The organism is Marinobacter sp. MMG032 (assembly GCF_040112695.1).
Classification (GTDB): domain Bacteria; phylum Pseudomonadota; class Gammaproteobacteria; order Pseudomonadales; family Oleiphilaceae; genus Marinobacter; species Marinobacter salsuginis.
In genome coordinates this window covers 1,489,221-1,719,906 of record NZ_CP157802.1, presented here as the reverse complement: position 1 = coordinate 1,719,906, position 230,686 = coordinate 1,489,221, and the positions used below count along the sequence as shown (strand labels likewise).

At 56.9% G+C, this 230,686-nt stretch carries 202 protein-coding genes, 8 tRNA genes, 3 rRNA genes, 4 pseudogenes and 1 riboswitch (2 of these 218 only partly in view); of the genes and pseudogenes, 142 read left to right on the top strand and 75 right to left on the bottom strand.

What is annotated here, in order from left to right:
• The 4 genes from ABNF92_RS07950 to ABNF92_RS07935 all read left to right on the top strand — a co-directional run.
• A protein-coding gene (locus ABNF92_RS07950) for a cytochrome P450 (protein ID WP_011784142.1) crosses the window boundary here: on the top strand, positions 1-5 show its final stretch. 1,408 nt of this gene lie to the left of the window's left edge; 5 of the gene's 1,413 nt are visible here — the last part of the coding sequence; its start codon lies beyond the left edge, outside the window; it ends in the stop codon at positions 3-5.
• Positions 6-78: 73 nt separating this feature from the next.
• Positions 79-1,329: an FAD-dependent oxidoreductase gene (locus ABNF92_RS07945; RefSeq protein WP_011784143.1), complete on the top strand. Its 1,251-nt coding sequence runs from the start codon at positions 79-81 to the stop codon at positions 1,327-1,329.
• A 637-nt stretch (positions 1,330-1,966) separates the two neighbouring features.
• Positions 1,967-2,911, top strand: coding sequence for an IS5 family transposase (locus tag ABNF92_RS07940; protein WP_011784144.1), 945 nt, complete (start codon positions 1,967-1,969; stop codon positions 2,909-2,911).
• Positions 2,912-3,365: 454 nt separating this feature from the next.
• Positions 3,366-4,310, top strand: a complete 945-nt coding sequence (locus ABNF92_RS07935; protein WP_011784145.1) for an IS5 family transposase — start codon at positions 3,366-3,368, stop codon at positions 4,308-4,310.
• Between the two features lie 140 nt (positions 4,311-4,450).
• Here the strand turns inward: ABNF92_RS07935 and ABNF92_RS07930 are convergent, their stop codons facing one another.
• The 4 genes from ABNF92_RS07930 to ABNF92_RS07915 are packed head-to-tail and all read right to left on the bottom strand — an operon-like array spanning position 4,451 to position 9,645.
• Entirely contained in the window at positions 4,451-6,073 is a 1,623-nt protein-coding gene (locus ABNF92_RS07930) for a long-chain fatty acid--CoA ligase (protein ID WP_181799995.1), read from the bottom strand.
• A 14-nt stretch (positions 6,074-6,087) separates the two neighbouring features.
• Positions 6,088-7,779, bottom strand: a complete 1,692-nt coding sequence (locus tag ABNF92_RS07925) for a choline dehydrogenase (protein WP_011784147.1) — start codon at positions 7,777-7,779, stop codon at positions 6,088-6,090.
• 27 nt (positions 7,780-7,806) lie between these two features.
• On the bottom strand, positions 7,807-9,261 hold the full coding sequence (locus ABNF92_RS07920; RefSeq protein ID WP_011784148.1) for an aldehyde dehydrogenase family protein: 1,455 nt from the start codon (positions 9,259-9,261) through the stop codon (positions 7,807-7,809).
• A 51-nt stretch (positions 9,262-9,312) separates the two neighbouring features.
• On the bottom strand, positions 9,313-9,645 hold the full coding sequence (locus ABNF92_RS07915; protein ID WP_349343869.1) for a rubredoxin: 333 nt from the start codon (positions 9,643-9,645) through the stop codon (positions 9,313-9,315).
• Positions 9,646-9,697: 52 nt separating this feature from the next.
• Between ABNF92_RS07915 and ABNF92_RS07910 the strand changes: the two genes are divergently transcribed.
• Positions 9,698-10,905, top strand: a protein-coding gene (locus ABNF92_RS07910; protein ID WP_349342663.1) for an IS3-like element ISMaq2 family transposase whose coding sequence is annotated in 2 segments (ribosomal slippage) — positions 9,698-10,025 and positions 10,025-10,905 — 1,209 coding nt in all. Because the reading frame shifts where the segments join, the coding sequence is not laid out codon by codon here.
• A 100-nt stretch (positions 10,906-11,005) separates the two neighbouring features.
• Here the strand turns inward: ABNF92_RS07910 and ABNF92_RS07905 are convergent.
• Together ABNF92_RS07905 and ABNF92_RS07900 are read right to left on the bottom strand one after the other, a co-directional pair.
• Positions 11,006-11,155: pseudogene (locus ABNF92_RS07905) on the bottom strand (rubredoxin); the annotation flags it as partial.
• Between the two features lie 137 nt (positions 11,156-11,292).
• Positions 11,293-12,507, bottom strand: coding sequence for an alkane 1-monooxygenase (locus ABNF92_RS07900; protein WP_041656661.1), 1,215 nt, complete (start codon positions 12,505-12,507; stop codon positions 11,293-11,295).
• 241 nt (positions 12,508-12,748) lie between these two features.
• Between ABNF92_RS07900 and ABNF92_RS07895 the strand changes: the two genes are divergently transcribed.
• A complete protein-coding gene (locus tag ABNF92_RS07895; RefSeq protein ID WP_349343868.1) occupies positions 12,749-15,385 on the top strand; it encodes a LuxR C-terminal-related transcriptional regulator in 2,637 nt (878 codons plus the stop codon).
• Between the two features lie 133 nt (positions 15,386-15,518).
• Here the strand turns inward: ABNF92_RS07895 and ABNF92_RS07890 are convergent, their stop codons facing one another.
• Positions 15,519-18,713 carry an Ig-like domain-containing protein gene (locus ABNF92_RS07890; protein WP_011784152.1) on the bottom strand — a complete coding sequence of 1,065 codons (3,195 nt, stop codon included), beginning with the start codon at positions 18,711-18,713 and terminating at the stop codon, positions 15,519-15,521.
• A gap of 11 nt (positions 18,714-18,724) precedes the next feature.
• Positions 18,725-20,065 (bottom strand): alkane uptake protein AupA, encoded by a 1,341-nt coding sequence (aupA, locus tag ABNF92_RS07885; RefSeq protein WP_036219378.1) that lies wholly within the window; start codon positions 20,063-20,065, stop codon positions 18,725-18,727.
• Between the two features lie 221 nt (positions 20,066-20,286).
• On the opposite strand from aupA (ABNF92_RS07885), the gene ABNF92_RS07880 reads away from it, so the two are divergent.
• Positions 20,287-20,709, top strand: coding sequence for a TetR/AcrR family transcriptional regulator C-terminal domain-containing protein (locus ABNF92_RS07880; RefSeq protein ID WP_011784155.1), 423 nt, complete (start codon positions 20,287-20,289; stop codon positions 20,707-20,709).
• Positions 20,710-20,808: 99 nt separating this feature from the next.
• Here the strand turns inward: ABNF92_RS07880 and ABNF92_RS07875 are convergent, their stop codons facing one another.
• The 4 genes from ABNF92_RS07875 to slyA form a co-directional block, all read right to left on the bottom strand.
• Entirely contained in the window at positions 20,809-21,204 is a 396-nt protein-coding gene (locus ABNF92_RS07875; RefSeq protein ID WP_011784156.1) for an ectoine synthase, read from the bottom strand.
• A 219-nt stretch (positions 21,205-21,423) separates the two neighbouring features.
• Positions 21,424-23,055 carry a DHA2 family efflux MFS transporter permease subunit gene (locus ABNF92_RS07870; RefSeq protein WP_011784157.1) on the bottom strand — a complete coding sequence of 544 codons (1,632 nt, stop codon included), beginning with the start codon at positions 23,053-23,055 and terminating at the stop codon, positions 21,424-21,426.
• On the bottom strand, positions 23,048-24,238 hold the full coding sequence (locus ABNF92_RS07865; RefSeq protein ID WP_198324799.1) for an HlyD family secretion protein: 1,191 nt from the start codon (positions 24,236-24,238) through the stop codon (positions 23,048-23,050). The genes ABNF92_RS07870 and ABNF92_RS07865 overlap by 8 nt, the downstream gene beginning before the upstream one ends.
• Before the next feature lie 13 nt (positions 24,239-24,251).
• Positions 24,252-24,722: a transcriptional regulator SlyA gene (slyA, locus tag ABNF92_RS07860; protein ID WP_011784159.1), complete on the bottom strand. Its 471-nt coding sequence runs from the start codon at positions 24,720-24,722 to the stop codon at positions 24,252-24,254.
• Between the two features lie 147 nt (positions 24,723-24,869).
• Here slyA and ABNF92_RS07855 point away from each other — a divergent pair, with 147 nt between their 5' ends.
• A complete protein-coding gene (locus ABNF92_RS07855) occupies positions 24,870-25,304 on the top strand; it encodes a universal stress protein (RefSeq protein WP_011784160.1) in 435 nt (144 codons plus the stop codon).
• Positions 25,305-25,381: 77 nt separating this feature from the next.
• Here the strand turns inward: ABNF92_RS07855 and ABNF92_RS07850 are convergent, their stop codons facing one another.
• From ABNF92_RS07850 to ABNF92_RS07840, 3 genes and pseudogenes are all read right to left on the bottom strand, one after another.
• Positions 25,382-25,666: a type II toxin-antitoxin system RelE/ParE family toxin gene (locus tag ABNF92_RS07850; protein ID WP_011784161.1), complete on the bottom strand. Its 285-nt coding sequence runs from the start codon at positions 25,664-25,666 to the stop codon at positions 25,382-25,384.
• Complete coding sequence (locus ABNF92_RS07845) at positions 25,659-25,955, bottom strand: type II toxin-antitoxin system RelB/DinJ family antitoxin (protein WP_031209720.1); 297 nt, start codon at positions 25,953-25,955, stop codon at positions 25,659-25,661. Before ABNF92_RS07845 ends, ABNF92_RS07850 begins: the two co-directional genes overlap by 8 nt.
• Before the next feature lie 76 nt (positions 25,956-26,031).
• A pseudogene (locus ABNF92_RS07840) lies at positions 26,032-26,359 on the bottom strand (helix-turn-helix domain-containing protein); the annotation flags it as partial.
• A 141-nt stretch (positions 26,360-26,500) separates the two neighbouring features.
• Between ABNF92_RS07840 and ABNF92_RS07835 the strand changes: the two are divergent.
• Together ABNF92_RS07835 and ABNF92_RS07830 are read left to right on the top strand one after the other, a co-directional pair.
• Positions 26,501-26,869, top strand: a pseudogene (locus ABNF92_RS07835) (transposase); the annotation flags it as partial.
• Positions 26,870-27,108: 239 nt separating this feature from the next.
• Positions 27,109-28,173, top strand: coding sequence for a phospholipase A (locus tag ABNF92_RS07830; protein WP_223268867.1), 1,065 nt, complete (start codon positions 27,109-27,111; stop codon positions 28,171-28,173).
• A 46-nt stretch (positions 28,174-28,219) separates the two neighbouring features.
• Here the strand turns inward: ABNF92_RS07830 and ABNF92_RS07825 are convergent, their stop codons facing one another.
• The 4 genes and pseudogenes from ABNF92_RS07825 to ABNF92_RS07810 form a co-directional block, all read right to left on the bottom strand.
• The gene (locus ABNF92_RS07825) at positions 28,220-29,341 is read right to left on the bottom strand and encodes an ABC transporter permease (RefSeq protein WP_011784164.1); all 1,122 of its coding nucleotides are present in this window, start codon (positions 29,339-29,341) and stop codon (positions 28,220-28,222) included.
• A gap of 3 nt (positions 29,342-29,344) precedes the next feature.
• Positions 29,345-32,127 (bottom strand): annotated as a pseudogene (rbbA, locus tag ABNF92_RS07820) (ribosome-associated ATPase/putative transporter RbbA).
• The gene (locus tag ABNF92_RS07815; protein WP_011784165.1) at positions 32,124-33,182 is read right to left on the bottom strand and encodes an HlyD family efflux transporter periplasmic adaptor subunit; all 1,059 of its coding nucleotides are present in this window, start codon (positions 33,180-33,182) and stop codon (positions 32,124-32,126) included. Before ABNF92_RS07815 ends, rbbA begins: the two are co-directional and overlap by 4 nt.
• A gap of 390 nt (positions 33,183-33,572) precedes the next feature.
• A complete protein-coding gene (locus tag ABNF92_RS07810; RefSeq protein WP_349343867.1) occupies positions 33,573-34,400 on the bottom strand; it encodes an RluA family pseudouridine synthase in 828 nt (275 codons plus the stop codon).
• A gap of 149 nt (positions 34,401-34,549) precedes the next feature.
• Between ABNF92_RS07810 and gmk the strand changes: the two genes are divergently transcribed.
• The 4 genes from gmk (at position 34,550) to ABNF92_RS07790 (ending at position 38,260) form a co-directional block, all read left to right on the top strand.
• Positions 34,550-35,182, top strand: coding sequence for a guanylate kinase (gene gmk, locus ABNF92_RS07805; protein ID WP_136630810.1), 633 nt, complete (start codon positions 34,550-34,552; stop codon positions 35,180-35,182).
• Between the two features lie 87 nt (positions 35,183-35,269).
• Positions 35,270-35,482, top strand: coding sequence for a DNA-directed RNA polymerase subunit omega (gene rpoZ / locus ABNF92_RS07800; protein WP_069184782.1), 213 nt, complete (start codon positions 35,270-35,272; stop codon positions 35,480-35,482).
• A 171-nt stretch (positions 35,483-35,653) separates the two neighbouring features.
• Positions 35,654-37,795, top strand: a complete 2,142-nt coding sequence (locus tag ABNF92_RS07795) for a RelA/SpoT family protein (protein ID WP_136631405.1) — start codon at positions 35,654-35,656, stop codon at positions 37,793-37,795.
• 78 nt (positions 37,796-37,873) lie between these two features.
• Positions 37,874-38,260, top strand: a complete 387-nt coding sequence (locus ABNF92_RS07790) for a RidA family protein (RefSeq protein ID WP_008169589.1) — start codon at positions 37,874-37,876, stop codon at positions 38,258-38,260.
• A 68-nt stretch (positions 38,261-38,328) separates the two neighbouring features.
• Here the strand turns inward: ABNF92_RS07790 and ABNF92_RS07785 are convergent, their stop codons facing one another.
• Positions 38,329-39,195, bottom strand: a complete 867-nt coding sequence (locus tag ABNF92_RS07785) for an NAD-dependent epimerase/dehydratase family protein (protein WP_349343866.1) — start codon at positions 39,193-39,195, stop codon at positions 38,329-38,331.
• Between the two features lie 76 nt (positions 39,196-39,271).
• Here ABNF92_RS07785 and ABNF92_RS07780 point away from each other — a divergent pair, with 76 nt between their 5' ends.
• The 3 genes from ABNF92_RS07780 (at position 39,272) to ABNF92_RS07770 (ending at position 43,830) form a co-directional block, all read left to right on the top strand.
• Entirely contained in the window at positions 39,272-40,231 is a 960-nt protein-coding gene (locus ABNF92_RS07780) for a hydrogen peroxide-inducible genes activator (protein ID WP_069184785.1), read from the top strand.
• Positions 40,232-40,239: 8 nt separating this feature from the next.
• Entirely contained in the window at positions 40,240-42,315 is a 2,076-nt protein-coding gene (gene recG, locus ABNF92_RS07775) for an ATP-dependent DNA helicase RecG (RefSeq protein ID WP_349343865.1), read from the top strand.
• Positions 42,316-42,465: 150 nt separating this feature from the next.
• Positions 42,466-43,830 carry an HDOD domain-containing protein gene (locus ABNF92_RS07770; RefSeq protein WP_349343864.1) on the top strand — a complete coding sequence of 455 codons (1,365 nt, stop codon included), beginning with the start codon at positions 42,466-42,468 and terminating at the stop codon, positions 43,828-43,830.
• Between the two features lie 335 nt (positions 43,831-44,165).
• On the opposite strand, the gene ABNF92_RS07765 is transcribed toward ABNF92_RS07770, so the two are convergent.
• From ABNF92_RS07765 to rpsU, 8 genes are all read right to left on the bottom strand, one after another.
• Entirely contained in the window at positions 44,166-44,621 is a 456-nt protein-coding gene (locus tag ABNF92_RS07765) for a DUF2489 domain-containing protein (RefSeq protein WP_349343863.1), read from the bottom strand.
• 19 nt (positions 44,622-44,640) lie between these two features.
• Entirely contained in the window at positions 44,641-46,935 is a 2,295-nt protein-coding gene (locus ABNF92_RS07760; RefSeq protein ID WP_349343862.1) for a molybdopterin oxidoreductase family protein, read from the bottom strand.
• A 158-nt stretch (positions 46,936-47,093) separates the two neighbouring features.
• Positions 47,094-50,321 (bottom strand): Ig-like domain-containing protein, encoded by a 3,228-nt coding sequence (locus ABNF92_RS07755; protein ID WP_349343861.1) that lies wholly within the window; start codon positions 50,319-50,321, stop codon positions 47,094-47,096.
• 12 nt (positions 50,322-50,333) lie between these two features.
• Entirely contained in the window at positions 50,334-51,671 is a 1,338-nt protein-coding gene (gene aupA, locus ABNF92_RS07750) for an alkane uptake protein AupA (protein ID WP_153634888.1), read from the bottom strand.
• A 205-nt stretch (positions 51,672-51,876) separates the two neighbouring features.
• Positions 51,877-51,953 (bottom strand) — tRNA-Ile (locus ABNF92_RS07745).
• Between the two features lie 96 nt (positions 51,954-52,049).
• Complete coding sequence (rpoD, locus tag ABNF92_RS07740) at positions 52,050-53,894, bottom strand: RNA polymerase sigma factor RpoD (RefSeq protein ID WP_069184791.1); 1,845 nt, start codon at positions 53,892-53,894, stop codon at positions 52,050-52,052.
• A 119-nt stretch (positions 53,895-54,013) separates the two neighbouring features.
• A complete protein-coding gene (gene dnaG, locus ABNF92_RS07735; RefSeq protein WP_349343860.1) occupies positions 54,014-55,741 on the bottom strand; it encodes a DNA primase in 1,728 nt (575 codons plus the stop codon).
• A gap of 149 nt (positions 55,742-55,890) precedes the next feature.
• Entirely contained in the window at positions 55,891-56,106 is a 216-nt protein-coding gene (gene rpsU / locus ABNF92_RS07730; protein WP_007153483.1) for a 30S ribosomal protein S21, read from the bottom strand.
• A 238-nt stretch (positions 56,107-56,344) separates the two neighbouring features.
• Between rpsU and tsaD the strand changes: the two genes are divergently transcribed.
• Positions 56,345-57,400, top strand: coding sequence for a tRNA (adenosine(37)-N6)-threonylcarbamoyltransferase complex transferase subunit TsaD (tsaD, locus tag ABNF92_RS07725; RefSeq protein WP_222466597.1), 1,056 nt, complete (start codon positions 56,345-56,347; stop codon positions 57,398-57,400).
• A 3-nt stretch (positions 57,401-57,403) separates the two neighbouring features.
• Here the strand turns inward: tsaD and plsY are convergent, their stop codons facing one another.
• A complete protein-coding gene (gene plsY, locus ABNF92_RS07720) occupies positions 57,404-57,994 on the bottom strand; it encodes a glycerol-3-phosphate 1-O-acyltransferase PlsY (protein WP_291910064.1) in 591 nt (196 codons plus the stop codon).
• A gap of 140 nt (positions 57,995-58,134) precedes the next feature.
• Here plsY and ABNF92_RS07715 point away from each other — a divergent pair, with 140 nt between their 5' ends.
• Both ABNF92_RS07715 and folK (ABNF92_RS07710) read left to right on the top strand, forming a co-directional pair.
• Positions 58,135-58,509 carry a dihydroneopterin aldolase gene (locus ABNF92_RS07715; protein ID WP_349343859.1) on the top strand — a complete coding sequence of 125 codons (375 nt, stop codon included), beginning with the start codon at positions 58,135-58,137 and terminating at the stop codon, positions 58,507-58,509.
• Positions 58,509-59,033 carry a 2-amino-4-hydroxy-6-hydroxymethyldihydropteridine diphosphokinase gene (folK, locus tag ABNF92_RS07710; protein ID WP_069184796.1) on the top strand — a complete coding sequence of 175 codons (525 nt, stop codon included), beginning with the start codon at positions 58,509-58,511 and terminating at the stop codon, positions 59,031-59,033. The genes ABNF92_RS07715 and folK (ABNF92_RS07710) overlap by 1 nt, the downstream gene beginning before the upstream one ends.
• Here folK (ABNF92_RS07710) and pgi read toward each other — a convergent pair.
• The 11 genes from pgi to dksA form a co-directional block, all read right to left on the bottom strand.
• Positions 59,016-60,677: a glucose-6-phosphate isomerase gene (gene pgi, locus ABNF92_RS07705; RefSeq protein WP_349343858.1), complete on the bottom strand. Its 1,662-nt coding sequence runs from the start codon at positions 60,675-60,677 to the stop codon at positions 59,016-59,018. The genes folK (ABNF92_RS07710) and pgi overlap by 18 nt on opposite strands.
• 22 nt (positions 60,678-60,699) lie before the next feature.
• On the bottom strand, positions 60,700-61,548 hold the full coding sequence (panC, locus tag ABNF92_RS07700) for a pantoate--beta-alanine ligase (RefSeq protein WP_153634894.1): 849 nt from the start codon (positions 61,546-61,548) through the stop codon (positions 60,700-60,702).
• Positions 61,545-62,339, bottom strand: a complete 795-nt coding sequence (gene panB / locus ABNF92_RS07695) for a 3-methyl-2-oxobutanoate hydroxymethyltransferase (RefSeq protein WP_069184799.1) — start codon at positions 62,337-62,339, stop codon at positions 61,545-61,547. The genes panC and panB overlap by 4 nt, the downstream gene beginning before the upstream one ends.
• Positions 62,340-62,398: 59 nt before the next feature.
• Entirely contained in the window at positions 62,399-62,896 is a 498-nt protein-coding gene (folK, locus tag ABNF92_RS07690) for a 2-amino-4-hydroxy-6-hydroxymethyldihydropteridine diphosphokinase (RefSeq protein WP_153634896.1), read from the bottom strand.
• The gene (gene pcnB, locus ABNF92_RS07685; protein ID WP_069184801.1) at positions 62,896-64,260 is read right to left on the bottom strand and encodes a polynucleotide adenylyltransferase PcnB; all 1,365 of its coding nucleotides are present in this window, start codon (positions 64,258-64,260) and stop codon (positions 62,896-62,898) included. Before pcnB ends, folK (ABNF92_RS07690) begins: the two co-directional genes overlap by 1 nt.
• A complete protein-coding gene (locus tag ABNF92_RS07680; RefSeq protein WP_227514598.1) occupies positions 64,253-64,513 on the bottom strand; it encodes a hypothetical protein in 261 nt (86 codons plus the stop codon). The genes pcnB and ABNF92_RS07680 overlap by 8 nt, the downstream gene beginning before the upstream one ends.
• Before the next feature lie 417 nt (positions 64,514-64,930).
• Positions 64,931-66,334: a sigma-54 dependent transcriptional regulator gene (locus ABNF92_RS07675; RefSeq protein ID WP_069184803.1), complete on the bottom strand. Its 1,404-nt coding sequence runs from the start codon at positions 66,332-66,334 to the stop codon at positions 64,931-64,933.
• A 7-nt stretch (positions 66,335-66,341) separates the two neighbouring features.
• The gene (locus tag ABNF92_RS07670; RefSeq protein ID WP_153634897.1) at positions 66,342-69,305 is read right to left on the bottom strand and encodes an ATP-binding protein; all 2,964 of its coding nucleotides are present in this window, start codon (positions 69,303-69,305) and stop codon (positions 66,342-66,344) included.
• The gene (locus ABNF92_RS07665) at positions 69,295-69,471 is read right to left on the bottom strand and encodes a hypothetical protein (protein WP_048497702.1); all 177 of its coding nucleotides are present in this window, start codon (positions 69,469-69,471) and stop codon (positions 69,295-69,297) included. Before ABNF92_RS07665 ends, ABNF92_RS07670 begins: the two co-directional genes overlap by 11 nt.
• Before the next feature lie 50 nt (positions 69,472-69,521).
• Positions 69,522-70,394: a tRNA glutamyl-Q(34) synthetase GluQRS gene (gene gluQRS / locus ABNF92_RS07660; protein ID WP_349343857.1), complete on the bottom strand. Its 873-nt coding sequence runs from the start codon at positions 70,392-70,394 to the stop codon at positions 69,522-69,524.
• 61 nt (positions 70,395-70,455) lie between these two features.
• On the bottom strand, positions 70,456-70,896 hold the full coding sequence (gene dksA / locus ABNF92_RS07655) for an RNA polymerase-binding protein DksA (protein WP_008173182.1): 441 nt from the start codon (positions 70,894-70,896) through the stop codon (positions 70,456-70,458).
• A 178-nt stretch (positions 70,897-71,074) separates the two neighbouring features.
• On the opposite strand from dksA, the gene sfsA reads away from it, so the two are divergent.
• Positions 71,075-71,806 carry a DNA/RNA nuclease SfsA gene (sfsA, locus tag ABNF92_RS07650; RefSeq protein WP_349343856.1) on the top strand — a complete coding sequence of 244 codons (732 nt, stop codon included), beginning with the start codon at positions 71,075-71,077 and terminating at the stop codon, positions 71,804-71,806.
• Here sfsA and ABNF92_RS07645 read toward each other — a convergent pair.
• Genes ABNF92_RS07645 through ABNF92_RS07635 form a run of 3 tightly spaced genes read right to left on the bottom strand, consistent with a single transcriptional unit; the run spans position 71,790 to position 74,153 of the window.
• Complete coding sequence (locus ABNF92_RS07645) at positions 71,790-72,161, bottom strand: Rieske 2Fe-2S domain-containing protein (RefSeq protein ID WP_349343855.1); 372 nt, start codon at positions 72,159-72,161, stop codon at positions 71,790-71,792. The genes sfsA and ABNF92_RS07645 overlap by 17 nt on opposite strands.
• Complete coding sequence (locus ABNF92_RS07640) at positions 72,158-72,526, bottom strand: pentapeptide repeat-containing protein (RefSeq protein WP_069184808.1); 369 nt, start codon at positions 72,524-72,526, stop codon at positions 72,158-72,160. The genes ABNF92_RS07645 and ABNF92_RS07640 overlap by 4 nt, the downstream gene beginning before the upstream one ends.
• A gap of 40 nt (positions 72,527-72,566) precedes the next feature.
• Complete coding sequence (locus tag ABNF92_RS07635; RefSeq protein WP_349343854.1) at positions 72,567-74,153, bottom strand: AAA family ATPase; 1,587 nt, start codon at positions 74,151-74,153, stop codon at positions 72,567-72,569.
• A 121-nt stretch (positions 74,154-74,274) separates the two neighbouring features.
• Here ABNF92_RS07635 and mrcB point away from each other — a divergent pair, with 121 nt between their 5' ends.
• Positions 74,275-76,605: a penicillin-binding protein 1B gene (mrcB, locus tag ABNF92_RS07630; protein ID WP_349343853.1), complete on the top strand. Its 2,331-nt coding sequence runs from the start codon at positions 74,275-74,277 to the stop codon at positions 76,603-76,605.
• Positions 76,602-77,183 carry a tetratricopeptide repeat protein gene (locus ABNF92_RS07625; protein WP_349343852.1) on the top strand — a complete coding sequence of 194 codons (582 nt, stop codon included), beginning with the start codon at positions 76,602-76,604 and terminating at the stop codon, positions 77,181-77,183. The genes mrcB and ABNF92_RS07625 overlap by 4 nt, the downstream gene beginning before the upstream one ends.
• Before the next feature lie 50 nt (positions 77,184-77,233).
• Here the strand turns inward: ABNF92_RS07625 and ABNF92_RS07620 are convergent, their stop codons facing one another.
• On the bottom strand, positions 77,234-78,151 hold the full coding sequence (locus tag ABNF92_RS07620) for a DUF4382 domain-containing protein (protein WP_349343851.1): 918 nt from the start codon (positions 78,149-78,151) through the stop codon (positions 77,234-77,236).
• A gap of 222 nt (positions 78,152-78,373) precedes the next feature.
• Here ABNF92_RS07620 and ABNF92_RS07615 point away from each other — a divergent pair, with 222 nt between their 5' ends.
• The 4 genes from ABNF92_RS07615 (at position 78,374) to ABNF92_RS07600 (ending at position 81,411) form a co-directional block, all read left to right on the top strand.
• A complete protein-coding gene (locus ABNF92_RS07615) occupies positions 78,374-78,961 on the top strand; it encodes an RNA polymerase sigma factor (protein ID WP_349343850.1) in 588 nt (195 codons plus the stop codon).
• Between the two features lie 10 nt (positions 78,962-78,971).
• Positions 78,972-79,664, top strand: coding sequence for a zf-HC2 domain-containing protein (locus ABNF92_RS07610; protein ID WP_349343849.1), 693 nt, complete (start codon positions 78,972-78,974; stop codon positions 79,662-79,664).
• Entirely contained in the window at positions 79,661-80,035 is a 375-nt protein-coding gene (locus tag ABNF92_RS07605; RefSeq protein ID WP_349343848.1) for a hypothetical protein, read from the top strand. Before ABNF92_RS07610 ends, ABNF92_RS07605 begins: the two co-directional genes overlap by 4 nt.
• Positions 80,036-80,172: 137 nt before the next feature.
• Positions 80,173-81,411, top strand: a complete 1,239-nt coding sequence (locus ABNF92_RS07600) for a tetratricopeptide repeat protein (RefSeq protein ID WP_349343847.1) — start codon at positions 80,173-80,175, stop codon at positions 81,409-81,411.
• 34 nt (positions 81,412-81,445) lie between these two features.
• On the opposite strand, the gene ABNF92_RS07595 is transcribed toward ABNF92_RS07600, so the two are convergent.
• The 6 genes from ABNF92_RS07595 to ABNF92_RS07570 form a co-directional block, all read right to left on the bottom strand.
• Complete coding sequence (locus ABNF92_RS07595) at positions 81,446-82,366, bottom strand: triacylglycerol lipase (protein ID WP_064228558.1); 921 nt, start codon at positions 82,364-82,366, stop codon at positions 81,446-81,448.
• Between the two features lie 327 nt (positions 82,367-82,693).
• Positions 82,694-83,974 carry a glutamate-1-semialdehyde 2,1-aminomutase gene (gene hemL / locus ABNF92_RS07590; RefSeq protein ID WP_349343846.1) on the bottom strand — a complete coding sequence of 427 codons (1,281 nt, stop codon included), beginning with the start codon at positions 83,972-83,974 and terminating at the stop codon, positions 82,694-82,696.
• A gap of 15 nt (positions 83,975-83,989) precedes the next feature.
• Positions 83,990-84,658: a thiamine phosphate synthase gene (thiE, locus tag ABNF92_RS07585; protein ID WP_349343845.1), complete on the bottom strand. Its 669-nt coding sequence runs from the start codon at positions 84,656-84,658 to the stop codon at positions 83,990-83,992.
• On the bottom strand, positions 84,646-85,404 hold the full coding sequence (locus ABNF92_RS07580) for a hydroxymethylpyrimidine/phosphomethylpyrimidine kinase (RefSeq protein WP_153634909.1): 759 nt from the start codon (positions 85,402-85,404) through the stop codon (positions 84,646-84,648). Before ABNF92_RS07580 ends, thiE begins: the two co-directional genes overlap by 13 nt.
• Positions 85,405-85,445: 41 nt before the next feature.
• The gene (hemJ, locus tag ABNF92_RS07575; RefSeq protein ID WP_069184819.1) at positions 85,446-85,868 is read right to left on the bottom strand and encodes a protoporphyrinogen oxidase HemJ; all 423 of its coding nucleotides are present in this window, start codon (positions 85,866-85,868) and stop codon (positions 85,446-85,448) included.
• Between the two features lie 3 nt (positions 85,869-85,871).
• Positions 85,872-87,647 carry a chloride channel protein gene (locus ABNF92_RS07570; RefSeq protein ID WP_136631326.1) on the bottom strand — a complete coding sequence of 592 codons (1,776 nt, stop codon included), beginning with the start codon at positions 87,645-87,647 and terminating at the stop codon, positions 85,872-85,874.
• A 154-nt stretch (positions 87,648-87,801) separates the two neighbouring features.
• Here ABNF92_RS07570 and argC point away from each other — a divergent pair, with 154 nt between their 5' ends.
• The 4 genes from argC to erpA all read left to right on the top strand — a co-directional run bounded on the left by argC (position 87,802) and on the right by erpA (position 90,500).
• Complete coding sequence (gene argC, locus ABNF92_RS07565) at positions 87,802-88,839, top strand: N-acetyl-gamma-glutamyl-phosphate reductase (RefSeq protein WP_349344070.1); 1,038 nt, start codon at positions 87,802-87,804, stop codon at positions 88,837-88,839.
• A gap of 16 nt (positions 88,840-88,855) precedes the next feature.
• Positions 88,856-89,596, top strand: coding sequence for a DUF6776 family protein (locus ABNF92_RS07560; protein ID WP_222466613.1), 741 nt, complete (start codon positions 88,856-88,858; stop codon positions 89,594-89,596).
• Between the two features lies 1 nt (position 89,597).
• Positions 89,598-90,083, top strand: a complete 486-nt coding sequence (locus ABNF92_RS07555) for a polymer-forming cytoskeletal protein (protein WP_349343844.1) — start codon at positions 89,598-89,600, stop codon at positions 90,081-90,083.
• A gap of 84 nt (positions 90,084-90,167) precedes the next feature.
• The gene (erpA, locus tag ABNF92_RS07550; RefSeq protein ID WP_349344069.1) at positions 90,168-90,500 is read left to right on the top strand and encodes an iron-sulfur cluster insertion protein ErpA; all 333 of its coding nucleotides are present in this window, start codon (positions 90,168-90,170) and stop codon (positions 90,498-90,500) included.
• Positions 90,501-90,511: 11 nt separating this feature from the next.
• Here erpA and ABNF92_RS07545 read toward each other — a convergent pair whose 3' ends face one another.
• Both ABNF92_RS07545 and ABNF92_RS07540 read right to left on the bottom strand, forming a co-directional pair.
• Positions 90,512-91,609, bottom strand: coding sequence for an anhydro-N-acetylmuramic acid kinase (locus ABNF92_RS07545; protein ID WP_349343843.1), 1,098 nt, complete (start codon positions 91,607-91,609; stop codon positions 90,512-90,514).
• A 7-nt stretch (positions 91,610-91,616) separates the two neighbouring features.
• The gene (locus ABNF92_RS07540; RefSeq protein ID WP_069184824.1) at positions 91,617-93,026 is read right to left on the bottom strand and encodes a peptidoglycan DD-metalloendopeptidase family protein; all 1,410 of its coding nucleotides are present in this window, start codon (positions 93,024-93,026) and stop codon (positions 91,617-91,619) included.
• A gap of 305 nt (positions 93,027-93,331) precedes the next feature.
• On the opposite strand from ABNF92_RS07540, the gene tyrS reads away from it, so the two are divergent.
• From tyrS to rplQ, 59 genes are all read left to right on the top strand, one after another.
• A complete protein-coding gene (gene tyrS, locus ABNF92_RS07535; RefSeq protein ID WP_349343842.1) occupies positions 93,332-94,534 on the top strand; it encodes a tyrosine--tRNA ligase in 1,203 nt (400 codons plus the stop codon).
• Between the two features lie 472 nt (positions 94,535-95,006).
• Positions 95,007-96,546: ribosomal RNA gene (locus tag ABNF92_RS07530) — 16S ribosomal RNA — on the top strand.
• Positions 96,547-96,637: 91 nt separating this feature from the next.
• Positions 96,638-96,714 (top strand) — tRNA-Ile (locus tag ABNF92_RS07525).
• Positions 96,715-96,937: 223 nt separating this feature from the next.
• A tRNA-Ala gene (locus tag ABNF92_RS07520) sits at positions 96,938-97,013 on the top strand.
• Positions 97,014-97,337: 324 nt separating this feature from the next.
• Positions 97,338-100,229 (top strand): 23S ribosomal RNA (locus ABNF92_RS07515).
• Between the two features lie 99 nt (positions 100,230-100,328).
• Positions 100,329-100,443 (top strand): 5S ribosomal RNA (gene rrf, locus ABNF92_RS07510).
• The 16S, 23S and 5S rRNA genes sit together here with 2 tRNA genes alongside, the layout of an rRNA operon.
• A 232-nt stretch (positions 100,444-100,675) precedes the next feature.
• Positions 100,676-101,875 carry a hypothetical protein gene (locus tag ABNF92_RS07505; RefSeq protein ID WP_349343841.1) on the top strand — a complete coding sequence of 400 codons (1,200 nt, stop codon included), beginning with the start codon at positions 100,676-100,678 and terminating at the stop codon, positions 101,873-101,875.
• Positions 101,876-101,956: 81 nt separating this feature from the next.
• A complete protein-coding gene (locus ABNF92_RS07500) occupies positions 101,957-102,964 on the top strand; it encodes a hypothetical protein (protein WP_306344456.1) in 1,008 nt (335 codons plus the stop codon).
• Positions 102,961-103,509: a hypothetical protein gene (locus ABNF92_RS07495; RefSeq protein ID WP_349343840.1), complete on the top strand. Its 549-nt coding sequence runs from the start codon at positions 102,961-102,963 to the stop codon at positions 103,507-103,509. The genes ABNF92_RS07500 and ABNF92_RS07495 overlap by 4 nt, the downstream gene beginning before the upstream one ends.
• 20 nt (positions 103,510-103,529) lie before the next feature.
• Positions 103,530-105,932, top strand: a complete 2,403-nt coding sequence (locus ABNF92_RS07490) for a DUF6160 family protein (protein WP_349344068.1) — start codon at positions 103,530-103,532, stop codon at positions 105,930-105,932.
• 102 nt (positions 105,933-106,034) lie between these two features.
• Positions 106,035-107,000 carry a biotin--[acetyl-CoA-carboxylase] ligase gene (locus ABNF92_RS07485; RefSeq protein ID WP_349343839.1) on the top strand — a complete coding sequence of 322 codons (966 nt, stop codon included), beginning with the start codon at positions 106,035-106,037 and terminating at the stop codon, positions 106,998-107,000.
• A complete protein-coding gene (locus tag ABNF92_RS07480) occupies positions 106,997-107,731 on the top strand; it encodes a type III pantothenate kinase (RefSeq protein ID WP_209398991.1) in 735 nt (244 codons plus the stop codon). Before ABNF92_RS07485 ends, ABNF92_RS07480 begins: the two co-directional genes overlap by 4 nt.
• Positions 107,728-108,396: a hypothetical protein gene (locus ABNF92_RS07475; protein ID WP_291910536.1), complete on the top strand. Its 669-nt coding sequence runs from the start codon at positions 107,728-107,730 to the stop codon at positions 108,394-108,396. The genes ABNF92_RS07480 and ABNF92_RS07475 overlap by 4 nt, the downstream gene beginning before the upstream one ends.
• 31 nt (positions 108,397-108,427) lie before the next feature.
• A tRNA-Thr gene (locus tag ABNF92_RS07470) sits at positions 108,428-108,503 on the top strand.
• A 39-nt stretch (positions 108,504-108,542) separates the two neighbouring features.
• Positions 108,543-108,627: transfer RNA gene (locus ABNF92_RS07465), tRNA-Tyr, on the top strand.
• Between the two features lie 11 nt (positions 108,628-108,638).
• Positions 108,639-108,713 (top strand) — tRNA-Gly (locus ABNF92_RS07460).
• A gap of 14 nt (positions 108,714-108,727) precedes the next feature.
• Positions 108,728-108,803: transfer RNA gene (locus tag ABNF92_RS07455), tRNA-Thr, on the top strand.
• 51 nt (positions 108,804-108,854) lie between these two features.
• On the top strand, positions 108,855-110,051 hold the full coding sequence (gene tuf, locus ABNF92_RS07450; RefSeq protein ID WP_136629937.1) for an elongation factor Tu: 1,197 nt from the start codon (positions 108,855-108,857) through the stop codon (positions 110,049-110,051).
• A gap of 37 nt (positions 110,052-110,088) precedes the next feature.
• A tRNA-Trp gene (locus ABNF92_RS07445) sits at positions 110,089-110,164 on the top strand.
• Between the two features lie 33 nt (positions 110,165-110,197).
• Entirely contained in the window at positions 110,198-110,566 is a 369-nt protein-coding gene (secE, locus tag ABNF92_RS07440; protein ID WP_349343838.1) for a preprotein translocase subunit SecE, read from the top strand.
• A 12-nt stretch (positions 110,567-110,578) separates the two neighbouring features.
• Positions 110,579-111,112: a transcription termination/antitermination protein NusG gene (nusG, locus tag ABNF92_RS07435; RefSeq protein WP_069184020.1), complete on the top strand. Its 534-nt coding sequence runs from the start codon at positions 110,579-110,581 to the stop codon at positions 111,110-111,112.
• Positions 111,113-111,230: 118 nt separating this feature from the next.
• A complete protein-coding gene (gene rplK / locus ABNF92_RS07430; RefSeq protein WP_008174831.1) occupies positions 111,231-111,662 on the top strand; it encodes a 50S ribosomal protein L11 in 432 nt (143 codons plus the stop codon).
• 1 nt (position 111,663) lies between these two features.
• Positions 111,664-112,362, top strand: coding sequence for a 50S ribosomal protein L1 (gene rplA, locus ABNF92_RS07425; protein WP_008174833.1), 699 nt, complete (start codon positions 111,664-111,666; stop codon positions 112,360-112,362).
• 220 nt (positions 112,363-112,582) lie between these two features.
• The gene (rplJ, locus tag ABNF92_RS07420; protein WP_064228578.1) at positions 112,583-113,113 is read left to right on the top strand and encodes a 50S ribosomal protein L10; all 531 of its coding nucleotides are present in this window, start codon (positions 112,583-112,585) and stop codon (positions 113,111-113,113) included.
• A gap of 40 nt (positions 113,114-113,153) precedes the next feature.
• A complete protein-coding gene (gene rplL / locus ABNF92_RS07415) occupies positions 113,154-113,531 on the top strand; it encodes a 50S ribosomal protein L7/L12 (RefSeq protein ID WP_069184021.1) in 378 nt (125 codons plus the stop codon).
• 241 nt (positions 113,532-113,772) lie between these two features.
• Positions 113,773-117,852, top strand: a complete 4,080-nt coding sequence (rpoB, locus tag ABNF92_RS07410) for a DNA-directed RNA polymerase subunit beta (protein ID WP_291910492.1) — start codon at positions 113,773-113,775, stop codon at positions 117,850-117,852.
• A 76-nt stretch (positions 117,853-117,928) separates the two neighbouring features.
• Positions 117,929-122,143 (top strand): DNA-directed RNA polymerase subunit beta', encoded by a 4,215-nt coding sequence (gene rpoC / locus ABNF92_RS07405; protein WP_069184022.1) that lies wholly within the window; start codon positions 117,929-117,931, stop codon positions 122,141-122,143.
• A 167-nt stretch (positions 122,144-122,310) separates the two neighbouring features.
• Positions 122,311-122,685: a 30S ribosomal protein S12 gene (rpsL, locus tag ABNF92_RS07400; protein ID WP_008174844.1), complete on the top strand. Its 375-nt coding sequence runs from the start codon at positions 122,311-122,313 to the stop codon at positions 122,683-122,685.
• A gap of 114 nt (positions 122,686-122,799) precedes the next feature.
• A complete protein-coding gene (rpsG, locus tag ABNF92_RS07395) occupies positions 122,800-123,270 on the top strand; it encodes a 30S ribosomal protein S7 (RefSeq protein ID WP_008174847.1) in 471 nt (156 codons plus the stop codon).
• Between the two features lie 18 nt (positions 123,271-123,288).
• A complete protein-coding gene (gene fusA / locus ABNF92_RS07390) occupies positions 123,289-125,394 on the top strand; it encodes an elongation factor G (protein WP_153634814.1) in 2,106 nt (701 codons plus the stop codon).
• A gap of 35 nt (positions 125,395-125,429) precedes the next feature.
• Positions 125,430-126,626 (top strand): elongation factor Tu, encoded by a 1,197-nt coding sequence (gene tuf / locus ABNF92_RS07385; RefSeq protein ID WP_202348123.1) that lies wholly within the window; start codon positions 125,430-125,432, stop codon positions 126,624-126,626.
• A 185-nt stretch (positions 126,627-126,811) separates the two neighbouring features.
• The gene (gene rpsJ, locus ABNF92_RS07380; protein ID WP_004580743.1) at positions 126,812-127,123 is read left to right on the top strand and encodes a 30S ribosomal protein S10; all 312 of its coding nucleotides are present in this window, start codon (positions 126,812-126,814) and stop codon (positions 127,121-127,123) included.
• A 76-nt stretch (positions 127,124-127,199) separates the two neighbouring features.
• Positions 127,200-127,838, top strand: a complete 639-nt coding sequence (rplC, locus tag ABNF92_RS07375; RefSeq protein WP_008174858.1) for a 50S ribosomal protein L3 — start codon at positions 127,200-127,202, stop codon at positions 127,836-127,838.
• Between the two features lie 11 nt (positions 127,839-127,849).
• The gene (rplD, locus tag ABNF92_RS07370; RefSeq protein WP_008174860.1) at positions 127,850-128,455 is read left to right on the top strand and encodes a 50S ribosomal protein L4; all 606 of its coding nucleotides are present in this window, start codon (positions 127,850-127,852) and stop codon (positions 128,453-128,455) included.
• The gene (gene rplW / locus ABNF92_RS07365) at positions 128,452-128,745 is read left to right on the top strand and encodes a 50S ribosomal protein L23 (protein WP_008174862.1); all 294 of its coding nucleotides are present in this window, start codon (positions 128,452-128,454) and stop codon (positions 128,743-128,745) included. The genes rplD and rplW overlap by 4 nt, the downstream gene beginning before the upstream one ends.
• A gap of 17 nt (positions 128,746-128,762) precedes the next feature.
• The gene (gene rplB / locus ABNF92_RS07360) at positions 128,763-129,590 is read left to right on the top strand and encodes a 50S ribosomal protein L2 (protein ID WP_069185080.1); all 828 of its coding nucleotides are present in this window, start codon (positions 128,763-128,765) and stop codon (positions 129,588-129,590) included.
• Positions 129,591-129,613: 23 nt separating this feature from the next.
• Positions 129,614-129,889: a 30S ribosomal protein S19 gene (gene rpsS, locus ABNF92_RS07355; protein ID WP_007154011.1), complete on the top strand. Its 276-nt coding sequence runs from the start codon at positions 129,614-129,616 to the stop codon at positions 129,887-129,889.
• A 16-nt stretch (positions 129,890-129,905) separates the two neighbouring features.
• The gene (gene rplV / locus ABNF92_RS07350; protein WP_069185081.1) at positions 129,906-130,238 is read left to right on the top strand and encodes a 50S ribosomal protein L22; all 333 of its coding nucleotides are present in this window, start codon (positions 129,906-129,908) and stop codon (positions 130,236-130,238) included.
• A gap of 11 nt (positions 130,239-130,249) precedes the next feature.
• Entirely contained in the window at positions 130,250-130,933 is a 684-nt protein-coding gene (gene rpsC, locus ABNF92_RS07345) for a 30S ribosomal protein S3 (RefSeq protein WP_008174872.1), read from the top strand.
• Positions 130,934-130,945: 12 nt separating this feature from the next.
• Positions 130,946-131,359 carry a 50S ribosomal protein L16 gene (gene rplP / locus ABNF92_RS07340; RefSeq protein WP_069185082.1) on the top strand — a complete coding sequence of 138 codons (414 nt, stop codon included), beginning with the start codon at positions 130,946-130,948 and terminating at the stop codon, positions 131,357-131,359.
• A complete protein-coding gene (gene rpmC, locus ABNF92_RS07335; RefSeq protein ID WP_008174877.1) occupies positions 131,359-131,550 on the top strand; it encodes a 50S ribosomal protein L29 in 192 nt (63 codons plus the stop codon). The genes rplP and rpmC overlap by 1 nt, the downstream gene beginning before the upstream one ends.
• Before the next feature lies 1 nt (position 131,551).
• On the top strand, positions 131,552-131,818 hold the full coding sequence (rpsQ, locus tag ABNF92_RS07330; RefSeq protein WP_008174879.1) for a 30S ribosomal protein S17: 267 nt from the start codon (positions 131,552-131,554) through the stop codon (positions 131,816-131,818).
• 18 nt (positions 131,819-131,836) lie between these two features.
• Positions 131,837-132,205, top strand: coding sequence for a 50S ribosomal protein L14 (gene rplN, locus ABNF92_RS07325; RefSeq protein ID WP_007154005.1), 369 nt, complete (start codon positions 131,837-131,839; stop codon positions 132,203-132,205).
• A 17-nt stretch (positions 132,206-132,222) separates the two neighbouring features.
• The gene (gene rplX / locus ABNF92_RS07320; protein WP_069185083.1) at positions 132,223-132,543 is read left to right on the top strand and encodes a 50S ribosomal protein L24; all 321 of its coding nucleotides are present in this window, start codon (positions 132,223-132,225) and stop codon (positions 132,541-132,543) included.
• Positions 132,544-132,558: 15 nt separating this feature from the next.
• Positions 132,559-133,098: a 50S ribosomal protein L5 gene (gene rplE / locus ABNF92_RS07315; protein ID WP_008174883.1), complete on the top strand. Its 540-nt coding sequence runs from the start codon at positions 132,559-132,561 to the stop codon at positions 133,096-133,098.
• A 12-nt stretch (positions 133,099-133,110) separates the two neighbouring features.
• Complete coding sequence (gene rpsN, locus ABNF92_RS07310) at positions 133,111-133,416, top strand: 30S ribosomal protein S14 (protein ID WP_012139779.1); 306 nt, start codon at positions 133,111-133,113, stop codon at positions 133,414-133,416.
• Between the two features lie 88 nt (positions 133,417-133,504).
• Entirely contained in the window at positions 133,505-133,897 is a 393-nt protein-coding gene (gene rpsH / locus ABNF92_RS07305) for a 30S ribosomal protein S8 (RefSeq protein WP_069185084.1), read from the top strand.
• Between the two features lie 9 nt (positions 133,898-133,906).
• A complete protein-coding gene (gene rplF / locus ABNF92_RS07300; RefSeq protein ID WP_008174888.1) occupies positions 133,907-134,440 on the top strand; it encodes a 50S ribosomal protein L6 in 534 nt (177 codons plus the stop codon).
• A 9-nt stretch (positions 134,441-134,449) separates the two neighbouring features.
• Complete coding sequence (rplR, locus tag ABNF92_RS07295; RefSeq protein ID WP_041341459.1) at positions 134,450-134,797, top strand: 50S ribosomal protein L18; 348 nt, start codon at positions 134,450-134,452, stop codon at positions 134,795-134,797.
• Positions 134,798-134,809: 12 nt separating this feature from the next.
• Positions 134,810-135,310 carry a 30S ribosomal protein S5 gene (rpsE, locus tag ABNF92_RS07290; protein WP_008174892.1) on the top strand — a complete coding sequence of 167 codons (501 nt, stop codon included), beginning with the start codon at positions 134,810-134,812 and terminating at the stop codon, positions 135,308-135,310.
• Between the two features lie 4 nt (positions 135,311-135,314).
• On the top strand, positions 135,315-135,503 hold the full coding sequence (gene rpmD, locus ABNF92_RS07285) for a 50S ribosomal protein L30 (RefSeq protein ID WP_012139786.1): 189 nt from the start codon (positions 135,315-135,317) through the stop codon (positions 135,501-135,503).
• A 1-nt stretch (position 135,504) separates the two neighbouring features.
• Positions 135,505-135,939, top strand: coding sequence for a 50S ribosomal protein L15 (rplO, locus tag ABNF92_RS07280; RefSeq protein ID WP_069185085.1), 435 nt, complete (start codon positions 135,505-135,507; stop codon positions 135,937-135,939).
• Positions 135,940-135,956: 17 nt separating this feature from the next.
• Positions 135,957-137,279: a preprotein translocase subunit SecY gene (gene secY, locus ABNF92_RS07275; protein WP_064230335.1), complete on the top strand. Its 1,323-nt coding sequence runs from the start codon at positions 135,957-135,959 to the stop codon at positions 137,277-137,279.
• A gap of 30 nt (positions 137,280-137,309) precedes the next feature.
• Positions 137,310-137,423: a 50S ribosomal protein L36 gene (gene rpmJ, locus ABNF92_RS07270; protein WP_008174902.1), complete on the top strand. Its 114-nt coding sequence runs from the start codon at positions 137,310-137,312 to the stop codon at positions 137,421-137,423.
• 140 nt (positions 137,424-137,563) lie between these two features.
• Entirely contained in the window at positions 137,564-137,920 is a 357-nt protein-coding gene (gene rpsM / locus ABNF92_RS07265; RefSeq protein WP_014575963.1) for a 30S ribosomal protein S13, read from the top strand.
• 13 nt (positions 137,921-137,933) lie between these two features.
• Positions 137,934-138,323, top strand: coding sequence for a 30S ribosomal protein S11 (gene rpsK, locus ABNF92_RS07260; RefSeq protein WP_007153992.1), 390 nt, complete (start codon positions 137,934-137,936; stop codon positions 138,321-138,323).
• 18 nt (positions 138,324-138,341) lie between these two features.
• Positions 138,342-138,962 (top strand): 30S ribosomal protein S4, encoded by a 621-nt coding sequence (rpsD, locus tag ABNF92_RS07255; RefSeq protein WP_053114301.1) that lies wholly within the window; start codon positions 138,342-138,344, stop codon positions 138,960-138,962.
• Between the two features lie 35 nt (positions 138,963-138,997).
• A complete protein-coding gene (gene rpoA, locus ABNF92_RS07250; RefSeq protein WP_008174911.1) occupies positions 138,998-140,002 on the top strand; it encodes a DNA-directed RNA polymerase subunit alpha in 1,005 nt (334 codons plus the stop codon).
• Between the two features lie 33 nt (positions 140,003-140,035).
• The gene (gene rplQ, locus ABNF92_RS07245) at positions 140,036-140,434 is read left to right on the top strand and encodes a 50S ribosomal protein L17 (protein ID WP_064230334.1); all 399 of its coding nucleotides are present in this window, start codon (positions 140,036-140,038) and stop codon (positions 140,432-140,434) included.
• 224 nt (positions 140,435-140,658) lie between these two features.
• Here the strand turns inward: rplQ and uvrA are convergent, their stop codons facing one another.
• Positions 140,659-143,481, bottom strand: coding sequence for an excinuclease ABC subunit UvrA (gene uvrA, locus ABNF92_RS07240; protein WP_349343837.1), 2,823 nt, complete (start codon positions 143,479-143,481; stop codon positions 140,659-140,661).
• Between the two features lie 186 nt (positions 143,482-143,667).
• Here uvrA and ABNF92_RS07235 point away from each other — a divergent pair, with 186 nt between their 5' ends.
• From ABNF92_RS07235 to ABNF92_RS07150, 18 genes are all read left to right on the top strand, one after another.
• On the top strand, positions 143,668-145,038 hold the full coding sequence (locus ABNF92_RS07235) for an MFS transporter (RefSeq protein WP_349343836.1): 1,371 nt from the start codon (positions 143,668-143,670) through the stop codon (positions 145,036-145,038).
• Between the two features lie 57 nt (positions 145,039-145,095).
• Positions 145,096-145,620: a single-stranded DNA-binding protein gene (gene ssb, locus ABNF92_RS07230; protein ID WP_069185089.1), complete on the top strand. Its 525-nt coding sequence runs from the start codon at positions 145,096-145,098 to the stop codon at positions 145,618-145,620.
• A gap of 235 nt (positions 145,621-145,855) precedes the next feature.
• Positions 145,856-146,788 (top strand): biogenesis protein MshI, encoded by a 933-nt coding sequence (locus ABNF92_RS07225; protein WP_349343835.1) that lies wholly within the window; start codon positions 145,856-145,858, stop codon positions 146,786-146,788.
• Entirely contained in the window at positions 146,785-147,390 is a 606-nt protein-coding gene (locus ABNF92_RS07220) for a PilN domain-containing protein (protein ID WP_349343834.1), read from the top strand. Before ABNF92_RS07225 ends, ABNF92_RS07220 begins: the two co-directional genes overlap by 4 nt.
• Positions 147,390-148,079, top strand: a complete 690-nt coding sequence (gene gspM, locus ABNF92_RS07215) for a type II secretion system protein GspM (protein WP_349343833.1) — start codon at positions 147,390-147,392, stop codon at positions 148,077-148,079. Before ABNF92_RS07220 ends, gspM begins: the two co-directional genes overlap by 1 nt.
• Positions 148,080-148,122: 43 nt before the next feature.
• Positions 148,123-148,428, top strand: coding sequence for a hypothetical protein (locus ABNF92_RS07210; RefSeq protein WP_227514620.1), 306 nt, complete (start codon positions 148,123-148,125; stop codon positions 148,426-148,428).
• A 17-nt stretch (positions 148,429-148,445) separates the two neighbouring features.
• Entirely contained in the window at positions 148,446-150,158 is a 1,713-nt protein-coding gene (gene mshL / locus ABNF92_RS07205) for a pilus (MSHA type) biogenesis protein MshL (RefSeq protein WP_209398983.1), read from the top strand.
• 1 nt (position 150,159) lies between these two features.
• Positions 150,160-150,999, top strand: a complete 840-nt coding sequence (locus tag ABNF92_RS07200; RefSeq protein WP_069185093.1) for an AAA family ATPase — start codon at positions 150,160-150,162, stop codon at positions 150,997-150,999.
• Complete coding sequence (locus ABNF92_RS07195) at positions 150,996-152,072, top strand: tetratricopeptide repeat protein (protein WP_349343832.1); 1,077 nt, start codon at positions 150,996-150,998, stop codon at positions 152,070-152,072. Before ABNF92_RS07200 ends, ABNF92_RS07195 begins: the two co-directional genes overlap by 4 nt.
• Positions 152,072-153,841 (top strand): GspE/PulE family protein, encoded by a 1,770-nt coding sequence (locus ABNF92_RS07190; RefSeq protein WP_069185095.1) that lies wholly within the window; start codon positions 152,072-152,074, stop codon positions 153,839-153,841. Before ABNF92_RS07195 ends, ABNF92_RS07190 begins: the two co-directional genes overlap by 1 nt.
• On the top strand, positions 153,841-155,070 hold the full coding sequence (locus tag ABNF92_RS07185) for a type II secretion system F family protein (protein ID WP_069185096.1): 1,230 nt from the start codon (positions 153,841-153,843) through the stop codon (positions 155,068-155,070). Before ABNF92_RS07190 ends, ABNF92_RS07185 begins: the two co-directional genes overlap by 1 nt.
• Positions 155,071-155,109: 39 nt before the next feature.
• Positions 155,110-155,652 carry a hypothetical protein gene (locus ABNF92_RS07180; RefSeq protein WP_227514621.1) on the top strand — a complete coding sequence of 181 codons (543 nt, stop codon included), beginning with the start codon at positions 155,110-155,112 and terminating at the stop codon, positions 155,650-155,652.
• 37 nt (positions 155,653-155,689) lie between these two features.
• Positions 155,690-156,199: a prepilin-type N-terminal cleavage/methylation domain-containing protein gene (locus ABNF92_RS07175; RefSeq protein WP_153634803.1), complete on the top strand. Its 510-nt coding sequence runs from the start codon at positions 155,690-155,692 to the stop codon at positions 156,197-156,199.
• Between the two features lie 41 nt (positions 156,200-156,240).
• Entirely contained in the window at positions 156,241-156,702 is a 462-nt protein-coding gene (locus ABNF92_RS07170) for a type II secretion system protein (RefSeq protein ID WP_153634802.1), read from the top strand.
• 71 nt (positions 156,703-156,773) lie between these two features.
• Positions 156,774-157,223 (top strand): prepilin-type N-terminal cleavage/methylation domain-containing protein, encoded by a 450-nt coding sequence (locus tag ABNF92_RS07165; protein WP_153634801.1) that lies wholly within the window; start codon positions 156,774-156,776, stop codon positions 157,221-157,223.
• Positions 157,220-157,711 (top strand): type II secretion system protein, encoded by a 492-nt coding sequence (locus ABNF92_RS07160; RefSeq protein WP_349343831.1) that lies wholly within the window; start codon positions 157,220-157,222, stop codon positions 157,709-157,711. The genes ABNF92_RS07165 and ABNF92_RS07160 overlap by 4 nt, the downstream gene beginning before the upstream one ends.
• Positions 157,711-158,496, top strand: coding sequence for a type II secretion system protein (locus ABNF92_RS07155; RefSeq protein WP_349343830.1), 786 nt, complete (start codon positions 157,711-157,713; stop codon positions 158,494-158,496). The genes ABNF92_RS07160 and ABNF92_RS07155 overlap by 1 nt, the downstream gene beginning before the upstream one ends.
• A gap of 399 nt (positions 158,497-158,895) precedes the next feature.
• Positions 158,896-163,320, top strand: coding sequence for a DUF2341 domain-containing protein (locus ABNF92_RS07150; protein WP_349343829.1), 4,425 nt, complete (start codon positions 158,896-158,898; stop codon positions 163,318-163,320).
• Positions 163,321-163,381: 61 nt separating this feature from the next.
• Here the strand turns inward: ABNF92_RS07150 and ntrC are convergent, their stop codons facing one another.
• From ntrC to glnA, 4 genes are all read right to left on the bottom strand, one after another.
• A complete protein-coding gene (gene ntrC, locus ABNF92_RS07145) occupies positions 163,382-164,809 on the bottom strand; it encodes a nitrogen regulation protein NR(I) (RefSeq protein ID WP_153634797.1) in 1,428 nt (475 codons plus the stop codon).
• Positions 164,806-165,900, bottom strand: coding sequence for a nitrogen regulation protein NR(II) (gene glnL / locus ABNF92_RS07140; RefSeq protein WP_069185105.1), 1,095 nt, complete (start codon positions 165,898-165,900; stop codon positions 164,806-164,808). Before glnL ends, ntrC begins: the two co-directional genes overlap by 4 nt.
• A 254-nt stretch (positions 165,901-166,154) precedes the next feature.
• Positions 166,155-166,679 (bottom strand): DUF4124 domain-containing protein, encoded by a 525-nt coding sequence (locus ABNF92_RS07135; RefSeq protein WP_069185106.1) that lies wholly within the window; start codon positions 166,677-166,679, stop codon positions 166,155-166,157.
• 173 nt (positions 166,680-166,852) lie between these two features.
• Positions 166,853-168,256 carry a glutamate--ammonia ligase gene (gene glnA, locus ABNF92_RS07130; RefSeq protein WP_069185107.1) on the bottom strand — a complete coding sequence of 468 codons (1,404 nt, stop codon included), beginning with the start codon at positions 168,254-168,256 and terminating at the stop codon, positions 166,853-166,855.
• A gap of 560 nt (positions 168,257-168,816) precedes the next feature.
• Between glnA and typA the strand changes: the two genes are divergently transcribed.
• From typA to ABNF92_RS07105, 5 genes are all read left to right on the top strand, one after another.
• The gene (gene typA, locus ABNF92_RS07125) at positions 168,817-170,628 is read left to right on the top strand and encodes a translational GTPase TypA (RefSeq protein WP_069185108.1); all 1,812 of its coding nucleotides are present in this window, start codon (positions 168,817-168,819) and stop codon (positions 170,626-170,628) included.
• Positions 170,629-170,754: 126 nt separating this feature from the next.
• Positions 170,755-171,717, top strand: coding sequence for a prolyl aminopeptidase (gene pip / locus ABNF92_RS07120; protein ID WP_349343828.1), 963 nt, complete (start codon positions 170,755-170,757; stop codon positions 171,715-171,717).
• A 92-nt stretch (positions 171,718-171,809) separates the two neighbouring features.
• Positions 171,810-172,268, top strand: coding sequence for a D-aminoacyl-tRNA deacylase (gene dtd, locus ABNF92_RS07115; RefSeq protein ID WP_069185110.1), 459 nt, complete (start codon positions 171,810-171,812; stop codon positions 172,266-172,268).
• A gap of 488 nt (positions 172,269-172,756) precedes the next feature.
• Positions 172,757-173,764 carry a porin gene (locus ABNF92_RS07110; RefSeq protein ID WP_291909296.1) on the top strand — a complete coding sequence of 336 codons (1,008 nt, stop codon included), beginning with the start codon at positions 172,757-172,759 and terminating at the stop codon, positions 173,762-173,764.
• 90 nt (positions 173,765-173,854) lie between these two features.
• Positions 173,855-174,718 (top strand): CYTH domain-containing protein, encoded by an 864-nt coding sequence (locus ABNF92_RS07105; RefSeq protein ID WP_349343827.1) that lies wholly within the window; start codon positions 173,855-173,857, stop codon positions 174,716-174,718.
• 27 nt (positions 174,719-174,745) lie between these two features.
• On the opposite strand, the gene ABNF92_RS07100 is transcribed toward ABNF92_RS07105, so the two are convergent.
• Positions 174,746-175,924 (bottom strand): potassium channel family protein, encoded by a 1,179-nt coding sequence (locus ABNF92_RS07100; protein WP_291909300.1) that lies wholly within the window; start codon positions 175,922-175,924, stop codon positions 174,746-174,748.
• 80 nt (positions 175,925-176,004) lie between these two features.
• On the opposite strand from ABNF92_RS07100, the gene glnE reads away from it, so the two are divergent.
• The 3 genes from glnE to ABNF92_RS07085 all read left to right on the top strand — a co-directional run bounded on the left by glnE (position 176,005) and on the right by ABNF92_RS07085 (position 180,411).
• Positions 176,005-178,911, top strand: coding sequence for a bifunctional [glutamate--ammonia ligase]-adenylyl-L-tyrosine phosphorylase/[glutamate--ammonia-ligase] adenylyltransferase (gene glnE / locus ABNF92_RS07095; RefSeq protein ID WP_349343826.1), 2,907 nt, complete (start codon positions 176,005-176,007; stop codon positions 178,909-178,911).
• A gap of 77 nt (positions 178,912-178,988) precedes the next feature.
• Complete coding sequence (locus tag ABNF92_RS07090; RefSeq protein ID WP_291909304.1) at positions 178,989-179,915, top strand: branched-chain amino acid transaminase; 927 nt, start codon at positions 178,989-178,991, stop codon at positions 179,913-179,915.
• Positions 179,916-180,003: 88 nt separating this feature from the next.
• Positions 180,004-180,411, top strand: a complete 408-nt coding sequence (locus ABNF92_RS07085) for a DUF6165 family protein (RefSeq protein WP_305967115.1) — start codon at positions 180,004-180,006, stop codon at positions 180,409-180,411.
• A gap of 38 nt (positions 180,412-180,449) precedes the next feature.
• Here the strand turns inward: ABNF92_RS07085 and ABNF92_RS07080 are convergent, their stop codons facing one another.
• Positions 180,450-181,514 carry a glycosyltransferase family 9 protein gene (locus ABNF92_RS07080; protein WP_349343825.1) on the bottom strand — a complete coding sequence of 355 codons (1,065 nt, stop codon included), beginning with the start codon at positions 181,512-181,514 and terminating at the stop codon, positions 180,450-180,452.
• Positions 181,515-181,669: 155 nt separating this feature from the next.
• Between ABNF92_RS07080 and ABNF92_RS07075 the strand changes: the two genes are divergently transcribed.
• From ABNF92_RS07075 to ABNF92_RS07060, 4 genes are read left to right on the top strand one after another with little or no spacing between them, the layout of a single operon-like run.
• Entirely contained in the window at positions 181,670-182,386 is a 717-nt protein-coding gene (locus tag ABNF92_RS07075) for a 3-deoxy-D-manno-octulosonic acid kinase (protein ID WP_153634790.1), read from the top strand.
• Positions 182,383-183,501, top strand: a complete 1,119-nt coding sequence (locus ABNF92_RS07070) for a glycosyltransferase family 4 protein (RefSeq protein WP_349343824.1) — start codon at positions 182,383-182,385, stop codon at positions 183,499-183,501. Before ABNF92_RS07075 ends, ABNF92_RS07070 begins: the two co-directional genes overlap by 4 nt.
• On the top strand, positions 183,502-184,581 hold the full coding sequence (locus ABNF92_RS07065; protein ID WP_349343823.1) for a CDP-glycerol glycerophosphotransferase family protein: 1,080 nt from the start codon (positions 183,502-183,504) through the stop codon (positions 184,579-184,581).
• A 34-nt stretch (positions 184,582-184,615) separates the two neighbouring features.
• The gene (locus tag ABNF92_RS07060; RefSeq protein WP_349343822.1) at positions 184,616-185,662 is read left to right on the top strand and encodes a polysialyltransferase family glycosyltransferase; all 1,047 of its coding nucleotides are present in this window, start codon (positions 184,616-184,618) and stop codon (positions 185,660-185,662) included.
• On the opposite strand, the gene ABNF92_RS07055 is transcribed toward ABNF92_RS07060, so the two are convergent.
• The 3 genes from ABNF92_RS07055 to ABNF92_RS07045 are packed head-to-tail and all read right to left on the bottom strand — an operon-like array spanning position 185,621 to position 189,947.
• Complete coding sequence (locus ABNF92_RS07055; RefSeq protein ID WP_349343821.1) at positions 185,621-187,630, bottom strand: glycosyltransferase; 2,010 nt, start codon at positions 187,628-187,630, stop codon at positions 185,621-185,623. The two genes, ABNF92_RS07060 and ABNF92_RS07055, sit on opposite strands and share 42 nt — an antisense overlap.
• A complete protein-coding gene (locus ABNF92_RS07050; RefSeq protein ID WP_349343820.1) occupies positions 187,624-188,529 on the bottom strand; it encodes a lysophospholipid acyltransferase family protein in 906 nt (301 codons plus the stop codon). The genes ABNF92_RS07055 and ABNF92_RS07050 overlap by 7 nt, the downstream gene beginning before the upstream one ends.
• The gene (locus ABNF92_RS07045) at positions 188,526-189,947 is read right to left on the bottom strand and encodes a mannose-1-phosphate guanylyltransferase/mannose-6-phosphate isomerase (protein ID WP_349343819.1); all 1,422 of its coding nucleotides are present in this window, start codon (positions 189,945-189,947) and stop codon (positions 188,526-188,528) included. Before ABNF92_RS07045 ends, ABNF92_RS07050 begins: the two co-directional genes overlap by 4 nt.
• Positions 189,948-190,079: 132 nt before the next feature.
• Between ABNF92_RS07045 and ABNF92_RS07040 the strand changes: the two genes are divergently transcribed.
• Positions 190,080-190,874: a glycosyltransferase family 2 protein gene (locus tag ABNF92_RS07040; protein ID WP_349343818.1), complete on the top strand. Its 795-nt coding sequence runs from the start codon at positions 190,080-190,082 to the stop codon at positions 190,872-190,874.
• Positions 190,875-190,897: 23 nt separating this feature from the next.
• On the opposite strand, the gene ABNF92_RS07035 is transcribed toward ABNF92_RS07040, so the two are convergent.
• From ABNF92_RS07035 to lpxL, 4 genes are read right to left on the bottom strand one after another with little or no spacing between them, the layout of a single operon-like run.
• Positions 190,898-191,953 carry a glycosyltransferase gene (locus ABNF92_RS07035; protein ID WP_349343817.1) on the bottom strand — a complete coding sequence of 352 codons (1,056 nt, stop codon included), beginning with the start codon at positions 191,951-191,953 and terminating at the stop codon, positions 190,898-190,900.
• Positions 191,950-193,065 (bottom strand): glycosyltransferase family 4 protein, encoded by a 1,116-nt coding sequence (locus ABNF92_RS07030; RefSeq protein WP_349343816.1) that lies wholly within the window; start codon positions 193,063-193,065, stop codon positions 191,950-191,952. The genes ABNF92_RS07035 and ABNF92_RS07030 overlap by 4 nt, the downstream gene beginning before the upstream one ends.
• A complete protein-coding gene (locus ABNF92_RS07025; RefSeq protein ID WP_349343815.1) occupies positions 193,062-194,057 on the bottom strand; it encodes an ELM1/GtrOC1 family putative glycosyltransferase in 996 nt (331 codons plus the stop codon). The genes ABNF92_RS07030 and ABNF92_RS07025 overlap by 4 nt, the downstream gene beginning before the upstream one ends.
• Positions 194,058-194,104: 47 nt before the next feature.
• Positions 194,105-195,052 carry an LpxL/LpxP family Kdo(2)-lipid IV(A) lauroyl/palmitoleoyl acyltransferase gene (gene lpxL / locus ABNF92_RS07020; protein ID WP_083231882.1) on the bottom strand — a complete coding sequence of 316 codons (948 nt, stop codon included), beginning with the start codon at positions 195,050-195,052 and terminating at the stop codon, positions 194,105-194,107.
• A 121-nt stretch (positions 195,053-195,173) separates the two neighbouring features.
• Here lpxL and waaA point away from each other — a divergent pair, with 121 nt between their 5' ends.
• Positions 195,174-196,427: a lipid IV(A) 3-deoxy-D-manno-octulosonic acid transferase gene (gene waaA / locus ABNF92_RS07015; RefSeq protein ID WP_349343814.1), complete on the top strand. Its 1,254-nt coding sequence runs from the start codon at positions 195,174-195,176 to the stop codon at positions 196,425-196,427.
• Between the two features lie 56 nt (positions 196,428-196,483).
• On the opposite strand, the gene ABNF92_RS07010 is transcribed toward waaA, so the two are convergent.
• Positions 196,484-197,842, bottom strand: a complete 1,359-nt coding sequence (locus tag ABNF92_RS07010; protein ID WP_069185130.1) for a TolC family outer membrane protein — start codon at positions 197,840-197,842, stop codon at positions 196,484-196,486.
• A 186-nt stretch (positions 197,843-198,028) separates the two neighbouring features.
• A riboswitch (TPP riboswitch) is annotated at positions 198,029-198,151 on the top strand.
• Between the two features lie 87 nt (positions 198,152-198,238).
• Between ABNF92_RS07010 and thiC the strand changes: the two genes are divergently transcribed.
• The 7 genes from thiC (at position 198,239) to ABNF92_RS06975 (ending at position 204,933) form a co-directional block, all read left to right on the top strand.
• Positions 198,239-200,116 (top strand): phosphomethylpyrimidine synthase ThiC, encoded by a 1,878-nt coding sequence (thiC, locus tag ABNF92_RS07005; RefSeq protein WP_349343813.1) that lies wholly within the window; start codon positions 198,239-198,241, stop codon positions 200,114-200,116.
• Positions 200,117-200,177: 61 nt separating this feature from the next.
• Positions 200,178-200,795: an NUDIX domain-containing protein gene (locus tag ABNF92_RS07000; RefSeq protein ID WP_349343812.1), complete on the top strand. Its 618-nt coding sequence runs from the start codon at positions 200,178-200,180 to the stop codon at positions 200,793-200,795.
• Positions 200,795-201,280 (top strand): DUF1249 domain-containing protein, encoded by a 486-nt coding sequence (locus ABNF92_RS06995; protein ID WP_069185133.1) that lies wholly within the window; start codon positions 200,795-200,797, stop codon positions 201,278-201,280. The genes ABNF92_RS07000 and ABNF92_RS06995 overlap by 1 nt, the downstream gene beginning before the upstream one ends.
• A gap of 200 nt (positions 201,281-201,480) precedes the next feature.
• Positions 201,481-202,287 (top strand): 3',5'-cyclic-AMP phosphodiesterase, encoded by an 807-nt coding sequence (gene cpdA / locus ABNF92_RS06990; RefSeq protein ID WP_349343811.1) that lies wholly within the window; start codon positions 201,481-201,483, stop codon positions 202,285-202,287.
• Positions 202,288-202,375: 88 nt separating this feature from the next.
• A complete protein-coding gene (locus ABNF92_RS06985) occupies positions 202,376-203,266 on the top strand; it encodes a LysR family transcriptional regulator (protein WP_349343810.1) in 891 nt (296 codons plus the stop codon).
• Positions 203,267-203,312: 46 nt separating this feature from the next.
• Positions 203,313-203,705, top strand: coding sequence for a glycine cleavage system protein GcvH (gene gcvH, locus ABNF92_RS06980; protein WP_069185136.1), 393 nt, complete (start codon positions 203,313-203,315; stop codon positions 203,703-203,705).
• A 31-nt stretch (positions 203,706-203,736) separates the two neighbouring features.
• On the top strand, positions 203,737-204,933 hold the full coding sequence (locus ABNF92_RS06975; RefSeq protein WP_349343809.1) for a class I SAM-dependent rRNA methyltransferase: 1,197 nt from the start codon (positions 203,737-203,739) through the stop codon (positions 204,931-204,933).
• Between the two features lie 53 nt (positions 204,934-204,986).
• On the opposite strand, the gene ABNF92_RS06970 is transcribed toward ABNF92_RS06975, so the two are convergent.
• Positions 204,987-205,643, bottom strand: coding sequence for an HAD family hydrolase (locus ABNF92_RS06970; protein ID WP_069185138.1), 657 nt, complete (start codon positions 205,641-205,643; stop codon positions 204,987-204,989).
• 172 nt (positions 205,644-205,815) lie between these two features.
• Here ABNF92_RS06970 and ABNF92_RS06965 point away from each other — a divergent pair, with 172 nt between their 5' ends.
• The 3 genes from ABNF92_RS06965 to ABNF92_RS06955 all read left to right on the top strand — a co-directional run bounded on the left by ABNF92_RS06965 (position 205,816) and on the right by ABNF92_RS06955 (position 210,031).
• A complete protein-coding gene (locus tag ABNF92_RS06965; RefSeq protein WP_136631244.1) occupies positions 205,816-206,346 on the top strand; it encodes an RNA pyrophosphohydrolase in 531 nt (176 codons plus the stop codon).
• Positions 206,347-206,361: 15 nt separating this feature from the next.
• Positions 206,362-208,668 carry a phosphoenolpyruvate--protein phosphotransferase gene (gene ptsP, locus ABNF92_RS06960; RefSeq protein WP_153634776.1) on the top strand — a complete coding sequence of 769 codons (2,307 nt, stop codon included), beginning with the start codon at positions 206,362-206,364 and terminating at the stop codon, positions 208,666-208,668.
• 121 nt (positions 208,669-208,789) lie between these two features.
• The gene (locus ABNF92_RS06955) at positions 208,790-210,031 is read left to right on the top strand and encodes a patatin-like phospholipase family protein (RefSeq protein WP_349343808.1); all 1,242 of its coding nucleotides are present in this window, start codon (positions 208,790-208,792) and stop codon (positions 210,029-210,031) included.
• A 56-nt stretch (positions 210,032-210,087) separates the two neighbouring features.
• Here the strand turns inward: ABNF92_RS06955 and hslU are convergent, their stop codons facing one another.
• The 6 genes from hslU to ABNF92_RS06925 form a co-directional block, all read right to left on the bottom strand.
• Positions 210,088-211,416, bottom strand: a complete 1,329-nt coding sequence (hslU, locus tag ABNF92_RS06950) for an HslU--HslV peptidase ATPase subunit (protein WP_136631241.1) — start codon at positions 211,414-211,416, stop codon at positions 210,088-210,090.
• A 12-nt stretch (positions 211,417-211,428) separates the two neighbouring features.
• Positions 211,429-211,959: an ATP-dependent protease subunit HslV gene (gene hslV / locus ABNF92_RS06945; RefSeq protein WP_349343807.1), complete on the bottom strand. Its 531-nt coding sequence runs from the start codon at positions 211,957-211,959 to the stop codon at positions 211,429-211,431.
• A gap of 91 nt (positions 211,960-212,050) precedes the next feature.
• Positions 212,051-212,689: an SPOR domain-containing protein gene (locus tag ABNF92_RS06940; RefSeq protein ID WP_349343806.1), complete on the bottom strand. Its 639-nt coding sequence runs from the start codon at positions 212,687-212,689 to the stop codon at positions 212,051-212,053.
• 5 nt (positions 212,690-212,694) lie between these two features.
• Complete coding sequence (gene argS, locus ABNF92_RS06935; RefSeq protein ID WP_349343805.1) at positions 212,695-214,380, bottom strand: arginine--tRNA ligase; 1,686 nt, start codon at positions 214,378-214,380, stop codon at positions 212,695-212,697.
• 142 nt (positions 214,381-214,522) lie between these two features.
• Entirely contained in the window at positions 214,523-216,403 is a 1,881-nt protein-coding gene (locus ABNF92_RS06930) for an Ig-like domain-containing protein (RefSeq protein WP_349343804.1), read from the bottom strand.
• Positions 216,404-216,616: 213 nt separating this feature from the next.
• Positions 216,617-218,791 carry a primosomal protein N' gene (locus ABNF92_RS06925; RefSeq protein ID WP_349343803.1) on the bottom strand — a complete coding sequence of 725 codons (2,175 nt, stop codon included), beginning with the start codon at positions 218,789-218,791 and terminating at the stop codon, positions 216,617-216,619.
• Between the two features lie 263 nt (positions 218,792-219,054).
• Between ABNF92_RS06925 and rpmE the strand changes: the two genes are divergently transcribed.
• Together rpmE and ABNF92_RS06915 are read left to right on the top strand one after the other, a co-directional pair.
• Complete coding sequence (gene rpmE / locus ABNF92_RS06920; RefSeq protein ID WP_064230272.1) at positions 219,055-219,276, top strand: 50S ribosomal protein L31; 222 nt, start codon at positions 219,055-219,057, stop codon at positions 219,274-219,276.
• Between the two features lie 228 nt (positions 219,277-219,504).
• The gene (locus ABNF92_RS06915) at positions 219,505-220,770 is read left to right on the top strand and encodes a malic enzyme-like NAD(P)-binding protein (RefSeq protein ID WP_349343802.1); all 1,266 of its coding nucleotides are present in this window, start codon (positions 219,505-219,507) and stop codon (positions 220,768-220,770) included.
• A gap of 67 nt (positions 220,771-220,837) precedes the next feature.
• Here the strand turns inward: ABNF92_RS06915 and ABNF92_RS06910 are convergent, their stop codons facing one another.
• Positions 220,838-223,366: a penicillin-binding protein 1A gene (locus tag ABNF92_RS06910; RefSeq protein ID WP_349343801.1), complete on the bottom strand. Its 2,529-nt coding sequence runs from the start codon at positions 223,364-223,366 to the stop codon at positions 220,838-220,840.
• Positions 223,367-223,561: 195 nt separating this feature from the next.
• Here ABNF92_RS06910 and ABNF92_RS06905 point away from each other — a divergent pair, with 195 nt between their 5' ends.
• From ABNF92_RS06905 to ABNF92_RS06870, 8 genes are all read left to right on the top strand, one after another.
• Complete coding sequence (locus tag ABNF92_RS06905; RefSeq protein WP_349343800.1) at positions 223,562-224,623, top strand: pilus assembly protein PilM; 1,062 nt, start codon at positions 223,562-223,564, stop codon at positions 224,621-224,623.
• Positions 224,623-225,186: a PilN domain-containing protein gene (locus ABNF92_RS06900; RefSeq protein WP_349343799.1), complete on the top strand. Its 564-nt coding sequence runs from the start codon at positions 224,623-224,625 to the stop codon at positions 225,184-225,186. Before ABNF92_RS06905 ends, ABNF92_RS06900 begins: the two co-directional genes overlap by 1 nt.
• Positions 225,186-225,797 carry a type 4a pilus biogenesis protein PilO gene (locus tag ABNF92_RS06895; protein WP_349343798.1) on the top strand — a complete coding sequence of 204 codons (612 nt, stop codon included), beginning with the start codon at positions 225,186-225,188 and terminating at the stop codon, positions 225,795-225,797. The genes ABNF92_RS06900 and ABNF92_RS06895 overlap by 1 nt, the downstream gene beginning before the upstream one ends.
• A 2-nt stretch (positions 225,798-225,799) precedes the next feature.
• Entirely contained in the window at positions 225,800-226,348 is a 549-nt protein-coding gene (locus tag ABNF92_RS06890; protein ID WP_349343797.1) for a pilus assembly protein PilP, read from the top strand.
• Positions 226,349-226,413: 65 nt separating this feature from the next.
• The gene (gene pilQ, locus ABNF92_RS06885; RefSeq protein WP_349344067.1) at positions 226,414-228,483 is read left to right on the top strand and encodes a type IV pilus secretin PilQ; all 2,070 of its coding nucleotides are present in this window, start codon (positions 226,414-226,416) and stop codon (positions 228,481-228,483) included.
• A 136-nt stretch (positions 228,484-228,619) separates the two neighbouring features.
• On the top strand, positions 228,620-229,186 hold the full coding sequence (aroK, locus tag ABNF92_RS06880) for a shikimate kinase AroK (protein ID WP_222466555.1): 567 nt from the start codon (positions 228,620-228,622) through the stop codon (positions 229,184-229,186).
• Entirely contained in the window at positions 229,179-230,273 is a 1,095-nt protein-coding gene (gene aroB, locus ABNF92_RS06875; protein WP_349343796.1) for a 3-dehydroquinate synthase, read from the top strand. The genes aroK and aroB overlap by 8 nt, the downstream gene beginning before the upstream one ends.
• A 55-nt stretch (positions 230,274-230,328) precedes the next feature.
• A protein-coding gene (locus ABNF92_RS06870) for an AAA family ATPase (RefSeq protein ID WP_349343795.1) crosses the window boundary here: on the top strand, positions 230,329-230,686 show its beginning. The gene runs 1,199 nt beyond the window's last position; 358 of the gene's 1,557 nt are visible here — the first part of the coding sequence; it begins with the start codon at positions 230,329-230,331; the stop codon falls past the right edge of the window.

Here is a 230,686-nt window from a genome sequence, read left to right as displayed (position 1 = left end):
GTTAATTAACCGATTGACCAGGATGGCATCCGAACGTGTGGAGAGTCCAATCCCAGGGCACAGCGAAAGAGATAGCCTATGGTAAGCAAACGTAAAGAGAGGACGGTCATTGTTGGCGGTGGGCACGCAGCAGGTGCCCTCCTGACAGCCTTACTCCAAAAAAAATATCAACATGAGGTCGTTCTGGTGGGGAATGAACCTCATCCGCCCTACCATCGACCGCCGCTGTCCAAGAATTACCTGACAGGAGACGTTGATCAGGAGTCGCTGTACCTGAAACCGCGCTCGGTATACGAGAACGCAGGCCATCAGTTGCGGCTCGGTGTGCGCGTCGAACAAATTGATCGGGACAGTAGCACCATCAGCTTGTCGGATCAGAGCAGGCTGCAATACGATCGACTGGTCCTGGCCACCGGGTCACACCTTCGACACCTGAACGCGCCCGGGGCTGACTTAAATGGCATTCATTACCTGCACGACATAGCTGATTCAGAGGTACTGCGTGAACAGTTAGTTGCTGGAAAGCGCCTGGTCGTCGTGGGTGGTGGTTACATCGGCCTTGAGGTGGCGGCCAGTGCCAACAAAAAAGGTGTTAATGTCACGGTGCTAGAAGCCGCCGAACGTCTTATGCAGCGCGTTACGGGCCCGGAAATATCAGCGTTCCTTTACGACAAACACCGTGGCGCCGGCGTGGACGTACGTCTGAACACAGCGGTAACCGGCTTCGAAGCGGGCGATCAGGGGCATGTGGCTGGCGTGACGTTGGCGGACGGAAGCACCGTACCGGCCGACATCGTCCTTGTGTCGATCGGCATTATCCCGGAAACCGCTCTGGCTAAGGACGCCGGCCTGCCCTGTGATAACGGTATTATTGTTGACGAATTTACCCGTACCGAGGACCCCGCCATCTTGGCGATCGGTGACTGCACCCGGCACCGGAATCTTTTCTTCGAGAAGATGCAACGACTCGAGTCTGTCGCCAATGCTGTCGATCAGGCTCGTACAGCCGCGGCAACCCTGATGGGTGAGGAGAAACCCTATGATAGCGTTCCATGGTTCTGGTCAAACCAGTACGATGTTCGTCTGCAGATGGTAGGATTGTCGCAAAATCATGATCAGCGAGTGGTTCGAGGCACCCCCGAGGATAAAGGATTTGCCGTGTTCTATCTCCGCGAAGGCTGTGTTATTGCTGTTGACGCGGTCAACCTGCCCCTTGCTTTTTTGGTAGGCAAGACACTCGTTCAACAACGCAGAACGATCAACCCGGAACTAATAGAGGATCCGGATACTGAACTGAAATCTTTGGTGAACGGAAGGCTCCAGAGTTGAAGGCAATATGTTGCGTGGCAACCGAAGCAGCCAGTCACCGGAGTGAGCCAATAAATATGAACTTGATCCTCTTAACAATAAAAGATTGTGACTTTGCGCGACCGCTATGGGTTGAGGTGTATATCACTGAATCTTGGTTAAATCACACCAAGCACTTAATGTTTTCGGCCTCTTCTGTTGGAAGTGTCACTGTTGAAGCCGTTGGAAAGTGGCATCCAAGAACGGGCTACTCAGGGTTCAAACTGCAGGCAGTCTGTAAGTCAAACAGAGTGAGATTCAGGCTTTTTGGAGATGTAAATGGGAGGCGGGTTCTGACATCCGATATTGATATCAGGACACTTGACCAATTGAATCAAAGGTATGGCGCTAATGAAACAGTTTTTTATAGCAAGGACGTACCAGTGCTGATGGCAATCTATTACTCAACTAAACGGTTAGAGGTTTTTAAATAACGTTTGCTGGCTGCATTCAGCAACCTTTTGATCGGTGAAAAATATCTGCTGGCGTAGGCCTCAAGTTTGGGAATTCTCGAACATATGATGAAAGAAATGATTTGGGTCACTTAGGGAGACTCTGAATAAGTCCCCAAAATCAGCGATAATACGGCCGTCGTCAACCGCATAGGATCGTTGCCACCATGGATCAGATCACCTTCTCCGAAGCCGAGTACCAGACCAAAAAGCGCAAAACCCGCCGCGAGATCTTTCTGGAACGGATGGACAAGCTGATTCCGTGGAAGCAGCTGGAAAAGAAGGTAGCCCGTTATTACCCCAAGGGCCAGAACGGACGGCCTCCCTATCCTTTGTCTGCCATGCTGCGCGTTCACTGCATGCAGTTGTTCTATAACCTCAGCGATCCGGCCATGGAAGATGCATTGTACGAGATCGAATCCATGCGCCAGTTCGCTGGCCTGAAGCTCGATCGTCTGCCAGACGAAACAACGATCCTTAAGTTCCGTCATTTTCTGGAGCAGCATGGTCTCGGCAAGGTGCTGTTCAAAGAGGTGAACAAGCACCTGGAGAAAAACGGCCTGATGCTGCGTGAAGGCAGCATTGTTGATGCCACCATCATCTCTGCGTCCAGCTCCACAAAGAACAGTTCTGGCAAGCGCGATCCGGAGATGCACCAAACCCGAAAGGGCAACGAATGGCAGTTCGGCATGAAGATGCACATTGGCGTCGACGACACACTGGGCCTTATCCATAGCATCGACACCACTGCTGCCAATGTCCATGACATTGTGCCTTCCGGCAAACTGCTGCACGGTGAAGAGCGCCGAGTCTTTGGTGATGCCGGCTACCTCGGCATACAAAAGCGAGGCGAGCACAAGCACCGTAAAAATGTGTCTTGGTTCATCGCCAAGCGCCCGGGTTCACGGAAGGCCCTGAATGCTGACAAGCTGAAAGCCGAGAAAATCAAAGCCAGCATCCCCTCAAAAGTGGAACATCCGTTCCGGTACATCAAGCAGGTGTTCGGCTACAACAAGGTTCGCTATCGCGGCCTGTCGAAAAACACCAACCGGCTGCACTTGTTGGCCGCGTTCAGTAATCTGTTAATCGGTGAAAAATACCTGCTGGCATAGGGGCAGTGTGCCTATTTTCCGCCAAAATGGCGGGAAACGGGCAGAAAACATACAAATAAATGGAGAGTTGCGTCTGAATTTTCCGTTTTCTGCTGGCTCAAACGGATGCTGGTGAAAATCGACGGTTATTCAGACCTTCCTTAGCTTTCTGTAATTGGCGAGTACAATGTATGCGCCGCGAACATGATCAGTCTTTGTTCGTCATGGCATCGAACACGTTTTTGTGGCTAACTGAGACCAACGTTTTATTAACGTACTGGAAGACCGATTTGCCGATGGAGATTCTTGATAACCTGCTTCATCGATACCCCCTTCGATTTCGCAGTGTGGCAAGCCCCAATATCCTAGACACCTGACAGCTTTGTGAAGTACTGCTTTTCTAAGGAGGCTCTGAATAAGTCTCCAAAATCAGCGATAATACGGCCATCGTCAATCGCATAGGATCGTTGCCAGCATGGATCAGATCACCTTCTCCGAAGCCGAATACCAGACCAAGAAGCGCAAGACCCGTCGCGAGATCTTTCTGGAACGGATGGACAAGCTGATTCCGTGGAAGCAGTTGGAGAAGAAGGTAGCCCGTTATTACCCGAAGGGCCGGAACGGACGGCCCCCTTATCCGCTGCCTGCCATGCTGCGGGTTCACTGCATGCAGTTGTTCTATAACTTGAGCGATCCGGCCATGGAAGACGCGCTGTACGAGATCGAATCCATGCGGCACTTCGCGGGTCTGAAGCTGGACCGTTTGCCAGATGAGACGACGATTCTCAACTTCCGGCATTTCCTGGAGCAGCACGGTCTTGGCAAGGCGCTGTTTAAAGAGGTGAACAAACACCTGGAGAAAAACGGCTTGATGTTGCGTGAAGGAAGCATCGTAGATGCCACCATCATCTCTGCTCCCAGCTCCACCAAGAACCAAACTGGCAAGCGTGATCCGGAGATGCACCAGACCAGAAAGGGCAACGAATGGCACTTCGGCATGAAAATGCACATTGGTGTCGACGACACGTTCGGTCTGATTCATAGCATTGATACCACCGCTGCCAATGTTCACGACATCGTGCCCACCGACAAGCTGCTGCATGGTGAAGAGCAACGAGTCTTCGGCGACGCCGGTTACCTTGGCATTCAGAAGCGGGATGAGCATAAGCACCGCAAAAACGTCTCCTGGTTCATTGCCAAACGGCCTGGCACCCGGAAGACGCTGGATGCCGACAAACTGAAAGCAGAGAAGATCAAAGCCAGTGTTCGTGCCAAGGTCGAGCATCCCTTCCGGTACATCAAGCGGGTCTTTGGTTATGGCAAGGTCCGCTATCGCGGCCTTGCCAAGAACAGCAACCGGTTGCATTTGCTGGCCGCGTTTAGCAACCTGCTGATCGGTGAAAAATACATGCTGGCGTAGGGCCAGTGCGCCTGTTTTCCGCCAAAATGGCGGGAAACGGGCAAAAAACACACAAATAAAGGGAAAATAGTGTCTGAATCTTCGATTTTTTGCCGTTTAAACCCAAGATGGGCAAATATCAGCAGTTATTCAGACCTTCCCTAGCTTGCCGGTTTATTGACTAACACTTCCCCATATTCAGAGCGCAACTTGTTTTTTAATACTTTCCCAGTGGCATTGCGTGGCAATGCTTCCACAAAAATCACGCGATCCGGGGTCTGCCACTTGGCGACTTTTCCCTGATAATGAGCAAGAAGTTCCTCCTCCGTAATATTTGCGTCGGGTATTTTTACTGCCAACAGGATCGGTCGTTCATCCCATTTATCATGGGAGGCCGCCACCACAGCAGCTTCATTGATGGCAGAATGGCCCATTGCGATTCCCTCCAATTCGACTGTCGATATCCATTCCCCACCAGATTTAATAATATCTTTTGAGCGGTCACGTATTGTCATAAACCCATCATCATTGATCGAAGCAACATCACCTGTCTCGAACCAACCGTCTTCCTCAAGAGTCTGATTTGGCTCAAAACCAAAGTAGTCGGCTACCACCCAATGACCACGGATACGGAGATTTCCCTGAGCAACGCCATCTTCGGGCAGTTGATGGCCGTCTTCTCCCACAATTTTGAGCTGCACCCCGTAGGGAGGCCGTCCTTGGCTTTCACGGATTTTATTTCTTTCTCCTTCTAAAAGGGTATCGTGTTTCGCCAGCAGTGCATTGACGGTTCCGATCGGTGATGTTTCAGTCATTCCCCATGCATGGACAACATCTACGCCGTACTTACCACGAAACTCTGACATCATTGAGGGAGGGCAAGCGCTACCACCTATCACCGTCCGTTTGAGCGTCTTTGCCGAGGAGCCAAGCTCGTCCAAAGCCGAAAGAAGTCCCTGCCAAATCGTGGGCACACCCAGCGCAATCGTTACGCTTTCTGAATCGATAAGCTTGACCAAACTTTGTCCATCCAGGCCGGGACCAGGCAACACCAGTTTGGCTCCAACCATCGCCGTAATGTAGGGTACCCCCCACGCATTTACGTGAAACATAGGAACAACCGGCATCACCACGTCCCGTGCCGATAAATTCAGTGCGTCAGGTTGAGCAGCTACCAGCGCGTGCAGAACGGTGGAGCGGTGTGAATAGAGCACCCCTTTGGGATTTCCAGTGGTGCCCGATGTATAGCAGAGGCTTGAAGCCTGGTTTTCGGCGATTTCAGGCCAATTCGCGTTAGGCGTTCCTCGCTGGAGAAACTCTTCATAAAACAACAATCCTGGAAATTGCGCTGCAATTTCTTCGTCCGGTTCGGACATCAATACAAATTCCTCAACCGTCTCCAGTCGGTCACGGATATTTGAAACAATCGAAAGGAACGTTTTGTCAAAGAATATGGCTTTGTCTTGAGCATTGTTGATAACGTAAACGAGTTGTTCTGGAAACAGTCGCGGGTTAATGGTGTGACACACCATCCCGCCACCAGAGATGCCAAGATAACATTCCAGGTGCCCCACGTTATTCCAACAAATGGTCGCGCACCGATCCCCCTGGACATAGCCTGCCGTTCGAAGCGCCGACGCAAGTTGTCGCGACCGCCTCGAAACAGTTGCCCAGTCAGATCGACTGGGATTTCCATCCGTTCCTATCGACACAATCTCAGCGTCTCCATGGTAGCGAGCAGCATGGTCGATCAAAGAATTCACGGTGAGTTCTACGTTCATCATTTTGCCAAGCACGTTTATCTCCTCTCCATTTCTACTGCTCGTGGGACGGAATAGTTGGCGTCAGTAGTGTCCGCGGTGGGCGTGGGCGTCATAACCCGAGCCTGAACCGTGACATTTCCCAGGAGGATGTCGGCTGCATTTTCGGCAATCATCATGGTGGGTGCGTTGGTGTTACCGGCAACCAAACTGGGCATTATCGAAGCATCGACGACTCTAAGCCCTTCAATGCCTCTGACTTTCAACTCTGGATCAACGACTGACTCCGGATCCACGCCCATACGGCAGGTGCCAACGGGGTGGTAGATAGTCTCTGCATTTTCCCGGATGAAGTCCGCAATCTGATCGTCCGAGGACACAGAGTTTCCGGGCATGACTTCTCGCTTACTATGCAAAGCCATTGTCGGTGCCGCGAGTACTCGTCGCCCGAATTTAACGGCGGAAATCATTGTCTTGATGTCTTCGGGGTCACTCAGATAATTGGGCTGAATCAACGGATCGGCTAATGGATCAGGGCTTTTCAGTCCAATAAAACCCCGGCTTTTGGGCAGCAGATCGCAAATGTGTAAGGTGTAGCCATACCCGGTCATCACTTTTCGCCCATGATCCTTCAAAAAAGTTGGCAAAAAATGGAATTGCACATTCGGTCGTTCACACGAAGGGCTGGATTTAACAAAGCCTCCTGCCTCGGCTACATTACTGGTGAGAAACCCGCGTCGCGCAAAAATATAGGAAAAAAGTGCGCTCACTCCCCGAAGCAGGAAGCTGGGGGCAACACCAATAGGCAAACGTGAGTTCGCCGCGTGCATCAGCGTAATATCCAAATGATCGACCAGATTCTTGCCCACCTCAGGAAGGTGATGGACCAGAGGGATTCCGTGTTTCCGAAGCTCTTCGCGATCACCGATTCCGGAAAGCAAAAGTAGCTGTGGTGAATTAACCGCCCCGCCGGACAAAATGACTTCACCGCCATTATTGAGTCTGAGCTGGCGATATTCGCCCCCTTGGTTCAGTGTCACCCCAACCGCCCGCTGGCCATCCATTACCACCCGGGTTACCCGAGCGTCCGTTAGCACATCGAGGTTAGGCCGTTTCTCTGCGCCACGCAGAAACGCCTGCGCCGAACTCCAGCGCCGACCATTTTTTTGTGTCACCTGGTAGGGGCCCAGTCCCTCTTGCGTTTCGCCATTGAAATCCGTGTTCACCGGGACATCCACATGGGAAGCGGCGCGAACAAAATCCCGACTTAACGGATTGACCGATCTCAGATCGCTTACGCTGAGTTCACCGCCCTTGCCGTGGTAAGCATCCGGTCCGAAACGTTCGTTATCTTCCAGTCGGCGAAACAATGTTAATGCGCGGTCCCATCCCCAAAGGTCGGTTCCGGCAGCCTGACCCCAGTGTTCATAATCGGCTTTGTGGCCCCGGATGTAGACCATGGCGTTGATGGAGGAGGAGCCGCCAAGAGTTTTACCCCGGGGCCAGAACAGACGGCGCCCCTTGAGATGTTCCTGAGGCTCGGTTTCGAAGGCCCAGTTCACCTGCTTGCTATTGGCAAGAAGTGCAATACCCACAGGCATATGTATGAGCGGGCTCTTATCCTTTGGCCCTGCTTCAAGTAACGCTACTCGCTTCGAGGGATCGGCAGTCAGTCGGTTAGCCAATACACAGCCAGCCGACCCGGCGCCAACAATAATGTAATCGTACATAGTGACTCTCTTGTTATTGGATTATGCTCAGCCCAGAATACGAACAGCAGCATCTATGAGCCGCCGGACCCAGCGTGTATAGGGAGGAAAAAGCAGGTGGATGAGAGAATGCTTATCCTCCATCAGCGCCTTTTCATGGGAAAAAGCGCGGAAACCGTATTCACCGTGGGATGCCCCTATTCCAGAATTATTCACTCCGCCAAAAGGCAGGTCCGGATGCAGGAAGTGCACGACTGTAAGGTTAATCCCTGCAGCGCCGGAACTCGTTCGTTCGATAATATTTCTGGCAAAAGACTTGTTCTGGTCGAATACGTAAAGCGCCAGTGGCTTGGGGTTATCGTTGATTTTGTTGATAACTGAATCAATATCATCGAACTCAATAACCGGTAATATCGGGCCGAATAACTCCTCACGTGAGATATCCATGTCGCTGGACATATTTGCAATCAACGTCGGCGCAATGAAATTTTCTTCAGCATCTGTAATACCGCCTTCAAAGACGTTTGCGCCTTTGCTTTTGGCATCTTCTATCAGGCTTGACACGCGCTGGAAATGACGGGCATTTACAATCCGGCAATAGTCAGGCGTCGATTGCCGGGCTTCCGGCGTTTTCCCGTAGATGCGCCCGATTTGCTGTTTAAGTGCTTCATTGAATGGGGCTGCAATGCTTCTGTGTACAAAAACATGGTCCGGAGCGATGCAGGTCTGGCCATTATTGGCAAACTTCCCCCAGACAATGTATCGGGCAGCCTTCTTGATGTTGGCATCCGGGCCTACAATGGTCGGGGATTTTCCCCCCAGTTCCAGTGTCACCGAGGAAAGGTTCCTGGCCGCAGCCTCCATGACCAGCTTGCCGACCGCAGGGCTGCCAGTGAAGAATATGTGGTCGAAGGGCAGGGCCAACAGTTTCTGGGCTACAGCGGCATCGCCTTCAATCACCGAAACAAGATCGGGGGGGAAGGTTTCGGCGACAATGTTGGCAATCACCTTTGAGGTGTGGGGTGTCATTTCCGAGGGTTTGATGATAGCTCCGTTCCCCGCAGCCAACGCTGAGACGAGAGGTCCGAGCGCAAGATTGAGAGGATAATTCCATGGCGCGATAATTAAACACACACCCTTTGGCTCTGGCCGAACATAAGACCTCGTACCCCAAACACCAATGGATGCAGCCACTCGCTTCGGACGCATCCATTTACGCAAGTGTTTTTTAGTGTGTCGAATTTCCTGAAGCACCGGCAGGAGTTCAGTTAATTTGACTTCTGGAGCGGGTTTTCGAAAGTCCGCCGCGCAAGCCGCAATGATGTTTGATTCGTAGCGTTTAATTGAATCCCGCAGCTGGTCGAGCTGCGCTATTCGAGCCTCTAAGGTAAAACTTCCGCGACGCGCAAGTTGTGCCCGCTTTAGGGCCGCGAACGTTGAATCAATCGTATCGCTGGTTGACACATTGGGCAGCCCAACCTCCGCCAGACTAGCAATCTGCATTATAAAATCACCTCTTTCCGAACGAGACTGTTGTTATTTTAAATCGGATTATTAGTCTTCATAGAGGACATAGTCCTCTTTTGTGGCACCACAGTCCGGACAGCACCAATCGTCTGGAATATCTTCAAAACGAGTGCCGGCAGGGAAGCCTTCGGCTTCATCTCCGAGAGCTTCATCGTAGATATGGCCGCAAGTGATGCAGACCCACTTCCGATAGGTATCTTTTTGAGTCGAGTCTTTGGGCGATTTTGAAGAGGTAGGCTTCGGTTTCGCTTTGGGCTTTGTTTTATTTTTAGCTGAAGGAGTAGATGCGTCCGTTGCTTTCTGCGATGCTCCCTCGGTCTTAGCTTGGCTGGTGTAGTAGCCCCCAATTAAACCGGACACCTTGGTAGAAGCAAAGGCCTAGGCATAGACCTAGTGCAAAGGAGTGTCCAAGGTGGAGAGAATCGAAGTCATAACCGGAGTGCAGCGCCGTCGCCGGTATTCCGCGCAGGAGAAAGCATTCATGGTTGCAGAGTGTGAGCAGCCAGGCATGTCGGTATCGCTTGTAGCCCGGCGTCATGGTATATCAGCAAGTCTGTTGTTCCGTTGGAAGAAGCTGATGAAAGACGGTGGCATGTCCGCGATTGAATCCGGTGATGAGGTTGTAAGCGCATCCGAGGTCAAAGCCCTGAAAAAGAAGGTTCGGGAGCTGGAGCGGATGTTGGGCCGCAAGACGATGGAAGCTGAAATACTCCGGGAAGCCCTGGAGGTGGCTCAGTCAAAAAAGTTGATCTCGCGCATGCCGTTGCTGCCACCGGACGATACCCTCTGAAGCGGGTTGCGGAAGTGCTGAAGGTATCGCGCTCCAATCTTCTGGATCGCCTTCATGGTCGCCAGAAAGGCCGAAGCCCGAGATACAGCAAACAAGACGATGACCGGCATTTGCCGTTTATCCGTGAGCTGTGCGAGGCCCGTGCTGCCAATGGCTATCGAAGGATCACGGCTCGACTGAATCGGTTGCTCGCAGCCAACGATGAGCGAGTAAACCACAAGCGCGTGTACCGACTGATGAAGCAGGATGGGCTGCTGTTACCCCGGTATACAGGGCGACCTCAAGAGCGCTGCCACAATGGCCAGGTTATTACGTTGAAGCCGGACCTTCGTTGGTGCTCAGATGGCTTTGAGATCCGCTGCTGGAACAAGGAGGTTGTCCGCGTAGCCTTCAGCCTGGACTGCTGTGATCGCGAGCTGATGCGCTATGTAGCGACTACTGGTGGCATCACCGGTGAGATGGTTCAAGACCTGCTGCTGGAAAGCTTGGAATACCGGTTCGGCCAGTCAGAGCGAGTGCCTCATCCGCTGGAATGGCTGACGGACAATGGCAGTTGCTACATTGCCAAAGAAACGCGAGCCTTCGCGTCCTCTCTGGGCTTTGTCGTGTGTACCACACCGGTGAGAAGCCCTCAGAGCAACGGCATGGCTGAGGCCTTCGTGAAGACGTTTAAGCGCGACTATGTGTACTTGAACGATCTCCCTGATGCCGCCACGGTGATGGCCAGGTTGCCGGAATGGGTCGAAGACTATAACCGCAGCCACCCGCACAAGGGGCTGAAAATGAAATCGCCCTGGGAGTACCGGGCGGAACTGGCATCAAACGAATGAGGTGGTGTCCGGTTTAGCGGGGGCAACTACAGCTGGCAGTACGGACCGCTATATTGGTTGCGGACACCGAAAGTTCCGAGTTCGCTTCTTGAAGCGCAACGAAGTCAACCTTATCCCTGACGGCACAGTCTGGACAGGACCAGTCTTCAGGAATTTTTTCCCAGGTCGTTCCTGCAGGAAAGCCTTCGTGCGGATCACCAACCACTTCGTCGTATACATAACCACAATCCGGGCATTGATGTTTAGCCATTTAAAGCACCTTTCAAACGATATTATTGTCTTTGTTTTGGTAGCGCCCGACGCGCACCCTCTTTCAGGTGCACGTCAGAGGCTCTTTTTCTGCAACGTAAATAAAGTAAACGACGTATATAAGTTCTAATTAGCCGATCATTTAGACGCTGCGGTATCGACTGATTCAGAATCAGTCCCACCAAATTTACGCACATAGAATTCACGCTTGCCGGGTTGAATCTGAATCTTATCGAGATCTCCTTTAGCCCAATCCAGCACCCGGTGGTCCATTATCGACCGAAACCATGAGGGAAACATTGCGGCCAGGAACATTCCGGGATATCCCGATGGTAAGGAAGGCAGGTCTTTGAAGTCGCGAAGCGATTGATAGGACCTTGTAGGATGGGCGTGATGGTCGGAATGTCGTTGCAAATGAAACAGAATCAGGTTCGACATAATATGGTTTGAGTTCCATGAGTGGTGCGGTTGTTGACGCTCATAACGTCCATCCGACATCTTCTCGCGCAGCAATCCGTAATGCTCAATGTAGTTGGCGCTGGTCAGCTGCCACCAGCCAAAGGCCATTTGAATGGGCAAAAAGATCAGCATTAACGGGCCAAAAAACGCCAGCAATCCCGCATAAAGCACAGCGGTCAAAATCATAGGCTGAAGAACTTCGTTCTCCAGGCTCCAGACACTTTTTCCACAACGACTGAGGCGCTGTTCCTCTAAATCCCATGCCCGCTTGAAAGCACCGGGAATTTCACGCAGTGAGAATGAGTAAATGGACTCGCCCATGCGGGATGTCGCCGGGTCCATCGGCGTAGCCACATCACGGTGATGCCCCTTATTGTGCTCAATGAAGAAATGACCATATCCGACCACGGCGAGGACAAGCTTCGCCATCCAACGGTCAAACGTTTCTTTTTTATGGCCAAGTTCGTGGCCTGTGTTCAGAGCCAGGCCATTCACGATTCCCAGGGAAAGGGCCAATGCCAGAAACTCGAAAACACTCATTGGTTGCGTGGATACCCACCAGGCACTGACAATCAAGGCGGCATAGTGAATAGGAACCGTCAAGTAGGTCAGTACCCGATAGTAACGATCCTGTTCAAGCCGAGGCACAGCCGACTCGGGGGGGTTGGAAAAATCCTCTCCAAACATGGCATCAATCAAGGGAACTGCGCCATACCAAAGGATCAACACCAATCCGTACCAGATGCTCCATCCGGTCTGGGCGACCAGATAAAGGCCTATAAGAGGTGTTGCTGGCCACAGCACAGAAAGGATCCACAGGTGGCGCTTTCTGTCCACATAGTTTTCGGCACCAGGGTCCCTTTGAAGGGACTCTGTTAGTACATTTTCTGACATTGACATGAGGATCACCTTATTGTTATTAGATTCATCATCTTTTTACATATTGTATTGTTTTGCATCGCGCACAACGGGCCACTCAGATGAGCGGGCCGGTTGTACGCAGTTACAGGATTGGCTATAAGTTGGGGTCAAACAACTACCCGAACGGGTAGGTTTGGCGCCGGATAACGGTCGATATACGTCATGCCCTGGCGCGCTCGCGTTCCGGGGCGGCAAAGCAGGAGACTTGACTGTCATGACACGCCATAGCCTGGAAGATTGGTGCAGAAAGATGTCCGCCCGGATGTGGGGTCGTCAGCGTTTCATCACTCAAGGCTGTACAGACCGCCAGCGCCTGAGTGCTTCCGCGGTGCCTGGAGCAAAAGTCGTTCTGTACCGGGCTCCGCCGGGCTACGGAAAATCTGTACAGGTAGCCCTGGCAGCGAACATCCGCGATCCGGAACACGAGAGCGCCGTCTATATCAATGGACGATCCTACCCGGACCCGCGCGAAGTCACTGACAGCCTGTTTGCGGCGTTGGTTTTATACCAGATTGAAGGACCTGAATCCCGGGAAGCGCTGAAAAGTGACACTGACACCATCGAAGCGCTTCGGGACGCCTTGTTCAATGCAAGAAAGACCATAAGAATTTGCCTTGACGGGCCCGGTGAAGGGGCGGATAACGGGGATCTGATTGAGGATCTGATCTGTGAAACACCGGACAATGTAAAATTTTTTATTGCGCCCGGCAGCGCCGGGGCATTGCCGCGTTTGTCGCTGATGACGGGTGTTGTGACCTATGGTGCTGATGAGCTTGCCTTTACAGAAGAGGACCTAAAGGAGCCGGAGAAGCTTGGTGAGGTAACGGGTATAGGTGGCTCCGAAGCAGGCAACATTATACAAGCCACGGGCGGATGGCCCGCACTCGTCAGACTGATGCGCCAAACCCCGAACCCGGACCTGCCTCCCGAATCCTGGCCGGAAACCCGCTCGTATTTCAGGGACAATCTCTTGTCCGTGCTACCCAGACATGCGCGAAGGTTTGTTTGCAACGCAGCGATGCTCGAGGAGATCAGCGCTGAATGCTATGACTATGTCTATAAAACGCAACAGGCTGATCAGGAAATTTCGTTTCTTAACGAAAAATTTGCACTTTTAGCCCCCACCGCCGCCTCCGGCAAGCACCTGACCATGCACCCTGTGCTGAGAGAGTATTTGCGCAGTGTGTTTAGCGCCACTCAACGGGAGCGCCGTTCGTATGTGCTGAAACGCGTTGCCTTCTGGCATTGGCGCAGGGGAGAGTACCTCCATTCAATCAACGTCGCCCTGGAAGCCAGTGACCATCGCTGGGCGCGCGTGGTCAGTGACAGCATTATTCTGGATGTGGCGCTCCGGCAAGGTGAAATTGAAGTGCTTCGCACGTGGTTTGAAAAGGTGCCGGCTCGCACGATAAAAAAAATCGCTTCCTTAAGCATAGGCTATGCCTGGACTCTGTATTTCAGCCAGCAAGCGCGGCAGGCAGAGGAAATGCTGGCGAGTTCCCGCCATCCGATTTCCAGGGGGCTGGGCAGCCTTGATGAGGAGGGGTGGCGGGAACTGGTCAAGGCAATAGGTAAAGCCACACACGATGAATTGCCGGAGAGTCAGGCGCTCTGTGAAAAGTGGATTGACGCCTTTGGCGATCGCAACCTGGTGGGTAAAGGCGCGGCCCTTACATGCCAGGCATTCATTGCCTCCAGCGACCGCCGCTTTGAAGAGTTAGAAGAATTATTGCACAAGGCGGCTGTGGCCAATCAGTCATCCAATCAATTCTACGCGTTTATCTGGCTTAAAGCGGCGGAAATTCAGACAGAATTGTTCAAAGGCGACATCGTCCGGGCAATGCACCTGTTGCGTCAGGCGGATAAAACCGCAGAAAAGATTGGCGTACCAAAAAGCTTTTTAAGCAAGATGCTTGGTGTTCTTGAGGTACAAATCCTGCTCGAACAGGATCATCACCTGGTTTCCCCGGAATCTGCACAGGCATCCTTTGATTTCGCCTTGAATTATGGCGTTACCGACATTCTGTGGGGATGTACACAGACCTGCAGCCGTTTGCTGTACCACCAGGGATTCCGGGACAGAGCCATGGCCCTGTTGGAGCAAGCCCGCCTGGCCGCCAGCGAGCGCGAGCTCCCGCGCCTCAATATCCTGACGAAAGTTCAGCTGGCTGAGTTCACTCTCCTGAACAACGAGGAATTGGAGCCACCGATACTTCCCGATGAATCCGAGCTGATATTTACGCCGAATCAAAACCGGGCCATTCAGGCGCACATTGCTTTAGTGCGCTCAATGTACAGGCTAAGGCTTGGGAAGCAGTTTGGTGTGGCCGGGAACTATGCCAGAGAGGCGCTTCAGGCTGCCAGTGCCATCTCAGATGCCAGAACCAGGGTCGCCGCCCAGTATTGCCAGGCCCTGGCAGCCTTTGCCCTCGGTTCCTCAAAACCGGCAAAGCGCCTGATTCTTGATGCCAACCTGCATGCGGAGCATCTGAATTGCCACTTTACACCGCTGTGGATAAAAGAAGCGCTGCTTTCCCTGAGTCCCCTTGCCCGGAATCTTTTTGATGACCTGCCGGACACCGCTGAAGCAGCCACTACAAAGGACCCCGAGGTCCGGGCAGACGACCTCAGCGCTGCACCGGTACCGGGACATACCGACCCCGTTATCACGGTCAGGCAGATTTCCATACTGAAGTGCATAAGCAACGGAATGACCAACAAAGCGATCGCTGAGCGGCTTCTTGTGACCGAGGATGCTGTCAAGTGGCACCTGAAAAAGATTTTCAGCGAACTTGGAGTAACCAACCGGGTTCAGGCGGTCACTGAAGCGCGACTGCGCGGGCTTTTATAGTGAGTGAAAAGTAACCGGTGCTCTGCTGGTTGCAGAACCGGACTATTGGCAGGGGGCATCTTCCCGGGGTGATCTGTTTTCGGTTTCGACGGAAAAAGGGCCAGTCCGGAGACTGGCCCTGTGTCAGGTTTCATCACTTTTGCGTGTAGGGAGACACATACCTGAGCTGAAGTTCATTCGGTGCAACTTGTATTGTGAGCTCAGTATCTACGTCGATCACTGAGTTTACTACTCCATTAACAACCCCGCCCAATAGGCGGCAAAGAAGACCTGTTCCGATACTACAAATTGCAGACTCCTCTTCAAGCAAGCCCACAGTTGCTCGCCCCAAAAGCCTCGTTGACAGCACAATCGGCTCAACATTTCGTTGTTCTATGACGATCCTGCCATCATCAAGGAAGGTTATCGGTCCAGAGAGCTTCAATCCATTAATTGGATAGCTGCGCAGATTATCCTCAAGGCGGGTGTTCGCCAGTCCGCTCAGCCTAACGTTCAGATACGGTGCATCAAGGTAAACATCCAGCTCGGTCTCGAAGGTCAGCTGACCGTCTTTTTGTAGAATCACACCATCAATCAGGCCGTCGCGGTTTTCGCCCTGGTAACGCATACGCAAGGCGAGGGGTCCGGTGTCAAACTCTTGAGAGGTCTGTAAATCACTGGTCGCAAGTACTGCGAGCAACTGACTGCTCAGATTGACCCAGATGTCGCTAGGCGTGGTAAGGAGTACCGACGGATGCAACTTCACAGGCACTCGCGTGCTGCCATCTTCGGCAACGGTTGGTTCACCCACTATCTCAACATCAAGGTTTGCTGTCAGAAAAATGAATTTTTTGAACTCATCGCAAGCTTCGGTGCCTACTTCACAGCCTATCTGCCCGTTATCCTCAAGCACCCCGCTACTGATCTCCGTGATGGCAAGCTTCATGGAATTTTCAGGAATTCCGCTGATGGCATCAGGCTCTTCCGGGTCCAGCTTCAGATTAGCATTCACATCCCTGCTCGGGAGATTTTTCAGCGGCAGAAGCACGGAGGTTTTGGTTATATCTCTGGCAACAAACCGGTTTTCAAGCGGTTGTCCGCCTGACGAAAGGTCCCCGAGGCTCCTTCCCGGGTCGGCGTACTGGCTCAGGAGCCTGCTGTACAGGGGGATACCCTGTTGATTGGTAATACCATCGGTCAGCACGTAACGGTAGTTTGTTCCTTGCTCCCACTTGTCGAGTGGTACGGCTCTCAGTTCACGACCATTGAGGAGGCTAAGACTATAACCTTCAACTGACTGCCAGCTGCCGTTCTCGTCCTGCTTTTCCACAACAACAGTTTCGCCGGCCACAATGGAGTCCGGATCGATATCCTGTGAGAAGCGCACGATAATAGGCTCGCTGGCCGGATGCTCGGTTATGGGCAGCAAATCATCCAGCGGGCGCTGTCCAAAATTCGCGGAAGCAGGGGTCTGGCTCGTGATGCCACCAAGACACCGCCCCTGTTTTCCGGGCTGGGCATCCAGGTCCGTCTTGGCGCATGGGTAACCAGGAAGGGTTGTAAGGGCAATCGGACCAACGTCAGCTGGCGGAACCTCCGCCGTTGGGTCGAGCCTGAAATTACGGCTTGTGCTGGCCATCGGATTACCCGACAGGTCAACAAGGCCGTCCATCGTAAGGGTATAATCGATGCCATGCGTTAACGGCTCGGTTGGCCGGATAACGAGAGCCGGACCGTCAAGCCGGGATTTAAAGGCAACCTCTGCCGATGTGGTGCCGTCATTGGCGATGAGGGTGATATTGTCCGGATTGATGGATGACGGAAGGAGAGGTTCCGAGAAATAGACAATCAAAGGGTCAGAAGGCCTCTGTATGTTGGAGTGTTCCCCGGGGACCCAGCTCTTGATGAAGGGCGCTGCGGTGTCCGCAAAGTCGGCCTGTAGCGGGGCATCTTCGACGTTGCGGAAGCCGTTCAGCTTGAAGGAAATCAGGCCTGAGGCTGTGTCAATGCCCATCACGTCCGGCTCAATAACACCAACGGCTTCGATGCTCAGCTTTCCGTCTTCGACGAGGGCAGTGCCCACCAGTTGCACGTGCATGAGCTGTTGGCCAAGGGCGCCGTTGGTAACGGTGTTCCCGGTATTCAGGGCCATATCGATGTAGAGTTCGAGCACCCGGGGTGCATCCACTGCATCGGTATAGGGGTTGGGTATCAGGAAACCATTGGCATCCGAGAGAAAGCGAACCCCGACGGCTTCGGACTCGAACCCGGCCGGCACAGCCCCCGCGATGCTGACTTCTACAGAGCTTCCGGTGAGCAAGGTGCCCCGTTCGATCCTCAACGGAATGCTCTGAGCGGCCGCCTCAAACTTGGGAATAAAACCCAGTTCCGCGAACACAGTGCCGGCGACACTGGTCGGGTTCTCTTCGCCCAGAAGAAGGGAGCTCAGGTTTACCGAATTGTAATCGGCACCCGTCAGTGGCAGTTGGCCTGGCATGTTTTCAGCTACCTGAGCCATGATCTGGCGCTTGCCAGTCGGAGAGCGGGAGTCGGTCGGGTTGAAGGTCAGTGTGCGATCTTCGGACAGGGTGTCACCCAGCAGAGCGCTTTTTATGCCGCTGGTCACGGTCAGGTTATAGGTTCGGGCCGGATCCAGGTAGCCTTCCGGATCCACCGTAACCCGGTGGTCCTTGACGTATACTTCGGCATTGACCGGTTCGCCGGCCTGGTCCGCCAGGCGGATGGTCTGGCCGTAAACCACCGATTGCGGGTCGACGGGCTCGGTAAACTGAAGCCGGAATGTCGTAAAGTCCGTGACGGGGTAGTCGTTCCCTCCGTCCGGAATGGTTCGCGCCAGTTCAAATCCGGTACCTTCGGTCTGGCTCAGAAGCGGGCCGGATGTTGCCGGTGCTGTCTTGAATTTGATTCCGTCCGCGGTCAGGGACACTGGTGCGCCGCCAACCTGAAGTCCCTCTGCGGTCAGGGTGTAGCTGGTTCCCGGTGCAAGCGCCTTGTCCGGCTTTGCCGCAAGCCCCATCTTGTCTTCATCAGTGAACATCACGTCTGTGAGGGTAACCTCGTTCCCGGTGGCATCCCTCAGGATCAGAGAGTCAGGAATGTCGGTCAGCGGTGTGTCGATGGACTTGTTGAAACGCAGGAAGACAGGTGTTGTTGTGGGAACGGTGGACGTGACACCGGGCTGATCGCCGCCCGGGGGCGTACTGTCAGCCGGATAGGTAAATGTCAGCGATCCGGGTGTCGGAGCCCGGGTAACGGTCTGCTGGTCGCCGCTATCCCCGCAGCCTGCGAGTGCTGTGGTGACAATCAATGCAATAGTGGTTTTTTTCATGCCGTACCTCTTCAAAATCTCAGCGTAATTGAGCCGCTGAACACGTGAATATCGCCGTCTGCAGTAACGTCTTCTTCATTGCCATTGAAGTCGACAATGGTGAAGTCACGCTCTTGCAGCATCTGGTACTGGTAACCGAGGTCCACGCGAACGGGGTAGGCCAGAAGACGGGTCCGGTTGTAGGTGGCACTTAAGCCAAGCCCGACAGAAATCTTGTCTGTGTCCAGGTAGTTGATTTCCGGGTTTCGGGTGGTTTTCAGAGGGGATTCTTCATAGGCGACGCCGGCACGGAAGGTAAAATTGTCGTTCAGCATGTACTCGCCACCGAGGCGGGGAGTCAGGGTGTCCTCAAACTGCATACGGGCAGCGGGGGAAAGGCTGTTCTGATCCTTGATGGTGTCGCTGGTAAATTTATCTTCCAGGCCTGACCAGTTCTGTTGTTCTACACTGCCGCCAATACGCCAGCCGTCACCTTTATACTGGGTGCCGACGACCCAGATTTCCGGCTGAAAGGAGTCTATCGTGGTAACCGCAAGCGCAAGCCCCGGATCGGGAATCGTCTGGTCGACAATGACGTTTGCGTCGATACTGGTGGAAGCCGATGATTCTGCCCGGTAAGCAAGGGCCGTTTCCCAGCCGCTCAACCAACAGCCGCTTTCAGGGCAGAAAGTTTTGCCCCAGTCGATGGAGGTACTGAGAATCGACTTTACAGAGGGTTCGGCATTGACTGACAGGCGCTCACGTCGTGTCTCACCGGCCAGGTTCGATAACGTATCCAGCTTGGCTGTGGCTTCGAGGGTGACTCTTGCCGAGATTCCGGCGTCAATACCTCGCCAGATGTTGGTGGCACCACCGATATTGAGGAACAGGGGTTCCCTGCCATACTCCATGAACTGGCCGCTTTCTGATGTGTTTGAACTGAAGGCCAGCAGTTCCTTGCCATACTTCTCTACTCCCGCGATGAAGCCAAAGTAAATGGGGTGCTTAAAACGGGTCAAGGAAGAAAGATTTGTTTTCATGCCGATGAGCACATGCTGACTCGGTGAGTCGGCGAGTACGTCGCCATCCCGCAGGGGGCCATCCGCTCTCAGTTCCTGTTCTGCATGAAGCAGGCCTAGGGTCAGCTCTCCCCGGGGATCTTTTGTCAGATAAGCCGGGTTATAGTAAGTGGCAGACACCTGATCGTTGAACATAGACAGGGATTGCGCTGTAGCCACGTCGGCTGCCATTACCCCGTAGGTGGTGCCGATGTTGCCCATGCTGGCCTGAGTGGGAAAAGAACCCCCAGCGGACAGAATTGCGATTGCAAGGCAAGAGGTAGGGCCCTTAGTAAAAAGGGGAGTCTTAGGCATTAATATGCTCCGTTTTCTCGTTATTGTTGTCAGTACATCTATACAGCGCTTGTTGAGGCGGTCAGATGCTGTTCAGCAAAAAAGCTTACTTAAACTGTTTTTTCGGAACATTGGCCCTCTTGACGCCACAGATCGTCTTTAACTCAGCCAGGCTTTTTCGTGAGAAAGGTTTTGAAAGGACGTCGCTCAAGTAGATTGCCGAAGCGCTGCTTGTCGAGCTGATGCGCCGGGGAGTCGACCTGGTTACCGCAGAGGTCGAGTCGGCTTACGCCAGCTCGGACGACCCGGTTGAGCGTTTGCGTCTTTGTATCAACGCACATCTGCGAGCCCTGTTGTTAGGTTCGGATGCGGTTTACGTGCTGTTGTTTGAATGGCGGGCGCTGGGCCCGGAGGCTAGTAAGGAAATCATCGAACTGCGTGACCAGTACGAGTCCCTGTGGGCCGGTATCCTCGAAACAATGATTGCGCAGGGCGTGGTCCGGCAGAATGTTGACGGCCGTTTGCTTCGCCTGATCGGCCTTGGGGCGCTCAACTGGGTTGCAACCTGGTTCGACCGGAACGGAGTCCATTCACTCGACGCCATTGGTGATTTTATCTGGCAGATCGCTATGGACGGTGTCATCAATAAAGGTGTCCAGGCATGATCTGGATTCGCCGGCATGGACGTACCAGTCAAAGCAACAGCGCTACCGCCAGCAGTCGCTCTGGCAGTGTCCCAGCGATCAGATCGGCAGTCAGTCGGATCAGTTATCGCTGCTGTCCGACAGGTAGGCGCCGTCCTCGTCATGGACTTCCTGGCCGGTCACCGGCGGGTTGAAGGCGCAGATCAGGCGCATGTCCTCGGTGCCACCGTACAGGGTGTGCTTGTCGTGGTTGTCCAGGGCGTAGAGGGTACCGTCGGTAATCTCGTGAACTTCACCCGTGGCGAGGTCCTTGATGCGCCCGTTACCGGCAACGCAGTAAACGGCTTCCAGGTGGTGCTTGTACCAGAAAGTGTGCTCGGAGCCTGCCTTGATGATGGTTTCGTGGAAGGAAAATCCCATTCCGTCCTTCTTGAGCAGCAGGCGGCGGCTGGTCCACTGCTTGTCGCTGACTTCACGCTCGGTACCAATGATGTCCTGAACTTTAACGATTTTCATGGGCGTATCTCATGGTTGGTTGGTCAGAATCGGGTGAAACAACTTTATAGTATAAACATTAGGCATCTATATATTTCAAGTGGCCCTTTCCTCCTGCCACTGGTCATACCCCTCTAGCGCTTCCCGGCTGTCATTGCCCGGTGTGGCCCGCTCCGCACGCCGCGAGAGGCTTAACGTACGCTATTTTCCGTTTCGTGAGGTGGCCCCTTGACACGTGCGTCACCGACTCTGCTGAATCGCGTTCTGCGACGATGGCGGGTGACGCATGGCCTCGCTGGCCGGCAGCGCCGGAGGCGTGGACCTCCGGCGCATCATCAGCGCCGGAACAAGGGCGGCCAGGAAGATCGCGCCGACGATAAAGAAGCTGTCCCGGTACCCCAGCATGTTGCCCTGGCTGTAGATCACGCGGCCAAGATAGTTCATCGCCCCGGCCTGGCGTATCGCCTCCGGCACGCCAGCCTGTGCAAACAAGCCGGTTACTTCGTGCAGCATAGCGGTCGTTGCACTGTTGCCTGCATGCTGTGCCGCCGTGAAGCTGTCTACGTAGAGCTGAGATCGCCGCTCCAGAGCGATGGAGAGCAGGTTGACACCAAACGCCCCGCCGAGTTGGCGCACGAAGTTGATGGCGCCGGAGCCCTGACTGAGTAGCGTCATGGGGAGCGCCTTGAGGGCGCCGGCGTTCAGGCTCGGCATGATGAAACCAAGGCCGATACGCCCCAGCATGATCCACCAGGCGAACAGCCAGAACGAGGTATTGGTATCCACGTTGCTCATAAGAAACGATGACAACGCGAAAATCACAAGCCCAAACATGACCGTGGCATAGGCGGGTGTCCTGTCAGTCAGCCGCCCCGCGATGGGGAAGACCAGGGCCAGAATCAGCCCCGCCGGCATTAGCAGCAGGCCCGAGCGGGTCGGCGTGTAGCCCTGGATCGTCTGGACGAACAGCGGGATCAGGAAGGTCGAACCGAAGATGCCTGCTCCGAAAATGAAGGCCACGACGGAGGCGCCCGCATAGACCCGGTTCGTGAAGAGCTTGAGATTGAGCATGGGTGCGGACGTGCGCAGCTCCCAGACGATGAAGCCGATGCCCGCGACCAGGGCGATGGCGAAGTCGCGCAGGATGGGGTCGGAGATCCAGCCGTCACGCTGCCCGTTCGACAACCCGTTGAGCAGGGTCACGAGAAACACCGTCATCAGTCCAAAGCCGATCCAGTCGAATTTGCGCGGCGGACCGGAGGTTGCGCGCCCCGGCATCAAGATCGCGGCCATAAACAGGCCGATGAAGCAGAAGGGCACGGCCATGAAGAAGACATAGCGCCAGCTGAAGCTGTCGACCATGATGCCGCCAAGCGTCGGGCCAAGCGCCGGGGCCAGCACCACGCCGATGCCGTAAATTCCCATGGCCGACCCGCGTTTCTCCGGCGGAAAGACCTGGAAGATCGTCTGCATGGCGAGCGGCTGGAGGATGCCGGCCGCGCCGCCTTGTAAAACACGGGCCAGGATCAGCACGCCCTCGGCGGGGGCGAGCCCACCCATGATGGAGGCGGCGATAAAGATGGTTATCGCCAACATAAAGGTCGCGCGCTGGCCGAGGGTATCGACCATCCAGGCATTGAGCAGCATGGTCCCGGTCATCGCGGCGAGGAAGCCGGTGGAGAGAAGTTGCGCCTTGTCCTGGCCCATGCCGAAAGCGCCCATGATATCCGGCAGGGCTACATTGACGATGGTGGCGGTCAGGATAGTGGCGATCGTGCCCATCATGACCGTCGCTGTGACCAGCCAGCGATAGGACGGGCCGAAACGGGCGAATAGCCCCTCGATACTGTCCGGCCGGGGCGCGCTAGTCATCGGCTCTCGCCTCCAGCTCCACCATCATACCCGGCTTGAGTTCGCCGCCGTCCTGCTGCACCGCGATGCGCACTGGCAGGCGCTGGGTGATCTTGGTGAAATTGCCGCTCGGGTTGGGGTTGGGCAGCAGGGCGAACTCGCTGGTGGCGGACTGCCCGACGCGCGTGACCCTGCCCTCAAAGCGCCGCCCCGGCAGGGCATCGACAGTGATCATCACGCTCTTTCCCGGCCGGAAGAAGCGGATGTCGGTCTCCTTGACGTTCGCTTCGACACGCACCCGCTCGGGATCATGCACCATCAGCAGGCGTTGGCCGGGGGTGACATATTCGCCCTTGTCCACAAATACCCGGTCCACCACGCCGTCGAATGGCATGACGATGGTGCGATCTTCCAGGTCGAGTTCGGCCTGGGCTTTTTGTGCACGTAGCCGCTGCTCCTCCGGGCCGAGTTCGGCGAGCTGGGTGCGCAGCACCGTGAGTTCCCCGCGCGCGGCTTCAGCCTCGGCCAGGGCGGCGCGGGCATTTTCCAGGTCCGCCTGGGCGCTCAATGTCTGCTGCTTTGCCGTCTCCAGCGCCGCCCGCGTCTGGTCCAGGCGCGCACGGTTGATGGCACCGCTCGGCGCCAGCTTCTCCGCCCGGTCATTCTCCTGTCTGGCAAGATCGAGTTGCGCTGCCGCTGCTGCCAACCTGGCCTCTGCCGCCCTCACCGCTGCCTGTTTGGCGGTAATGCGGCTCTGTGTCTGACGGTCGGTGAGTGCGATGCGCGCTTCGATCTCCTCGCGGCGGCGGGCAATCCCGGCGAGTTGCGCGTCAAGCGCCTCGACACGGAGACGGCTTTCCCGGTCGTCGATCCGGATCAAAACCCTGCCTCTCTGCGCGGCATCGCCATCGGTCACTTCAAGTACCGTCACCCAACCGGGAACCCGGCTGCTCATGGCAACAATGTCGGCGGCGACACGGGCATCCGTCACAACGACATGGGTGAGCTGCTGATACAGCCACCAGCCGCCACCTCCGAGAACGATCAGCGTCGCCAGGATCGCGCCATACCATCGCCATGGCCGAGGGCGGGCAGGAGGTAAAGCCGTCTCTGACTCAGCCTCCCTCTTCTTGTCGGGGGCGGTGCGTAGATCGGTTTCCTGATCGTCGTCCTGGTGTTCCCGGTGGGTCATATGCTGGTTCACGCTCTAGCTCTCATCAGTTTTTGTCCACAGGCTGCATCGCCCTTGGGGTGCCGCCCAGCTTGTCGGCGATCTTCTCGAAGACCTTCAGACAGGTCGCCACCTCGGCATGGGACAGGTCGGATAAGATTTCCGCCCGCACCGCCGCTGTGGTAGCTTCGATCCGTTCCAGAACAGGGGCAGCCTCCGCACGCAGGTGAACCGATTTGGTGCGCCGGTCGGCGGCTTCCGTGCGGCGTTCGATCAGCCCCTCCGCTTCCAGCCGGTCCAGCGCGCGTACCAGGGTCGGCCCCCGCACCCCGACCGCCTCGGCCAATTCACGCTGGGTTGCCGCCTGGGGCAGGCGAGAGAGATGTAACAGGGTCAACCAGCGGGACTCGGTGAGGCCAAAGGTGGCCAGCCGCCGGTCGATTTCGGCGCGCCACAGCCGGGCGACCAGCCCGAGGCGAAGGCCGAATTGTTCCTGATCGTGAAGTGGCTTCGTCATCTCATTGCCTGCATCATTATGTAGCTGTACTATAATCAATAGATAGCTAAGTATCAAATGGCGAGGGATGTAGCCCCGAAGGCAGCACTGTCTAGAGCAGAGGACCGGGAAAGGCGTTCCATCCCGATCACAGAAAGGAGCACCACGATGTACAGGACGATCCTCCTAGCCTATGACGGCAGCCGGCAAGGCCGTGAGGCGCTGGACCAGGGGGCCGAGCTGGCTTCGCTTTGCCAGGCTCGTGTCTATCTCCTCGCCGTCGTCACCCATGAACTGGGTGTCGCGCTCGCTGAAGCGGCGGCACCCTCAGACCTGCCGGAGCGAGAATATCAGGAAGTGCGCCGCGTGCTGACGGAGGGCGCGGAAGCGCTGCGGCGGGCGGGGCTTTCCGTCGACACGCGCCTCGCTGCGGGCAACCCCGCCGAGGAGATCGGCCGAATGGCGCACGAGGTCGGCGCGGATCTGGTCGTGGTCGGTCACCGTGAACAGAGCGCGATGGCCCGGTGGTGGCACGGCTCCGTCGGCGCTTCGCTGCTCGCCCACGCGCCATGCAGCCTGCTGGTGGCCGTTGCGGACCGGTAGTTGTCAAGGAATATGTCGCAGGGTCTTCATCAAGGTCTTCGCCGGCTAGGCTGAGGAGAAAGCCCTTGATTCAGGTGTTAATCGGTTGGCGGCCACTGCTGCGCAGCATGTAACACGCGCAGTATTCGTACCGTCAAGGCATCCTCCTGGTACACGAGGATATAGTTCGACCAGGCGACGAGTTCCCGGGTCCCTTCAACCCGACCAGGGCGGCCTATTGTGGGGAACTCCGGCAGCTTTTCAGCTTTCATCTCGATATCATCTTTTACGCGCTGTGCTGCATCGGGATTGTCATCAGAGATGTAATCGACAATCCCTAGCAGATCGGTACGAGCCAGTTCCAGCCATTCCAGTTCAGGCACGGCGACGCTTTCTGTCGATCAACGCTTGTGCCTCATCCATTACCTGTTGATGAGGAACGGTAGGTCGGGCATCAGCCAGGGCCTCTTTCACTTTATCGCGGAACCAGGCGTCATGGGCTTCCGGATCAGCCGTTAACCCAACGGGCAATCCGCCCTCTTTGGTTACGCGGGTTAGAAGGATGCGGACGGCATCTGATACCGTCAAGCCGAAGCTGGCGAGCTTTTCCGCTGCATCAGCCTTCAGCTCGTCGTCCACACGAACGTGCAGCATTGAAGTGTGAGCCATGATGAATTCTCCGTTTGTCATGCGTAACTCTACTTTGTATCTCAAATGCGATACAGTCAAGCTGTAGATATTAGCAAAATCACTGCGTTTGGTCAGATGCCAGTATTTTATAGATTGTTGACCGGCCTATCTTTAACCTCCTGGCGATCTCCGTAGCCCCCACTCCCTGGCTGTGCAGGGCACGGACTCTATCCTTGTCCACCCTGGGTTTACGGCCAAACTTGACCCCTTTGGCCTTGGCCTCCAGGCGGCCCTCGTTGGTGCGTTCCAGTATGCGCTGACGCTCGGGCTTGGGCCACGGCCGACAGGATGGTGACTACCATCTTGCCCATGATCCCCTCGGTGCTGATCCCATCGTCGAGGAACCGGATAGCCACACCCATGTTGTCGAACTCTTTGATGAGCTGGCCCGGAGTTGCGTCAATACAAGATCGAATAGCACTGGGATGACATTATTCACATTGCCGGTTCGCTCAAACTGGGGACCGTGCAGGCCTCCGTGGGATGCGCTGGAAGCGTAACTGGAAGCGTTTTACCCCAAAGGCGGTGGGCCGGGGGCGCCCACCCATGGGCCTGGGACGAATGTTGCGGCTGTATGTTAGTGGCCCCAACAGTGCTTTGGCTTCTCGGACCAAGGCATCGAGGATGCGATTTACGACAATCAGGCGATCCGGCGTTTCGTTGGCATTGACCTTGGCCGGGAGTCAGCACCGGATGCGACCACCTTGCTCAAGTGTCGCCGATTGCTGGAGCGCGAAGGGCTCACCGGCAAGCTGTTTGAGGCGATCAACGCTCATCTGGCTGGGCAGGGGCTGATGCTACGCGAGGGCACCGTGGTGGACGCGACGCTGCTTGCCGCATCGCCGTCCACGAAAAACCGGGCCAGAAAACGCGATCCGGAAATGCACCAGGCTCGCAGCCTGCTTCACGGCGAAGAAACAGACGTTATGTACCTGTGCTGGGTTGTGTCAGCCAGCGGTTAAGCTAACATCCGGCACAAGCTGATTTTTCTTCTGCTGGCATTGAGCCTGCTGGGGTCCGGATTTGCAGCATTGCCAACACCTGGATCAGCCTGACCGCTGCCAATTGAGAAGACGCGATGAAAAGATATCCTTACGGTTTTTCAGCAGCCTGGGCGCTTACGCTGATGTTCGCGATGGCCAGCCCCACGGTGGCAGCTCAGGCTGCACCGGATGAACAGAAAGAAACCGTTAACTGTGCGTTGATCCGGGACGGCATCCAGCGACTTGCCTGCTATGACGCCCAGAATGACCCCATTGCCGCCAGAAAAGCGGCGGACGAAGACACGTTACAGCAGGCGGATGAGGAAGCCGCTATTCCGGTGGCTGATGATGCCCGGCGGGAGCAGATCGTCAGCGATGCTCTTGAGGACGACTCAGACACCGGTCTGATGACAGCCCTGGTGGATAATTACCTGACCGCGGAGAAGGCAATTTTTTCATTCACCGGCAGTTTTGTGACCCACCGCCCCAACTACATCCTGCCATTCACCTATGTGGACGACCCTAACCCAAGGCCCACCAGCCCGAGACTGGGCCCCGCCGGCTATGACTTCGCTCTGGAAGAGGAAGAGGCGAAATACCAGATCAGTTTCAAGATTCCACTGCTGACTGGCATTTTTGATGATCGAACCACCTTCTGGTTTGGCTATACCCAGCAGTCCTACTGGCAGGTGTACAACACCAAAGACTCCGCTCCCTTCCGTGAAACCAACTACGAGCCCGAGATTTTCTTCCGGCACCGGCTGGACTGGGATCTTGGGCCTGGCACTCTGAGTGCGGTGTCTCTGAGCTTCAATCACCAGTCTAACGGTCAATCAGAACCCCGGTCGCGCAGCTGGAACCGGATCATGGGCACCGCGGCTTACAGCTATGACCGCTGGCTGTTTATGGTTAACCCCTGGTTCCGGCTGCCGGAGAGTGGCAGCGATGACGACAACTCGGATATCGAGAAGTATCTCGGACATGGTAGTTACCACGCGGTTTACAAGCTGACAGAGGACCGCACGTTCTCGCTGAAGCTTTTGAACAATATGCGTTCTACCAATCGGACGTCGGTGGAGTTCGGGTACAGTTTCCCGATGGGGGATACGATGAAGGGCTTTTTCCAGTACTACAACGGGTATGGGGAGAGTCTGATTGATTATAACGAGCGTATCGAGCGGTTTGGCGTGGGGATTCTGCTGAATAACTGGTTCTAGTCGGAGTGTGCCCGGCGCAACTCCACGCTGCCATGCATCAGGTCCGTCAGGCCATGGTGCTGAGTGTTCGCCGGAAGCGGGTCAGGGCCAAGGCAAAAAGGGTACTCCCGATAACGGCGATGGCCAGGAATTGCGGCCACACGGTGGCGAGGCCCGCGCTACGATACAGAATGGCCTGGGCCAGCATTACAAAGTGGGTGTTGGGCGCGGCGAGCATGATGTACTGGACGGCCTCCGGCATGCTCTCGCGCGGCGTCGAGCCCCCGGAGAGCATCTGCAGCGGCAGCAGCACCAGCATCAGCAGCAAGGCAAACTGCGGCATGGACCGGGCGACGGTGCCCAGGAAGATGCCCATCGAGGTGGTCGCGAACAAATGCAGCGCAGTCCCGACCAGGAACAACGCGAGCGAGCCTTCGATGGGCACGGACAGCCAACCCTGCACCACCGCAGTCAGTGCGAAGGCGGTGGCGGCAAGGACGACCAGCGCCATCGCCCATACCTTGCTGCTCATGATCTCGAAAGGCGTGACCGGCATGACCAGCAGATGCTCGACGGTGCCGTGCTCGCGCTCACGGATGAGCGCCGCGCCGGTGAGGACGATGGAGAGCATGGTCACGTTATTGATGACCTGCATGATGGCGCCGAACCACGACTTGTTGAGCTGGGGATTGAAGCGCATCCGCAGCGCCAGATCGACCGGCAACTCCGGAACCTCGCGATAACGCTGCGCGAAGGCGCGCACCTCGTCGGTGACGATGGTCTGGATATAGCCGCTGCCGGTAAATGCCTGGCTCATGCGCGTGGCATCGACGTTGAGCTGGACCGTGGGCCGCTGCCCTGCCAGCAGGTCACGCTGGAAGTTGGGCGGGATGTCAAGAGCGAAGGTGTCGAGGCCGGCATCCATGCGGGCGTCCATCTCGGCCTGCTCGATCACCTCGGGGAGAACAAAGTACGGCGGGTAAAAGGCGCTGACGATGCGCCAGGACAGCGGCGAGCGATCCTCATTCACCACCGCGATCGGCGCCTTGTTGAGGGTCTCCGGCATGGCCGTGGCCGCCGTGTAGACGGAAACGGTGAAGGCGTAGACGATCAGCACCAGCATGATCGGGTCGCGGACAAGGCTGCGCAGCTCCTTGACACCGAGATGGCAAATATTGGCAAGGCGCATAGACTATCGCTCCTGCTTCTTGAGCAGCGCGGCGGACAGCCCGATCAGGACCGGCACGGCCAGCGCCAGTGGGAGAAAGGCGCCATGCAGGTCGGAGAAGTTGAGGGCCTTCGAGAAGGTGCCGCGCGCGATCGTCAGGAAATGCGTGGTCGGATAGACCTCGCCGATCAGCCGGCCCATCCCTTCCAGGGACGAGACCGGGTCGATCATGCCGGAGAAGTTCGCCGCCGGCAGGATGGTGAGCACTGCCGTGCCGAAGATCGCCGCGATCTGGCTGCGCATGAAGGTGGAGATCAGCAGCCCCACGGCCGTGGCGGCACCAATATAGAGCAGCGCACCCACCGCCAACGTCAGGAAGCTGCCCTTCAGCGGCACGCCGAAGACGGTCACCGCGAGCAGCGTGAGCAGCAGGAAGCTCAGGAAGGACAGGACCACGTAAGGGAACTGCTTGCCGAGCAGGAACTCGAGCCGCGTAGTGGGCGTGACGTAGAAGTTGGTGATCGAGCCGAGCTCCTTCTCGCGCACCACGCTGAGCGCCGCGAGCATGGCCGGGATCAGCATGAGCAGCAGCGGGATCACCGCCGGTACCATTGCCACCAGGCTCTTGACGTCCGGGTTATAGCGGAACCGGGTCTCGATATTGACGAGCCCCGCCAAAGCCTCGCCGTAGCCGGCCTCGCGCGCCTTGGTCGCCAGCCAGTGGGCATGAATCCCCTGCACATAGCCGCGGACGGTCTCGCCCCGTGTCGGCATGGCGCCGTCGATCCAGGCGCCGGTCTCGACCCGCCGGCCCCGGGCAATGTCGCGCGCGAAGCCCGGCGGGATCTCGATCGCCAGACTGATGTCGCCTTCGCGCATTCGCCGGTCAAGATCGGCATAATCGGTGATCGGCGGCCGCTCGACGAAGTACCGGGAGCCGCTGAGGTTGAGCGTATAGTCGCGGCTGACGGTGGTCTGGTCGCGATCCAGCACCGCAAAGGTGAGATCCTCAACATCGAGGCTGATCCCATAGCCCATCACGAACATGAGGATGACGCTGCCGAGCAGCGCCAGCGTCAGCCGGATGGGATCGCGGCGCAGCTCCAACCCTTCACGCCGGGCGTGGCTGATCATGCGCCGGGGATCGAACATGCGCCGCCAGCCCTGGGGTTCGCCATGGCCTGCCGACGCGTTAACCGTATCGAGCGACGCTGTTTGCTCCTCTCCGCCTTCGCCCTCCCCCGACGCCTCCTCCAGATGCGCGACGAATGCCTCTTCCAGGGTCTCTGCGCCCCGCTGCTGCACGATATTCGCCGGCGTGTCGGTGACCAGCACCCGGCCCGCATGCATCAGCGAGATGCGGTCGCAGCGCTCAGCCTCGTTCATGAAGTGGGTGGAGATGAAGATGGTCACCCCGTCACGGCGCGACAGCTCGACCAGCCTGCGCCAGAAGGAGTCGCGCGCCACCGGGTCGACACCTGAGGTGGGCTCGTCGAGGATCAGCATCTCGGGCTTGTGGATCATGGCGACCGCCAGGGACAGGCGCTGCCGGTGGCCGAGGGGCAGCCGGCCCGGCAGGCTGTCGATCACAGCCGCCAGATCGAAACGTTCAACCATGTCGTCCACTCGCCCTGAAACCTCGGCAACGGGCACGTGAAACAGCCGGGCATGCAGCTGCAGGTTCTGCCGCACCGTCAGCTCGGTGTAGAGCGAGAAAAACTGGGACATGTAGCCGACCCGGCGCCGGGTCGCGAGGTCGTGCGGGTCCACCTCGTGTCCGAACAGCCAGGCGCGGCCTTCGCTCGGCGGCAGGAGGCCGGTCAGCATCTTCATGGTCGTGGTCTTGCCGCAGCCGTTGGAGCCGAGAAAACCGAAGATCTCACCCCGTGGGACACGCAGGTTCACATGATCGACCGCGGTGAACTCGCCGAAGCGCATGGTCAGGTCCCGGGCCTCGATGGCGGCATCGCCATCGTCTTCCGGCCGAGGCGGAATCTCGACCGCCCGATAATCCCGGCGCTTGTCTTCCGGCAGCAGCCGGATGAAGGCTGCCTCCAGCGACTCCGCCTCCGTGCTGTGCAGCAGGCCTTCGGGCGTGTCGCTGGCCAGCACCCGCCCATCGTCCATCGCCGCCAGCCAGTCGAAACGTGCCGCCTCCTCCATATAGGCCGTGGCCACCAGCACGCTCATGCCGGGCCGGGAACGACGGATGCCGGCGATCAACTCCCAGAACTGGCGTCGTGAGAGGGGGTCGACACCGGTGGTCGGCTCGTCGAGGATGAGCAGGTCCGGGTCGTGGATCAGCGCGCAGCAGAGGCCGAGCTTCTGCTTCATCCCCCGGACAGCTTGCCCGCCGCCCGATCGAGAAACGGCTTGAGCCCGGTGGCCCCGGTCAGCGCCTCGATGCGGCGCTCCCGTTCGCCGCCGTCATGCCCGAACAGGCGCCCGAAGAAGTCGAGGTTCTCGAATACCGTGAGTGTCGGATAGAGGTTCCGTCCCAGGCCCTGCGGCATGTAGGCGATACGCGGGCCGACTCGGCGGCGATGGCGCGCATCGGCCATATCGCCGCCGAGCACTGCGACCTGTCCCGTCTGGACCGCGCGGGCGCCTGCGATCAGCGCCAACAGACTTGACTTGCCGACCCCGTCCGGGCCGATCAACCCGGCCATGCAGTTCGCCGGGATGTCGATAGTGACCTCGTCGAGGGCACGCGCCTTGCCGTAGCGCAGGGACACATCCCGCAGGCGGGCAACCGGCGCGGCAGCCCCCCCGCCATCCTCGATCTGTGCATGCTCCCCCCGGCTCATTGCGGCAGTCTCGTCTGCAGTTCAGGCGGCCAATCCACCCGCGGGTCGAGCCGCACATAGGCCATGCCCGGCAGGCCGGTCTTGACCTGGAGGAGGTGCTCTCTGAGCAGGTCCGGGGCAATCCGCGCCTTGATGCGGAACATCAGCTTCTGGCGCTCTTCTTGCGTCTCCACCGTCTTGGGCGTGAACTGTGCGACGTCCGCGACGAAGGAGATTTCGACCGGGACCACGTATTGTGGAGCGGCGTCGAGCACGAGCCGCGCCTCGGCCCCGAGCGCGACCCGCCCGGCCTGTTCCGTCGGCAGGAAGAAGGTCATGTACACATCGGTGAGATCGACCATGTTCAGCACCACGCCGCCCGGGGAGAGAACCTCGCCGGGCTGAGCGACGCGGTACTGGACGCGCCCGTCACGCGGCGATTTCAGCACGCTGTCGTCGATATCCGCCTGAATGCGCTGGAGGGTGGCCCGCGCCGCTTCCACCGAGGCCTCCGCGGCAATGACATCCGACCTGGCCCGCCCTATGGCGGCTTGCGCGGCCGCCGCCTGCGCCTCCGCGGCACCGACCGCAGCCTTCGCCGCCGCGGCCGCGGCACGGTCGTCATCGAGCTGCGCCTCGGAGGCGGCATTTTTTGAGGCGAGCTCCCGGGTACGGACAAGCCGTTTTTGCGCGGCGTCGAGCTCGGCCTTCCTCTGGGCTATAAACGCCTCGGCGGCCTGCCTCTCGGCCTCGCGCTGGGTCACCAGGCTTTGCGCGGTCTCGATGCCGATGAGCGCCCGTTGCAACTGCGCCTCGGCCTCCCGGAGCTGCGCTTCCAGGACGGCCGTGTCCATTTTCGCCAAGACCTGGCCGGCGCGGACGAAGTCGCCCTCGTTGACCAGGATCTCCCGGATCCGGCCTGCGGTCCTGGCCGCGATATCGATCTCAACCGCCTCGATCCGACCGTTTCCGGCGGCGAATCCGTCGGGCAAGTCCTGCGGTTGAAAATGCCACCCGGCCCAAACGCCCAGCCCAATGACAATCGCAGCGGGGACGCCTCGAATACCTGCTTTCATGAACTTTTTCACGTCTTGGATTGCTCCACGCCAGTTGGCTCACTCATTCTTGATCATTGAATTGAGACTGAGCGAGATCTTTGTAGACCCACATCTGAAGCTGTACCTTACGCACGAACCACAGCAATTAGGCTGACCCACATCATTTTTGTCGACAAACAAATATCCGGGCGAGATTCCCAGTTTCCCTATTATCCCAGTTTATAATCATGGGTAGTAACTACGCGGACTGCTCAGAGATAGAGTTTCTATCCATGGGTAGTAAAATGGGTAGTATTGAGCGGCGATGGCTGTGAAAAATACACCAAGCAACTGTTTATAAATGCTTTTTAATTTTTATTCGTCGAGCAGGTGCAGAACCTGGAATAGCCCGGGCTTCTGTTTTAGTGGTCAGCTCTGGTTCTGTCCCAGAGTGTCCAGCTCTGCGGGCAGTTCGAACACCATCTTGCGTTTGTTGAGGGGGCAGTCGAATTCGAGATAGAAGGCCAGGAGCTGCAAGGGAACGCCTGCGGGCCGACCATACAGGCGATCACCGAGTATCGGGTGCCCGAGGCCAGCCAGATGACGGCGGATCTGGTGCTTCCGACCGGTCTCGATACTGATCTGGAGCAGGGAAGTCTGCTCAGCCTCATTGGTCGCCAGTGTCGAAACATGACTGACCGCCGGTTTTCCCTCAACGGGCGCATCAACCACCTGGTCTTGCGTCTCCATCACGCCACACACTCGCGCTTTGTAACGCTTGGTCATGGTTCTGCCTGAAAAGCGCTGGGAAAGGGCGCCTGCGGCTTTCGGGTCATGGGCAATCAGCATCAGCCCGGCGGCATCGGCATCAAGTCGGTGGATCAGGTGGCAGGGGCGCTGGAGCTGAAGTTCCGCCAGGCGAAGCAGGCTGCAATGGTCACCCCACTGTGAGCCCTGGGCCAGCAGGCCGTGAGGCTTGAACCACACTGTGTAGCGCTCCAGATCCTCCAGTAGAACCGGACCCTCCGGTTTTCTCGCCAACACCTTTTCATCGTAGTAAAGCTGCAGCCGGATGCCCGGCTTGAGTTCCTTGGTGGCGCGGCGCAGTCGAAGGCGTTTGCCCTTGTGCGTCCACCAGCAAGCACCCTTCGCCATGGCATCCTTGATTTTCTGTCGGGAGAGCCCCGGCGCCGCCTCACTCAGGGCGTCTATGGCTTTGCTGGTTTGTTTCAGGGTGATATCGATGGTGGTTCGCATGGGATTTTGCAGTCACTGAGCGGATGTATAGGCAAATGGTATCAGCTGGCTCGCCTCTGGGGTGCGGTGTTTTGGCAAAGTCCGTATAATTCCCGGCTTTACCGGTCGAAACAGGCGGCCGTCGCGTTCAGGTTTGGAGTTCTCGGGTTATGAGTCAGGCAGTTGAGCAGGGTACTCTGTACGTTATCTCCGCGCCATCCGGTGCCGGCAAGACCAGCCTTGTGGCGGAAATGCTCCGCAATGACGAGAAACTCGGCGTGTCCGTTTCCCATACCACGCGCACTATGCGAGAAGGTGAGCAGGACGGGGTGAATTATCATTTCGTGGGCAGGGTCGAGTTTGAGGCGATGATCGCCCGGGGCGATTTTCTTGAGCACGCCGACGTCTTTGGTAACTACTACGGTACCTCTCAGGTCTGGGTTCGGGAAACCCTGTCAAAGGGCCAGGATGTGATCCTGGAGATTGACTGGCAGGGCGCCGCCCAGGTACGCCGACTGATTCCCGAGTGTGTCAGCATTTTCATCGTTCCTCCTTCGCCTGAAGTGTTGCGCCAGCGACTGGTCGGCCGTGGCACCGATGCGCCGGAAGTGGTGGAGCGTCGTTTGGCAGAGGCTGAGGAGGAGTGCCGTCACGCGGTGGAGTTCGATTACCTGGTGGTCAACGATGACTTCGCCGCTGCGCTCGCTGATCTGCTGGCCATTGTTCGCGCCCAACGCCTGCGCATGGAGGTTCAGCAGCCCAGGCACCGGGCGCTCCTGGCGGGGTTGTCGGGCCCGCGCTGATACGGGGTTTTCCTGTATACAAATTGAACCGGTCACAGTAAACTGTGCGGTCTGCTGAAAACAGTCATTTTATGAGTCGGGGAAGTTATGGCACGAGTTACCGTTGAAGATTGTCTGGAAAACGTAGATAACCGCTTCCAGCTGGTAATGCTGGCAACCAAGCGTGCCCGTCAGCTCGCTACCAAGGGTGCCGAGCCGATGGTGGCTGAAGAAAATGATAAGCCCACGGTTATCGCCCTGCGCGAAATTGCCGAAGGCAAGGTTACTCGTGATCTGCTCAAGGAAGACGACGACGAGTAAGGCACCTGCGGCCAGTTATATAAGTATCTGTCCGCAAGTGAGAAGCATTGAAATCTGTCCCCGCGGTTTTATAGTGTAACTATAGAACGTTGCTGGAAGGACTATGGAAGGACCCGGATGCGTGCATTCGGGTTTTTTTGTCCCTGAATTTCATGGAATTGTGGAGGCGCGGTGTCGGCAGAGGCTACGGTTGAAGGACTGGCTCGAGAGCTCAGCTCCTATCTTGATACCAATCGCATCAACCAGGTGCGACGGGCCTACTATTACGCCGAGCAGGCCCATGAGGGCCAGATGCGCAAGAGCGGCGACCGCTACATTACCCATCCCCTGGCTGTTGCCCATATTCTCGCCGACCTGCGGCTGGATCATCAGAGTCTGATGGCGGCCATGCTCCATGATGTGATTGAAGACACCGGTATTCCCAAGGACGCTCTGGCGGAACAGTTTGGCGAGGACGTTGCGGAACTGGTGGATGGTGTCAGCAAACTGACCCAGATCGAGTTCCGCTCCAGGGCGGAAGCCCAGGCCGAAAACTTCCAGAAAATGACCCTGGCCATGGCGCGGGACATCCGGGTCATTCTGGTGAAGCTGGCGGACCGGTTGCACAACATGCGCACGCTCGGCCCGATGCCTTACGAAAAGCGCCAACGCATCGCCACCGAAACACTCGACATCTATGCCCCCATCGCGAACCGCCTGGGCATGCACTCCATCTGCACCGAGCTTGAGGACCTGGGCTTTACCTCCCTGTACCCCATGCGCTCCAAGTACATTTCCAAGGCCGTGGACAAACTCCGGGGCAGTCATCGGGAAATTATCGAGGATATCCGCGGGAAGCTGCAGGAAAAGCTGGAGGAGCGAGGCCTGCCGGGCCGGATTCTGGGCCGGGAAAAACACCTGAACAGCATCTATAACAAGATGAAGTTCAAGCAGAAGTCCTTCCATGAAATCATGGATGTGTATGCCTTCCGGATTATTACCGACACCGAAGATGACTGCTACCGCATCCTTGGCGCCGTTCACAGCCTGTACAAGCCGCTGCCTGGCCGGTTCAAGGACTACATTGCCATGCCCAAGGCCAATGGCTATCAGTCGCTCCATACCACTCTGTTCGGTATGCATGTGAACATCGAGATCCAGATCCGTACGGAGGAGATGGAGCACATCGCCAATAACGGTATCGCGGCTCACTGGATGTACAAGAACGAGCCCAGCAGCGTAACCAGCGTGAATCAGGCGCGGGTGGACCGCTGGGTGAAGGGGTTGATGGAAATGCGGGAGCGGGCCGATGACTCCATGGAGTTCATCGAACACGTGAAAGTGGATCTGTTCCCGGATGAAATCTACGTGTTCACGCCCAAAGGCCGCATCATGGAGTTGCCCAGCGGGGCAACGCCGGTGGACTTCGCCTACGCCATCCATACCGATATTGGTAACGCTACCGTTGCCTGTCGCATCAACCGCAACCTGGGTTCATTGAGTCAGCCTCTGCAGAGTGGCCAGACCGTCGAGATCATTACCGCACCCGGCGCCCGGCCTAACCCGGCGTGGCTGAGTTTTGTGGTGACCGGCAAGGCGCGCAGCAGTATCCGTCATGTGCTCAAGAGCCAGAAGCGGGCGGAATCGCTGGAGCTGGGCCGCACATTGCTCAAGAAGTCCCTCAAAGGCTTCGGCGCGAAACTGTCAGAGATAAGCGACGCCCAGAAGCAGGCGGTCGTGAATCATAATCAGGTGAACAGTTTTGATGATCTGATCAGTGACATCGGCCTGGGTAATCGTATGGCCTACCTGGTTGCCCGTCAGCTAGTCAGCGGCTCCGAAGAAACTGAGGCAGCTGAGGGGCCTCGCGATATCGAGGGTGGCAATCACAGCCCCGTGACCATCCGTGGCACCGAAGGTTTGCTGGTCCGGTTCGCCAGCTGTTGTAAGCCGATTCCGGGAGACCCGGTGGTTGGGGTGATGGATTCCGGCAAAGGCATGGTGATTCATTCTGATACCTGCTCCCGCTTGCCGGAGGATGACGAGGGCCGGGCCCGCCTGACCCATCTGAAGTGGGCCAAGGACATTACCGATGAGTTTTCCGTTGAGCTGCGGGTAGAGCTGGAGCGCCAGCGTGGTGTGATTGCCGAGATGGCCAACGCCGTAGCCATGGCTGACGGAAACATCGAGCGCATTAATGTGGAAGAGCAGAATGCCCGGTTTGGCGTTGTCAGCCTGGTGGTGCACGTCAATGGTCGGCGGCACCTGGCCCGGGTAATGCGTCGAATCCGCAACATTCGTGCAATTACCCACATCAGCCGCGTGCGGCACTGAACCTGACCAAAGCCCGGTTGACAGGCGCGCGCCGCAAGGGCGACGATTGGCGTTTTGGATGAGAGGAAACCAAGGGTCATGACCAACAAATCTGTAATTCAGACCGAGAATGCGCCCCAGGCGATCGGTACTTACTCCCAGGCGGTCAAGGCAGGGGACACCGTGTACCTGTCTGGCCAGATTCCGCTGGTACCGGAAACCATGGAAGTGGTCGCCGGCGATTTTTCTGCCAAGACCCGACAGGTGTTTGATAACCTCAAGGCTGTCTGCGAGGCCGCCGGTGGCGAGCTGAAGGACATCGTGAAACTGAACATCTACATGACTGATCTGGCGAATTTCGCCACGGTCAACGAGATCATGGCCACCTATTTTCAGGAGCCCTATCCGGCCCGCGCAGCGGTGGGTGTTGCGGCCCTGCCCAAGGGTGTGCCCATTGAAATGGAAGCGGTGATGGTGCTCAGCTGAGAGCTGATGGCACCAGAATTCAGAAAAGGCGGCCTCTGGCCGCCTTTTTTGTTTTTAACGCCGAAGGCTCAGCCCTGGTCGATCATGGCACGGTAGCCGGCCCGGAAATCCGGATAGCGGAACTGAAAGCCGGTGCTTAGAAGTCTTTTGTTGCAGCAGCGTTTACTGCCGGCCCGCCCGCCTCTTCGGGCATCGGGCTTTGGCTCGGCACAGGGCGTTTGCTGTCGGACCCAGTCCACCACCTCATCAAGCCGCACCGGCTCGCAGTCGCTGGCAAGGTAGCAGGTTTGAAGAGTCGCTCCCGAAAGTGCCAGCTTCACCAGATGGCCTGCCGCGTCTGCAGCGTCGTCTTCATGAATCCGGTTGCTGAACGGTGCTGGCTTAGACGGATCCATGCGTCCCGCCTGGACCTCCTCAAGAAAACGCCGCCGGGAGAACCCATAAATGCCGCTGTAGCGAATGATCGTTGCCGGATGGCCGCTTTCCAGCGCGGTCTGCTCACCGGCCAGAACCTGCTCGCCGCTGAACCGGGCGGGTTTGGCAGGGCTGAGTTCATCCACCCAGCTATCGTCATCCTGTGAATAGACACTGCTGCTACTGACAAAGAACAGGTGCTTTAGTGATTGACTGCCCAGGGCTTTCAACAGATTTGCCAGGCCGGTCACGTAGGCGTCCCGATAGCCCTGCTCATCGTAGCTGGAGGGCGTCAGGCAATAGAGAACGATGTCGAGCCCTTCCGGCAGTTTACCTCTGAGGGTTTCCGGTTGGGTCAGGTCGGCGCCGATGCCTTGAATGCCCTCGGGAACCCGGTCCGGGTTTCTGCGCAGGCCGAACACGGTGGCCGATGTTTCCAGCCGGCTGGCAATGGCACCCCCGAGTTTGCCACAACCGGCCACCAGAATTCGGGGCGCCTTACTACCTTCGGTGATTGCCATAGACAATTTCAATCCTTATGCTTGACCTCATAAATTCGTGAAACTTCGACCCGCATCTTTCTGACCGGAGCTCACCATGACTCTCACCGAGTTACGATACGTCGTTACGCTGGCCCGCGAAAGGCATTTTGGCCGGGCCGCAGAGCGTTGCCATGTCAGTCAGCCAACGCTCAGTGTTGCCGTTAAAAAGTTGGAGGATGAGCTCGGAATCCCTCTGTTCGAGCGAAGCAAAAGCAGCATCCGTGTCACCGAAACCGGCCTACGCATTATTGAGCAGGCACAGCGTGTCCTTGATCAGGTAGGCCTGATCAAGGACATGGCGCAGGATGGCAAGAACCAGCTCAACTCACCTTTGAAAGTGGGTGCCATCTATACCATTGGTCCCTATCTGTTCCCGCACCTGCTGCCGGAACTGCGGCGTGCTGCTCCGGAAATGCCGCTTTACATTGAAGAGAATTACACTGCCAACCTGAGGCAGAAACTCCGGCAGTCCGAGCTGGACGCCATTATTATTGCTCTGCCGTTTGAAGAGCCGGAAGTGGTTACCCTGCCGCTGTACGACGAGCCGTTTGTTGTCCTGCTGCCTGCCGGACACCCGCTGGCAAGCAAGGAGCAGTTGACGGCCGATGAACTGGCTAAAGAGCAATTGCTATTGCTGGGGCCAGGCCACTGTTTCCGGGATCAGGTGCTGGAGTCCTGTCCACCCCTGGTGGAGGCGGTAACGCATCGGGCCAACAACGGCTCACCGGCTCTGGTCACCGAAGGCAGTTCCCTGGAAACCATTCGCCATATGGTCGCCTCCGGTCTGGGCATCACGGTACTGCCACTCTCGGCCGCCACGGCCATGCAGTACCATGAGGACATTCTGGCCGTTCGGCCGTTCGCGCCGCCGGTGCCGTTCCGCACGGTGGCTCTGGCCTGGCGGGTTACCTTCCCCCGGCCCAAGGCTATTGATGTGCTGTCCCTGGCTGCCAGTCAGTGCCGGGTCATTGAAAAGGCGAAAACGGATACGCCGGCTGTGGCCGAAAGCGCCTGAGCCTGACTATGACGTCACTGGATGACATACCGGTCACCCAGCTCAAGGGCGTAGGGAACGCCCTGGCGGAGAAACTCGCCAAGCTGGGTATCACCTCCCTGCAGGATCTGTTGTTCCATTTGCCCCATCGGTACGAAGACCGCACCCGTATCGTACCCATGGGAAGCCTTCGCATTGGCGATGTGGCGGTGGTTGAAGGGGAGGTGATGAAAGCCGATCTCGTGATGGGGCGCAGGCGCAGCCTGCAGGTGACTCTGCGGGATAACAGCGGCTTCCTGGTGATGCGTTTTTTTCATTTCAACGCCGCCCAGAAGAACCAGCTGAGCGAGGGCGCCAGGGTTCGCTGCTTTGGCGAGGTTCGTCCGGGCCGTGCAGGTTATGAGTTTTACCACCCGGAATACCAGGTTAATCCACCGCCTATGCCAGCTGAAGGTGAGGCTACCCTGACGCCGGTTTACCCACTGACCGAGGGGATTCAGCAGCCCCGGGTGCGCTCGCTGTGCCAGCAGGCCCTGGGCTATCTCCAGCGGTTCCCGATTCGCGACTGGCTGCCGGAGAATCTGCTGGCCGAGTACCAGTTGCCCGGAATCACCGACGCCGTGCAGCTTGTGCATTCCCCTCCTGCGAGCGCACCGGTAAATCTCCTGATGGAGGGGCGTCACCCGGCTCAGCAGCGCCTGGTAATGGAGGAGTTGCTGGCGCACCAACTTAGCTTGCTTCAGGTACGCGAACAAATCCAGGCCAGGGAGGCGCTGCCACTTTTGCCCACGGGGGATCTGCCCGACCGTTTCCTGGATTCCCTGCCTTTCACGCTCACCGGTGCCCAGCGTCATGTGCTGGCCGACATCCGTCAGGACCTGAGTCAGCCGCTGCCAATGCTCCGGCTTGTCCAGGGGGATGTTGGCTCCGGCAAGACCGTGGTGGCGGCGCTAGCCGCCTTGCAGGCCATTGGCGCCGGTGCCCAGGTGGCATTGATGGCGCCCACCGAAATCCTCGCTGAACAGCATTTCCAGAATTTCCGGGCCTGGCTGGAGCCACTCGGTATTCGCCTCGCCTGGCTATCCGGGAAGGTCAAGGGTAAGGCCCGGGCTGAAACACTGGACGCGGTCCAATCCGGCAATGCCACCGTGGTGATAGGCACCCATGCCTTGTTCCAGGAAGACGTCGAGTTTCACCGCCTTGCCCTGGTGATCGTGGACGAACAGCATCGTTTCGGCGTACACCAGAGGCTGGCCTTGCGGGAAAAGGGCGTGGGTGGGTCGCTGGCACCCCACCAGCTGATCATGACGGCAACGCCGATTCCCCGAACGCTGGCCATGAGCGCCTATGCAGACCTGGATACCTCAGTTATTGACGAACTTCCGCCGGGCAGAAAGCCGATAGAAACCATCGTGATTCCCGACAGCCGCAGGGAAGATGTGATTGAACGGGTTCGCAGCGCTTGCCATGAAGGGCGACAGGCCTACTGGGTCTGCACTCTCATAGAAGAATCCGAAGCCCTGCAGTGTCAGGCGGCAGAGGTCACCGCTCAGGAGTTGGCCGAGCGATTGCCGGATCTGAAGGTGGGGCTGGTGCACGGGCGGCTAAAGGCTCAGGAAAAGGCGGCGGTGATGGAGCAGTTCAAGGTAGGCGAATTGGATCTGCTGGTTGCAACCACGGTTATTGAGGTCGGCGTGGACGTACCGAACGCCTCGCTGATTATCATTGAAAACCCTGAACGGCTTGGGCTGGCACAGCTGCATCAGCTTCGCGGTCGTGTTGGCAGGGGCGAGCAGGCCAGTTTCTGTGTGCTGATGTATCACCCGCCGTTGTCTGTGAATGGCAAGGCACGACTACAGGCCCTGAGGGACAGTCAGGATGGCTTCTTCATCGCCGAGAAAGACCTGGAAATCAGGGGGCCGGGAGAGGTGTTGGGGACCCGGCAAACCGGTATGATGCAGTTTCGGCTGGCGGACTTTGAACGGGACAAGGGCTGGATCGAGCCGGTTCGGGAAATGGCGCCAGGCCTGATGGCTCACCCGGAGATTGTCGGCGCTCTGGTTCGACGTTGGCTTGGTGAAAGAATCCGTTACGGGGATGTATAAAACGTCCATTCGGTCGCTGAGTGCGTATGAAAGCGGTCTGGAAATAGAGTTCGGTCAACGTCAGGGTAATTTCTTTGCCCTATACTGAGTTTAGTGTGAATTTCAGGCTCGGCGTATACGACGGAAAACAGGAATATTCGGGAGAGATTTATGGAATTACCTGTCGCAGTTCAGCAGGCTCTGGGGGAGACAGCAGCTGGTGTATCCCTTAGGGATGCAGGCCAGGCGAGCCAGAAAGAACTGTTGCGAATGGTTCTGCTCAGTGATGAGCAAGGGAATCTGCAGGTAATCTGCCGGCGCGACGATCTGATTGATCTGGAACAGCTGAACAAGCAGCTTGGCCGCGATCTTTGCCTGATGAAACGGCGTGAACAGTTGCGGGTTCGGGAAAGGGCCGGTCTCAAGGCGCTTCCGGCTCTGCCGTCTCTGACAGGCTGGCCAACCGTGGTCGATGAACGCGTGGATGACCTGCCGGCGGTTGCCCTGGAACTGGGCGAGCAGAATCTGGCGATGGTCATGCCAGCAGAGGATTTCCGGGCCCTGACCGCCAAGGCGGATCGGCGTTCCTTCGCCGTTGCTCCGGAATCCATCAACGTGAATCTTGATGACCACGGCAGGGATCGGGACCAGTTCCATTCCGCCATCAAGAAATTCACCGGCCTGAGAATACAGCAGCGACTGGAAGACACTCTGGAGCTGCCGCCGCTGCCGGAAACGGCCCAGCGGATTATCCATCTCAGGGTCAATCCCAACGCCGTCATGGGTGACCTCGTTGATATTGTCGAGAGTGACCCGAGCCTCGCGGCACAGGTGGTCAGCTGGGCATCCTCTTCCTTCTATGCGGCGGCAGGCCAGGTAAAGTCAGTGCACGACGCCGTTTCCCGGGTACTCGGTTTCGATCTGGTCATGAACCTGGCGATGGGCCTTTCACTCGGGCGGGCACTAAAACAGCCCCAGGATCACCCGGAGGGCTACGTTGATTACTGGCAGCAGGCAATCTGGCAGGCTCAGTCAGCGGGCATCCTGGCCAGCATGATGCCTCGTGGTGAGCGACCAGTGTTCGGCCTTGCCTACCTCGGCGGACTGCTCCATAACTTCGGTCATCTGGTTCTTGCACAGGTGTTCCCACCCCATTTCAAGCTGGTGTGCCGGTCACTGGAAGTAAATCCCGATATTGATTCTTCGGTTATCGAGCACTATCTGCTTGGCATTACCCGGGAACAGATCGCCGCCCAGTTGATGGAGAACTGGGGCATGCCGGATGAGGTCACCCTGGCGATCCGCTACCAGAAGAACCCCTCCTACGATGGCACTCACAGCGTCTATGCCAGGTTGCTGTGGTTGGGCCGTCAGTTGCTAACGGCCAGGGGCGTGGCTCTGGGTGCGGGAGAGGAAGTCAGTCAGGGGTTTTATGATGGGCTCGGGCTTGATCGGGCGCAGGTTGAAGAACAGTTTGATGAACTGGTTAACAGCAAGGACAGTGTGATGGCCATGGCCGGCATGATGAGCCAGTAATAAGCGATCTCTTCCAGATTCATGCCAAAAAAAGCCGGCCCCAAGGCCGGCAAGCTCACCCGCTTTATTGCAGTGTCGTCCAAACTTATCAGGAGAAAACAACGTTAGGTGGCACCTTCCGCAGATGATAGGTGCGTCCCTGATTTCAATTTAGACCCTGATAGAAAAAAGAAAAGTCAACAGTTGTAACTGTGAAGGAATGAGCAGGGTGTCAGTTTTTCGAATCTACAGAACCTTTTGATTTGCTGAACTAAAATATCTGTTTTACCACTATTCGAGTTACAAAATGTTACAAAAATGAGGTCTGACCAGTTGCTGCGAGCGCGTAACTGCGGTCAAAAAGAATGGTGTCGGACAGCCGTTGCCGCTCTGCGAATCTCGTCGGCGTGTTTCTGCTCAACCTCGAATCGTTCCTTGTCCATTTTATCCACGAACTTCGTTTCCGTTGCCTGACGGGCCCGATGGGTGGGCATGTGCTGCAGTTGGTCGTGTACTTCCTGAAAAATCCTGAAAGGCGCCTGATCCAACAACTCCGGGGCAATGTGGTCGAGGAGGCCCTTTAGCCTGAGGCAGGCTTCCGAGTATTCGATCTGGTCCTCTTCAACGGCCATAGCGATGACCCGGATACTGCGGATCATGTCTGTTCTGCGGTTGGTCTGGAACTCCTCGGCCTTGGCCTGCCGCTTGCGATTTTCCGAGAGCAATCCTATTTGACGGCGGATAAACACCAGCAAAAGGATAATGGCGACCAGGCCAGCGATGATCAGACTCCATTGCAGCCACTGGGGCATTATCGACTCCTTTTTTGAATCAAGCCCGTTTGCGTTGGCGCTCCGGGCGCCAGACTTTGACACTGACGGGTTGCCCATTCAATACGGAAGTACCAGAGAGCGGATCAATATCGCCGTCGCTGAGCACGTCGTTGATGCTGGCGCCAGCGTGGGCTGTAGCCACCGACAGGCCGGTGCCGTCCCGGTCATGGCCCCAGCCATGGGGAATGGACACCACGCCCGGCATGAGATCCTCGGTAATCTCGACCGGTAAAACAATCTGCCCGGATTCGGATGCAATCTCGGCGGAGTCAGCCGCCTGCAAACCCAGGCGACTGGCATCCCTGGGGTGGATCATCAAAGTGCAACGGTCCTTGCCTTTTACCAGCCGCTGACTGTTGTGCATCCACGAGTTGTTGCTTCGGACATGGCGCCGGCCGATCAGTTGTAGGGAATCTCCTCCGGGAGCTGCCAGGGTATCGCGCAGCCTCCCTAGATCGTCAAGGTAGCGCCTGGGGGCAAGGTTGATCTTGCCGTCGCGTGTAAACAGCCGCTCTGGCAGGGATGATCGCAGCGGCCCGAGATCGACCCCATTCGGGTTATCCTTCAGGGCGCTCAAGGACAGCCCCTTGGGTAGTTCGTCCCAGTGGCGGTTCAGGGGGCTGAGTTTGGCCAGGCCACGAAGCGGGTTTCGCTTCGGCAGGATGTCAATCGCGAGATCAACCACGGGCTGCATCAGGCCCCGGGCGCGTCCGGCATCAGCGCCATAGGGACCTGAGCGCAACAGCAGGTCAAGAATGGGATCGGGGCCAATCTGTTTGAAAGCGCGCCAGCCCAGCTCCGTACGCATGGGGAGCTTACCTCCCTTCTGGAGCTTTTCCAGCCGATGGGCCAGTTCCAGCAAGATCTGCCAGTCATGGCGGGTGTCCGGGCCGGCATCGAACAGTGCTTCGCTGTATTTGGCGAAATTGCGCACCGCAAACATGCTGAAAATCAGGTCGTAGTGGCTGCGTTCCAATGCCGCTGTTGGCGGCAGAATGATATCGGCATGACGGGTAGTTTCGTTCAGGTAATAGTCCACCGAGACCATGAAGTCGAGGCCGGCGAGAGCCTCTTCCAGGCGTCGCCCGTTAGGGCTGGAAAGCACCGGGTTGCCGGCAACGGTGACAAACGCCCGGATCTGCCCTTCACCGGGTGTCAGCATCTCATCGGCCATGGTGCTGGCAGGATACTCACCGGCGAACTCAGGCAACCCCTTGACGCGGCTGTGGCGTTTGCCGAAGTGGCCTTTTTGACCGGCCATGGCGCCGAGTTCCACCAGATCGATCGCCGGTTGCGAAAACAGAACTCCGCCCGGCAGATCCAGTTTCCCGGTCAGGATATTAAGGCAGTAGGCCAGCCAGGTAGCCACACCGCCAAACGTCTGGGTGCTGGTGCCCATCCGGGTATACAGGGCTGCCTTCCGGGTATTGGCCAGTTGCCTGGCCAGCGCCCGGATGTCCTCTGTGGAGATGCCGGTGGGCTCGCTGACGGCCTCGGGGGTGAAGCTGAGGGCGGCCAGGCGCAGAAGGTCTACGTCCTTCACCAAGCGCTCGGCCGGTCCAGGATCCAACAACCCTTCTTCAAACAATGTGTGCACCATAGCCATCAGCATCAGGGCATCGCTTCCGGGCCGGATGAAATGGAACTCGTCGGCCAGTTTCGCGGTCTCGGTGCGGCGCGGGTCAACCACGATCATCCTGCCACCGCGCTGTTTCAGGGCCTTGAGCCGTCCTCGAAAGTCCGGAACGGTCATCAGGCTACCATTGGATGCCATGGGATTGGCGCCAATGCAGATAAACAGATCCGTGTGATCGATATCGGGAATGGGGAACAGAACCTGATGCCCGAACATCTCCAGGCTGGCCAGCATGTGAGGTAGTTGATCGTTCGAGGTTGCCGAGAACCGGTTCTGGGTTCCGATTGCCCGCAGCAACGGCATGGTGGCAACCAGAGAGCCGTGGTTGTGGACGTTCGGGTTGCCCAGATAGACGCCGATGCTGTTGCGACCGTGGTCCTGACGGGTCTGGTGGAGTTTTTCGGCAACCAGATCAAACGCCTCGGCCCATTCCATTTCCTGCCAGCCGCTCTGGGTCTTCCGGACCGGCTTTTTCAAGCGGTCCGGATCCTCGTGCAGGTCTTGCAACGCAACCGCCTTCGGGCAGATATGTCCCCGGCTCAGTGGATCATTTTCATCACCCTTGATGGATGCGATCCGACCGTCCTTCAGTTCGATTGCGACACCGCACATGGCCTCGCAAAGGTGACAGGTACGATAGTGGGTGCCGTTTTCCATGAGGAGGTGCTCCTGGCGGGTTGTTATTGTGTTATCGCGGTTTCAATGTGAAACCAGATTAGCAGCAAATGACTGAGAGGGGGAATGGCCATGGGGTATCCTCCTTTGCAAAAAGGGCCAACCCGAAGGCTGACCCTTTGTGCGGACTCCAGAGCTCTTTAGTGGTCCACCGGTATCTCTTTGACCGGGTTGGAGATGAAGTTGAGGTAGACGCCCTGTTCGGGAATCTGAAGAGGCAGATCAATCGTCACAATTTCACCGCCGGGAACGCCTAGGGCTCGCGCCCGAACGTTGATGTCCACCAGATTGGAGTTGCGTTGCTCAATCTGCATCCGGCCGTCATCGAAAAAGGTGATATTGCCTTCGAGTTCAAGCACAAATTCCCTGCCATAAAGATCGTGACGGCCCCCGAGAGGAATTTCCATGTCCGGTGCATCCAGCATCAGTTCCGCCCGGGTCTTGAATACCGGTTGGCCATTGTCGCCTTCGGTGATCACCCCGGGTATCAGGCTGGAACGGCTGCAGGCCGGGCCCGAACACGCCGGATCGTCCTTGGCGTAGCGCATGCGGAGAACCTGGGTATTGGTAATGGATTCCTCCTGAAGTGGGATAAATCCAAAAACCCTGAGTTCTGTGAACACGCTGATCGAAGTGGTCGCCAATTGCGTGGGATACAGGTTCACCAGAATCCCTTCATCGCCGGTCGGTTCATACACGCCAGGGCCAACCACCTCCGTGTTCAGGGCATAGGTCTGATAGATGAACTTGTCTTTCGGGCAACGCTCGCCGGTCTCGCAGCCAACCCGGGCATCGGCAGTACTGGCGACAATAACAGGCGGAGAAGCGGAGGCCTCGTTATTGCGCACCCTCAGTTTGGTTGAATTGGCTGAAGCGGCCCAACCGTCATTGTCGCTGCCCTCGTGGGCGAAAGGCTCAAGACACTCCGGATTGGTATTTGAGTCGCAATCCACCAGGAAGTTTGCGTTGGTATCGCGAACGGGCAGGTTCCGCAGCGGTGTGAACACGCTGTCCAGCGGCTCTGTTCCAGTGAAATAGATCACCATGTCATCGGGACCGTTGTTGCTGCCGCCGTCATCCAGCCCTTCAAGCAGGTCGGTTTTCAGGGCTAATCCATCGGTGTCGCAAATCGAACCGTAGTTTCCGGCTGTACAGGTACCGGCGTCTTCGGATGATTTCAGGGTGTAGCGGTAGTGTGCGCCAGGCTCCCAGGGCTGGTCCGGGTAGAAGCGGATCCGCTGAAGGTTTTTCTCAAGCCGACCAGGTACATCGCTTTCCAGGACTGTCACCGAGCCATTCGGTTCCTGACTCACTTTTTCAACCATAAACGTGTCGCCGGGAACAATCGAATCCAGATCCATGGACTTTGAGAAGACCACGGTGATGGGGCGATCTGACGGCATGGTACTGACTGGTAGAATGTCTCCGATACCGCCATCCGAATAGCACTGCCCAAGCACTCCAGTGGAGAGGTCCAGAAGGCTGTGGTCGGTTTCGCATGGGTAGCCCGGATAGGTGGTCAGGGCCAGGGCAGGGCGTCTGGTTACGGAGGAGTCCCCCATGTCTTCCAGTGAAAACTGCAAGGGAGCGGTGGTGGCCGGGTTGCCGGCGAGATCGGTCAAACCATCAACAACGACTTTATAGTCGACTCCATGGCGAAGGCCACCGTCGGGATTGAGGATGATCGCCGTTCCGTCCAGCTTGGTCTCAAGTGCCTCGACGGGAACACCATCAGCGAACAGCGAGACGCCGGAATCAATGGAGTCCTTGGACAGGGGCTCGTCAAAGAAGAGAATGACCGGATCCCCCGGCCGCTGCATAGACTGGCGCGTGTCTGGAATGGCATTGTCGGGGCCGGGCATCCAACTGACCAGGCTCGGCGGTGTGCTGTCCAATTCACGGAGCATTTCGGCATCCAGTACCGAGTCGGCATCGGTCGCCGCCTGCAGGTGGAACGCGATGGTCGAGTCAGTGTACTCCTGCCCCAGAAGATTGGGCTCCACCATGCCGATGGCGTCGATGGTCAGTACACCATCCTGCACCAGGGCAATGCCGCGCAGCTCCACCCCCATCAAATCCTGAGACAGCGCCGCATTGGGTTGTGCGTTTTCGGTGTTCATGGAGACATCCATAAACAACGTAATGTGCCTTGGTGCGTTGATGTCGTCGGTATAGGGATTGGGGCTCAGATAGCCCGAGGCATCTGAGAGCATGGTGACCTTGATGTTGCCGGTCGTCTGAAGTTGGCCGGTGGCGGCATCCAGAACCGGCACTTCCCCACCCACGAGAACATCAAGACTGGTGCTGTTCAGCACGCTGCCGCGGGCAATGCGCAACGGCAGTGCTTCATCGGCTTCGAACGCTGGTGCAAAGGCCAGCTCCGCAAACAGGTCGCCGGTCTGTTGGGACGGGCCGGCTTCACCCTGCAGTACGGAATTGAGAGTTACGCCGTTGATGACCTGTCCGTTCAGAACTGACCGGGTTGCGTCCTCTTCCGCTGCGCCTGACGCCAGGCCGGAGTCAACAGCGGATTGCTGCAGCACCACGGTGGGTCCGGTTTCTCTGGGCGTGAATGTAAACTCGTGACTGAACCGATCGGTCTGCGGGGAGTTGAGGCTGGCCAGGTTTTCGAGTTGCAGCGTGTAGGTCTGGCTGGTATCCAGAACATCGTCCTTGCTGCCACATTCCCTGGGATCCTCGACCACGCAGGGATCCACGGTTATCCGGTTGCCTTTTACCCGAACCATCGCCGGGATTTCATCGCCGTTGCCATCGCGAAGCTGGATCGACCCGCCCAGGGCCTCCCACTCTGGGTGGACGGGATGGGTCATGGCCAACCGGAAGGTAGAGAAGTTCATGGCCTTGAACGGACCATCATTTGCCGGCACCTGCCAGGCAATACCAAAATCCTCGGCTGAGTTGGTTGTGCTCGCCGGCCCGGAAAAGCCGCCCCGGGTCTCGAACTGAATGCCGGCGTCACCCACCGCGTTGGGCGTGACGATCTGTCGACCACCTTCGGCCATCAGGGGCTCCCTAAAGGTCACCGTGTACGCGCCGAGCTGGTCGAGCTCTGAGGTAGGGGACAGCTTCAGGCTTTTACCCCCGTCCACCCGGCTGATCGAGAAGGGCACGGGTTGGCCCTGGGATTCCATCAGGATCTTTTCTTCTAGGCCCGCATCCTCGTCGGTCAGCGCATGGCTGAAGCGAAGAACGATGTCTGCCTTCGGGCTGACCCCCGCCTGCCCGTCGGTCGGATAGGAATAGATCACAGAGCCGGGAGAGACTGTCTCGTTCATGGTCTGTTCGTCGCCGCCACAGGCAGCCAGTAACAGGGCGGGAACCAGTGCCAGTGTTTTGTTGTACTTCATGGCGTGCCCTCCTTAAAACTTCAGGGTAATGGAGCCGCTGACAACGTGAACGTCGCCGTCTGCCGTAACCGGTGTTTCGTTGCCATCAAAATCCACCAGCGTAAAATCCCGTTCCTGAAGCTGCTGGTACTGATAACCAATGTCCAGGCGGACGGGGTAGGCCAGCAGACGGGTGCGGTCGTATGTGGCGCTCAGGCCCAGGCCGACCACGATCTTGTCGGTATCGAGATAATTGATCTCCGGATTGCGAGTGGACTTGAGGGGGGATTCCTCGTACGCCACGCCGCCACGTACGGAGAAGTTCTTGTTGAGCGCGTACTCGGCGCCGATTCGGGGAATCAGCACGTCGTCGAACTGAATCCGGCTGCCCGCTGGCACCGACTGCTGATCCTTGATTGTGTCGGAAGAAAACTCGTTCTCCAGCTCTGACCAGTTCTGCTGCTCCACGCTGCCACCGATCCGCCAGTTTTCGCCCCTGTACTGGGCACCAACACCAAAGGTTTCCGGCTGGAAGGAGTCAATGGTAGAGACCGCCAGACTCAGGCCGGGATCCGGGATGGTCTGGGTAACAATAATGTTGGAGTCCACCGATGTAGAAGCAGCTGACTTGGTGCGATAGGTGAATGCGGTTTCCCAGCCGTCCAGGAAACAGTCGCTGTCCGGGCAAAACGTGCTTCCCAGGTCGATGTTGGTGCCCAGGATCGTTTTCAGTGAGGGTTCAGCGTTGACTGCCAGTCGCTCGCGGCTGGTTTCGCCACCGAGGGTCGAGACCGCATCAAGGTTTGCCTGGGCATCCAAGGTAACGCGCACCGAGGCACCGGCGGAGATGCCACGCCAGATTGGCGTAGCGCCCCCGATGTTGAGGAACAGGGGTTCTTTTCCATACTGCAGGAACTGGCCGTTCTCCGTGGTTTGCGAATCGAAGGCCAGCATTTCCTTGCCGTATTTCTCAACGCCGGCAATAAAGCCCAGATAGATTGGATGTTTGAAGCGAGTCAAAGAACCCAGATTGGTTTTCATACCAATAAGAACGTGCTGGCTCGGCGAGTTGGCCAGAATATCGCCATTGGCATTCGGGTTGGCAGAACGAAGCTCCTGCTCGGCATGCAGAATGCCGGCGGTCAGCTCCCCGCGCTCATCTTTGGTCAAGTAAGCGGGGTTGTAATAGGTGGCAGATACCTGGTCGTTGAACATCGACAGGGACTGGGCCGTAGCGACATCCACCGGCATAACGCCGTAGGTGGTGCCAAGGTTGCCCATGCTGGCATTGACCGGAAGAGAAAAACCGACAGAGGCGGTGGTGATAGCAAGAGACAGTGCCCTTGACCGGGAAAGGGAGGAAAAAGCCATTGATACACTCCATTACTTCGTTGTTTTTATACTCGTGCCGTGAGGTGTCCTTGCACGGCTGGTATTTTTGTTCAGGAGCTAGTGTATTCGGCTTGTCTTTTGGGGACGTTGGCTTTTTTGACAAAAATTAAGGGCGGGAGAACCATGTATCGATAAACGATTGACACTTCGTATGGATATTCTTTGTCATTGCGGATACAGGAAGTGGTGGGCCCAGCTGGACTCGAACCAGCGACCAAGGGATTATGAGTCCCCTGCTCTAACCAACTGAGCTATAGGCCCGTTCAGCGAATGCTGTTTTGAAAGGTGTTTCCTGGGGGGAAACAAAGCGGGCGCCATTATACCGGTGAGGTAAGGCGCCCGCTACTGTTGTAGTGCTTATCCGTTGCCCTGGTCGTCGATAAAGCCGCGCAGGTGGTCGGAGCGTGACGGGTGACGCAGTTTGCGCAGCGCCTTGGCTTCGATCTGACGGATACGCTCCCGGGTTACGTCGAACTGTTTGCCGACTTCTTCCAGGGTGTGGTCGGTGTTCATCTCGATACCAAAACGCATCCGCAGTACCTTGGATTCGCGGGCGGTAAGGCCGGCCAGTACCGAGCGGGTGGCTTCGCGCAGGCCTTCGGCGGTAGCAGAATCCACCGGGGAGAGAGCCTGGATATCTTCGATGAAGTCGCCCAGATGGCTGTCTTCGTCGTCGCCGATCGGGGTTTCCATGGAAATAGGCTCTTTGGCGATCTTCAGTACCTTGCGGATCTTGTCCTCGGGCATTTCCATGCGCTCGCCCAGCTCTTCCGGCGTGGGCTCGCGGCCCATCTCCTGCAGCATCTGTCGGGAGATGCGGTTGAGCTTGTTGATGGTCTCGATCATGTGCACCGGAATACGGATGGTGCGGGCCTGGTCCGCGATGGAGCGGGTGATAGCCTGACGGATCCACCAGGTCGCGTAGGTCGAGAACTTGTAACCCCGACGGTACTCGAACTTGTCGACAGCCTTCATCAGGCCGATGTTGCCCTCCTGGATCAGATCCAGGAACTGCAGGCCACGGTTGGTGTACTTCTTGGCGATAGAAATAACCAGACGCAGGTTGGCTTCAACCATTTCTTTCTTGGCACGGCGAGCCTTGGCTTCACCGATGGAGACGCGACGGTTGATTTCCTTGATATCGGCAACGTCCAGATCCACTTCAGTCTGCACGTTCTGGATGCGCTTCTGCAGGCGAACAATCTCGTCAATACGCTCGGCCATCGGCGCTGCGTAAGGCTTCTTGCTCTTGGCGATCTTGTCGGCCCAATCCAGGTTGGTTTCATTGCCCGGGAATGACTTGATGAAGTCCTTGCGGGGCATTTTGCACTCGCGAACACAGATCTGCATGATCGCGCGCTCGTTCTCGCGAACCAGATCATTGGTGGAACGAACCACGTTGACCAGTTCGTCAAATGCCTTGTTGGCGAGCTTGAACGGAGCGAATACCTGGCCCAGCTCGTTCAGGGCTTCCTGGGTTTTTTTGTCGGAACGACCGTGCTTGGCCAAAGCCTTGTTGGCTGCATCCAGCTTTTCGTTGAGCAGTTCGAAACGAAGCCGGGTCTCTTCCGGATCCGGGCCGTTATCGGTTTCTTCTTCCGAGGAGTCGTCGTCATCGTCTGAATCAGAGTCGGAATCATCAGAGCTTTCGGGGGTGGTGTCCTCACCCATGAACGGCTCGGCATCGTCCGGATCCAGGAAGCCGGTTACGATGTCGCTGATACGGCCTTCGTTTTCAAGAATGCGGTCGTAGGCCTGGATAACGGTGCCAGCGGTGCCTGGGAAGTGGGCAACGGCGGCCATCACATCGCGAATGCCTTCCTCGATGCGCTTGGCAATGACGATTTCGCCCTCGCGAGTAAGCAGCTCGACGGTGCCCATTTCGCGCATGTACATGCGAACTGGATCCGTAGTGCGGCCGGCATCGGTTTCAACAGCGGCCAGAGCGGCGGCGGCTTCAGCGGCGGCGGCTTCGTCAGCGGTGGAATCACCCTCGGTCATGAGCAGGGTATCGGCGTCGGGTGTTTCTTCGCACACCTGGATACCCATGTCGTTGATCATGCGAATGATGTCTTCGACCTGATCCGGGTCGGCGATGTCTTCCGGGAGGTGGTCGTTTACCTCGGCGTAAGTCAGGTAACCTTGTTCCTTGCCTCGTGCAATGAGGTCTTTCAAACGTGATTTTTGCGAATTGCCTGACATAGACACCCTGTGAACTCGCTTTTAGACGGAAAAAAGTTAAACAGCCATTATAGCTGTCGCTCGGTTGCTCTGCCACCGAATGGTTAGATGGTGATCAGTGCGTCAAGTTTCAAGTGCTGCTAGTCCGCGGAGCCACTACTCAGGGACTTCAGCTCCTGTCGTTCCTCGCTTGTGAGGTTGGACAGGTTTCTCAATAATGTGGCAAGCCGCTGCTGGCGGGATGCCTCTTCGTTCGGACTCAGCAGCTCTCGGGCGGCGGCCAGTGTGCTCTCCCGCGCCGGAATATGTTCAATCCCGTCAAACAGGTGGAAAAACCGCTCGCGAGCAGACGAATCCAGTGCCAGAGTACGCACCAGCGTTTTCCGGTCCCGAATGTCACTTGCCAGAATCCACTCGGCAAAATTCCGGGCCTGATTGAATTGCCGGGAACTGCGGGCCAGTTCGGTCACCTCGGTGGCCAGGTCCGGTGCCTCCAGCAGGGCAAGGCACAGAATGCTGTCCTTGCTGAGCTTTACATCAATCCGATCTTCGGAAACCCGGTCCCGTCGCTCGCCGTTCCACCGGCCTTTCTGTCCCTGCTGGCGGTTCTGCCATTGGTTCCGGCCGCCGCACAGGCGCAGCATTTCGTGCCACATGGCATCCCGGAGGGTGCTTCTGGGCATTTTGTTCAGCAGGGGTTCAACCCTGGCTCGCAGTTCGCCCCGGTGCTCCGGCAACTGCAGGTCCAGCCCTTCGCTCTGCCGGTCAAACAGGTACCGTGACAGAGGTGTTGCACCTTCAATACGCTTCTGGAACGCCTGCGCTCCCTCCTTGCGCACCAGGGTGTCCGGATCCTCTCCCTGAGGCAGCATCAGAAACTGCAGGTGTAGGCCGTCGGCCATCAGTTCCAGTGCGTTTTCCATGGCCTTGTCGGCGGCCCGGAAGCCGGCCTGGTCGCCGTCGAAGCAGAACACTATGTGCCTGACCTGCTTTAACAGTGCCTGCAGACTGTCCTGATTCGTCGCGGTGCCCAGTGTCGCAACTGCATAGTGAATGCCGTGTTGGGCGAGGGCGATCACGTCCATGTAACCCTCAACCACCAGCAGCTTGTCTAACTGCCGGATGGCCTGCTTGGCTTCGAAAAGCCCGTAAATCTCGCGACTCTTGTGGAATACATCTGACTCCGGAGAGTTGATGTATTTTGCCTTGTCGTCACCAAGCGTGCGCCCACCAAAGGCAACGGTTCTGCCGCGGGTGTTACGGATCGGGAACATGACCCGGTTGCGGAACAGATCTCTTGGCCTGCCGTATTTGTCAGACACCGTCCCTGTTTCAATCAGCGGGCCTTGCAGGTCCTTGCTGGCGGCATCAAACAGGGCGGTACCGGTTGAGGGGGCATACCCCACCTGATACTGCTCAATGATGGCGTTATCCAGTCCCCGTTGTTTCAGATAGTCCCGGGCGTAGGCGCCTTGTTGACCCTTGAGTGCCGATTGATAGAAACGGGTGGCAAAGTCCAGCGCGTCGGTTAAAGTCCGCGCCTGCTGCATTTCCTGCTTTGCCGCCCGGTCATAGGGGACTTCAAGCCCCACTCGTTTGGCCAGCTCCTCAACCGCTTCGGTAAATCCCAGGCCTTCAAACTCCCTGACGAAGCTGATGGCATCGCCGTGGGCGCCGCATCCGAAACAATGGTAAAAGCCTTTGTCTGGCCGGACGTTGAACGAGGGCGTTTTCTCGTCGTGGAACGGGCAGCAGGCCTTGTAGTTGGCCCCGGCTTTCTTGAGCGTAATGCGGGAACCGATCAGCTCCGCCAGGTCGATACGATCCAGCAGGTTTTCAACAAACTGTTGAGGGATCAGTCCGCTCATGGGGGCTCCACATCAGGCCGTCATCGGAGTTGGCCAATAGCCAAAAATGCCGCCGAAGCCAGGCCTCGGCGGCATTTTTGAGTCGCTCTGTGCAGCCTGCGGCTGGACAGGCAATCAGTGCTTTGCAGTCAAGCGGCGTCAGGTAAAACTCAGTACAGACGCTCGAACTTGCGCTGTTCCCGCTGAAGCTTCTTGAGATGACGCTTAACGGCAGCGGCTGCTTTGCGCTTACGAACAGCGGTCGGCTTCTCGTAATGCTCGCGACGACGTACTTCAGAAAGTACACCCGCTTTTTCGCAGGAACGCTTGAAGCGACGCAGTGCTACGTCAAACGGTTCATTCTCTTTCACTTTAACAGCTGGCATTCGGAAATCACCTACCTGATAGATTCGGTTTCAATTTTGTCCGTCTGGCATGGCCAGATCGGTTCTCGATCCCTGGTCAGATTGGCTAAAACTCGACCAGTGCATATTTTAGGGCGGCAATGATAGCGCCTGCGTTATAGCAAGGTCAATGTTTGTTCGATGAATCTGCCAGTGGGTTTCGGGTTTCTGCTAAAATGCGCGTCGTTTTCATTTCTGCCAACCAACATGGCCCGACATTATGCTGATTCTAGGTATCGAAACGTCCTGTGATGAGACCGGCGTGGCGCTGTATGACACCGAAGCGGGATTGCTGGGACATGCCCTGTTCAGTCAGATCGACATGCACGCCGATTACGGGGGGGTCGTGCCTGAGCTGGCGTCCCGGGATCACGTTCGAAAGCTGCTGCCCCTGTGCGACCAGGTACTATCAGACGCGGGCAAACGTCGGTCAGATATAGAGGGTATTGCCTACACTGCAGGCCCTGGATTGGTGGGCGCCCTGATGGTGGGCGGCTCGGTGGCCCATGCCCTGGGTTTTGCCCTGGGTGTTCCTGTTCTGGGCGTGCACCACATGGAAGGGCATCTGCTGGCCCCCATGTTGGAAGACAACCCGCCCGGATTTCCGTTCGTCGCATTGCTGGTCTCTGGTGGCCACACCCAACTGGTCAGGGTTGATGGCATTGGCGAGTACGAGATGCTGGGCGAATCGGTGGACGATGCCGCCGGTGAAGCCTTTGACAAGACTGCCAAGATGCTCGGCTTGGACTATCCGGGTGGCCCTCGGGTGGCGGCGCTCGCGGAAAAGGGAACCGAAGGCCGTTACCGGTTCCCCAGGCCAATGACCGACCGGCCCGGGTTGGATTTCAGCTTCAGCGGCCTGAAAACCTTCACCCTCAACACCGTCAATGCTGCACGGGAGGCAGGCGGGCTGGATGAGCAGACCCGGGCGGATATCGCCCTGGCGTTTGAAGCTGCTGTGGTTGATACACTGACTATCAAGTGCCGTCGGGCCCTGGAGCAGACAGGTTGCAAGCGTCTGGTCATTGCCGGGGGTGTCAGTGCCAACAAACGCCTTCGGGCGGGCCTGGAGAAAATGACTGCCAAGCTCAAGGCCCACGTGTTCTATGCCCGGCCGGAATTCTGCACGGATAACGGTGCAATGATCGCCTACGCTGGCGCCCAGCGCATGAGGGCTGGCCAGCAGGATGGTGAGCGGATTGTGGCGGTGCCCCGATGGCCAATGAATACGCTGCCACCGATCAACGAACCGCGATCCACCGGTCTGGTGGACTGATCGCTACAGCCCGGCTTCGCGTCCCTGGGCCAGCCGGATCAGATTGTTCCGATGGCGAACCACAATCAGCAGGGCGAGCAGACCGAACAGGGGCAGGGTTTCCGGTTCAAGGAAGGCGCTGATCAACGGGCCACTGATAATCGCCACCAGGGAGGCGAGAGCTGAGATGCGCCAGCGCCAGATCACCAGCATCCAGATAGCGGCCATCATCAACGTTGTAACCGGAGCCAGGGCAAGGCCGGCCCCGAGTGCGGTTGCAACCCCTTTTCCACCCTTGAATCGATAGAAAACCGGGATCATGTGGCCGGTGACGGCGCAAAGGGCAACGACGGCCTGAACCATTACCGAAAGTCCGGCGGCATGAGCCAGCCATACAGGTAGCCAGCCTTTGGCCGCATCCAGCGCCAGAGTCAGCAGTGCTGGCGCCCAACCGCCCGTGCGGTAGACGTTGGTGGCTCCGGGGTTGCCGGAGCCCTGGGCCCGCGGGTCTGGCAGTTTCCAGAGTTGGCATACCGGCAGCGCAAACAACACCGAGCCTGCCACATACGCGGCGGCGCAGAGTAAAACCGTTAACACCGGGTCACTGAGAAGCATGCTGTGGGCTCGGAAGCAAAGACGACTATGGCCAATATGTGCGAAAATGCCCGCCCTGAAAACGCAGGCGGGCTTGATCACAGTATCCCCTGGCTGTGCGTTATTCAATCACCAAAGAGTGGAAGAACCCGGGAGCACCCTTGGCAGACACCGTATTGATCGAAGGCCTGGTTGTGGAGACTGTGGTCGGAGTTTACGACTGGGAGCGGGAAGTCACCCAGAGCCTGGTGATTGATCTGGAAATGGCCTGGGATAACCGGGCGCCGGGCAAGACCGACGAAGTTGCTGACGCTCTGGATTACGCGGCTGTGAGTACCCGGGTCGAGTCCTGCCTGCAGACGCTCAGGCCGAAACTGCTTGAGTATGGGGCGGAAGTTCTGGCCAAAACCCTGCAGGATGAATTCGGCATAAGCTGGCTGCGACTGGCTATCCGCAAGCCTGGCGCTGTACCCGCAGCAAAGGCGGTGGGCGTGCGGATCGAACGGGGAGAGAAAACTGAGACAGGAGCACGTTAATGGCAGCGGCCGCCCGGGTATACATCAGCATTGGCAGCAATGTGGACAGGGAGCGCTACGTCACTGCGGCACTTGATGCCCTTTCTGGGTGGTTTGGCGAGCTGATTATCTCCCCGGTCTATGACAGCGAGGCTGTCGGATTTGACGGGTCACCGTTCTTGAACCTTGTGGTGGGTGTAGATACGTCCTTGTCGGTTGCCGAGCTGTCACAGCGTTTCAAACAGTTGGAAGCCGACAACGGCCGGCGTCGGGATGTCCCGAAATTCAGCGCGCGGACCCTTGATCTGGATATTCTCACCTATGGTAACGCGGTCGGTCGGATAGACGGCGTCGAGCTGCCCAGAGGGGAAATCCTGAAAAACGCTTTCGTGCTGCGGCCGCTCGCCGACATCGCGCCGGAGGAGGTGCATCCGGTGTGCGGTAAATCCTACGGCCAGTTGTGGCGGGAATACAGCACCGGCCAGCGGCTCTGGCCGGTGGATTTCAACTGGCAAGGGCGGCAGATCTCAAGCGCTGCCGGCTGAGCGGAACCGCTCAATAAGGTGATCGGTCGAGCTGTCGCTGGCCTGGTTGCCTCCTTCATCCCCAAGCAGTCGCGGCAAAATACCCTTGCCCAGTTGTTTGCCTAGTTCCACGCCCCACTGGTCGAATGAATCTACATCCCAGATTACCCCCTGAACAAAGGTGCGGTGTTCGTAGAGCGCGATCAGGGCTCCCACGGTCTCCGGGGTAACCTTTTCCATGGTCAGGGTATTGCTCGGCTTATTGCCGGGGATGACCTTGTGGGGCGCAAGCTGCTCAATCTCGCTTTCGTCCCGCCCTTCTGCTTTCAGCTCAGACCTGGCTTCTTCCAGTGATTTGCCGGCCATCATGGCCCGGGACTGGCTCAGGCAGTTGGCAAACAGGTCTGCGTGATGGGTAGCCACCGGATTGTGGGATTTCAGGGGGATGATGAAATCCGCCGGAATCAGTCGGGTGCCCTGGTGGATCAATTGGTGATAGGCGTGCTGGCCATTGGCGCCGACCCCACCCCAGATGACCGGTCCGGATTGCCAGCCCAGGGTATCGCCGGCCTGGGTCACGCTCTTGCCATTGCTTTCCATGTCCAGCTGCTGGAGGTGGTCCGGCAGGCTGCGAAGGTAGTGATCGTAGGGCAGGATTGCGTGGGTCTCGGCACCCCAGAAGTTGTTGTACCAGACGCCAAGCATGGCCATGACGACAGGCAGATTTTCCGCCAGTGGCGCTTCACGAAAGTGCTGATCCATGGCATGGGCGCCGGCCAGCAGAGCCCGGAAGTTGGCCATGCCAACACGGAAGGCAATGGGAAGTCCGATGGCAGACCAGAGCGAGTAACGTCCGCCTACCCAATCCCACATCGGGAAAACGTTGTCCGAATCAACGCCGAAGTCCTGTGCCGCGGGTACGTTGGCGGTCACTGCCATGAAATGCCGCGAGACAGCCTGTTCATCACCGCAGCGGTCCAGAAACCACTGTCGCGCCACCTTGCTGTTCTCCAGCGTTTCCTGCGTACGGAAGGACTTCGACTGGATCAGGAAAAGGGTGGTTTCCGGGTTTACCTGGCGAAGCGTCTCACAAATCTCTGTGCCGTCGATGTTGGCCACGTAATGGCAGCGGATACCAGACTGGGCGTAGGGCTGAAGGGCTTCGCTGACTAGCTTTGGGCCCAGATAGGAGCCGCCGATACCGATGCTCACTACATCGGTGAAAAGCTTGCCGGTGTATCCGGTGCGACGTTGGTGCAGAACGTCGTTTACCAGTGTTTCCATGCGATCGAGAGTGCTCTGTACCACGGCGACCACGTCCTCGCCGTCTATCATGATGGCCTCGTTGCCGGGATGGCGCAGGGCGGTATGCAGGGCAGGGCGATCTTCGGTAATGTTGACCCGCTCCCCCTGCAACAGGGCCTCCCGCCTGGCTTCCAGGTCGCAGCTGCTGGCCAGAGCCAACAGTGCCTCCAACACCTCATCCGTAAGCCGGTTCTTGGAAAAATCCAGTGACAGACCTGCTCCCTCGATAAAATAGCGCTTTGCCCGCCCCGGATCTTTATCGAACAGATCCTTCATCAAAACGCCTTCCAGGCGTTCCCTGTGCTCCTTCAGTGTCTGCCATTCGGGTTTCGAGGTCAGTACTGCAGGATGTGCGGGCATCAGAGGTTCCTTTTCTGTTGGCTTATCGGGTAAGGGACAGGTTGTCGATCAAGCGGGTTTTGCCGAGGAAGGCTGCTGCCAGAATGGTAATCTCCCTGTCCTCCGGTGTGGCCGGCTTGAGGGTCTGGCTGTTGACGATGTTGAAGTAGTCCGGCCTGAGACCAGCATCCCCGAGACTCTGCTCAGCTTCGCTTTCCAGTGCCTGGAAATCTGTACGACCATCGTTGATCTTGGTCGCTGTGGCCTGCAGGGCCTGGTGGACCGCCGGCGCAATCTGCCGCTCCTGAGCTGTCAGGTAACCATTACGTGAGCTTTTCGCCAGCCCATCGTCCTCTCTCACCGTGGGGGCGCCCACCACGTCCACCGGAATCATCAGGTCCCTGACCATTTTCCGGATCACGGCGAGTTGCTGGAAATCCTTCTCGCCAAATACGGCAAAGTCTGGCTGAACCATGTTAAACAACATGGTAACCACCGTGGCTACGCCCTCAAAGTGACCTGGCCGGCTGGCACCGCAGTGGCCATCGCTGACATCAGGCACAATAACCTGGGTCTGCTTCGCCAGGCCTTCCGGGTAGATTTCTTCGGCGGCGGGCGCGAATACCAGGGTGTTTCCGGCGGAAGCGAGCTTTTCCTGGTCTTCGGCTAGCGTTCTCGGGTAGGTATCCAGGTCTTCGCCGGCTCCGAACTGCATCGGATTCACGAAGATGCTGGTTACCACCACATCCGCCATTTCAGCCGCCTTGCGAACCAGTGAAATATGACCTTCGTGCAGGTTGCCCATGGTGGGAACCAGGCCGATGGTTTTTCCCTGCTGGCGATAGCCGCGGAGGATGGTTCTCAGTTCTTTCAGGGAATGTACGGTTCTCATGCCTTGAACGTATGCTCCTCAGCGGGGAATGTGCGCTCGCCCACGGCTTTCACGTAGGCCTGCAGGGCTTCCTGTATTGAATCTGTCTCTGCCAGGAAGTTCTTCACGAACCGCGGCTTGCGGCCAGTGGTAATGCCCAGCATGTCGTGCAGGACAAGAATCTGGCCGTCAGTGTCCGGGCCTGCGCCTATTCCAATGACCGGTGCTTTGACGGCCTGGGCGATTCGCGCCGCCAGAGGCGCGGGGACGCATTCCAGAAGGATGACATCGGCGCCGGCTGCCTCCAGTTCGCAGGCATGCTCGATCATCATTTCGGCCGCCTTTTCGTCGCGGCCCTGCACCTTGTAGCCGCCAAATTTATTGACGAACTGCGGCGTCAGGCCAAGATGCGCACATACGGGCACGGCCCGTTCGGTCAGGGCGGTAATGGTCTCTTTCATCCAGTCCGTGCCCTCAAGTTTTACCATGTGGGCGCCTGCCCGCATCAGTTCGGCGGCATTTTCCAGGGCAGTCTCAACAGTGCCGTAACTCATAAAGGGCATGTCAGCCATGATCAGGGACCCGCGGTTGCCTTTGGCCACACAGCTGACGTGATACACCATTTGATCCATGGTGACCGGCAGAGTGCTGTCGTGTCCCTGGAGTACCATACCCAGGGAATCGCCAATCAGTATGACGTGAACGCCCGCTTCGCTGACCACCTGAGAAAAGGTGGCGTCGTAGGAGGTAAGGGCAGCGAAGGCTTCGCCCTTCTGCTTGAACTCACGCAGGGTATTGATGGTAACAGCCATAGAATCCTTGCCTTTTGGGTGGATGGGCCTGGGCGTGCAGGGGTATCGGCGTTGAAGTGTTAAGGGTAATCCGCCGGCGGAAGCTTGCGCAAGCCGTTGTCGGGGCATTGGCTGCGCAGCTTGGAAATGGCGGTGCCATCCGGCAGAGCGAGGTCGGCCTTCAGGTCCATTAGGGGTTGGAGCGCAAAGTCGCGGTTCCGTAACTCTCGATGAGGAATGGTGAGGCGATCATCGTCGAGTACCTGGTTGCCGAACAGCAGTATGTCCAGATCGAGCGTGCGGGGCCCCCAGTGCCGAAGCCGCTCCCGGCCGTGCTTGTGTTCAATTTCCTGCAGTTCGTCAAGAAGCTGGTGTGGCGCCAGGGATGTCCTTAACCACGCGGCCCCATTAACAAAGTCAGGCTGGTCCTGGGGCCCCACCGGGCGGCTGGCATAAAAGGGCGATTGGGCCACCAGAACCGTCTCCGGTAGGTTAGCCAGGGCAGAGACTGCCCGGGCCAGTTGGGCTGCAGGGTCTTTCAGATTGCTGCCAAGACCGATAAAGACGTCTGTCATCATTACTGGGCGGGGCGTTTGACCGGTTTGCGGCGACGCCGACGCTTTTTGGGCGCATCGCTGCTTAATTGTGACAGCATCCGTTCCTGGCCACGTTCGTCTTCTTGCTGGAACTCGGTCCACCATTGGCCCAGCCCCGGTTCAATCTCGCCCGACGCCTCTCTAACCAGCAGGAAATCGTAAGCCGCGCGAAACCGCGGGTGGCTCATGGTGGCAAAAGCCCGCTTGCCCTGGCGCCGGGGCAGGCGCATCTGTAGTTCCCAGATTTCCTTCATGGGGCCGGAGAAGCGCTTGGGAATCGATGTCGCCTGAACCTGGCGGCCAATCACCTTGCCAATGGCACCGTGCAGGGCGGGCTGGACCGGGTCACCGTTATCCTGCCTGCGGTGCCATTCTGCCTGCAGCGCAGGCCAGAGCATGGCGGCAAAGAGGAAATAGGGCGTGACCGACTTGCCCTGGGCAATCCGGGCATCGGTGTTTCTCAGGGCCTGGCGAATAAGCTCGTCCGGCTCTCCGGCCTGAATGGCTCTGACCGTCTCCGGAAACAGGGGCTCCAGCAGGTTGTAACGGGTCAGTAGATCGTAAGTGGCTTCACCGTGGCCTGCGGAGAACAGTTTGAGTACTTCATCAAACAGGCGCGCGGGCGGGATATGGGTTAACAGAGGGGCTAACTCACCGATTGGCGCTTCGGTTTCCGGTTCAATATCGAAGCCCAGTTTGGCGGCAAAGCGAATAGCACGAAGCATACGCACCGGGTCTTCCCGGTAGCGGGTTTCCGGGTCGCCAATCAGGCGCAGTTGCCGGTTGCGCAGATCTTCGATGCCGTTGGCAAAGTCGATAACGGTGAAGTCGCGGATGCAGTAGTACAGGGCATTGACGGTAAAGTCGCGCCGCAGGGCATCCTCTTCCTGGTTGCCGTAGACATTGTCGCGCAGCAGCAGACCGTGTTCATTGGTCCTGCGATCGTCATCATCGGTGTCGGTATCCGCTTCCGTGGCGTTGCCCCGGAAGGTCGTTACCTCAATCACCTCGCGGCCAAACACCACGTGGACAATCCGGAACCGGCGTCCGATCAGCCGGGAATTGCGGAACAGGTCGTGAACTTCCTCCGGCGTGGCATTGGTGGCAATGTCGAAATCCTTGGGCTTTCCACCCAGCAGGATATCCCTGACGCCGCCGCCTACAAGGTAGGCTTCATAGCCCGATTTGTTCAGACGATGCAGGACTTTCTTTGCAGGCTCGCTGATTACCGAGCGTGAGACATTGTGTTGGTCCCGGGGAATTTCCCGTCGCTGGTAGGTGCGGGCTTTCTTCTTTCCGTTGCCGGGCATAAAGGAACGGAGTTTTTCGACGAGTCGTTTAGGCATTGAAATCCGTGGTTGCGATGAGCAAAAACCGAGAGTTTAACGGTTTGAGCAGGATTTGCACACGTTTGCCGTGGATTACCGTTCCGGGGCCCAGAAAATCAAAAGGCGGATCCGTTTTCACGAATCCGCCCTCAAAGCGTTGACGATCTGCATTGTTTTTGTTTTTGCCGGGATTTTTCTTGGTTTTTGTACCCCACTGCATATCCCCATTGAGGGGCATCTCAGCAGCGCAAACGGAAAGCTTTGAATACACAGAGCGGTCAGAGACATCGGGCGGGTCTGGGGTAGCTGCAGCGTCACCTCAAAGGCGATTCTTCTCTACATCTACAACTCGCACGTGCCGTGGGACCACTAAAAAGCAAAGTACCCAAAACACTCAGTTCGCTCACGTTCTGTTGTTGTTTTTGTTACCGAACGTTTCCCGCAGCTTTTTGTTCTTGTTGTTGGCGCTGCTTTGTCGCTCTTGTTTTTGTTGTTGTGCGCCAAATAGATTGCAGTTCGTGTGCCAGGTTTTGAATGTTCTTTATTAACAGTGCCTTACGATTTTGTAGGCCATAAGTGTTACCCCGTATTCAACCTAAGTGTTACCCAGATCACGTTACTTTAGTGGGGAGTGTTACCGACAGGAACATGGGGTAACAACTGAGTGCCGATTCACACTTTGGCGGGCTCAGTTGCCCGAGGATTTTTTCCGGGGGATGCCGAGCCGCTGCCGACGTTCCCAGAGGGATTTTCGGCTGATGCCCAATTTTTGAGCCAGCTCTGTCTCGCTCATGCGATCCTGGTTCTCCAGGACAAAATGCTGGAAGTAGTCCTCCAAAGAGAGATCGTTGGAGGAATCCACCTCGCGGGTGTGAGTCTGCTCGTTGTTGCCTTCCACGAGGGTCTCAGGGATGTATTCGTCGTTGCCTTCGCTATCAAGGTCCAGCAATGACGGCGTAATCACATCCCCGTCGCAGAGGATGGTGGCGCGCTCAATGGCGTTTTCCAGCTCCCGTACGTTACCCGGCCAGCGATGGCGTTCCAGGGCGCGCATGGCCTCGGGGCTGAGGTTGAGATCGGGTTTGCCCATTCTCTCCCCCTGGCGTTTGAGGAAGCGGCGAGCCAGTCCCAGAATATCGCTCTGGCGCTCGCGTAAAGGCGGTATCCGGATCTGCATAACATTCAAACGGTAATACAGGTCTTCCCGGAATTCCCCGGTTCGGGTCATGGCCTTCAGGTTGCGATGGGTGGCCGCAATCATTCGCACATTTACGGTGCGGCTCTGGGTTGAACCCACTTTCCGGATCTCGCTCTCCTGCAGCACGCGAAGCAGGCGGGCCTGGGCTTCAGCCGGCAGTTCGCCGATCTCGTCCAGAAACAGGCTACCGCCATCAGCCGCCTCAATCAGACCCGTTCTTGCCGAAACCGCACCGGTGAAGGCGCCTTTCTCATGGCCGAACAGTTCCGATTCAATCAGGCTTTCCGGGATGGCCGCGCAGTTTACCGAAATCAGCGGTTTCGCGGCGCGGGGGCTCAGCAGGTGCAGGGCGCGCGCGGCCAACTCTTTGCCGGTACCGGATTCGCCCTGGATCAGTACGGTGGTTTCTGTCGGAGCCACCTTCCGGATCAGGGTAAATACCCTCTGCATAGGCTCGCACTGGCCGAACATGATATTGGCCGGGTCGCTACTCTCGGGCGTTTCCGAGGGTGCCGCCGAGTCATCACCCGCATTGCGGGCAGAGGGCTGGCGGGCCAGGATATTCTCCACCGCAGCAAGCATTTCATCATGGTCGAACGGTTTTGCGATGTACTCAACGGCCCCCATTTTCATGGAATCCACGGCTGACCGGAGGCTGGCATAGCTGGTCATGATCAGCACCGGTGTATTGGGTGCGCGGTTGATCAGTTCCGTGCCTGCTGCTCCTGGCAAGCGCAGATCCGATATGATCAGGTCAAACTGATCCGGCTCGTGGTGCTGTTCGGCTTCCTCCACGGAAGCCGCATCGGCGACTTCATAGCCGGCATGCAGCAGCAGCTTGCGAACTGCCGAGCGAATAATGTCTTCGTCTTCCACGATCAGAATGCGAGGCATAGGAGTCTCAAGACCTTTGGTTCTGGCTGATGGCAATGTTGCCGGTTTCCGGTTCGTAGGCTGGCAATCTCAGCCTCACACAGGTTCCCCGGCCAGTGTCGGCGTCCGCCGGGCTGTCTACCTGAACGTTGCCATAGTGCTCTTCAATAATGCTGTACACCAGCGACAGGCCAAGACCGGTTCCCTGGTTGGGGGCCTTGGTGGTGTAAAACGGCTCGAAGATATGATCGAGCTGATCCCCGGGGATTCCGGAGCCCTCATCAACGACTTCGATGATAGCGGAGTAGCCATCGCCCTTTCCACTGACCCGGATGGTGCCTCCTTCGGGCGAGGCATCCCGGGCGTTGGCAAGAAGGTTAACAAACACCTGCACCAGGCGCTGTTCATCGCCCAGCACCTGCAAGGAGGGCGGGCAGTCGTTGATGTAGTGAATGCCCAGGCCCTTGTCGCTCAGGGAGAGCAGGTTGATAGACTCTTCCACGCAACGATGTATCGTCACCGGTTCGTACCGGTTGGCCTGGGCGTGGTTGCCGGTGCGGGCAAAGTTCATCAGCGACTGCAGTATGGTGGAGATGCGCCGCGTCTGTTGCTGGATCTGGTCTGCCGTATCGAGAATATCGGGGTTATCGGTTTCCAGTTTCAGGTTCTGGGCCAGCGATGAGATGCCGGTTACCGGGTTCCCGATCTCGTGGGCGACGCCGGCCGCCAGTCTACCCACCGACGCCAACCGTTCGCTGTGCATCAGCTCATCTTCCAGCAGTCGGGTTTCGGTCTGGTCTTCCACCAGGATGATGCTGCCGCCTTCGGTGTGGTCCGGCCCACTCAGGGCGGCTTTGTGAAGGTTCAGCCAATGGGGCTTGCCACGCAGATCCAGCCGGTGTTTGTAGCGATGCAGGTCGGGCCCGCGGTTGAAATCCTCGAGCAGCAGATGCCAGTGCTCCGGCAGTGCCATCAGCCGGGCACCGACCACATCATCGGCGGTAATGCCGGTGAGCGCCTCCATGGCGTGGTTCCACATCAGGATTTCACCGTCCTCGCCCACCGAGCAGGCGGGAATCGGCAGGTTTTGCAGTGTCTGGCGGTAATGTCGTCGCAGGTTGTCCAGCTCGCCGGCCAGGCCGGTAAGGCGGTTCTGGTAGTCGCCGAGGGCCCGCTCGACATAGCGAATGTCCTGGGCGGTGCCACCCTGGGCCATGGGCTTGAAGCCGAGATGGCGTTTGACCATATCCCGGGCGACAGAGGGGCCGAGGAGACCTGACAGATTGATCTCCACCTGATCCCGCAGTCGTCTGAGCTGGTAAGGCCGGTATTCCACGTTGGGTAGCTTCAACTGGCTCAGTGCCCGCTCCACTTCCCGCCGTGCGACGCCATAGCCCAAAGGCTCCGCCAGTTGCCGCACAAAATCACTGGAGGATGTCGCCAGCAGTTCACGGCGTTGAGGGCGGGACAGCGCACCCAGCGAGCAGGCCTGGGCTGCACTGTTCTCTTCACTGGTACTGGTGCTGAGGATGGAAATCAGCGCGAACACAGTAATGTTGGCGGTCAGGCTGACGAACGTGAATATATGCCAGTTGGTGTAATCCGGTATCAGCGGCGCGTCTATCCAGGCCAGCAGATTGGCCGTGTGGGAGAAGGGTAGTACCAGGGTAACCACCCAGATGGTCAATCCGACAATCAGGCCGGCAATCAGGCCGCGGCGGTTGCCCTCCGGCCAGTAAATCACGCCCAGGGCGCCCGGGAGAAGCTGCAATGTGCCTGACAGGGAAATGGCGCCGAGAATGGAAAGGTCAAGGTTCTTGCCAACGGCCTCGTGAAACAGCAATGCCAGGAAAATGATCACGGCGATGAGCAGACGTTTGATCCACTGCAGCCAGCGATAGATGTCGCCCTGGTCTTTCGGGGTTTTCAGCGGCAGGACCACGTGGTTCAGGGCCATGCCCGCCAGTGCCAGCGTGCTGACGATCATCAGGCCGCTGGCTGCGGACAGGCCGGCAATGTACATGAACAGCGTCAGTACAGGGCTCTCCAGCGCTTGGGCAGCGCCGATAGCGAAGAACCCGGGGCCGGTGGTGACGGCCAACTCCTGCCCGCCCCACAGAATCAGGGGTACCGGCAGGCCCAGCAGCAACAGGTACAGTGGCAGGCCCCAGCTGGCCTTGGCCAGTGCCTTTGGGGAAGGGTTCTCGCTGAAGGTCATGTGATACATGTGCGGCAGCACCAGTGCGGCGGCAAAGGACATCAGCATCAATGCCCGCCAGCTGCCGTCGTCAATGCTCAGAGTCATGGTGGTGGCTGGCGAGGTTCGGTTGTCCAGCCAACGCTCCAGACCGTTCATGCCATCGAAGACCCCGAACAGGATCACGCCCCCGAGCACCAGCAGCGCCGCCAGTTTGACCAGAGAATCAAAGGCAATGGCCAGTACCAGGCCCTGGTGGTTATCGGAATTCTGGTTACGGCGTGCTCCGAACAGCATGGCAAACAACACCACGATCATACTGAACATCACACTGATCAGCTTGGGAGAGGTGTCCGGCGCCAGGATACTGGCGGAGGTGGCGACGGCCTGGATCTGCATGCTCAGCAGCGCCAGTATGGCCCCGCCGGAACACAGGGTGACCAGGGTTCCTGCCCACTGGCTCCGGTAGCGGTAGGCGAACAGGTCGGCCAGGGAGGTTAACTGATAGGCGCGGCCAATCCTCATGACCGGGTTCAGAAGTACCGGTGCCAGCAAAAAGGCGCCACTGATGCCCAGGTAGTAGGCGAGGAAGCCGTAGCCGGATTCGGCGGCCATGCCAACGGCGCCGTAGACCGCCCAGATGCCCGCGTATACCCCCAGGCTGAGCACGTAAACCAGCGGGTGGCGAACCCAGCGCCTCGGCACCATGCCCCGCTCGGTAAACCAGGCAATGCCGAACAGCAGAATCAGGTAGAGCAGGCTGGCGAGCAGCAGACCGGAGGCACTAAAACTCATTGGGGTCCCGCCGCCATTCCAGCCAGAAACCGATGGCAATCAGCCCGGCCCAGATAATGTAGGGGCTGTACCAGACGTTTCCCGGCGAAGTCCACCAGTCAAGGATGTTGGGCGAAAAGATATAGATGGCCAGTACCAACAGGAAGACCAGACGGTAGATATACATCAGGCATGCTATCCGCGCTGAGGTGTGAGAAAGGCTTTATACCATGTCCCTCACCGGGATGTCAGGTGGATGGCGCCCCGGTGCCAGTTCTCCCGGCCCCATTCCAGCAAGGATTCCGGGGAACCGGTTGCCAGTTCCGAAGGAGGATTCTGGCCAAGGGCAACGAGGGCTGCGAACAGGTTGTCGACAGGCGCTTCGTCGTTTAGCGCCGGGGCGTGGGTCTGCTTGCTGAGTTTCTGGCCGTGTTCGTTCAGTATGACCGGGATGTGTAGCCAACGGGGAGGGCGGGCGCCCAGAGCCCGGTAGATCTGCTGCTGTTGCGCTGTCATATCCAGCAGATCCGACCCGCGCACCACGTCCGTGATGCCCTGATCAATGTCATCAACAACCACCGCCAGTTGATAGGCGTAGAACCCCTCTTTACGGAGGATCACGGGATCATCAAGCTCAGCCCGCACGGTTTGATGCTGTGGGCCCAGGAGTTGATCCTGCCAGTGGCAGTCCTCATCTTCCAGGGCAAAACGGATGGCGTATGGGCGGTCACTGTCCAAGGCTTTGCGGCTGCGGCAGTGATTGGGGTGGCGCCCCTCGTTGGCTTGCAGCTCTTTCCGTGAGCATTGGCAGCGATAGGCGTAGCCGCTTTCGAGTAATTGATCGATGGCGGCCTGATAGGCGTCGTGACGTCTGGATTGAAACCGTACCGGTTCGTCGGGGAACAGGCCATGGGCGTCCAGGCTGGCTAGAATCTGGCCGGTCGCTTCCGGCGGCTCTCTCAGCGGATCGAGATCTTCCAGGCGAATAAACCATTGGCCGCCCTGGCTGCGGGCTTCCAGAAAGCTGGCAAGCGCAGTAACCAGTGAGCCAAAATGCAGCGGGCCGGTCGGAGAGGGCGCAAAGCGGCCCCGATAGGAAGAGTTGTTCATGATCGTCAGTCAGCCGGCGGGGCAGGAATAGCCCGCGGCCGGCAGCTGTTGAAGGTTCGGCTCAGATGCCGGTCTGGCGTTCGCGAATCTCGGCCAGAGTCTTGCAGTCGATGCACAGGGTCGCAGTCGGACGCGCTTCCAAACGGCGGATACCGATTTCCACGCCGCACTGATCGCAGAAGCCGTAGTCGTCCTTGTCGATGCGGTCGATGGTCTGGTCAATTTTCTTGATCAGTTTCCGCTCCCGGTCGCGGGTGCGCAGTTCCAGGCTGAATTCTTCTTCCTGGGTTGCGCGATCGCTGGGATCCGCGTAATTTGCGGCGTCTTCCTGCATGTGGTGCATGGTGCGGTCGACTTCTTCCATCAGCTCCTGCTTCCATTGCAGCAGCAGATCCTTGAAGTGCTGAAGCATTTCCGCACTCATATACTCTTCACCCTTCTTCATTTCATAGGGGGTGAAGTTGGTAAAGCGTTCGCGTGGTTGTTCTGCAGTCGTTGCCATTGAACCCGGCCTCTTGTTTGTACTTCACAAGAACGGTTGCTTCCCTCCGCGTGAGCCCCCGTGGCTGTGCGGTTATACCCTGGATGAAGCATTCGTCCTGAAACGGGAATTTGCGGAAAATAGCAGATTAGTCACGGGGGTGCCAGCCTTGTGACATCGACTTTTGTACGGAGATCACATGAAGTTTCCAGAACCTTTGGTTGAAGGCCGGCTTATCCGCCGCTACAAACGCTTCCTGGCAGACGTGCGGCTGCCGGATGGCTCGGAGGTAACCGCCCACTGCCCGAACACCGGCTCCATGCTGGGCTGTCAGCCAGAGAATGCCCGGGTTTGGCTCAGCCGCAGCGATAATCCCAAGCGCAAACTCCAATACACATGGGAGCTGGTGGAAACCTCGCCGGGACAGCTGGCATGCGTGAACACGGCCCGGCCGAACAGCCAGGCCAGGGAAGCGGTTCAGGCCGGCACCGTGGTGGAGTTGGCCGGTTATCGCGAGTGCCGCGCCGAGGTGAAATACGGTGTGGAGAAAAGCCGGATCGATCTGTTGCTGTCTGGTCACGAGTCCGCGGCCGATGCCTGGGTGGAGGTCAAGAACGTTACCCTGGCCGAGGATGGCCAGGGCTTTTTCCCGGATGCGGTAACCGAGCGTGGCCAGAAACACCTTCGTGAGCTGATGGCCCAGGTCCAGCAGGGTGATCGGGCGGTGCTGTTTTTCGTGGTCAATCACACCGGCATTCAGACCGTTTGCCCGGCCGACCATATCGACCGCAAATACGGGGAGTTGCTGCGCGAAGCCTGTGATGCGGGTGTGGAAGTGGTCGCCTACCGGGCCGACCTGAGTGAGAGTGATGGTACTCCCACGGGGGTGCTGACACTGACCGAGTCGGTGCCGGTTATTCTGGAAGTCTGATCTCGATCTGGCCGTCGTGCTCTCTCAGATCCAGCTGGGTAAGCGCATCGCCCTGGCAGGGACCGGCAATGCATTCGCCGTCGCCAGGCTTGAACAGGGCGCCGTGGGTGGAGCACTGGATGAACAGATTGTCGGAATCCATAAACCGGCCCGGCATCCAGTTCAGCTCAACACCGAGATGCGGGCAGATATTCAGGTAGGCGCGGGGCGTGGTGCCGTCGAGGAACAGGAAGCCGGTAAGCGGCATGCCTGCAGGCTCCCGGGCCTTCTCCCGGAGCCGAAACTCGACGAATTGGCCCGGTGTCAGATCGGACGCGGGACACACGGGCTGCCAGGAGTGCGGGTTGTTGCTCATTTCGGCAATATGGCGTAGCGCATGCGGGTCCCGTGGTTCAGGGACATGACGATCTCATCGGCGTGCAGGCGATGAGGGAAGTAGCAGCCTGAAATTTTCGCGCTGGCGATGCTTGAGCCTTCCATTCTGGACTTCGAAAAGTCCACGCCTCTCAGGTCGGCACCGCGGAAGTAGGCATGGCGGAAATCCAGCCCCTTGGCGTCCATCCCTCTCAGATCCAGGCCCCGGAAATCGCCATGGGCGAAACTGGGGAACTCTGTGAGCTTTGCCTTCTCGGCATTGAACGCCTGCATATCCTCGCTCCGAAGAATATCGTAGAGCGGGTGGCTGATCTGATGTACTTCGTGTTCGCTTTTATCGTCCATATCTAACCTCGCGCTCGCCAGTGGGAGCCAGATGTTGTTCTTACCCGGCCTTGCCGCCGGGGATACCCAGGTGTTGACGGATACGGTCGGCCACGGCTTCGGCCACATGCTCCTGATCGGTGTGCAGATGAATGGTGTGGGTCTTCTCTTCGGCCGTTAACGGTTCAAACCAGGTTTGCTGGGCGTCCAGCAGCTCCTCGGTGGCCTCGGAGGCATCGCCCTTGCGATTGCGGATCCATTCCCTGCGCAGATCTTCGGGCGCCTCGCAATGGATCAGGGCAAAGGGCACGCCCTGGGCTTCGGCGACGGATGCAAGCAGGGACCGCTCCTTTTCTTTCAGGCTGGCGGCGTCCACGATCACCGGGAACCCGGCCGCCAGAACCTGACCGGCCAGCTCGGCCAGTCGCTGATAGGTTTTCTCGGTCGCTTCCTCGGTGTACAGGTTGCCACCGGTCGGTGAACGTGAGCTCTCCAGCGGAGCCAGTCCATGCAGTCGCTTGCGCTCGACATCGGACCGCAGGCGTATCAGCCCCAGCTCGTTGGCCATGGCGGCGCTGACGCACGTCTTGCCGCTGGCAGAAAGGCCAGTGGTAGCCAGCAAGTAGTGGTTAGGAATGGAGCCGTAATCCTCGGCCAGTTGTGCATAGCCGCGATAGCGCTGCATAAGGTCGGCTTTTTCGGTGTCCGTGATGCCGGGATTGCCCATGGTGAATAGCGCAATCTTGGCGCGGACCATGGCGCGATAGGCCTTGTAGAGTGGCAGCAATGGCAGCGCTTCGAAGTCGTCCCGATATTCCAGATAAGTATTGAGCACCTGATTGGCAAGAGCGCTCTCCCCGCGAGACTCCAGATCCATCAATAGGAAAGCGAGGTCGTTGATAACATCAATCCAGCGAAACGGCTCGTTGAATTCGATGCAGTCGAATACGGTGACCTCGCCGTCGAAGCGGGTGATATTTGCCAGATGGAGATCGCCGTGGCATTCCCGGACCATGCCGTTGGCCCGGCGGTGGGCAATCAGGTCCCGGTGCCGCTCGAAGGTGGATTCGGTCCAGGCCTGAAGGTTGTCCAGCTGCATGAGCAGATCCGGATCGTCAATCAGCGGACGGATCTGGTCAAAATTCTCTTGCATGGCGGCAAACACAGCCTCTGGTGTTCCTAACGGCTTGTCATCCGGCACGGGCGGCAACTGCTCGTGGAAGCCGGCGACCTGGCGGGCAAGGTCGGTCAACAAGTCTGAGGGCAGTTGACCCTGCTCCTGCAGGCGATCGAAAAGCTGGTCCTGGCCAAACTGGCGCATCTTGATGGCGTATTCAAAAGCCTCGCCCTCGCCGCCGAGGATCGGGGCATCCGGTGTTCCGGTAATGGGTACCACTTCCAGATACAGCTTTTCTGCCAGCCGTCGGTTGAGTCTCAGCTCCTCTTCGCAGAAATGCTTCCGGCGATCGAGGGTAGAGAAGTTGAGGAAGCCGAAATCCATGGGCTTCTTGATCTTGTAGGCGTAATCACCGGTCAGGATCACCTGTGAGATGTGAGTTTCGATAACCTGAAAGCCATCCACCGGATGGTCGTACAGGTCCGGATTCTGCATCGACAGAATCAGATTGCCTGGGGATGTCTCACTCACCGTGTTCTCCTTGCGTTCCCTGAACCCATTGATTTTTCTTGCCCTATCATAACGGGCAGATTACAGAAATAACACATGGATGGCCTGCCTTCCTCACCGCTCCCTTCGTTATAATCGCGCCATGAAAAAATCCAAAGCATCTTCCAGCCCCAAGCGAAAGCCCTCCAGGCGTTCTTCGAACAATGGCCGTCGGCCGTGGTTCTGGCGTTTCATGTTCCGGTTATGTGCCATTGGTCTCGTTTTACTGGCCGGCTGGATGGTGTATCTGGATGCCGTTGTAACGTCCCGTTTTGAGGGTCGGCGCTTTGAAGTACCTTCCCGCGTCTATGCCCGCCCGCTTGAGCTTTTCGATGGGGCCAGTGTCAGTGCCAGCGCGCTCGAGCGAGAACTGAGCCTCTCTGGTTTCCGGAAAGGGGGCGGCGAGAAAGCGGGTAGTTACCAGCGCAGTGGCAATCGCTTCGTCATCAGTACCCGGGGCTTCTCGTTCCCGGACGGTGATGAGCCCCGGCGCCGGATCTCTTTGTCGGTGTCGGGCGATCGGGTTCAGGGTTTTTCGGTGATTCAGGGTGAAAGCGCCCCGATCGTCCGGCTGGAGCCAGCGCAGATTGGCGGTATTTATCCAGCCCACAAGGAAGATCGGGTATTGGTTCAGCTGGACGAGGTGCCGGCGCTGCTCCCCACCACACTGATGGCGGTGGAAGATCGCAATTTCTACGACCATTTCGGTATCGCGCCTCTCTCCATCGGCCGGGCCATGCTGGCCAACATCCAGGCCGGGCGCATCGTCCAGGGTGGCAGCACGCTGACCCAGCAATTGGTGAAGAACTTCTTCCTGACTCGCGAGCAGACACTGGTGAGAAAGGCCAATGAAGCCCTGATGTCGGTATTGCTGGAGTTGCACTATGAAAAAGACGACATCCTGGAAACCTATCTGAACGAGGTTTACCTCGGGCAGGCCGGCACTCGCAGCATTCATGGTTTCGGCCTGGCCAGCCAGTTCTATTTTGGCGAATCCCTGAAAGATCTGGATGTGCACCATATCGCGTTGCTGGTGGGCATGGTCAAAGGCCCCAGTTATTACAATCCGCGCCGCCATCCCGAGCGTGCAACCGAGCGACGGAATCTGGTTATTTCCGAAATGGAAGAGGCGGGCCTGATTGAACCGGGCCGAGCGGCGAGGGCCCGCGGCCTGCCTCTTGGGGTCAGTGAGCGCCCATCCTACTCAGAAAACCGCTACCCCGCTTACATTGACCTGGTCCGGCGGCACCTGGCCCGTGACTACAAGGAAGAGGATCTGCGCAGTGAAGGACTGCGAATCTTCACCACTCTGAACCCCGCTATCCAGTACGCGGCAGAGTACGCGGTAACTGAGACCCTCCCGAGACTGGCCGGCGGCCAGAGTTCGGAAGCCCTGGAGGCGACACTTGTGGTCACCGCGAAGGATTCCGGCGAGGTGCTGGCCCTTGTCGGTGGGAGGGATCCGCAATTCGCCGGATTCAACCGTGCGCTGGATGCCAATCGCCCCATCGGATCTCTGATCAAGCCGTTTATCTATCTGTCTGCCTTGCAGGAACCGGAAAGATACACCCTGAGTACACCGGTGCTGGACAAGAGCTTCACTCTGGAGTTCGACGACGGCAAACGTTGGCAACCCAAGAACTACGATGGCGAGGAGCGGGGTGAAGTGCCTTTGCATAAGGCTCTGTCTCGTTCTTACAACCTGCCGGCCGTTCGCGTGGGGCTGGATATCGGCGTGGACGTAGTGCGGGAGACACTGACTGCCTTTGGCGTGGATACACCCATTTCCCGTTACCCATCCATGCTCCTGGGGTCGGTGTCCATGAGCCCTGTGACGGTCGCCCAGATATACCAGGGACTGGCGACCTCGGGCTTCAATACCCCGCTGCGCACGATACGGGAAGTAACGGATGCCGGCGGTGAGGCCTTGTCCCGCTACAGTCTTGAGGTTGAACAGGTGGCCGACCCTGCCGCCGTGCACCTGGTGCAATACGCCATGCAGGAAACCATGCAGGAGGGGACGGGACGCTCGGCTTACTACACCGTTCCCCAGGAACTCACCCTCGCCGGCAAAACAGGAACCACTGACGATGGCCGGGATTCCTGGTTTGCCGGTTTCAGTGGCGATCTGCTTGCGGTCGCCTGGGTTGGGCGCGATGATAATGGCCCCACATCGCTGACCGGGGCCAGTGGCGCCCTGCCGGTGTGGTCGAGGTTTATGGCTCAGGTTCCCCAGCATGGCTTTTCTCCCGTGGTGCCAGACGGTGTCAACTATCACTGGGTGAATTCAGAGCGGCAGGCACTGACGGACGAATACTGTGACAATGCACGACTGTTGCCTTACATTGCCGGCAGTGAACCCACGCAAACAATTTCCTGCTCCGGAAATCTGGAACGTCGGATCCGGGGCTGGTTTGAAGGACTGTTTCAATGATTGACCGACTTTCATTCAGGGCCGCCCTGATGGCCGCACTGCTGTCACTGGCCGGCTGTGCCTCCGGGCCGGGCGGTGGAATCTATGTGCCCGTTGGTGGTGAGCCCGCCAAGGCGCCCGAGCCACCGAGAACCAGCACAGACACGGAGGAGAGCGAAGCCCCGGTCTGGCGCAAGAGTGAACAGCCCGAGGCGGCGCAGGAACCCGGTGAGCCTTCCCGCTCCAGTTCCCCAAGCTATCGTGAAACCGGTGATGGCCTCTCGCCGGCTGCGCTGAGCCTGGTGCGTGAAGCCGAGCAGGTGCTGGCCCAGGGTAACGTATCCGGCGCCATCGCCCGTCTGGAGCGTGCACAACGGATTGCGCCCCGATCGGCCGAGGTGTATTTCAAGCTGTCGGAAGCCTATGTGGCTGGCAATCAGCTGGGCTCTGCCGAACAGTTCACGCTGAAAGGGCTGTCGCTGGCGGGCAGTGATATCCGGCTGCAGCGAGCGGGATGGCTGTTGCTGGCGGATATCCGCCGGGCTCGCGGGAATGTAGCGGGTGCGGATCAGGCGGAGGCGAGGGCTGCGGCGTTATAAATGCGGTGATGAAAAAAGAGGGGCTGATGCCCCTCTTTTTTGTCTGGTCATTAGGGAGTTGAGGCTTCGAAATTGACTGTATAGGTCTCGCCGCTCTCTACAGTCGCCTGACTGTCACCAATGATGAAGGTGAGGTCGTCATCGGAAGGTTCGCCCTCTGCCGTTTCGATCTGATCGTCTCCACAGGTATACGAGACTGTATATTCACCTTCCGGTATGAACGCAGCAGTGTAAACATATTGGTCGTTCTCGTAGTTCACCGGTACGGCAACCAGCGGTTCCTGGTCGCTGCCAATGTCATCAGGCTCAACATCAAAGCCTTCGTGGATATACACGCTTCCATTGAAGGTGTCGGTTGACCCCGCGTTTTCTTCGCTGCACTGATTGGTGATAACTTCTCCAGCAACCGTGCCGGCAATGGTGCCTACCTCGGAGTTGTCCACCAGACGAATTACAGGTTTGAGTCTGTAAACGTCAGGATTGTTTTGAGGATTCACAATCGATTTCCTGACGTCGAAGTCGATGGTGAGATTGATTTCTCCGCCTGCAGGAACGATGAAGCCACTCGTTTGGACGCCTCGTGCTGAGGGGGTTGTCAGGTCATATACGCCACCGTCAATCACAATGGTATTTCCATCACCGAGCTCCAGGCGCATCCAGGAATAATCGCCCGCAGCTACCTCTTCATCGGCCAGCAGGGACATTACTGTTCCACCGGTGAGGGTCAACAAGTTCACAGGCTCTGCCATGTCGAACTCGAACCGGCTTCGTTCACCATTGGAGTGTTGCAGCACCAATGCCTCGACCTCTATGTTCACCTCTTGTGCGCTATCGACCGGCGCATCGGTTAAGCCTACGTTAACTGTACCTGTAGAGTCGGCGGTACCAGTGCCGTCACTACCCCCACCACATGCGGCAATACCGGCAGCCAGAGCGGACACGGTGAAAAGACGGATCGAACGTTTCATATAAACCTCCAAGGCTTATTTGTATTTTCGTAGCGGCTTGAAAAGCTACCCAACACTCCTATCACGAGCAGGCAAGCGGCATCGTTCCAGACTTTTTGTTAACGTGTCTTAATGACGCAGATCGAACTGGCGAAGCACTTTGAGAAACGGGCAAATGCATCGGCCCGGCAACTTGATATAGACTGCGCCGCTGGCATGAACCCACGCAGGTAAACAACGGCTTTGGCAATTTTTCCTTTCAAGCCCTCCAAGTCCCGGCGGTTTGACGCCCTGGTGCAGCCTCATCTGGATGCCATGTACCGGTTTGCATACCGTTTGGCCGGCCAACAACAGGATGCTGAGGATCTGGTTCAGGATGTTGTGGTCAAGCTATTCCCAAAGCTTGATGAGCTGGAAAGCGTTGATCAGCTGCGGCCCTGGCTGAACCGGGTGGTATACAGACAGTTTATTGACCAGGTTCGGCGCAAGAACCGTCAGGGTGATCGCCCGTTGACGGAGCTGATCGGCTCTGAAGGCCAGGCAGACTGGCTGGACAGTCTGGAATCGGACAGCGTTGGCCCGGATCTGCAGCTGGAGCAATCTCGCCTGGGGCCAGCGTTGGAACGGGTGATGATGACCCTGACGCCCGATCAGCGAACCCTTCTGTTGCTGCATGACGTGGATGGTTGGCGCCAGGAGGACATCGCGGAGGTGCTCGATATACCGCTGGGGACCGTAAAATCCCGGTTGCATCGCTGTCGGGCCGCGCTGCGAAAGAAATTGCAGCGTGAGCTGGAACCAACTGTACCAGCCGGACGTGTGGGGGAGTGAGGTGAAGACAATGTCCTGCAACGAAATCCGAGTGAACCTGCCCGCCTACATTAATGATGAGCTTACCGCCGCTGCCAGTGAGCGGGTGCAGAAGCATGTTGCTGCCTGCCCGGCGTGCAGCAAGAGGCTTTTCTCAGAGCGTACCCTGAAACGGGAGTTGCAGGAGCAATTCAGCGTTCCTTTGCCTTCCCCGGACTTTCACAGCCGTGTTTTGATCTCTGCCCGAGGAACCGTCAGTTCTGGTTCTGGATGGAGTCACAGGGCGTTGGGTGGTGCCATCGCGGCGGCACTGGCGCTGGGCATCGGCCTTGGTATCTTTTTGAATCCGGGCAGCGTTATTGACGAAGATGCTCCTGTCGTCGCGTTGTCGCAAAGCGACGCGGATGAGTCCGCAACAGGAATTGCCGAGCCGGTTGAGAAAACCGTGCGTCTGGCCTTCCATTCCGGCGAAGCCCTGGAAAATGTAACGCTGACTCTGGAACTGCCGCCCAATGTCGAGGTGGCCTCCTGGCCGGGGCAGCACCAGCTTAGCTGGCAGGTAAGCCTCGATGCGGGCGAGAACGTTCTGTCGTTGCCGTTGAAATTGCTTTTCCCGGGTTCTGGCGAGCTGGTGGCTCGACTGGAGACCGGAGATCGCCAGAAAACCTTCCGAGCCCCGATTCCAGACTACCCACAGCAGACCGCCGAGGATCCAGAATCATGATCAGAGAGAGACTTGCATTGAGCGTCAAGCTGGTCGGATTTCTGATGGTCGGATTATTAATACCGGTAACAGCGCTGGCCAACGAGGATCTGGATGTTACCATGCGCATGGTAACTGACGACGCAGAGCTCACCGATTCCGTGGTGCGGGAAATCGAGTTACCCCGCGCTATTGAAAGCCCCGAGAATCCAGGAAAATCTGGCTCCCGGGGTCCGGATGCGGCGAGTGAAGCCCGAGAAAGGGGGCGCGAGTTTGGTGAGTCCATGTCTGAAAAAGCCAGGCAGTCCCGGGAGTTGATCGAGGGCAAGCCTGAGTTGCCGGAGCGGCCGGAACGCCCAGAGCTGCCGGATGCACCAGGGCTGGATCGCTGAAGCCGGATAGGTAACCGGTCCTCCGCTGCGTGGATTAATCCGGAGAGACCTGTTTGCTGGTATTTTGGCGCGCGCTGTATCTGAGTTTATTGTTATTTCCCACAGAGATTCTCCTGGCGGCTGAAGCAGAAGTCGGTATGGAGGATTTTCGTGCCGGCGTCGAAGCCTTCGAAGCAGGTAAACTGAACGTTGCCAAACAGCACTTTCAGAGTGCTGTTGATGCTGGTCTGGAATCGTCCTCTCTTTTCTACAATCTCGGTGTTGTTTGTTATCAGTTGGGCGATTATGCAGCCGCCGAAGCGGCCTTTCGTACATTGCTGGACGGCTCCAATGGCGCTCTTGCGCGCTATAATCTCGGCCTGGTTGCGCTTGCCAGGGAGAAACCTCTGGACGCCCGTCACTGGTTCGAACAGGCCTCGGCCGGGAGCGCCCCAGCCAAAATCCGGACATTGGCCCTGATCCAGCTGGATAAACTCGATAGCGGAGTTCCGGCGTCGGCCAGTGACTCTCCCGTTCGCGGCTATCTGGGCATTTCCGGTGGTTACGATTCCAATATTGCAGGCTTGCCCGAGGATACAGTGTCCAGCGAGGTTGGAGGCTTTCTCGAAGCACTGGCCGCTGGAACCTACGAACGGCCGGTCGATTCCCGATCCCGGATCACTCTCGACGTAGCCGTTTATTCTCGTGAACACCCGTCCCACGAAGAATACGATACTCAGGTCATACAGGGACGCCTGGGCTGGTCCGAGAGCAGGGTTGGCGGGGAGCGTGGTGCATTCGTGTCGTTGGTAAAATCCTGGTTCGACAATGAATCCCTTGAAACCCGATATGGTATTGAAGGTTTTTATCGTTGGAGGACGTGTTTGCCAGGGTTTGCTCCGGACCAGTGTGGAATATCCCTGGCGGCGGCGACGGTGAATGGTGGCTCCGGGTTCGAAGCCTATGACGGCCAATGGTATCGGGCACGCGTTCACGCAAGGAAGTACTTAGGGGGCTGGCGGTTCGACGGCGAATACTCACTGGAAATCAATGACCGGCGGGATCTGCAAACTGCCGATGAGTTTGTCAGTGTTTCTCCTACCCATCACACCTTGGAGTTTGCCGGTCGCTACCGCTGGCATCCTGACCTGGTTCTTGGCACGACTGGCACGGTTCGCCATAGTCGATACCAGGATGCCCACCAAGTGGTCTCCACCTCGGGTGAGAGTGGTCGTAGGGAGGATAACCGTCTGGAAGTCGGATTGCTGGTGGAAAAAAACCTGGACAGCCGTTGGCTGGTCCGTGGCGAGTGGCTGGTTCGGGATAACAGGAGCAGCCTTTCGCAGTATGATTATCAGCGCCAGACGCTGATGTTGACCCTGGAAGGGGCCTTCTAGCTCTGCAACGCAAAGCCAGAAGGCGGGCTACCCATTACAGTCCGGCGTTCCTCAAACGATTGGCGTGTTGTTTGAAAACCGCTTTCGGGTCCGTCTCGAACAGGCTGTGCAGTCCCAGGGCCTGATTCACTTCGTCCAGATGGTTCATGAAGTAATTGTCCCGGATTACCTTGCCAAACCGGCTGCTGCAGCGGCCCACCAGGCCGTCATTCTGGCTGAATCCGAAAGCGAGGCTGGTGGTGCCTAGAAGCGCGTCGGAGGGATCCAGCACGTTGGTCAGAACCCCGGTTCCACCCCAGGAGTAGAAGCGGACGCCGTTAGCCGAGTAGGCACCTTCACCGCAGGCGGTGGTGGGAATGCCGGCCGGCGCAAAGTTGTTGAATTCGGCACTGCCCTGGGTGGTGAGGGATTGCAGGCTCGAGCGCAGATCCTGGTTGTAACCGCCACCGGACAGCAGGTCGATCAGCCCACCCAGCGCATTACCCAGACTGGCTGCGAGGCTTTCGGCCGGGGAACCGTAGATAAGGTCGGCGACCGGCGACCCTTTATGGGGCGAGCCAACGGACGTCACCGAGGCGACCAGATCCGGCCGTACCCTTGCAATGTAACGGGCCGTGGGGCCACCGTGGCTGTGGCCAATCAGATTGACCTTGCCGTGCACTGCGGCAATGGCCTGCACCTGCGGCAGCAGGGCTTCACCGCGAGCGATGGTGCTGTCCAGGGCCGGTACCTGGGTGGTGTAGACATCGGCGCCGTATTTACGAAGATCTTCTGCAACACCGTACCAGTAATCCACGCCGGCAATGGAGTCAAAGCCGAACATTCCGTGCACCAGTACAACGGGGTAACGGGTATCTGTGTAGTTTGAAGGAGTAGAGTCCCACCACCAGGCGGCAGAGGGGGCAGACCAGGCCACGGTGAGGGCCAGGGCCAGTGCTTGGATCCAGAGTTTCATTGTCGTTCCTACAGTTTGATGTTGTGTTTGTTATTCAAACTGCGGCTCAACCTAACGGGTTGCTCCAGAGACTGTCTTCTCGTACTGCATCTGCAAGGTGGCAGATCGAGTGCTTCCGTGCGCTGACTTGGTTCTTGTCATTGTTAGATTGGTGCCGTCAGAGCATCTCGGTAGAGATTAGATCAACATTTGATCAGCGGGGCTGGGAAGTCAACGGCGCAAGAGGCCAGGGAGGTGTGTTCGCTGTGGAAGTGTGATGCCTGTCACGTGGATGGCCCCGCAGGACATGTTGCGCCTGCGGGAACATCCGTCAGATGAGCAGAAAGATCAGAGCGTGGCCATGACCTTTCTTGCCGCTGCGATGGTGTCGGTGATGTCCTGCTCTGACAGCGCGGCCGTGGTGAAGCCGGCCTCAAACGCCGAGGGTGCGAGGTACACACCTTCCTTCAGCATGCCCTGGAAGAACTTCTTGAAGCGCTCGACATCACAGGCCATTACCTGGTCAAAGCGGGTGACAGAATTTTCCTCGGTGAAGAAGAACCCGAACATCGCGCCGGCACTCTGTACGGTCAGCGGTATGCCGGAGGCATCGGCGGCTTCTTTCAGGCCATCGCGAACGGCATTGGTTTTCTCGGTCAGCCGGTCATGGAAGCCGGGTTCGGAGATCGCATTCAGCGTGGTCAGGCCGGCACACATCGCCAGGGGATTGCCGCTCAGGGTACCTGCCTGATAGACCGGGCCGAGTGGCGAAATGTGCTCCATGATTTCCCGCTTTCCGCCAAAGGCGCCAACCGGAAGGCCGCCCCCGATCACCTTGCCAAGTGCTGTGAGGTCCGGGGTAACGCCGTAGAGCCCCTGGGCACCACCGAGGGAAACCCGGAACCCGGTCATTACCTCGTCGAAGATCAATACAGTGCCGTGTTCGTCGCAGACTTCCCGCAGTCCTTCCAGAAAGCCCGGAACCGGCGGGATGCAGTTCATGTTACCTGCCACTGGCTCAACGATAATCGCGGCGATCTGGTCGCCCATCTCCCGGAAGCACTCCCGGACACTGTCCATGTCGTTATAGGTAAGCGTAATGGTGTGCTCGGCCAGGCTGGCGGGAATGCCCGGGGAGTTCGGCACGCCGAGGGTGAGAGCGCCGGAACCGGCCTTTACCAACAGTGAGTCCACATGGCCGTGGTAACAGCCCTCGAATTTTACAATCTTGTCGCGACCGGTGTAGCCGCGGGCGAGCCGAACGGCGCTCATGGTGGCCTCGGTGCCTGAATTCACCATGCGGACCAGTTCGATGGAGGGCACCAGTTCGCAAACCTTCTTGGCCATTTCGGTCTCGAGGGCTGTGGGTGCGCCATAGCCAACGCCCAGATCGACCTGAGCGTGCAGGGCATCCTTGATGCGCTGGTCACCGTGGCCAAGAATCATGGGGCCCCAGGAACCGATGTAATCGATGTAGCGCTGGTTGTCTTCGTCGTACAGGTAGGCGCCCTGGGCGTGCTTGAAGAAAATGGGCGTACCACCGACACCGCGAAACGCCCGGACCGGAGAATTCACGCCACCGGGGATGTATTTCTGAGCCTGTTCGAACAGGGTTTCGGAGTGCGTCATGGATCTGGGCTCCTGTTATTCGGGAATTGAAAAAAGTGGGTGATGGCTTGCGAACAAGCGCTCGAAGGCTTTGGCTCGCAGCTCAATCTCGTCGGCAGTACCGCCAAACAGGCCACCAACCACGGCAAGCATATCGGCCCCGGCGCGGATTAGTGGTTCTGCGTTTTCTGCGGTGACGCCGCCAATGGCCGTCAGTGGGCGCCCGAAACTCTTGGCTTCGGTTAACACGCTTGGGGCTGCAGCCGGTGCTCCGGGTTTGGTCGAAGACGTATAAAAGCGCCCGAAGGCCAGGTAGTCGGCGCCTGCTTCCAGCCCGGTGCGCGCCAAAGCCAGATCGGCGTGGCACGTTATGCCGATAATCGCCTCCTCGCCGAGAAGCGCGCGGGCAGCTGCCAGTGAGCCGTCGGTTTGCCCCATATGGACGCCGGCAGCGCCCACACGTTTTGCCAGATCCGGGTCGTCGTTGATCAGCAACGGCACACCGGCATTCCGGCAAACAGCTTGCAGGTCATTTGCCTGGGCAAGTCGTACCGCCATGGGCGCATGTTTCTCGCGATATTGTACTATGACGGCACCACCGCGAAGCGCTGCCTCGACCGATTCGATCAGTGTTTCGGGTGGCGTGAGCACGCTGTCGGTGATTGCGTAGAGGCCCGGACGAAGCCCCTTGCTCATCGTTCCCACAGAATCCCTCGGTCCGGTACCGGTTGGCCTTTGCCAACGTCCAACGCGTGGAGTATAGCGCGATGGACGTAGTTCTGGGCCTGCGAGATGGCCGCGCGTGGAGAGAGGCCCGAGGCCCTTCCGGCCGCAATGGCCGCGGCCAGCGTGCAGCCCGTGCCATGGTACTCGCCGCCGATACGTTCGACCTCCCATCGCATGGGGTCAGGTGCGTGATTGTAGAGGGTGTTGATAATGTGAACGCCGGTACCGTGCCCGCCGGTGGCCAATACCGATTCGCACCCGCTTTCCAACAGGTTGTTGGCAGCCTGGTCCGGGTTATCGCTGCCCCCGAGCATCGCCAGTTCAATACCGTTTGGCGTAATCATTTCTGCCAGGGGAAACAGCTTCTCTTTCATGGCGCTAACCAGCTCGTCATCGGCCAGGTCGCCGCCACCCGCAGCTTTGATCACCGGATCGGTAATCACGGGTACGCCTGGGTGTTCACGGATGAAATCCACCAGCACATCCACCACTGCCGCATTGCCCAGGGCGCCGGTTTTGATGGCGTGAATGGGGGTATCGTCAGCAAGGCACCGGAGCTGCTGGCGAATCAGCTCGGCGGAGACCGGCTCGGCGCCATAAACGTTGCGCGTATCCTGAACCGTGAGGCAGGACAGAACGGGCAAGGGGTGGCAGCCCAGCGAGGTGACTGCCTGAATGTCGGCCTGGATGCCGGCGCCGCCGGAGGGGTCGAGGCCGGAAAGAATCAGAACCTGGGGTCGGGTATAGCGTTTAATGACTCAGCTCCTCAAAACGGTTTGACAACAGCCAGGATGACGACGGCCAGAAGGATCAGGACCGGCAATTCATTGAACCAGCGGTAAAACACATGGCTTCTGGTGTTCTGGTCGTCCCGGAAGACCTTTACAAGGTGCCCGCAGTAAAAATGGTAAATGATCAGAATGGCCACCAGAAACAGCTTCGCATGCATCCAGCCCTGGCTGAAATAACCGGTTACATTGTAACTGATCAGCCAGACACCGAAGACGACGGTTGCGATCATCGAAGGTGTGGTAATGCCCCGGTACAGCTTCCGCTCCATGATCTTGAAACGTTCACGGCCGGGCTCGTCCTCGCAAGCCGCATGGTAGACGAACAGTCTGGGCAGATAGAAGATGCCGGCGAACCAGCACACCAGTGAAATAATATGGAAGGCTTTCACCCACAGCATTCGTCAGCTCCGTCGGTATTGGTAGTAACTCTCGATATCGGCTTTCAGAACCACGCCATAAACGCGTTGGATCATTGGCGCCACGTGACGTTGTACGTAAAGGGCCTCGGCATTGGTTGCATCGAACTGGTCCAGGGCCTCCTCCAGAGTGGCCTGGTACTGCACCGGGGCAACGTCACGACGATTGGCGGGAATGTCCATCAGGTCAATGGACTCCGGTGGTTCGATTTCCTCGTCGGCCACCAGTTTTTCCGTGTCTTCCAGATATCTCGCCAGGTCGACAGCCGGTAACAGTGCCGTGGGTCCGCTGCTGCCCTCAACCACCAGCCACTTTGGTTCCGATTTCAGGACCTTACGTGCCTCTTCCACCGTCAAGTGTCGTTCAGTACGCAGGATGCTGCGATCCATGATGGCGCCGACCGACACCCGGCGCAGGGCCTGGATCACGGGAGAATTCTGGTAGCTCAGCCCCTGGTTCTTGAGAATGGTGAGGAACAGCGATTTCTTGCCGAAGGCCTCGCTGGTCACCAGGCTCGACGTGGTAATAATCAGCATGCCCGGAAGGATGATGTTGGGGTTCCGCGTGAGTTCCATGAGTGCCATCAGGGCGGCGAGTGGTGCCTGGAGCACGGCACCCATCATGGCACCCATTCCGAGCATCGCGTAAAAGCCAACCGACGAGGCGTGTTCCGGCAAAATCTGTGCGCCGATCAGGCCCATGGCGCCGCCCAGAGTTGCCCCCATGAACAGCGTCGGGCCAATCACGCCGCTTGGCATGCCCAGGCCGATGGAAAGCGAGGTAATGACCAGCTTGGCGGCGCCAGCACCCAGCAATAGCCAGAACGCCAGCTCACCGTTAATGGTTTCGTTGACGGTGTCGTACCCGATACCCATGGTTTCCGGAATGAAAATGGCGAAGGGCACCATCAGAAGGCCCGCAATGGTAATGCGCAACAAAACCGGACGGTGGTGGTGCTTGCCCATTGTGTCCACCAACTGGATAAACAGCGCGGCGGCGATGCCGATAATGACGGCAATGGCCAGTATCCAGGGGATCTCCATCAGCGAGTTCATGGTCAGCGCCGGCACGCTGAAGGCCGGTTCAGCGCCATACACTGCCTGAGTCACAATCGCTGCGCTCACGGCCGCCAGAATGATTGGCGTGAAACCCGCAATGGTGTATTCCATCATCACCACTTCCATGGCGAAAATAACCCCGGAGATCGGCGTGTTGAACGACGCTGAAATGGCCGCCGCACAGCCGCAGGCCACGAGCGTCCGGATGCTGTTGTTCGGCAGGCGCATCCATTGTCCCATCAGACTCGAGAAGGCGGCACCCAGGTGCACTGCCGGCCCCTCGCGCCCCGCCGATTGGCCGCTGACCACCGTGGCCACCCCCGAGATAAACTGCACCAGGGCGCTACGCATGGAAATGTAGCCCTGGTGGTAGTTCAAACGCTCCATAACGTGAACGATCCCGACCTTGCGGTCGTGGGTAGCCAGCCGATGCATCAGCAAGCCCAGCCCCAGGGCGCCGGCCAGGGGGAGAAGCCCCCGGGTCAGCAGGTCCAGTTCCTCGAAGGATTCGGAACCCTCTCCCGGCAGGAAATGTTCGAGCGGCCACTCGATGGCCAGGCGGAATACGAGTATGACGCCTCCGGTAAACAGCCCGGAGAGAAGGCCGAGCACGGCCAGTTGCGGTAATGCGTCAACACCGGACAATCGGCGCCGGAAAACGGGAATCAGATGCTCGGTAATCTGGTGCCAGATTTTCTGCATGAGGCCAGAGTTCCGGTGGATTTGGATGGACGGTCAGAAAGATTCTGACAACATTGTAACGGTCGCCTTGAGGGCTGCAATAAGTCATTGGTTTATCATGGTAGACTACGGCGTCAAAGCTATTAATTCTGATACGACGTCGCTGGAGAAGATGGTGATTAAAGTAGGCATCGTTGGTGGCACCGGTTACACCGGTGTGGAACTGCTGAGAATCCTTGCGGTTCACCCTGAAGTTTCGGTCAGCTGTATTACCTCCCGGTCTGAGGCGGGCATGCCGGTAGCGGACATGTACCCGAATTTGCGTGGCCACTATGACCTGGCGTTTTCCGAGCCGGATGTAGCCGTGCTTGGAGCCTGCGACCTGGTTTTCTTCGCCACGCCTCATGGTGTGGCCATGCGAATGGTTCCGGAACTGATGTCGGCCGGCGTGCGTGTGGTGGATCTTTCTGCGGATTTCCGGCTTAAGGATCTTGATGTTTGGGCCAACTGGTATGGGATGGCTCATGAAAGTCCGGAATGGGCTGAAAAGGCGGTTTATGGTTTGCCGGAGGTGGTGCGAGATGAAATCCGGACAGCCCAGTTGGTTGCCAACCCCGGTTGTTATCCTACAGCGGTTCAGCTGGGCTTCCTCCCATTGCTGGAGCAGGGGCTGGTGGATCCTGCCCGGCTGATCGCGGACGCCAAATCCGGCGCCAGCGGCGCAGGCCGGCAGGGCAAGATTGGTATGCTGCATGGTGAGATTGGTGAAAGCTTCAAGGCCTATGGCGCCTCAGGGCATCGCCATCTGCCAGAGATTCGCCAGGGTCTGTCCGGGGCGGCCGGAGGTGATGTGGGCGTAACCTTCGTTCCCCATCTGATTCCAATGATCCGCGGTATCGAGGCGACGCTGTACGCGGAGCTGAAGAACCCGGCCGATTTTGATCGGCTGCAGACGTTGTTCGAGGAGCGCTTTGCGGACGAGCCGTTTGTCGATGTCATGCCGTTTGGTAGCCATCCGGAGACCCGAAGTGTGCGCGGGGCAAACCAGTGTCGTATGGCGCTGCACAGACAGGAGCTTAGCAACATCGTGATTGTCTCTTCTGTCATCGATAATCTGGTGAAAGGCGCAGCAGGGCAGGCGGTTCAGAATATGAACATCATGTTCGGCCTCAAAGAAACCATGGGGCTTGAAGCCCCGGCGCTGCTGCCTTGATGCCAAGGGAAAGATCGTGAGCGAACAGCGAAAGCCGGCTGAAGAGTATGTCGTTATTCGCCATCGTCCCGGGTATCGCCTGCGCAGAACGGCCATCCTGCTGATTTTTACCGTTGTTGCGGCAATCGCCGGATATGCAACCGGCCTGGCTCAGGGTGGTTTCCGGTTTTCCAGCGCTGAGGAGTCAAACCAGGTGTTGGAGGATGAAGTCGAGGCCCTGCGAGAGGATTATCGCAAGGCCAGGCAACAGCTGATCAACCTGGAGCGAGGACGGGTCATAGATGAGCAGGCCCTGAATCAGGCTCGCAAAACCATTGTCGAGCTGGAAACCCGGATTGTGTCACTGCAATCTGACCTGACATTTTATAAAAATATCATGGCGCCATCGGAGACCAGCAAAGGCCTCCAGGTTGACAGTTTCACGCTGGTTCCGACCCGTAATCGTGACAGCTACGACTTCAAGTTGGTGCTGACCCAGGTCGGCAACAACAAGAGCTACATTTCAGGTGTCGTAGCGGTCAATGTCATCGGTTTGCGTGATGAAGAGAAAGAGGTCATCGCTCTGCGCGACCTTTCGGAGGACATAGCCGATCTCGGCGTGAAATTCCGTTTCCGGTATTTTCAGGACGTCGAAGGTTCCCTGAAACTGCCGGAAGAATTTGAGCCGCTGGAAATCCAGGTGGTAGCCCAGGCGGAAGGAAGAAAATCCTCGCAAGCCGAGCGCACCTTTAACTGGGACGATTTAACGGAGAACTGACATGCTTGGCAAGAAAAAGCAGAAGCCGCGCCGGCCCACTGGCCACTTTGACACACTTATTTCCTCACGAACGACTGTGGAAGGCGATGTGCATTTCAGCGGTGGGCTTCATGTGGATGGCCGAATTCGCGGGAAGGTGGTTGCCGATGAGGGCACAGATGCAGTACTGAGGGTCTCGGAGGTGGGCGAAGTGACGGGCGACATCAACGCGCCTCACGTCATCATCAACGGTACGGTAAATGGTGATGTCTACGCATCGGCACATCTTGATTTGGCGGAAAAAGCGGCCATCAATGGCAGCGTCTACTACAACCTGATCGAGATGGCGATGGGCGCCTCGGTGAACGGCAACCTGGTTCATCAGCGGGAGCCCGTCGGGCTGCTCTCCCAGGATGCCAAATCTGCCGGTGCCGGCCCTAAACAGGCTCCTGCTGGTGATCAAACAGCGGAGCCCGAGGAATCGGGCGATGGTGGAAAGTCCGAATAGTTGATTGTTTTAGTCGGGAATACCATAATCGCGAGAGTTGTTCACGATTATCCGGAGGCGAACTTGAGCGCAGTTCAGCAACAAATGGCGACACCGCTGTTCTTCAGTGACAATGCCGTTGCCAAAGTACGTGAGTTGATCGAGGAAGAGGAAAACCCCGAACTGAAACTTCGCGTCTTTGTCACAGGTGGTGGCTGCTCCGGATTTCAGTACGGCTTCTCGTTTGATGAAAACCAAGATGAAGAAGACACCGTGATCGAGCGTGATGGCGTGTTCCTGCTGGTTGATCCTATGAGTTACCAGTATCTGGTGGGCGCCACGATTGATTATCAGGAAGGCCTGCAAGGGGCACAGTTCGTGGTCCAGAACCCCAATGCCAGCTCCACTTGCGGCTGCGGCAGTTCCTTCTCCATTTGATCCGGAAAACGTCAGGCGGGGTAGATGGCGCCCAGAATGCGTGGCCCGGCTGCTCCGGTGACTTCCGGGAGATTCCCGGGTTTTCCTTCCAGCGCCTGTTTTGCCAGCCATGCAAATGCCACAGGCTCTACCATCTGCGGGTCTAGCCCCAGTTCCGAGGTCAGTGAAAGTTGGGCCTCGGGCAGTGCCTTACCCAGCTCTTCCATCAAAAGCGGATTTCGCGCCCCGCCTCCGCAAACGTAAACCCGAAGGCCCCTGGTCTCAGGCAGTTGGTCGACGACGCTCGTAACGGTCAGTTGCAGCAATGTCCTTTGAATATCTTCCGCTGGAATCTCCGGATGGCGACCTACCAGTGTTCTGACCCAATCAAGATTGAACCTTTCTTTCCCGGTGCTCTTCGGGGGCGTCTTCGAAAAGTAGGCATCAGAGAGCATGTCTTCGAGAAGTTCCTGGTTGACCGAGCCCTCGAGGGCCCAATGGCCATCGCTGTCAAAAGGAAGTCCTGTCTGGTCCAGGCACCATGCGTCCATCAGTGCATTGGCCGGGCCGGTGTCGAAGCCGGTGGCCGGCGTGTTTTCACTGGCGGGGAGCCAAGTGATGTTGGCGATGCCACCGAGATTCAGAATGCAGCGGTTTTCCGTATTCGAGCTGAAAAACGCCTTGTGGAAGGCAGGAACCAAGGGTGCCCCCTGGCCTTTCGCAGCCATATCCCTCCGCCGGAAGTCGGCGACCGTCGTGACGTTCGTAGCTTCGGCAACCACGGAGGGATTGCCAATCTGGATTGAAAAAGGAGCCGTGCCGGAGGGTTGGTGCCGTATGGTTTGTCCATGGCTGCCAATGGCGCGAATCGCGGTTGGGTCAAAACCGGACTTTTGGATGACTTCGTTCGCGGCCTCGGAAAACAGCGTCCCGACGAGGGTGTCCAGCTCACCGACCTCGTCCGGTGCAGCCTGATTCTGGCTGGCAGCAAGCAGGCGATGGCGAATCTGGTCGGGGTAGGGAGTGGTATGCGAGGCGTGAATCGTTACGGTGTTGTTCTGAAAAGACACCAGCACGGCATCAATACCATCCATGCTGGTGCCCGACATCAAACCTATCCAGGCTTCCATTCTGCGTTCAGTCGTCTGAAGCCAGTGCGAGTTGCTGGTAGCTCTCGCGGAAAACGTCAAATTGGGCGATGCGTTGCTCTGTGAACTGCTTGAATCGGGCCATTTCGGAGGACGGAATGGGTTTGGCATCCGGCAGCTTGACGGTGCGCGAGTTGCGCGGCGACCCGTTCAGCCTGAACTCGTAGTGCAGGTGCGGACCAGTGACCATGCCGGAGGAGCCGACGTGGCCGATAGTCTGGCCCTGCTTGACCCGTGTACCGTTCTTGATACCTTTGCCCAGGCGGCTCATGTGGGCATACAGGGTGGTGATGTTGTCACCATGCTGGAGGATAACGGTTCGCCCGTAGCCACCTTTCCAGCCGGCAAATTTAACCCGCCCTGAACCTGCAGCCTTGATGGGCGTTCCGGGAGGCGCCGCGTAGTCGGTACCTTCGTGCGGGCGGACAACGTCCAGCACTGGATGTCGGCGCTGCAGATTAAAGGGAGAGGAAACCCGGGCATTAATCGGGGTCCGCAGGAAGGCTTTGCGCATGCTTTTGCCGTCCGGCGCGTAGTAATCGGCATCGCCATTGCTGTCGGTGTAGAGCAGGGCGAGGTTTTCTTCGCCACGGTTAACAAATCGGGCAGACAGGATTCGACCGGTATCGAATTTCTCGCCGTCCAGGTAGAGCTCTTCGTAAACCACTTCGAACTGGTCGCCCTTGCGGACATCGTAGACGAAGTCGATATCCCAGCCGAAGATACCGGCCAGCTCCATTGTCAAACGGTCATTTAGGCCGGCTTCCCGTGCAGCCAGATAAAGAGAGCCGTCAATGGTGCCTGATGCGAAAGCCGGTCGTGCCTCCGGTTTGCGAATTTCGGTCTCGCCGGTAAAGCTCTCACCGTTCTTTTTAATCTTCAGGGTTTCCAGGCGATTTCTTTGCAGATCAATCGCTGCAAGTGAGCCGTCATCGGTTGTTGCAAAGCGAATAGTCTCGCCCGCGTAGAGGCGCTGCAGCTTGTCTGCCTCGCCATCACCGTGAATAACAGAAAGCATGATGCCGTCATTGAAGCCCGCCTTCTTGAACAGGGAAGAAAGGGTGTCGCCGGACTTGATCGCGAAGGTTTGCCAGTCGAATTCGGGCTGCTTCGGAGCGGCAGTCTGTTCCGGCTCTGCAACGCTTACCTGTTTGCTGGCTTCTACAGCCATTTCTGGCGCGGATGCTTCCGGCTGGGTTTCTTTGGCTGCACCGGCTGGCGGTGTTGCTTCCACAGTTGCTGCGCCGGTTTCGGAAACAGTGCCCTGCTCCAGATCCAGGGAGTAGGACATCCGCTTTGCTTCAACGTTGCTGCTGGGGCTCATAAGAATGGCAGCGGTAACAACAACCGTGGCCGCAGCAGCAATGGTAATGTGAGTTTTGGGAAACATTTTTAGCACGTATCGCACCCGTTTTAATCGGCATTACGGCAGCTTGTACTACCTAATTAAAGCTGTTGTTCAAGTATAGTCCAACAGATTACCGTATAAAATGCATGCGGGACAGCGTGGAACATTACGGTTACTGTTCCATCCTCCGGATTTCTTTCGACAGCGTTGTTATAATACGCCGCCCTGTAAACTCGGTGTTGGTCAATTTCTGGTCAGCTAACTTTAACAGGGGAACAGGTAACTCACAGATTTCTTTTGTTGAACTCTGTAACTGGCAGAATTTTTTTCAGGATCAAAGCGGGGACGTGTTGTTCATGGCATCCATTGATGAAGCGTTGGCGATAATCAAGCGAGGCGTAGACGAGCTCATTCCGGAAGATGAGCTTATCGAGAAATTGAAAGAAGGTCGTCCGCTCCGGATCAAGGCCGGTTTCGATCCCACTGCGCCTGACCTTCATCTTGGTCACACCGTTCTAATTAACAAGCTTCGTCAGTTCCAGGATCTGGGGCACGAAGTGATGTTTCTGATCGGTGATTTCACCGGGATGATCGGTGATCCGACCGGCAAGAGTGCAACGCGTCCTCCTTTAACAGAGCAGCAGGTCGCCGAGAACGCGGTTAGCTATAAAGAGCAGGTGTTCAAAATCCTGGATCCTGAAAAAACGCGCGTCATGTTCAATTCCGATTGGATGAGCAAGATGAGCGCTGCAGATATGATTAAGCTGGCGGGCCAGTATACCGTCGCCCGCATGCTTGAGCGGGATGATTTCACCAAGCGCTACCGGGCTGAGCAGGCGATCGCAATTCACGAGTTCCTCTACCCTTTGGTGCAGGGTTACGACTCAGTTGCCATGGAAGCTGATGTTGAATTGGGGGGTACCGATCAGAAGTTCAACCTCCTTATGGGTCGTATCCTGCAGAAGCACTATGGGCAGTCGCCTCAAGTGATCCTTACTATGCCAATTCTGGAAGGGCTTGATGGTGTTCAGAAGATGTCCAAGTCTCTGGGGAACTATGTGGGCGTCAACGACTCGCCTGGCGAAATGTATACCAAGCTGCTCTCCATGCCGGATGATCTCCTGTGGCGCTACTTTGAACTTTTGAGTTTCCGGCCGCTTGCCGAAGTGGAAGGCTTTCGTGAGGCTGTTGCTGGCGGAGCGAATCCCCAGGACTACAAAAAGCTGCTCGCGGAAGAGATCATTACCCGCTTTCACGATGAGGAGGCAGCCCGAACTGCTCACAAGTCCGCCGGTAACCGGGTGGCGCTCGGCGAGATCCCTGATAATGTGCCGACTGTTGAGGTGTCATTGGAGGGGCAGGCCGAGATTCCGATGGCGGCAGTGCTTCGCCTCGCCGGTTTGGTAAAGAACGGAGCGGCGGCCCGTGATGTCCTGGGGCGCGGTGCGGTATTTGTCGACGGTCAGCAATTCGAAGGTGATCGGAGGTTTGTAGAGGGTGATGATTGTGTAATCCAGGCGGGCAAGAAGAAGATCGCCCGCGTCCTGATTACTGCGTGATCGATTTTGGGCGATTTTGAGTTTTTTTCAGAATCGCCGTTGACACCCCCGGGCAGGTCTGTAGAATGCGCATCTCCTTCGAGGGGCAAGCCACTTAAGCGGCTCCGAATTCGAAGGGCAACTGCTTGAAAGTTTTGAAGAAATTGAGTTTTAAAATTCTTCAGAAAGCAGTTGACAGGCAAGCAATTCATTGTAGAATGCGCGCCTCGAAATAAGCAGTAAGCCGGGTGGTTTTTCGGCGCTTTCCGGGGACGGAAAACATCGAAAAATAAACGGTTGACAAGGCGGCGGAACGATGTAGAATACGCGGCCTTGATTGAGCAACAGCTCAAACGCTCTTTAAAAAGTTGACCAAGTAATTCGTGTGGGCGCTGGCCGAGGTATTTCGGATATGAAATATCAGGACAGTGACTCGTCGAAATTGAGTTTTGTCTTGAGCAAGAATTGCGATCTTCGGATTGCTATATGATTTAAACTGAAGAGTTTGATCATGGCTCAGATTGAACGCTGGCGGCAGGCTTAACACATGCAAGTCGAGCGGTAACAGGGGGTGCTTGCACCCCGCTGACGAGCGGCGGACGGGTGAGTAATGCATAGGAAACTGCCCAGTAGTGGGGGATAGCCCGGGGAAACCCGGATTAATACCGCGTACGCCCTTCGGGGGAAAGCAGGGGATCTTCGGACCTTGCGCTATTGGATGTGCCTATGTCGGATTAGCTAGTTGGTGGGGTAAAGGCCTACCAAGGCGACGATCCGTAGCTGGTCTGAGAGGATGATCAGCCACATCGGGACTGAGACACGGCCCGAACTCCTACGGGAGGCAGCAGTGGGGAATATTGGACAATGGGGGCAACCCTGATCCAGCCATGCCGCGTGTGTGAAGAAGGCTTTCGGGTTGTAAAGCACTTTCAGTGAGGAGGAAAAGTTGGTCGTTAATACCGGCCAGCCTTGACGTTACTCACAGAAGAAGCACCGGCTAACTCCGTGCCAGCAGCCGCGGTAATACGGAGGGTGCAAGCGTTAATCGGAATTACTGGGCGTAAAGCGCGCGTAGGTGGTTTGATAAGCGAGATGTGAAAGCCCCGGGCTTAACCTGGGAACGGCATTTCGAACTGTCAGGCTAGAGTATGGTAGAGGAGTGTGGAATTTCCTGTGTAGCGGTGAAATGCGTAGATATAGGAAGGAACACCAGTGGCGAAGGCGGCACTCTGGACCAATACTGACACTGAGGTGCGAAAGCGTGGGGAGCAAACAGGATTAGATACCCTGGTAGTCCACGCCGTAAACGATGTCTACTAGCCGTTGGGACTCTTGAAGTCTTAGTGGCGCAGCTAACGCACTAAGTAGACCGCCTGGGGAGTACGGCCGCAAGGTTAAAACTCAAATGAATTGACGGGGGCCCGCACAAGCGGTGGAGCATGTGGTTTAATTCGACGCAACGCGAAGAACCTTACCTGGCCTTGACATGCAGAGAACTTTCCAGAGATGGATTGGTGCCTTCGGGAACTCTGACACAGGTGCTGCATGGCCGTCGTCAGCTCGTGTCGTGAGATGTTGGGTTAAGTCCCGTAACGAGCGCAACCCCTATCCCTAGTTGCTAGCAGTTCGGCTGAGAACTCTAGGGAGACTGCCGGTGACAAACCGGAGGAAGGTGGGGATGACGTCAGGTCATCATGGCCCTTACGGCCAGGGCTACACACGTGCTACAATGGCGCGCACAGAGGGCTGCAAACCCGCGAGGGGGAGCCAATCTCACAAAACGCGTCGTAGTCCGGATCGCAGTCTGCAACTCGACTGCGTGAAGTCGGAATCGCTAGTAATCGTGAATCAGAATGTCACGGTGAATACGTTCCCGGGCCTTGTACACACCGCCCGTCACACCATGGGAGTGGATTGCACCAGAAGTGGTTAGTCTAACCTTCGGGAGGACGATCACCACGGTGTGGTTCATGACTGGGGTGAAGTCGTAACAAGGTAGCCGTAGGGGAACCTGCGGCTGGATCACCTCCTTAAACGAAGCCGAACGCTTCGGTCAGAGTCCACACGAATTACTTGGTTGGCTGAATAAAGAGAGCAGATGGGTCGTTGCAGGCCCGTGTTTTTGGGTCTGTAGCTCAGGTGGTTAGAGCGCACCCCTGATAAGGGTGAGGTCGGTGGTTCAAGTCCACCCAGACCCACCAGAATTTCACTGCTCGTCGTTGTCAAAGCACTTGCATAGCAGGCTATGCGGCGCACTTTGACGCCTAGATCAGCAAAATCCTGGTCTTGGAGACGATAGCAGAGCGCAGGACAGATTACGTTAATCTAGGCGCAGCTTGAATGAGTGAAGGAGTGACCCTCGATGGGTCATGACTGATGCGAATGAATGCTGCAACGACGAGTAACGGAAGCTGGACAAGTTCTGGGGCTATAGCTCAGCTGGGAGAGCGCCTGCCTTGCACGCAGGAGGTCGGCAGTTCGATCCTGCCTAGCTCCACCAAATTACTGACTAACTCCGGTTAGCAGTGTGCAGAAACAAGCTTTTCAGTTGTGTGACTCGATTGCGAGTTGTAGCTGAAGATCTTCTTTCTGATCACTGGGTCAGATTTGCTCTTTAACAAATTGGACGAGATAGAACACGAAGATATTTCTCTCATTATCTCCGAGAGGAATATGTTCAAAGTGATAGCGATTTCAAGCGTTATCCGGTGTTGTCGTTGAAGTGGTTGTTCTATTGCTTCAAGTGGCTGTCTCGAATAAACCTCTGAATCAGGCTTGCCTGGTGATGGGTGTGGATTCGTGATCAGTTGTCTTGGGGTTATATAGTCAAGCAACTAAGCGCATACGGTGGATGCCTTGGCAGTCAGAGGCGATGAAAGACGTGGAAGCCTGCGATAAGGCTCGGGGAGCTGGCAAACAAGCTGTGATCCGGGCATCTCTGAATGGGGAAACCCACCGACTTTCGGGTCGGTACCTTACACTGAATCCATAGGTGTAAGGGGCGAACCGGGGGAACTGAAACATCTAAGTACCCCGAGGAAAAGAAATCAACCGAGATTCCCTAAGTAGCGGCGAGCGAACGGGGACTAGCCCTTAAGCTAGACAACTGGTAGGAGAAGGCTCTGGAAAGTGCCGCCATAGTGGGTGATAGCCCCGTATCCGAAACCTGAGTCTGGTGAAATCGAGTAGGACGGGACACGTGATATCCTGTCTGAACATGGGGGGACCATCCTCCAAGGCTAAATACTCCTGACTGACCGATAGTGAACCAGTACCGTGAGGGAAAGGCGAAAAGAACCCCTGTGAGGGGAGTGAAATAGATCCTGAAACCGTATGCGTACAAGCAGTCGGAGCGGACTTGTTCCGTGACGGCGTACCTTTTGTATAATGGGTCAGCGACTTATGTTCAGTGGCGAGGTTAACCGTTTAGGGGAGCCGTAGGGAAACCGAGTCTGAATAGGGCGATTTAGTCGCTGGGCATAGACCCGAAACCGGGCGATCTATCCATGAGCAGGTTGAAGGTGCCGTAACAGGCACTGGAGGACCGAACCCACTGTCGTTGAAAAGCCAGGGGATGACTTGTGGATCGGAGTGAAAGGCTAATCAAGCCCGGAGATAGCTGGTTCTCCCCGAAAGCTATTTAGGTAGCGCCTCGGACGAATACCACAGGGGGTAGAGCACTGTTTCGGCTAGGGGGTCATCCCGACTTACCAACCCGATGCAAACTCCGAATACCTGTGAGTACTATCCGGGAGACACACGGCGGGTGCTAACGTCCGTCGTGAAGAGGGAAACAACCCAGACCGCCAGCTAAGGTCCCCAAGTACCAGTTAAGTGGGAAACGATGTGGGAAGGCTCAGACAGCTAGGAGGTTGGCTTAGAAGCAGCCATCCTTTAAAGAAAGCGTAATAGCTCACTAGTCGAGTCGGCCTGCGCGGAAGATGTAACGGGGCTCAAACTGGTCACCGAAGCTGCGGCTGCATACGTTGTATGCGGGGTAGGGGAGCGTTCTGTAAGCCTGCGAAGGTGTGTTGAGAAGCATGCTGGAGGTATCAGAAGTGCGAATGCTGACATGAGTAACGACAATGCGGGTGAAAAACCCGCACGCCGGAAGACCAAGGGTTCCTGCGCAACGCTAATCGGCGCAGGGTGAGTCGGCCCCTAAGGCGAGACCGAAAGGTGTAGTCGATGGGAAACGGGTTAATATTCCCGTACCTTGGATAGCTGCGATGGAGAGACGGAGAAGGCTAGGTGAGCCGGGCGACGGTTGTCCCGGTTTAAGCGAGTAGGGAGTGGACTTAGGCAAATCCGGGTCCACAATCCTGAGACGTGACGACGACTGCTCATAGAGCGGGAAGTCATTGATGCCATGCTTCCAGGAAAATCTTCTAAGCTTCAGGCTATTCGAGACCGTACCCCAAACCGACACAGGTGGTCAGGTAGAGAATACCAAGGCGCTTGAGAGAACTCGGGTAAAGGAACTAGGCAAAATGGTGCCGTAACTTCGGGAGAAGGCACGCTGGCAGTAAGTGAAGCCCCTGCGGGTGGAGCTGAGACCAGTCGAAGATACCAGGCCCCTGCGACTGTTTATTAAAAACACAGCACTGTGCAAACACGAAAGTGGACGTATACGGTGTGACGCCTGCCCGGTGCCGGAAGGTTAATTGATGGGGTTAGCGCTTGCGCGAAGCTCTTGATCGAAGCCCCGGTAAACGGCGGCCGTAACTATAACGGTCCTAAGGTAGCGAAATTCCTTGTCGGGTAAGTTCCGACCTGCACGAATGGCGTAACGATGGGGGCGCTGTCTCTACCCGAGACTCAGTGAAATTGAAATCGCCGTGAAGATGCGGTGTATCCGCGGCTAGACGGAAAGACCCCGTGAACCTTTACTATAGCTTCACAGTGAACTTTGAGCATGTTTGTGTAGGATAGCTGGGAGGCTTTGAAGTGGGAACGCCAGTTCTCATGGAGCCAACCTTGAAATACCAGCCTGACATGTTTGAGGTTCTAACTTGGTCCCCTTATCGGGGATGAGGACACTGTGTGGTGGGTAGTTTGACTGGGGCGGTCTCCTCCCAAAGCGTAACGGAGGAGCACAAAGGTGGGCTAAGCATGGTCGGACATCATGCGGTTAGTGTAATGGCACAAGCCCGCTTAACTGCGAGACAGACACGTCGAGCAGGTACGAAAGTAGGTCATAGTGATCCGGTGGTTCTGTATGGAAGGGCCATCGCTCAACGGATAAAAGGTACTCCGGGGATAACAGGCTGATACCGCCCAAGAGTTCACATCGACGGCGGTGTTTGGCACCTCGATGTCGGCTCATCACATCCTGGGGCTGAAGCCGGTCCCAAGGGTATGGCTGTTCGCCATTTAAAGTGGTACGCGAGCTGGGTTTAGAACGTCGTGAGACAGTTCGGTCCCTATCTGCCGTGGACGTTGGAGATTTGAGGAAAGCTGCTCCTAGTACGAGAGGACCGGAGTGGACGAACCTCTGGTGTTCGGGTTGTGACGCCAGTCGCATTGCCCGGTAGCTATGTTCGGACAGGATAACCGCTGAAAGCATCTAAGCGGGAAGCCCCTTCCAAGATGAGATCTCCCTGGACCCTCGAGGTCCCTGAAGAGCCGTTCAAGACCAGGACGTTGATAGGTCGGGTGTGTAAGCGCTGCGAGGCGTTGAGCTAACCGATACTAATTGCTCGTGCGGCTTGACTATATAACACCCAAGACAATTGCGGATAATGCAGAGCCTAACCGCTCAAACGAAATCAACATCACTCAGTTCTATCCCGTCCCCCAGTGATCAACCGTTTTGCCTGACGACCATAGCGGTCTGGAACCACCTGATCCCATCCCGAACTCAGAAGTGAAACAGACCAGCGCCGATGGTAGTGTGGCGTTGCCCATGTGAGAGTAGGTCATCGTCAGGCTCCTAACACCTAAAACCCCAGCATCCTCGATGCTGGGGTTTTTTATTGCCTGAAATCTGAGAAATCCCAAAACCATGACGCTGCGCACAGTGACAACGTGTAACCAGCGTTAAACTTCTGTAAAAGAACTGGCGAAAACAACACCAAAAACCGAAGCCAGCCTCAGAGACGCTCATCAGTCATCTTTTAATCAGCCGCCAACAATAAGAAGCGGCAGCGGTGAGATGTGACTATGAGTAGAACAATTTCCTCGCTTCTCCTCCTGCCTTTACTGGCCTCGGGGGTCAACGCCGATTTGCGCCCGATTTCAGACCAACAGATGTCTGAAGTTGCAGGGCAGGCTTTTGTATCCGTTGATCGCCAGTACCATCCTGATGCCAACGACAATACCGCCTATACCCGGGTCAATCTTGGAATGGACATTGAAATCCAGACCAACGTAGATGTCCTGGAAATGGGGCGTTACGACCGGGAAGGTGAAAAGCCGGGCACCTCGGACGTCTATATTGAAGATTTTGCCCTTGGTTATATCAATAATCAGGCCTATTTTGACGCGAACCCCGAAGCCCCCAGGCAGCGAAAGGCTAACGGCAGCGCTTATGGCGAGGGTGAGATAGTCCCTTTCCACATCCAGAATCCCTTCCTGGAATTCGCCTTTGATGAAGACACCGATGAAGTGGTCGGCTTTCGGCTTGGTTTCGGCGAATCCATGGGCGTTCTCTCAGGGAAGATCGAAACCCTGACCGGTAATGTGAACGTGGATATTATTGATCGAGGTGAGGGGCTCTCAGAGGCAAATTCCTCCGGGAATCTGTTTGATCAACTGATTGTTCTCCTGACGCCACTCCTTGAGGGTGGTAGTCCGCTCTCCACCAAAGCCGAGTTGGTTTATGGAGCAGAGGGCGATCCAAACATTGGCGAGCTGGATCCCATAAGAGCCGAATACATTGGCATTCCGAACGGTGAGCGATTCGTGCTTGAAGGCGCCAGTGGATTTACCCGTTGGTCGGTACAGAACCTGATCGGCTGGGGATCGAGCTCCCGGATTGAAGTTCCTGACTGTTCCTTTTTCAGCTGTTCCGGGGGAGACATTTATGTCTACGCCCAGGATTGCCTTGTCCTGGGGATCGACTCCTGCTTCGACCTGGATATCTACAACAGCTTCCCCGTGGGCGAAGTCGGTGAGGTCAACGGCGAAAGGCGAATCACCGGCCCGGCTGATGGCGCCTTCATTTCCTTCCAGACCAAGGATCTGGAATGGTTGAAAGATGTAAAGAAAACAGACTTCACGCCCGAGGATTTCATCAGGGCAACCTCGGGTGCATTCTTCAATATCCCAAACGGAGCGACTGAGGTGAATCTCAACGAGGCGCTCTATGGCACCCAGCGTTACCGTACCGAGTACATCGACCGCGGCAAAGGCCTGTTCTGAGGAGCGCTTTATGACATGGTTCAGTTCCAGACAGTTCTTGTTTCCGTATTTCCTCTTCTTACAGTTTGGAGCGTACTGGTCATGCCTGGTTATGCCGAGGCAGAGCTTCAGGGCCTCTCGGAAACGGAAATGGCTGGAATTGACGGTGCTGGTATCGGCCTGGTCTTGGAGAATTTTAAATTTTCCCACGGAACAGACGAGCCGGATGCATCGGGTGAGCAGGCACGCATTTTTCGGATCGGAGGCATCAAGAGCACTGATGGTCGTGATGTCGATATAACGGTGAACCACCTCTATATCTCTGGCGCCAATAGCAACTATGGCCAGGCCTTGGGTCCGGTGAACCTTGGGCGGCTTCTTAACCCTTGGCGAATCGATGTTGTAGATGGCAACGAAATCGGCATCGCCAACAAGGCGGTTCTGGAGTTTGCGGCCAGTTCCAGGGTTTCTGCCGGCCAGGGCTACGATTGCATGGATTCCAGTGCCGGTTTAGGCAGCGGCACCTGTTCCAGTCGCCCGGCCACTGTGGATTACATTGGGGAACGTGCGGATATTGGTATGCAGATGAACGTCGCGGTGGGTGACGACCGGTCTGCCAACATCAATATTCACGCCAAGAGCGCTGTTATCGACGGAAGTTATCTGCGTCTCTGGGGGGACGACGATCGGCGCCAAATGGTTGGACAGTTCAAGCTCAATTTTTATTCTCCGGAATTGTCGATAAACGCCTGCGCACAGGATGGCTCCAGCTGTGGCTCACGAATTCTGATGAGTAATTTTGCGCTTGAGCTTGCAATTGGTAATCAGCTTCAGCCGGTTTTCTTCGATGTTGATGGTAGTGGAAACTTTGTGGTGGAGGTGGCCGCGATTCGGCGTCCTCAACCGGGCGAGATCGGTGCGGACGGCCTGAGAAGTAGCAGCGATGCTGAAGCCTGGGATTTCTACGAGTCCTATTACACCAATCCGGAATTCCGCAGCAATCTGAAGATCGGGAATTTCAGTGTAGGCGACCGTGATTTTGGCTCAGCCCGAGTCCAGGGCATGCTCATACAGCATCTGAATATAAAAACGAGGGATCTGAGCCAATGAAAGCCATCCTGTGCAGAACGTCTCTAGCCCTCGCTATTTTGCTGCTTGCTCCGCCGACCCTCGCGGAGCTCTCCCGACTTGGTGATGAAGCCCTTTCAGACATCTCGGGCCAAGGCGGGATCTATCTGTCCGGCGACATCAGTATCAACGAGATGGGTGGTCCCGTTGAGAACAGCTATTTCGGACGCTGTGACGATGCCGACAAAAAGTGCGGTGCCCGCTTTGCCTACCGCCTTAAAGACAATGGGGGTTGGATGGTCCTTGATGATATTCGCGGTAATTTCGCGTTTGAGGGGCTGACACTGCGGGTCCGCACCGTTGATTCCGGGTTCGGGGGTGATGGAGAGCAGTTCAACCGGGATGTTCTGGAACTGGGCTTGCCAAACACCGTCCGGTTCAATGACGTCCAATTCAATATCTCCGCCAGTAGTACAGCGCGGCCAACCGCCCCAGGGTTTCAACAGACGGACATATTCTCAGTGGATATGCGAGGAGAAGTTGTCATGGAAGGCAACCTGCTTGTGTTTCCTGCCGGTAATCCGTAATGGGCAAGAGGTTGATGATTATGTGGGCTCCGGACAGTAGCAGGCCATTTACCTTGACGGCTATCGGGTTGGCGTGCCTGATCAACGCCTCCTGGGGATTTGCCGATATGAAAAGCCTCGACGACACCGCGTTGGCCAACATCAGCGGTCAGAGTGGCTTGACCATGGAGCTGGACCTTGCCTTGACAGCAGATCGTTTGTCCTACTATGACGATGACAAAGGCATCCATCTGGAAGGCTTCCGGGTTGGTTCTGCCATCGATTCTGCAGGTCAGGCGTTTCATCTGGTTCGGATCGACATCGAGGACGATGCGTCCCTGAACCTTGATTACCTGGTCGAGGATCGGAGAGTGGAGTTCGGAGATATCCGCCTCGCCGGGGCGCCGGGAGTCAGTATGGGTGGCGTCTTTTTCGACCATACCCTGGAGGGATATCTGAACATCCGCCAAGGTGGTTCCGTTGGCGGGGCCGGCTATACGTTCGACTCGGCCTACACCATGACCGGCGGCCGCCTGGGTTATCGCACCAACGGTAATGAAGTGTTCCTGGATGATATCACCATGAACGTGGAGGCCCTGGGGGTAACGCTGGATGTCGTCGGCGACACCCTGGCCCTGGATGCGCCAAGGATTGTTGGTAACTGGGAGGTTGGCGCAATCCGTTACAGCAATAACCCCCTGAATCATGGCGTATCCGTGGATTCTGGCTCGGGTCAACTGCTACCCAGTTACGGTAGCCTGAGCGGTAGCTACGATCTTTCGTCCAGCACCGGCATTACCGCCGGCGGGCGCTCCGGGGAAGGCCTTCGCATCGATAACGAGACGGTTATTCACTCGGCGACCTTCCTCTATATGGATGACGGTAAGGCTCTGGCCCTCAGGGACATCACCGGAAGCTATCGAATCAACGACCTCAGGCTTGATGTGACAACCGACTGGAGGAATCGTCCGGCCCTTGCCCTGACCCTTGGCTCCCTGGCCGGGCAGTTTAATATCGGTGCCATTGAGGTTGGCGGCAGTGGGAGAAGCATCGGAGAGGTGAACGTCAGCTTTCTGCTTGAGGACCAGTTGTTCAATGGACGCAACTATTCCAATGCGGTCTATCTCCAGGGCGGTGGTCATCCGGATGCCGGCCCCCAGGGCTTGCGGCTCGCTACGGAATGGAGCTTGCGGCTTGCCGATTTCAGCTACACGGAAGACGGGAACAGGGTGATCTTCAGCGGCCTTCAGTCGTGGGGGCAGGGTGATGTTACGGTTAACGTGACTCGCAATGAGATGATCAATGGCACCCAGTTTTTCGATGGCCTGCGCATCGGGTTTGAGGATGTCCGGGCTGGATACCGGATCAACGGTCTGCGGGTGGGCAGTGAGGATGCTCCCTTGCAGGGTGGCACTGAGCTGCTGCTGGCGCTGGGCTTTTATCCTGCCTATGAGTTTGAACTGGATGGCCATATGACGCTTGGCCCCGGTGGTGCCTCGGGTGAGGGGATTACCATCAACTCGGATGTCCGGATTCATGATGGCAAGGCCGCCATTATCGCGGTGCCCTACGATCAGGGTAACGGCGAGGTTCCGCAGAAGGGGCTCTGGATCACCGAGCTGGATTATGATTCCCACGTTCGGGGCATGACAGTCGACGTCACGCAGGAGGGGCTTGCGATTGTCAAAAGCGAAGCCTGGAGCACCATGGACATCGGCAACCTGAGGATTGGTGACAAGGAATCAGGCCGGAGTTTTGGGCGATTCGTGGTCCAGAAATATGAAACCGGGAGCAGTATGACGATCGTGCCGGGAGGCGCCGGTGATGTCTGCGCCGGTGGCGTTGGTGACAGTCCATCGTCCTGTGTCAGCTCTGGAGGTGTCTGGGAAGCCCGGGGTGAGGAAGGGCTGACTGTGCGCCTGAAGCAGGTGTTTGCAAAGGCCGCCGGTGAGGACCGAAAAAACGCGCTGACCTGGGAAACCAACCGGGAAACCAATGGCGTTGGCGAAGCTGTGAATGGAACGGGCACGCGTCTGGTTCTGAACGATATCCATACCAGCGATGGCGGTGACTTCGATGGTGATGGCGTGGAAGACAATTCGTTTGGCCTGCGCACCGACCTTTCCGTGGATGTCTACCAGACCCGGGTCGTAAAAAAGACGGACGGTCCTGACGCTCTGGGCGTGGTTGGCAACCGGGGTGACGAGAAAATCATGGATGGCGCATCAGCTTCGGGTTATCGCTATGTGGCCAATCCGACCCTGCAGGAAGCCGAAAATCGCCCGCTGGGTTTTGCCGTGAAAGCGAGAAGTCAGTTCAAGGAGCTCTCCATCAATAACATTGATCTGGTCCACCCCGTTGGCGGAGCACAAACCGCGGTATACGGTGTGAAAATGCAGAACTTCGATATCAAGGCGAACCTCACCGCGACACCGATTCCCTGATCTGTCGGCAGCCAATTCGCAAAGGCAGGCTGCCGACTTTGTCTTTTTCCTTCCCCTGGTGTTTAATCCGGCCTTACCCACTCTCATGGCTGGATGCGTGTAATGAAATCCAAGGCACTTATAGAGCTGCTCAGTGACGGACAGGTCCATTCGGGAGCTGCGTTGGCCGAAAAACTCGGGGTCAGTCGCACGGCAATCTGGAAACAGATCCGTCGCGCAATGGACGAAGGTGCGGATATTGCCACGATCCGTGGGCGCGGCTACCAACTGGTGTCCCGGGTCGACTTGCTCGACCCTGCGGCAGTGCTTGATGGAATTGCCTCCGGGCGGGAAGAGGAACTGGCGCTGACCGTGCTTGATGAAGTGGATTCGACCAATGCCGAAGTGATCCGACAGATCACGGCCGGTACCCGGGGTATTCCGGTGGTCATGGCCGACTGCCAGACCTCCGGGCGCGGGCGACGTGGACGTGTGTGGCAGAGCCCTCGGGGTGAAAACCTGTATCTGAGCATGGGCCTGACGTTTCACGGTGGTTTCGGGGTACTGGACGGGTTGAGTCTCGTACTGGGGGTTGCGGTGGCCAATGCCCTGGAGCGACTGGGAGTGCCCGAGGTGGGGCTCAAATGGCCGAACGATATTTTTCTGCCCGACGGAAAGCTTGGCGGCATTCTCGTGGAGCTGCAGGGCGAACTCGAAGAGGGCGTTGTGCAAGTGATTGCCGGCATTGGTCTGAACGTTCACATGTCCCGGGCCGAGGGTGTCGATCAGCCCTGGAGCAGTCTTGCCAGGGCATGCCCGAACGTCGACTGGTCGCGGAATCAGATTGCCGGCGCCATTATCGATGCGGTTCTGGATGCGGTGCCCCTGTTTTCGGATGTCGGTTTCGCGGATTTCCGCGAGCCCTGGCAGCGAAGGGATATCTTTATGGGGAAGCCGCTTCAGGCTCGGGGTGGTGGTGTTGAAGGCGTCGGCTGTGGTATCGATGACGCGGGAAACTACCAGATACGGACCCAAACCGGGACTGTTCCGGTACGCGCAGGGGAAATCAGTCTGCGAGTGGTGTCATGAAGCTTTTTATTGATGCAGGCAATACCCGGTTGAAGTGGTGTCTGGATGACCAGGATTGCACTCTGGCAACAGGCACCGGATCACTGGAAGATGAGAACCCTTTGAGCTCAGCAGGAGAGCTCATAAGGCAGGTAAGGGGTGTTGCCATATCCACCGTTGCTTCCGAAGAAAGGCGCACCCATCTGATGGATTCACTTGCAAAGCTCTGTCCGGCGCCGGTGAAGTTCTACTGGTCCGAGCAGTCCCGTAACGGACTTGTAAACGCCTACCAGGATGTATCGAGAATGGGGGCAGATCGTTGGCACGCAATGTATGGCGCCTGGCTCGATCACAAGCAGGGCTTCGTGGTGGTGGATGCCGGCAGTGCGGTTACCATCGACTATGTGGATACGAGTGGCCAGCATCTCGGTGGGTATATCCTTCCGGGGTTGCAAATGATGCTGCGGAGTCTCAGGACGGACGCGGCGCGAATCTGGTTCGACCCTGATCAGGGATTGGCGACAGACCCGGGACGGAATACCGGGGAATGCGTGAACCATGGTCTTGCCTGGCTTTCCGGTGCCATGATCGAGCGTGTTATCGCTGACGCCCGAAAGCACGGGTTGTCTGATCTGTTGGTGACTGGCGGTGATGCGAATCGCCTGATTGGCCTGGGGCTGCCTGGTACCCATCGGCCCGACCTCGTGTTGAGCGGCCTGCGTGCGATTCATGCCGAGGACTCGTCAGAATGAGGTGGTTGGCACTGGTGCTGGTACTGGTCAGTATTGGCATCTATTACCTGCCAGACTTCGTCGGTCCATCCGGCGGAATGGCCAAAGTTGCCAGTGGTAGCTTGCCGCGGGTGGCCAGCCTGAAGTCTCCGGATCCTCGTAACGATGCGGTGGCGATACCGTCAGGGCGCTCTGACTTGTCCTGTGTACGCCTAGGATGGATCGAAGCCGCGGAGCGTGCGCGAAGGCTAGTGGCCAACCAGCCCCTTGCCGAGGAAGCCGGCTTCAAGGTCGAAGAAGTCGAGCGAGAGTTGCCGCCCTTGCATTGGGTCCTCATCCCGCCCCAACCTGAAGCCGTGGCGTTGCGCCAGTTCCGTGACATTCAGCGCCAGGGGATTGATTCCTATCTGGTCACCGAGGGCGAGAACCGCAATGCGATCTCCCTGGGGCTATTCGAGTCCAGGGAATCTGCAATATCCGTGCTGGAAGAAAAAAAACGTCAGAATCTTAATGCGGTACTGGTCAACTTCCCCCGAAATCAGATAAGCTACGCGCTCTCTTTTGAGGCGGAACCGGAACTCGCTAAAGAACTGGTTCAGGCGGTGAAAGCGGATTACGGCAGCAATTTCGATTTCGTTGAAATCAGGCCTTGTGAAGGTGTTGCAACGCCAGAAAAAAATCCGTAGTATACCGCCCTCGCTGACGAGGCGAATGTGAGCTGGCGTAGCTCAGTTGGTAGAGCAGCTGACTTGTAATCAGCAGGTCGGGGGTTCGATTCCGTCCGCCAGCTCCACTTTAAGTTTTGACGGATTTGCATAAGCAGGTCCGACTCGGAGGGGTTCCCGAGTGGCCAAAGGGATCAGACTGTAAATCTGACGGCATCGCCTTCGCAGGTTCGAATCCTGCCCCCTCCACCACTAAATTGCTTGCGGGCATCGTATAGTGGCTATTACCTCAGCCTTCCAAGCTGATGACGCGGGTTCGATTCCCGCTGCCCGCTCCAATTTGTTTTGTAATGCTCATGTAGCTCAGTTGGTAGAGCACACCCTTGGTAAGGGTGAGGTCGGCGGTTCAAATCCGCCCATGAGCTCCATTATTTATCCGGTCAACGTCACGATCCTGGTTGATTAGGGAGATTGGTCAAATGTCTAAGTCTAAGTTTGAACGTAATAAGCCGCACTTGAACGTGGGCACCATTGGTCACGTTGACCATGGTAAGACCACTCTGACCGCAGCGCTGACTCGTGTATGTCACGAAGTGTTCGGTACCGGTGAGAGTCGTGCCTTTGACCAGATCGATAACGCACCGGAAGAGCGTGCGCGTGGTATCACCATCGCCACCTCCCACGTTGAGTATGATTCACCGACCCGCCACTACGCTCACGTAGACTGCCCGGGCCACGCTGACTATGTTAAGAACATGATCACTGGTGCGGCGCAGATGGACGGCGCGATCCTGGTTTGCTCCGCAGCTGACGGCCCCATGCCGCAGACCCGTGAGCACATCCTGCTGTCCCGTCAGGTTGGCGTACCTTACATCGTTGTGTTCCTGAACAAAGCGGACATGGTAGACGATGAAGAGCTGCTCGAGCTGGTCGAGATGGAAGTTCGTGATCTGCTGAGCCAGTACGACTTCCCGGGCGACGACACACCGATCATCACTGGTTCCGCGCTGATGGCGCTGGAAGGCAAGGATGACAACGAGATGGGTACTACCGCTGTCAAGAAGCTGGTAGAAGCTCTGGATGACTACATCCCTGAGCCGGAGCGTGCGATCGATCAGCCGTTCCTGATGCCGATCGAGGACGTCTTCTCCATCTCCGGTCGTGGTACTGTTGTAACAGGCCGTGTTGAGCGTGGCATCCTGAAGACCGGTGATGAAGTTGAGATCGTTGGTATTCGTGATACCCAGAAGACCACCTGCACCGGTGTTGAGATGTTCCGCAAGCTTCTGGACGAAGGTCGTGCTGGTGAGAACATTGGTGCGCTGCTGCGTGGTACCAAGCGTGACGACGTTGAGCGTGGTCAGGTTCTGGCGGTTCCGGGTTCCATCACTCCGCACACCAAGTTCGAGTGCGAAGTGTACGTGCTGTCCAAAGAAGAAGGTGGTCGTCACACTCCGTTCTTCAAGGGCTACCGTCCGCAGTTCTACTTCCGTACTACCGACGTAACCGGTTCTTGCGAGCTGCCGGAAGGTGTGGAAATGGTTATGCCGGGTGACAACGTCAAGATGAGTGTTACCCTGATTGCTCCGATCGCCATGGAAGATGGTCTGCGCTTCGCGATTCGTGAAGGCGGCCGTACCGTTGGTGCCGGCGTAGTCTCCAAGATCATCGAGTAATTGACTCGAAAGTAAGTGCGCTGAGTTGTTTCGGTGCAGGCCAGTAGCTCAATTGGCAGAGCAGCGGTCTCCAAAACCGCAGGTTGGGGGTTCGATTCCCTCCTGGCCTGCCATTTTTTAACATCCGGATACATAAGTTGATTCCTATGGAGTCAAAAGCCGTTCAGTCAACCAGCCGTTTCGATTTCCTGAAGTGGCTGGTTGTTTTCGTTCTGATCGCCATCGGTGTGGTGGGGAATCAGTATTTTAGTGCCGAGTCTCTGCTGTATCGGGTTCTGGCTCTTGTAGGTCTCGCCATTGTGGCGGCGCTTGTTGCCCTCCAGACCGACCGCGGTCGTCGTTTCGCGACGCTGCTGAAGGAAGCGAGAGTAGAGATCCGGAAAGTGGTATGGCCCACCAGGCCCGAGCTCGTGCAGACGACAGCGATTGTTGTGGTGTTTGTGCTGGTTGTGGCGCTTTTGTTGTGGGGTATGGACTCGCTGATCAGCTGGCTGGTCGCCGGGTTTATCGGTTAACAGGAGTGGGCAATGGCTAAGCGCTGGTACGTCGTTCATGCGTATTCTGGCTTCGAAAAGCAGGTAATGCGCACTCTCAAGGAGCGCGTTGCGCTGCACGAGATGGAAGACCGTTTCGGCGAAATCCTGGTTCCGACCGAGGAAGTCGTTGAGATGCGAGAGGGAAAGAAGCGCAAGAGTGAGCGCAAGTTCTATCCCGGGTACGTACTGGTCCAGATGGAAATGGACGACGCGACGTGGCACCTTGTAAAGAATACTCCGCGCGTCCTTGGCTTCATTGGTGGTACCAAGGATAAGCCTGCGCCAATCACCGAAAAGGAAGCGGAAGCAATCCTGCGTCGGGTAGAGAGTGGCGCTGACAAGCCCAAGCCGAAGACTCTATTCGAGCCGGGTGAGATTGTTCGTGTTATTGAAGGGCCGTTTGCGGACTTCAATGGCGTGGTTGAAGAAGTTGACTACGACAAGAGTCGAGTCAAAGTTGCTGTTCTGATTTTCGGGCGTTCAACTCCGGTAGAGCTGGAGTTTGGGCAGGTCGAGAAGGACTGACCGGCAACGAGGAATCTGAAAGCTCGCGCGCTCAAGCGACGCGGGCTTTTTGTGTCTGCTCTTGGCAGTTGTAATAACCGGGGAGCCGAAAGGCGTTTGAACCCATAGGAGATCTATCATGGCAAAGAAAATTGAAGCGTACATCAAGCTTCAGGTTGCTGCCGGTAAGGCCAACCCGAGTCCCCCCGTTGGTCCTGCACTGGGTCAGCGCGGCGTAAACATCATGGAATTCTGTAAGGCGTTCAACGCCCAGACCCAGGACATGGAGCCTGGTCTGCCGATTCCAACTGTGATCACCGTCTACAGTGATCGTAGCTTTACCTTTATTACCAAGACCCCGCCTGCACCGGTTCTTCTTTTGAAGGCTGCTGGTATCAAGAGCGGCTCTGGTCGTCCGAACACCGAGAAAGTCGGTACCGTGACCCGCGAGCAGCTTGAAGAGATCGCCAAGACCAAAGAGCCGGATCTGACTGCTGCCGATATGGACGCAGCGGTGCGTACCATTGCAGGAACCGCCCGCAGCATGGGCCTGAACGTGGAGGGCCTGTAACATGGCAAAGCTGAGCAAGCGTCAGAAGCTTATTCGTGAAAAGGTAGACTCTACTCGCTCTTACTCGGTTGACGAGGCAGTTGCACTGCTGGTCGAACTGGGCCAGAACGTGAAATTCAAAGAGTCTGTCGACGTGGCCGTCAACCTGGGCGTTGACGCGCGTAAATCCGATCAGGTTGTCCGTAGCAGCACCGTGCTGCCGCACGGTACCGGCAAAACCGTTCGTGTTGCTGTGTTCACCCAGGGCGCCAATGCCGAAAAAGCAACCGCTGCTGGTGCAGACGTTGTCGGTATGGACGATCTGGCGGATGAAGTGAAAAAAGGCAACATGGATTTCGACGTGGTTATCGCCACTCCGGATGCCATGCGTGTTGTTGGTCAACTGGGCCAGATCCTTGGTCCCCGTGGCCTGATGCCGAACCCGAAGGTCGGCACCGTGACCCCTGACGTTGAGACCGCGGTCAAAAACGCCAAGGCTGGTCAGGTTCGTTACCGTACCGACAAAAACGGCATTATCCACGCTCCGCTGGGTAACGTTGAATTCTCTGCCCAGAACATCAAGGAAAACCTTGAGGCTCTGGTGGCAGATCTGAAAAAGGCCAAGCCCTCGTCGGCGAAAGGTGTGTATCTCAAGAAGATCACCATTTCCTCGACTATGGGTCCTGGCCTGACTATCGATCAGAGCGGTCTCGCTATTTGATTCTTTGATCGATGGTTGCTTTGTAGTCTGGGCGGAAGCCAAGGCTGTCAAAGACCGCAGGCCCCCGAGACCCTCTGCATGCAGAGGGTCACAAGGGTTAAAGCAACGCCTGCGCAGACGGTGTGAAGACGTTCTCTCTGAACCCAAACACCGTTAGGAGCCCCGCGAGGGGTATATGTGGGTTTGCCGGGAAGACCCGGCGAAATCGAGGAGAAATCCAGTGGCAATTAGACTCGAAGACAAGAAAGCGATCGTCGCTGAAGTCAACGAGACTGCCGGTGGTGCTCTGTCTGTGGTTATGGCTGACTACCGTGGTGTTACCTCTGGTGACATGACGGCGCTTCGTGCCAAGGCTCGTGCCGAAAACGTGCGTCTGAAGGTTGTTCGTAACAACCTCGCTAAGATTGCGATTCGTGGTACCGAGTTCGAGTGCATCGACGAAGCCCTGGTTGGTCCGACCATTCTGGCATTCTCTATGGAAGATCCGGGCGCGGCAGCGCGTCTGCTGAAGGATTTTGCCAAAGAGAAAGAAGCGTTCGAGATTAAAGGCCTGGCCGTCGGCGGAGAGCTGATGGGTGCAGACCAGATCGACCGTCTTGCCAAGCTGCCAACACGTCACGAAGCACTGACAATGCTGGCCGCTGTAACACAGGCACCGATCACCAAGCTGGCACGGACACTGAACGAAGTTCCTTCGAAAGTGACTCGTGCTGTAGCGGCAGTTCGCGACCAGAAGCAAGAAGCTGCTTGATTCTGTTGAACACCATTTTTTATATTTTTGGGAGAAAGTCATGGCTCTGTCTAACGAAGACATTTTGAACGCAATTGCTGAAATGAGCGTAATGGACGTTGTTGCGCTGGTTGAAGCAATGGAAGAAAAATTCGGTGTATCCGCCGCTGCAGCCGTTGCCGCTGCTCCGGCCGCTGCTGGTGGTGGCGAAGCCGCTGCTGAAGAGCAGACCGAGTTTGACGTTGTACTTACCGGTCCTGGTGAGAAGAAAGTAAACGTAATCAAGGCTGTTCGTGAACTGACCGGCCTGGGTCTGAAAGAAGCTAAGGAAATGGTCGACAGCGCTCCTTCCGTTATCAAGGAAGGCGCTAGCAAAGACGACGCTGAAGAAGCCAAGAAGAAGCTTGAGGAAGCAGGCGCTTCTGTTGAGCTCAAGTAAGAGTCGGCTGTTGATCGAAACCGTGCAATAAGCATGGACAGGCTGGTGGCTTTAGGCCACCGGCCTTTTTCTGTTGTATATGCTATAGAGTCTGGTGAGCAATTGCAGGTTGATGTCAGATCTATAACCTACAGCCAGAGTCTTGTTCAAGACGGCGCGACAAGCCGAGCAATTCGGCCCCGAAGCAGAACATTGGTTGCTTCTTGATACCAGGTATCAGGTCTAAAGCTGGGGAATGCAGATGACTTACTCCTACACTGAGAAAAAGCGGATTCGCAAAGATTTTAGTAAATTGCCTTCCGTGATGGACGTCCCCTATTTGCTGTCTATTCAGCTGGATTCGTTCCGGGACTTCCTCCAAATGGAAGCCGCTCCTGAAGACCGCCGGGAAACCGGTCTTCACGCAGCATTCAAATCCGTATTCCCGATTGTCAGTTACTCTGGCAATGCCGCGCTCGAATACGTCAGTTATCGTATTGGCGAGCCGGTTTTTGATGTCAAGGAATGCCAGCTTAGGGGCGTAACCTATGCAGCGCCGCTGCGGGTGAAGGTCCGCCTTATCATTTACGATAAGGAATCGTCCAACAAGGCGATCAAGGACATTAAAGAGCAGGAAGTCTACATGGGCGAAATGCCCCTGATGACCGAGAACGGTACCTTCGTTATCAATGGTACCGAGCGTGTTATTGTTTCCCAGCTCCACCGTTCTCCAGGTGTGTTCTTCGATCACGACAAGGGCAAGACCCATTCCTCAGGCAAGCTTCTGTACTCGGCTCGGGTGATTCCTTACCGTGGTTCCTGGCTGGACTTCGAGTTCGACCCGAAGGACTCCGTGTTCGTTCGTATCGACCGTCGCCGTAAGCTGCCGGCGTCGATACTGCTTCGTGCCCTGGGCTACACCTCCGAGCAGATGCTCGATATGTTCTTCGAAACCAGTAAGTTCAGCCTGGGCGCGGAAGTGTGCAAGCTGGAGCTGGTGCCGAGCCGTCTGCGTGGTGACATTGCGACCTTCGATATCAAAGACAATGACGGCAACGTGATTGTTGAGGAAGGCCGCCGGATTACTGCTCGCCACATCAAGCAGTTGGAAAAAGCCGGTATCAACGAGCTCGAGGTGCCAACCGAGTACCTGTACGGCCGCGTACTGGCCAAAGACATGATCGATCAGGCTTCTGGGGAAGTGCTGGTTGAGTGTAACTCTGAGCTGACCGAAGAGCTGGTTACCAAGATCCTCGACGCTGGCGTGAAGGAAATCGAAACCCTTTACACCAACGACCTGGACTGCGGACCCTTCATGTCCGACACCCTGCGTATCGATCCGACCCGCACGCCGCTGGAAGCGCTGGTTGAGATCTACCGTATGATGCGCCCGGGTGAGCCGCCCACCAAGGAGTCGGCTGAGAATCTGTTCAACAACCTGTTTTTCTCTGAAGAGCGGTACGACCTGTCTGCGGTTGGCCGGATGAAGCTCAACCGTCGTCTGCGCCGTGAAGAGAGCACCGGTGAAGGCACGCTGACTCACGAAGACATCATCGATGTTCTGAAGACTCTGATCGATATCCGTAACGGCCAGGGCAATGTGGACGACATCGATAACCTGGGTAACCGTCGTGTTCGCTGTGTTGGCGAAATGGCCGAAAACCAGTTCCGTGTCGGGCTTGTGCGCGTTGAGCGCGCGGTTCGTGAGCGTCTGAGCCTTGCTGAAAGTGAAGGCCTGATGCCGCAGGATCTGATTAACGCCAAGCCGGTGGCCGCCGCGGTTAAAGAATTCTTCGGCTCCAGCCAGTTGTCCCAGTTCATGGACCAGAACAACCCGCTCTCCGAGGTCACGCACAAGCGTCGTATCTCTGCGTTGGGCCCTGGCGGTCTGACCCGTGAGCGTGCAGGCTTTGAGGTTCGTGACGTACACCCGACCCACTACGGTCGCGTATGTCCGATCGAAACGCCGGAAGGTCCGAACATCGGTCTGATCAACTCGCTGGCGACTTATGCGCGGTCCAACTCCTACGGTTTCCTCGAGAGCCCGTACCGGAAGGTCGAAAATGGCGTGGTCACCGATGAAGTGGTTTACCTGTCCGCTATCGAGGAGAGCAACTACGTCATTGCCCAGGCCAGCGCAGCCATGGACGAGAAGACCAAGCGTCTGACTGACGAGCTGGTTACCGTTCGCCATCAGAACGAATTTACCGTTACTCCGCCGGAAAGCGTCAACTTCATGGACGTCTCTCCGCGCCAGGTAGTTTCGGTGGCCGCGTCTCTGATTCCGTTCCTCGAGCACGACGACGCCAACCGGGCACTGATGGGTGCCAACATGCAGCGTCAGGCGGTTCCGACCCTGCGTTCCCAGGTACCTCTCGTAGGTACGGGTGTAGAGCGTACGGTGGCGCAGGACTCCGGTGTCTGTGTCACGGCCCGTCGTGGCGGTGTGATTGAGAGTGTCGACGCGGCCCGTATCGTAGTTCGTGTCAATAACGAGGAAACCGAAGCGGGTGATGCAGGTGTGGATATCTACAACCTGACCAAGTACACCCGTTCAAACCAGAACACCTGTATCAACCAGCGTTCCATCGTGCGTCAGGGTGACGTGATTGCCCGTGGCGACGTGCTGGCCGACGGTCCGTCCGTGGATCTGGGTGAACTGGCCCTGGGGCAGAACATGCGCATCGCGTTCATGCCCTGGAACGGTTACAACTTTGAGGACTCCATCCTCATCTCCGAGAAAGTGGTGCAGGAAGATCGCCTGACCACCATCCACATCCAGGAACTGACCTGTGTGGCTCGGGATACCAAGCTGGGTAGCGAAGAAATTACCGCGGATATTCCGAACGTTGGTGAAAGTGCGCTGTCCAAGCTGGATGAGTCCGGTATTGTTTACATCGGTGCTGAAGTTGGCCCCGGCGACATACTGGTAGGCAAGGTAACACCGAAAGGTGAAACCCAGCTGACACCAGAAGAAAAGCTGCTGCGTGCCATCTTCGGTGAGAAGGCGTCTGATGTGAAGGACACCTCCTCCCGTGTGCCGACAGGTACCCGCGGCACCGTTATCGACGTGCAGGTCTTTACCCGCGACGGTATCGAGAAGGATCAGCGTGCCCAGTCCATCGAGAAAGAGCAGTTGGACCAGTACCGCAAGGATCTGAAGGACGAGTACCGGATTGTCGAAGGTGCCACATTCGAGCGTCTGATGAGTGCTCTGAAAGGGCAGGAAGTGATCAGTGGGCCGGGCCTGAAGAAGGGCGCTACCCTGGACGAGAGCTACCTGGCTGAGCTGCCGCGTTCCGACTGGTTCAAGCTCCGGATGAAAGATGAGGGCTTGAACGAACTGCTGGAGAAATCCGAGCAGGGTCTGGAAGAGCGCAAGAAGGAACACGAAGCGCGCTTTGACGACAAGAAAGGCAAGCTTCAGCAGGGCGACGATCTCGCACCGGGCGTACTGAAAATCGTCAAGGTATACCTGGCTATCAAGCGTCGTATCCAGCCGGGTGACAAGATGGCCGGTCGTCACGGTAACAAGGGTGTTATTTCCTCGGTTATGCCGATCGAAGACATGCCTTACGACGAGCACGGCAACACGGTTGACGTAGTTCTGAACCCGCTGGGTGTTCCCTCGCGGATGAACGTAGGTCAGGTGCTTGAGACTCACCTGGGCGCGGCAGCGAAGGGTCTGGGTGAGCGTATCAGCCAGATGCTGGACGAGCAGCGCAAGGTAGCTGAATTACGCAAGCTCCTGGATGAGATCTACAATCACTCAGACGAAGTGTTCAAGGTGGATCTGGATTCCCTGTCCGACAAGGAAATCCTGGAGATGTGCCACAACCTTCGGGGCGGCGTGCCCATGGCAACGCCGGTATTCGATGGCGCCAAGGAAGCCGAGGTCAAGCGTATGCTTGAGCTGGCGGGTATGAGCACAACGGGGCAGACCAAGCTTTATGATGGTCGCACCGGTGATGCGTTCGACCGCCCGGTGACGGTTGGCTACATGTACATCCTGAAGCTGAACCACCTGATCGACGACAAGATGCACGCTCGTTCCACCGGTTCTTACAGCCTGGTTACCCAGCAGCCGCTGGGTGGTAAGGCGCAGTTCGGTGGCCAGCGCTTCGGTGAGATGGAAGTGTGGGCCCTTGAGGCCTACGGCGCAGCTTACACGCTGCAGGAGATGCTCACCGTCAAGTCTGATGACGTGAACGGTCGGACCAAGATGTACAAGAACATTGTCGATGGCGATCATCGGATGGAGCCGGGCATGCCCGAATCCTTCAACGTTCTTGTCAAGGAAATCCGCTCGCTGGGTATCGACATCGAGCTGGAATCCGAGTGAGCCGAATAGTTTTTGGCAGCGTGAGCGGGCACGCGAAGTGCCCGCCCGAGATTAACGCCATCCGGAGCTTTTACTGATGAAAGATTTGCTGAATCTTCTCAAGAGCCAGAACCAAAGCAAGGAATTCGACGCCATCCGCATTGGCCTGGCGTCGCCTGACATGATTCGTTCCTGGTCCTTTGGCGAAGTGAAGAAGCCTGAGACCATTAACTACCGTACCTTCAAGCCGGAGCGCGACGGTCTTTTCTGTGCCAAGATCTTCGGCCCGATCAAGGACTACGAGTGCCTGTGCGGTAAGTACAAGCGCCTCAAGCACCGCGGCGTCATCTGCGAGAAGTGTGGTGTTGAGGTTGCACTGGCCAGCGTGCGTCGCGAGCGCATGGGCCATATCGAGCTGGCCAGCCCGGTCGCCCACATCTGGTTCCTGAAGTCACTGCCGTCCCGCATTGGCCTGATGCTGGACATGACCCTGCGCGATATCGAGCGGGTCCTGTACTTCGAATCCTTTATCGTGATCGATCCGGGGATGACCACCCTGGAGAAAGGGCAGCTGCTGAACGACGAGCAGTATTACGAAGCCCTGGAAGAATTCGGTGACGAGTTCGACGCCCGCATGGGTGCCGAAGCGGTCAAGGAGCTCCTCGAAGGTATCGATCTGCAGGAAGAGGTTGATGCACTGCGTGAGGAAATCCCGCAGACCAACTCCGAAACCAAGATCAAGAAGTTCAGCAAGCGTCTGAAGATTCTTGAGGCGTTCCTGTACTCCGGCAACAAGCCGGGCGACATGGTGATGACCGTGCTGCCGGTTCTGCCGCCGGATCTGCGTCCGCTGGTACCGCTGGACGGTGGCCGCTTCGCGACCTCTGATCTGAACGATCTTTACCGTCGGGTGATTAACCGGAACAACCGTCTCAAGCGCCTGCTGGAACTGAACGCGCCGGACATCATCGTGCGCAACGAGAAGCGGATGCTTCAGGAAGCGGTTGATGCGCTGCTGGACAACGGTCGTCGTGGCCGTGCCATCACCGGCACTAACAAGCGCCCGCTGAAGTCCCTGGCCGACATGATCAAGGGTAAGCAGGGTCGTTTCCGTCAGAACCTGCTGGGTAAACGTGTGGACTACTCCGGTCGTTCGGTGATCGTGGTAGGTCCCTACCTGCGCCTGCACCAGTGTGGTCTGCCCAAGAAGATGGCTCTGGAACTGTTCAAGCCGTTTATCTTCTCCAAGCTCGAGCACCGCGGCCTGGCGACCACCATCAAGGCCGCCAAGAAGATGGTTGAGCGTGAGGAAGGCGTGGTCTGGGATATCCTGGACGAAGTCATCCGTGAGCACCCCATCATGCTGAACCGTGCGCCGACCCTGCACCGTCTGGGTATCCAGGCGTTCGAGCCGGTTCTGATCGAAGGTAAGGCCATCCAGTTGCACCCGCTGGTGTGTGCTGCGTACAACGCCGACTTTGACGGTGACCAGATGGCGGTGCACGTACCGCTGACCCTGGAAGCCCAGCTCGAAGCCCGTGCGTTGATGATGTCCACCAACAACGTACTGTCGCCGGCTAACGGCGAGCCGATCATCGTGCCGTCCCAAGACGTGGTACTCGGGCTGTACTACATGACCCGTGAGCGCAAGAGCGCCCTGGGCGAGGGTATGGTGTTTGCCGACGTCAAAGAGGCACATCGTGCCTACGGCGCTGGCAAGGTCGACCTTCAGGCGATCGTCAAGGTTCGTGTGAAGGAAGTAGCGATTGCTGAAGATGGCTCTCGCACCGAAGAATACAAGATTGTTGATACCACGGTTGGTCGGGCGCTGTTGTTCGACATCGTGCCGGATGGCCTGTCCTACGAGCTGATCAACAAGCCGATGGTCAAGAAGGCGATCTCCAACCTGATCAACACCTGCTATCGCGATGCGGGTCTGAAAGACACCGTCATTTTCGCGGATCAGCTAATGTACATGGGTTATCACTACGCCACCGTTTCCGGCATCTCGATCGGTTTCAACGATTTCGAGATTCCGCCGGAGAAGTACGAGCTGGTAGACGCCGCCTCCGCAGAGGTGAAGGACATCGAGACCCAGTACGCGTCCGGTCTTCTGACCCAGGGCGAGAAGTACAACAAGGTGATCGATATCTGGTCCCGGGCCAACGACAAGGTCTCCAAGGCCATGATGGAGCGTTTGTCCAAGGAGCAGGTGATTGGTCCGGACGGCCAGCCGGTGAAAGGTGAGGACGGCGAGGATCTCATGCAGGAGTCGTTCAACTCCGTGTACATGATGGCGGACTCCGGTGCCCGGGGTTCCGCTGCCCAGATCCGTCAGCTGTCTGGTATGCGTGGCCTGATGGCCAAGCCGGATGGCTCCATCATTGAGACGCCGATTACCGCGAACTTCCGTGAAGGTCTGAACGTACTGCAGTACTTCATTTCCACGCACGGTGCCCGTAAGGGTCTGGCAGATACCGCCCTGAAGACCGCGAACTCCGGTTATCTCACCCGTCGTCTGGTCGACGTGTCCCAGGATCTGGTGGTTACCGAGCCTGACTGTGGCACCGATGAAGGTCTGCTGATGACGCCGCACATCGAGGGTGGCGACGTTGTTGTGCCCCTGGGTGACCGGGTTCTGGGTCGAGTGACCGCGCGTGACGTGTTTACACCGACCGACAAGGACAATGCTGTTGTGCCTGCCGGTACCCTGCTCGACGAGAAAACCGTCGAGATGGTGGAGCGCGCTGGTGTTGACGAAATCTGGGTTCGCTCTGCCATTACCTGTGAGACCCGCCACGGCATCTGTTCCAAGTGCTATGGCCGCGATCTGGCCCGTGGCCATGAGGTCAACGTGGGTGAGGCCGTTGGTGTTATCGCAGCTCAGTCCATCGGTGAGCCGGGTACCCAGCTGACCATGCGGACCTTCCACATCGGTGGTGCCGCGAGCCGGGCTTCCGCTGTGGATAACATCCAGGTCAAGCACGGCGGTACCGTGCGCCTGCACAACCTGAAGTCTATCGAGAAGATCGATGGTTCCCTGGTAGTGGTTTCCCGTTCTTCTGCCCTGGCCATTGCGGACGAGCAGGGGCGTGAGCGCGAGTGGTATAAGCTGCCGTACGGCGCTGTGCTCTCCGTGAAGAATGGCGATCAGGTAGAGGCCGGTGTTGTAGTTGCCAAGTGGGACCCGCATACGCACCCGATCATCGCGGAAGCCAAGGGTACAGCCAAGTTCGTCAACATGGAGGAGGGCATCACTGTCCGTACCCAGGCGGACGAGCTCACCGGTCTGTCCACTATGGAGGTTATTGACTCCAAAGAACGTCCAGCCGCTGGCAAGGACATTCGTCCGGCCATCCAGCTGGTGGACGACAAGGGCGAAGAGGTTGAGCTGCCGGGCGGCGGCACGGCGATCTTCTTCCTGCCGGCGAACGCCTTGGTCACCATGGCCAACGGCGCCAATGTCGAGCTGGGTGATGTGGTGGCCCGGATCCCGCAGGAAAGCTCCAAGACCCGGGATATCACCGGTGGTCTTCCGCGGGTTGCCGACCTGTTCGAAGCCCGTCGTCCGAAGGAATCGTCCATTCTTGCTGAAATCAGCGGCGTGGTGTCCTTCGGCAAGGAAACCAAGGGCAAGAAGCGCCTGGTGATCACGCCGAAAGACGGCGACGCTTACGAAGTGCTGATTCCGAAGCACCGTCAGCTCAACGTCTTCGAAGGTGAAACGGTTGAGAAGGGCGAGGTGATTTCTGACGGCCCGTCCAACCCGCACGACATTCTGCGTCTGCTGGGTGTGGTCGAGCTGGCCAAGTACATCACCAACGAGATCCAGGACGTTTACCGTCTGCAGGGCGTTGTCATCAACGATAAACACATCGAGGTTATCGTTCGACAGATGCTGCGCAAGGTCGAAATCACCGATCCGGGTGATACGACCCTGCTTTCCGGTGATCAGGTGGAAATCACCCAGGTGCTGGAAGAGAACGAGAAGGCCGATGCAGCCGACAAAGAACCGGCACGGTTCGAGCGTCTGTTGCTGGGTATCACCAAGGCTTCCCTGGCCACCGAGTCGTTCATTTCTGCGGCTTCGTTCCAGGAAACCACACGGGTGCTCACCGAAGGTGCGGTTACCGGTAAGCGTGATTACCTGCGCGGCCTGAAGGAAAACGTTGTGGTTGGTCGACTGATTCCGGCCGGTACCGGTCTGGCATACCACAACGAGCGTCGTCGCAAGCGCGATCTGGAAGAGCAGGGCGTGACTGCGGCCGACGTGGAAGAAGCTCTGAGTGCCGAGCTCAACCGCGAAAGCTGAGTTGGGCCGGCGCACTGCCTCCGGGTAGTTACCTACCCGGGAGGTGGTCAAAAAGAGACCAGTCATCTTGACTGTCCGGGGGCGCAGGCTTACACTTGCGTCCCTTAAATTTTACCCCCTGCACAGGGGGTAAGTTTCATTGATACGGTTTTTTGGAGTTTGCTTACATGGCAACGATTAATCAGTTGGTGCGTAAGCCTCGTAAGCGCAAGGTAGCCAAGAGCGACGTTCCTGCTCTCCAGGCCTGCCCTCAGCGCCGTGGTGTGTGCACTCGTGTATACACCACAACGCCGAAGAAGCCGAACTCAGCACTGCGTAAAGTGTGCCGTGTTCGTCTGACCAACGGCTACGAGGTTTCCTCATACATTGGTGGTGAAGGTCACAACCTTCAGGAGCACAGTGTTGTGCTGATCCGTGGTGGTCGAGTAAAAGACCTTCCGGGTGTGCGCTATCACACTGTTCGCGGAACGCTGGACACCCAGGGTGTGCAGAACCGTAAGCAGGGCCGCTCCAAGTACGGTGCAAAACGACCCAAGTCCTGATGTCCCGAGCGGGTGTCTTTTATCGTTGCTTGTCAGAACGGTAAGAGTAAGGCTGAGTAGCATTTGCTATCTCAGGGGTTCCTGAAGACCTTTTAGATATATAAGGGCTTATCGATGCCTAGAAGAAGAGTTGCAGCTAAACGGGAAATTATCCCGGATCCGAAATTCGGCAGTGCACGTCTTGCCAAGTTCATCAACCACGTGATGGAAAGTGGCAAGAAGTCTACCGCAGAGCGCATTGTTTACGGCGCTCTGGATATTGTTGCCGAGAAATCCAAGGAAGAGCCGATCGACATGTTCGAGAAGGCCCTGGAGAACATCCAGCCGATGGTTGAGGTTAAGTCCCGTCGTGTGGGTGGTGCTACTTACCAGGTGCCTGTCGAAGTACGGCCTTCCCGTCAGAACGCGCTGGCCATGCGCTGGCTCGTCGAATATTCACGGAAGCGCGGTGAGAAGTCCATGGCTCAGCGTCTGGCTGGTGAAATCCTGGACGCCGCTGACAGCAAAGGCTCCGCTGTTAAGAAGCGTGAAGATGTTCACCGCATGGCAGAAGCCAACAAGGCGTTCTCTCACTTCCGTTTCTAATCAGCCGAGGTTTATACAGTGGCACGCAAGACTCCTATCAAGCGTTACAGAAACATTGGTATTTGTGCGCACGTTGATGCGGGCAAAACCACAACCACCGAGCGGGTCCTGTTCTATACAGGTATTTCCCACAAAATCGGTGAGGTCCATGATGGTGCAGCTACCATGGACTGGATGGAGCAGGAGCAGGAGCGTGGTATTACCATCACCTCTGCTGCGACTACGACATTCTGGCAGGGTATGGACAAGCAGTACCCTGAGCACCGGATCAACATCATCGACACCCCGGGGCACGTTGACTTCACTATCGAAGTAGAGCGCTCCCTGCGTGTGCTTGATGGTGCGGTTGTTGTGTTCTGTGGTTCCTCCGGTGTTGAGCCCCAGTCCGAGACCGTATGGCGCCAGGCCAACAAATACGAAGTTCCCCGCATGGTGTTCGTCAACAAGATGGACCGTGCCGGTGCCAACTTCCTGCGCGTTGTTGAGCAGATCAAGAAGCGTCTGGGCGCAAACTGTGTTCCCATTCAGCTGCCGATCGGTGCTGAGGACAACTTTGCCGGTATCGTGGACCTGATCCGTAACAAGGCCATCTACTGGAACGAAGCTGACTCCGGTGCGACCTACGAGCAGAAAGATGTTCCCGCGGAAATGGCAGACGAAGTCGCCATGTACCGCGAGCAGATGGTTGAAGCGGCCGCAGAAGCCAACGAAGAGCTGATGGAGAAGTACCTCGAAGAAGGTGAGCTGTCCATCGACGATATCAAGAAGGGTCTGCGCATGCGCACCCTGGCCAACGAAATCGTTGTTGCTACCTGTGGTTCTGCGTTCAAGAACAAGGGTGTTCAGGCGGTTCTGGACTCTGTTATCGAGTTCCTGCCTGCGCCGGACGAAGTCAAGGCCATTCGTGGTGAAGTTGACGACGAAGGCACCGAGGAAACCCGTCCGGTTGACGACGATGCACCGTTCGCCGCTCTGGCGTTCAAGATTGCTACCGACCCGTTCGTAGGTACTCTGACCTTCTTCCGGGTTTACTCCGGTAAGCTTGAGTCCGGTAATGCCGTCTACAACTCGGTGAAGGGCAAGAAAGAGCGCGTCGGCCGTATGGTTCAGATGCATTCGAAGGATCGTCAGGAAATCAAAGAAGTTCTGGCGGGCGACATTGCCGCAGCTATCGGTCTGAAGAGTGTGACCACTGGTGACACCCTGTGCGACGAGAATCACAAGATCATTCTCGAGCGCATGGAATTCCCGGAGCCGGTAATTTCCGTTGCGGTTGAGCCGAAGTCCAAGGCCGACCAGGAAAAGATGGGCGTTGCTCTCGGTAAACTGGCTCAGGAAGATCCGTCTTTCCGTGTCCGTACCGACGAGGAGTCCGGTCAGACCATCATCTCCGGTATGGGTGAGCTTCACCTGGACATCATCGTTGACCGTATGCGTCGCGAGTTCAAGGTAGAGGCCAACATCGGTAAGCCGCAGGTTGCCTACCGTGAGTGCATCCGCAAGCCGGTAGACGTCGAAGGCAAATTCGTCCGTCAGTCCGGTGGTCGTGGTCAGTACGGTCACGTCAAGCTGAAGCTTGAGCCGCTGCCGCTGGATGATGAAGATGGCGAAAACTTTATCTTCGTGAATGAGATTGTTGGTGGTGTTGTTCCCAAGGAATACATCCCGGCAGTTCAACAGGGTATTGAAGAGCAGATGCAGAACGGCTGTCTGGCCGGGTATCCGCTGCTGCGTATCAAGGCAACCCTGTATGACGGTTCCTATCACGACGTCGACTCCAACGAGATGGCCTTTAAGGTCGCCGGTTCCATGGCAATGAAGAAGGGTGCCCTTGAGGCGAACCCGGCACTGCTCGAGCCGATCATGCGTGTTGAAGTTGTGACGCCGGAAGACTACATGGGTGATGTTGTTGGCGACCTCAACCGTCGTCGTGGTGTCATCCAGGGCATGGACGAAGGTCCTGCCGGTAAGGTCATCCGTGCAGAGGTTCCGTTGTCGGAAATGTTCGGTTACGCCACCGACTTGCGTTCTGCAACGCAAGGCCGGGCGTCCTACGCGATGGAGTTCTCTGGTTATTCAGAGGCGCCTTCGAACATTGCCGAAGCGATCATTAAAAAGGGTTGATCCCCAGGACTTAAGAAACAGGAAGAGGTGTAACCGTGTCTAAAGAAAAATTTGAGCGTAGTAAACCGCACTTGAACGTAGGCACCATCGGTCACGTTGACCATGGTAAGACCACCCTGACCGCAGCGCTGACCCGCGTATGTCACGAAGTTTGGGGTACAGGTACCGCCAGTGCATTCGATCAGATCGATAACGCACCGGAAGAGCGTGCGCGTGGTATCACCATCGCCACCTCCCACGTTGAGTACGATTCACCGACCCGTCACTACGCTCACGTAGACTGCCCGGGCCACGCTGACTATGTTAAGAACATGATCACTGGTGCGGCACAGATGGACGGCGCGATCCTGGTTTGCTCCGCAGCTGACGGCCCCATGCCGCAGACCCGTGAGCACATCCTGCTGTCTCGTCAGGTTGGCGTACCTTACATCGTTGTGTTCCTGAACAAAGCGGACATGGTAGACGATGAAGAGCTGCTCGAGCTGGTCGAGATGGAAGTTCGTGATCTGCTGAGCCAGTACGACTTCCCGGGCGACGACACTCCGATCATCACTGGTTCCGCGCTGATGGCGCTGGAAGGCAAGGATGACAACGAGATGGGTACTACCGCTGTCAAGAAGCTGGTAGAAGCTCTGGATGACTACATCCCTGAGCCGGAGCGTGCGATCGATCAGCCGTTCCTGATGCCGATCGAGGACGTCTTCTCCATCTCCGGTCGTGGTACTGTTGTAACAGGCCGTGTTGAGCGTGGTGTTATCAAGACTGGTGACGAAGTTGAGATCGTAGGTCTGAAAGACACTGTCAAGACTACCTGTACCGGTGTTGAGATGTTCCGCAAGCTGCTGGACGAAGGCCGTGCCGGTGAGAACATTGGTGCGCTGCTGCGTGGTACCAAGCGTGACGACGTTGAGCGTGGTCAGGTTCTGGCGGTTCCGGGTTCGATCACTCCGCACACCAAGTTCGAGTGCGAAGTGTACGTACTGTCCAAAGAAGAAGGTGGTCGTCATACCCCGTTCTTCAAGGGCTACCGTCCGCAGTTCTACTTCCGTACTACCGACGTAACCGGTTCTTGCGAGCTGCCGGAAGGTGTGGAAATGGTTATGCCGGGTGACAACGTCAAGATGAGTGTTACCCTGATTGCTCCGATCGCCATGGAAGATGGTCTGCGCTTCGCGATTCGTGAAGGCGGCCGTACCGTTGGTGCCGGCGTAGTCTCCAAGATCATCGAGTAATCTCCTCGTTTGATCAGGAAAAAGGGGCTGATTCTTCAGCCCCTTTTTCTGTTTCAGTCGCAAAGCCTGCCTGACCTGGTCAACCAGCATTGTTGTTGACAGGGTTGGGTATTATGCATACAATGCGGCTCCTTTTTTTGAAGGTCGGCTAACAAGTAGCTGCTACGAGTGGAGTTTGGTGCATCATGCAAAGCCAAAAAATTCGAATCCGGTTGAAGGCGTTTGATTATCGCCTGATCGACCAGTCCACGCAGGAGATCGTCGATACCGCCAAGCGGACCGGCGCTCAGGTGCGTGGCCCTATCCCTCTGCCGACGCGGAAGGAAAAGTACACCGTATTGATCTCTCCGCACGTCAACAAGGACGCGCGCGATCAGTATGAAATTCGTACGCATAAGCGTTTGCTCGACATCGTTGAGCCGACGGAAAAGACAGTAGATGCTCTGATGAAACTGGACCTGGCAGCAGGTGTAGACGTTCAGATCAGCCTCGGCTAATACCGCCCGGTATTAGTCTGTGTAACTGTCATAAGGCCATAGAGGGTGAGAGCCCCGTACACTTAAGAGGTGAAACATGGCAATTGGTGTTGTCGGTCGTAAGGCCGGTATGACCCGTATTTTTACGGAAGATGGGCAGGCGCTGCCCGTAACGGTAATCGAGGTTGAGCCCAACCGCATTACCCAACTGAAAACTCTTGAAAGCGATGGCTACCGCGCCGTACAGGTGACAGTCGGTACTCGTCGTTCCTCTCGTGTTACCAAGAGCGAAGCGGGCCATTTTGCCAAGGCTGGCGTTGAAGCCGGTCGTGGTATGTGGGAATTCCGTCTTGCTGATGGCGAAGGTGAAGACCTGGCCGCCGGTGGCGAAATTACAGCTTCTGTATTTGAGGACGGTCAGGTGGTTGATGCCATCGGTCAGTCCAAGGGTAAAGGCTTCCAGGGCGGCGTAAAGCGCTGGAACTTCTCTATGCAGGACGCCACTCACGGTAACTCTCTGTCTCACCGTGCTCCGGGTTCCATTGGTCAGAACCAGACTCCGGGCAAGGTATTCAAGGGCAAAAAGATGGCGGGCCAGATGGGTAACGCTCAGGTAACTGTGCAGAACCTGAAGATCGTCCGTGTCGACGCCGAGCGCAACCTGCTGCTGGTAAGTGGTGCCGTTCCCGGCGCAACTGGCGGCGATGTTGTCATCAAGCCTGCAGTTAAAGCCTGAGGAGCGGTGCGATGGAATTGACTATTACAGGTAGCGGCAAAGGAATTTCTGTTTCCGACGCCGCATTCGCCAAAGATTTTAACGAGTCGCTGGTTCACCAGGTTGTGACTGCCTACATGGCAGGCGCCCGCCAGGGTACCAAGGCTCAGAAGACGCGTTCCGAAGTAAGCGGTGGCGGTAAGAAGCCATGGCGTCAGAAGGGCACCGGTCGTGCCCGAGCTGGTACCATCCGCAGCCCGATCTGGCGCTCCGGTGGCGTTACCTTTGCTGCCAAGCCTCGTGGCTTCGAGCAGAAGGTTAACCGCAAAATGTACCGCGCAGCGATGCGCTCCATTTTTTCCGAGCTGGTTCGCCAGGAGCGTCTGGTTGTTGTTGACGACATGAACGTTGACAGCCCGAAGACCAAGGCATTCAACGCCAAGCTGAAGGACATCGGTGTGACCAATGCGCTGATTCTGTCCGACAACGTCGAGCAGAACCTGCACCTGGCCTCACGCAACATCCCGCACGTTGATGTGCGTGATATTGCTGGCCTCGATCCGGTTAGCCTGGTTGCCTTCGAGAAGGTCGTTGTGACCGTTCCCGCTCTGAAGAAGATCGAGGAGATGCTGGGATGAATCAGGAACGTATTTACAAGGTCCTGCTTGGACCGCACGTATCGGAAAAAGCGTCTCTGGCAGCAGAGCGTGGTCAGGTTGTGTTTCGTGTAGCACCCGATGCCACCAAGCCCGAGATCAAGAAAGCCGTTGAGCAGCTGTTCAACGTCACCGTAGAAGGTGTTCAGGTTCTGAACCGTAAGGGTAAGCTCAAGCGCACTATCCGCGGGTTCGGCAAGCGTAATGACATTCGTAAGGCTTACGTCAAGCTGGCAGAAGGTCAGGACATCGATTTTCTGGATGTGGAATAAGGTAAAGGGGTCGTAATATGCCGATCGTCAAAACCAAACCAACATCTGCCGGACGCCGTCACGTTGTAAAGCTTTACAACCCGGATCTCCATACTGGGCGCCCCTACGAGCCGTTGGTAGAAAGAAAGAACAAGACGGGTGGTCGTAACAATGTAGGCCGCATCACAACCCGTCACACGGGTGGTGGCCACAAGAAGCACTACCGTGTCATCGATTTCAAGCGGACCAAAGATGGTATCCCGGCGGTCATTGAGCGCCTGGAATACGATCCGAACCGCTCTGCGCACATTGCACTGCTGAAGTATGCCGATGGCGAGCGTCGCTACATTATCGCTCCCAAGGGTATGCAGATCGGTGATCCTGTGCGCTCTGGTATCGACGCGCCAATCAAGGTGGGTAGCACTCTGCCGCTCCGGAACATTCCGGTCGGTTCTGTGATCCACTGCGTCGAACTCAAGCCTGGCAAAGGTGCACAGCTGGCTCGCTCTGCGGGCGCATCCGTACAGCTGGTTGCCCGGGAAGGTGCATATGCCACCATCCGCCTGCGCTCAGGTGAAATGCGTAAGGTGCTTGTAGATTGCCGTGCAACGCTGGGTGAAGTATCCAACAGCGAGCACAGCCTCAAGCAGCTTGGTAAAGCGGGTGCATCACGTTGGCGCGGCAAACGGCCAACAGTACGTGGTGTTGCTATGAACCCAGTTGACCACCCGCATGGTGGTGGTGAAGGGCGTACCTCTGGCGGGCGTCACCCGGTTACTCCGTGGGGTGTTCCGACCAAAGGGCATAAGACTCGTAAGAACAAGCGTACTGACAAGATGATAGTACGTCGTCGTTCGGCCAAGTAAACGACTACATAGAGGTAATTGCTGTGCCACGTTCTTTGAAGAAAGGTCCTTTTATAGACCTGCATCTGTTGAAGAAGGTCGAGGCAGCTCTGGAAGCTAACGACAAGCGGCCGATCAAAACCTGGTCCCGCCGGTCAACAGTCTTTCCAGAGATGGTAGGCCTGACCATTGCAGTCCACAACGGCAAGCAGCACGTGCCGGTTTATGTCACCGAAGATATGGTTGGACATAAGCTGGGTGAGTTCGCGGCAACGCGTACTTATCGTGGTCATGCGGCCGACAAGAAAGCTAAACGCTGATTCTGAGGTAATCGAAATGGAAGTAGCAGCCAAGTACAAGGGCGCTCGCCTCTCAGCTCAGAAAGCACGTCTTGTCGCTGACCAAGTACGCGGCAAGGCTGTTGAGGACGCCCTGAACATTCTGACTTTCAGCCCGAAGAAGGCGGCGGTCGTGATCAAGAAAGCTCTTGAGTCCGCCATCGCCAACGCTGAGCACAACGAAGGTCTGGACGTTGACGAACTGCGGGTTTCCACCGTCATGGTGGATGAGGGTCCGACGCTCAAGCGAATCAAAGCTCGAGCCAAGGGGCGCGCTGACCGTATTTTCAAGCGCACCTGCCATATCACCGTCAAGGTCGCCGACAAGTAGGAGATGCTCAGATGGGTCATAAAGTAAATCCAACCGGCATTCGCCTGGGTGTGATCAAAGAGCACAACTCAGTCTGGTATGCCGACAAAAAGGAATACTCCAAGAACCTGCTGAATGACATTCAGGTTCGTGAGTTCCTCGACAAGCGTCTGGTTAAGGCGTCTGTCAGCAAGATTGTGATCGAGCGCCCTGCTCAGAACGCCCGTATCACGATCCATACTGCCCGTCCCGGTATTGTTATCGGTAAGAAGGGTGAAGATGTTGATCGTCTGCGTCGCGAAGTCAGCGACATGATGGGTGTGCCTGTGCACATCAACATCGAAGAAGTCCGCAAGCCGGACCTCGATGCCCGCCTGGTAGCGCAAAACGTTGCCGGCCAGCTGGAGCGTCGTGTGATGTTCCGTCGCGCTATGAAGCGTGCGGTACAGAACGCCATGCGCCAGGGTGCCAAGGGTATCAAGATCCAGGTAGGCGGTCGTCTCGGGGGTGCTGAAATCGCGCGTTCCGAGTGGTATCGCGAAGGTCGCGTTCCTCTGCACACTCTGCGTGCAGATATTGATTACGCAACCTACGAAGCGCATACCACTTACGGCGTAATCGGCGTCAAGGTATGGATCTTCAAAGGTGAGATTCTTGGTGGTATGGAGCAGGTCCGTGCTGACAAGAAAGCCTCTGGGAAGAAAGGTTCTAAGTAAAGGGGCACTCTTATGCTGCAACCAAAACGCACCAAATTCCGCAAGGTAATGAAAGGCCGTAACACCGGTCTTGCTCACCGCGCCAACAAGGTGAGCTTCGGTGAATACGGATTGAAGGCGACCAGTCGTGGGCGTATAACTGCGCGCCAGATTGAGGCGGCACGTCGTACCATGACTCGCCGCATCAAGCGGGGCGGAAAGATCTGGATCCGGATTTTCCCGGACAAGCCGATCTCCAGCAAGCCGCTTGAAGTTCGAATGGGTAAAGGTAAAGGTTCTGTCGAGTATTGGGTGGCTGAAATCCAGCCAGGCCGCATGCTCTACGAGATGGAAGGCGTTGCTGAAGACGTAGCACGCGATGCGTTCACTCTCGCCGCGGCCAAACTGCCGGTACAGACCACCTTTGTAACGAGGACGGTGATGTGATGAAAGCAACAGAGCTGCGTGAAAAGTCAGTCGAGGAGCTGAACAAAGAGCTGATCGACCTCCTGAAGGAGCAGTTCAACCTGCGCATGCGTAAGGCGACAGGTCAGCTGAATCAGTCTCACCTTCTCGGCAAGGTGAAGCGCGACATCGCTCGCGTGAAAACAGTATTGAACGAAAAGGCAGGACAGTGACATGACCGAAGCTACCCAAACTGCCAGAACTCTGAGCGGCAAGGTCGTGAGCAACAAGATGGAGAAATCCATCGTGGTGCTGGTCGAGCGTCAGGTGAAACACCCGTTGTACGGTAAGTACATGAAGCGTTCAACCAAGATCCACGCTCACGATGAGAGCAATCAGTGCAACATCGGTGACACTGTGACCATTCAGGAAACCCGTCCGGTCTCCAAGACCAAGAGCTGGGCCCTGGTGGAAGTCACTGAACGTGCATCCAAGGTGTAATTCGCCCGGAGAACAACCATGATTCAGACTCAAACAATGCTTGAAGTCGCGGATAACAGCGGTGCGCGTCAGGTGATGTGCATCAAGGTCCTGGGCGGTTCACACCGGCGTTATGCCAGCGTTGGGGATATCATCAAGGTGACCGTCAAGGAAGCCATTCCCCGCGGTAAGGTGAAGAAAGGCCAGGTCCTGAAAGCTGTCGTGGTGCGCACTCGTAAGGGTGTTCGCCGTCCCGACGGTTCGCTGATCCGTTTCGACGGAAACGCGGCAGTACTTCTGAACAATCAGGACGCTCCTATCGGTACCCGTATCTTCGGACCGGTTACCCGTGAACTGCGTAATGAGAAGTTCATGAAAATTATCTCACTGGCACCCGAAGTACTTTAAAGGACCAGAGGCCGGTTATGAAAAAGATCAAACGAGATGACGAAGTAATCGTCACCACGGGGAAAGACAAAGGCAAACGTGGTAAAGTCCTGAAGGTTCAGGACGATGGCCGCATGGTTGTTTCAGGGATCAATATGATCAAGAAGCACACCAAGCCGAACCCGATGCTGGGCACCCCAGGTGGCATCGTCGAAAAAGAAGCACCTATCCAGGCTTCCAACGTGGCTATTTTTAATCCGCAGACCGGCAAAGCCGATCGCGTAGGCTTCCAGATCAAGGAAGACGGCGCAAAAGTGCGGATCTTCAAGTCCACGAATGAAGCTGTCGATAACCAGTAAGCGGTGGTGGTTACGATGCTTAACATGAAAGAGCAGTACAGTAAGGAAGTGGTACCCGCCCTGCAGAAAGAGTTCAGCTACAAGAACATCATGCAGGTGCCGCGTATCGAAAAGATCACCCTTAACATGGGTGTCGGCGAAGCGGTTGGTGACAAGAAGCTGATTGAAAATGCCGTGGCGGATCTTGAGCGCCTGGCAGGTCAGAAAGCCGTTGTTACCAAGGCACGTAAATCCGTTGCGGGTTTCAAGATCCGTGAAGGTTGGCCTATCGGCTGTAAGGTTACCCTGCGCGGCGAGCGTATGTGGGACTTCTTTGATCGCCTGGTTCACATTGCGGTTCCCCGCATTCGTGACTTCCGGGGTCTGAATCCCAAGTCGTTCGACGGTCGTGGTAACTACAGCATGGGTGTGCGTGAGCAGATCATTTTCCCAGAGATCGAGTACGACAAAGTCGACAAGATCCGTGGTCTGGACATCACCATTACCACCACTGCCGGTACCGACGATGAAGGTCGCGAACTGTTGAAAGCCTTCGGCTTTCCGTTCAAGAAATAAGGAACGAGTGTAATGGCTAAGGTTTCCATGAAAAACCGTGAGCTCAAGCGCGAAAAGACCGTTGCAAAGTTTGCAGCGAAGCGTGCCGAGCTCAAGGCGATTATCAAGAACCCGAATACCAGCGATGAAGAGCGTTGGGATGCACAGATGAAGCTTCAGCAGCTTCCTCGCGATGCTTCTCCCTCACGTCTTCGTAATCGTTGCCAGGTGACTGGTCGTCCCCACGGCGTTCTGCGCAAGTTCGAGCTGTCACGGATCAAGCTCCGTGAATACGGCATGCGCGGTGACGTTCCGGGCCTGACCAAGGCAAGCTGGTAAGATAGGCATCCTGACTTCGGTCAGGTGCCTGTTGGTAAGCGGTGCGGCAAGCCGCTGCACAACTAAAAAGATCAGGAGCCTCATACCAATGAGTATGCAAGACACGCTTGCGGATATGTTTACCCGTATCCGTAATGCACAGATGGCATCAAAAGCAGACGTTACGATGCCGTCTTCAAAGATGAAGATCTCCGTAGCCCAGGTCCTCAAGGACGAAGGTTACGTTGACGATTTCTCCGTTTCAGCCGACGCGAAGCCCGAGCTGACGATTACTCTGAAATACTTCGGTGGTAAGCCGGTTATTGAAGAGATCAAGCGGGTCAGCCGTCCGAGTCTGCGCCAGTACAAAGGCGCTGGGGAACTGCCGAAAGTATCCGGTGGTCTGGGAGTCGCGATTGTCTCAACGTCCAAGGGCGTTATGACAGACCGCGCCGCACGAGCTGCTGGCGTGGGTGGCGAAGTCATCTGCACCGTATTCTAGGAGATACACATGTCCAGGGTTGCCAATAATCCTGTCGTGCTGCCTTCCGGTGTTGAGGTTAAGCTGAACGGACAGGAAATTAGTGTGAAGGGTTCCAAGGGAGCGCTTCAAATCACCATTCACCAGGCGGTTGAAGTAAAGCAGGAAGAGAATGTTCTGCGCTTTGCGGCCCGCGATGGTGCTACAAAGTCCCGCGCTCTTGCTGGTACTACTCGTGCACTGGTCAACAACATGGTGACCGGTGTTTCCACAGGCTGGGAACGTAAACTCCAGCTGACGGGCGTAGGTTACCGTGCCCAGGCGCAAGGTAAGAAGCTCAATCTGACACTGGGTTTTTCTCACCCGGTCGAGTACGAGCTGCCCGAGGGGATTACCGCAGAAACTCCGTCCAATACGGAAGTTGTGATTCGCGGTATCGACAAGCAACAGGTTGGCCAGGTCGCTGCGGAAGTCCGCGCGTTCCGTCCGCCCGAGCCTTATAAGGGTAAGGGTGTTCGTTATGCGGATGAGCAGGTCAGACGCAAAGAAGCCAAGAAGAAATAAGGCGGGACTATGAGCGCGAATAACGAAAGATTGCGTCGCGCACGCAAAGTGCGCATGAAGATCCGTGAACTGGGTACCAATCGCCTGTGCGTTCACCGCACACCGCGTCACATGTACGCCCAGGTCACGACTGCAGACGGCAGCAAAGTGCTGGCTTCTGCCTCCACGTTGGATAAGGAACTGCGCCAGGGTGCAACCGGTAACGTGGACGCTGCCAAGAAGGTTGGTCAGCTGATTGCTGAGCGTGCCAAGGCAGCAGGTGTTGAGCAGGTTGCTTTTGACCGCTCCGGTTACCGTTATCACGGCCGTATTCAGGCTCTGGCCGACGCAGCCCGTGAAGCTGGCTTGCAATTCTAAGAGGTGGAGAAGATGAGCGTTAACGAACAGAAGGCGCCTGAGCTCCAGGAGAAGCTGGTCCAGGTCAATCGTGTCGCCAAGGTTGTTAAAGGTGGCCGTATTTTCGCCTTCACCGCACTGACAGTAGTGGGTGATGGTAAAGGTCGCGTTGGTTTCGGTCGTGGCAAGGCGCGTGAAGTGCCGGTCGCCATCCAGAAGGCCATGGAAGCTGCACGCAAGAACATGGTAGAAGTTCCGCTTGACGGCACTACCCTGCAATACCCGGTTAAGGCTCAGCATGGCGGCTCCAAGGTCTACATGCAGCCAGCTTCCGAAGGTACTGGTATCATCGCCGGCGGTGCGATGCGTGCGGTACTGGAAGTGGCGGGTGTTCAGAACGTACTGTCCAAGTGTTACGGGTCTACCAACCCGGTGAACGTGGTACGTTCCACCATCAAGGGTCTCCAGGCAACTCAAGCGCCTGAAGATATTGCAGCCAAGCGCGGTAAGACCGTGGAAGAGATTCTGGGTTGAAGTCATGGCGAACGCAAAAACGATCAAAGTAACTCTGACCCGCAGCCCCATCGGCTGCCAGCCCAAGCACAAGCTGTGCGTCAAGGGCCTGGGTCTTCGTAAAATCGGTCACACCGTGGAAGTGGAAGATACTCCGTCTATCCGCGGCATGATCAACCGGGTTGATTACCTGGTTCGGGTTGAGGAGAACTAAGATGCGTCTGAACGAACTTAGTCCGGAACCCGGTTCACGCCAGGCACCCAAGCGTGTCGGTCGTGGTATCGGTAGCGGTCTCGGTAAAACCGGCGGTCGTGGTCACAAAGGTCTGAAATCCCGTTCCGGCGGCAGCGTAGCGCCCGGTTTCGAGGGTGGTCAGCAGCCGTTGGCCCGTCGTCTGCCGAAGTTTGGTTTCACCTCCCGTCAGCAGCGTTACGTTGCAGAAATCCGCCTGAACGAACTGGCGAAGGTTGAAGGCGATGTGGTGGATCTGGAAGCCCTGAAGAAGGCGGACATCATTCGCGGGGAAATTCGCGAAGCCAAGGTTATCCTGTCTGGTGAATTGAGCCGGCCGGTAACCGTGAAGGGACTTCGGGTAACCAAAGGCGCGCGCGAGGCAATTTCTGCCGCGGGTGGTAAAGTCGAAGACTAAGGCGAGTCGAGGACTAAATGGCCAAGAACGCATCATTGCCTGCGGGCGCGGGTAAAGGACTGGCAGAGCTGCGATCGCGGCTCTGGTTTGTCTTCCTGGCATTGCTGGTGTACCGGATCGGTGCCCACATCCCTGTGCCGGGTATCAACCCCGACCGTCTGGCGGCACTGTTTGAACAGAACCAGGGCACAATCCTGAGCATGTTCAACATGTTTTCCGGTGGTGCGCTTGAGCGCATGAGTATCTTCGCTCTCGGTATTATGCCGTATATTTCGGCCTCTATTATCATGCAGCTCATGACTGCGGTCAGCCCGCAGCTTGAGCAGCTGAAAAAAGAAGGCGAAGCTGGTCGTCGTAAGATCAGCCAGTACACGCGGTATGGTACGGTTATCCTGGCCCTGGTTCAGGGTTTTGGTATTTCTGTCGGCCTGGCATCACAGGGTGTCACCTTCAATGACAGCTTCAGCTTCCACTTCGTGGCAGTTGTGTCGTTCGTAAGTGGCGCCGTGTTCATGATGTGGCTTGGCGAGCAGATCACCGAGCGGGGTGTCGGTAACGGCATTTCTCTCCTGATCTTCGCCGGTATTGTTGCCGGGTTGCCCGGCGCTATCGGTCAGACGCTCGAGCAGGCCCGTAATGGTGAGATGAGCCTGCTGGTCGTCCTGGGTATTGGCGTTCTTGCGGTTGCTGTAATTGGCTTCGTGGTGTTCATGGAGCGCGGTCAGCGCCGGTTGACGATCAACTACGCCAAGCGGCAACAGGGGCGCCGGGTGTTTGCTCAGCAGTCCAGCCATTTGCCTTTGAAGGTGAACATGGCGGGTGTCATTCCGCCGATCTTCGCCTCATCCATTCTGCTGTTCCCTGCATCTCTGGGTCAGTGGTTCGGCCAGGGCGAAGGTATGGAATGGTTGAGTGATATCTCACAGGCCCTGGCGCCAAGCCAGCCGTTGTACATTATCCTGTTTGCGGCAGCAGTGGTTTTCTTCTGCTTCTTCTACACAGCGCTGATGTACAACCCGAAAGAAGTTGCGGATAACCTCAAGCGCTCTGGAGCGTTTATTCCGGGCATTCGTCCTGGTGATCAGACTGCCAAGTATATCGATGGTGTTCTGACCCGACTGACGCTGTTCGGTGCAATGTACATTGCAGCGGTTTCCCTGTTCCCTCAGTTCCTGATGGTGGCCGGGAATGTTCCGTTCTATCTGGGCGGTACCTCACTGCTGATTGTTGTAGTCGTGGTGATGGATTTCATGGCGCAGGTTCAGTCGCACCTGATGTCCCATCAGTATGAATCACTGATGAAGAAGTCCAATCTCAAGGGCTATGGTCGGAACGGTTAACCCCGTTCCCCTTGAAAACTGGAGTCGACAATGAAAGTACGCGCTTCGGTAAAGAAAATTTGCCGTAACTGCAAAGTAATTCGTCGCAATGGCTCGGTACGAGTCATTTGCTCGGAGCCTCGTCACAAGCAACGCCAGGGCTGATTCCTGAAGGAATCCTTCCTGACATTGTAGGGTTTCGAAATGATGGCGCTTGACTCCATGCGGGGTCAGGCGCTATTATTTCGCGCCCTTTTTGTGGCGGAAAATTCACACAGCAAAGCTTTGAACGCGGAGTAATTTGGATGGCACGTATAGCCGGTGTCAATATACCCGATCACAAACATGCTGTTGTCTCGCTGACCTACATCTTTGGTGTTGGCAAGACCACAGCCCAGAAGCTTTGCGATGCAACCGGCGTCAAGCCGGACGTCAAGGTCAAAGACCTTAGCGATGAGCAGCTTGAAGCACTTCGTACCGAAGTGGGCAAGGTGTCTGTCGAAGGCGATCTGCGTCGTGAAGTACAGATGAACATCAAGCGTTTGAAGGATCTCGGATGCCACCGTGGTCTGCGTCATCGTCATGGCCTTCCGGTCCGTGGCCAGCGCACCAAGACCAACGCACGCACCCGTAAAGGTCCACGCAAACCTATTCGTAAGTAACAGGTAGGCAAACATGGCAAAGCCAGGTACACGTACCCGTAAAAAGGTGAAAAAGACGGTTGTTGATGGCGTCGCGCACATTCACGCGTCCTTCAACAACACTATCGTGACCATTTCTGACCGTCAGGGCAACGTCCTGTCCTGGGCCACCTCCGGTGGTTCCGGTTTCCGTGGGTCACGCAAGAGTACACCTTTTGCTGCGCAGGTAGCAGCTGAAAGAGCCGGTAATGCGGCTGCTGAATACGGCCTTAAAAACCTGGACGTAGAGGTTAAGGGTCCTGGGCCCGGACGTGAATCTGCAGTTCGCGCGCTGAACGCGTGTGGCTACAAGATCACCAACATCACAGATGTGACGCCGATTCCCCACAACGGCTGTCGTCCGCCCAAGAAGCGCCGCGTCTAACACAGGAGACAGTGAATTATGGCTCGTTATATAGGCCCGAAGTGCAAGCTGTCTCGTCGTGAAGGGACAGATCTTTTTCTGAAGAGCGGTGTTCGCGCGCTCGATTCAAAGTGCAACATCGAGACTCCGCCGGGTATGCACGGCGCGCGTCGCGGTCGTCTGTCCGAGTACGGCGTACAGCTTCGTGAAAAACAGAAAGTTCGTCGTATCTACGGCGTTCTCGAGAAGCAGTTCCGCAACTACTACAAAGAGGCCGCCCGAGGCAAAGGTGCAACTGGTGAAAACCTGCTGCAACTTCTGGAAGGCCGTCTTGATAACGTTGTATACCGCATGGGCTTTGGTTCCACCCGTGCAGAAGCCCGTCAGCTCGTCTCTCACAAGGCGATCCTGGTTAACGACAAGACGGTAAACATCCCGTCTTACCAGGTCCGTCCGGGTGATGTTGTGAGCGTGCGTGAGAAGGCGAAGAACCAGCTGCGTGTTAAAGGCGCACTGGATCTGTCTGCAAGCCGTGCACCGGTGAGCTGGGTAGAGGTCGACGCCAACAAGATGTCCGGCGTTTACAAGTCAGTACCTGAGCGTACTGAACTGCCGGCCGACATCAACGAGAACCTCATCGTCGAGCTTTACTCCAAGTAAAGCCCAGTTAGCAACGATAGCAGATAGGGGCGTCTATGCAGCGTTCAGTACATGAGTTATTGACACCTCGTACCATTGACGTGAAGGAATCAAGCGCCACACGTGCCAAGGTTACGCTTGAGCCTCTGGAAAGAGGCTTTGGTCATACCCTGGGCAGTGCACTGCGCCGGATTCTCTTGTCTTCGATGCCGGGCTGCGCCGTGACTGAAGCGCAGATCGACGGTGTCCTGCACGAGTACAGCGCCATTGAGGGTGTCCAGGAAGACGTCATCGAGATTCTTCTGAATCTCAAAGGCGTTGCCGTAAAAATGAACGGTCGGGACGATGCCGAGCTTACGCTCAGCAAGAAAGGCCCGGGCGTTGTGACAGCCGGTGATATCAAGCTGGATCATGACGTCGAGATTGCCAACCCGGAGCACGTGATCTGTCACCTTAGCGAGAATGGTGAAGTGAACATGCGTCTCCGTGTGGCTCGCGGTCGCGGCTATGAGCCGGCAGACCAGCGTGGTCTCGACGAGGACGAAACTCGCGCCATCGGACGCCTGCAGCTGGATGCAACATTCAGCCCGGTTCGTCGCGTGGCTTACGCCGTGGAAAGCGCACGGGTAGAGCAGCGGACCGATCTGGACAAGCTGGTTATCGACCTGGAGACCAATGGCACCATCGACCCGGAGGAAGCAATTCGTCGGGCGGCCACCATCCTCCAGCAGCAACTGGCGGTGTTTGTTGATTTCGATCATGAGAAAGAGCCTGAGCGCGTTGAGGAAGAGGAAGAAATCGATCCTATCCTGCTGCGCCCGGTTGATGATCTGGAATTGACAGTGCGTTCAGCTAACTGCTTGAAGGCTGAGAACATTTACTACATCGGCGATCTTATCCAGCGCACAGAAGTTGAGCTGTTGAAGACGCCTAACCTTGGTAAAAAGTCGCTGACCGAGATCAAGGACGTTTTGGCGTCCCGTGGTCTGTCACTGGGTATGCGTCTTGATAACTGGCCGCCGGCTAGCCTTCGTGGCGACGACCGGGTTCTGGGCGGTTAATCGCCGATTAGTTTAAGGTAAGGAATAAGAGCAATGCGTCATCGTAAGAGTGGTCGTAAGTTCAGCAGGACCAGTGCGCATCGCAAGGCCATGTTCCGTAACATGACTGCGTCACTGGTTGAACACGAGCTGATCAAAACAACGCTGCCGAAAGCCAAAGAGCTTCGTCGGGTAGCTGAGCCTTTGATCACGCTTTCCAAGAATGATTCGGTCGCGAATCGTCGTCTGGCGTTCTCACGCCTGCGTGACGATGCAGCGGTTGCCAAGCTGTTTGATGAGCTTGGCCCCCGTTACAGCGAGCGTCCGGGTGGATACCTTCGTATCCTGAAGTGTGGCTTCCGTGCCGGCGACAATGCCCCGATGGCATTTGTTGAGCTGGTTGGTCGTCCGCTGGATATTGAAGCGGAAGAGGTGGACGAAGACGAGGATTAATTTCTTCGGCTTTGGCCAACCACAGAAAAACCGGGGTCCGTGAGGTTCCCGGTTTTTTTGTGTCTGGGTTTTATATGTGACTGGCAGTCTGAGAGCTTGGGTGGCTGGCGCGGGGGTGAGGGTGTATTTTCTTTGGGAAAACAACTCGCTTCGCTCAGACATCTTTTCCCGGCAGAAAATACACCCTCACCCCCTCGCCGACAGAGCTCTTAGTTGCCCGCCAATTATTTGGTCAGCATTGGTTTGAGATAACGTCCTGTGTGGGAAGCAGGGTTCTTGGCAACCTCCTCCGGGGTTCCCTCTGCAATGATCTGGCCGCCACCAGAGCCTCCTTCTGGGCCCAGATCGACGATCCAGTCTGCGGTCTTGATGACGTCCAGGTTGTGCTCGATCACCACGATGGTGTTGCCGTGGTCGCGGAGCCTCTCCAGGACATTCAGAAGCTGCTGGATGTCGTAGAAGTGCAGGCCGGTGGTGGGCTCGTCAAGAATGTAGAGCGTTTTGCCGGTGTCCCGTTTGGACAGTTCTTTGGCAAGTTTGACCCGCTGTGCTTCGCCACCGGAGAGGGTCACGGCGCTCTGGCCGAGGCGGATGTAGGACAGGCCGACGTCGATCAGGGTCTGGAGTTTGCGGGCGATGAAGGGGACCGCATCGAAGAACTCACGTCCCTCTTCCACGGTCATTTCCAGCACTTCGTTGATGTTCTTGCCCTTGTACCGGACTTCCAGGGTTTCGCGGTTGTAGCGTTTGCCCTTGCAAACATCGCAGGGTACGTAGACGTCTGGCAGGAAGTGCATTTCTACCTTGATCACGCCGTCGCCCTGGCAGGCTTCGCAGCGGCCGCCCTTGACGTTGAAGGAGAATCGGCCGGGCTTGTAACCCCGTGAGCGGGCTTCCTGGGTTCCGGCGAACAGTTCCCTGATCGGCGTGAACAGTCCTGTGTAGGTCGCGGGGTTGGAACGCGGTGTGCGGCCGATGGGGCTCTGGTCGATATCGATGACCTTGTCCAGATGGTCGAGCCCCTTGAGTGACTGGTAGGGCGCGTGGTTCAGACTGGTGGCCTTGTTGAGTTTCGCGGCGGCGACCGGATACAGGGTGCTGTTGATCAGCGTGGACTTGCCGGACCCGGACACGCCGGTGATGCAGGTCATGATGCCCAGAGGCAGGTTCAGGGTTACATCTTTCAGGTTGTTACCGGTAGCACCAGCAAGGGTCAGTGATTTTCCGCCGCCTTTGTTCCGCGTACTGGGTACGGCGATCTCCCGGCTGCCTTTGAGGTATTGGCCAGTCAGAGAATCCGGGTTGTCGATAATCTGTTGAGGCGTGCCCTGGCCGATGATGTGGCCGCCGTGGACGCCGGCGCCCGGGCCGATATCAATCACATGGTCGGCGGCTCGAATGGCGTCTTCATCGTGCTCGACGACAATTACCGTGTTGCCCAGATCACGCAGGTGGGTGAGGGTGGCCAGCAGGCGGTCATTGTCCCGCTGGTGGAGCCCGATGGAGGGTTCGTCGAGGATGTACATGACGCCTACCAGTCCGGCGCCGATCTGGCTCGCCAGGCGAATACGCTGGGCTTCGCCCCCGGAGAGGGTGTCGGCGCTTCGCTCCAGAGTGAGGTACTCCAACCCCACGTTCACCAGGAACTGGAGCCTTTGACGGACTTCTTTCAGAATTTTCTCGGCAATTTCGCCCTTCCGGCCCGGTAGGGCGAGGGTTTCGAAGTAATCATGGGCCTCGCCAACCGGCAGATGGGTAACGTCCGAAATATTGTGTTCTTCAATAAACACATGGCGGGCGCTACGGCGCAGACGGGAACCCCCGCACTCCTTGCAGGGCTGTGTGCTGAGGTTACGAGCCAGTTCCTCTCGCATACTTTGAGAGTCAGTTTCGCGGTAGCGCCGCTCAAGGTTGGGGAGAATGCCTTCGAACGGATGGGCCTTTTCCATGATGTGGCCACGGGAATTCACGTAGCGAAAAGGAATGTCTTCTTTCCCCGAGCCGAACAGCAGTACATTTCGGAAATCCTCGGGAAGGTCCACCCAGGCCGTTTCCAGATCAATGCCGTAGTGATCTGCCACGCTGCCCAGCATCTGGAAGTAATAGACCGCCCGGCGATCCCAGCCCTTGATGGCGCCCGATGCCAGAGTGGCCTCTGGGTGCTGGACGATTTTCTCCGGATCGAAGAATTGTTTGACGCCAAGCCCGTCGCAGGTAGGGCAGGCGCCTGCGGGATTGTTAAATGAAAACAGTTTTGGCTCGAGTTCGCTCAGGGCGTAGCCGCATTGGGTGCAAGCGTAACGGGCGGAGAATGTGTGTTCTTCGCCTTCACCGGTCATCGGCGCTACCAGGGCGATTCCGTCCGCGAGATGCAGCGCCGTTTCAAAGCTTTCTGCCAGGCGCTGTTCAAGGCCCGGCTTCACCTTGAATCGATCAACGACCACATCAATCTGGTGCTTGCGTTTCTTGTCCAGGGCCGGCACATCGTCAATGTCGTAAACCGTGCCATCCACCCTCAGGCGGATGAAGCCCTGGCTGCGCATGGTTTCGATAACCTGCAGGTGTTCGCCCTTCCGGTCCCGTATCACCGGCGCGAGGATCATCAATTTGCTGTCCTCCGGCATGGCCACCACCTGATCCACCATCTGGCTGATGGTCTGAGCTTCCAGGGGCTGGCCATGGTCTGGGCATCGAGGCTCACCGGCACGGGCAAAGAGCAGGCGCAGGTAATCGTATATTTCGGTGATGGTGCCAACGGTCGAGCGCGGGTTGTGGGAGGTGGATTTCTGCTCAATGGAGATGGCGGGCGACAGACCTTCGATGTGGTCTACGTCCGGCTTTTCCATCATCGAAAGAAACTGGCGGGCATAGGTGGAAAGCGATTCTACATAGCGGCGCTGTCCTTCCGCATAAAGCGTATCGAACGCAAGGGACGATTTCCCGGAGCCGGAAAGGCCGGTGATCACGATCAGCTTGTCCCGTGGCATATCCAGGTCGATGTTTTTCAGGTTGTGGGTCCGTGCCCCTTTGATCTGGATATGGTCCATAACACCTCGCTCGGATAAAAAACGAAAATTATACCGCGTTGGGTCGGCTGCGGCGAAAATGATCCCCGGATCAGCATCACGCGACCTGTCCCCCGTCAGCGCCCCTTCTGCTACAATGCGCCGCCTGCGAAGGGTATCTGCCCTTAATCTGACCGCTTTCAACCCCGGCTGAGGTACGTAATTGCCATGAACGCGCTGGAAAAACGCTCCGTACTCGCACTGGCGTCCGTCTACGCCATGCGCATGCTCGGACTGTTCATGGTGCTGCCGGTGTTCATGCTGCTTGGTGAAGATCTCAAAGATGCGACGCCGGCCCTGCTCGGTTTTGCCATAGGGGCATACGGCCTCAGCCAGGCCCTGTTGCAGATTCCCTTTGGCATGCTGTCTGATCGGGTCGGTCGTAAGCGCATGATCTACATCGGGCTCGTACTGTTTGCCGCGGGCAGTTTGCTGGCCGGGGCCACGGACTCCATATACGTTGTGATTGCCGGTCGGATTCTTCAGGGTGCCGGCGCTATCGCCAGTGTTCTGATGGCGTTGCTCAGTGATCTGACCCGTGAAGAGGAGCGGACCAAGGCCATGGCGACCGTTGGAATCACGATTGGTCTGTCGTTCTCGGTCTCCCTGGTGCTCGGCCCCCTTCTTGGGGCCTGGTGGGGGCTGTCCGGAATCTTCTACGCGACCGCAGCGCTGGCAATAGTGGCGCTGGTGATCGTCAACCGCCTGGTCCCGACGCCGCATCAGCACAAGACGAGCCCCGATACCCATCCTGCCAGGGACATGCTGGGCCGTGTGCTTTCAGACGGTCGTCTTCTCCGGTTGGATTTCGGCATCTTTGCCCTGCACCTGGTGCTCACCGCCCTGTTCCTGGTCTTTCCCTCCATGCTGCAGGAGCAGTTTGGTCTTGCCAGCAGGTCACACTGGTGGTTCTACCTGAGCGTGATGATTACGTCTTTCTTTGCCATGGTGCCGTTCATCATCATCGGCGAGAAAAAGCGTCGGATGAAGCCGGTGCTGTGCGGGGCGATTGCGTTACTGACGTTGGCTACTGCCGGGTTTACTGGTGTGTCCGGCAGCCTGGCTGCAGCCTGGGCCGTGCTGTTTTTCTTCTTCATGGCCTTCAATCTGCTTGAAGCCAGCCTGCCATCACTAATCAGCAAAGAGGCACCGGCGGCAAGCAAAGGGACAGCGATGGGGGTCTATTCCACGTCCCAATTCATGGGTGCGTTTCTGGGCGGCGCCCTGGGCGGCTATCTGCTGGAGAGTGGCGGAATCCAGGGTGTACTCTGGTTCATGGTGGTGGTGCTTGGCCTCTGGTTACTGGTGGCGCTTACTATGCCAGCGCCCGGCCACACCACCAGTTTCGTGGTACAGTTGCAGCAGGTAATGAGCAACCAGTACGACGATATTGATGACAATCTCCGTCGCCTTCCCGGCGTTCAGGATGTGGTGATTGTTGAAGAGGCTGCCACTGCCTATCTTAAGGTGGATCGTCAGCAATTTGATGAGGCGTTACTTGCGGACTTTTCCTTTGTCCGGCAGGCTAAACATTCTTGAAATCCGGAGGCCCGCACGGAACGCGGGCGTCCCTGAAAAAAGAGTCAGGAGCAGAGCATGGCACGAGGCGTAAACAAAGTAATTCTGATCGGTAACCTGGGACAGGACCCGGATACCCGCTACACCCCTAACGGTAATGCCGTTGTGAACCTGAATCTGGCAACAGACGAAAGCTACAAGGATCGTCAGACCGGGCAATTGGTGCCGAAAACCGAATGGCACCGGGTTGTCATGTTCGGCAAGATCGCCGAAGTGGCCGGCCAGTATCTGCGCAAGGGCTCGAAGGTCTACATTGAGGGCAAGCTGCAGACGCGCAAATGGCAGAACAAGGAAGGTCAGGATGTCTACACCACCGAGGTTGTGGTGGATATCAACGGCCAGATGCAGATGCTCGACAGCCGTGGCGGCGAAGGCGGTATGAATCAGGGCGCCCCGGCAGGGCGGCCTCAGCAGTCCGGCTATAATGCCCCGGCGGGCCAACAGAACAACCCGCCACCGCAGTCTGGTGGGTACAGCAATCAGCCGTCGCAGGGCAGCATGCCGGAGCCGGTAGACGACTTTGACGATGACATTCCGTTCTAAATTTCCCGTGAACAGAAACGGAATCTGAGCATCCAAAGTGACTTGAGCCCCCGCCTCGCGGGGGCTTTTTGTTACTGGTTTGCAAAAACGGTGTGAAATTGGCCAAAAAAACGTGGAGTTACGTTCGCTTTCTCATCTATCATGTCATTCGATGTAAAAAGCGCCTGTTTTTCAGGCAGCATAATAATAGCTTGATGCTGGCGAGTTGGCTTCGGATCCTTTTTTAACGGACTCCATGACAAAGATACCAATCTTCAAAAGACTGACCGGTCTGTTCGGACGTTCCGGGGCTCGCCTGCGGGTAAGTCTTGAAATTCGTCCCGACGGTATTGCCTGGGCGGAATCGGGGCGGCCGGATGCCGGTAGGTGGGGGTTCATTGATTGCCTCCCCGCAAGGCGTCAGGCGGCACTGGTGAAACTAGTCGACAAGCACGGCTGGTCAGGTGCACCGACAACGCTCGTGCTGCCCCTGGACCAGTATCAGGTTTTCCAGATGGATCGCCCGGAAGGCGTCGAGGAATCGGAGCTGGGGGATGCCCTCAAGTGGAAACTTAAGGATTTTCTCGATTTCAGCCCGTCCGAGGCGGTTTCTGATGTTTTCCCGTTTCCGAAAGACGCATCCCGGGGCCGTGGCGAACTGGTCAACGTGGTCGCCGCCAGAAAAGTTCTGGTCTCTGAACTGGTTCGGCTGGTTCAGGAAGCCGGCCTGGAACCGGAGCGCATTGATATCGCCGAGCTCGCGTTGCGAAATCTGGTATGCAGGCTGGATGAAAACCGGCGTGGTGCCGCGCTGGTCCACCTGAAAGAAAACTACGGCCAGATGGTGATCTGCAAGGACAACACGCTGTACTTGTCCCGCCGGCTTGATGTGACTTCCGAAGATCTTCGAGATGCCGCCCGGCAGGAGTCGGCGGTGCAATCACTGGCCCTGGAGATGCAGCGTTCACTGGACTATTACGAAAGCCAGTTGGGCCAGGTGCCGCCGGCAATGATCCACCTCGTTGCCCGTGACAGCGTGCTTCCTCTTGCCTCGATGCTTTCTTCCTATGTGGCCGCGGGCCTTGAAACCCTCGATTGGCGTGCCCTGGGCTTTGAGTCCGATCTGGACAGTCGTTGCCTGCCGGCCTGGAGTGCGGGCTTGCCGTTGCCGGAGGGCGGGCGTCCATGATCCAGCAGGTCAATCTCTACACTGACGAGCTGCGTCCGAGAAAGGAAAGACTCCAGGCTGGAATGGCGGTTGGTATTCTGGTTGTCGGAGTGGTGCTGGTTGCGTTCGTGGCCGGTTTCCTGACCTACGAGAATTCGGTGATGGCAAACAAGGCCTCACGCCTTGATCAGCAGAACCAGCAGCTTGAACAGGCTGTGGCGCAGCTTTCAGCCGCGGTTCAAGCCCGTCAGCCGGATGCCGAAGTGAAGGAGGCTCTGGAGCGCGTCACCCAGACCCTCGCGCGCCGCCAGCGATTACTGGAACGGGTGGAAAGCCTGGTGCTTTCCGAGGACCGCAATTTCTCGCCACAGCTGGCAGCATTGGCCCGACAGATCCCGGAAGATGTCTGGCTGACAGGCGTTATCCTGGAGTCAGGCCCGGACAGAGTCACTATCGAAGGGCGTAGCCGCGAAGGCGCTCTGGTGCCTCTGTACCTTGAGAACCTGGGCGAGGAACCAGCGTTTACGGGACGAACCTTTGGTGTGTTCCGATTGTCGCGCCCGGAGGAAGGCCGCTGGATTGACTTTCATGTTTCAAGCGAGCGTGACGGGGAGGGTAACTGATGGCGGACGCACCCAACACTTCCCTTGCCCGGGCCACGCAGTGGTATAACCTGCGACCGATTCGTGAGCGGGCCCTGATTCTGCTGACTGCACTCGTGCTGGTTGTGGTGCTGGTCTGGGAGCTTGGGGTTACGCCATTACAGCAACGAAACCAGAGTCTGGAGAATCGGATCCAGACGCTTTCCGCTAGCCGGGACGACCTGCTGGCGCAGCAGCAAACGCTCAATCAGCAACTTGCCACCGATCCCTCCAGGGAAATGCGGGATCAGTTAAATGCCCGGCAGCAGAGACTGGAGCGGCTCAATCAGCAGATCGCGGAGACCACCGGGCAACTGATCGCGCCCAGGGCGATGGTGGCGCTGTTGCGGGATATTCTGGCCGCCCAGGATGCACTGGAGCTGCAGGCTCTGGAGCTACAGACTCCGACCCCGGTTTTCGCTCCGGATGCCCCCGATCAATCCTCACAGGAGCAGGCAGAGGCGGCGCAACCACTGCTTTATGCCCATGATGTCGAGCTCCGCATCATGGGAAGCTATCTTGATGTGCTGAACTATCTCGAGCGGCTTGAGGCACTGGATGAGCGTCTCGGGTGGATAAAGCTGGAGTACAGTGCGGGCGACTGGCCCTCTGGCGAAGCGATCATCAGGGTGCAAACACTGAGCCTGGATCAAGCGTGGCTGGGGGTGTGAAGTGAGCAGGAACTTGGGTGCCTCAATAATCCGGTGGTCTTGTGTGGCAATCGGTTCGCTGTTGCTGGTGGTGGGAAAAACCCATGCACTGCAGGACCCGACCCGGCCACCGGGCCCGCAGACAACTGTGGCCAAGCCTGCCCCAGAGCGGGCTCTTGCTCTGGATTCCATACTTTTCAGCAAGGACAGGCGTGTCGCCGTCATCGAAGGTGAGGCCCTCAGGGAAGGCCAGGGTTTTGACAACGTGCGGGTTATCCGGATTTTTGCCAACCGGGTTCTGGTAACGGATAACGGCCGCGAACGGGTGTTGTACCTGGAGAGACTTCCGCAGGTTCGGGGAACTCAATGACAGATAATCGGATACTCATGACAACGATCAAAACAACCAGTGCGCTGATTCTGAGCCTGGTACTGGCGGCCTGCAGCAACAATCCGTTGATGCGCTCGGCAACCGCCACCTCAACCGATGCTGCCGATGCCATTGATCGAAGCCTTGAAGAGGCTTCGCAGGCACAACCGCCAGCGCCGACCCCGAGTCAGGCAGCTGCAACTCTGCCGGCTGACGTGAGTGCAGCACTGCTGCCGCCACTCTCCAGCGAGGCGGATCTGGACGAACGTTTTGACGTCAATGCCCGGGGCGTGCCGGCAGCAAGCTTCTTCGAATCTCTGGTGGAAGGAACCCGCTATAACGTGGTGGTTCATCCTGATGTAAATACCAGTATCGACCTTCGGCTGGGGGACGTCACTGTACCGGAAGTGATGGATATCGCAGGCGACCTGTACGGGCTGGATATTCGACGCAGTGGCCGACTGTTCCGCGTTCAGTCGGACCAGATCCAGACCCGGCTGTTCCCGATTGATTACTTGCACTTCAAGCGTAAGGGCGGCTCGGAGACCAGGGTGAGCTCCGGTCAGGTTACCGGTGCTCGCAGTGGCGGCTCAGGCAGCGCTGACAATAGTGGTGACAGTGCCGGTTCCGGCGAAATCCGCAACCTGGTTGGAACAACCATTTCCACAGAAACAGCCTCGGATTTCTGGCAGGACATCCAGAGCGCACTGAGCATGATTGTCGGTGGCAGTGATGGCCAGCAGGTGATCGTGAATCCGGGCGCAGGGCTGGTAATGGTCCGTGCCGGTTCCGAGGATTTGCGGATGGTTGAGGAGTATCTGCGCCGCACCGAGCTGATCATGCAGCGTCAGGTCATTCTGGAAGCCAAGATCCTGGAGATCGCGCTCAACGAGGGCTACCAGCAGGGCATCAACTGGTCGGATATCCAGAGTGCGTCCAGCATCACGGCCTCGGATGGTCTGCCCGAAGATTTCACCGCGCAGGCGTTGGCCGGCCAGGCCATTCAGACCTCCGATATCGGAGGTCTGTTCTCCGCCAGCGTTCGGGCTGGCGATTTTACCGGCCTGATTGAGCTGCTTGGGGAACAGGGCAATGTGCAGATTCTTTCCAGCCCACGTATTTCGACCGTGAATAACCAGAAAGCCGTGATCAAGGTCGGTACCGATGAGTTCTTTGTGACCGACATTGATTTCGACGACAACAACTCGGCCGTGACGGCCACGGACTCAACCTCTACCTCAGTGGAACTGACCCCGTTTTTCTCTGGCATTTCACTGGATGTGACGCCTCAAATTTCCGAAAACGGCGTCATCACCCTGCACGTGCATCCGTCGGTCAGTGAGGTTAACGATCAGGAGAAGGTGATCACCATTGGCGAGCGTGACGTCACGCTGCCTCTGGCCAGCAGCACCGTTCGTGAAACCGACAGCGTTATCCGTGCCGAAAGCGGGCAGATCGTGGTTATCGGTGGTCTGATCCAGAACTCCAGCGAAGACAACAATTCCGCGGTTCCCTTCTTCAGCGAGATTCCGCTGGTGGGTGAACTGTTCAAGCAGCGGCGGTTCCAGTCCCGCAAGAGCGAGCTGGTTATCCTCCTGCGCCCGGTTGTCGCCGGAATGCCCGAGATGAATGCGGATGTTTCTGCCAGCCGTGAGCGCATGAATGTGCTGCGTGAGTTGCTGCAATCGTCTGAATCCGTCACCCCGGAACCGGAGAAAGCCGTTCGATAGCATGTACGAAGCCCATTTCGGACTGCAGGAAGCACCGTTCGCATTGACGCCCAACACCCGCTATTTCCTGCGGGTGCCCAGCCATGGTGATGCGCTGGAATTATTGCTGGTGGCGTTGAAAGAGCGGGAGGGCTTTATCAAGATCTCCGGAGAGGTGGGCACGGGCAAAACCCTGCTGTGCCGGCTCCTGCTGAACGAACTTGAGCCGATTGCCCACACTGCCTATATTCCGAACCCGCACCTGACCCCGGATACGCTCTACGAAGCCGTGGCTGAAGAGCTGGGCGTGGAACTGTCCGGATGCACCAACGCGCATCAGGTGCTCAAGGCCATCAACGAAAAATTGATCGCCCATGCCATGGAGCAAAAGCCGGTTGTCCTCGTGATTGATGAGGCCCAGGCGATGCCGGAAGAGACCATTGAGGCGTTGCGACTGCTCACCAATCTGGAAACCGAGAGCGTCCGGCTGCTGCAGGTGGTCCTGTTTGGCCAGCCAGAGCTGGATGTGCTGCTTCAAAAGCAGAGCCTGCGCCAACTCAACCAGCGCATAACGTTCCACTATCGCCTCGCCCCCCTGGACCGCCATTCGGTTGCCCAGTATCTGCGCCATCGCCTGGCCCAGGCCGGCTACAACGGCGCCGATCTTTTTGCACCGGGCGCGCTTCGGCTGATTACCCGGGCCTCCGGTGGCATTCCGAGGCTGGTTAATATTCTGGCTCACAAGTCCATGTTGGCCGCCTGGGGCAGGGGTGACCGTCTTATTGAGCGAGGCCATGCCATGCAGGCCATTCGCGACACCGAGAGCGTTCGCTTGCCGGGACTGATCGGGAGGTGGTTATGAGCCTGCTGAACGATGCCCTGCGTGCTGCAGAGCAGCGACAGAACCGGCCGGAAGTGGCCGCGGCCTATGCGGGACAGTCGCAATCGCGACGCGGTTCGCGTTACGGGTCTTGGGTCGTCATCGTTTTCCTGGTCGCAGGCGCAGTGGGCGCATCTGCCTTCTGGTTGATGACTCGAACCGGTAATGAAGACATACCTGTCCACGTGAGTGCCCCTCCGGCGCAAGAGGCCGGAACAGAACTGCAACTCGAGAGCGTTGCCGAAAACGACAACACCGCAGAGGCCTCGCAGCCCGCCCCTGAACCCCAGGTTGTGGTTCAGTCGGAACCGGAAGCCAGGGAAGTAGCCGAGGCGATTGAGCCACAGAAACCGGAGCCTGAACCTGAACCGGTGAGAGTCGAAGCCCCGGAGCCTGAACCCGCCGTCACTACACCGGTGGTGGCCGAAGCCGAGACTGCCCAGGAATCCGAAGCGCCAACGCCACCCATAAAACAGGTTCGTGAGACGCCCGAAGCCATCGATCGTCGAGTCAGCCGGGAGTTGGCCTCGCTGCTGAGGAGTGGTGAACCCCGTCAAGCTGAGCAGATGTTGCAGGAACTGGCGAATGTTCAGGTGGCGACTGCCAGCCGCGAAGTTTTCGCGCGTCAGATGCTGGTGCAGGAAATGCCTGACAGGGCTCTGGCCTGGCTTCCGGAATCGGTGACGAGCGGCGATGCCGGTCTGCGACTTCTCAGGGCCCGGGCACTCCACGTCAAGGGCAGTCTGCCCGAAGCACTCGCCACCCTTGAGAGTAGCGTGCCTGCAGTGCGCCAGGCCGTTGAGTATCGGGTAACCCTGGCGACCTTGCTGCAGCAGGCAGGCCGCACCACCGACGCGGCCCGACACTGGTCGGCCCTTATTGCCGAGGACGACAGCCGCGCGGCCTGGTGGGTGGGCCTTGCGATTGCCCTGGAGACAGGCGGCGAGACCAACAGCGCGGTCCGGGCCTACAGCCAGGCCGCCCAGTTACCCGGGCTTTCGCCGTCCCTGGCGAATTACGTTCGCGAACGACTGAAAGCTTTGCAGGCGGGATGATGACGACAGAGCCGAAAAAGAAAGTCCGGTTAGGCGACCTGCTGGTCCAGAATGATGTCATCACTGAGCAGCAGCTGATGACGGCCCTGCGCGAGCAGAAAAGCACCGGGCGTAAGCTTGGTAAAACGCTCACAGACCTTGGTTATGTGGACGAGGACAGTCTGCTCAATATCCTGTCCCGCCAGCTGGATGTTCCCTTTGTACAGCTGCGTCACTACCAGTTCAACAACGAACTGGTGAAAAAGCTACCGGAGGCCATGGCCCGACGGTTCCGCAGTATCGTGCTGGCGGAGCATAGTGGCGAGCTGCTGGTGGGGATGGCCGATCCTCTGGATATCTTTGCCTACGATGAGTTGGTTCGCATTCTGAAGCAGCCCATCAAACAGGCGGTGGTGCGTGAGAGCGAGCTGCTGAGCACCCTGGACCTGGTCTACCGGCGTACCGATGAAATTGCCTCACTGGCGGAAGAGCTGGAGGACGAGCTGGGCGAGGATGCCTTCGACCTCGCGGACCTCTCGGCCGAATCCGAAAGCGCCGAAGCGCCGGTGGTCAAGCTTCTGCAAACGCTGTTCGAGGACGCGGTTCAGGCCCGCAGCTCGGACATCCACATCGAGCCGGACGAGACCGTTGTTCGTATCCGGCAGCGGGTGGATGGGGTGCTTCAGGAGCAGGTGATGAAGGAGAAGCGTGTCAATTCCGCGCTGGTCCTGCGCCTGAAGCTGATGGCCGGCCTGAACATCTCCGAGAAGCGGATGCCCCAGGACGGGCGCTTCAACGTCCGGGTGAAGGGCCGCAGTATCGATGTGCGGGTATCCACCATGCCCGTTCAGTATGGTGAATCCGTTGTGATGCGTCTGCTGGACCAGAGCCAGGGCATGTTGAACCTGGATGGCACCGGGATGCCGGCGCAGCTGTTGGAACGATTCCGCCGGATGATCAAGAAACCCCACGGGATGATTCTGGTGACCGGCCCCACGGGTAGCGGTAAAACCACCACGCTTTATGGCGCCCTCACGGAACTGAACCGCCCTGAGGTGAAGATAATCACCGCGGAGGATCCGGTGGAATACCGCCTGCCCCGGATTACCCAGGTGCAGGTGAACCCTAAAATCGGTCTGGAATTCGCCAATGTACTTCGGGCCGCCCTGCGTCAGGATCCCGACGTGATCCTGGTGGGCGAGATGCGGGATCGCGAGACCGTGGAAATCGGTCTGCGGGCGGCGATGACTGGTCACCTCGTGCTTTCCACCCTGCACACCAACGACTCCATCAGCAGCGCCATGCGACTGATCGATATGGGTGCCGAACCCTTTCTCGTGGCCAGCTCGCTGCTCGGCGTGGTTGCCCAGCGTCTGGTCAGGCGGGTCTGTGACAACTGTGCCGAGGCCTACACACCGACGGAACAGGAAATGGTGTGGCTGCGCAGCTTTGATCTGGATCCGCTGGATATGGAAGCCGGGTTCGTGCATGGCCGAGGTTGCTACCAGTGCAGCAACACGGGCTACAAGGGCCGGGTTGGCGTTTACGAGATGCTTGAAATGAACGAGGCCATGCTGGACGCTTTGCGGCGCCAGGATGTCTCAGAGTTCACCAAAGCGGCTCGCCTGAGCGCCCTGTACCGACCGCTCGGACAGTGCGCCATGGATTTTGCGTTACAGGGCACCACCACGCTGGAGGAAGTGGCCCGGGTGGCGGCGACCTCCGAGGGTGATTTCTCGCCCGATGACGAGATTCCCTTGCCGGATGAGCCTGTTGGTGGAGGTGCCTGATGCAGTTCAGCTACCGGGGCAAGGATAATCGTGGCAGTGTCCAGCAGGGTTTGCTGGGCGCTCCCAATGCCGATGCCGCTGCTACTGAGCTGATGCGCCGGGGGATAACCCCGCTCTCCATCCGGGAGGTGGAGGATACGGATTCGGTTGTTGATCGATTGAACCGGCTGCCGATATTCCGGAAGAAGGTCACCCTCGATGAGCTGATTGTTTTCTGTCGCCAGATGCATGCCCTGACCAAGGCGGGTATTCCCCTGATCCGCACCATGCGCGGCCTGGCGGAAACCACCCGTTCACCGGTGCTGGCGGAAGTGCTGGAGGATGTGACCACCCGGCTCGAAGGCGGCACAACCATGGCTACGGCCATGCAGGCGCATCCCAAGGTCTTCTCGGAGTTATTTATTGCCATGATTCATGTGGGCGAGAACACCGGGATGCTGGACGACGCCTTCCGGCGCCTGTCAGAAATCCTCGAGCTTGAGCGGGACACCAAGCGTCGCCTCAAACAGGCCATGCGCTATCCGATGTTCGTCGTTATCGCCCTGTTATCGGCGCTGATGGTCGTGAACTTTCTGGTTATCCCGAAATTCGCTTCGGTGTTCGACAAGCTGGGGGCGGACCTGCCGTTCCTGACCCAGGTATTGGTCGGAACCTCCAATTTCCTTCTGGCCTACTGGTACGTGATGCTCTTTGTGGTCGCTGCTGGCGGACTCTTGCTCCGGCAATGGAAACAGACGGAACAGGGCCGACTGACCTGGGATCGTTACAAACTCCGGTTGCCGATTATCGGACCATTGCTGGAATTGATCACGCTCAGTCGGTTCGCGAGGAACTTTGCTACCATGCTGTCCGCCGGCATGCCGGTAACAACGGCGTTAACCGTGGTGGCGGACACCACAGACAATGCCTGGATCTCGACCCACATCAAGGGTATGCGAGGCGGTATCGAAAGAGGCGAGACTCTGCTCAGAACAGCCAGACAAAGCGAAATGTTCACCCCGTTGATTCTGCAGATGATTGCGGTGGGCGAGGAAACCGGTTCCGTGGACGACATGCTCAACAATGTCGCGGATTTTTACGATGAGGATGTGGACTACGGACTCAAGCGACTGGCGGAGTCGATTGAACCGATACTGATTGTGGCCATGGGCATTCTCGTGTTGATTCTGGCACTGGGTGTGTTCCTCCCGATCTGGGATCTGGGGGCCGCCGCCATGGGGCGGGGCTGAGTGCCAGCGGCACGGGTTTCAGAGGCCAGCGGACTGGCGATGTCGCGCAGGTTCCGCTTCGCGGTGGTGTTGGCCGTACTGGGAGTGCTCTGGTGGTTCCTGCTCGGCGTGTTGGAACGAGAAAGCCGAAATGCAGAAGAACGGGCCGCCAACATGGTGATCGGCCAGCTCAGATCGGCCCTGGTGATCAAGGGTGCAGAGGTAATGCTGAGCCGTGACGGCCGTCTTGCTGAGCACAGGGGCATCAACCCGTTTGAGCTGGTGGAGCACCAGTGGGGTAATTACGCTGGGCGATGCCAGGGCGAGGAACTGGCGCCGGCAACCTGGTGTTTCCGGGTAAGCGAACAAAAAGAAACAGAATACGGGCCCAAAGGCTGGTTAATTTATAAACCGGGGCAGCCGATAACCATAGACAGTCGGCAAGCCAACCAGGAGCAGCCTCTGGCCTGGGCAGTGACAACGGAATTTGCAGACCGCAACGGGAATGGTGCGCGGGAGCAGGAAGAACGGCTGACGGGGCTAAAACTCGCCCCGGTGTCGTTGACAGAAGAAGCAGCGCAAACGCAGGATGCGCAACGCTGACCAGACGGACGAATGAAACCGTAAAGAGGTCGACGCTATGAAGCGGGATACGAGAACGAAAAAACAGCAGGGTTTCACCCTGATTGAGCTGGTGGTCGTCATTGCCATCCTGGCAATTCTTGCCGCCTTCGCTCTGCCACGATTTGCCCAGCTGTCAGAGCAGGCGCATCAATCGAGTATTCGTGCGACTGCCGGGGCACTGGCCGCGGGTGTGGCGTTGGCTAAAACACAGTGGGTATCCAACGGCTTCACCGCAGCTGAAACGGATGTTGTTGGCTTTGGCAACGACAATGTCGATGTCAGTGATGACGGCTGGCCGACTTCCGTTGCTTCAAACGACACGGGTACTACGATGGATGCCACCAAGTGCGAGGAAGTCTGGCTGGGTGTTCTGCAATCCAACGCACCCACCGTGAACGGCTCCAATCCTGAATACGCGATATCGATCAGCAGCGGAGACTGCGTATTCACCTATCAAGCAGACAGCCAGGGCAGCACCATTGCGTATGATGCTGATACTGGCGAAATAACCACAACCATTAACTGATAAACCTCGAAGCCAACTGGCGATAAAAACGGAGTAATACCATGAAAGCGATGACAGCCATTGCGGCAAGAAAAGAAAAAGGCTTCACCCTGATCGAACTGGTTATGGTGATTGTAATTCTGGGGATTCTGGCGGCGTTTGCTTTGCCGCGGTTTGCGGATTTGAGTGGAGAGGCTGAGAGTGCTTCAGTGCAGGGCGCTCAGGGAGCAGTGAGGTCCGCGTCTTCAATTGTGCGATCAGCCTTTCTCGCGGGACAGGGCGTGGATGACGGAAGTGGAAATATTTCTGTGACTTTGGAAGGCGAGGCAATTGCGATAACTAATGGTTATGCAGATGCTTCAGATATTGCAGATGCTGCGCAGATATCGAATGAGTTTAATCCGACGGAGAGCGGAGGAGTAACAACCTTCACACAAGGTGGTTGCACGTTTACTTATACTGAAGCTGGTGCTGCGACTCCGTCTAACGCTGCGCCTATAATCTCAGATGTAACGTGTTCTTAATCAGTCCAGGGGACACCACAGTCTGAAGGCCTAAATCTTCTGAACAGTTAATAAACGGGGCTGAAGGCCAGATGGTAGTGAAACCTCTCGGATTCACATTGGTGGAGTTGGTAATGGTCCTTGTTCTGATCGGAGTCCTCTCCGCTCTGGGCATTGGCCTGTTCGCCAGCCGCTCGGCCTTCTCCCCCTTGCTGGCTACCCAGCAACTTGCCTCCGCCACGCTGCTTGCTCAACAGGCAGCGTTGGCGGGGAATCCCGCCAACACCCTCACTATCGAGCAGGGTGGAGATAATTTCCGGTTTATCGTGGGTGCCGGTTCCGGCAATCCACGTACTTTCGAGATAGCCCGGGAGGGTACCAGTCTTTCAGCACCGGGCGGGTTGCCATTGACGCTGACCTTTGACAGCAAAGGAGCGCCTTCAACCGGCACCAATCTGCAGTTCACTTTTTCGGGCGACAGTACCTTCCAGACGTGTCTCAGTTCATTGGGCGCAGTATACGCCGGGAGCTGTCAGTCATGAGGCCTACTCAAACCGGCGCAACCCTGGTGGAGCTGGTGATCACTATCGTGATTATCAGTGTGGCCATTGCAGGTGTGGTTGGTGCGTTCGCGCTCATCACTGGGCGCAGCGCGGATCCGCTGAATCAGACCCGCGCGGTAAAGCTGGCCCAGCTCTACATGGATGAAATTCTGACCCAGAAATACGATGATCAGACGCCCCAGGGCGGATTTCCCAAGTTTTCGGGGGCCTGTTCCATTGGTCCGGAAGGTTCCGAGGGCCGGGCCACTTTTGACGATGTTGACGACTACGACGGTCTTACCGGGGCGCCATCGACAGCCACAGGTTCTGCCCTGAGTGGCTATTCCGGTTTTTCCATCTCGATCACTGTCACCTGCGCAGGAACGGAAGTTGGCTTGCCCGCGGAAGAAGCCAAACGGATTGATCTCGATATCACGGCTCCCGGCAACCAGATTTTTTCATTCACCGCATACCGGGCCAACTTCTGATGCACCGGTGTCGCGGCTTTACCCTCGTTGAACTGGTCATTGTGATCGTATTGCTGGCGATTGTGGCCATCATCTCGGTGCGCTTTGTCAGTCTGTCCACGCAGGGCGCGTTGGACGTAAGCTCCCGGCAGCAGCGTTCCCTGGCGGGCGTGGTGATCAGTGAACAGATCAGTCGCGAGGTTCGCGAGGCGCTTCCCACATCCATCAGAACCAATGCCAGTGGAACCTGTCTTGAGTGGATGCCAATCCTGGCGGCGTCCAACTATCTCGACCTTCCCCGAGGCGCAACCCCGAATTCATTTCGCGCTGTCCCTCTTCCAGGAGGCGCATCCGCTTCGGGACGGGTGGTGGTCTATGGCTACGGTTCCGACGTTTACAGCCTGGGCAGTCCGGGGCCGATCTCGCCACCGGCGACGATGCCCACCGGTGCTTCGCCAGTAACCGTCACATTTGATTCGGGGGCCACACATCGATTCTCGGCACAGTCGCCTGAGCGCCGGTTTTATATTGTTGGCGAACCGGTGGCTGTCTGTCAGGTAGGTCGGTACCTGTATCGTTACAGGAACTATGGAATCAACGCCACACCCGCATCGGGCCTGCCATCGAGTTATCCGGATCGGGAAGTCATGGCCGCGACACTGGTGAACAACTCGCTGGATTTCCAGGTGACACCGCCCAGCCTTCAGCGTGGTGCGGTGGTGTCGTTCGGATTTGTACTGGAGGATTTTGATTCCGGTGAGACTACGGATATCAGCCAGGAGGTGCAGATCCGCAATGTACCGTGAACCTCATAATATGGCTAATCAGAGCGGCGCTGGTTTACCTGTCGCCTTGTTCATCATTACTGTTCTGGCTCTTCTGGTCATCGGAATGGCTCAACTGCAGCAGGCCAGTGGTGAATCTGTCAGCTTGCAGATTCAGTCCCAGAGAGCGTTCTATGCAGCCGAGAGCGGCGCGCAGGTGGCCGTGAGGGATGTGCTTGAGTCCAGCGACTGTAGTGCCTTGACAACCCCCCTATCTTTTTCGGCAACAGGGCTCAACGGCTGTAGCGCTGCGCTCAGTTGTGAATCCGTCACGGAGAACATCAGTGGCCCGGGTGGCAACACGGTTTTTTCGATTTCCAGCACGGGACAGTGTGGCAGTGGACCCGATCGGGCTGTGCGGATAATTGAGGTGCGTGTCAGATGAAGTGGATCCGAACCAACCGTCCGATATCCGGTTTTCTCGCTCTTCTGGTTTTAATGGCCTGGACCGCAGTTTCTGAGGCCGCCTGGTTCAATCCTGACTGGAATTACCGAAAGGCGATCCAGATCCAGGCCAGCCAGGTGGTGGGTGACCTGGCAGATTTTGCGGTCATGTTCAGGGCGACAGATGCCGATCTGGCCAGTTCCGCCCAAGCGGATGGAGACGATATCGTTTTTGCGCTTGAGGATGGGACCCAACTTGACCATGAGCTGGAACGCTATAACGGTTCTACCGGTGAGCTTGTGGCCTGGATCCGGATACCAAACCTGTCAGCATCCGCCAATACCAACCTGTATCTGTATTACGGCAATCCCGCAGCGGCAAACCAGTCGAATCCAGTTGGTGCCTGGGATAATGACTTTCAGATGGTTCACCACCTGGAAGAGTCAGGAGGTCGGCAGACCACTTTGGAGGATTCGACAGCCAACCTGAACGGCGGCGATCTGCTGGGACAGGGCAACAACTACCCGACGTATCTCAATAACGGGATCGTCGCCGGCGCAAGAGCGCACCCGGGGCAGTTCGCCAATGGGCAATCTGAAGACCCGGCGGTACGTTTTTTCGATTTCGGCGACCCTGGCTTATCGACAAGTTTCACGGCCGAAGCCTGGGCAAGGGTTTCCGGCAATCAGTCCGGAAACGATCATCATCCGATTCTCTGGAAAGGCAATGTCATTGGTTGGGGCGCCAACTACTTGTTCCGCATTGCCGTCAGGCAGAACAACGGTGTTACGTGGGGGGTGACCTGCGGCAACACCGAGGCGTGGTTCGATGGCGGTAGCGCCAGTAACGAGTGGGCTCACTACGCCATCAGTTTCGACGGGACCACGACCCGCGCTTACATCAACGGGCAACAGGTTGCATCCGATAACGACTGTGCCGGCAGAACCCTCAACGTAACCTCTCAGCCTTACAGATCCGGGTATGGCATCGTTCAGGGCAACGGTGAAACCATTCTGAATGGCGACGTTGATGAGATCCGGATCTCAACAGGGGCCCGGTCTGGCGGCTGGCTGAGAACCCACTACAACAATCTCTCTGATCCGGGGGCCTTTTTTGTTGTCGGTAATGAAGAGACGGGCGGCTTCTGCAGCACATTAACGGCCCTGTTTTGTGATGATTTCGAGCGCAGTTCTCTCGGACCGGATTGGTCTGTGGTGACATCGTCCGGCGGTGATGCGGGGATCAGTTCGCAAACCAGCAAGAGTCCCGTGCGTTCCCTGTTTACCTCGAGCGGCTTCGCCGAAGTCACGCTTGACCCTCTCGACCTTTCCGGCCTGACAACGGGCACCGTCTCCTATTGGTGGAGGCGGGGCGATGATGCCTTCAGTGAGGATCCCGATGGCAGCGAGGACCTGCGGGTCGAATATCTTGATGATGCCGGCAACTGGGAACTGATTGACCGATACCCCGGTAACGGAACCAGCGGTGAGTCGGGCGATGTTGTCTTCACACTGCCGCCCGATGCCTTTCATACCGACTTCCGCATACGTTTTGTTCAGGACTCAGGCAACAGCGGCAACTTCGATTTCTGGCACATCGACGATGTGGTAATTGATGGCTCTTCGTCACCGCTGACTTGTGCAGGTGATACCTTTGGTACGGGTACCCTGTCGCCGGATGACTGGATAACCAATGTATCCAGTGGCAGCTTCACGCCCGGTATTGTCAACGGTCGCCTGCGGATGACAGAGGCCGCTGGCAACCAGGCGACGGCCGCAACGTTCCAGAACCTGATTCCGGGAGCGGACAATTATGTGCGGCTTGAATTCGACTACTTTGCGTACGGTGGCAACGGGGCGGACGGCCTGACGGTTGTGCTGTCGGATGCGTCGGTTACCCCTCAGCCCGGGAGCTTCGGGGGGTCCCTTGGATATGCCCAACGCAACAATGGCGACCCCGGATTCGCGGGCGGTTGGCTGGGCATTGGCCTGGATGAATTCGGTAACTTTTCCAACGCCACTGAAGGGCGCGTGGGCGGTATTGGCTTTGTTCGTGATGCGGTTGCTATCCGTGGCGCTGCCCAGAGCAACTACCAGTACCTGGGAGGAACCGGTTCCCTGAACCCGGGAATCGACCAGCCAGGTAATAATCCAACGCCTCATCGGTACCGGATTATTGTGGACTCGAGAGGCGGTGTGGGGCCGATTGTTTCCGTCGAGCGGGATGTTTCGGGAACTGGTAATAATTTCCAGCAGCTTGTTCAACTGGACCTGAGCAGTTTCCCGAATCAACCGGTAACGCCTCAAAACTTCTACCTTTCTTTGACTGGTTCAACCGGTGGTTCCACCAACATCCACGAGCTGGATAATCTGCAACTTTGCGCTGAAAAGCTGAACCCGGTCGGTAAGCTGGTAGATCACTTCGAATTCGTGCATGACGGCACAGCACTGACGTGTCAGCCGGAAACGATCACGCTCAGAGCTTGTGAAAATGCCGATTGCAGTGTGCTTTTTACGGACCCGGTGGATGTAACACTCAATCCGTCGGGTTGGGTCGGCGGCGACAGTTTTTCATTCAGTGGCGGCCAGACCACTCGCCAGTTGCAGATTACTACAGCGGGAACTGCAAACCTGGGGATTGCATCTTCAAACCCTTCAACGAAGGCATTTACCCAGACCCTGTGTGACGATGGAAGTGGTAATGTTTCGACCGCAGCTTGTGAACTGCCTTTCCTTGATGCGGGGCTTGCCTTCGATGTACCGGATCTGACCTCGCACCGGCCAGCGACCTCAATCCAGGTGAGCGCCGTGCGGCGGGATAACCAGACTGGTGCGTGCGTTCCGGCTTTTGAGAATGTCCAGCGGGAGGTTCGTTTCTGGTCGACGTATGTTGATCCAGACCCCTCGGGGCGCCCGGAAAGCCGACCAGTTTTCGTTGAAAACGCGGCGGTTGGTTCCGGCCAGGCCAACGCGACGCCGATCAGTCTGCAGTTTGGTGCGGGCGGTATCGCAGAGGTGGGTGTTGTTTATCCTGACGCAGGCCTGATGAACCTGAATGCTCTCTACCTCGGCTCGGCAGCAACCGGCGACGACGGTTTACAAATGCCAGGCGCAGACAGTTTTGTCAGTGTTCCGGCTGGTTTTTGTGTGACATCCGCGGGTGATTGCCCGGCCGGAAACGCGACCTGTCCTGCATTCCGGAAAGCGGGACAGACGTTTGATCTTTCGATCACCGCTGTGGGTTGGGAGCAGAACGGCGATGGTGATCTGTGTCAGGGCAATCCGATTACGCCCAATTTCCGGTTACTGGATATACCCTTGTCTTCCAGCCTGGTTCAACCTGATGGCGGGGCACCCGGTTCAGTATCACCCGTCAGCTACTCCCACACCAGATCCTCCTCGGCAGAAGAGATTGTGGCAGCCGAGGTCTCAGAGGTCGGTGTTTTTCGCTTTGAAGCTTCGCCCGTGCCAGGAAGCTACCTCGGGCGAGACGTTCCCGGTGGGCAAAGTGTTCCAATCGGACGCTTTTACCCGGACCGCTTTCAGGTATCGGTCGATCCCGGCGAGTTTGAGGCCCAGTGTACGACGGGTTCAGCTTTTGTTTACACCGGACAGGCGTTCGAATGGCTGGTTACACCTTCTCTGACCATTGAGCCTTTGTCGGTGCAGGGAACCCGAACACGGAATTACACATTCACTGGATTCCAAAGGCTCGTCGCCTCCGATATCAATCGCTCGTATCCAACGTCCGATACTGCCGCTGTCGACACGGCTGGCGCGTTTATGGCGCTTTCGCCAACCGAGGTCGGCGGCAACCTCACGGATCCGGTGTCTTCGCTGGGTTCAGGGGTGATGCTTTATGATTTCTCGGCGTCGGACCGCTTCGTTTATAACAAGACCTCCGATTCCCGGATAGCGCCATTTGTGCCACAGCTTGAGTTTTCGGTGACCAGCCTGACTGACTCTGATGGTGTGGCAGCCGCCGCTGCACCATACCTGTTTACACCCGCGGCCGCTTTTGATGTCCGGTTTGGCCGATTCACTCTGGAGAACGTTTATGGCCCGGAAAATATCGGGTCGCTCGCAATGCCGTTCAGGCTTGAGTACTGGGATGGGGCAAGTTTCATGACCCACACAAATGATAGCTGCACGATCTGGAATACAACTGATTTGACCAATTCGGCAAATCACCATTCGCTCAGTGCCAGTGCGCCTTCAAGCGGCAACTTCTCCATGGGCGAGGCCACGCCGCTGGAACTCGTGCCCAACGGTACCCGTGGGACCGATTCTTTGGTCTGGAATGTCGACGCCTGGCTGGAGTTTGACTGGAATGATGATGGCGTTCTTGAGGATCCGCTTGGGCTGGCAACGTTCGGCGTCTATCGCGGCCACGACCGCGTGATCTACTGGCAGGAACGATAAAAAAGGGCAGGACGCGAGTCCTGCCCCAAAACATCAACGAACCCCGGCGGTTCGCCAATCGTCAGTCTTCCTCGTGTTCCGGATGATCCATCCCCAGCTCGTTGATTTTCCGGGTGAGCGTGTTCCGGCCCCATCCCAGCAGGATGGAGGCATCCCGTCGACGGCCACCGGTGTGCTTCAGGGCTGTTTCAATCATGATTTTCTCGAACTCGGGCACGGCCGTATCGAGAATTCCCTTCTTGCCACGCTTCAGTTCCTGTTCGGCCCAGTTTTTCAGGCCTTCCTGCCAGGTTGCTCCGGTGGTTGGTGTCTCGGCCTGGTGTAATAACTCGGGTGGCAAGTCATCAATGTGGATCTCGCGGCCGCTGGCCATCACTGTCAGCCATCGGCAGGTGTTCTCCAGCTGGCGGACGTTGCCGGGCCAGGGCAGGGTGGTCAGGTATTCTTCGGCCTCTTCGCGCAGGATCTTGGGCTCGACGGCCAGCTCTTTGGCCGCCCGTTTCAGGAAGTGCTGCATCAGGCGGGGGATGTCTTCCCGGCGCTCGGCGAGCTTGGGCAAGTGCACGCGAATGACGTTCAGGCGGTGGAACAGGTCTTCTCGGAAGGTGCCTGCCTGCACCAGTTTCTCCAGGTCCTGGTGGGTTGCCGCGATGATGCGCACATCCACCTTGATCGGGGTTGTGCCGCCTACCCGGTAGAATTCGCCATCGGCCAGAACCCGCAGGAGGCGGGTCTGAGTGTCAGCGGGCATATCCCCGATTTCGTCCAGGAACAGGGTGCCACCGTTGGCCTGTTCGAACCGGCCCTGGCGAGCGGCGCCAGCGCCGGTGAAGGCACCCTTTTCGTGGCCGAAGAGTTCGGATTCAATCAGGTCTTTGGGAATTGCAGCCATGTTCAGGGCAATGAAGGGATGGTTCGCCCGGGGGCTGTGGTTGTGCAGCGCCTGGGCCACCAGTTCCTTACCCGTGCCGCTTTCGCCGTTGATGAGGACCGTGATGTTGGAGTGCGAAAGCCGGCCAATAGCCCGGAAGACTTCCTGCATGGCAGGCGCTTCACCGATGATTTCGGCGTTGCGCTGGGACATTTCGGCCTGGGGTTCACCACTGGCACGCTTCTCATGGCTGTGGGCCACGGCGCGCTTGACCAGTGCGACCGCGTCATCCACATCGAACGGCTTGGGAAGGTATTCGAAGGCACCGGTCTGGTAGCTGGTTACGGCGCTCTCCAGATCCGAGTGCGCGGTCATGATGATGACAGGCACGTCCGGGTGAACGTCCACAATCTGGGACAGCAGGGTGATGCCGTCGACGCCGGGCATCCGGATATCGCTCACGATGGCGTCCGGCTGTTCGTGTTCCAGCCGCATCATGATGCTTTCACCACTGTCAAAAACTCGGGGCTGCATACCGGCCTGGTTAAGGGCGCGCTCCAGCACCCAGCGAATACTGCGGTCGTCGTCTATGATCCAGACGTTCGCCGGTTGGCTCATGGGGTGTCCTCCAGAGGCAGGAAGATGATGAAGTCGGTTCGGCCTGGTTCGCTTTCGCATTCGACCAGTCCACGGTGTTGGCCGATGATGCTCTGGGTAATGGAAAGGCCCAGGCCGGTGCCACTGGCACGGCCACTGATCATCGGATAGAAAATGTTCTGCACCAGCTCCGGCGGAATGCCGGGGCCGTTGTCGATAACGTCGACCCGGCACACGAGCCTGTGGCGTCGGTTGCCAATGGTGAACTGGCGCAGGGTGCGGGTACGGAACGTAATGGTCGGCGGCTCATCGGAACTGTGGCTCGCCTGGTTTTCGAAGGCTGCTTCCATGGCGTTCCGTGCGATGTTCAGGAACGCCTGAATCAGTTGTTCCTTGTCACCCTTGAACTCGGGAATGCTGGGGTCGTAATCCCGTTCAAAATTCAGTCGTCCCTTGCTTTCGGCCTCAAGCAAGGTGCCTACTCGTTCGAGGATTTCATGAATATTGGTCGGCGCCAGCTTCAATGCCTTGTTCGGGCCCAGCATCCGGTCCACAAGGCTCCGGAGCCGATCCGCCTCGTCGATGATGACCCGGGTGTATTCCCGTTGATCCTCACTGTTGAGTTCCCGATCAAGAAGCTGCGCCGCACCACGGATACCGCCAAGCGGGTTCTTGATCTCGTGGGCCATGCCGCGGACCAGAATGCGAGTGGTCTCCTGCTGGGAGATGATGTCTTCCTCACGACTGATCCGCATCAGCCTGTCTCTCGGCTGGATCTCGATCAGGAGTTCCGTCGGTTCCAGGCTGATGGGGGTGACGGAATAATCGACCGTAAGCCGGGAACCGCTGGTGAGGAGGAACTCGGCCTCGCGGCGAGTATAGGATTGTCCGTTCCGTACAGCGGCAAAAAGCGTTTTCAGGGCGTCTTCGGATTCCACCAGAATGTCCTGGAAGGGTTGGCCCTGACTGCGGGTCATGCTGGTTTCGAACAGGCTTTCGGCGGCGGGGTTGAGATACCGGATGCTGAGATTGTCCTCGAGCACCAGGACAGCGGTAGTGAGGCTGTCGAGAATGCTCTTGTATCCGGTTTGATGGGCCGAAGGCAGTGCCATGCGTGAATCCCGTTGGTTCGACATAGTGTGACCTCCGGAGTTTTGCAAAAAGCGAACCACTTTGAATCCGGTTCACGAATGAGTGGGCAAAGTGCGGGCAGAGGGGCTTATTGGCGCTGAAAAGTGCCGTAAGCTGGTGCAAATGGGAGAAATCCCTCTGACCAGTCCGGAAAATGCGCCCCGTTGCTGATCAGAGTATGGCTTTTTTCTGGTGCGTGCGCACCAAAATAGTGCGAATTGTTAGGCAGGTTTGGTTAGTTCAATGCGGAAGGGCGGTGAACGGTGAAGGTGATCGGTGAGCCGGTTTTCACCTGAACTCCGTTTTCATCCACGATGTGGACGCGGGCTTCATGGGTTCCACGGAAGACGTTGTTGACGGTGATCGAGCCAGAAGTACTCTGCCCGACTGGCTGCCCGTCCAGCGTTACTTCGTATTTGTGACCAGGTTGGAGCCCGGGTGTGCTACGGACCTCGAACTGTACGTCGCCGCTGCCACTATGGAACGCCTGATTGTTGTCCGGATAGGCGAACGAGACGCTTTCGTAAGCTGCGCCTTCCCGCTGCACTTCTTCGCGCAGCTTTTCGGTTTCCTGAACAACTTCTGGCTTGGGCAATGTGATGGTCGTGACTGGTTTGACCTGGACCGCTTCAGAGCCCTCGCTCGGCTCGTCAGAGTAGGTGACGTTGCCGTAGGCATCGACATTTCGGTAAACCTCGGCAGAGACGGGAACCGCCAGCAAAAAGAAAAGGCCGGCAACCAATCCAGACTTTGGATTCATAAGCTCACCTGTTATTGGGTTTCCTCGATTATCGGCGGCGCCCGGAGTCTTTTCAACGCCTGCAGAGCCTGATGTTGGTTACATATCGTTAAGGGCTCCAGGCACTGTGCGGCTGCTCACAAAAAAGCCCCGCACGAAGGCGGGGCTTGTCTGCTTTCCTCTAAAGCGAGGTGTTAGCAGGAGTAGTACAGGTCGAACTCGATCGGGTGAGTGGTCATATTCAGTTTCTCGACTTCACCGCGCTTCAGATCAACGTAGCCTGCGATCATGTCTTCGGTGAATACGCCACCACGAGTCAGGAACTCGTGATCTGCTTCCAGGCAGTCCAGGGCTTCGGACAGAGTCTCGGCCACGGTCGGAATGCTCAGGGCTTCTTCTTTCGGCAGGTCGTACAGATCCTTGTCCATGGCATCGCCAGGGTGGATCTTGTTCTGGATACCGTCAAGGCCAGCCATCATCAGCGCTGCAAACGCCAGGTACGGGTTAGCAGACGGATCAGGGAAGCGAACTTCGATACGACGCGCTTTCGGGCTGTTCACATACGGGATACGGATAGAGGCTGAACGGTTACGGGCAGAGTAGGCCAGCATAACCGGAGCTTCAAAGCCCGGAACCAGACGCTTGTACGAGTTGGTGGAGCTGTTGGTGAAGGCGTTGATGGCCTTGGCGTGCTTGATCACACCGCCGATGTAGTACAGAGCGGTTTCGCTCAGGCCAGCGTAGCTGTCACCGGCAAACAGGTTCTTGCCGTCTTTGCTCAGGGACATGTGAACGTGCATGCCGGAACCGTTATCGCCGACAACCGGCTTGGGCATAAAAGTGGCGGTCTTGCCGTAGGCGTGGGCCACGTTGTGCACGCAGTACTTCAGGATCTGAACTTCGTCTGCTTTGCGGGTCAGAGTGTTGGCGCCAACGCCGATTTCACACTGGCCAGCGGTGCCCACTTCGTGGTGGTGCACTTCGATTTCCAGTCCCATGGACTCCATGGCCGCACACATGGCGCCACGCAGGTCGTGGAGGCTGTCAACCGGCGGAACCGGGAAGTAACCGCCTTTTACGCCCGGGCGGTGACCGATGTTGTTGCGATCGAAATCTTCGCCGGAAACCCAGGCGGCTTCTTCAGAGTGGATGTGGTACATCGCACCCTGCATGTCGACGTTCCATTTTACGGAGTCAAACACGAAGAACTCGGGCTCGGGGCCGAACAGGGCGCCGTCTGCGATGCCGGTAGACTTGAGGTATTCCTCTGCGCGACGGGCAACGGAGCGTGGGTCACGCTCGTAACCCTGCATAGTAGAAGGCTCTACGATGTTGCAGGTGATGTTTACGGTGGTCTCTTCGGTGAACGGATCGAGTACGGAAGTCTCGTCGTCCGGCATCAGGATCATGTCGGATTCGTTGATGCCTTTCCAGCCCGCGATGGAGGAGCCGTCAAACATCTTGCCGTCTGCGAAAAAGTCTTCATCTACTTCGGTGGCAGGCAGTGTAACGTGCTGCTCTTTACCGCGGCTGTCAGTGAAGCGCAGGTCAACCCATTTGACTTCGTGTTCTTTGATCAAATCAACTGTCTTGGACATTGTGCATGCTCCGTAAGTTATACCGCACAGGCGGCTGTATTCATGTTCGTGGCGCCGGATCGCCCGGGTTATCGGGTTCCGATCTGTTTCTCAGGTTTGCGCAGCTTAGCAAATGCCGTTGCGTCTTACCTGTAAATTTCGGCTGATTTCGATAAAGCAAGGCGCTTGCCAATTTTTAGGGCATGCTCCAGAACGGCGCAACTGCAAGGGTTTGGGGCATATTAGAAGGAAATGATGCGCCCTCCACCGAAAACCTGCACCCAAATGGTGCACCTTGTTGGTGCATTTATGAGGTGGTCGCCCCAATGAGGTGCGCGCCCGCTGTATGAAGAATAGGCGTTTTTCTTCATATTAACGACACAGACTTTTCGCTATACTGCGCGCCGCTTCATTTTTTACCCTGTCATTTTCAGGTCCATGATCGGAAAGCACCGTGCAGGGTGCCGGGCAGCCAGCTCCGGTGAATGAGTTCATTTTACGGATTTGAGACGGCATGTGCTGGGATTCCCCCTGCGAACGACCTTCTCAGGTCATTGAGTGCATGCCGCAGGAATATTTTTGTGATTGAGAAACTTCGTAATATCGCCATTATCGCCCACGTTGACCATGGTAAAACCACGCTCGTAGACCAGCTTTTGCGCCAGTCAGGCACTTTGGAGCGCAAAGAGCTCGATAGCGAGCGGGTCATGGATTCCAATGATCAGGAAAAAGAGCGGGGCATCACCATCCTGGCGAAAAACACCGCTCTGAAATGGAATGGCTACGACATCAATATTGTCGACACACCGGGCCACGCAGATTTCGGCGGTGAAGTTGAGCGGGTCATGAGCATGGTGGATTGCGTGCTGCTGGTTGTTGATTCCATCGACGGCCCCATGCCCCAGACCCGCTTCGTTACCCAGAAGGCGTTTGCCGCGGGGCTGCGTCCGATCGTTGTGGTTAACAAGATCGATCGTCCTGGCGCCCGTCCGGATTGGGTTGTGGATCAGGTATTCGACCTTTTTGACAACCTGGGCGCGACCGATGAGCAGTTGGACTTCCCGATTGTGTACGCCAGCGCCCTGAACGGCATTGCCGGGCTGGATCACGAAAAGCTGGATGACAACATGGATGCCGTGTTCCAGGCGATTGTTGACCATGTCCCGGCACCCAATGTCGACCCGGACGGCCCGTTCCAAATGCAGATTTCCCAGCTGGATTACAACAGCTTCCTCGGCGTGATCGGCATCGGCCGTATCATGCGCGGCAAGATCAAAACCAATTCGCCGGTAACCGCTATTGGCGCCAACGGCAAAAAGCGCAACGGCCGAATCCTAAAGATCATGGGGCATTCCGGTCTGCAGCGTGTCGAGGTAGACGAAGCCCAGGCTGGCGACATCGTCTGTGTCAGCGGTATGGATGAGCTGTTCATCTCCGACACCCTTTGTGACCAGGCCAACGTTGAAGCGCTGCCAGCACTGACGGTGGATGAGCCGACTGTATCCATGACCTTCCAGGTCAACGATTCGCCGTTTGCCGGCAAGGAAGGCAAGTACGTTACCAGCCGGAACATCAAGGAGCGTCTGGAAAAAGAACTGCTGCATAACGTTGCGCTGCGTGTTGAGGAAGGCGACTCTGCCGACAAGTTCAAGGTGTCCGGTCGTGGCGAATTGCACCTCTCAGTTCTGATCGAGAACATGCGACGCGAAAACTTTGAGTTGGCCGTTGGCCGCCCCGAAGTGGTTATCAAGGAAGTGGATGGCGAAAAGCAGGAGCCGTACGAGAACGTCATCGTGGATATCGAAGAGCAGCACCAGGGTGCTGTCATGGAGCAAATGGGGCTGCGCAAGGGCGACCTGACCAACATGGTGCCGGATGGCAAGGGCCGCATGCGTCTGGATTACACCATTCCCGCTCGCGGCCTGATTGGTTTCCGGAATACCTTCCTGACCATGACCTCAGGTACTGGCATCCTTACGTCCACGTTCAGCCACTATGGCCCGATCAAGGTTGGGGACGTTACCAGCCGCCAGAACGGCGTCATTGTGTCGATGGCTACGGGTACCGCGCTGACCTACTCGCTGGAAACCCTGCAGAGCCGCGGCAAGCTGTTCCTGGATCCGGGTCAGGAGATCTATGAAGGGCAACTGTGTGGTATTCATAGCCGGGACAATGACCTGGTGGTGAACCCCACCAAAGCCAAAAAGCTCGACAACATGCGTGCCTCCGGCAAGGATGAAGTCATCGGCCTGGTGCCCCCCATCAAGTTCACGCTTGAGCAGGCGTTGGAGTTTATTGACGACGATGAGCTGGTGGAAGTGACGCCGAAGTCCATCCGGCTGCGCAAGAAGCTTCTGACCGAGAACGAGCGTAAGCGCGCCAGCAAGAAGTAACGTCTTTAATGGGGTCAGATGAAAGTCTTCATCTGACCCCATTTCCTTTTGTACTCCCCTCTACGGAATGCCTCTTTCTTTTCGCTTAAGCTAAACTCCGGGTAAATCCTTTAAACGGAGCGCTTCATGCTCAGCCTGTACCCGGAAATCAAGCCCAACGCCCAGCACCGTATTGCCGTTGATCCACCTCATGAACTCTACGTTGAAGAAAGTGGAAACCCCGACGGGATGCCGGTTCTCGTTGTTCATGGTGGCCCGGGGGGTGGGTGCGAGGACTATCACCGGCGGTTTTTCGATGCCGAGCGGTTCCGGATTATTCTTATGGATCAGCGCGGTGCCGGCCGTTCCACGCCGCTAGCAGAGCTCGAGGGTAACAGCACCGACAAGCTGGTTGAGGATATGGAGGCGATACGCTCGTTCCTCGGTATCGATAAGTGGCTTCTGTTCGGCGGCAGTTGGGGGTCGACCCTTAGCCTTGTTTACGCCCAGTCACATCCGGAACGAGTGTCCGGGCTGGTTCTGCGTGGCATATTTCTCTGTCGTCCCCGCGATATTCAGTGGTTCTACCAGGAAGGGGCCAGCCGCGTGTTTCCGGACTACTGGTCTGACTTCGAGGCGCAAATTCCGGAAGTCGAGCGCGATAACATGGTGGCAGCCTATTACCGAAAATTGACCAGTACCAACGAGCTGGAGCAGATCCAGGCGGCTAAGGCATGGTCAATCTGGGAGGGTAGGTGTGCAACCCTGCATCCGAACCCCAGGGTAGTTGAGCATTTCGGCCATCCCCATGTAGCCATCGCGCTGGCCCGTATCGAATGCCACTATTTCATGAACGCCGCCTTTCTTGAGCCCGACCAGATCCTTCGCAATGCGCACCGTCTGGCGGACATTCCCGGGATTATCGTACACGGACGCTACGATATGGTTTGTCCTCTGGATAATGCCCAGGCGCTCAGTAAGGCCTGGCCCGAGGCAGAATTCCAGATCATTCGGGATGCGGGCCACTCTGCATCGGAGCCAGCTATTGTCGATGCACTCATTCGCGGTGTTGAGTCCGTTGTCGCGAAAACTGAAAAAAGTGCTGGCTGAATTGCGTTTTGAGGGTTGCGGCCGGTAATTGGCATGGATACACTCTTGCCCGATCTTAATTTTTGCCTGTTCAATCGTCCTCAAGGCAGTTGATGAAAGGATTGATCCAGCGAGTTTCGCAAGCCAGTGTTACCGTGGGCGGTGAGCAGATAGCCTCGATCGACAAAGGCCTTTTGCTGTTGCTGGGCGTCGAGAAAGGAGATAGCGAGCGCGAGGCAAGGGAACTTTGCCGAAAAATCCTCACTTACCGTGTGTTTCCCGATGACGCAGGGCGGATGAATCGCAGCCTGCTGGATATCGGTGGTTCCCTCCTTGTTGTTCCACAGTTCACTTTGGCGGCCGATACGTCTTCCGGAACCAGGCCCGGTTTTTCCCTGGCTGCGGGGCCGGATGACGCCAACAGACTTTATGAATCGTTTGTGGCAGACGCAATTTCACGCCTGGGGCCGGATAGAGTAGGGGAAGGAAGGTTTGGCGCGGATATGAAGGTTGGGTTAACGAATGATGGGCCTGTCACCTTCATGCTTGAGAATAGACAAAGGTGTGAATAGGTAGTTGCACTAGTATTGTGCGCAGGCCGCCATGCTGGCCTGCAATGGTGCGAAATTACCATCAGAGACTTTGTGTGTGCGCAGTTTTAAGGGGGCAAGCTGCTGTTAATAAAGAGTTAATGGTAATCTGGCCTCGGATTTGAAATATAACTGCAACGGAGCTCCTGAGCGCCAAATCGCATAAATAATTGCGTTTCTGGTGCCAAAAGAGCTAAAAATGCAGCGCAGTTAATTTGCAAAATGAGAATGATTGTATTAAAACAGTTTCATCATTCAGGACTTTAAGAAGATCCTGTAAGTGTTTGAGCTGTATAGATCTGGAATCTTTCAGATTTATCCGAAGAAGAAGAAAAGTTACTTGTGTGTCATCAAACTGACACAAGGGTAATGCAGAATCGGCCTCATCCAGCCTGACTGGTGAAGCCTTACAAAATCGGGATAAGAACCCGTCGCTAAAACCTGAGTTAACTCAAAAAGGAAGACGCAACATGAAAAAAACGCTCATCGCATCTGCTATTGCAGCCGCTACCTTCTCTGGCAGTGTTTTCGCACAGGCTGAAATGTCAGCTTCCGAACTGGCGGCCAAGATGGACTCCATGCCGTCTGTATACGGCAACATCCAGTACGTGCTGAAGCACACCAACGTTGACGGCGGTGGCTCCGAGGTTGAGCACGCTGACAACGGTTCCACTCTGGGCGTTAAGCACGATCACGAAATCGCTCCGGGCATCACTGGCTTCTTCAAGCTGGAGCTTGAAGGCATCAACGCTGACGACAAGTCCAGCAGCAACGGTATCGACGCTCTTGACGAAGCCTACGTAGGTGTTAAGGGTGATAGCTTCGGTCAGATCTGGGTCGGCTCTGACGATTCTGTCTACGAAAGTGCCATCGTAAAGATTGGTAACTTCCACGAAGTGGGTTCCGACATTTTCGGTAACTACTCCACTGGTGAAGGTGACCTGGTCCAGTACATGTCTCCGTCTTTCGGCGGTCTGACTGTTTCTGCAGCTGTTCAGGTTAACGGCGATAGCGACACCAAGGGCGGCGCGGACAAATCTTACCCGTACCAGCTGGTTGCGACCTACGCTGTAGACGCTCTTGAAGTGTCTGTTGGTATGGACTCCAACGACGGCGGCGCTGCAGCCGACAACAACGAAAACAGCTACGGTCTGACAGCGACCTACAGCGCTGGCGACTTCAGCGTGATTGGTGAATACCAGACCCGCAAAGACGTAAACGACATCGTTGGCGTAATGGGTGTGTACACCATGGGCGCGAACCAGTTCGCTCTGTCTTACCAGATGCTGGACGACGATGCTTCTGGCGACAAGAAAGACACCGTAATCCTGCAGGCTCTGCACAACGTGTCTGATCACATGTACGTTTACTTCGAAGGCTACCTGTCTGGTTCAGACGCAGCTAACGAGTACAGCCTGGAAGGCGCCTCTGGCGACGAGCAGTCCATCGCTTCAGTTGGTGCTGTTTACTACTTCTGATCAGCCAACCGGCTAATCCTGTAGTATGAAAACCGGCGACCCTTGGGTCGCCGGTTTTTGCGTTTATGAACATGAGAAAAGGTCGTGGAAATGGCAACCGAACTGGAAATCAAGCTCAGTGTATCTGAAGCTGCCCAGGCGCAGGCTTTGCAGTGGCTCTCAGCCCGCCCCGAGGTTCTACCTGGAAAAACCAAATCCCTGGTCAATCGCTATTTCGACACGCCAAAAGCCGATTTGAATCGCGCCAAAGCAGCTTTGAGAATCCGCAAAGCCGGTGATGACTACATCCAAACTCTGAAAACCCGGGGTGAATTTGTCGATGGCGCCCACCGGCGCGAAGAGTGGGAGTGGCCGGTATCCGGCCCGGATCTGGATTTGTCGTTTCTGGAGGACACACCGCTGAGTACCGATCTGGATCTCGGCAGTCTGCGGGTAGTGTTTGAAACCAACTTCCAGCGTAACGTGCTCTGGTTGGAAGAGGGGCAGAGTGTCATCGAGATCGCCCTCGATTCTGGCAGTGTGGCTGGCAATGAAGCCAGGTGGCCACTGCACGAGGTGGAGTTTGAGCTGAAAAGCGGTGACGGCAGGCACTTGGTCGCTTGGGCACTTGAGCTGGCCCGAGAAGTTCCCGTTTTTCTGAATCTTATCAGCAAGGCCGAGCAGGGGTATTTTCTTGCGGGCCTCTATCGCCCGGAGATTGTTTGCAATACTGAGCCGCTAACCGTAACCGAGTTCCTTCAGGCGTTGGGGAGCTGTTGGCTGCTTGACGAGCCTTTCCCTGCAGACCAATTGGATCTTTCGAAAGTAGCAAATGTAGCTGCTGCCGCGGGGTGCGGGGAGCTTTGGGAGCATGTGGTCGCTGAGCTGGCTCGCGGATCGACGGTTCGTAGTCTTTCCGAAAACGCTACAGAGCTGGGTGTTCTCCAGTTGCAGCTGGCTAGTTCAGGGCTGTAGCTGGCGGATTGTGGAGTCCGGTGGTTTCTAGTCGGGAGACTTGTTTTTTTCTGGCTCTGCTTCGCCCGTTTCCTGCGCGGCGGAGTGGGCTCGCCACTGCTTCAGGAAAACCCGGTATCGCTCCAGGGCTTCCTCCACTACTGACACCTCTGGTGTGTCAGCGGACTTAACAAGCACAATCAATCCCTTGCCTTCAATTTCCTCGTTGGTCGGCGGATGACATATGACTTCATTGTCGTCATCAATGTAAGCGAGCGCAGTCCCTATGCCATGACGGACCAGGGCGCTGACTATGTCCGCCCAGTTCAGGTCGTCCAGCTTCAGCTCGTACCGATGGGGATGATCGTGCTCGTAGTTGAACAGGTCCTCCAGAACCTTTTCCGAGCCGGGGGCAACCACTGAACGCACCATGATTTCCGGATAAGTTCGAACAGGGCGGATGATGGTCCTCACACCGAGCGCCTTGAAGCGTCCCCGGTTCTGGTCGTTGACGCATTCGACAATGGTGTGACTGCCGAGATTCAGCTCTGTCAATCGATGAGCGATGTCGAAAGTCAGGCTATCTGAATAGGGATCGGCTTCGTCTGCCGCGAGCACGATGATATGTCTGGCACTGCCGGCGTGAACTGCTTTTAGCGCCTCGGGGTCGAACCCTGCACCGTGATGGTGCACGACTCCGATGTCGGAAAGTTCTGTGGGCAGTCCCATCGGAAACTGGCGAGTCAGTATCATGATAGGAATGGTTTCATAGCCCGGGATTTCCCGAATCTGGGAAGCAAACCTCATGAAATACTGCTCGCCCCCGTGCTGGGGCGTGTTAACAATAATGATGTGGTCATTCATTTTATAGATCCACCTTCCTGTGAGAATCCGTTCCCGTCGATAGAACCGGTACTCGATATAGTCGCTGACGATCAGTGTTAGCAATGTAATTGAGGTAATAAACATCAGCACAATGGTGCTGAACCGACCGATCATGGTCTGGGGCGCATAGTCGCCATAGCCAACGGTGACCAGTGTGGTCATTGTCAGCCAGGCAGCTTCAAATAATGAAAGGTCTTCGGCTGCCCAGATGATCAGAACCTGTACCGAAAGCAGCACGCCCAGTATTGCGAACAGGCGCTTCATCCGGCTCCGAATCAGGCCGCCCATGGGCAGATGGGTTTCCTGATGTTCCGGATTCAGTGGGCGGCGGTTTCGTTGCATCCGTGTCGGCGGCCTGTTCAGTTGCGGGGAAGTTCGTTATACAGTACCGGAAATATAACAGAGAGACAGGGGTTTGCATTATGTCCGAGCCGTGGCACAGCCTTCCGAGACCGCTGGCGGATGATGTCGCAGGGTGCTGGAAATCGGTGTTTCCGGATGGAATTCCGGCCTGGTTAACCTCATCGGAAGGCATGGATGACGCAGTGGTAGCTACGGCAATTTCCCGCAGCCTGTTCCTGCGCCAGACCCTGGAGCGCCATGCCGGGCAGATTCAGGCCCTGGTGGTTTCCCGTTCGCTGGCGGAGCCGACCACCCCTGACTATCTGCAAGATCGTTGGCAGGATTATCTCTCCGAGGTCGACAGCGAATCGGAGCTGCATTCGGCCCTCAGGCAGTTCCGCATGGAGTCCCAGTTCCGAATTATCTGGCGGGATCTGATGCGCTGGGCGGATCTGGCAGAAACCATGGCAGCGACCAGTGCCTTCGCCGATATTTGTATTGATGGCGCTCTCAGCTGGCTATACAGCGACGCTTGCGAGCAATATGGCACACCTCGCGGGGCTGATCCGGTGACCGGCAAGGAAGCAGACCAGAAAATGGTGGTCCTTGGCATGGGCAAGCTGGGTGGTCGGGAGTTGAACGTCTCCTCGGATATCGACCTCATTTTCGCCTTTCCAAGCAAGGGGGAGACTGTTGGCGGGCGTCGCTCGCTGGATAATCAGCAGTTTTTTGTGCGGTTGGGGCAGCGACTGATCCAGGCACTGGATCAGATAACGGCGGACGGCTTTGTCTTCCGTGTGGACATGCGGCTTCGGCCCTATGGCCAGAGCGGTGCCCTGGCTCTGAGTTTCGCGGCACTGGAGACCTATTACCAGGACCAGGGCCGTGACTGGGAGCGCTATGCCATGGTCAAGGCCCGTGTGGTGGCTGGCGACCAGAGGGCCGGCCAGGTTCTGATGGAGAGCCTGCGTCCTTTTGTCTATCGCAAGTACATCGATTTCAGCGCCTTCGAGTCCCTCCGTAGCATGAAAGCCATGATCGGTCGGGAGGTGCGCCGAAAGGGACTCGAAAATAACATCAAGCTTGGTAGCGGCGGTATCCGCGAAATTGAGTTTGTGGTACAGGCATTCCAGCTCATTCGTGGTGGGCGGGATCGGGAGCTTCAGCAGCGGGAACTGCTGGTCATCCTGAAGGAACTCGAGGAATTGGAGCTGTTGCCTTCATCGGTGGTGCGTGAGCTGCGCGAAGCCTATGTGTTCCTGAGGAACCTGGAGCATGCGCTTCAGGGTATGGAAGACAAGCAGACCCAACTTCTGCCGGAGGATGAGCTGTCCAGGGCACGGGTTGCCACAATCATGGGGTTCGAGACCTGGCAGGCGTGTGAGCAAAGTCTCACCGAGCACAGGGCACGCGTGGCCACCCATTTTGCCAATATCATCGCCACCGAGGATGAAGAGGATGACGGTGAGAAGTCGCTTGAAGAAGGCTGGTTCGAACTCTGGCTCGCTGAAATGGAAGAGGGCGCAGCCGCTGACTGGCTGAAATCCCGTGGCTATGAAGCCCCCGAGAATACGTTGGCGGAACTGGCGGAACTACGCGACAACCGGACCGTACAGAACCTTCAAACCCAGGGGAGAAGACGGCTCAATCAGTTTATGCCTATGCTGCTTGAGGCGCTTACCCAGGTCGATAACCCCTCTGAAACCCTGTCGAGGGTGTTGCAGCTGGTCGAGGCCATCCTCCGTCGAACCGCCTATATGGTGTTGCTGATTGAGAACCCGGGCGCCTGTACCCAGTTGGTCCGGTTGTGCAGTGAGAGCCCCTGGATCGCCCGGCAGCTGGCAGAAACGCCGCTGTTGCTGGATGAACTCCTTAACGCCGAGAGCCTTTACAGTCCGCCTGCAAAGGCAGAGTTGCAGGATGATCTGCGCCAGCAGATGCTGCGGATTCCGTTTGAGGATCTGGAAGAGCAGATGGAGTCGCTGCGGCATTTCAAGAAGGCCCACATTTTGCGGGTGGCGGCATCGGAGCTAAAAGGCACGTTGCCGTTGATGAAGGTCAGTGATTATCTGACCTGGATCGCAGAGGTTGTTCTGGACCACGTCGTGGACGTGGCCTTCGCCAATCTGGTCAGCCGCCATGGCTATCCAAGAAGGAAAGATGGTTCTGCCTGTGAGACCGATTTCGCCATCATTGGTTATGGCAAGTTGGGTGGGATTGAGCTTGGCTACACCTCCGACCTTGATCTGGTATTTGTGCATCAGGCTGATCCGGAGCTGGCGACCGATGGCGAAAAGCCCATCGATAACGCGGTCTTCTACACCCGGTTGGGTCAACGGATTGTTCACATCCTCAATACTCAGACTCCGTCAGGCCAACTCTACGAGGTTGATATGCGCTTGCGGCCCTCTGGCAACTCGGGGCTTCTGGTAAGCACATTACAGGCGTTTGAAAAATATCAGCGGGAAGATGCCTGGACCTGGGAGCATCAGGCGCTGGCACGCGCCCGGGGTGTCGCCGGCTGCAGTGAAACTCTCGAAGCCTTTGAATCCATCCGCCACGATATTCTTTGCCAATCCCGCGACCGTGAAAAGCTTCGCAAAGAGGTGGTCGACATGCGTGAGAAAATGCGCGCCAGCCTCGCCACACCCGAAAACCGGCAGGCCGAGGTGTTCCATATCAAGCACGATACTGGTGGTATCGTCGATATCGAGTTCATGGTCCAGTATCTGATGCTGGCCTGGTGTGCCGAGCATCCGGAGCTGACCCAGTGGTCCGACAATATTCGCCAGATGGAAGAGCTCGGCCGTGCGGGTGTGATGGCTGTGGACGATGCCGAGAAGCTCCGGGAAACCTTCATCGCGCTTCGCTCGACCATCCATCGGAGGGCGCTTCAGAATCTCAATAGCCAGGTGGAAGGCGATGCCTTTACAGAGGAGCGTGACTACATCCGCGCCATGTGGAAAAAAGTGATGATTGATGCTTGAGGCAAATTCAATTCCGGCAGATTTTCCTGCTAGAATGCCGGTTCCCCCGAAAAACGCTTTTTTAGGAGCAATGAAGAATGTCGATGGCTGATCGCGATGGCGTTATCTGGCTGGATGGTGAAATGGTTCCCTGGCGGGAAGCCAAGACGCACGTCCTGACTCACACCCTGCATTACGGCCTTGGCTGTTTTGAAGGTGTGCGGGCCTACAATACCGCGAACGGTCCGGCTATTTTTCGCCTGAAAGAGCATACTGATCGACTGTTCCGTTCGGCTCACATTCTGAACATGAAAATGCCGTTCAGTAAGGACGAGCTGAACGCCGCCCAGTGTGCGGCAGTGCGGGAGAACAACCTGGATGAAGCCTATCTCCGCCCGATGGCGTTTCTGGGTTCCGAGGGCATGGGGCTGCGGGCCGATAACCTGAAAGTGCACGTGATGGTTGCAGCCTGGAGCTGGCCCTCCTACATGTCCCCGGAAGCAAAAGAAATGGGCATCAAGGTGCGCACATCGTCTTACACGCGCCACCATGTGAATATCACCATGTGCAAGGCCAAGGCCAACGGCAACTACATCAATTCCATGCTGGCGCTGAATGAGGCCATTTCCGGCGGGGCCGAGGAAGCGCTGCTGCTGGACAACGAAGGCTACGTTGCCGAGGGCTCCGGGGAAAACATCTTTATCATGCGTGATGGTGTGCTGCACACGCCGGAGCTCACCTCTTGCCTGGAAGGTATCACCCGCGCCACCATCCTGGACTTCGCCCGCGAGCTGAACATTCCGGTCAAGGAGCGCAGGATCACCCGTGATGAGGTCTATATCGCAGACGAAGCCTTCTTTACGGGCACCGCGGCCGAGGTATTGCCGATCCGCGAGCTGGATGGCCGAGTGATCGGCGCCGGCAAACGTGGCCCGGTGACCGAGAAGCTGCAGGGCATGTACTTTGATGCGGTCAAGGGCAAGCTGGCTGAGCACAGTGGCTGGCTGACTCACGTAAAAGGCTGATTCCAGAAAAAGTCGCAAGCCGCCGTTGACTGTTTCAGCCCGGCGGCTTTGTTATTTAACACACCCTGTTTACTGGCGGGACGAGCACATGGCAGACGTTATCAAGGTACCGGTGTCTTTCGGCGAGGTGCTGGACAAAATCACCATCCTCGAAATCAAATCCGAGCGCATCAAGGATGAAGCGAAGGTCAAGAACGTTCGTCTCGAACTGGACGAACTGAGCGCCACCTGGGACGAGGCGGTAAAGGACAAGGCGGCGGAAATTGCCGGTCTTCGCAAGCAGCTGAAGGCGGTGAACGAAGAGCTGTGGGTGATTGAAGACGACATTCGTGATCAGGAGGCCGCCCAGGATTTTGGCCCGAAATTTATTGAACTGGCCCGCGCAGTGTACGTCACCAACGACAAGCGTGCTGCCATAAAGAAAGAGGTCAACCTGGCCCTGGGATCACGTTTCGTGGAAGAGAAGTCCTACCAGGACTACACCGCCCGTAAGTGAAGCCCGGGGCAGATTAGCGCTCAAAAACGGCGCCCGCGTCAGGTAGACTCGGGCCCCGTTTCTGGATCGGGCGTTACGTGTGCTTCAACCCACCGATCCAGCATCTCCGTTGCATCCGCCACCGTAATCAGTTCCATTGCCCCCTCGAACTCTGCTTTGGCCCCCCATCGAGCCTGTTCCACCGTTTTACCAGTGAACTTTTCAAGTGCTTCTGGATACCGGTTCACACACCACTCAAGAGAATTGTAGGGGCCTGACCGGTACGGATTGCTGGCGGCAAACAACCCAAGCACATCGGTACCCACTGCACTGGCGATATGTGCCGGTCCGGTATCGGGGGCCACCACCAGGTCGGCGTGAGTCATCAGCGCTGTGAGCTGTTTGAGGGTGTCCTTGCCGCAGATGTTGTGGGCTTTCTCCTTCATCGCGGCTTCAATGGCAGCGCAATACTCGGCCTCGAACGGGGCAGGGCTTCCGACCAGGATCACCTTCATACCGTGCTTTTGAACTGCGTGATCGGCCAGCTGCGCGTAACGCTCGGCAGGCCAGTTACGCAGGGTGTGGCTGGCACAGGGGCTGATCACAAGGTTTCTGCGATCAGGCGCCAGTTGATCGCTAGCAAACTGGTGGTCTGATTCACTCAAGGGAATCTGCCAGCGCGGTGGTGCCGGGTCTAGCCCCAAAGGCTCCAGGAAGCTGGCCAGGCAGTCGCGAACATGCTGTTGCGGAGCCGGTTTGATTCGGCGGTTTATAAACAGACTGTGAAGATCCTTGCTGCGGGCCTTGTCATAACCAATTCTGGTGCGGGCGGGAATGCACGCGGCAGCGAGGTTGGCTCTGAATGCTACCTGCATATGCAGCAGTGCGTCGAATTTGCGCCCCTGCATCTGTCTGCGAAGCTCCGCGTACCCTTTGCGCCCGGCCTTCTTGTCGAAAACAATGAACTCAACACCGGGCAGATCACCGATCAGCTTGGCTTCGATCTTGCCGATAACCCAGGTGATATTTACCCCGGGAAGCTGCTCCTGAAGGCTCAGCACAACAGGTATCACGTGGGTTACGTCACCGATGGCGGACAGGCGAAGAATGCAGATGGAGTTCATCAGATATTGATCCGGTTCAGGTTGTGGCCTGGGGCTGTGGAGCTTAGTCGGCAATCATTGGTAAACTGGCCGCCATTCTAACGCACTCGCGCGTGTCCGTCCTGGCGTGAGCGCGTAAGGTGTGTTCTTTCTGTTTCGGTGGCCGGGGACCCAGCATGGTGGAGTCTGAAATCTGTATTCGGGAAAGGGCTTCGGCAATGCTGATTCATCCCGATTATGAGGGCAGGGTTACCCAGGACTGGTTCAATGCCGCCACCTGGGGCGATCAGGCGAGGCCGGTGAGTAGCGGCGGTCGCGGCGGCGCCTGGTTCTTGCAGGCCGGAGAAGACAAGCTGGTGCTTCGCGAATATCGCAGGGGTGGTTTGGTGGCGAAATTTGCCCGATATGCCTATGCGTTCACTCGTGAGGCCGATGTGCGATCCTTTGCTGAATTCCGCCTGCTGAATGCAATGCTCAGCAAGGGGCTTCCCGTACCCCGTCCGGTGGCAGCCTGGTATCGGAAACTGTCACCGATTCAATACCGGGCCGCCATCATCATTGAGCGACTGGAGAACACTTCACCATTAGCTGATCTTATTGCCGAACTGGACGGTGATGCCTGGGAGTCCATCGGAGAAACGATTCGTCGATTTCACGACGCGGGTGTCATGCATGCTGACCTTAACTGCTTCAATGTACTGGTTCGGGGCGACGAATACTTTCTGATTGATTTCGACAAGAGCCGACTTACTGCAGACAGTGCGCCAGCCCGCTGGAAAGAGGCGAATCTTGATCGCTTCTCGCGGTCACTGGTGAAAGTCGCCGGAGAACACACCCGGGCGAAGGTCTGGAGTTATTTCATGAACGGATATAACAGGGGAATGGCCGCTTGACCAATCCACGACAGGGCGGATCGCTTCCGTCAATACTATGCCTTACGGATGCCTGCGATCGTCCGGAAACTGAACTTTTTATCGGACTCAGAAAAGCCGGATTTGACCTCGACGTCATGTGTAACCCCAAGGGCAGGAATTATCAGCGTCTTGTCGACGAGGGCATGGTTGCCAGTCCCATGGCCCTGAAGAGTCGCTTCGACAAAGGAGGCACCGAGGCCATCCGCCAACAACTGGCCAAGAAAAATTACGAGGTCATTCATGCCTATAATCCCCGGGCCCTGGCCTGCGGATTACGGGCTTCCCGGGGCACCGATATCAAGATCGTCGCCTATCGCGGTGTGATCGGTAATATCAGCTTTCTCAATCCGGAGTCCTGGATTACCTTCTTGCACCCACGCGTCAGCAAGATTGTCTGTGTCGCCGATGCCATCAAGGATTATCTGGCGAGCCTCCGGCTTTTGTGGATGCACATCCCTGAGCGCAAGCTTCAAAGAATCTACAAGGGGCACGATCTGGACTGGTATCAGTCGCCCAAGGCCGATCTCACCCAGTTTGGTGTTCCCGAAGGTGCCTTCGTGGTGTGCTGCACCGGACGGAATACCCCACGAAAAGGCTTCGATGACCTGATAGAAGCAGTCGACAAGCTGCCTGCGGATGTGAACGTAAATTTGCTGCTGGTCGGAGACGTCATTGATAACGAAGAGATTCAGGCGCAGGCCGCTGCCACCTCTCACCCCGAGCGGATCCACTTTACAGGCTACCGCACCGATGCCCCGGCCATCGCCGCCGCCAGTGACGTCTTTGTGCTTCCCTCCAAAGAAAGAGAAGGGCTGCCCCGGGCCGTTATTGAGGCCATGGTCTATGGTGTGACGCCGGTGGTGACCAGTGTCGGCGGCATGCCGGAACTGGTGGAAGACGGTGTCAGCGGTATTGTGGTTCCACCGAAAAATGCCACCGAGCTGTCGGCAGCTATCGAGCGGCTTTACCGCGACAGAGAGCTGTCGGCCAAGCTTGGGCAGGCTGCGCGGCAAAGGATCGCCCAGAATTTTCACACCTCACAGACCGTCAGCGAGACGGGTGAGCTATACAAAACACTCACGGGCAGGGCTTGAATGCGGCGGTATCTGTTTTTTGTCAATCAACCCTATTCCTATTCGATTCTGCGACCGCTGCAGGAAGAGATACTGCGCCGGGGTGACGAAGCGGCCTGGTTTGTCGCGGGTTGCTCAACGGCGCCGCTTCGATCCGATGAGCGTCGTCTTGGCAGCGTAAAAGAGGTTATGGAATACAACGCCGATGCTACCTTTGTCCCCGGGGACTGGGTGCCCTATTTCTTCCCGGGGATCAAGGTCGAGGTATTCCATGGCATGGCTCGCAACAAGCGCGGCCATAGCAGCGAGGACGAAAGTGATCATTATCGCATTCGCGGATGGTTTGATCTCTACTGCACCCATGCCATGAAAGATACGGAAAAGTTCCGTGAGCTGGCGGCCCAATACCAGCATTTCGGGGTTGCCCACACTGGCTGGCCAAAGCTGGATCCTCTGCTATCGCAGCCTGGTGAGGGGAAGAGAAAGCGCTCGGAAAATGAGCTGCCTGTCGTATTTTTCGCCTCCACGTTCAGCCGCTCCGTTACGTCCGCTCCGGATCTGGTGGAGAAAATCGGCGAACTGTCCCGGAATGGTCGGTGGAAGTTCATTGTAACCCTGCACCCAAAGATGGATCCTGCGGTAGTGGATCAGTATCGCGAGCTGAGCGGCGATAACCTCCGTTTTGTCGAAAGCGATGAGGATCTGTTACCCCTGCTTCCGCAGGCAGATGTGATGCTGTGCGATACCTCGTCCATCATGTTCGAATTCATGTTCCTGGATCGCCCGGTGGTTACCTTCAGGACGAAAATGCCGGGCCCCTATCTGATCGACGTCCACGAAGTTGAGGACGTCGAGTCAGCCCTGGAAGAAGCAGTGCAGTATCCCGACACCCTGATGCAAGAAACACGAGCCCTTTGCGACCAGTTGCACAGCTTCAGGGATGGTCGCTCCAGCGGACGGGTACTGGATGCGGTTGAGGATTTCCTGATCAACAAGCGAGGCGAATTGAAACGCAAGCCGATGAATTTGTTGCGCAAACTGAAAGTCAGACGCCGTTTGCGCAAGGAACTTGCACGCATGGCACCGGAAAGCTCAGGATAGATTCTTCGAAGGTCCAAACCGGGAAACGAGTGATTTGAACTGCGCCGCCAGTCCTATTAACGTCTTTGTTGCGAGCACGCCCCTCCAACTGATCAGTTGCTCCGAGGCTCGCTACCATTATGGCTGCAGCGCTGAAACCACGCTTCTTGTCATTGCCAGGCCTGATAACCGGGAGACCGAGGGGCAAATGGCTTTTCTCGCCGAGGCCCTGGGCTGGCAGGGCATCGAAACCATCTATCTTAAGAAAAGTTCGTTTTATCTGCGTCTGGGGGCGGTCGCCAAGGGTCTTTCGCGACGCAAAATCGAAAGGTTGTTCATCGGGAACAAATCCAGCTGGATCCACGAAGTGTTCTATCGGGGATTCGACAGCGAGCAGCTGATTTTTGTGGATGATGGCCTGGCGACAGTAACCTACTACCATGCCATTCATGATGAGGGGATCGCCTCCCGGATCTCACCGGCCAAGAAACGGCTCCTCAGAACCATGGGTATCCGGATTCACCGCGTTGTTCCGGATGTGATCGCCTTCTTTACCTTCTTTCCGTTACCGAGCTCCGGGCTTGTTCAGGTGCAGGTTCACGATTTCCCGGTCTTTCGTAGAACCTTTAAAACATCAGCCCGTGACAGCAGCCAGACGCCCATGGTGGGGTTCCTTGGCCAGCCTTTTGGTGGTGAGGATCGGCTTGCGCAACTGAAACTGCAGATTCAGCATGTGGTGGAACGTCATCCTGATAGCCGCGTCGTGTACTTTATGCACCGAAAGGAAAGCCGGGAAGAGTTGGAGGCCTTGCTGGCGGAATTTCCGCTCGAGATACGGCAGGCCGGTCGTCCGATAGAGGTGGAGGTAGCCCTGTCCGGAGAAACGTATCTGGCGTTCTACAGCTTTGCTTCAACCGCTCTGTTTACCCTGAAAAAGATTTTTCCGGAGATCCGGGTGTTCCAGATTGATGACGCCGCACTGGGCGCACGGCTTCCCTATTACGAGGAAATACGGTGTATGTTCAGGAGCATCGGTGTGGAAACGACGCTCCTCCGGGGATCACGAGTCTTCAAAGCGGGCCGGCCGTTCCAGAGTCCATAACCCCGCATACTTGTTGAAGGTTACCTGCGCATAGGTCACGGCCGTCAGATAACCCACAGCGCCATCCAGAAAACCGAACCGAATAAAGTACACCTGCACAAACGTCATGAGGCCCCGCAAAGTAGGGTAGATCATGGTTCGGGTTTTCTTGCCTTTACGATGCTTCTCCAGAGAGCCGAGCCACGCATATTTCGCGCTTTTCTCCAGCGAATGGCCGAAATCCCGGTGTGTGTAGTGCGTCAGGCGGCCTCTGAGAGTCTTGATCTTGCGCCCCGATGGAATCAGTATCCGCTCATGTACCAGAGCGTCTGAAAAGCTGACGCCTTCCCTGCGGAACAGCCGGAGCGGGGCTCGACCGCTACGGCCGAAATCCAGACGGCTGCCGTAAATCGTTACCGCCCAGGGAAGCTTGTAGGCGTCCGCGTCAGGATCTGCGAGGTGATCGTTGATCTCCCGAGCCAGCTCCGGTGTGACACGCTCATCGGCATCCAGTGACAGCACCCACTCTCCGGTCGCTTTCTCAAGAGCGCGCTGTTTCTGGATGCCAAAGCCCGGCCAGTCAGTCACTTCAACCACATCGGCCAACTCTCTGGCCAGCTCCACCGTCCGGTCAGTACTGCCGCTGTCCAGAACAATAATTTCGTCGGCAACCAGCCTTGCGGATTTCAGGCAGTCGGTAATATGGTCTTCTTCGTTTTTCGTGATTATGGTCGCTGAAACCTTGCGGGCCCTGTTTCGAACGTATGAGGCGCTTAATTCTGTGAACATGGCCGAGGCGATGGAAGCGATCGCAAGCAGGTAGAAGGTCAGGAACAGGGTTCGATTGAACGTGGCTTCTGTAAGCCCGAACAGGAAGTAGCCGATGGAGACCATGCAACCAGCCGCCGCAAGGTGGGCTGTGGCTGAGTGTCTGCTAGTCAGGTTACGGGCAAAAATGGCCAAAGGAATGAAAATCAGCAGGGCCCAGCTGAGAATGCCCGGAATACCGCTGGTGGCAGCATTATTGAGCAGGTCGTTGTGAGCGTGCCCGGTGCAACAGTCGAGGAAGCGCTCTGGCAGATTGCCAGCCGCGACTTCTGCCTCAATGCGGTGGGAATACCCCCCCAGACCTGCCCCGGACCAGGGGCTTTCTCCAAGCATGTTCAGTGCCTGTTCCCAGACCTCCAGACGAATTTCCATTCCTGAATCCAGGTGGCCGTCATGGATCAAGCCATTGAGCGAATTTGACATGCGGTCGCTGGTGATAATGGCGCCGGTGACGAGAACTGGCACAACGACCAGTCCGGCAGCGCGAAGCCTTTTGCTGAGTAGTGGTACTAGCGCAACCAGAAGAAATGGTAAGGCAATCAGGTTGCTGCGGGTCTCCGACAGCATCGAAATCAGGACGGCAGTCGTTCCACCGATAAAAAACAGTATCGCCAGGCCCAGCCGTTTTTCGCGGACAAAAAACATGGCGCCAACGATGGTTAACATCCCCCCCAGGAGGGCAAGATTTCCAAAGCTGATGGGGTTAATTCCGCCACCAAAACGGGAGTTCATCACCTGACCAAGGGCACCCTGGCGGGCAGCGATGGTCACGAGAAATATCCCGATGACAGACACGGAAACCAGTCCAATGGCCGCAAACGTCGTGCGTGCGCCGACCCTCGCATAGCTGATGGCAATGATCACAGGCCAGAACAGGATAAACCGGGCGTGCGTTCCAAACGTTTTTCCACCCTCGTAGTCAAAGCCTTCCAGGGCCCAGGACAGAAAGCTCACCAGTACGAAGAACCAGAAGGAAAAGTGCAGCAACCTGAGCTCTTTGGGCTTGTCCCAACCGGTTTTGTAAAGAGATTTCCTGGCACTGAGCACCATTCCGGCAATGGCGAGCAACAGAGTGGCGCCGGCCAGGATGCTCGACGACAGGAGCGCGCCGCCAAGCCCGATGATCAGCAGTGCATGGAGGGCCAGTGTCGGGTTCAACATACGCGATCCGGGTTATAGGGATTGATTTCGCCGGGTGGTCGATGGCGCATGCGTTTGTATTCCCACTGATATTGCTCCGGGATTTCCCGCACGCATTGCTCGATGGCGTGATTCATGGCTGTGGTTGCGGCAACAGGGTCTTTGTCGCCGAGGCCCGGGCCAGTCTCCCGAACGACAATCCGGAACCCGGAGGCATCGGGCAGGCGCTCGGCGTAGGTGATCAGCACGTTGGCGCCGGTACGCTGGATCAGCTTGGACACCAGCGTCATGGTTTTCACTTCCATGCCGAAGAAAGGCGCGAAGGCATTGCCTTTGCCCCGGGGTGACTGATCCGGCAGGATCCCTGCGACACCGCCTTCCCGCAGAATTGAGGCGAGCCGGGCCAGACCCCGACGGTCGCCCCTGACCAGTTCCGAGCCAAGGCGTCCGCGGACCTTGATCATGTAATCTTCGAACTCGGGCATATTCGGGGGGCTATAAAGGGCTGCCATTTTGTAACGGGATGAGAAAAACAAACCCGCCAGTTCCCAGTTGCCGAGGTGCGGCGCAAGGAGAATCAGGCCCTTGTCTCCAGCCATGGCCTCCTCGATCAGTTCAAGCCCCTCGGTTTCACGGATCAGGCCAAGGCATTTCTCCACTGGCCACTCCCACATCAAAGGGACCTCGAGCATGGTCATGCCGGTCTGGGCCAGCGAATTTTTCGACATAGCCGCCCGCTCGGTGTCTGAAAGCTCTGGGAGGCAGATGGACAGGTTAATATCGGTGACCTGACGCGACTTGGTGGGCAGTCGCCATACCAGATAACCCACGAACCGACCCACCCGCTGGGCGCCGGCAAGAGATAACCAGCCGGCAATCCTGAGCAGCCCGGCAATGACGAAATATTTGAGCTTGCTCATTTGCGGCCGTACCGATCCTCGTAGCGGACGATGTCATCCTCACCAAGGTAGGAACCCGACTGGACTTCGATCAGTTCCAGATCGATGACCCCCGGATTCTCCAGCGAATGCACCTGGCCAACCGGAATGTAGGTGGACTGGTTTTCGGTGACCAGATAGGTTTTCTCACCGTTGGTGACCCGGGCGGTGCCACTGACCACGATCCAGTGCTCGGCGCGATGATGATGCATCTGCACGGAGAGCTTGGCGCCGGGTTTTACCGTGATGCGTTTGACCTGATAGCGGGCGCCGTTGTCGATGGAATCGTAAACACCCCAGGGCCGGTAGACTTCCCGATGGTTCATGTGTTCATGGCGGCCATCGGTTTTGATTCGTTCCACTACGGTTTTGACGTCCTGGACACTGTCTTTGTGGGCAACCAGCAGGGCATCCTTGGTTTCGATAACTACCAGATTGTCCACGCCAACCGTTGCCACCAGACGGCTATCGGCACGGACCAGCGTGTTCGCGGTGTTGTGGGTAATTACGTCGCCGTTGAGGCTGTTGCCGTCGGCATCCTTGTCACTGACTTCCCAGAGCGCGGACCAGGAGCCAATATCGCTCCAGCCGGCATCCAGTGATACCACCGCGGCCTTGTTCGTCTTCTCCATGACAGCGTAGTCCACCGAGTCCGACGGGCATTCCGCGAAGCGCTCGGCATTGATCCGGGTGAAGTGAAGGTCATCGGCGGTATCTGCGATGGCAGCACGGCATGCGGCCAGGATATCCGGGCGATGGGTTTCCAGTTCCTCAAGGTACTGGCGGGCACCGAACAGGAACATCCCGCTGTTCCAGAGGTACTCGCCGGAATCGAGGTAGCCATTGGCGGTCGCCTGGTCCGGCTTTTCGACAAATTTGTCCACCAGGTAGCTGTCAGGGCCCAATTCGGCGCCCCGGTGGATATAGCCGTAGCCGGTTTCCGGATGGTTCGGGACAATGCCGAAGGTGACCAGTTTTCCTTCCCGCGCCAGCGGAATGGCTTTCTTCACCCCTTCCTGAAAGGCGGTCACGTCCTTGATCAGGTGGTCGGCTGCCAGGACCAGCATGAGTGGATCTTCGGCGTTGTTCTCCGCGGCCTCGGTCAGCTGCAGTGCTGCCAATGCAATGGCCGGCGCCGTGTTCCGGCCACAGGGCTCCAGAATGATCCGCGTCTCTTCGTGGCCGGATTGCCGCATTTGTTCAGCAGCCAGGAACCGGTGTTCCTCGTTGCAAATCAGAAGAGGGTTTGCTGCATCCATGCCCTCAAGCCGCGCAACGGTGGCCTGCAGCATCGACAGGGGGCCGTTGGTCAGTTTCAGGAACTGTTTCGGATTCAGCTGGCGCGACATTGGCCAAAGGCGCGAGCCGGTACCGCCAGCCATAATGACGGGGTGAATCATCTGCACACTCCGGGCTTGAGTTAAAGAATGCCAAGAAAAACATCAAAATTAGGGGCGTCATCTTATCATAAGGCAACCATGATATTGTTCTGACCAGTCCGTAAACCGATTGCCTCGACACCAGGAACTTTGATGAAGCTACCGTTATCCGTTTATTACATCACCCAGGATGAAGAACTGCGATTGCCGGAATCCCTCGCAAAGGTTTCCGGCTGGGTTGATGAAATTATCGTAGTCGATTCCGGGAGCACTGACCGAACCCGCGAAATCGCAGAAGCGGCCGGTGCAAGGTTCGTGCGTAACGACTGGCAGGGGTTTGCTTGCCAGAAGGCGTTTGCTGCCAGTCTTTGCCGGAATGACTGGGTGTTGGATCTGGATGCAGATGAGGTGTTGTCAGACGAACTTGTCGCCAACATCCAGGCCCTTTTTTCAAAGCCGGTTGACCCGGACATTGCGGGATTCCGTATGCGCTGGGTTCTGTCGCAGCCGGACCCACGGCATCCATTCCGCCATGATAAATCGAAGAAGATCCTCAGGCTCTACAATCGCAAAAAGGCGGAGATCGAGCCGGAAAAAGACAGCAACAATGACCGGCCGCAGGTGAAAGCTGGACGGGTTGTTGAGCTCAAGGGCGATGTGTTACATCGCACGCTGATTTCCCTGGAGCAGATGGAGCGAAAGTACTGCCAGTTGTCGACGGAGCAGGCCCGCTTTCTGGCCGCAAAGGGGCGACGAATTTCCAGTGCCCGCCTGTTCGCCGAGTTTCCCGTGAAGTTCCTGAAATATTATCTGCTTCATCGCCAGATCCTGAATGGCTGGTTCGGGCTTAGCGTTTCCATTACTGCAGCCAACAGGAACTTCATGCGCCTGGCCAAGGCTCGGGAGATGCAGATGCTGTCTGAATTCGAGAAGGAAAATACACGCTAGGTCGCCACCGGGCATAGCCGCCATCAGTTCGCCCGGCGCTCGCCCATCGCCCTCAGGTAGAGCGCTTCCGTTTGCTCTGCCATGGCAGTGATCGTGAGTTTTTCGCGGGCAAATGCGGTGGCCGGTTGCTGGCTCCGCTTCAGTGCCTCCAGATCAGCGAGCGCTTGCGCCATTAAATCGGCGAGGTCCCGATCTCGATAACCTGCGCTGAGAGCCGTTTCTGGAAGAATATCCCGTGGTCCAGATACCGGAGTTGAGACAACAGGGCAACCACCAAGAAGTGACTCCGCCAGCACATAGGGAAAACCTTCCCGCTCGGAACTTATTACCGTCAATTGGGCCTCTTCGTAGATGGGTGCCAGATTTTCCCGGAAACCTGCCAGAGTGATCGAGTTTTCCAGTTTCAGTTGGCGAATCAACTGTTCAAGCTGTGACTGCTGGCTGCCCTCGCCAAAAATGGTCAGATGACAGTGATCTGCGGTGCTGCCGAGCATGGCCCAGGCTCTGATCAGCGCATCAAAGCCTTTGACGGTTTCGAGTCGTCCCACGGCGATGACATTGGTGACTCCCGAGGGGAGCTCCGGGCCATCGACGGTTGTCATTTGTTGGTCCCTAGGCTCCACACCGTTGTAGATCAGGTGTTTTCTGGGGTGTCGCAGGGACGCCAGAATCCGGGGGCTTACGGCAATGACTTCGTCGAGTCGATCAAATGCCTTGTGACTGGACTTGGTGCCGTGCACCGTGCCGACCCGTACTCGGGTAAGTTTTCCGGTTTTGGCTACCAATTGCGCAGCCTTGTTGCCCTGGGCGTGAACAATATCGGGTGACAGTTCGCGAAGGCGCCGGCGGAGGGCAAGCTGAAGCCAGAGATTCCGCCGCCCGAGTTGAACCGGCAGTGGATGAAACTGGACGCCGGCAGAGAATCTTTCCCGATAGGTTTTATGGCCGATCACATGGACGCAATGCCCACGGTCGGCCAGCGCTTTCGCCAGATCCGCAGTGTGCTTTTCCATACCGCCCCAGGTTGTGCCGGGCGTGGCAATCAGCAGGGCAATCGTTAATCGGCGTGGTGACGTCATGATCGACCGGCGGCGCTCTTCAGAACCATCTCATAAACTTTCAGGCTCGCTTCGGTCTGTGCTTCCAGACGGAACCGGTAGGGAATCTCGATGACCGGAGGCTCGGTATCCAGCATACGCAAAACGGCCTGAGCGAATTCTTCGACGTTGTCTGGCGTCACCAGTCCATCCCTGAAGCACGCCTGCAGGGTTTCCGCCGCGCCGCCCCGGTTGTAGGCCACAACTGGTGTTCCTGAGGCCAGGGCTTCGGTCACTGTCCGGCCAAAGGGCTCGGGCTTGGTGCTCATATGGCAGACTACGTCGGAGAGCAGGTACAGGTTGGTCATGTCATTGCGCTGGCCCAGAAAGCTGACATTTTCGGTCAGGCCCAATCGCGAACGTTCCTTCTCCAGTTCATCCAGGAAATGCTCTTTGCCGGGTTCTGCGCCACCCACAATAATGCCGTGGCAATCAGGCCGCGCCTTCACCAGCTTCGCCATCATGGCCAGGAAGTCCAGCTGGCCTTTCCAGCGGGAAATCCGCCCCGGCATCATGATGATTTTTTTTCCGGCCAGTTGCGGATACTGACGGAACCAGCGGTCGAGCCATTGTTGTGGAAGCTCCCGCTGATGAAAGGCATCCACATCCACACCCCTCTGGATGACCGTCAGTTTTTCCTCGGGGACCGGGTAATTGTTCATCACGTAATCCCGCACGCACTGGGAGACTGCGATTATGTGATCGGCGCGGGTCATGATGGCGCTATAGGGTGTTACCGAGTACATGCCGTGGAAGGTTGAGACAACCGCCGGTCGCTCGTGCCTCGGGATGCTTTTCAGGGCCAGGAAGATAATCCAGGCGGGCATGCGCGAACGCACATGAATGATGTCGGGCTTCAGTTCGAGGAGCAGTTTTCGCATCGGCAGGATTTGCCCGAAGGAGGCGGGACTCTTCCTGTGTATCGGCATGAAAATATGCTTCGAACCTTGCCCCCGCAGTTGCTCGGCCATGGGGCCACCCTTGGAGACAACAAAGGATTCGTGGCCACGTTTGACGAGATCGGCGGCAAACTCAACGGTGCCTCGCTCCACCCCGCCACTGTACAGTGCCGGAAGTGCCTGAAGAATTCTCAAGGTTGGTTCCCCTTGTGCAGGCGTTGACTGGTTTTCTGGTTCTTTGCGAGCAATCCGTTTTCAATGACCCAACGCGCCGCGCGGTTGGCTTCCCAGAGCGACCGGTCGTGGTCGGCCTGGCCCGCCATAACGCTGGCGTGGTCGGTCCACTGGGCAACATACCCGCTCCGTACCAACCGTTCCACACCTTCCACAACGCGGCTCCCGGATCTGGCAGGCAACTCGAAAAGGCCCGTTGGCACCCCGGAGGTTGCCGCCTCACAAACCATGGACATGCTGTCCGGGGTGACCCAGACCGCTCGCGAGGCCGACAATTGATGGCTCAGCCAGTCCTCGTGGGTCTCGTCCGGATGAACAACGGTAATCCGCAGCCCGGCCATTTCGTCAAGGCGTTCCTGCATGGGCTCTGGTGTTCTCCGGGAGGTGCTGATGGTCCACCGCCAGTCGGGGTAATGACCGATCAGGTGGGATATCTGGCCGAGGACAACATCGTCGTCCCAATCGAAATGGGGGGAAGGCCCGCCAATCAGGAGTAATGCTTCCCGTTTCTCGGTGATTCTGGCCAGGGGGGTGATGGTATTCAGAACGCCCTCGGTTAGCAGTACCCGCGGGCCTGGATGGACGCGATCATGGGCCGGAATCAGTGCGCCGCTGACCAGAGACAGCGGGAATGCGGGCTTCATGATGACCAGTGACCGGCTTCCACGAAGTTTTCGCAGCGCAAGCAATAGTCGATGCGTGCCGGATCCTGCCGCGACGACAAGATCGGGGCGCGGCAATGACTCCTGCATGCGCGGTGGCGATCCCAGGACGGCCCGCCAGAGCGGAATTTTCATGGCGGAGGCGTCGACCCAGTAGGTGCTTGCGCCGGTCAGGACGCGAAGCCGGTTGCCAAGCCCCTTCAGCTGGTTCCGGTGGCCAGGTTTGCTGTCTGTCAGAAGCCACACCACCGGTGTGGATGCATCCTGCGTTCTGGACTCTGATTTGGCCATGGTGTTCCGGCATGCACTGCCGGCCTCCGTATTGCCAGGGTTCTGGGTTACCGGCGTTTGTAGAAGCCAGGGTCGTTCTCGTCCGGACGGGTCTTGAATCGTCGATGCATCCAGAGATACTGATCAGGCGCTCGCCGCACCTCTCGCTCGATAGTCTGGTTGATCAGTGTTGCATCCTGAAGATCATCCCCACTGGGGAAGTTCTCAAGGGCCGGGTGGAAATATATGTCGTAACCCGGTCCATCGTCGCGCCGGAAATGACTGAACGGAACCACCTTGCATCCGCTGCGCTCCGCAATTCTGGATGTGGCGGTAATAGTGCCCGCCGGTATGCCGAAGAATGGAGCAAAAACAATATCCTTACGGCCATAATCCTGATCGGTGGCATACCAGACCGCACGGTTCTTCTTGAGGCTGCGGAACAACCCTCGGAGGTCTCTCGCGCCCAGCACAGTTCCGTATCGGCGTTCCCGGGCCCTCGTCATGACCGCGTTCATCAACGGATTGTTGTGATCCCGTTGCATAACGTCTGCTTCAATGAATTCGGTTACCAGGCTGCCGCCGAGATCCAGGGTGCTGTAATGCCCCCCCAGTAACAAAACGCCTTTGCCATGGGCCAGGGCTTCCTCGAAGTGTTCAAGGCCATGGACTCGGGTGATGCCCGTGAGTTTCGCCGGATCACGAAACCAGGCGATGCCAAGTTCCAGCAGGCCGATGCCATTGGCGATAAAGGCATTGCGAACCAGCGCTGATTGCTGGGCGGCTGTAAGTTCCGGGAAGCACAGACGGATGTTCACCTGGGCGATGTGCCGACGACTGCCGGCAAGGCGGAGCGCCAACAGCCCAGCCAGTTTGCCCAGCCACCACTGAACGCGGATCGGGAGCCGTGACACACACCACATGAGGGATATGGCTATCCACGTGGGCCACCATCGGGGATGACGGTAGGCGGAGTAATCTGTGTTTCGCGGTAATTTGCGGTATTTCTTTTTCACGTAAAGAGGGTCCTGCCAGGTCTCAGTCGATCAACGGTGACACAATGGCCCAAGCGATCAATCGGAAGCAAATCAATAGGTTTTGCGCTATGATAGCGCACTGTTTTGCCCGGAGTCCTGTGTGCTGCAATTTATCTATTCCCAGCTTATTCGGCTGATTCTGCCGTTCATCCTGCTACGCCTGTGGTGGAACGGACGTCGAGCTCCGGATCTCAGGCGCAACTGGTACCAGCGCCTTGGCATTGTGCCCAGGGCAAGCGGAACGGTGGTGTGGGTTCATGCCGTTTCGGTAGGTGAAACCATCGCGGCTGCGCCAATGGTCCGACGTTTGCTGGTCCGGAACCCGGGTATCACCATCCTGATGACAGCCATGACTGACACAGGCCTGGCTCAGGCGCGCAAGATGTTCGGTGATCAGGTGCAGTACGCCTACGCACCCTATGACACGCCCGGTGCCATCCGACGCTTCCTCGACCGTGCCAATCCCCGAATTCTGGTGATCATGGAGACCGAAATCTGGCCGAACATGATTCGCCAGTGTCGAGCACGTCGGGTTCCTGTGTTTTTGATCAATGCCCGCCTTTCAGAGCGATCCGCGCGGGGATACGAGCGTATTCGCGGGCTTGCCGCTCCTATCATGCGCAGCATCAGTTGGGTGGCGGCCCAGGCGGAGAAAGACGCTGAGAGGTTTCGGCGAATCGGCGTTGCACCGGCCAAAGTCGCCGTCACCGGTAGCGTGAAATTTGACGTTGATATTCCGGAGGACGTGCGAGCAGCTGCCAGGACGCTCCGGCAGAAGCTGGCGGGTAGACCGGTCTGGATTGCCGGCAGCACCCATGGCAACGAAAATGATCAACTGATTGCCGCCCATGTGAAAGTGTTGGAAAAGCATCCGGACGCGCTGCTTATCCTGGTCCCCAGGCATCCCGATCGTTTTGAGTCCGTGGCGGAAAAGACCTTGAAGGAAGGACTGGTGCTGGCCCGACGGTCTATGGGAGAAGACCCGGCCGGGGCTCAGGTCTACCTCGGTGATACCATGGGGGAGTTGATGATGCTCTACGGCGCCAGCGACCTGGCGTTTGTTGGCGGCTCGCTGATCGAGCGCGGTGGCCATAATCCACTGGAACCCGCCGGTTGGGGAATTCCCGTGTTTTCAGGTCCTCACTTCTTCAATTTCGAGACAATCTACCAGCGTCTGCTGGATGATCGGGGCGTAAAAGTGGTTTCCGATGCAGACGATCTGGCTGCTCATGTGTCCTCGCTGTTTAGTGATCACCGGGAGCGCGAGGCGATTGGTCTCCGGGCATTGGAGGTTGTTAACAAGAACCGTGGGGCGCTCGACAAAGTGGTGGACGGGATTATTGAGCGGGTTTGATCCATTACCCATTGCTCAGATAGGAAGTTGGCGGGCCGGAGGGCCCGCCCTTAGTGTCACTGGGTCGGGTCGTTCAGGGTTTCTTCCTCATTTGCCAGGGCTTCGATCCCAGGTGCGGCCGCGCTCAGCCAGTTGTTCAGCTCAATCAGGTCTTGAGGGCTAAGGGTTCCTGCAGCCTGCTTCAACTGAAGCGAGTTGATCACATAGTCGTAGCGGGCGTTCGCATAGTCTCGCAGGGCAACGTAATAGGCCCGTTCGGCGTCGAGTACTTCCACGATGTTCCGTGTTCCTACCTCATAGCCTGCGCGGGTGGCATCCAGGGCGCTGCGCCGTGAAACGATGGTCTGCTCAAGTGCCGACGCGGTTTCAACGTTGTTGTTGACTGTCAGAAAAAGGCTTCGGGTGTTCACTCGGACATCGCGGCGAACGGTATTCAGTGACTGTTCCGCAACCGTTACCAATGAACGTTGCTGGCGAACGCCCGCCTGTGTGCCACCGCCACTGTACAGAGGAACGTTCAGGGTCAGCCCGATGGTCGCTTGCGTGCCTTCGAATTGGGTTGGTGAGCCACCGTCGATGTTGGTGTCCCCATAGGAGGCATTCAAATCCACAGTGGGATAATGCCCGGCCTTGGCTTCCCGCAGGCCCGCCTCACTGGCATTGAGCTCGAAGAGTGCAGACTGGATCGACCAGTTCTGCTCAAGGGCAGTTGCTTCCCAGGCTGACGGATCCATGGGATCCGGGCGGCCCAAGGGGAAGTTCTGGCGTAGATTGTCCAGCTCTTCAGCGTACTCGCCAGTCAGCCGGGCCAGTTGTTCCCGGGCAACATTCAGCTGGTTTTCGGCTGCGATGCGCTGGCTTTTGCTGTCGTCGTAGCTGGCGCGGGCCTCATAGACCTCTGTAATTGCAATCAGGCCGACATCAAAGCGTTCCTGCGCTTGCTCGTACTGGCGCTGGATGGCAGCTTCAGTTGCCCGGGCCGTGGTGACGGTATCCCGGGCCCTCAGCACATTGAAGTACGCAGTAGCAACATCCAGGATCAACTGTTGTTGGGCGAGATTGTATTCGGCCCGCGCCGATTCTGTCTGGAACTTGCTGGCGTCGTAACGGAACCAGGCGTCGGCCCGGAAAAGTGGCTGGGTAAGTTGTACGCCGTAGTTCAGTTCCCGGTAGCTGTTATCCTGGTTGGGACCATCCACATCGATGTAGTTGCCCTCACCGAAGGCGCCGATCTGGGGTAGCAATGCGCTTTGGCTGACATCGCTTGCTGCCTGCTGCGCTTCAAAGCTTGCCCTGGCAGCGGCAATACCGGAGTCGTAGGAAAGTGCTTTCTCATAGGTCTCGACCAGATCCATGGAAAGGACGGGCTGGGCCGCCATGAGGCCAATTAGTCCGGAAAGCAATCGCTTTTTCATTCTGTCTCCTGAATACGGTTACGCATCTTTGCCCGGTATCCGGGGCGCGTGTCGGACTGGTAGACACGCTGCTTCGCCCCGATTGTTTCATGGGCCGACGGGTCTGGTTGGCCATTATGGACAATAAATGCCCGCAGCTCTACACTTGCAAATGGCACCCATTCTGGGTGTCATGCTTTACAGATTCGCGTCTTGACGGGGTGCTGGTCTGCTTTCCGAAGAATTGGAAGCAACCGGCTGAGATTGCATCGCAGAACCCGCGACCTGATCCGGATAATACCGGCGTAGGGATTTAAGACCACAGTGCTGACCGACCATAATTCCTCTGGTGAGGAAGAGTGTCCACGGCTCCGTCATACGCGACCCGAAATCCAAAAATTGTTCCGGGAGCGAATGATGAACGACTTGCCTGATTACCTCAGCGATTCCGCCCAGGTGGATTCCGCCGCGATCAAACCCCTGCCAAGTTCACGTAAAATTTACGTACAGGGTAGCCGACCCGATCTACGGGTGCCCATGCGGGAAATTACCGTGCAGGACACGCCCACTGAAATGGGCGGTGAAAAGAATCCGCCGGTGGTGGTGTACGACACCTCGGGCCCCTACACCGATCCGGAAGCCACCATTGACCTGCGCAAGGGCCTCAAGCCTCTGAGGGCCGAGTGGATTGCCGAGCGCGGTGATGTGGAGCAACTGCCCGGCTATTCTTCGGAATTCACCCGCCGTCGGATGAAAGATCCGCAGCTCGATCCGCTGCGGTTCATGGATGAGCGCAAACCGCTGCGTGCCAAACCCGGGCAGAACGTTTCCCAGATGCATTATGCCCGTCAAGGTATTATTACCCCGGAGATGGAGTACATCGCCATCCGGGAGAACATGAAACTGCAGGAGGCCCGGGAACAGGGGTTGCTGAAAGACCAGCATCCCGGTCAGTCCTTCGGCGCCAATCTGCCGCCGGAAATTACCCCAGAGTTTGTCCGCGACGAAGTGGCCAGAGGGCGCGCGATTATCCCCGCCAATATCAACCACCCGGAAATCGAACCGATGATCATCGGCCGCAATTTCCTGGTGAAGATCAACGGTAATATCGGCAACTCCGCCGTCAGTTCTTCCATCGAAGAGGAAGTGGAGAAGCTGACCTGGGGCATCCGCTGGGGCGCCGACACCATCATGGATCTGTCCACCGGCAAGAATATCCACGAAACCCGGGAATGGATCATCCGCAACTCCCCGGTGCCCATCGGCACCGTGCCGATTTACCAGGCTCTGGAAAAAGTTGGCGGCGTGGCCGAAGACCTGACCTGGGAAATCTTCCGGGATACGCTGATTGAACAAGCGGAGCAGGGGGTGGATTACTTCACCATCCACGCGGGCGTACGCCTTCACCATGTGCCCATGACTGCAAAACGCACGACCGGCATCGTCTCCCGGGGCGGCTCTATCATGGCCAAGTGGTGCCTGGCTCACCACAGGGAAAGCTTCCTGTACGAGCACTTCGAAGACATCTGCGAAATCATGAAGGCCTACGATGTGTCATTCAGCCTTGGCGACGGTCTGCGGCCCGGCTCCATTGCCGATGCTAACGATGCGGCTCAGTTCGGCGAACTGGAAACCCTGGGTGAACTCACCAAAATCGCCTGGAAACACGATGTGCAGTGCATGATTGAGGGGCCGGGGCACGTGCCGATGCATCTGGTGAAGGAGAACATGGACAAGCAGCTCGAATGCTGCGACGAAGCGCCTTTCTACACCCTGGGGCCGCTGATCACTGACATCGCCCCCGGATACGACCACATCACCTCCGGCATCGGCGCCGCCATGATCGGTTGGTACGGCTGTGCCATGCTCTGCTATGTCACACCCAAGGAGCACCTGGGCCTGCCGAACAAGGACGACGTGAAAACCGGCATCATTACCTACAAGATCGCCGCCCACGCAGCCGACCTCGCCAAAGGGCATCCAGGCGCCCAGATTCGCGACAATGCCCTGTCCAAGGCCCGCTTCGAGTTCCGCTGGGAAGACCAGTTCAATCTGGGGCTGGATCCGGACACCGCCCGCGCCTACCACGACGAAACCTTGCCGAAGGAATCCGCGAAGGTGGCGCATTTCTGTTCCATGTGTGGTCCGAAGTTCTGCTCCATGCAGATTTCCCAGGAAGTCCGGGATTATGCGAAGGAACATGGACTGGATGAAGTGTCCGCGGTGGATGCCGGTATGCAGGAGAAATCCCGCGAGTTCGTGGAGTCCGGGAGCAAGCTGTACGACAAGGTTTGAACTTGAAGTAATACCCAACTAAAGGCTATCGTTCCAAGTCGATTCAACGACCGGGCGAAAAATGGCCAAACCGTTCCAGTTCACCGCCAACGACGTCAACGTCGAGAAACGTGAAACCGTCTTCCAGGGCTTCTTCCGCATGGATAAGCTCTGGTTGACCCATCCGCGTTTCGATGGCCGCGACATGCCTGTATTCACGCGCGAGCTCTTTATTCGTGGCGATGCCACCTGCGTGCTTCCCTACGATCCGGAGCGTGATGAAGTGGTTCTGCTGGAACAGTTTCGCCTGGGTGCCCTCGGCCGCGACCAGTCGCCATGGCTTTTGGAGCTCGTAGCCGGGATGAACGAAGATGGTGAGAGTCCGGAAGAAGTGGCGCAGAGGGAAGGTCAGGAAGAGGCCGGGCTTACCTTTGAACCGCTGGAAAAAATCTGCGATTACCTGGTGTCCCCGGGCGGCAGCACCGAGATGATTCACCTTTACTGTGGCCGAGTGAGCACAGAAGACGCTGGCGGGCTCTATGGTATGGAGCATGAGCACGAGGACATACGCGCCCATGTGGTATCTTCGGACAAAGCTATAGCGATGATCCACGATGGCCGTATCAACAACGCGGCCGCCATTATTGCTCTCCAGTGGCTCGAACTAAATCGGGCCCGTTTGAGGAAAGGGTGGCAGTAATGGGTGAATGGACCATGAAGCCCAAGCGGTACGTTCCGGATCTGAGGCAACTTGGTGCCCTGTGTGACGGGAACTATCAGCGGTTACAGAAATTGCGGCAGCTGGAGGTAGACGGTAAGCCCGTCTGCGAGTTCGAGTTGCATCGGGAAAACCACTATCTGGGACGAGTCCGGATTCAGGTGCTCCAGACTGCAAGATTTACGGAAACTCTGTTGCTTGAGCAGGTTCACAATTCCGGGCGCTGGCTCAATAATCCTCAAATGACCGTGCGGGTCTACCACGATGCCAACATGGCCGAAGTGATCAGCTGTTACCGTGATCGCCAGATTGCCCCCGTCAATGACTACCCCAACCGCTTCATGCACCATCCCGACGAGAAGGTGCAGGTCAACGGTTTCCTGGCCGATTGGCTAGATTACTGTCTTCGGTTTGGACACCTGCCCATGGAACACGCGGCCTGGTCCGCCGGTGAAGGCGTCGACTGAGACGGTCTAAGTGCCTTATCCCGTACTAAAGTGGTGTGGCTATGGCGCGCCGATGTGCCATAGTTGTCAAAAATTGCAATATTTCGCCAAAGTCTGGCCAGAATGTGACTCCGGTTCGATTCCAATGTGATAAATCCGCCAACCGGCGTCGTACACTTGGGTGAATCCCACGCATTGCCAGTGAGTAGATCCAGAAAGCCATGACCACGAAGGAAGAAGCCCGCCCACTGCGGGTGCTGCAGCTGACTGATCCACACCTTATGGCGCGTGCCGATGGAGATCTGTTGGGCGTCAGAACCCGTGAAAGCCTGCAGGCGGTTATCGCGGAAGTGCTGAAGGTACACGGCCAGCCGGATCTGATTCTGGCTACCGGGGATCTTGCCCAGGATGGGTCCGTGGAGGCGTACCGCGTATTTGGCGAGAGCCTGAAGGTGTTTTCCTGTCCGTCAGTCTGGATCGCCGGTAATCATGATCACGCGGACAACCTGGCTAAAGTCGCCGGAAAATATGATGCCTGCGACCGGCATGTGATGCGGGGAGGGTGGCAGTTTGTCATGCTGGATTCCTCAGTGCCCGGCAAGGTTTTCGGGGCCCTGGCCGACTCAGAGCTGGACTTCCTGGCCGAAGCCCTGGAGCAGCACCCGGATCTTCCGGCAGTCGTTGCCTTGCATCACCACCCGGTAGATATCGGTTCTGACTGGATGGAAAAAATAGGGCTTACCAACCGGGATGCCTTTTGGCAGGTGGTTGATCGCTTTCCTCAGGTTCGGATCGTGCTTTGGGGACATATTCACCAGGAACATGAGCGCGAACGCAAAGGCGTGCGGCTGATGGCCACGCCGTCTACCTGTATCCAGTTTACCTCCGGTTCCAGCAAGTTCTCGGTCGAGGATCTTCCCCCCGGGTACCGTTGGTTCGAATTCCACGAATCCGGGAACTTCTCTTCGGAAGTTCGCCGGGCGAAGGATTTCCAGTTCGAGCTGGATCAGAACAGTACCGGCTACTGAGTACCTTCATCCAGTTCCCTGGCGGCGGCAACGCCTGTGTCCTTCAAGGCAGGAAAGCCTCTTCCTGTTGACCATATTTGGAGTGTCTATGATCGAGCGGAGCCACCTTGAGATTCTCAGGGCGGTCAATCAGCAGGGTTCGCTGACTGCGGCGGCGGAGAGCCTGCATCTTACCCAGTCTGCACTCAGTCATTCCATTCGTAAGCTGGAGCAGCAGCTGGGAACCGATATCTGGGTGCGGGAAGGGCGGCAGTTACGACTGACCCAGTCGGGAGAATACTTGCTGTCACTTGCCAACAGGCTGTTGCCGCAGATGGAGCATGCGGAGATGCTGATTGATCAGTTTGCCAAGGGACAAAGGGGTACGCTGCGTATCGGGATGGAATGCCACCCCTGCTACCAATGGCTGCTGAAAGTGGTCGGGCCCTATCTTGTGAGCTGGCCGGGTGTGGACGTGGACGTCAAACAGAAATTCCAGTTCGGTGGCATTGGAGCACTGTTTGGTCACGACATCGATATGCTGGTAACTCCGGACCCCCTGCACCGTCCGGGTCTGGTCTTCGAACCCGTGTTCGACTATGAGCAGGTGCTGGTAGTGGCTGAAGACCATGCTCTGGCGGGCAAGGCATGGGCGGAACCTGAGGATCTGGAGAAAGAAACCCTGATTACCTACCCGGTTGAGATCGAGCGTCTGGATATCTACACCCGGTTCCTGTTGCCGGCGCATGCCAGTCCGGCGCTGCATAAAACCATTGAGACCACCGACATCATGCTGCAGATGGTCGCCGCAGGCCGCGGTGTAGCGGCGCTTCCGCGGTGGCTGGTTGAAGATTACGGTGCCCGGATCCCGGTTCGAGCGGTACAACTGGGCGAGGCTGGAATTCCCAAGCAGATTTTCCTTGGGCTTCGGGAGCGTGATCGGGAGGTGGATTACCTGAATTCGTTCATGAAGCTGGCACGTGAGGTTCGCTGGAGTTAACGTCTTCAGTTAAAATGCGCAAAAAATTCGTTCAGGAAACCAGATTATGAGTGAGATACCCGCAGACCTGAAATACATTGAGACTCATCAATGGGTTCGCGTGTCTGATGACGGCACGGCGACGGTTGGCATTACCGATTTTGCCCAGGAGCAACTGGGTGATGTGGTCTATATCGGTGTTCCGGATGTGGGCGTCACCGTTAACGGTGGAGAGGAAGCTGGCGTAGCGGAGTCTGTGAAGTCGGCTTCGGACGTGTTCAGCCCGGTGACCGGAGAGGTGATCGAAGTGAATGAGAGCCTGGAAGATGAGCCGGAGAAGGTCAATGAGGATCCTTATGGCGACGGGTGGTTGTACAAGGTGAAGCTGGCGGATGCGGGCGAGCTGGATGGTCTGATGGACTCCGCCGCTTACGCGGAGCATGTGGCTGCCGAGGAATAATCCCTCGTTAATTCTTTCCCAGGTCATCTCTATGAATTTTCCGGTTCTGTATCTTCGAAAAGGCGCGGAGCGCCGTCTCCGTGCTGGCCATCTCTGGGTATACAGTAATGAAGTGGACACCCGTCGCAGCCCGCTGACGGATTTCGAGGCTGGTGTCCAGGCGGAGCTTCGGGCCTCCAATGACAAGCCTTTGGGGACGGTGTTCGTGAATCCCCATGCGCTGATTTGCGGCCGGCTGATCAGTCGGGACCCGGGCCATGGTATGACGCCGCAGCGGTTAACCCAGCGGATGGAAGCTGCGCTTGAGCTGCGGGAGCGGCTTTTCGACAAGCCATACTATCGCTGGGTGTTTGGCGACAGTGATGGTCTTTCAGGGCTGGTGGTCGACCGTTTTGATTCCACGGTGGTGGTTCAGATCTCCACGGCTGGTATGGAGGCGATGAAGGACGCGGTTGTTCGGGCTATTCAGCGCCTGGCACATCCGGAGGCGATCATCCTCAAAAACGACGGCAAGATGCGCAAGGTCGAGGGGCTGGATACCTACGTGGAGCAGGCCCATGGTGTTGAAGTCAGTCTTCTGGAAGTGGAGGAGAACGGTGTCCGGTTCGAGGTACCTTTGGAAGGTGGCCAGAAAACGGGTTGGTTCTATGACCACCGGATGAATCGCGCCCGTTTGCAGGCCTACGCGCCGGGTAAGCGGGTTCTCGATGTGTTCAGTTATGTCGGGGGCTGGGGCATCCAGGCAGCCTGTGCTGGAGCCGCCCAGGTGACCTGTGTGGACAGCTCCGCCGGTGCCATTGATTCGGTGCACCACAACGCCAGGCTCAATGGCCTGGACAATGTGGAAACCATTGAGGGCGATGCCTTCGAGGCGCTGAAGGCGCTGGCTGATGAGAAGGAAAAGTTTGATGTGGTGGTTCTTGATCCGCCGGCACTGATCCCCCGGCGCAGGGACCAGAAGGCCGGGGAAGAGGCTTATGCCCGCCTGAACCAGTTGGGGCTGCGTTTGCTGGAGCGCGATGGAATTCTGGTAAGTGCCTCCTGCTCGATGCACCTGTCACAGGAAAAACTGATCGATATCATCCGGGGCAGCGGCCGGAAGATCGACCGCTTCGTCCAGTTGCTGGAGCAGGGGCATCAGGCGCCGGATCATCCCGTGATTCCGGGCATTCCCGAAACCGATTACATCAAATCCTGCTTTGTACGCTCCCTGACCGGGTTTTTCTGAGCAGTTGAAGTCGGGCTCAGATGAACTCTTTCATCTGAGCCTCTATTTACGTCTTAGCCCCGCAGAGACATCACTTTCCAGCCGGCATCCCGGGCATATTGCTCCAGGGTCGGGTCCGGATCGACGGCTACCGGGTTGTCCACTTTTTTCAGCAGCGGCAAGTCATTGTGGGAGTCGCTGTAGAACCAGGCCCCCTCAAGTGTCCTGTTATGGGCATTCAGCCAGTCATCCAGTCGCGTGACCTTGCCATCCTGAAAGCTCGGGGTGCCGGCCACTTCGCCTGTATAACGGCCGTTGACAAGCTCGGGCTCGGTGGCGATCAGATGTTCGATGCCGAGGGCCTCGGCAATGGGTTCAGTCACAAAACGGTTGGTGGCAGTAATGATCATCAGGGTGTGACCCTGCTCCCGGTGGCTGTCCAGCAGCGTATCTGCAGTGGCCTGCATCATGGGGCGCACTTTTTTCTCCATAAAGGCTTCCCGCCACGCGAGTAGCTCTTCCATGTTGTGACTGGCCAACGGCTGAAGGGCAAACCCCAGGTAGTGGAGGATGTCCAGCTCGCCGTTCAGGTATTCCTGATAAAACCGGTCGTTCGCCCGGCGGTATTCCTCGGCATCAACAATGCCTTCCTCTACCAGAAATTCGCCCCAGGCGTGGTCGCTGTCGCCGGCCAGAAGGGTGTTGTCCAGATCAAAAATTGCGAGCGTCAAGCGGTTACCTCCGGTGATCACAGGGCTTGCAGTAAAGGGCCAAGTCTATCATGACCTGTCCCCAACGGCTCCGTTTGCCGAACCCTTGGGATTCTGTAAGAATGAGAGCAACTTGGACAATTCCGACCGGTGAATTTTTGACCGGTCCACCGACTTTTGAGAGGACTGTGCCGTGATCGATTCAGACGGTTTCAGACCCAACGTCGGAATCATTCTGGCCAATCACAGAGGAGAAGTTCTCTGGGCAAGGCGAATAGGGCAGGACTCCTGGCAGTTCCCCCAGGGCGGCATCAAACATGATGAATCCCCCGAGGACGCACTGTACCGGGAGCTTGGAGAGGAAATCGGCCTGTGTGCAAACGATGTGGAAATCATCAGTTGCACCCGAGGCTGGCTGAGGTATCGACTCCCGAGGAGGATGGTACGCCAAAACTCCCACCCCGTCTGTGTGGGCCAAAAACAGAAATGGTTCCTGCTGAGGATGTTATCGCCGGACGCGCAAGTTTGCGTGGACGGTACGGATTCACCGGAGTTTGATGGCTGGCAATGGGTAAGTTACTGGTATCCATTGGGCCAGGTGGTCTCATTCAAGCGAGAAGTGTATCGACGCGCGCTGAGAGAGCTTGCCCCACGGCTGTTCTACAACATGGAGCAGTGGCACAGGGCGGAGCAGAGCCAGCGTTTACAGGAACACCAGAAATGACGGACTGACACCGCCATGCTGAGCATTCTGCGAAGTCTAGTACAAGAGGTAAACAGCGCCCGCGATCTGCAGGAGGCGCTGGATATCATTGTATCGAGGGTGCAGAAGGCCATGGGCACCGAGGTGTGTTCCGTTTACCTGTTGGATCCAGCCACCAACCGCTACATTCTGATGGCCACCGAAGGCCTGTACCGCAAGGCGGTTGGCCAGGTGAGCCTGGCCTATTCCGAGGGCCTCGTTGGCCTGGTTGGTTCCCGTGAGGAGCCGATCAATCTGGAAGACGCACCGTCTCATCCACGCTATCGCTATTTCCCGGAGACAGGGGAGGAGCGGTTTCGTTCTTTCCTCGGTGTTCCGATCATTCACCATCGCCGGGTATTGGGCGTTCTCGTTGTTCAGCAGCGGGAGAGTTCCCGGTGTTTTGATGAGGGTGAAGAGGCGTTCCTGGTAACCGTTTCCGCGCAGCTGGCAGGAGTTATCGCCCACAGTGAAGCCACCGGTGCCATCAGCGGTCTCTCCCTGACCGGTGAGGAGGCTCATGATGTCAGCTTCAATGGCGTTCCGGGTGCACCGGGGGTAGCCATCGGCAGTGGTGTTGTCGTTTATCCATCCGCGGACCTTGATGTGGTGCCTGAAAAGCCCACCGACGATATTGATCAGGAGCTGGCGCTTTTTGAAGCTTCGGTCAAAGCGGTCAGGGGGGATATTGAGCGGGTGGCAAAGCGTCTGGCTTCACAGCTACGTCCGGAAGAGCAGGCCCTGTTCGATGTCTACCTGAGAATGCTGGGTGACGATGCAATGCCCGGTGAGGTGGCAAACAAGATTCGGGAAGGTATCTGGGCCCAGGGTGCCCTGAAGCAGGTGGTTCAGCAATATATCCGTCACTTCGAGATGATGGATGATCATTATCTCCAGGAACGTGCTGTTGATATCCGGGATCTCGGCCGTCGCCTTCTGTCTCACCTGCAAGAAGGTGAACAGAAACACCTGAATTATCCTGAGCGCACAGTGCTGGTCAGCGAGGAGCTGACGCCTGCCATGCTTGGCGAGGTTCCGAAAGGGCAACTCGTCGGTCTGGTGTCGGTCAAAGGCTCCAGTAACTCCCATGTGGCTATCCTTGCCAGGGCCATGGGCGTTCCTACGGTTATGGGGCTGGTGGACATTCCGGTAAACCAGCTCGATGGCAAGGAACTGGTTGTCGACGGCTTTGAGGGCCAGATATTTGCCTCACCGTCTGCTGATCTCCGCTCCTATTATCAGGCGATCTGCGATGAAGAAGACGAGCTGATTCGGGGGCTTGAGGTACTCAAGGACAAGCCCTGTGAAACGACCGATCACCATCGGGTTTCACTTCTGGTGAACACCGGGCTGATGACCGACGTTGTCCGCTCACTTTCCCACGGCGCTGAGGGTATCGGTCTGTATCGGACTGAAGTGCCTTTCATGATCAAGGATCGGTTTCCCTCCGAGCAGGAGCAGCGGGAGTATTACCGTGAGCAGCTCGAGGCCTTCGCTCCCAGCCCGGTGACCATGCGCACGCTGGATATTGGCGGCGACAAGGCGCTGACTTATTTCCCCATCCAGGAGGAGAACCCGTTCCTTGGCTGGCGCGGGATACGGGTTACCCTGGACCATCCGGAAATCTTCCTGGTGCAGGTCCGGGCCATGCTCAAGGCCAGTGAAGGTCTGAACAACCTCCAGATCATGCTGCCGATGATCTCGAATATCTCGGAAGTGGAGGAGTCCCTGCACCTTATATATCGGGTGTACCACGAGGTTCGCGAAGAGGGCTACGACATTCATATGCCCAAAGTGGGTGTGATGGTTGAGATCCCAGCTGCCGTTTACCAGATTCGGGAGCTAGCGGACCGGGTGGACTTCCTGTCGGTTGGCTCCAATGACCTGACCCAATATTTGCTCGCGGTGGATCGTAACAATCCGCGGGTAGCCCAGCTCTATCACTCGTATCACCCGGCGGTGCTTCAGGCGTTGGTCCGTATTGCCCAGGATGCGCATTCCGTCGGTAAACCAGTTGGTATCTGTGGCGAGTTGGCGGGTGATCCCGGTGGCGCGCTGCTGTTGATGGCCATGGGCTACGATTCACTGTCCATGAACGCGGCCAGTTTGCCCAAGGTCAAATCGGTGATTCGCAGTGTCAGTCGGGAGTGGGCCATCCAGTTGCTGGAAGATGTGCTATTGCTGGATTCGCCTCACGTTATCAAGAGCTGCGTTGATCTGGCGTTGAGGAATGCCGGTTTCGGCCGCTATCTGCGACCGGGGAAGTCGACGGCCATGGCGGTGTCGGAGGCCGCCGTCTCCTGATACAGGGGCAGGTTGCAGCAATATAGGGTGTGTACTCTAAATACCGTTGTTATCTTGGGTACTGATGTATCCGGCGGTCCACATAACGGGCCCGCATTCTTTATCCGGAAAAGGGAAGTCTATGAGCTCGCCAGCTGATCATAAACCCGCTCCCCGCATAGGGCTTGCCCTTGGTGGCGGTGGTCCTCTGGGCGGCATTTATGAAATCGGAGCGCTCCGGGCGCTGGATGAGGCGCTCGATGGTCTCGATTTCAACAACATCGATGTCTATGTCGGCGTTAACGGCGGCTCTTTTGTGGCGGCGAATCTCGCCAACCAGATGACCACGGCGCAACTTTGCCGGATTTTCGTGCGCAACGAGGCGGAAGTACACCCGTTCCATCCGGAAGTATTCTATCGCCCGGCTTTCCGGGAGATTGGCAGTCGATTGCTGGCAATTCCCGGGCTGGTTTCGACCGCAGTGAGTCGCTTCGTCAACAACCCCTACGATCAGAGTCTGCTGGAAGCCATGACCATCCTGGCCCAGGTAGCGCCGGCTGGATTGTTCGATAACGAAGGCCTGCATGAGTATCTCAAGCGGGCCTTCACCATGCTCGGGCGCACCAATGATTTCCGTCAGCTCAAGCGCAGCCTCTACATCGTGGCTGCCGATGTTGAGAGTACCGAAGCGGTCTGCTTTGGCGCTCCCGGTTTTGATCATGTGCCCATTTCCAAGGCTATTCAGGCCAGCACTGCTTCGCCGGGGTTGTATGTGCCAGTGGAAATCGATGGGCGGTATTATGTGGACGGTACACTGCGCAAGGGTTTGCACGCCTCCGTGGCTTTTGAAGACGGTGCCGACCTGGTTTTCGCCGTGAATCCCCAGGTGCCGATCGATGCCAGTGCGGCGGTCCGGGCCGGTTCCATGAAGCCGGGCGAACTGACCCGCTCAGGTATGCCAAACCTTCTGTCTCAGACCTTCAGGACCATGGTGTATTCCCGGATGCAGTCCGGCATTGCCCAGTATGCCCGGGACTATCCGGACAAGGATATTCTGCTGTTTGAACCCACCCGAGACGACGCCAAGCTGTTCTTCTCCAACGTATTCAGCTTCCAGTCCCGCAGAATGGTGTGTGAGCACGCTTATCAGATGACACGGCGGGATCTATTGAATCGCGCAGACCAGTTGGAGCCCAAGCTGGCGAAATATGGCATCAAGCTTCGCCGGGATCGCCTTGAAGACGAGCAGCGGACGATTAGCACCAGTCTATACGGCGAAATGCTGCCGCTGTATGTGGCCAAGGGGAGAAAGAAAAAAGCTGAGAAGGGCCGGTTGGCGGGTGGCTTGACTAACGTGTCGCACCTCTTTTCAAAGGCGCAATAATGTTCACTAGGTGAGGAGGGCAGATGACTGTGTCATCTGCCCAGTCTCGTTCACGTCTACAGGATGTACCGGCTCAAATCCTCGTCTTCGGACAACTCTCCAAGCTTTTCATCCACGTATTCGGCGGTTACCTCGAAGCCATCGGTAACCTTGTCGCCGGCATCGAAGGACAGTGTCTCCAGCAACCGCTCAAGGACGGTATGCAGCCGACGAGCACCGATGTTTTCTGTGCTCTCGTTTACCTTCCAGGCAACCTCGGCAATACGGGCGATGGCATCTTCCCGGAAGGTCAGTTTCACACCTTCGGTCAGCATCAGCGCTTCGTACTGCTGCACCAGGGAGGCATCCGGTTCGGTCAGGATGCGTTTGAAGTCCTCGGGTGTCAGTGCCTGGAGTTCAACGCGGATCGGCAAGCGGCCCTGCAGCTCCGGAATGAGATCCGAGGGCTTGGACAGGTGGAACGCGCCGGAAGCAATAAACAGAATATGATCGGTTCGCACAGAGCCGTATTTCGTGCTCACGGTGCTGCCTTCGATCAGAGGAAGCAGATCGCGCTGAACGCCCTCGCGGGAGACATCTGACGAGGTGTTTTCGGACCGTTTGGCCACCTTGTCGATCTCATCCACGAACACGATGCCATTCTGTTCCACCGCCTGGATCGCTTTCTGTTTGATTTCTTCTTCGTTGACCAGCTTGGCAGCCTCTTCTTCTTTGGCCCGCTTCAGCGCGTCCGCAACCTTCATCTTTCGGGTCTTGCGCTTGTCGGAGGACAGGTTTGAGAACATGCTCTGCAGCTGATTGGTCATCTCCTCCATGCCTGGAGGTGCCATGATTTCCACCCCGGCGCTGGAGTTGCGCAGGTCGATCTCGATTTCCTTGTCATCCAGCTCGCCCTCGCGGAGTTTCTTACGGAACAGCTGGCGAGTGGAGGAATCAGAGCTGCGCTGGCTGTCCTCACCGAAATCCCGGGGCGGCGGAATCAATGCGTCCAGAATACGCTCTTCCGCGGCATCCAGTGCCCGCTCCTCGTGGCGTTTCATCTCTGCTTCGCGCAGCATTTTGACAGCCATATCCGCCAGATCTCGGATAATGGATTCCACGTCACGGCCGACGTAGCCGACTTCGGTGAATTTGGTAGCCTCCACTTTCAGAAACGGGGCATCGGCCAATTTTGCGAGGCGCCGGGCAATCTCGGTCTTGCCCACACCGGTGGGACCGATCATCAGAATGTTCTTGGGTGTGATCTCATCGCGCAGGCTGCTGTCGAGCTGCATCCGGCGCCAGCGATTTCTCAGGGCGATGGCCACCGCCCGCTTGGCTTCTTCCTGGCCCACGATGTGTTTGTTGAGCTCGTGGACAATCTCACGGGGAGTCATTGCAGACATGGTCGCTCCGGATCAGTCGTTTTTGGAGAGCACTTCAAGGGTGCGATTGTGGTTGGTGTAGATACAGATGTCGGCGGCGATATCCAGACCCTTTTCAACAATCTCGTGTGCTGTCAGGTCGGTGTTTTCCAGCAGGGCCCGGGCTGAGGCCTGGGCAAAGGGACCGCCCGAACCGATGGCAATTAATCCCTGCTCCGGCTCGATCACATCGCCGTTGCCAGTGATGATCAGTGAGGCGGTTTTGTCCGCAACGGCCAGCAGGGCCTCGAGCCTTCGCAACGCCCGGTCTGTTCGCCAGTCTTTCGCCAACTCCACAGCGGCTCGGGTCAGGTTGCCCTGGTGCTTCTCAAGCTGGGCTTCAAAGCGCTCAAAAAGGGTAAACGCATCGGCGGTGCCGCCCGCAAAACCGGCGATCACCTTGCCGTTGTATAGACGGCGTACCTTCCGGGCATTGCCTTTCATTACGGTGTTGCCCAGGGAAACCTGGCCGTCGCCACCCATGGCAACTTCGTCATCGCGCCTGACGGAAAGAATGGTAGTCATTTGGGCTCCAATTGCCTGATTGAAATTGGTATCCCGTTGTTATGGTGGCTTGCGTGGCGAATTCAAGGTGTTCGTGCGCGGCCCGGAAAGATCAGCCTTCCTTGGGGATCTTCCGGACCAGTGGCTGGATATTCAGGGAAACCAGTTTGTCGATAGCGGAGTTCATCTGGCTTCGGGAGGTGAAGGGGCCAACATTGACGCGATACCAGACGGAGCCATTGTCCAGGTCAATCCTCTGGGTGCTTGCCCGCAAACCCTGGAAAGCGATCTGGGCCCGCTGTCGTTCCGCGTCTTCCTTGCTGCGGAAGGAGCCGGATTGAAGCAGATAATTGAAATCTGTTTGCGTTGGTCCGGGCGTGTATTCTTCGACTTTGGGCGGCACAACCTCGGATTCCGGCAGCATTTCGTAGAAGCGGAACCCGGGTTTATCTTCTGCTTTCGCGGTCTCTGCAGGAGTTTTCGCCGGTTTCTGGGTCGGCTTTTCGGTGACTGCCGGCTGCTGTGAATGCGGGCTCGTTGGCAAAGAGTTCAGGTAGACGATAAACCCGATAAAGCCGCCCACGGCTGCGAGGGACAGTATCCACTTGAGTGACAGGCTGCCGTGCTGGGAGCGGGCACTGGCCGCTGGCTTTGGCCGGGCGGCCTTCGGCTTTGCCTGTCTCGCAGGCTTTTTGCGCGAAGTGGCCGAGGCCTTGGAAGGTCTGTCCTTGCGGGCGTAATCTCGGGACATTCGTTTTACATCTCTTCCGGTGCGCTGACGCCCAGCAGGTCCAGACCGTTGGCGATGACCTGCCGGATGGCAAGGTAGAGGCTGACCCTGGCATCACGAATGGCGGTATCTTCAATCAATACCTTATGGGCGTTGTAATAGGTGTGGAACTGGCCTGCCAGATCCCGCAGGTAGTGCGTCAGGTGGTGCGGCTCACGCTGCGCGACGGAGTTGGCAATGAGTTCCGGATACTTGGCCAACTGGTTGGCCAGGTCCTTTTCCTCATCAAGGGTTAACAGAGAAAGGTCACCGATGCATTCGTTGCGGCCACGCTCCACGCCTTCCTCAGCCAGTTTTCGAAGCACGCTGCAAATGCGCGCGTGGGCATACTGCACGTAATAAACCGGGTTTTCATTGGTCTGGGAGCGAGCCAGATCGATATCGAAGGTCAACTGGGAATCCACCCGACGCGCGGCCAGGAAGAACCGGGTCGCATCGCGGCCAACTTCATCAATCAGGTCCCGGACGGTCACGTAACTGCCAGCGCGTTTGGAGATTTTTACCTCCTGGCCTGAGCGGGTCACCATGACCATCTGGTGCAGTACGTAGTCCGGCCAGCCTTCCGGAATGCCGGCATTCAGCGCCTGCAAGCCGGCGCGAACGCGGGTAACAGTAGAGTGGTGATCGGCACCCTGTTCGTTGATAACGGTGGTAAAACCCCGTTGCCACTTGTCCAGGTGATAGGCAACATCCGGCAGGAAGTAGGTGTAGCCACCGTCCTTCTTGCGCATGACCCGGTCCTTGTCGTCGCCGAACTCGGTGGTTTTCAGCCACATGGCACCATCCTGCTCATAGGTGTAGCCGTTTTCCTGCAGCCGCTTGACCGTGGCTTCAACCTTGCCGTCCTCATACAGGGAGGATTCCAGGAAATAGACATCAAACTGAACGCCAAAGGCTTTCAGATCCAAATCCTGCTCCCGGCGCAGGTAGGCGACGGCGAATTCGCGGATGGCATCGCGGTCTTCCGGGTCTGCCTTGGCGGTTACTTCCCGGTCGTCCGCGGTAACGGTGTCGCCCGCAAGGTAGGCCTTGGCAACATCAACGATATAATCGCCCCGGTAGCCATCCGCCGGCCAGCTCTCGTCGTCCGGCGTCAGACCTTTTACCCGCGACTGAACAGAGAGCGCCAGGTTATCAATCTGGGCGCCGGCGTCGTTGTAATAGAACTCCCGGGTTACATCGTACCCGTTGGCTTCCAGCAGCCGGCAGAGGCAGTCGCCAATCGCCGCGCCACGGCCGTGACCAACGTGGAGGGGGCCGGTGGGGTTGGCGGAAACAAACTCCACCTGAACCTTCTCACCCCGACCCTGATTGTTGCGGCCGAAACGGTCGCCTTCATCCAATATGGTATTGACCACTTCAAAAGCACTGGCTGTGCTCATGAAGAAGTTGATGAAACCGGGCCCGGCAATCTCCACTTTCTCCACCGCCTTGCTCCGCGGCAAATTCTCAACAAGCGCCTCCGCCAGTTTGCGAGGCGGGCATCCGGCAGCTTTTGAGGCAACCAGAGCAATATTGCAGGCATAGTCGCCATGGGACTTGTCCTTGGTATTGCCCACCTGTGGAGTGAAGGGCTGGTCCGCAGGCAGGGTGCCATCGGCTTGGAGTGCTGCCAGTGCAGACTGGAGCAGATCGGAAACGGTCTCTTTCATGCTGTCAGATGACTCGGTTTACAGGAGAATTGGGATATGCATCGATAGGATGCTGGAGGCAGGTATTATCGCGAAAGGTGTGAGACTTCTCAATGAAGAATAGGGGGGGGGGGAGCTCAGCCCCCCCTATTCGGCTGTCTCCTTAGTTAGGGTTTGCGCAATTGCTCTGAATGCCATACAGACTGGTAGTTCCTCCCGGGGGAGTCGCTTCCAGATTGTTCAAGTCAGCCGCCGAACAGGAAAGTGTGAAATCGGCGGTACGCGTACTTTCTGATCCTGCGACTCTGACTGTCGCAGTCAGGCGGAAGTCAACCCAGGCACAAGAGCTTTGCGGATAGCGAATCGTGAAGTTCGCAGAACCGCTTTCGTTCGTTGTTAGCGACGCAGGAGCGAAAGTTGCGTCGTTTGACGGGTCGAGGTCGCCATCGCCGTTGAAGTCCTCACCAGGGTCTTTAAGGCCATCCCCATCCAGGTCTTCGGATTCACACGTAGCTACTCGGTTAGGCGCCCATTGATCGGGTTCTCCATCTCCGTCGGTGTCGACCTGGATAAAGGTTCCTTTACCGTAGGATGTTGGGAGTAATTTCAGCTCTACATTGGTGTTGGATACAGGCGCACCCGTCGCATCGGTTACAAAGGCAACCCATTCGCGCTCATATATTGTGTCATCCTGACTCTCAATGATTTCGTTACCAGTGCCGAGGGTGATTCGTAATGCTTGCCCTCCGACGGTAAGAGTCAACGTGTCTTCTGGCTGGGTGCCTGCTGACGTGGTTGCTACAATCACCACACCGTTCTCGCCTGTTCCGCTGGTTCCCGCCCTGTAGGTAACCGTGGCCCGCCCGAGGAAGTCGGTCGTCGCCTGCGACTGCAACAGAGAACCGTTGCTTACATCGGAATCAATTCTGAAGTTGACAACCTGCCCTTTGACCACATTATCTTGCGCGTCGCGGAGGGTCGCAGTTACTTCGGTTTCCTGTTGTGGCCTCAATTGGGCATCATTTGACTGCAAGACGATGTTAGATGGGTTGGTCGCTACAAAGTTAATCTGTAGATTGGTTGACAGGCCTTCTTCTGTAGTCGCTGTAATGATAGACGGTCCTGCAGTGGAGGAAGAAATCGATACACTTGCATTTCCGCTTCCATTTGTGACGGCTGTCGTGGCGCTGAGAGAGCCTTTCGTGGCAGAGAAACTGATGGTCTCTCCGGCAATCGGAGTGCCATTTGAGCTCAACCCTACCTGAAGGGTTTGATTGTTGTTCAGCGTAACGTCGGTGTTTGAAGCCGGAGAGTTGAAGCCGAAGGAGTCCGGGTCCACTGTCACCTCTATCGATGTCTCGACTCGGCTAACTCCGGAAAAAGCGGACACAGTAATCGTGTCAGTGCCGCCTGTTCTACCGGTAAAATCAAGGTCTACCGTTCCTGTGCTGCTGGTGGTTTGAGAGCCCAGAGCGAGGAGGTTAGAGCCCGAACTGTCAATGTTAATATCTTCGCCAGCGATTCCGTTGCCTTCTGAGTCAGTCAGCCTGATAGTATAGCGCCCTGTTGCGCCAATCGATACAGCGGTTGGCCCTGAAACGGAAATACTGGTTCCGGTGGCTTCAATGGTAATCGTTTCTGTCATCCCTCCCGCAGAGGCAGCCACGGAGATACTGCGATTACGTTGATCGTTTGGATTTCTCAGGATTGCTTGAGCGTTGCCGCTTTCATCCGTGGAGGAGTTAATAACCTGGAGTGCTGCGCCGGAGGTTGAGAAAGATATAGGTATGTCAGGTAATAGCACACCCTTATCATCCTGAAAGCTCGCAGTGATTGTTACTTCTGAATTCGGAGCCGTACCAATCTGGGGAGAGTCAGAAAGCAGATTGATCGAGCCGGCTGTGACCTGTCCTCCGTCATCATCTCCGCCACCGTTATTGTTACCGGGTCCCGCAAGAGGTGAGGAACCGCTGTCGCCGCCACAGGCAACGAGCAAAAGAGACAGAAGGCTGGCTGCCATGGTTAAGCCAAATTTCCCCGACATTGTTATCTCCACTTTCCGTAAGTGTCGTTTATCTTGGTCTCGCCCGAGTCCCTTTAGAGTTCAGGGAGCCTGATAAGACAAAATGCTAGTCCGCTGAAATCATAGCACATCGAAATTTATCGTCGTTCAAGGTTACGCCATTTTGTGAAAAACTTTGTAACGATTTTATGTTCGTGGCAGTAGCTCACATTTCTGGGAGCGGCATGAACTCCTTTAACCGGTTTCCTGCGGATCAACATCAATCATCCATTTTGTGCCGGCAGGTAGCTTTCTCTGGTCCAGCTCCTGGCAGATTCCGCTCAGCAAGTGGTTCAGCTTTTTCCTGTTTCGGGCGTTGAGGACAAGCTGGGCCCGGTGCTTGTCGGCACGCCGGGCAATCATGGCGGGCAGAGGTCCCCAGGTTTCGATGTCTGCAGAGTTGGTGAGAGGTTTTATTGTGTCCAGTACCTGAAGGCTCTTCTCCATGGTATCGGCTTCTGCCCTGAAGATAGCCATAGCCCGGAACGGCGGAAACTGACCTTCTTCCCGCTCTTTCAGGAGTTGGTCGGCGATATCGAGATACCGGCCTTCGCAAAGCGTCCGCAGTAAGGGGTGGTCGCTGTGGCAGGTTTGTACCAGGACTTTGCCGGGCTTTGTGCCGCGGCCGGCGCGGCCGCTGACTTGCAAAAGGGTCTGAATAAGCTGTTCGGGTGCGCGAAAATCCACGCTGAAAAGTCCGCCGTCGGCGTTGACCACGACCACGAGTGTTACGTTCGGGAAGTCGTGTCCTTTGGCCAGCATCTGGGTACCGACGAGCACACAGGGTTTACCGCTGTTCACCTGCTTCAGAATGCCCTGAATGCTGCCTTTGCGCTGAGTGCTGTCGCGATCCACCCGTACCACAGGAGTGTCCGGGAAAGCGCTGGCGAGTATGTCTTCGGTCCTTTCTGTGCCCTGGCCGACAGGTTTGAAGGCATCTCTGTGGCATTTCGGGCAGTGTTCTGTGGCAGCCGTTTGGTAGTCGCAGTGGTGGCACCGCATGGCCCGGTCCCGGCGGTGGTAGGTCAGGCGGGTATCGCACCGGGGGCACTCGACCATGTGGCCGCAGTCGAAGCACATCATCACCGGGGCAAATCCCCGTCGATTGACAAAGACCAGCGCCTGCTCGCCTTTTGTAAGGGTCTGCTCTATTGCGGTCAGAGCGGGCCGGGACAGGCCGCCCTCCAGGGGGCGGCTTCGAATGTCCAGTAGACTGATGTCGGGTGGAGCCGCATTGCCGGCCCGTTCTTCAAGCCTCACCAGATGATATTTGGCCTGCTCCGCGTTATGCACGGATTCCAGTGACGGAGTCGCCGATCCGAGGATGATGGGGCAGTTGTTCAGGTGGGCTCGATAGACTGCCAGGTCGCGACCGGAATAACGGAAACCTTCACCCTGTTTGTAGGAACTGTCATGCTCCTCATCAACAATGATTGTGCGCAGATTAGTAAAGGGCAGCAAAACCGCCGATCGGGTGCCTATAAGGATAACCGGCTCACCGTTACGGACTTTCAGCCAGGTTGTCAGGCGCTCACCGTCGTTGAGAGCCGAGTGCCATACGACAATTCGGCTGCCGAAGTAGTGTTGGAATCGAGCAACCGTTTGCGGTGTAAGGTTGATCTCCGGAACCAGCACCAGGGCCTGGTCCCGGACGTTGAGGTGTTCCTTTAAATAGTGCAGGTAGATCTCGGTTTTTCCGCTGCCGGTGATGCCGTATAAGAGTGAGACGCCAAACCCTTCATCGGGAACAGCCAGCTCTTCTGCGGCTAAAGCCTGGGCCGCGGACAGTTCGGGTTTTCGAGCATCAAGCTCAGAATCTTCTTCAAGTGAATTCGGCCGGGGCGGCAAAATCGGCTCAATCAGCTGCTTCTCGCGTAGTGCATTGAGCTGCGCCCGGGCGAAACCGGCCTGAAGGATATCCTTTGTCGGGGCACCCCTCGGGTGTTGGCGTAGCCAATCGAAAAGCGCCTTCTGTTTATGGGCTTTTGCAGGCAAGGTCGCAGCATTGTCACGTGTATGCCACCACTGCTCCGTTTTCTCTTCGGCGATTCGCCCCCGCCTGAGGGCGGGGGGCAGGGCGGTGAACAGGCATTCGCCCAAGGGGTGCTGATAATAGCCGCTCGCCCAGCTGAGAAGTTTGAACGTTTCTTGCGGTAATGCCGGCCACTCCTCCATAGCCGAGGACAGCGGCTTGAGCTTTATGCCAGGGGGCGGTTCAACGCCCACCTCTACAACCAGGCCCGTTGCCTGCTGTCGGCCAAAGGGGATTCGCACTCTCTGGCCCGGCGTCAACTCAAGGTCCTCTGGAATAATGTAATCAAAGAGTCGACGCAGAGGACGATTCAGGGCGATGCGTGCAATCAATGGCACTGAGTGCTCCACTGGATGAGAGGTGTCACGGTTTTTCCTTATCCTGTTTCAGTCGGCGCTCAGCCGCGAAATCCGGAATGGGCGGGTCCGGAAGTCAGGGTGTGCTTGCCTGCGACACTAATTGCAAGTAAGATTCGCGGTCTGTTTCCGGCTGGGCATGATTGTGCCCCGTCTTCTCAATTGATTCAAACGTGCGGTGCCTGGCGCCTGGGTAATCAAGATGCCCCGCGATCAGGTAGCGGCATGACCTAACGAGGTTCACCATGAAAGAAGGTATCCACCCCAAGTACGAAGAGATTACCGCCACCTGTTCCTGCGGTAACACGTTCAAGACTCGCTCTACCTACACCCATGATCTGCAGCTGGACGTATGTTCCCAGTGCCACCCGTTCTATACTGGCAAGCAGAAAGTTATGGATACCGGTGGTCGCATCGACCGTTTCCAGAAGCGTTTCGGTGGCCGCATCGGCGGCAAGAAAGACTGATCGCACTGGATGTAAAAAAAGCGCCTTCGGGCGCTTTTTTTGTGCTCGAAGATCATACTGTATTAATTGTATACATACGCAATTAGCACTATTGACTGTTCACAAAATGTTCATGGGCCACTTGTCGTTTCGGGTCTGGCGGGCCATAATGGCGCGCTCCGCTGGATGGGGAGGCTCCCTGGCTCCAGCGGTTCATTACCTTTAAACGTGACAAACGGAACAGTGGCAATGTCTCAAGATCTGAAAGAAGCAGCCCTTGAATATCACGCCAAGCCGCGGCCTGGTAAGCTGAGTGTTGAAATCACCAAGCCAACCAAGACTTCCCGCGACCTTTCCCTGGCGTATAGCCCCGGGGTTGCCGAACCGGTCCGCGAGATCGCAAAGGACCCGGAGAACGCATACAAATACACCGCCAAGGGCAACCTGGTGGCTGTTATCTCCGACGGTTCTGCGATTCTTGGTCTGGGTAACCTGGGTCCGCTGGCAAGCAAGCCGGTTATGGAAGGCAAGGGCGTACTGTTCAAGCGCTTTGCCGGAATTGATGTTTTCGATATCGAGGTCAATTCCGAAAGCCCGCAGGCGTTTATTGAAACAGTTGAGCGGATTGCAGACACCTTTGGTGGCATCAATCTGGAAGACATCAAGGCGCCTGAGTGTTTTGAGGTTGAACGTGCGCTTATCGAGAAGTGCAACGTGCCGATCTTCCACGATGATCAACATGGTACTGCTATCGTAACTGCAGCCGGCATGATCAATGCCCTTGAGCTGCAGGGTAAAAAAATTGAAGAGGCGAAGGTGGTGTGCCTGGGTGCCGGTGCCGCCGCTATTGCCTGCATGAAGCTGCTGATCAGCTGCGGTATTCGCTCTGAGAACATCTTTATGCTCGACCGCAAGGGTGTGATCCACTCTGGTCGTGATGATCTGAATCAGTATAAGGCGATGTTCGCCAACGACACTGACAGGCGTACTCTGGATGACGCTATTGATGGTGCTGATGTATTCCTTGGCCTGTCCGGTCCGGATCTTCTGACCGCCGACCAGCTCAAGAAAATGGCTCCCAAGCCTATCGTGTTTGCCTGCTCCAACCCCGATCCGGAAATCAGTCCGGAAGTTGGCCTGGCAACCCGCGATGATCTGATCATGGCTACAGGCCGGTCCGATTACCCGAACCAGGTTAACAACGTATTGGGCTTCCCGTTCATTTTCCGTGGCGCGTTGGACGTTCGTGCAACTGCCATCAATGAGGAGATGAAGGTGGCGGCTGTCAATGCGATTCGTGAGCTGGCAAAAGAGCCGGTGCCTCAGGAAATCTGTGAGGCCTATGGCGTGGATGGCTTTGAGTTCGGAAAAGAGTACATCATTCCCAAGCCGATGGATGTACGCTTGCTTGAAGTGGTGCCCGCAGCCGTTGCTCGCGCTGCTGTAGATTCCGGGGTTGCCCGCAATGCATACCCTGCGCACTACCCGCTCAAATCCATGGACGACATTATCTGATCTGTTCCTATGGATAATAGAAAAACCGGCGGTGATCCCGCCGGTTTTTTTGTGCCCGCTTCGCGTATCAGAAGATTCTGCGTGACAGATCGTCTTCCTCAGAACCTCCGTTCCGATCACCGTCGGTGTCTGACGTCAGTGGCGGTGGTGCGTCCTCTTCCCGGAAGACCTCAAAGACACCGTCCTCGCCAGGTCTGGCGCGCTGCCCAGTCTCGGGATTGATACGGATATTCACGATCCCGTTCGGGCGGGGCATCAGGGAAGAGGGCGCCCCTTCGAGTGCAACTTCCATGTAGTCCAGCCAGATCGGTAGCGCGGTGCTGGCGCCAAATTCTCGTCTGCCAAGCGGTGCCGGCTGGTCGAATCCAACCCAGGTTGTCGTGGCGATATCGTGATTGAAGCCGGCGAACCAGGTATCCTTCTGCTCGTTGGTGGTGCCGGTCTTGCCAGCGATGTCGTCCCGGCCGAGGGCCAGCGCCCGCCTGCCAGTACCGCGTCGAATAACATCCTGCATCATTGAGTGCAGAATGAAGACGGCGCGCTCGTCCGCCAGTCTGGGCATCACGCGAACCTCAAGCGGCTCTTCGTTGCCTTGCGATGCATTTGCCGGCGTAGCTGCGTCGCTTTCGTCCGTTTCCGGGATCGCTTGTTCTGCAACCTCATTGCAGTTTTCATCGCACAGGATGGTTTTCGGAGCCTGGTAGATGATCTCGCCGCTGAAGTCGCTGATCGTCTCGATCAGGTAGGGTTCGACGTCATAGCCGCCGTTGGCAATTACAGCCATGCCTCTGGCCAGTTCCATTGGGGTCAACTGGCCGCTGCCGAGCGACAATGACAGGTTGTCGGGCATGTTTTCGGTAGGGATTTCCAGTTGTGCGAGATAATTGAGCGTTTTTTCAATACCCAAGTCTCGCAGGAGCCTGATAGAAACCAGGTTTCGTGAGCGATAGAGCGCTTCGCGAAGCCGGGTCGGGCCATAAAACTGTCCGGAGGAGTTCTGCGGCCGCCATGCGGTCTCCAGTTCGGAGTCGTCGAACACGATGGGCGCATCGTTATAAATAGTGGCCGGCGTCATGCCGCTTTCAAGGGCGCTCAGGTAGAGAAACGGCTTGAAAGTCGAGCCCGGCTGCCTGCGCGCCTGAATGGCCCGGTTGTATTTGCTTTGACCGAAGCTGTAGCCCCCTGCCAGTGCCTGTATAGCACCGGTTTTCGCTTCCAGTGAAATCAGTGCGCCTTCTACCCTCGGGATCTGGGCAAGTGCCACGGTCGCAGCAGTCGGCTGCTCCGGATCGTCAACCTGCGGACTGCTCTCGTCGGCATCAGCTTCTGAGGAAGCCTGGACTGGCTCCTGAGCGCGCACATAGACAACGTCGCCAGGCGAAACAACATCTGAAGGTTTCTCGGGTTCTGGTCCGGTCAGATTCTCGGTTTTGTAGCGCCTCGCCCAGGTCATGGTTTCGAACGGCATAATGGCGGGGCCGACAACGCGTGCGTATACACGTACTTCGCCCGATTCGTCGTCAACCTCCTCGACGATTGCCGGCAGCAAGGACTCGACTCTGGGGTAATTCAGGATGACGTCGGATAATTCGCTCGTGGCGAGAGTGTCCTCGTCGATCTGCCCGATGGGGCCGCGAAAACCGTGGCGTCGATCATAGGCTTCCAGGCCGTTCCTGAGCGCTTCGGTGGCAACCTGTTGATTTTCGCCGTCAACCGTCAGAGTGACGGTATAGCCATCGGTGTAGGCGTCTTCGCCAAACCGCCGAACCATTTCAGATCGTGCCATTTCAGCAACATAGTCGGCGTCGACTTCCGTTTCCGTGCTGTTATAGCTGGCGGTGATGGGGGCCGAAACGGCAAGTTCATGGGCATCCGGAGCGATGTATCCCAGATCTCTCATGCGCCCGAGGATCCAGTTGCGGCGAATCATCGCACGGTCCGGATTGGCCAGCGGGTTGAAAGCCGAGGGCGCCTTGGGTAGGCCGGCCAGCATAGCCATCTGGGCCAGCGACAGTTCGGATACCGGCTTGTTGTAATAAACCTGTGCAGCGGCAGCTATACCATAGGCCCGATTGCCCAGATAGATCTTGTTCAGGTAGAGCTCGAGAATGCGGTTTTTGTCCAGTTCACGTTCAATCTGAAGAGCCAGAAGTATCTCGTTGAACTTCCGGATAAAGGTTCTGTCCCGTGACAAAAAGTAATTTTTTGCAACCTGCATTGTGATGGTGCTGCCCCCGGACTGGATCTCGCCGGTTGAGACCAGTTCGATGGCAGCCCGCGCCAGGCCTTTGATGTCGACCCCAAGGTGCTCATAAAAACGCGCGTCTTCAGCGGCCATAAAGGCTTGTAACTGAATTGTTGGGATCTGTTCGATTGTGATGGGTGCCCTTCTCTTTTCACCGAATTCTGCTATTAATCTGTTGTCTTTGCTATAGACCCGTAGTGGCGTCTGAAGCTTGATGTCCAAAAGCTGATGTACCGGCGGAAGGCCAGGGCGAAGGTAAAGATAAAAGCCTGAGGTTACGATAACGGCGACACTCAGTCCGGTAAGAAACAACCAGGCAAAAAGGCGAGATGTGCGCAACAAATGAGACATTTTTTTCTGACAACTGTTGGATATAGGTCTATCATTTGAGAAATTGCTTTAGGAAGGAAGAGTCGCTTCACCGTCGCAATGGTTCTCAATTAAAGAAGAACAGGCATTGTAGACGGAATGGTGAAGAAATTCTCTTAAATAAAAAACACATAAGTTACGTAACCGGGTGCATCTAACCAGGTATAGGGTGAGCGCGTGTTTGGATTAGGAAAGAAATCCAGTGCAGTGCTGGGCGTGGATATAAGCTCCAGCTCGGTCAAACTTCTGGAGCTGTCGAAGCAGGGCGACCGGTATAAGGTCGAGAGCTACGCGGTTGAGCCTTTGCCGGCCAATGCCGTGGTGGAAAAGAACATTACCGACGTCGAAGCCGTGGGCGAAGTGATGAAGCGCGTGGCTTCAAAGTCCCGTTCCGGCGTAAAGCAGGTAGCAGTTGCGGTATCAGGTTCGGCGGTAATCACCAAGGTCATCCAAATGGATGGTGGCCTCAACGAATTCGAGATGGAAGATCAGATTGCCCTCGAGGCCGATCAGTATATTCCATACCCGCTGGATGAAGTGGCCATTGATTTCGAAGTTCAGGGACCTTCCGAAAGTAATCCCGATCAGGTAGATGTGCTTCTGGCAGCATGCCGAAAGGAAAATGTCGACATTCGGGAAGATGCACTCGAGATTGCTTCACTCACCACCAAGGTGGTTGATGTTGAGGCCTATGCCCTTGAACGCGCCTATGCATTGATTGAGCCTCAATTGGACTCGCAGGGTGAAGAGCTGGTGGTGGCGATTGTGGACATCGGTGCAACAATGACCACATTGAGCGTTCTGGCCGATGGAAAGACTGTCTATACTCGCGAGCAGATTTTTGGTGGAAAGCAGCTGACCGAGGAAATTCAGCGCAGGTACGGCTTATCTCTCGAAGAGGCCGGTCTTGCTAAAAAGCAGGGCGGATTGCCTGATGATTACGAGTCTGAAGTGCTTACTCCCTTTCGAGAAGCTGTAGTGCAACAGGTTGCTCGAGCACTTCAGTTCTTCTTTGGTGCTAGTCAGTACAACACTGTTGATTATGTGGTTCTGGCTGGAGGAACTGCCTCAATTCCGGGGCTGACGGAGATGGTTGAAGAGAAAACAGGTACACCGGCGCTGGTTGCCAACCCGTTTGCGGACATGGCTGTAGGGTCCAGGGTCAACGCATCGGCACTGAGTAATGATGCGCCATCGTTAATGATTGCCTGCGGCTTGGCAATGAGGAGCTTTGACTGATGGCAAAGATTAACCTTCGACCGTGGCGCGAGGAACTTCGTGCTGAGAAGCAGAAGCAATTTGTAGTCATGATTCTTGGTGCAGCAATTATTGCTGGCGGGCTGGTGTTCCTCTGGAACTCTGATATGGATAGCAGGATCGCTTATCAGCAATCTCGTAATGCGTATATAGAAACAGCTGCGAAGAAGCTCGACGAACAGATCAAAGAGATCGAGGATCTTAAGCGTAAGCGTGACGAGTTGCTTGCGCGTATGCAGGTGATTCAGGACCTCCAGGGTAAGCGCCCTGTGATTGTGCGAGTCTTCGATGAGTTAGTGAGAACTTTACCCGATGGACTATTTTACATGGACCTGAGGCGCATAGATGATTCGCTGGATATTGTTGGCATGGCTGAGTCCAACAGCCGGATCTCTTCTCTGATGCGTCAATTCGAGGAATCTGATTGGTTCACGGATCCTAACCTCTCAAACGTATCCGCAGCTGATAGCCGTAGGGCTGGTTACAGTGAGTTTAGCCTGTCTGTTAAACAAAAAACGCCCGAGCCCGAAGGGGAGGATGAGTAATGAGCCTCGCGGACTCTCTTAAAAGCCTTAATGAATTTGATATTAATGACCTTGACGTTAACAACGCAGGTATCTGGCCAGCACCTGTTAAGGCCATCGTGATACTGATCATATTCGGGCTCATCGGTGGTGGCGGTTACTGGTTCTTTATCAAGGACCAGTATTCGCAGCTTGAGCGCGTGGAGCGTACCGAGCAGGAGCTGCGCAAAACGTATGAAGAAAAAGCCTACCAAGTGGCTAATCTTGAGGTTTTCAAGGCCCAGATGGCAGAAATGGAAGAAACCTTTGGGGCACTGGTGAGGCAGCTCCCGAGTGAAACTGAGGTGCCTGGATTGCTCGAAGACATTACAAACACGGCTTTGGGCAATGGGCTTGCGCTGCAAGAGGTAAAACTGCAGCCGGAGCAGCGCCGGGATTTCTACTCCGAATTGCCAATCAATATACGAGTTTCTGGCTCCTATCATGAGCTTGCCTCTTTCGTCAGCAGCGTTGCGAGCCTGCCTCGGATTGTGACGCTGCACGACTTGACCATAAAACCAACTGGCGGAGACGGAGAACGACTTGATATGCAGGTTGTGGCTCGTACATACCGCTACCGGGCTGGAGAATGAGCATGACAGGAAAGCATGCGGTACAGGCCTGGCTGGGAGTTTGTCTGGTGTCTCTCCTGACAGCCTGTTCCCAGGGCAGCGGATACTCAGATCTTGATCAATTCATGGCCGAGACTCGTGCAAAACCGAGAGGGTATGTGGAGCCTTTGCCAGAGTTTAAAGCCTACGAGGCCTTTAGTTATTCCGCGGCTGACCGTCGGGCCCCTTTTGAGCCACCTATCGACGTGCAGCTGACTATGGTGGACGAGCAACCGATAAGTGATGTCGAACCTGATTTGGATCGGCCAAGGGAAGTTCTTGAAAATTTTGATCTCAAGACGCTTCAAATGGTCGGTACCCTTCAGGGCGCATCAGGTAACCTGTTCGCCCTGATTGAAGACGATACTGGGGGCATTCATAGAGTCCGTACCGGAAATTACATGGGTCAAAACTACGGCCGCATTGTGGGCGTCAGTGAAACCCGAATTGAGCTAATTGAAATCGTTCCCAATGGCCGGGGTGGCTGGGTTGAGCGTCCTCGCTCCCTGACCCTGGATGAGGGCGCAGGCTAAGGAGCGGCTGGATGAAAGTTGAAAGAAACATGCACGTACAAAAAAGTTTAGGGTCGAGGCTAGCGATGTTCAGAAAACTCAATGTATACGTCAGCGTGATTGCTTTTGGGTTGTTATCCGGCCTGGCCAACGCGGTCACGCTGGAAGACGTGTCGTTTTCGTCGCTACCGGGGGAGCGGCTTGAAGTCACACTGAAGTTTGATGGGGCGCCGCCGGAACCATCCGGGTATACCATAGAGCGTCCCGCTCGAATTGCAGTTGACCTGCGGGACACAACCAGCGGCCTTAATAGCCGAAGCGTGCCTCTTGGTTCGGGCAACGCCCAGAGCATGACAGTTGTGGAAACCAAGGATCGGACGCGGTTGATTTTTAACCTGGTAGAGCTTGTGCCCTATGAGACGGTTCGTGCGGGGAATTCTCTGGTCATGACGATCGGCGGACAGGCCCAAGTCGGCATGGTAGCAAGCTCGTCCACCAGTGAGCCTCGAAGCAGCTCGACGGCGGAAGCAATGTCTTCTGACTCTCTGGCCGGGGTGGACTTTCGTCGTGGCAAGGATGGTGAAGGCCGTGTTCTGGTTGACCTGGGCAGCTCCAGCACGCCAGTGGGCCTGACTGAGCGTGCCGGCAAGATCCGTCTGACGATGGATGGTATTAACGTTCCTGCGGACCTTCGGCGCCGACTCGACGTCACAGACTTCGCAACACCCGTTACCCGTATTGATACCTTTGTAGAAGGTGGCAATGCTGTGGTCGAGATTACCCCAGAGGGAAATTACGACTACATTGCATACCAGTCTGGCAGCCAGTTCACCGTGAGTGTTGAGGAGCTTAGCCAGGAAGAGGCGGAATCTCGTCGGGAAGAGAAGTTCCCGTATACCGGTGACAAGCTGTCCCTTAACTTTCAGGATATTGAGGTTCGCTCGGTCCTTCAGTTGATTGCCGATTTCACCGGATTGAACCTGGTGGCAAGTGATACTGTAGGCGGTAGCATTACCCTGCGCCTTCAGAACGTACCCTGGGACCAAGCGCTGGATCTGATCCTCAAAACCAAAGGGCTTGATAAGCGTCAGATTGGTAATGTGTTGCTGGTAGCTCCTGCGGACGAGATTGCTGCACGGGAGAAGTTGGAGCTCGAAACCAGCAAGCAAATTGCAGAACTTGCGCCTGTTCGTTTGGACATCGTTCAGGTGAACTATGCCAAGGCCGCGGACATTGTCGCCTTGATCAAGGAAGACGAAGAGCTGATTTCAGATCGCGGCTTTGTATCCTCGGACGTCAGGACGAACACGATCAGTGTTCGGGAGACAGCGGAAAAACTTGAGGAAATTCGCAGGCTGGTATCGACTTGGGATGTTCCCGTGCGCCAAGTGTCTATTGAAGCGCGTATTGTTCGGGCCCAGACTAATGTGGCCGAAAACCTCGGTGTTCGCTGGGGAGGCGCTGCGTACGATGTGAGTGGGGATAACGTGTTTACTGTTGGTGGTTCTCAAAGTGCAGTAGAAGAAGCTCGGCAGGCTGCCAGCGGAAACAACAACACGATAACATTCCCTGGGGCACTTGCGGTGGATCTCGGTGTGAGTGGCGAAGGTACGTCTTCCTTTGCGATAGGATGGGGCAGCGATAACTTCCTGGTTGATCTGGAGTTGTCCGCATTGGAAAGTGATGGTCAGGCGGAAGTGGTATCTCAGCCAAGAGTGGTTACGGCTGACCGTCAAACAGCTTCCATAAAATCGGGTGAAGAAATTCCTTATCAGGAGGCTACCTCGAGTGGGGCGACCAACATCGAGTTCAAGGAAGCCGTTCTTTCATTGGAGGTAACGCCCCAGATCACGCCAGACGACAAGATCATTATGGATCTCGTGGTAAATCAGGATTCAAGAGGCGAAGTGACGGCTGGTATTCCGTCCATCAATACGAACTCTGTTACGACACAAGTCTTGGTGGGCAATGGTGAAACAGTAGTTCTGGGAGGTATTTTCCAGTCGGAGGTCGCGACGCAGACTACCAAGACGCCCTTCCTTGGAGATATTCCTTATCTTGGTCGTATCTTTAAAAGGACAGAGCACCTTGATGAGCGCAGCGAGCTGCTGATCTTCATTACGCCGAAGATCATCAAGAACGATCTGCTTCGTTAATCGTTAAAGTTCAAAAGCCGCCGCTTAAAACCGGCGGCTTTTTTGTGCCTGAAACAGTCTCGGGGGCGGTCCTGAACTTATGCAATCCCGGGGCCTGTGATATTCTCACCCGCCTGAACAAAACTGAGCGGAAGTTATGTCTTTGCCGAAACGCGTTGTCCTGGTTGGCCCAATGGGAGCAGGGAAAAGCACGATTGGCCGGATGCTCGCCAAAGAGCTCGGCTATCGTTTTCTCGATTCTGATCGCATCATTGAAGAGCGATGCGGGGCCAATATCCCGTGGATTTTCGACGTTGAGGGGGAAGATGGCTTCCGTTTGCGGGAGACGGCCATGCTGGACGAGTTGTCGCACGAGGATCATACCGTGCTGGCAACGGGCGGCGGCGCGGTCATGCGCGAGGAAAACCATCCTATCTTGAAAAGGGATGCGACGGTGATCTATCTGAAAACCTCGATAGAGCAGCAGGTGGAGCGAACACGCAAGGACCGAAACCGGCCTTTGCTCCAGAATGATAACCCGGAGGCGGTTCTGCGGAACCTGTTCTCGATCCGGGATCCCCTGTATTCCAGTCTGGCAGACATTATCATGTTCACGGACAGGAAGAGCCCAAGGCTGGTCGTTCGCCAGTTGGTTAACCGGCTGAACCCGAAAACACCCCGTCATAAAAGGCAGGTCAGGAAGGAAGGTCGCAATCATGTCTAATCGGTATCGCGAACTCTCGGTGGAGCTCGGTGAGCGCAGCTATCCCATTTTTATCGGCCAGGACCTTCTCGGTACTCAGGATCTGTCATCCTACGTTTCCGGTGCGCAGGTCATGATCGTTACCAACGAGACGGTTGCACCGCTTTATCTTGATCGGGCGAAAGCCTGTTTTCCCGGGAAACGGGTCGATACCGTCGTGCTTCCCGATGGCGAGAAGTTCAAAGACTGGCAGACCCTCAATATGATCTTCGATGGTCTCCTTGAACAGCGGCATACCCGGAAAACCACTCTGGTTGCGCTTGGTGGAGGCGTCGTTGGTGATATGGCCGGTTTTGCCGCAGCCTGCTATCAGCGTGGTGTTCCATTCATCCAGATTCCAACCACTCTACTTTCCCAGGTAGATTCTTCTGTTGGTGGTAAAACCGGTATCAACCACCCCCTTGGCAAGAACATGATTGGTGCTTTTCATCAGCCGCAAGCCGTGTTGATAGACACCGCAAGCCTGCAGACTCTGCCTCCCCGGGAAGTGTCAGCGGGCCTCGCAGAAGTAATCAAATATGGGCTGATTCGTGATGACGGCTTTCTTGCCTGGCTTGAAGATCACATGGATTCTCTGGTCAGCCTTGATCCGGAGGCACTGGCAGAAGCTATCTTCCGCTCCTGTGCTTGCAAGGCCGAGGTTGTAGCTCTGGACGAGCGCGAAGGAGGTCTGAGGGCGATACTGAACCTTGGTCACACCTTCGGACATGCGATAGAGACCTTTGCAGGCTACGGCAACTGGCTCCACGGAGAGGCGGTAGGCACGGGCATGCTCATGGCCGCCGAACTGTCTACGCTTGAAGGTATGATCAGCCGTGAGGATTGCGTCCGGATTAACCGACTTATCCTGCGGGCCGGATTGCCGGATAAACCTCCGGTCGGAATGACCGCAGACGACTTTATGAGCTTGATGGCTGTTGACAAGAAAAACGTGGATGGCCTGCTCAGGCTCGTCCTGCTTCGTTCAATTGGCGATGCAGTCGTCACATCCCAGGCAAAGCCTGAAAACCTGGCACTCACGTTTGCCCGTTTTTGCAGTTCTACATGATGTCGGCCCGAAGGCTTCAATGATTTGGTAACGGACCAGCGACCAAGGAAGACCCGTGACTGAAGAAAGCTTGAACAGTCTTGATGGCGGCGGCCTTTTCCCCAGGCTACAACAACGCTACAGCCTCCGTGCCAACCCCCTGGAGATGGAAACACCGTTTTTCCCGGACGCCATGCGTCATCACGCCCTGGAGGCATTGCGCCATCTTTGCGGCTTTGGTGATATGGCTCTGCTGTTGACCGGTGCTGCGGGTGCGGGCAAAACCCGGATATTGGCGGAGCTGGTCCGCAGCGAGTCGTCCAGGCTTGATTTTCACCGGATACCGGCTGCAGCGTTGACCAGCGCCCAGGCGCTTGCCCGGGACCTGAAAGCCGTCGCCCGCTCCAGTCTCGGCCAGGAAGACAGCCCGCGAG

Excerpts from the sequence above, each read along its gene's own strand:
- ABNF92_RS07945 (WP_011784143.1), top strand. The coding sequence starts at position 79 with ATGGTAAGCAAACGTAAAGAGAGGACGGTCATTGTTGGCGGTGGGCAC.
- ABNF92_RS07940 (WP_011784144.1), top strand. The coding sequence starts at position 1,967 with ATGGATCAGATCACCTTCTCCGAAGCCGAGTACCAGACCAAAAAGCGC.
- ABNF92_RS07935 (WP_011784145.1), top strand. The coding sequence starts at position 3,366 with ATGGATCAGATCACCTTCTCCGAAGCCGAATACCAGACCAAGAAGCGC.
- ABNF92_RS07930 (WP_181799995.1), bottom strand. The coding sequence starts at position 6,073 with ATGATGAACGTAGAACTCACCGTGAATTCTTTGATCGACCATGCTGCT.
- ABNF92_RS07925 (WP_011784147.1), bottom strand. The coding sequence starts at position 7,779 with ATGTACGATTACATTATTGTTGGCGCCGGGTCGGCTGGCTGTGTATTG.
- ABNF92_RS07920 (WP_011784148.1), bottom strand. The coding sequence starts at position 9,261 with ATGCAGATTGCTAGTCTGGCGGAGGTTGGGCTGCCCAATGTGTCAACC.
- ABNF92_RS07900 (WP_041656661.1), bottom strand. The coding sequence starts at position 12,507 with ATGTCAGAAAATGTACTAACAGAGTCCCTTCAAAGGGACCCTGGTGCC.
- ABNF92_RS07895 (WP_349343868.1), top strand. The coding sequence starts at position 12,749 with ATGACACGCCATAGCCTGGAAGATTGGTGCAGAAAGATGTCCGCCCGG.
- ABNF92_RS07890 (WP_011784152.1), bottom strand. The coding sequence starts at position 18,713 with ATGAAAAAAACCACTATTGCATTGATTGTCACCACAGCACTCGCAGGC.
- aupA (WP_036219378.1), bottom strand. The coding sequence starts at position 20,065 with ATGCCTAAGACTCCCCTTTTTACTAAGGGCCCTACCTCTTGCCTTGCA.
- ABNF92_RS07880 (WP_011784155.1), top strand. The coding sequence starts at position 20,287 with ATGCGCCGGGGAGTCGACCTGGTTACCGCAGAGGTCGAGTCGGCTTAC.
- ABNF92_RS07875 (WP_011784156.1), bottom strand. The coding sequence starts at position 21,204 with ATGAAAATCGTTAAAGTTCAGGACATCATTGGTACCGAGCGTGAAGTC.
- ABNF92_RS07870 (WP_011784157.1), bottom strand. The coding sequence starts at position 23,055 with ATGACTAGCGCGCCCCGGCCGGACAGTATCGAGGGGCTATTCGCCCGT.
- slyA (WP_011784159.1), bottom strand. The coding sequence starts at position 24,722 with ATGACGAAGCCACTTCACGATCAGGAACAATTCGGCCTTCGCCTCGGG.
- ABNF92_RS07855 (WP_011784160.1), top strand. The coding sequence starts at position 24,870 with ATGTACAGGACGATCCTCCTAGCCTATGACGGCAGCCGGCAAGGCCGT.
- ABNF92_RS07830 (WP_223268867.1), top strand. The coding sequence starts at position 27,109 with ATGGCCAGCCCCACGGTGGCAGCTCAGGCTGCACCGGATGAACAGAAA.
- ABNF92_RS07825 (WP_011784164.1), bottom strand. The coding sequence starts at position 29,341 with ATGCGCCTTGCCAATATTTGCCATCTCGGTGTCAAGGAGCTGCGCAGC.
- ABNF92_RS07815 (WP_011784165.1), bottom strand. The coding sequence starts at position 33,182 with ATGAAAGCAGGTATTCGAGGCGTCCCCGCTGCGATTGTCATTGGGCTG.
- ABNF92_RS07810 (WP_349343867.1), bottom strand. The coding sequence starts at position 34,400 with ATGCGAACCACCATCGATATCACCCTGAAACAAACCAGCAAAGCCATA.
- gmk (WP_136630810.1), top strand. The coding sequence starts at position 34,550 with ATGAGTCAGGCAGTTGAGCAGGGTACTCTGTACGTTATCTCCGCGCCA.
- rpoZ (WP_069184782.1), top strand. The coding sequence starts at position 35,270 with ATGGCACGAGTTACCGTTGAAGATTGTCTGGAAAACGTAGATAACCGC.
- ABNF92_RS07790 (WP_008169589.1), top strand. The coding sequence starts at position 37,874 with ATGACCAACAAATCTGTAATTCAGACCGAGAATGCGCCCCAGGCGATC.
- ABNF92_RS07785 (WP_349343866.1), bottom strand. The coding sequence starts at position 39,195 with ATGGCAATCACCGAAGGTAGTAAGGCGCCCCGAATTCTGGTGGCCGGT.
- ABNF92_RS07780 (WP_069184785.1), top strand. The coding sequence starts at position 39,272 with ATGACTCTCACCGAGTTACGATACGTCGTTACGCTGGCCCGCGAAAGG.
- recG (WP_349343865.1), top strand. The coding sequence starts at position 40,240 with ATGACGTCACTGGATGACATACCGGTCACCCAGCTCAAGGGCGTAGGG.
- ABNF92_RS07770 (WP_349343864.1), top strand. The coding sequence starts at position 42,466 with ATGGAATTACCTGTCGCAGTTCAGCAGGCTCTGGGGGAGACAGCAGCT.
- ABNF92_RS07765 (WP_349343863.1), bottom strand. The coding sequence starts at position 44,621 with ATGCCCCAGTGGCTGCAATGGAGTCTGATCATCGCTGGCCTGGTCGCC.
- ABNF92_RS07760 (WP_349343862.1), bottom strand. The coding sequence starts at position 46,935 with ATGGAAAACGGCACCCACTATCGTACCTGTCACCTTTGCGAGGCCATG.
- ABNF92_RS07755 (WP_349343861.1), bottom strand. The coding sequence starts at position 50,321 with ATGAAGTACAACAAAACACTGGCACTGGTTCCCGCCCTGTTACTGGCT.
- aupA (WP_153634888.1), bottom strand. The coding sequence starts at position 51,671 with ATGGCTTTTTCCTCCCTTTCCCGGTCAAGGGCACTGTCTCTTGCTATC.
- rpoD (WP_069184791.1), bottom strand. The coding sequence starts at position 53,894 with ATGTCAGGCAATTCGCAAAAATCACGTTTGAAAGACCTCATTGCACGA.
- dnaG (WP_349343860.1), bottom strand. The coding sequence starts at position 55,741 with ATGAGCGGACTGATCCCTCAACAGTTTGTTGAAAACCTGCTGGATCGT.
- rpsU (WP_007153483.1), bottom strand. The coding sequence starts at position 56,106 with ATGCCAGCTGTTAAAGTGAAAGAGAATGAACCGTTTGACGTAGCACTG.
- tsaD (WP_222466597.1), top strand. The coding sequence starts at position 56,345 with ATGCTGATTCTAGGTATCGAAACGTCCTGTGATGAGACCGGCGTGGCG.
- plsY (WP_291910064.1), bottom strand. The coding sequence starts at position 57,994 with ATGCTTCTCAGTGACCCGGTGTTAACGGTTTTACTCTGCGCCGCCGCG.
- folK (WP_069184796.1), top strand. The coding sequence starts at position 58,509 with ATGGCAGCGGCCGCCCGGGTATACATCAGCATTGGCAGCAATGTGGAC.
- pgi (WP_349343858.1), bottom strand. The coding sequence starts at position 60,677 with ATGCCCGCACATCCTGCAGTACTGACCTCGAAACCCGAATGGCAGACA.
- panC (WP_153634894.1), bottom strand. The coding sequence starts at position 61,548 with ATGAGAACCGTACATTCCCTGAAAGAACTGAGAACCATCCTCCGCGGC.
- panB (WP_069184799.1), bottom strand. The coding sequence starts at position 62,339 with ATGGCTGTTACCATCAATACCCTGCGTGAGTTCAAGCAGAAGGGCGAA.
- folK (WP_153634896.1), bottom strand. The coding sequence starts at position 62,896 with ATGATGACAGACGTCTTTATCGGTCTTGGCAGCAATCTGAAAGACCCT.
- pcnB (WP_069184801.1), bottom strand. The coding sequence starts at position 64,260 with ATGCCTAAACGACTCGTCGAAAAACTCCGTTCCTTTATGCCCGGCAAC.
- ABNF92_RS07675 (WP_069184803.1), bottom strand. The coding sequence starts at position 66,334 with ATGCCTCGCATTCTGATCGTGGAAGACGAAGACATTATTCGCTCGGCA.
- ABNF92_RS07670 (WP_153634897.1), bottom strand. The coding sequence starts at position 69,305 with ATGAGTTTTAGTGCCTCCGGTCTGCTGCTCGCCAGCCTGCTCTACCTG.
- ABNF92_RS07665 (WP_048497702.1), bottom strand. The coding sequence starts at position 69,471 with ATGTATATCTACCGTCTGGTCTTCCTGTTGGTACTGGCCATCTATATC.
- gluQRS (WP_349343857.1), bottom strand. The coding sequence starts at position 70,394 with ATGAACAACTCTTCCTATCGGGGCCGCTTTGCGCCCTCTCCGACCGGC.
- dksA (WP_008173182.1), bottom strand. The coding sequence starts at position 70,896 with ATGGCAACGACTGCAGAACAACCACGCGAACGCTTTACCAACTTCACC.
- sfsA (WP_349343856.1), top strand. The coding sequence starts at position 71,075 with ATGAAGTTTCCAGAACCTTTGGTTGAAGGCCGGCTTATCCGCCGCTAC.
- ABNF92_RS07645 (WP_349343855.1), bottom strand. The coding sequence starts at position 72,161 with ATGAGCAACAACCCGCACTCCTGGCAGCCCGTGTGTCCCGCGTCCGAT.
- ABNF92_RS07640 (WP_069184808.1), bottom strand. The coding sequence starts at position 72,526 with ATGGACGATAAAAGCGAACACGAAGTACATCAGATCAGCCACCCGCTC.
- mrcB (WP_349343853.1), top strand. The coding sequence starts at position 74,275 with ATGAAAAAATCCAAAGCATCTTCCAGCCCCAAGCGAAAGCCCTCCAGG.
- ABNF92_RS07625 (WP_349343852.1), top strand. The coding sequence starts at position 76,602 with ATGATTGACCGACTTTCATTCAGGGCCGCCCTGATGGCCGCACTGCTG.
- ABNF92_RS07620 (WP_349343851.1), bottom strand. The coding sequence starts at position 78,151 with ATGAAACGTTCGATCCGTCTTTTCACCGTGTCCGCTCTGGCTGCCGGT.
- ABNF92_RS07610 (WP_349343849.1), top strand. The coding sequence starts at position 78,972 with ATGTCCTGCAACGAAATCCGAGTGAACCTGCCCGCCTACATTAATGAT.
- ABNF92_RS07605 (WP_349343848.1), top strand. The coding sequence starts at position 79,661 with ATGATCAGAGAGAGACTTGCATTGAGCGTCAAGCTGGTCGGATTTCTG.
- ABNF92_RS07600 (WP_349343847.1), top strand. The coding sequence starts at position 80,173 with ATGGAGGATTTTCGTGCCGGCGTCGAAGCCTTCGAAGCAGGTAAACTG.
- ABNF92_RS07595 (WP_064228558.1), bottom strand. The coding sequence starts at position 82,366 with ATGAAACTCTGGATCCAAGCACTGGCCCTGGCCCTCACCGTGGCCTGG.
- hemL (WP_349343846.1), bottom strand. The coding sequence starts at position 83,974 with ATGACGCACTCCGAAACCCTGTTCGAACAGGCTCAGAAATACATCCCC.
- hemJ (WP_069184819.1), bottom strand. The coding sequence starts at position 85,868 with ATGCTGTGGGTGAAAGCCTTCCATATTATTTCACTGGTGTGCTGGTTC.
- ABNF92_RS07570 (WP_136631326.1), bottom strand. The coding sequence starts at position 87,647 with ATGCAGAAAATCTGGCACCAGATTACCGAGCATCTGATTCCCGTTTTC.
- ABNF92_RS07555 (WP_349343844.1), top strand. The coding sequence starts at position 89,598 with ATGCTTGGCAAGAAAAAGCAGAAGCCGCGCCGGCCCACTGGCCACTTT.
- erpA (WP_349344069.1), top strand. The coding sequence starts at position 90,168 with ATGGCGACACCGCTGTTCTTCAGTGACAATGCCGTTGCCAAAGTACGT.
- ABNF92_RS07545 (WP_349343843.1), bottom strand. The coding sequence starts at position 91,609 with ATGGAAGCCTGGATAGGTTTGATGTCGGGCACCAGCATGGATGGTATT.
- tyrS (WP_349343842.1), top strand. The coding sequence starts at position 93,332 with ATGGCATCCATTGATGAAGCGTTGGCGATAATCAAGCGAGGCGTAGAC.
- ABNF92_RS07505 (WP_349343841.1), top strand. The coding sequence starts at position 100,676 with ATGAGTAGAACAATTTCCTCGCTTCTCCTCCTGCCTTTACTGGCCTCG.
- ABNF92_RS07500 (WP_306344456.1), top strand. The coding sequence starts at position 101,957 with ATGCCTGGTTATGCCGAGGCAGAGCTTCAGGGCCTCTCGGAAACGGAA.
- ABNF92_RS07495 (WP_349343840.1), top strand. The coding sequence starts at position 102,961 with ATGAAAGCCATCCTGTGCAGAACGTCTCTAGCCCTCGCTATTTTGCTG.
- ABNF92_RS07490 (WP_349344068.1), top strand. The coding sequence starts at position 103,530 with ATGTGGGCTCCGGACAGTAGCAGGCCATTTACCTTGACGGCTATCGGG.
- ABNF92_RS07485 (WP_349343839.1), top strand. The coding sequence starts at position 106,035 with ATGAAATCCAAGGCACTTATAGAGCTGCTCAGTGACGGACAGGTCCAT.
- ABNF92_RS07480 (WP_209398991.1), top strand. The coding sequence starts at position 106,997 with ATGAAGCTTTTTATTGATGCAGGCAATACCCGGTTGAAGTGGTGTCTG.
- ABNF92_RS07475 (WP_291910536.1), top strand. The coding sequence starts at position 107,728 with ATGAGGTGGTTGGCACTGGTGCTGGTACTGGTCAGTATTGGCATCTAT.
- tuf (WP_136629937.1), top strand. The coding sequence starts at position 108,855 with ATGTCTAAGTCTAAGTTTGAACGTAATAAGCCGCACTTGAACGTGGGC.
- secE (WP_349343838.1), top strand. The coding sequence starts at position 110,198 with ATGGAGTCAAAAGCCGTTCAGTCAACCAGCCGTTTCGATTTCCTGAAG.
- nusG (WP_069184020.1), top strand. The coding sequence starts at position 110,579 with ATGGCTAAGCGCTGGTACGTCGTTCATGCGTATTCTGGCTTCGAAAAG.
- rplK (WP_008174831.1), top strand. The coding sequence starts at position 111,231 with ATGGCAAAGAAAATTGAAGCGTACATCAAGCTTCAGGTTGCTGCCGGT.
- rplA (WP_008174833.1), top strand. The coding sequence starts at position 111,664 with ATGGCAAAGCTGAGCAAGCGTCAGAAGCTTATTCGTGAAAAGGTAGAC.
- rplL (WP_069184021.1), top strand. The coding sequence starts at position 113,154 with ATGGCTCTGTCTAACGAAGACATTTTGAACGCAATTGCTGAAATGAGC.
- rpoB (WP_291910492.1), top strand. The coding sequence starts at position 113,773 with ATGACTTACTCCTACACTGAGAAAAAGCGGATTCGCAAAGATTTTAGT.
- rpoC (WP_069184022.1), top strand. The coding sequence starts at position 117,929 with ATGAAAGATTTGCTGAATCTTCTCAAGAGCCAGAACCAAAGCAAGGAA.
- rpsL (WP_008174844.1), top strand. The coding sequence starts at position 122,311 with ATGGCAACGATTAATCAGTTGGTGCGTAAGCCTCGTAAGCGCAAGGTA.
- rpsG (WP_008174847.1), top strand. The coding sequence starts at position 122,800 with ATGCCTAGAAGAAGAGTTGCAGCTAAACGGGAAATTATCCCGGATCCG.
- rpsJ (WP_004580743.1), top strand. The coding sequence starts at position 126,812 with ATGCAAAGCCAAAAAATTCGAATCCGGTTGAAGGCGTTTGATTATCGC.
- rplC (WP_008174858.1), top strand. The coding sequence starts at position 127,200 with ATGGCAATTGGTGTTGTCGGTCGTAAGGCCGGTATGACCCGTATTTTT.
- rplD (WP_008174860.1), top strand. The coding sequence starts at position 127,850 with ATGGAATTGACTATTACAGGTAGCGGCAAAGGAATTTCTGTTTCCGAC.
- rplW (WP_008174862.1), top strand. The coding sequence starts at position 128,452 with ATGAATCAGGAACGTATTTACAAGGTCCTGCTTGGACCGCACGTATCG.
- rplB (WP_069185080.1), top strand. The coding sequence starts at position 128,763 with ATGCCGATCGTCAAAACCAAACCAACATCTGCCGGACGCCGTCACGTT.
- rplV (WP_069185081.1), top strand. The coding sequence starts at position 129,906 with ATGGAAGTAGCAGCCAAGTACAAGGGCGCTCGCCTCTCAGCTCAGAAA.
- rpsC (WP_008174872.1), top strand. The coding sequence starts at position 130,250 with ATGGGTCATAAAGTAAATCCAACCGGCATTCGCCTGGGTGTGATCAAA.
- rplP (WP_069185082.1), top strand. The coding sequence starts at position 130,946 with ATGCTGCAACCAAAACGCACCAAATTCCGCAAGGTAATGAAAGGCCGT.
- rpmC (WP_008174877.1), top strand. The coding sequence starts at position 131,359 with ATGAAAGCAACAGAGCTGCGTGAAAAGTCAGTCGAGGAGCTGAACAAA.
- rpsQ (WP_008174879.1), top strand. The coding sequence starts at position 131,552 with ATGACCGAAGCTACCCAAACTGCCAGAACTCTGAGCGGCAAGGTCGTG.
- rplN (WP_007154005.1), top strand. The coding sequence starts at position 131,837 with ATGATTCAGACTCAAACAATGCTTGAAGTCGCGGATAACAGCGGTGCG.
- rplX (WP_069185083.1), top strand. The coding sequence starts at position 132,223 with ATGAAAAAGATCAAACGAGATGACGAAGTAATCGTCACCACGGGGAAA.
- rplE (WP_008174883.1), top strand. The coding sequence starts at position 132,559 with ATGCTTAACATGAAAGAGCAGTACAGTAAGGAAGTGGTACCCGCCCTG.
- rpsN (WP_012139779.1), top strand. The coding sequence starts at position 133,111 with ATGGCTAAGGTTTCCATGAAAAACCGTGAGCTCAAGCGCGAAAAGACC.
- rpsH (WP_069185084.1), top strand. The coding sequence starts at position 133,505 with ATGAGTATGCAAGACACGCTTGCGGATATGTTTACCCGTATCCGTAAT.
- rplF (WP_008174888.1), top strand. The coding sequence starts at position 133,907 with ATGTCCAGGGTTGCCAATAATCCTGTCGTGCTGCCTTCCGGTGTTGAG.
- rplR (WP_041341459.1), top strand. The coding sequence starts at position 134,450 with ATGAGCGCGAATAACGAAAGATTGCGTCGCGCACGCAAAGTGCGCATG.
- rpsE (WP_008174892.1), top strand. The coding sequence starts at position 134,810 with ATGAGCGTTAACGAACAGAAGGCGCCTGAGCTCCAGGAGAAGCTGGTC.
- rpmD (WP_012139786.1), top strand. The coding sequence starts at position 135,315 with ATGGCGAACGCAAAAACGATCAAAGTAACTCTGACCCGCAGCCCCATC.
- rplO (WP_069185085.1), top strand. The coding sequence starts at position 135,505 with ATGCGTCTGAACGAACTTAGTCCGGAACCCGGTTCACGCCAGGCACCC.
- secY (WP_064230335.1), top strand. The coding sequence starts at position 135,957 with ATGGCCAAGAACGCATCATTGCCTGCGGGCGCGGGTAAAGGACTGGCA.
- rpmJ (WP_008174902.1), top strand. The coding sequence starts at position 137,310 with ATGAAAGTACGCGCTTCGGTAAAGAAAATTTGCCGTAACTGCAAAGTA.
- rpsM (WP_014575963.1), top strand. The coding sequence starts at position 137,564 with ATGGCACGTATAGCCGGTGTCAATATACCCGATCACAAACATGCTGTT.
- rpsK (WP_007153992.1), top strand. The coding sequence starts at position 137,934 with ATGGCAAAGCCAGGTACACGTACCCGTAAAAAGGTGAAAAAGACGGTT.
- rpsD (WP_053114301.1), top strand. The coding sequence starts at position 138,342 with ATGGCTCGTTATATAGGCCCGAAGTGCAAGCTGTCTCGTCGTGAAGGG.
- rpoA (WP_008174911.1), top strand. The coding sequence starts at position 138,998 with ATGCAGCGTTCAGTACATGAGTTATTGACACCTCGTACCATTGACGTG.
- rplQ (WP_064230334.1), top strand. The coding sequence starts at position 140,036 with ATGCGTCATCGTAAGAGTGGTCGTAAGTTCAGCAGGACCAGTGCGCAT.
- uvrA (WP_349343837.1), bottom strand. The coding sequence starts at position 143,481 with ATGGACCATATCCAGATCAAAGGGGCACGGACCCACAACCTGAAAAAC.
- ABNF92_RS07235 (WP_349343836.1), top strand. The coding sequence starts at position 143,668 with ATGAACGCGCTGGAAAAACGCTCCGTACTCGCACTGGCGTCCGTCTAC.
- ssb (WP_069185089.1), top strand. The coding sequence starts at position 145,096 with ATGGCACGAGGCGTAAACAAAGTAATTCTGATCGGTAACCTGGGACAG.
- ABNF92_RS07225 (WP_349343835.1), top strand. The coding sequence starts at position 145,856 with ATGACAAAGATACCAATCTTCAAAAGACTGACCGGTCTGTTCGGACGT.
- ABNF92_RS07220 (WP_349343834.1), top strand. The coding sequence starts at position 146,785 with ATGATCCAGCAGGTCAATCTCTACACTGACGAGCTGCGTCCGAGAAAG.
- gspM (WP_349343833.1), top strand. The coding sequence starts at position 147,390 with ATGGCGGACGCACCCAACACTTCCCTTGCCCGGGCCACGCAGTGGTAT.
- mshL (WP_209398983.1), top strand. The coding sequence starts at position 148,446 with ATGACAACGATCAAAACAACCAGTGCGCTGATTCTGAGCCTGGTACTG.
- ABNF92_RS07200 (WP_069185093.1), top strand. The coding sequence starts at position 150,160 with ATGTACGAAGCCCATTTCGGACTGCAGGAAGCACCGTTCGCATTGACG.
- ABNF92_RS07195 (WP_349343832.1), top strand. The coding sequence starts at position 150,996 with ATGAGCCTGCTGAACGATGCCCTGCGTGCTGCAGAGCAGCGACAGAAC.
- ABNF92_RS07190 (WP_069185095.1), top strand. The coding sequence starts at position 152,072 with ATGACGACAGAGCCGAAAAAGAAAGTCCGGTTAGGCGACCTGCTGGTC.
- ABNF92_RS07185 (WP_069185096.1), top strand. The coding sequence starts at position 153,841 with ATGCAGTTCAGCTACCGGGGCAAGGATAATCGTGGCAGTGTCCAGCAG.
- ABNF92_RS07180 (WP_227514621.1), top strand. The coding sequence starts at position 155,110 with ATGTCGCGCAGGTTCCGCTTCGCGGTGGTGTTGGCCGTACTGGGAGTG.
- ABNF92_RS07175 (WP_153634803.1), top strand. The coding sequence starts at position 155,690 with ATGAAGCGGGATACGAGAACGAAAAAACAGCAGGGTTTCACCCTGATT.
- ABNF92_RS07170 (WP_153634802.1), top strand. The coding sequence starts at position 156,241 with ATGAAAGCGATGACAGCCATTGCGGCAAGAAAAGAAAAAGGCTTCACC.
- ABNF92_RS07165 (WP_153634801.1), top strand. The coding sequence starts at position 156,774 with ATGGTAGTGAAACCTCTCGGATTCACATTGGTGGAGTTGGTAATGGTC.
- ABNF92_RS07160 (WP_349343831.1), top strand. The coding sequence starts at position 157,220 with ATGAGGCCTACTCAAACCGGCGCAACCCTGGTGGAGCTGGTGATCACT.
- ABNF92_RS07155 (WP_349343830.1), top strand. The coding sequence starts at position 157,711 with ATGCACCGGTGTCGCGGCTTTACCCTCGTTGAACTGGTCATTGTGATC.
- ABNF92_RS07150 (WP_349343829.1), top strand. The coding sequence starts at position 158,896 with ATGAAGTGGATCCGAACCAACCGTCCGATATCCGGTTTTCTCGCTCTT.
- ntrC (WP_153634797.1), bottom strand. The coding sequence starts at position 164,809 with ATGAGCCAACCGGCGAACGTCTGGATCATAGACGACGACCGCAGTATT.
- glnL (WP_069185105.1), bottom strand. The coding sequence starts at position 165,900 with ATGGCACTGCCTTCGGCCCATCAAACCGGATACAAGAGCATTCTCGAC.
- ABNF92_RS07135 (WP_069185106.1), bottom strand. The coding sequence starts at position 166,679 with ATGAATCCAAAGTCTGGATTGGTTGCCGGCCTTTTCTTTTTGCTGGCG.
- glnA (WP_069185107.1), bottom strand. The coding sequence starts at position 168,256 with ATGTCCAAGACAGTTGATTTGATCAAAGAACACGAAGTCAAATGGGTT.
- pip (WP_349343828.1), top strand. The coding sequence starts at position 170,755 with ATGCTCAGCCTGTACCCGGAAATCAAGCCCAACGCCCAGCACCGTATT.
- dtd (WP_069185110.1), top strand. The coding sequence starts at position 171,810 with ATGAAAGGATTGATCCAGCGAGTTTCGCAAGCCAGTGTTACCGTGGGC.
- ABNF92_RS07110 (WP_291909296.1), top strand. The coding sequence starts at position 172,757 with ATGAAAAAAACGCTCATCGCATCTGCTATTGCAGCCGCTACCTTCTCT.
- ABNF92_RS07105 (WP_349343827.1), top strand. The coding sequence starts at position 173,855 with ATGGCAACCGAACTGGAAATCAAGCTCAGTGTATCTGAAGCTGCCCAG.
- ABNF92_RS07100 (WP_291909300.1), bottom strand. The coding sequence starts at position 175,924 with ATGCAACGAAACCGCCGCCCACTGAATCCGGAACATCAGGAAACCCAT.
- glnE (WP_349343826.1), top strand. The coding sequence starts at position 176,005 with ATGTCCGAGCCGTGGCACAGCCTTCCGAGACCGCTGGCGGATGATGTC.
- ABNF92_RS07090 (WP_291909304.1), top strand. The coding sequence starts at position 178,989 with ATGTCGATGGCTGATCGCGATGGCGTTATCTGGCTGGATGGTGAAATG.
- ABNF92_RS07085 (WP_305967115.1), top strand. The coding sequence starts at position 180,004 with ATGGCAGACGTTATCAAGGTACCGGTGTCTTTCGGCGAGGTGCTGGAC.
- ABNF92_RS07080 (WP_349343825.1), bottom strand. The coding sequence starts at position 181,514 with ATGAACTCCATCTGCATTCTTCGCCTGTCCGCCATCGGTGACGTAACC.
- ABNF92_RS07075 (WP_153634790.1), top strand. The coding sequence starts at position 181,670 with ATGGTGGAGTCTGAAATCTGTATTCGGGAAAGGGCTTCGGCAATGCTG.
- ABNF92_RS07065 (WP_349343823.1), top strand. The coding sequence starts at position 183,502 with ATGCGGCGGTATCTGTTTTTTGTCAATCAACCCTATTCCTATTCGATT.
- ABNF92_RS07055 (WP_349343821.1), bottom strand. The coding sequence starts at position 187,630 with ATGTTGAACCCGACACTGGCCCTCCATGCACTGCTGATCATCGGGCTT.
- ABNF92_RS07050 (WP_349343820.1), bottom strand. The coding sequence starts at position 188,529 with ATGAGCAAGCTCAAATATTTCGTCATTGCCGGGCTGCTCAGGATTGCC.
- ABNF92_RS07045 (WP_349343819.1), bottom strand. The coding sequence starts at position 189,947 with ATGATTCACCCCGTCATTATGGCTGGCGGTACCGGCTCGCGCCTTTGG.
- ABNF92_RS07040 (WP_349343818.1), top strand. The coding sequence starts at position 190,080 with ATGAAGCTACCGTTATCCGTTTATTACATCACCCAGGATGAAGAACTG.
- ABNF92_RS07035 (WP_349343817.1), bottom strand. The coding sequence starts at position 191,953 with ATGACGTCACCACGCCGATTAACGATTGCCCTGCTGATTGCCACGCCC.
- ABNF92_RS07025 (WP_349343815.1), bottom strand. The coding sequence starts at position 194,057 with ATGGCCAAATCAGAGTCCAGAACGCAGGATGCATCCACACCGGTGGTG.
- ABNF92_RS07010 (WP_069185130.1), bottom strand. The coding sequence starts at position 197,842 with ATGAAAAAGCGATTGCTTTCCGGACTAATTGGCCTCATGGCGGCCCAG.
- thiC (WP_349343813.1), top strand. The coding sequence starts at position 198,239 with ATGAACGACTTGCCTGATTACCTCAGCGATTCCGCCCAGGTGGATTCC.
- ABNF92_RS07000 (WP_349343812.1), top strand. The coding sequence starts at position 200,178 with ATGGCCAAACCGTTCCAGTTCACCGCCAACGACGTCAACGTCGAGAAA.
- ABNF92_RS06995 (WP_069185133.1), top strand. The coding sequence starts at position 200,795 with ATGGGTGAATGGACCATGAAGCCCAAGCGGTACGTTCCGGATCTGAGG.
- cpdA (WP_349343811.1), top strand. The coding sequence starts at position 201,481 with ATGACCACGAAGGAAGAAGCCCGCCCACTGCGGGTGCTGCAGCTGACT.
- ABNF92_RS06985 (WP_349343810.1), top strand. The coding sequence starts at position 202,376 with ATGATCGAGCGGAGCCACCTTGAGATTCTCAGGGCGGTCAATCAGCAG.
- gcvH (WP_069185136.1), top strand. The coding sequence starts at position 203,313 with ATGAGTGAGATACCCGCAGACCTGAAATACATTGAGACTCATCAATGG.
- ABNF92_RS06975 (WP_349343809.1), top strand. The coding sequence starts at position 203,737 with ATGAATTTTCCGGTTCTGTATCTTCGAAAAGGCGCGGAGCGCCGTCTC.
- ptsP (WP_153634776.1), top strand. The coding sequence starts at position 206,362 with ATGCTGAGCATTCTGCGAAGTCTAGTACAAGAGGTAAACAGCGCCCGC.
- ABNF92_RS06955 (WP_349343808.1), top strand. The coding sequence starts at position 208,790 with ATGAGCTCGCCAGCTGATCATAAACCCGCTCCCCGCATAGGGCTTGCC.
- hslU (WP_136631241.1), bottom strand. The coding sequence starts at position 211,416 with ATGTCTGCAATGACTCCCCGTGAGATTGTCCACGAGCTCAACAAACAC.
- hslV (WP_349343807.1), bottom strand. The coding sequence starts at position 211,959 with ATGACTACCATTCTTTCCGTCAGGCGCGATGACGAAGTTGCCATGGGT.
- ABNF92_RS06940 (WP_349343806.1), bottom strand. The coding sequence starts at position 212,689 with ATGTCCCGAGATTACGCCCGCAAGGACAGACCTTCCAAGGCCTCGGCC.
- argS (WP_349343805.1), bottom strand. The coding sequence starts at position 214,380 with ATGAAAGAGACCGTTTCCGATCTGCTCCAGTCTGCACTGGCAGCACTC.
- ABNF92_RS06930 (WP_349343804.1), bottom strand. The coding sequence starts at position 216,403 with ATGTCGGGGAAATTTGGCTTAACCATGGCAGCCAGCCTTCTGTCTCTT.
- rpmE (WP_064230272.1), top strand. The coding sequence starts at position 219,055 with ATGAAAGAAGGTATCCACCCCAAGTACGAAGAGATTACCGCCACCTGT.
- ABNF92_RS06915 (WP_349343802.1), top strand. The coding sequence starts at position 219,505 with ATGTCTCAAGATCTGAAAGAAGCAGCCCTTGAATATCACGCCAAGCCG.
- ABNF92_RS06910 (WP_349343801.1), bottom strand. The coding sequence starts at position 223,366 with ATGTCTCATTTGTTGCGCACATCTCGCCTTTTTGCCTGGTTGTTTCTT.
- ABNF92_RS06900 (WP_349343799.1), top strand. The coding sequence starts at position 224,623 with ATGGCAAAGATTAACCTTCGACCGTGGCGCGAGGAACTTCGTGCTGAG.
- ABNF92_RS06895 (WP_349343798.1), top strand. The coding sequence starts at position 225,186 with ATGAGCCTCGCGGACTCTCTTAAAAGCCTTAATGAATTTGATATTAAT.
- ABNF92_RS06890 (WP_349343797.1), top strand. The coding sequence starts at position 225,800 with ATGACAGGAAAGCATGCGGTACAGGCCTGGCTGGGAGTTTGTCTGGTG.
- pilQ (WP_349344067.1), top strand. The coding sequence starts at position 226,414 with ATGTTCAGAAAACTCAATGTATACGTCAGCGTGATTGCTTTTGGGTTG.
- aroK (WP_222466555.1), top strand. The coding sequence starts at position 228,620 with ATGTCTTTGCCGAAACGCGTTGTCCTGGTTGGCCCAATGGGAGCAGGG.
- aroB (WP_349343796.1), top strand. The coding sequence starts at position 229,179 with ATGTCTAATCGGTATCGCGAACTCTCGGTGGAGCTCGGTGAGCGCAGC.